The following is a 174,707-nucleotide window of genomic DNA, read 5'->3' on the forward strand; positions in this document are numbered from 1 at the left end:
AGCTTGGTCATCGTGTGACGGCCTGCTCGCGTTCGCCGTACGCCGATCCGACAGGTGAGAAAGAATGGAAAGGAGTGCGTCTGCTTCGGCTTTGGACGCTGCAGAATACGTATCTCGAAGCGGTGCTGCATTCGCTCGTCTGTACGGTGGTGGCAGCAGTCCGCAGACCGCTTGTCGTGCACGTCCAGGGCATTGGACCCGCGCTTGTTACGCCACTGCTACGCGTTCTGGGTTTACGAATTGTCGTCACGCACCACGGCGAAGATTACAACAGAGAAAAGTGGGGTTGGGCGGCGCGCACGGTCCTGCGCCTCGGCGAGGCGTTGGGAATGCGCTTCGCCCACAAACGAATAGCCATCAGCCGCAGCATCGAGAAATTGATCGCCACCAAGTATGGAAAATCGTGCGAGGTCATCCCGAACGGTGTGGCCTTCTCAGAGTTACCGTCAGAGAATGACAAGATACGCAACCTCGGTTTGGAACCTGGTCGGTATGTACTGACGGTTGGAAGACTTGTCCCCGAGAAGCGGCAACTGGACCTCCTGCGCGCGTTCGCGGATTCGGAGCTGGTAGGCTGGAAGCTGGCAATCGTCGGCCGGATTGATCACAAGAACAAGTATGCCGATCTCCTTGCATCGGAGGCAGCCACGATGGAAAATGTCGTCATGGCCGGCTTCCAGACTGGGGAGGCCCTGCGGCAACTCTACGCCCATGCCGGGTTATTTGTGCTGCCTTCGTCGCACGAGGGCTTGCCTATCGTACTCCTCGAGGCCCTCGGCTATGGCTTGCCTGTGCTGGTGAGCGATATACCCTCCAATCTGGAAGTGGTTGGCGATCCTGGGCACGTGTTTCGCATGGGGGATACTCAGGAGCTAAGCGCGAAAATCACGGCCTTGACCGGCGAGAAGTTCGACGAGGTACAACGCCAGGCGATCAGGCACGATTGCTATCGTCGCTATGACTGGACTGAGGTTGCTCGAAAGACCTCGGCAGCCTACGACGAGCTTATCGACGCGAAATCGGATGACGTGATTGCACGTCCGAAACCGGTGGGGAAGCGGGCTACCAATCTCCGGTTGGGATCAGCTCAAGCCCTCGCTGTGCGCAGTTCGGGAACTCCCGCTGCAGATTCGGTGAGAAAGAGCAACTTACATGGATGAGCGACGTATTTTGTGGCGGGTGACTCAGGTTGGATTTGATTTCACCTTATGGAAAAAAGCCTGACGAACTCACAGCTTTTCGCCGGCGCTCGTATTCAACTGTCCGAGTTGGGGATTGAGCGATGCCGCAAACTTAAGGGGCGCGCTGGAGTGATCGTCAGCGTCAACTCAGGCGGCAGCTCGTTTCGTATTTTGCTCGACGGGCGAAGGCAGCCGCTTACGTTGCACCGAAGCTACGTTGAACCTGAAGCGCAGTCCGGATGTGGTGCCTCATAATCTAAATCGTCAGGGGCTGGGTATTCGTTGTAGAAGCAGTTCGAAAGTCGTCTGGGACATCTGACGTGATGTCGGTGGCCGCTTCCGCTCGCACGAGAATATTTGAAGTTGCCCCAATTGGAGGCGCGCCTAGAGAGCTTCGCAGGGCGAAGACCAATCTTAGCACGTCGGCTGTCATGGACAACACAAGCCGCTATTGAGAATTATCAAGTCTCCCACCAACGTGACCTGTACGATGCAGGTGAGGGGTATTGCGATGCTGGTTGGCTTTCACTGGCTTGTAGTATCGCCGTACGCGCCTCCGTTCCCCGGCCTCCACCATACCGGCCACCACCTTGTTTGGCGTGCTCTATCCCTTTCTGCTTCTGAAACATGTTGGATGATTGTCTTCCAATGGTGATCCAGTTTTGCGTACGCAGGGTGATTTGCAGCCACGCCGCGCTGGCCCGTTCCAAGGGTTGTACCGGACGTGAGATGATCGAGCGCGGTTGGGCGGTGATCCGGGAGTAAAGAAAAATGAGTGACAATAACCGCGTTCTTGTGGTGGGCGGTGCTGGCTATATTGGGTCCCATTGTTGCAAAGCGCTGGCTGCCGCCGGTTATCGACCGGTCTGTTTTGACAATTTCTCGACAGGGCATCGAGATTTCGTAAAATGGGGACCCGTTATTGAGGGTGATATTCACGATCAGTCGCGTCTTGCGGATAGCATCAAGCAGCATGGTGTGATCGCAGTCTTGCATTTCGCTGCGTCAAGTCTTGTCGGGGAGTCTGTCAGCGATCCGCAGAAGTACTATCATAACAATGTGGCAGGAACGCTGTCTTTGCTGCGCGCAATGCGCCAGGCGCAATGCAAGACATTGGTCTTTTCAAGCAGCGGGGCTGTTTACGGAGAGTCGCACCAGGGCTTGATAAGCGAGTCCGAAATACCGCGGCCGGTGAATCCGTATGGCAGGACAAAACTGATTATCGAAGAAATGCTCGCGGATTTTCAGAAAGCATACGCGCTAGCTTCGGCTTGCCTTCGTTACTTCAATGCGAGCGGTGCCGACTTGTCGGGCGATATCGGGGAAGATCACGATCCGGAGACGCATCTAATACCACGCGCGCTCTTGGCCACCCAAGGAAAGATCGATGATTTTGCGATCTATGGAGACGACTACGATACTCCGGATGGCACGGCGATCCGCGATTACATTCACGTCATGGATCTGGCACGGGCCCACATATTGGCACTGAAGTATCTTGTTTCAGGCGGAGCAGGTAGTTGCTTCAACCTAGGCACGGGCCGAGGGCATTCCGTAAGGCAAATCCTTCGTCAAATTTCCACCGAAACCGGGAAGAAGACCTCGTTTGCCATAAAGCCACGCCGTCAGGGAGATCCGCCGGTTCTTGTTGCCGATCCGGCGCGTGCCAAAGCGAGTCTAGGTTTTGTGCCGAAATACTCGGATCTCTCGACAATCGTTCGCTCAGCGTGGACGTGGCATGAACGCGTTCAGCGTGCCAAGGCACGTGAGCCAAAGCAGACCGTCCAATTGTTACTTTAGCGCGTTTCAATGTGCTTGCGTAGCTCCGAATTGAAACGTCGAACGCGAGGTGACTGATGCCAGTTCGTAAGGAAAGTCCAACCGATAGAACCATTCTGCAGCTGAAGTCGGAAGGTCTGAGCTTCCGCGAGATATCGCTTCAGCTTCGCTTGCCGTCAGGATCAGTGGCCAGTCGTTACTATCGCCTCAAAGGTGTTCGACACCCCTCACAGGTCGACCGCGATGATCAGTTGAGAAAGGCAAGGCGTGAGCGTCGTGTAGCTCGGAACAAGGTGAGATCGTCGGCCGCGATTCAGGCTGCGATCGAACTGAGAGGCGGCCTTCCGTTTTCCGTTGCGGTTGGAAAGGCTCGTTCGAAGGGAGCTTCGCTTGAAATGATAGGCCTCTGCTTGGGAATATCAAAGCAGGCACTCCACAAGCAGTGGCAGCAGCGTAATTCATTCGGAAACTGAGGTCGCGAGAGTAAATGTGCGGCTTCACTTGCGATGTGGGCGATCCAAGGAAGAGGATAGCTCGCGTGGCCCTGAGGTTGTTACCGGCTGATGCCCGCTGAATTGTCTTGGCGGCAATCCTGACGCCGTGCCTAGGCCACGAAAACGATCCGAAGAGCCGTCACCTATCGGTTGTCCGGGAGGAGGGCGAGGTTTCGGATGGATGGATCAAGGCCAGGGGGAGGCCCTCCGTGCGAATTAACGATCCACATTGTGATAACAGCCGGATGGCTGAGGTTCAGCGGAGCGATTTTATAGGAGACGCCCAACGGATTTGGTCGACCCCGATTTATGTCGTCCGATTGCAGTTCACTTACGGAACGTTCCCGAGACACAAAGCGGCGGCCACGACTGGGGAAAGTCGAGGCCGCCTAGTCATGGATTAACTATGAGTGCCGGCAGTTAACCGACATGCCATATTAGCTGTCGCATTCCATGATCTATTGACGTTGATCAACTTCCTGCCGATCAAACTGACGCCCGCATGAGCGTAGTGGCAGGACAGAGCCCAACCGCGTGTGTTGCCGATTAGTTGAAGTGGATAACGCGCAGCGGATCTCGCCGACGTTCGATAGCGTTTAGAAAAACGATTGCAATGCAGTCCAGGTGACTAGTGCAAAGAGGATACCAGCGGTCGCGGGCATAGTTCGCTCGATTCCTGCACATGCTGTGCGGCAAGTTCGAGGAGATGATGAGCCGCCATTGTATCCGGATGTTCGTTGGCAAGCTGCTGGCAACGCCGGATCAGGGCGAGCAACTGCGTTTTCTTGGTTTGCGGGCCTGCCATGACCTTGTTATCTCGCTCGACTGCGTTTCGGGCTAGCCAACGGTCTCGCGAGCGATGCTCGGGCCAAAGGTAAGCATTAGAACACGGGCGAGCTCTCTCTTACGCGCTCGCCCAGAATCCATTCAGAGCCGGGAAAGTTGCTCGTGGTACCGGATGAACCGGGAACGGCGGGCGTCATACGCCTGCGGTAACCACACAGTTCGATGACAATTTCCGAGGGTGATGCGTTAACTACCGTGCTCATGACGAGCGCCCCATCGATCAAAAGAATTGGCAAGTCGACGCCAGTTGATGGATAGGAAGATGTGGTGCCCCCGATCAGCCAAATCAGAGTGCCGGTCTCGAGTGTCCAGAAATTGGTGTGCGCCACCCAACGCGACATGCCCACTCCGATGCGTTGGATTTGTGCTTCCATGCCCTTGGCGACGGTCGTATCGAGGCCGGTCTGGTATTCAGCAGGTTAGCAAGGACTTTGCTCACCACGCTTGGCCCAGACTTGACGATCCTCAATACTGCTGGCGCGACAAAATGTGATATTTGCTGCCGAGTTTGGGCTACGATTTTTCTTAGCGGGACATCCGTTTTGTGTGAACCGATATACAGTTACCAGTTCTAACATGAGTGGAAAGAAAATGCCGCGCCCGCTGTTGGTCCGGTCCGAGGTCGGTAACGAACTTCGCCCGATTCGTCCTGCTCGTGCCTATCTTGCGGCGCTCGTCGTGGGGGCCATCCTGTCGGTGAGTTCGTTCTATGCCGGCACCCTTTGGGAACGGGGCGCGGATTTGTCACCTGCGGATCTGCCATCGATCGCGGAGGCGGACCAATCAGAAGAGATTACAATTGCCACACCGCTGTTGGATGCCATATTTCAGAATACGCCCGGTCAAAGCGAAGGGTATGCTGTCGGAGTGCCCAAGGCCTTCGCGTGGTGCGGCGGTTGGTACAAGCCCGCAGGCGACAGCTCGCCGCCTTCCAGTTTCACAGCGGTTACCGCAAAAGGACAAATTTATCCGAAAGAGGGGGCGCGCGCGTTTTTGGGTAGAGACGGCATCACAATTAGGAATGCAAAAACCTACGTCCACCTCAGCACTACCCGGGAATGGGTGTTGGTCCAGGACCAGGCCACCGACGAGATCACCGGAGCTCACTTTGTCGCGGACTTCTCGCCGAATGCGGCCAAGCCTATGAAGTTAAGCTCGCAACCGGACCGCAGCGTAGTCATTAGCGCTCCTCCGGCCGGTTACAACGATCATTTTTGGCCAGCCCAACGAGGCAAGTATGCGGCTGGAAGTGTCGATGGCGTGTATGTGCAGATGGACATGCGAACAAATGACCCGAACATGAAATTTGTCGCCAGCGTCGGAGCCGACTGGTGGCTCGATACGAGCGCGGGCATTTTGTCCGATGTCGTTACCGTTTCCGGAGCAGGCCAGAGTAACTGGGTTGAGCTTTCGACACGGTGGTCGACCTTACGCTTCTATTCCGGGAGCACCGCCCAGCTTCAAGCGGACCCGCCTCCACCGCTCGCCGACTCGACCATTGATGAAAAAGAAACCATCATCCGACGTCGCACGAACGCTTCTTCGCCTTGCTTATCCGTTCCGCAGGAGAGAGCGCGCTCATGACGTTTCTGCTTGCTTCGGCGCCAGAAGGCTCTCGCCCTATGAACGGACCTGGCCGCGTAGGTCATGTCGGAACGATCGCGGGGGCGCTTCCTGCGCCGCGGCATCGTCGACCACGAATTGGACCGAAACGCAAAGCCCTATACCGATAGGCGAGCGTGCGCGAGATGTGAGATCGAGTTGCTAAATCGCAACTGGTTGGCTGCTGGGTGAGATGTCGCTGGCGCGGGGAACCATTCGCTTGACGTCAACTCTTGGCGAAGGAGGTGGCATGGCCAGATATCACATAAATTTCCGGCAAGGCGATAAGATCAACAAGGACCTTGTAGGCATCGATTTGCCGAGCTTGGCAGAGGCCTTTGAAGCGGCGCTGCTTTCTCTTCGCGAGCTTTTGGCTGAAAATATACATTCGGCTTCTAAGACACCGGTTGAGGCTGCCATCATCACCGACGAGAGCGGGCAGGAACTTATGGCGATTCCTGTGAAGGATATTTTGCCGGAGCGCTTAAGGAAATAGCGTTGCCTGATCTCCATCGTCCGCTTCCCCCGCGTTCGTTAATCCTGGCTCCCGACCGGATTCGGCATCGCGTCGGACGATCAGGCAGGCAAGCCAGTGCCGATGCCAGCATTGGCCGGGGCGGCGGCATTCTCGCAACGCTTGTTCGACTACCTGATCTACGAGCCGATCCGCGCGGTGCTGCTGCACGGTGCAGGCGTGCCAGTCCTCATCCGTCTCCGGAGCGATACGCCATCCACAAACTCATGGTCGGATCCCGCCGGAAGGAGGATCGCGACGCAACCGCAAAGAGTTCGAAGGCCTGGCTTCAGGCCCGATCAATCGTCGAAGCGATGATCGCGAACCGGCAGCATGCTGATCTTGCTTCTGCCTTTACGGAAGCCTGGGACCGCGGCTCTCACTGGAGAGCAGCAATCCGTACAAGCATCGCGACCTACGACGACGACTTCCAAAACTCGTTCCGAACCGAGCTTGCCAATGGCGTAACCGAGCTTGGCTGCAACCCCGCCGATTACGATCTTGCAGATAAGCCAACGGAAGCCTCTACGCCCCACCCAAAATGACGCACGGATTGCAGTTCCTGCGCGTGCACCGAGAGCCCAAAACGGCTACAAACGTGTGCAATTTCGTCTGGTTTGGAAGTGCACAGGTTCGTGCTTCATCACTTTGAGAGAGCAAGATAAACTGTGAAATATCAAGATTATCGCTTTTTCGTCGCCCCGACGATGGATTGGAACGAGAGTTTAGATTTTTCAAATAGTTAGAAGCGGCGTGGGCACGATGTGTGCACCGGGAGATCAAAGAAAATCTAGCGGCATCCAAGTCAGCGTGATGCACTGAAGCCGCTGCGGTATCAGCGACGGGCCGGTGTTCGAGAGATGAGTTATCTCGGGACAAGCCGCGAATTGCCGAAATCGAACTTAGAGGCGTTATCGGATAACGGGCAGGAATGTCCGCTTCCCGCGGCAGAGCCGACATTCGGCTCGATACGAACATCCTTTCCAGTGTTCGCTTGCAAAGCAGCATCGGCTATTCGCTCATGGTGCGGCGAGCTTGTGATCATTTCGAGAAGCGGGCCCTACGGTGACGAATTCTTGTTGCGATTGGATCGGTGCGAGACTTCGTCCAAGTAGAGTCCCGTCTCCACACTTCCGAAATTCGGACATCTCAGACTGACGGCTTAGCTATGACGTCCGTTGTTGAGGGCAGAGGGGACTTTCCAGACGCGTGCGCAATGCCGAGGCCCGAATGGCGAAGGAGGCAGAGCAGAAGCGGCGGCTCGACGAAGGACAGACGCTGTACGACGTAGCGGGGATGAAGGCTCTATTCGAGGCTGCCGAAATCGTAGAGATCGACGCCATCTGGAGTGACGCTTGATGATGGCAGATAAGTGCGTTCGCTTTGCCGCATAGCGGACGCTGGATCTTTGTTGTTCGTCCTCACCTGATCTATGTGGTTGGCTGAGAATTGCTCATCCCGGAGCTATTTCTCTGAAAGCGCTGCATAACGCTTCAAACGGGCGGCGAAAGAATTGCGGACGTGCAGGCGGGCGAGAGCTTCTGCCTTGTCGGGATCTCTTGCCACAATCGCGGCCACGATTGCCTCGTGTTCAGTTAAGAAGTTCGGCCGGCCTCGATTTCACGACCGACGTGGTGCCGGTCATTCGGTGCCCAAAGTGGCCGCAAGATGTGCCGCGGCACCTTTCAGAATCTCGCGAATGCTTGGCATGCACCGCTCGTTGTAGTCGATCGCGCGCCAATTGGGACGATCGGCATCGACCGTCAGCCGCGAAGCCAGTCGCGATGGAGGATGGAGCGCTGCTGGGCTGCCGTTAGATAGGTGCCGCCTTAGATCGGTGGAGGCGGCCCCAATGGTGATGTTGACAGCTCTTCACGATAATGCATTATGCATCCATGTTATTGACCGAAGCCCAAGGCAAGGCGCTGCTGCGCGGTGTCGCCATATTAACCCCGAAGAGCCTGGAATTCGGCACGTTGGCCGAAGTACAGCTGAATTCGCTTGAATTTCCCGTTGCCGTCAAAGCGCAGGTCAGCGCGGGCGGCCGGGGGAAGGCCGGCGGCATTCGCAGGGCGGATTCACTTGTCGACCTTGAGAATGCATTCTCCACAATCATGAAGACCACCTTTGGCGGCGAAGCACCGTCCTCCGTGCTGGTTGAACCCTGGTTGGCCATCGAGCGCGAACTCTATCTTGCCGTGACCATCGATGCGCAGGCGGGCGGCTTCAGCATTCTCTATTCGCCGCGAGGCGGCGTCGATATCGAGGATGGGCCGCCACCGCTGGCCTACCGCGTCGGACTGCCGCGCTATTTCCGCGCCCATGCGTTTCGCAAGCTGCTCGAACCGGTCGAGCGCGACGCCAAATTGCGCGAGCGGATCATTGCGATGGCAAGGCGGCTGCTTGAGGTCGCCACATCGAACGAGTGCCTGACCGTCGAGATCAATCCGCTGATCGTTCAAAAAGACGGCTCGCTGATCGCCGGTGACGCCAAGGTTGTCCTCGATGAGGCTGCCGCGTTTCGAAAGGCGGCAACCGTCGCGGCGATTGCTGCTTCGCGTGAAAAAGCCGCGCCCGATATCCGCCTGTGCGACGAGGCCAATCTGATGCTGGTCTGGCTCGACGGCGAGATCGGGCTGATTTCGGGCGGCGCCGGTATGACGATGGCCGCGATGGATGCGATCGACGGCGCCGGTGCGCAGCCGGCATGCTTCCTCGACGTCAGCGGAAACCCGACACCTTCAGGCTTCGCAACCGCCTTCGATCTTTTGGACCGCGCGCCGAAGGTGAAGGGAATCCTAGTTAGCATGTTCGGCGGTGGCCTGCACACCGACCGCGTCGCCAGGACGCTGGTTGAAATCCTCAAAACACGTCGATCGTCGAAGCCGGTTACGTTGCGCCTGCAGGGAACGCGCAGCGATGTCGCGACCGAAATCCTGCGCGAGGCCGGGCATCACAATCACGCCACGCTTGAAGCCGCCGTCACCAACATCGTTGAAAAAGTAAGCCGGGCGCCATGAGCATCCTTCTCGACGCCACCGCGCGTGTCCTTATCGTCGGCATATCCGGCAAATTTGGAACCTTCTCCGTCAAGGATCTCGCGCAAAGCAGGACCGCTGTGGTCGCTGGCGTCGCGCCCGGACGTCATGGCCAGATCGTCGAGAACATCCCGGTGTTCTCCAGCGTCGCGGCGGCGATAGGAGAGACCGGCGCTAATGCCGCTTTGATCTACGTGCCGGCTTCGGGCGCTCTCGATGCGGTTCTCGAAACGATCGAGGCGGGGTGTCCCCTGATCGCCTATCCCGGTGACGGCCTGCCGGTCTCCGACGCGATGGAGATGCGGGCCGCAGCACTGGAAGCAGGCGCACATCTCGTCGGCCCCAATTCTCCCGGATTGATTTCTCCCGGCAAGGCCAAGCTCGGCTTCATGCCTTCGTTCTGCTACGCGCCGGGCCCGATTGGCGTCATCTCGCGCAGCGGATCATTGTCATATGAGGCCTGTTTCCGCCTGACGTCGGCGGGTCTGGGCCAGACCAGTGTCATCGGTATCGGCGGCGATCCCGTGCGCGGCGTCAACGCCGCAGAGGCGATCGGCTCGTTCCACGACGATCCGGAGACCCGCGCCATCGTCTATCTCGGCGAGATCGGCGGATCCGAGGAATATGCGCTGGCGGAATATGCCCGACGCCCCGACGCCAAGCCTGCCGCAGCACTTCTGGTCGGCCGCACCGCACCGGTCGGCAAGAAGATGGGCCATGCCGCCGCGATGATCGGCTCCTACGCAGAAGGCTGGGCCGCCAAGGTCGAAGCGCTCGACCGCGCCGGCGTCGTGATCGCGCGCGACCTCGACGGTCTGGCCGCGGCCGCGAAATCCGCGCTGACGCGCGCCATGGCACCGGCCGCCTAGGAAGACCGCAACACAACAGCCAACAACACGACAACAGCATCGGAGAAGGCAATGTCAGACGTCATGGAAAAAGAAGTCGGCCACTCGCCGGCAGAAGGAAAGATCACCGACGAAGCGATCGCGCGGGCGCGAGGGATGATCGGCCTGCAACTGCGTCCCGAGGGCCCTTATCTTCAGGATGCGACGTTGGATACGATGCGCAATTGGTGCAACGGTATCGGAGATATGAACCCGCTTTACCGCGATGCCGAGCACGGTCGCCAAAGCAATTATGGATCGAACGTCGCCCATCCCATGTTTCCGATGGCGTTCGGTTGGATCGGGCGGACGCGTTGGGGGCTGCCCGGCGTTCACGGCTTCTACGCTGGCAATGATTGGGAACTGTTTCGGCACGTGCGGCCGGGTGATCGCATTACCGCAATCGAGCGCGTCGTCGGCATCGAGGTGAAGGAAAGCAAGTTCTCCGGACGTCTGGTGCTGCAATATGTCGAGGCGACCTACAGCAACCAGCGTGGCGAACTGGTCGCCCGCGCGCTTGGAACCTGCACGCGGCATGAGCGCAAGGCTTCTCGCGATGCGGGAAAATACAAGGATATCGTGAGCTATGAGTACACGGCTGAGGAATTCGCCGCGCTGGATGATGCCATCCTGAAGGAAGAGGAGCGAATTCGTGGTGGTAAGGTGCGATACTTCGAGGACGTCAACGTCGGCGACGAATTGCCGCCGATCGTTCGCGGGCCGCTCTCGCTGATGGATACGATGGGTTTTCTGGTCGGCTGCGGGCGCGGTCATACCCACGGCATCGTGCTGAAAGCCGCCGTCAAGCATCCCGGCCATTTCTTCCGTAACCCCGAAGCCGGAGGCGGCATCGAGTATACCGGCATCGGTCACCATCGCGAGTCGATGGCCAAGGACGTCGGCGTGCCCGGGACCTACGACTACGGTCCGCAGCGTTCGTCCTGGCTGTGCAGTCTGGTGACGAACTGGATGGGCGATACCGCCTTCCTCAAGCGCGTGCGCACCGAGATGCGCCGCTTCAACACCATGGGTGACTCGACTTGGTGCAAGGGGAAGGTCGTAAGAAAATATGTGAAGGACGGATTTGCACTGGTCGACCTCGAGATCTGGGGCGAGAACCAGCGTGGCGAATTGACGACGCCGGGCCTTGCGACGGTGATGTTGACGTCGCGCGACGTGAAAAATCGCGTGTTCTTCGATGGTGCCCAACTCGATCTGGAACTGCCGACGGTCAGATAGGCCGGCGGAAAACAAAAACAAAAAGAGGGTGGAGCCATGCCGGAAAGGGTTTTGCCACCGCCGCTGGCGGGGGTGACGGTTGTCGAAATATCGCACAGCGTCGCTGCCGCTTACGCCGGCCGTCTGCTCGCCACCCTTGGCGCGGAGACGGTCATGGTTGAGCCTCCGGACGGCAGCCCGCTGCGTCGCGAGCCGCCCTTTCTCCCGCCCGCCAATGCGGCCAGCGCGCTGTTCGCGTTTCTCGGCTCGGGCAAGCAGAGCGTCGTGTGCGATCTCGCCACGGCATCCGGGCGTGCTGCTTTAGCGAACCTGCTCGCGACTGCGGATGTCTTCATCCACGACATCCCCGTAGCGCAGCGCGCGACGCTCCAACTCGATGAAGATAGCCTTCGGCACCGCTATCCCAATCTGATTGACGTGTCGGTGCTACCTTTCGGCGCGCATGGGCCAAAGGCCGATTGGCAGGGCGAGGAGATCAACCTGATTCATGCCTCCGGTGAGGGCTTTCTGCTGCCCAATGGTCTTTCGGTCGAACTGTTTCCCGATCGGCCGCCGCTGAAGGTGCATGGTCACTTTGCGTCATATCAGGGCGGTGTCGTTGCAGCCCTCGGCGCACTGTCGGCGCTGATGAGCCGCGACCATGTCGGGGCCGAAAGCGTCGACGTCTCCGTGCATGATGCCATGCTGGCGGTCGGTGCATTTGCGCTACAGCGGTTTGGTGACGGTTCCCTGGAGCATCGTTCGACGCGCTCCTTCAAATATGGCGGCGTGCTCGAATGCGCGGACGGCTATGTCGAACTGCTGACACTCGAAGACCGGCAATGGCGCGGCCTTGTCGAGCTGATGGGGCAGCCGCGTTGGGCGTTGGACCCGGCGTTGTCAGATTCGCTCGAGCGCAGTCGGCGCGGCGAGGAGATCAATACGGACATCCGGGCGTGGGCGCGACAGCAGTGTGTGGGCGACGTGGTCGCGCGCGCGCAGGCGCTCGGCGTTCCCATGGCCAAATATAACAGCCCCGCCGAGGTGCTCGCCGGCAAGCACGAAAATGCGCGCGAGCTGTTCCAGCAGGTTGACGTGCCCGGGGCAGGGCGCTTGCCGATCCTGGCCGCGCCCTTCCATCTCGATGGCGCGCCGCTGGCGCTGAAGGCCGGTCCGCCGCAGCTTGGCGAGCACCAGCAACTGCTGAAAGAGACGCGACGCCATGAAAGGCCCGCAGCCGTGATGGGGGCGTCATGAAACCGCTTGCCGGAATCCGGATTGCCGATTTCACGCTGCATGCGGCCGGTCCGTTCTGCACGCACATGCTCTCGCAACTCGGCGCCGAATGCATCAAGGTCGAGAGCGCGGCCCGGCCCGATATCTTCCGCAAACCGCATCCGGTCTATGGGCGGATGGGGCCGGCGAGTTTTGACCAGGTAGCGTCCAACAAGCTGTCGGTGCGCATCAATCTCAAGGACGCCAAGGGCATCGCGCTGGCAAAGCAACTGGTCGGCAGCAGCGATCTCGTCTGTGAAAGTTTTAGGCCCGGCGTGATGGATCGCCTCGGGCTGGGCTACGGCACGCTGTCGGTGCTGAAGCCATCGCTGGTCATGGTGTCCGTTTCCTCGTCGGGGCAAACCGGACCCGACTCGCATTTCTCGGGCTATGCGCCGCTGTTCGGTGCGTGGGGTGCGCTTGGATATCTCACCGGCTACGAAGACGGACCGCCGGTCGAGATGCGGCATGCCATGGACCACAGTGTCGGCATGACCGCCGCGATGGCGGCTGTTGCCGCGGTGTATCGCCTGTGGCGTATCGGCATCGGCGGCCACGTCGACGTCAGTGCGCGCGAAGTGGCGTGTTCATTGGCAGGCGAGGCCTTGTTGCTGGCCGCTGCCGGCGGCGATCCCGTGCGGATGGGCAATGATCATCTGCGCATGGCGCCGCATGGCGTGTTCAGGACCCGAGATCACGATCGGTGGCTGACCATCGCCGTGAGGTCGGACGAGGAGTGGCAAGGATTGCTGGACCTGATGAAGGCGCCGGCATTGCTCCGCGAGCCGCGCTATCAGACCGCGACCGGCCGGCAGGTGCATCGGCAGGCGTTGCATGACGAAATCGAGCAATGGACGCGTAAGCTCGACGCCAGCGAAGCCGAAGGCGCGCTGCAGGCAATCGGCATCGCCGCGCACATCTCCTGCGACATGCGCGATATCTCCGGCGATGCGCATCTGCGCCAGCGGGGCGTCGTCGTCGATGTCGACGACAATGAAGGCCGCAAGCGCGCCGCGCTGGGCGTGCCGATCCGTTTTTCCAAATCCCAAGCTGGCATGGAACGCGGTACGCCGCGGCTTGGCCAGGACGAGGATTATGTCTTTGGCGAACTGCTTGGTCTCTCTGCCGAGGACCGCAAAACCCTGATGGACCAGCAGGTGATCTACTAAAAATCCGATTGGAACGCGCGCATGAGTGACACGGCCACGATACCGAAAGACGCCGCGGGGCAGGATTGGCAGGCCTGGGTCGGTCGCAAGGAAACGGTGCGTGAGCGGATGGCGCCGGAGCGGGTGAACACGCTCGCGGCGACGTTGGGTATTGATGGTGAGTTCTCCGCCGGCGGTTCGTTGCCGCCGGGCTGGCACTGGATTTTCTTCAATCCCTTCGTGCCGCGCCAAGGATTGGGGACCGACGGTCACCCGAAACGCGGCGGGTTCCTGCCGCCGGTGTCGCTGCCGCGGCGGATGTGGGCGGGCGGACGCCTGACCTACCACAAGCCGCTGACGATCGGCCGCGAGGCGGCGCGCGAGAGCACGATCAAAAAGGTCGAGGCGAAATCCGGCCGTGCCGGGAAATTGGTGTTCGTGACGGTCAGCCATGCCCTTGATTGCGGCGACGGCCCGTGCATCACGGAAGAACAGGATATCGTCTATCGCGAGGCGGCGGCACCGGGAACCCCGGCACCCGCGCCGTCTCCTGCGCCGGCAGATGCGACCTGGTCAGAAGAAGTGCGGCCAGACACGGTTTTGCTGTTTCGCTATTCGGCCCTGACCTCGAACGGTCATCGCATCCACTACGACCAGGCCTATGCGCGCGCCGAAGAGAATTACCCCGATCTCGTCGTGCATGGACCCCTGACCGCAACGCTGCTGCAGGCATTCGCGGCCGGTCGTGGCGGCAAGCCGCTCAAGGCATTCGAGTTCAGGGGCATGTCGCCGCTGTTCGTCACGTCACCCTTCAAGCTTGAAGGCAAGCAGGCCGAGAGCGGCGGGCTTGATCTGTGGGCCAGCGGACCAAACGGCGCGCTGGCGATGCGAGCCTCGGCGCAATTCTAAAGTCGTTCGAAGGTGCGGCCCGTTCGAAGGTAGGGAGACCACCGTTGTGAGACCACTGCATCTCTCGGTCGTATTAGTCCCTGGGGATCAGGGTGCGAAAGTGCCCGCGGTCGAGTTGCGTGGGGTCGGCAAGACGTTTGTCTCCCGTCAGGCCAGCATTGATGTTCTCAGCGGCGTCAACCTTTCGCTCGGAGACGGCGAGTTCGTCACCATCGTCGGTCCCAGCGGCTCGGGCAAGTCGACGATGCTCAACCTGCTGGCGGGCCTCGATCATCCGAGTGCCGGCGCTGTGATGTGCCAGGGCCGGCGGATCCAGGGCGTCAATACCGACATCGGCTATCTCACCCAGCATGATTGCCTGCTGCCGTGGCGAACGGTGGAGGACAACATCGCCGTTCCGCTGGAGATTCGTGGGCTCGCACGCTCGGAGAGGATGGCGCGTGTCGGGATCGCGCAGGTCGGCCTCGAGGGTTTTGAGCGGCACTACCCCAACCAATTATCGGGCGGCATGCGCAAGCGGGCCATGCTGGCGCGCACACTGATTTACGATCCGCCGATTCTCTTGATGGATGAGCCGTTCGGTCCGCTCGACGCCCAGCTCAAGCTCACCATGCAGGCCGAACTGCTGAAACTGTGGTCGGCGCGGCGCAAGACGGTGGTTTTCATCACCCACGACATCGTCGAAGCCATCACGCTGGCGGATCGCGTCGTGGTGCTGTCCGCGCGGCCGTCATGGATCAAGCTCGATGAACAGATCATGATTCCGCGGCCCCGCGAAGTGCACGAGGTGAGATTCCATCCCAGCTTCGAAGAACATTACCGGCGGCTCTGGGGCGCACTCGATCCGACCCTGACGAGGTCCCAGTCATGACGACGCAGGCACTGGAAGCGCCACATGAGATCGCGCCATCAGCTTCGTCCGGCCGCATATGGCTGTACCGGGCGCTTTTCGTGGTGCTGATGCTGACGGTTTGGGAGCTGTCCTCCGGCAGGCTGCTGGACCCGTTTTGGGTTTCCAGCCCGTCGGCGGTGTTTCGAACGCTGATGGCCTGGACGCTGAGCGGCCATCTTGAATACCACCTTATGGTCACCTTCAAGGAAACCATTGCCGGATTCCTGATCGGGGCGACGACGGCGGTGCTGTGCGCACTGGTCGTCGGTGCCAGCGACACGCTTCATCGCACGGTCGACCCCTTTGTCACGGCCGTGTATGGAGTTCCCAAAATTGCGCTCGCGCCCTTGTTCATCATGTGGTTCGGCATCGGGCTTGCGCCCAAGATCGTGCTGGCCGCGATCAGCGTCTTCTTCCTGGTTTTCTTCAGCACGTTGCGCGGCGTCCGCGAGGTCGACCACAAGATGGTCGACGCGCTCCGTACGATGGGCGCCAGCAAGCTTACCGTTCAGCGCATGGTGATTTTTCCGGCCGCGCTGCCGTGGTTGTTCACCGGTCTCAAGCTCGGTTTGCCCTACGGCTTTGTCGGCGCCGTCGCAGCCGAAATGATGGCCTCAAATGCCGGCATTGGCTACCTCACGCAAAATGCCGCCGGCCAACTCGATACCGCGGGCGTCTTTGCCGCCTTGTTTGCGCTGATGGCGGTGACGAGCGCCCTCAACGAAGCGCTTGGGCGCCTGGAGAACTGGATCTTCCGCTGGCGTTGATCGACGCCGGCACACCGCAATTTCATAAGCATAAAAAGGGGAGGGCATCATGACGACACGTCGAGCCGTGATCCGCGGGATAGCACAAGCCGGGTTCGCCGGTGCGTTCGGGACCGGCCTTGTCACGCGAGGCTGGGCGCAGTCCGGCCCGATGAAGCCGCTTACGATCGCGATCGGCGGCTATACGTTCGCTTACCTGCCTCTGCTGGTGGCGACGGCGGCGGGCTTCATGAAAGCCGAAGGCCTCGAAGTGTCGTTGGTCGATACCGGCAGCGGCACCAACTCGATGGCGGCCATGCTCGGCGGCAGCGCAGATGTCACCGGGCTTGTGATGAGCGACGTCATTCTTGCGGTGGCCAAAGGACAGAAGATCAACGCCTTCGCGCCACTGATGTCGCAATATGCCAGCGATGCCGTGATCAGCACCAAGGCCGCTGAAAAGGTCGGTCTGAAGCTGCACATGCCGCTCAGGGAGCGCATGGCCCGCATGAAGGGGTTGACGCTCGGGATATCCGGCCGGGGCAGTGGCACTGACAAGATCTGGCGCTATATTTTGTCGCTCGGCGGCCTCGATCCCGACAAGGACGTGACGCTCACCGTCATCAAGCTCGACCAGATGTATACGGCGCTGCGGGCCGGCCAGATCGACGGCTTCAACACCACGGCGCCGGCCAACAACCGCGCGGTCGAGGACGGCATTGCGGTCTGGGCGGCGCGCCCCTCACACGGCGAAGTCCCCGGCATCGAAAACTTCCTCTACACGGTTCTTTGCGCCAGGCCGGATTATCTGGAGAAAAACGGGGAGACGGCGGCAGCCCTGGTTCGCGGCATGACCAAAGGAGCGGAGCTGATCCGCAGCGATCCCGCGGCGGCCGGACAATCTCTGCACAATAGCTATTTTCAGAAAACCAGCGTCGATCTGCTCAAGAACACGGTTCGGGATCAATGCGAGACCGTCTCGGTGCCGCCGACACTCTCGCAAGCGCAATTCCAGCATAACATCGAGTTCGAGTTGAAGTTCAGCCAGGACGTCAAGGGAGTCACCTATCAGCAGGCGATCAATCCGCGCTGGCTGCCGTTTTGAAGATCAGGAGAACGTCACATCAGCGCTGTTCTTGATCGCGGCAAAGCGGGCGACGCAGCGCAGCGCGCTGTCGTGCTCGTCCACCGTGGCGCCTGCACAGCAATCCTCGAGCACGGTGCAGGCGTAATCACGGTCATGTCCTTCGCGCGCGCCGGAATGGACGACCCCGTTGGTTGAAACACCGCACAGGAACAATTCGCTGACGCCGCGGGCACGCAGGATCGGTTCCAGCGACGTGCCGTAGAAGGGACTGACGCGATGCTTCACGATGTCGAAATCACCTGCTTGCGGAGCAACATCGGGATGAACTTCAGTGCCCCAGGTGCCGAGCTTGAACATGCCAGCGCTGCGCGCCCGCGAGAAGATCGGCGAGTTCGGCGGGCATTCCCGATAGTTCGGCGAAAATCCGACCCTGACGTAGCCGATCAGGGCGCCGGCTGCGCGTGCTTTGTCGATCGCGGCCCTGGTGCGCGCCAGCACGCTGCGCTCCTTCATCAGCGGCACATAGGTTTTTGCGCCGCCGCCGTTCTCGTGGACGAGATCGTTCAGCATATCCATCACGAGCAGCATCGCGGTCATAACGGTTCCTTTTCCGTGGTCTTCGCAGGCACCAGACTTGTTTCCGAATGGGCTGGCCCCGAACTGCTTCGAAACTCGCTCCAGCCGGTCTCGATATGACGGCGCATGGTCAGCATCGCACTGGCGGCGTCGCCCTCGATCACGTTTCGCAGCAGTTCGCTATGCTCTTCCGCGGCGCGGAGTGCGCGGCCGCTGATCCGGTTGATGACGTCGAACGGATATTGCGCCCACAGTACCTGGACGAAATGCAACGTCTTGGGGAGTTCGGCAAAGTCATAGATGCGCCGGTGGAAGCGGTAGTTGATGCCGCGCGCGGATGTACTGTCGTTAGCGCGGGCGGCCTGTTCGAACTGGGCCGCGAGATCGCGCAATTCGGCGATGTTATCGGCGGTCACCTTGCGGACGGCGCTTTCGACCAGTTGGGTTTCGAGCGTGATCCTGAGCTTGAGGATTTCGGTCGACGCGCCGACATCGAACGGTGCCACCGTCGCGCCGCGATAGGAGTCGCTCGCAAGATATCCTTCCGCCTCGAGCAGCTTCAGCGCCTCGCGCACCGGCGTGATGCTGATTTTCAGTTCCTGCGCAATCTCGGTTTGCTTCAGCCGTGCGCCGCGGGGCAGGCGGCCGGAAATGATGCCCTCGCGGAGGTAGTCTGCGACCTGCTCCTCTTTGGTCCGGTATTCCATGGCCATGTTTTGCCCCCGCGAAATCGACTCCGTCGCACCTACCATAGACGTTCCGGGCGATGAAGATGAAAGTACAACCGATAATGCAAGATGCATGACTTTCTGATGTCCAATCGCTTTAATCGGAGGAATTAGGCAAGAATAGCTCAACAGTCGTAAATTGGGTCGCATTGTAGTAGCTCGAATAGATAATGCATAATGCATTTTATGTTGACCAAGACGGTTCCGGCGGTTAGAACAGGCCGGCAAATGAAAAAACAATCGATGGGGAGGGCACGATGAATCGGCGCGAACTACTAAAGCTGTCCGGGGCGACGGCACTGGCGGCCTTGTATCCGGGTTCTCCGCTGCTGGCCGACGAGATCGGGGTCGATCTCGCTGCCAAGACGGTCACGGTCGGCGGCTTTACGCCCATCACCGGGCCGGTGCCGTTCTACGCGATCCTGACGCACGCCGCCGACTCCTATTTCAAGAGCGTCAACGAGCGTGGCGGCATCAAGGGCTGGAAGATCAAATATGTGACGCTTGACGACGGATACGATCCGGCACGCAGCGTTGCGGTGGCGCGGCGCCTGGTCGAAGAGGAACGTATTTTTGCGCTCGTCGCGGCGGTCGGCACCGCCACCAACGTGGCGGTCATCCCGTTTGCCAAGGAGAGTGGCCTTGCGATGGTCGGGCCGATCGGCGGTGCCAGCGCGTTCTTTGCCGAACCGAACATCTTTCCGTTGCTTCCCGACTATGGCTGGTCGGCCGCTTCCAACGCCGAATTTGCCATCAACGATCTGAAGCTGAAGAAGATCGCGCTGCTCTGGGAGAACGACGAACTCGGCCGCTCGGCCAAGCGCGGTTTTGACCTCTTCATGGAAGCCAGCAAGATCGCGCCGGTGGAGTCGGTTCCGTTCGAAGTGAAGACGACCGACTTTACCCCGCATCTGCGTCGCGTCGCCAATTCGGGCGCGGAGGCCGCAATCCTGTTCGGCTCCAACGCCAACCTCGCCGCCGCGCTGAAGGCGGCCGACCGGCAGGCGGTGAAACTCACCTGGTTCGCGCCCTTCTTCACCGCCGATCCTTCGACCTACAAACTGGCGGGCGAACTTCTGGAGGGCGTTTACTTCTCCTCGTGGCTGCTCCCCGTCGACAGCAAAGAGCCGGAAGTGCAGGCCTATCGCGAGGCCGTGACAAAATATTATCCGGGCGACCCCGTCGGCGTGTTCGGATTGAACGGATGGAGCAACGCCGCGCTGTTCGGCAATCTGTTCGGCGCCCTCATCGACAGCGGCAGGCCGATCACCCGGGCCAATCTGCTCGCGGCCGGCAATACGCTGACGAATGCATCCGTCGGCGGCGCCCGCAAGGTGACCTTCGTCGCCGGGGATCATCGCGGAACCCGTCAGGAAGCCATTCTCCAGGCGAAGGGCAATGCCTTCCAAATGGTGCGGGACTTCAAGCCTTATCCCGCAGTAGCATTCGACGCCAAACCTTCGTGATGCCATCGCCGAGCGCTGGCGATGTTTCGGTTCGAATGTCGCCAGCCGCTTCCTTCTCTCAACGAATAAAAAGGACATAACTCCATGGTTGGATCGCCCTTGAGCGGGCCTTCGCGTCTCGACGGGCAGACGGCCCTGATCACCGGCGCGGCTGGCGGCATCGGCCGTGCGGTCGTCGCGGCTTTCTGCGAAGCCGGCGCCAATGTCATCGCGACCGATATCGTTGCCGACGGCGGCAAATTCCCTGAAAGGGCAACCTATCGCCGCTGCGACGTCACCGACCGGGCCGCGACCGAGGCCTTGATCGATGATGAACTCAGGAAGCGCGGCAACATCGATATTCTGGTGCTGTGCGCTGGAACCATCTCGAACGCGCCGTTGCAGCAATCCACCGACGAGGAATGGGAGAAGATTTTCGCCGTCAATGTGATGGGGACCGTCATCCCCGTCCGCAAGCTCTATCCCATCATGGCCGAGCGTGGTTTTGGCAAGATCGTGGCGCTTGGATCGATTGCGGCCAAGATCGGCGGCGTGGCTGCAGGGCCGGCCTATGTCGCCGCCAAGTCGGCGGTGCACGGCCTGATGAAATGGGTCGCCAAGAACGGTGCCAGCAAAGGCGTCTATGCCAACGTCATCGCGCCCGGTCCGGTCGAAACGCCGATGTGGGCGTCGGTCACGGACCGCGCACCGCCCTCGGCGAACGGCAGCGTTCCGCTGGGCCGGTTCGGCCAGCCCGAAGACATCGCACAGAGCATTCTGTTTCTGTGTTCGCCGGCGTCGAACTGGATCACCGGAACGGTGCTCGACGTCAATGGCGGCATGTTGATGGATTGATGAAGTGACAAATCAGCAAATCATTGGCTTCATCGGGCTTGGCGTCATGGGCGGCCCGATGTGCCGGAACGTCGCGAAGAAGCATGCCGGCCGGGTGCTGATGCTCGATCGCGAACCCGGCGCGATCGCGGCACTCTCCGACACCAAGGCGGAAGCCGCGGCGAACCTCGAAGCGCTCGCCGCTGCCGCTGATGTCATCTTCCTGTCGCTGCCGGGTGGTCCCCAGGTCGAGGCGGTGTGTGCGGCGATCCAGGCATCGGCCAAGCCGGGCACTGTTGTGGTGGATCTCAGCACCACGCCGGTGTCGGTCGCGCGCGATGTCGGCAAGCGGCTTAAGGCGGCCGGATTCGATTTCGCCGATGCGCCGGTGGCGCGCACCCGCGAAGCGGCGCAGCGCGGCGAACTCAGCATCATGGTGGGCGCGGATGCGGGCGTGTTCGCCCGGGTGAAGCCGCTGCTCGACTATATCGGATCCGATGTCACCCATTGCGGCGAGATCGGCTGTGGCCAGGTCGTCAAGCTCATCAACAACGCGCTGGTGTTCGAGAACACGCTGGCGCTCGCCGAGATGATGGTGGTGGGCGAGCGCGCCGGTGTGGCGCCGGAAACACTGTTGGGTGCGGTCGCAAAAGGCTCCGGCGACAGCTTTGTTCTCCGTAATCACGGCATGAAGGCGATGCTGCCGCGGAGTTTTCCCGAGAAAGCCTTCCCGCCGGAATATGTCCTGAAGGACCTCGACTACATGCTGCAACTGGCGGCCGACATGGGCCTGCAGCCCAACGTCACCCAACTGGCACGCCGCACCTACGATGCCGCGTGCCGGCATGGTCTCTCCGGCCGCTATTTTCCCGGCGTGATCGAATTCGTCGAGAGCGGCGGCCTCGCCGACGACGGGAAGAAGACGAAATGAGCGGGCCGGGAGGCATCGTCGCGGATTTATTGCCGCTGATGTGGTCCGGCATCATTTCCGGCTGCCTCTATGGTGTCGGCGCGCTCGGTCTCGTCATGGTGTTCAAGAGTTCGCGCGTGGTCAATTTCTCGCATGGCAACCTTGCCTGCCTCGGGGCCTTCATCGTCTACGGCCTTTCCAGCGGCAGTCTTTTGAGCCTGTCCTGGGGAAGTGCGGTGGCCGTGGCGCTCGGTGTCGCGGCATTCCTTGCGGTATTGAGCTATGCGCTGATCGCGCCGATCGTCTTCAAGTCGGATCTGGCGTCAACCATCGCGACGCTCGGCGTCGGGCTCATCCTGCAGGGCGTCGTCCAGCTGTTCTTCGGCGCTGACATCGTCAATCTCGATCTGCCGATACCGCGTTTCGGTTTCAGTGTCGCGGGAATCCGCATTTCGTCCTACGACCTCGCGGTACTCGCGATCACGCTTGTTATCGTCGGCGGGTTGTTCTTCATCATCGATCGCACCAAGCTCGGCGTCGCCTTCCGCGCCGTATCGAGCAATCCGTTCGCCTGCGAAGTATCTGGGCTCAACCTGCGATCGGTTCATTTGTTTTCGTGGCTCGCGGCCGCCGTTCTCGGCCTCGTTGCGGCCCTCTTGATCGTGCCGACCACGTTTCTCAGCTCGACGACGGTGCCCACGTTCATGCTGACGGCCTTTACCGCCGCCGTCGTCGGCGGCTTCAGCAGCCTGCCCGGCGCGGCAGTCGGCGGCATCATCCTCGGTATCGCGATGAACCTGTTTTCATTCTACGTCTCGCCGGAGTTCATGAACACGTTCCTGCTCGCCGTCATCTTGATGACGCTGAACTTCTTCCCCAATGGTCTTCTGGAAAGGGCAATTGGCGGCCGTGTCTGAACTCGTACAAGCCTCCAAAGCGACGATATCCGATCGCGGCAGCTATCCGGATGTCATGCGGCTCGGTCTCGTCGCGCTGCTGGCGTTGCTGATCATGGCCCCATTGGTTGCCGGCGGTTTTCTAGTCTACAGCCTTTCGCTGTGCTTTGCGAATGCGCTCGCGGTGCTGTCGGTCAGCGTGCTGGTGCGCTACGGCGGCGAGGTCTCGATCGGTCACAGTTTCTTCGTCGCCCTCGGCGCCTACACAGTTGCGATCGTCGAACACCGGCTCGGGCTCTCGGTGCTGGTCAGCCTTCCCGTTGCGGTGGTGCTCGGCGCGGTGGCTGGCTTCGTCTTTGCCTTTCCCTCGCGCCGCCTGTCCGGCATCTATCTTGCTGTCGCGACAATGGCGCTCGCGCTGGCGTTGCCGGAAATCCTGATCGGCTTCGAAAAAATCACCGGCGGATTTGAGGGCCTGTACATCGCGCGCGATCTGGTCCCCGGTGTCTCGAAACCGCTGCAGCGCTATTATCTCGCGCTTGCCATCCTCTGCATCGTTTGCTTGGCGCTGGCGCAGTTCCGCCGTTCCCCGCAAGGCATGGCGCTGTTGATGGCGCGCGCACAGCCGCGCGCGGCCGAAGCGATCGGCATCACCAAGAGCTGGGCCCGCATCAGCGTGTTTACCCTGAGCGCGGCACTGGCATCGATGGCCGGCGCGCTGGCGGGATTTGCCTCCTCGACCGTCTCGCCCAACAGCTTTTCGTTCTTCAGCGGCATCTTCCTCCTGGTCGGCTCGGTCGTCAGCCTCAACGGGCTGTCGCTGGCCGCAGCATTGGCCGGCGGCGCATTCATCACCTTGGTGCCGACCTATCTGGCGCATGCCGGCGACTGGGTCCCGGTGCTTTATGGGGCCGCACTCATTCTCGTATCGCTCGCGGCCAATGCCGGCAGCTTGCAGCGCTTCATTCAGGGTTGGAGAGGCCGATGACCAACGGCGCCGCCTCGCAAGCCCTGACCGTCGACGATATCTCGCTGGCGTTCGGCGGCCTTCATGTTCTGACCGATGTGTCGATGGCGCTCGAGCCCGGAATCATCACCGGCCTGATCGGGCCGAACGGCGCCGGCAAGACCAGCCTGTTCAATTGCCTGAGCGGTCTTTACCGCGGCCAGCGCGGCGATATCGCTTTTGCCGGCACGCCGCTGCGCAGCCTCGGCCCGGCAGAGCGCGCCTCGCTCGGCATCGCGCGCAGCTTTCAAAACCTGGCGCTGTGTCCCGATCTCTCCGTCATCGAGAATGTGCTGGTCGGGTTGACGCTGAAGCGGCGCTCCGGCTGGTTCAGCGCGTTCGTGCCGACGGCCGGACGGCGCGCGGAGCAGGCCGATGCGGAACGCCGCGCCACGGCGGCGCTGAACGAGCTCGGCATTGCCTCCGCCGCGCACCTGATGCCCGCGGAATTGCCGCCGGGGACGCTTCGCCTGGCGGAGATCGCGCGTGCGATCGTCTCCGAGCCGAAGGCCATTCTGCTCGACGAGCCGGCCGCCGGATTGAATGCCGTCGAGACGCGGGATCTGGTGCGCGCCTTGAAGAAGCTGATGCGGCCGGATCTGATTCTTTTTATCGTCGAGCATGACATGGACATGATCATGAAGCTGTGCGAGCGCATCTATGTCCTGAATTTCGGAACCATCATCGCCAGCGGCAACCCCCGACGACATCCGCAGCCATCCCGACGTCATCAGGGTCTATCTCGGAGACGACGCCGATGGCTGACCTGTTCTCGGCGCGCGGCCTCGGCGTCCGCTATGGCGTTGCGCGCGCGGTGGAAAATGTCGACCTGACCGTGCCTGACAATGGCGTGGTGGCGCTGTTAGGGGCCAATGGTGCCGGCAAATCCTCGATCCTCAAGGCGATTGCCGGGCTTATTCCGGCCGAGGGGCAGATGTCGTTCGCCGGCGAGGATCTGTCACGCCTGAACGCCCGGCAGCGCGTACGCCGCGGCATCGTCTACGTTCCCGAAGGCCGCCAGATCGTCGGCTCGCTGACGGTCGCGGAAAACCTGCTGCTTGGTGGCTTCCACCTCGACGGCCGCACGCTGCGGCAGCGACGTGAGGCGATGCTGGAATTGTTTCCCGAAATCGCCGGCCGGATTCATTCGCCGGCCTGGATGCTGAGCGGCGGCGAGCAGCAGATGCTCGCGATCGGACGCGGCCTGATGAGCGCCCCAAAGCTGCTGCTGCTCGACGAGCCGTCGCTGGGGCTGGCGCCGCTCCTGATCCGGCGCGTGTTCGAGCGCCTGGTTACGATCAAGCAGGAGTCCGGTCTTGCCATCATCCTGGTCGAACAGAATTTCCGCATGACCATGAAAGTGGCCGACGCGATGTATTTCGTCCGCAACGGAATCATCGTCGGTCACCGCACCGCAGCCGATCTCGACACGCCGGCCAGCCGCGCCGATGTCGTCGAGGCCTATTTGGGCGCCGGCCAGCCTGCGCCAGCGTAACGGGAGGACCAACCATGCAACTGAAGGGTAGGGATCTCGCGACCGGTCTGGCTTTCCCGGAAGGGCCGATCGCGCTGGCCGATGGCAGCATCATCGTGGTGGAGATCGCGGGCGGCCGCCTGACGCGCGTGTCGCCGTCGGGAAAGAAGCACAGCATTGCCGAACTCGGTGGCGGACCGAATGGCGCGGCCATCGGTCCCGACGGCAAATGCTACGTCTGCAACAATGGCGGCTTTTCCTGGCACAAGGACGATCGCAATTTCCTTCGCCCGACCGGCCGTGCCGAGGACTACACGACCGGGCGCATCGAGCAGGTCGATATCGAGACCGGTATCGTCAGCGTTCTCTACGACAGTTGCGACGGCATTCCGCTCAAGGGCCCGAACGATATCGTGTTCGACGCCGCCGGAGGTTTCTGGTTCACCGATCTCGGCAAGACCTATGGCCGCCTGATGGACCGCGGCGCGGTGTATTATGCGCGGACTGACGGATCGCTGATCAGGGAAGTCATTTTTCCGATCATGACGCCGAACGGTATCGGGCTGTCGCCGGATGGGCGCACGCTCTACGTCACCGAGACGGAAACCAGCCGCATCTGGAGTTTCGCGATTACGGGTGAGGGGCAGGTCGAAAAGTTGCCATGGCCGTCACCGAACGGCGGCAAGCTGCTGCACGGTCTTCCCGGTTACCAGCGCTTTGACTCGCTTGCCGTCGAAGCCGGTGGCAACATCTGCGTCGCGACGCTGGTGCGGGCCGGCATCAGCGTGTTCTCCCCAAGCGGCGATCTCGTCGAGTTTCGCGAGGCCCCGGAAGTGTTTTGCACCAACATCTGCTTCGGCGGCGAGGGCATGCGAACCGCCTTTATCACACTCTCCGGTACCGGCCGTCTCATTGCCGTCGACTGGCCACGGGCCGGTTTGCCGCTCAATGATTTGCTCACCGCGCACCCGTAGAAAAGCGGTTGGCGTAAAGCGGCCCTCAAGGGGCCGCTGATGCGTTTTACGCACGGCGACGTGTGGGACAAAATCGATCACGGACCTCCGTAGTGAAGCGACGCAGCGGCAGAGAAGTCCAAAGATCAACGTTCGCGAGATTTTGGGGGTATTCGATTTTCGACTTTTGCAACACAATCGGCCCATAGGCGACCTTCGGTGACCTGCAGTCGGATGCCAGTCGCCGTTCTTACGGCTTCCAGACCTCGTTACGAGCCGAACTTGCCAAGGCCGTAACCGAGCTTGGCACCAACCCCGCTGATTACTATCTTGCAGACAAGCCAACCGAAGCCTCTACGCCCCACCAAAAATGATGCGCGGATTACGGCTCCTGCGTGTGCACCGAGACGCCAAAACGGGTACAAACGTGTGCAATTTCGTCTGGTTTGGAAGTGCACACGTTCGTGCTTCATCCCATTAAGAGAGCAAGTTAAGCTTTTGAAATATCAAGATTATCGCTTTTCCGTCGCCCCTATGATGGATTGGACCGACCGGCATTGCCGCGTGTTCCACCGTCTGATGACGCGGCGCGCGCGGCTTTACACGGAGATGCTGACGACCGGCGCCATCATCCATGGCGACCGAATGCGGCTGCTCGGCTTCGACCAGAGCGAGCGCCCCGTTGCGCTGCAGCTGGGCGGGTCCGATCCGCGCGATCTCGCCACCGCGGCCAGGATCGGCGAGGATTTCGGCTATGACGAGATCAACCTCAATGTCGGCTGTCCGTCGGACCGGGTAAAGGACGGCCGCTTCGGCGCCTGCCTGATGGCGGAGCCGGCGCTGGTTGCGGACGGCGTTGCCGCGATGAAGCGCGCGGTGAACATTCCCGTCACGGTCAAATGCCGCATCGGCATCGACGACCAGGATCCGGAAGTGGCGCTGGACGTGCTGACGCGCGGCGTCGTTGCCGCGGGCGCCGATGCGCTGGTCGTGCACGCCCGCAAGGCCTGGCTCAACGGCTTGTCGCCGAAGGAAAACCGCGACATTCCGCCGCTCGATTACAACAGAGTCTATCGGCTGAAGGCCACGCTGCCCGACGTGCCCATCATCATCAATGGCGGGATCGGCAGCCTCGCCGAGGCGAAGGCGCATCTTGCCCATGTCGATGGCGTGATGCTGGGGCGGGCGGCCTATCAGGAGCCGTGGCGCTTGCTCAATGTCGATCCGGAATTGTTCGGCGAGGCGGCACCGTATGCGACCATGAAGGATGTGTTCGAGGCTGTCATGCCCTACATCGAAAACCAGCTCGGGCAGGGCACGCGGCTGCATTCGATGACGCGGCACTTCGTCGGTGCGTTTCACGGCGTGCCGGGGGCGCGCGCCTTCCGCCGCCATCTCGCCGAAAACGGCGTCAGGCAAGGCGCCGGCGCCAACGTGTTGTGCGATGCGGTCGCGCTGGTTGATATCAGCGCGGCGTCTTCGATCGCGGCGTGACGGCAACGCAGCCGGCGCGCGATCCAGGCTGATGGCAGCAGCTGGTGCTGCCGGCAACTTCTTCAATTAGCTGTCTCGATTTCACGAGCCTGGCCACTCCATCTTTCACCGGCTCACTTGCCGGTCCGACAGATATCGCCTTGACAGCGCAATCATCCCGTCCGTAACTTGAGCTCACAAAATCAAAAAAACATCAACCAAGGAGAAATTGCTGCCAAAAGGGAGGAGTGAGAATGCTCAGGTACACGTCTATTGTCGTGGCTGCTGCCCTCGGACTCGCCGCCACTTTTACAGAGCCAGCCCAGGCTCAGACCCCGGCTCCGGCGCCCAAGCCCCTTGTATTGAAGGGGCAATCGACCCATCCCGCATCTGCGAACTTCCACCTCATCTTCAAGTTGTGGGCCGAGACCGTCGAAAAGATGTCGGGCGGCCGTCTCAAGATTGAAACACTTCCCGCCGGCGCCATCGTTCCCCCGTTCGAGGTTTTCGACGCAACGTCGAAGAACGTCCTTGACGTTGGAATGGCGCCGTTCGGCTACATTCTCGGCCGCAACACCGCAACCATCCCGATGTCGCACGGTCCGCTGTTCGGCATGGACGGAAGCGACTACTGGGCCTGGTACTACGACGGCGGCGGCATGGCCCTGCTGGAGGAATTCTACCGCGACGTCCTCAAGCTCAACGTCGTGGGCTTCCCGATTCCGACCGATTATCCGCAAGGCATGGGCTGGTTCAAGAAAGAGATCAACAGCCTCGCCGATCTCAAGGGGATGAAGTATCGCATCTACGGCATCGGCGCGGAGACCTACGGCCGGCTTGGCGTGTCGGTCGTCACCATACCGGGCGGCGAGATCGTCCCGGCGATGGAGCGCGGCGTGATCGAAGGCGCTGAATGGATCAACTGCGAGGAAGACAAGAAGCTCGGTCTGCACCAGGTCGCGAAGCACTACTACACCCCTGGCATGCACGAGCCCGTCACCGGCGGCCAGTTGATGATCAACGGCGATGTCTGGAAGAAGCTCACGCCGGATCTGCAGGAGATCATCAAGGTTGCCAGCGTCTACGCCACGACGCAGCGCAATTTCTCCTTCAACCGCGAGACCGCGCAGGCCTGCCAGGACCTCCTCAAGCTGGGCGTCCAGTTGCATCGCACGCCGGACGAGATCCTGAAGAACTTCCTCGACGAGTGGGAGAAGATCCAGGGCGAGTACGCCGCCAAGAACCCCTTCTACAAGAAGGCGATGGACAGTCAGAAGGCCTACGCCGAGAAAATCGTCCCGTTCAAGCTTTCCTGGTTCCCGCCTTATAATTTCGCCGGCGAGTACTACTGGAAGGACAAGGTCTATCTGCAGAAGAAGTGATCCGCTTTCGCGCGCGCAACTGGCGTCATTGACAGGCGCCAGTTGCTTTCCAAGGGGGATCATGATGTCGACTGACGACGGAGCCTCGTATCCTGCTGGCGTGGGAAGTGAGTTTCCACACGCCTTCTACACGATCATTCGGGCCATCGACCGGTTCTCGGACGTCACCGGCAAACTCATCTCCCTGACGATGCTGTTCCTCGTGGTGACGATCACCTACGAGGTCGTGATGCGTTACGGGTTCAATGCTCCGACCGCCTGGGTTTACGAGTCGAGCTTCATGGCCAACGGCGCGGCCTTCATGCTCGCCTGCGGATATGCGCTCTACAAGGGGGCGCACGTTCGAACCGATATCTACTGGGAGAACTTTTCGGAACGCACCAAGGGGATCATCGACATGATCTCCTACATCGTGCTGTTCTACCCGGTCATGATCACCTTCATGCTGGTCAGCTACGACGCCGCATTGCATTCCTGGGACACCGGCGAGAGGTCGCAGGAAAGCGTGTGGCGCGTGATCATGTGGCCGTTCCGGGCCACCATCCCGCTGGCGGCGGTCCTTCTCATGGTTCAGGGCGTCTCCGAAGTACTGAAGTGCTGGTATCAGATCCAGTTCGGGCGCGAGTTCGAGCACAAGGAAAAGATCGAGATATGACCGGACTCGAGCTGCTTGGCCTATTCATGCTGCTGGTGATGCTGGGGGCGATCTTCATCGGTCTGCCGATCAGCTTCACGCTTTTGTTTCTCGCAGGCGTGTTCGGCTACATCGGCATGGGACCGCGGGTGCTCAGCCTCGCCTACCTGCAGACCATCGGCATCATGAAGCAGGACGAACTGGTCGCGGTGCCCATGTTCATCCTGATGGGCTTCATCTGCGATCAGGCCGGGCTGATGGAACGACTGTTCAGGGCGTTCCGCGATCTGTTTGCGCCGCTGAAGGGCGCGCTTTACGTGGTTGTCATCGTTACCGCGACGCTGTTCGGAATCGCTGCCGGAACCGTGGGCGCGACGGTGGCGCTGCTCGGCATCATGGCCGGGCCGATGATGATCCGCTCCGGCTACGACGTGCGTATGTCGGCGGGCGCGATCGCGGCTGGCGGCACGCTCGGCATCCTGATTCCGCCGTCGGTGATGCTGGTCGTGATGGCACCCGTGCTCGACATTTCGATCATCGATTTGTACGCAGCCGCGTTCGGCCCGGGCTTCCTGCTGTCCGGCATGTTCATCGCCTACACGCTGATCCGCTGTCATTTCAATCCGAAGCTCGGTCCGCCAGTGCCGCTCGAGGAGCGGCCGGAATCGATGAAGATCGTGCTGTGGGAGTGCCTGGTCGGCCTCGTTCCGGTGACGGTGCTGACCATCGTCACGCTGGGGGCGATCCTGGCCGGCATCACGACGGCCGCGGAGGCGGCGGCACTCGGCGCGCTCGGCGCCATCCTTCTGGTCATTCTCTACGGCAAATTCACGTGGAGCGGCTTGCTGCAGGCCTGCTACAGCACGATGGCGACCACCAGCATGGTGCTGCTGCTCGCGGTCGCTTCCAACGTGTTCGGTGCGGTGTTCGCGTGGCTCGGCACGGCCAGCTGGATGACCAATGCCCTGCTTGCCTCGCCGCTGCCGGCCTGGGGCACCATGACCCTGCTGCTGACGCTGATATTCCTACTCGGCTGGCCGTTCGAATGGCCGGCGATCGTGTTTATCTTTCTTCCCATGCTCGCGCCGGTGGCCAAGGGCCTCGGCTACGACATGGTGTGGTTCGGCTGCATCGTCGCGGTCGTCCTGCAGACGGCGTTCCTGTCTCCACCCGTCGCGATGTCGGCCTATTATCTCAAGCAGGTCGTGAGGGAATGGAATTTGAGGTTGATCTACCGCGGCATGGCGGACTTCATGGTCATCCAGGTTCTCTGCGTGGTCCTGGTGCTGATCTTCCCCGCGATCGCGATGTGGTTTCCAGGCTGGCTGCAGGCCCGCAGGGATGCGGAACGCAAGAAGGTGCAGATCGAGTATGTGATCCCAGCAAAAGTCGCCGCTTCGGCGCTCGGGCCGAATTGACCGGCGCGGAGCCGAGCCACCATGCGCACGGCGCCGGCGCCACGCCCTGCGCGATGTGATCGCGCTAGTTGGCCGCCGCGCGGTCGCGCCGGTGGCGGCGTGAGGTGCTGACGCTGCCCGTCACGTCGGGATAGCCGTGCAGCATCAGCTGGTCGGCCTTTACGCCCCAGCTTTCCAGGCGATCCAGAAAGCTCATGCCGAGCAGGTTGGTTTTCATCTGCCCGCGCTGCACCACCAGCGCCGGGACCGATTTCTCGACGAGGTGACCGACCGCGAGACGGTCGAGCGTCAGCCGCGCCGCCTTGGTGTGCCCGCCCACGGTTTCGACGTCGACATTGTATTCGAGCATCTCGAGCGGCAGCCCGATCGCCTTCGCGGTCTCCCAGGTCAGCACCACCGAGGTCGCGCCGGTGTCGATCACCATCGGCGCCTTGACGCCGTTGATCTTGGCATGCAGCGCGAATTCGCCGGCCTGGCCGCGCGCGATCTGCACCGCGGGCACCGGCTGCACGCTGTGCCGCCGCAGCATCTGCGAGACTGAATCGCTGGCGCGTGCGATCTGTTCGGGGTCGCCGTAAGCAACGACGGCGCCGGCGGTGGCGGCGAGCATGATCAGGACGAGCAGGATGCGGCTCATCGCGCGCCCCCCTGGGCAGTCCTGCGATCGATCAGCTGGACGTCGGACGCTCCGCGATCTGCGCCAGACCGGCCTCTGCCATGCGGGCCGGCAATTCTGCCATCACGGCCAGCCGCTCCGCGCTGTCCATGCGGTGCCATTGCGCGATTTCCGGCAGCGTTCGTCCGCAGCCGAAGCAGAGTTTGGTTTTGGGGTCCATCATGCAGACTGCGATACACGGCGTTTCTTTGCTCATTCAGGGAGTGTGAAATGCTTTCGGTGGTTTGCGCAAGCGCTCCAGTTACAGTCCTGTTCCGGCGCTCATGATCGGTTTGTGGCGCGCCCGGCGTTTCTCGTCGGCGGTCGCAATGATGACGGGCTCTGGCTGCAGGGGCGGGGCCTCTTCGGCCATCGGCGCCAGCGCCGACATCACGCGCTCCGGCGGGAAGGTGACGATGACTTCGGTGCCGATGCGCAGCTTCGATTTCAGCGTGAAGGTGCCGCCGTGCATGTCGATCAGGCTTTTTGCGATTGGCAGTCCCAGACCTGCGCCCTGTTCGGCCGACTTGATCGAGTTGGAGCCCTGGCCGAACGATGCCAGCACGATCGGGATTTCGTCTTCGGCAATGCCGGATCCGGTGTCCTTGACGCTCAGATACTGGCCGCCGGATGCGGTCCAGCCGACCTTCAGCCAGATATCGCCGCCTTGCGGGGTGAACTTGATCGAGTTCGACAACAAATTGAGCACGATCTGACGGGTGGCGCGCTCATCACCCCAAATCCGCGGCATGCCCTGTTCGAACACTTCGTGGATGGTGATGCCGCGGCTGGTGGCGCGCAGTTTCAAAAGATGATGGCAGTCGGCGACGACATGCACCAGCGACACCGCTTCCTCGTTGAGTTCGTAGCGGCCGGCCTCGATCCGTGACAGATCGAGGATCTCGTTGATGAGGTTGAGCAGGTGCACGCCCGAATTATGGATGTCGGCGGAATATTCCTTGTAGACCGGCACGGCGTGCGCGCCAAAAATCTCGCTCTTCATCACCTCGGAGAATCCGAGGATCGCGTTCAGCGGCGTGCGCAGTTCGTGGCTCATCTGCGCGAGGAAGCGCGACTTGGCGACGTTGGCGGATTCGGCGCGATGCCGTGCCTCGTCGGAGATCGCCTTGGCCTGCTCGAGCTCGCCGATCAGCGCATCCTTTTCGGCGCGCGCCTCCAGCGTCGCCAGCGTCGTCGAGTGCAGGCGATGGGCGAGCAGCGCGAAATAACCTTCGGCGGCCAGCGCCAGCATGGCGAGCGCGTAAGTGTCGAAGGTGCCGCCCAGCACGAAGTTCAGCGCGATCGCGGCCGTCACCGGCGCGGTGGCCGCCAGCGCCGCGATCGGCAGGCTGGCCGCCAGCATGCTCGACACCGCGATCACCAGCAGCATCAGGAACATCATCATCGTGTTCGACACGACGTCGAGGCCGGCGGGGTGGATCAGGATCGCGGTCCAGCACAGCCCGTAGAGCAGGTCGAGCAGCACAAATCGCGTGCGCCATTTGCGCGTGGCGGCGAGCGAGGGCTGCACCGCCAGAAACCTGCGGCAATTGCGGATGATGACGGCATGGATGCACAGCATGCCGAAGGTCCAGGCCATGGCCGCTATCACGTGCATCCAGAAGCCGAACAGCACGCCGGTCGCAACCACCAGCAGCATGACGACGTAGGAGGCCGACATCCGGGTCTGGGCATATTGCCGGAGCAGTTCGGTGTCGAAAGCCGGGCGGGTTCCGCTGGTCGACGTTAACCGGTCGCGCGCCTCGCGCACCCGCTGCGCCGCGGCGCGTCGGGTGTTGACCGGCGCGGCGACTGGCGGGTCCGCCGGAAGCTGGACAACCTCGGGCTTTTCTGCGGGATTACTCATTAAACAACACAAACCCTGCCCGCGAACCGCGCGGGCTTTTTGTATCGTCTATCTGTGAGCCCAAATCCTTAAGCGATGACTTAAAGAGCTAAAGAATCCCGTTAACGCGAGGTTAAATTAACCTCTTCGCTCAGCGCTGCAGCCTTGCCAGCAGGCTCGACGTGTCCCAGCGCTTGCCGCCCATTTTCTCGACTTCGGAATAGAACTGATCGACCAGCGCGGTGACCGGCAGATTGGCGCCGTTGCGGCGGGATTCGGCGATGCAGATCGACAGATCCTTGCGCATCCATTCGACTGCAAAGCCGAAATCGAACTTGCCGTCGTTCATGGTCTTGTAGCGGTTCTCCATCTGCCAGGACTGCGCGGCGCCCTTGGAGATGGTCTCGATCACGGCCTGCACGTCGAGGCCGGATTTTTTCGCGAAATGAATGCCTTCGGAGAGGCCCTGAACCAGCCCCGCGATACAGATCTGGTTGACCATCTTTGTTAACTGACCGGAACCGGCGGGTCCGAGCAGCTTGCACATCCGCGCATAGGCCGCAATCACGGGCTCGGCGCCGGCATAGGCGTCCGCGGCGCCGCCGCACATCACGGTCAGGACGCCGTTTTCGGCGCCGGCCTGGCCGCCGGACACCGGCGCATCGATGAATTTGAAGCCCGCTTTGGTGGCGGCGGCATCGAGCTCGCGGGCGACTTCGGCCGACGCGGTGGTGTGGTCGACGAAGGTCGCGCCCTTCGTCACGCCGGCAAAGGCGCCGTCAGCGCCGATCGTGACCGCGCGCAAATCATTGTCATTGCCGACGCAGCATATCACGAAGTCCTGGCCTTCGGCGGCGGCCTTTGGCGTCGGCGCCGTGCGGCCGCCGAACTTGTCCGCCCATTCCTTCGCCTTGGCTCCGGTCCGGTTGTAAACGGTGACCTCGTGGCCGCCTTTTTTCACCAGATGGCCCGCCATCGGGAAACCCATCACGCCGAGACCGAGAAAAGCGACTTTAGCCATGTGTGCTACCTTATCGTTTGCCCTTGCGGGCTAAATCTGGGGTTTGGCCGGCGCGGAACGGGCCGGACGCCATTTGGGAGGAGGCCGCACCATAAACCCTGCGCCATGAAGGGCAACGCCTTCGTTTGGCTGGCGGGACGGGTCTTGTGTCAGAGCGTTTTCCAGCGAAGCATGCCCTCGGACTTGATCCGGGGGTGGACACCGGTTCGCGTCGAGAAAACGCGTCAAAGCAAGAATCCAGAGCCCCGTTCCGATTCCATCGGAACGGAAAAGGCTCTAGGGTAGGGGCGTTATAAGAACCTCACAAAAAAGGGAGTGAGATCGCATGGGCGTCAGCGTGGGCGTGCTCGATCATTTCAACATCCGGACCCGGAATCTCGCCGACACGGTCCGCTTTTACGAGGATATTCTGGGCCTGGAAAAGGGCGCCCGGCCGAACTTCGCCTTCCCGGGCGCGTGGATGTACTCGGAGGGCAAGGCGGTGGTGCATCTGGTCGATATTTCCAAGACCGACGAGCCCCAAAAGCCTGACTCCGGCGTGGTCCATCACGTGGCCTTCGCCAGCACGGGCTTTGCCGGCATGCAGCAGCGGCTCAAATCCAAAGGGACGGAATTCGACTCGCGTCAGGTTCCCGGCGGCGATCTGTGGCAGATCTTCGTCACGGATCCCAATGGCGTCATGGTCGAATTGAACTACGAGGCCGCCAAGGAGGGCGGGGTCGTGGCCCCGGCCGAACGCCGGGACGACGTCGGAGCAAGGTAGCTTTTTGGGCTGCAACGCTCTAAGAGGGCCCCGGTTCTGAGACAATCGGAACCGATGGCTCCAGGAGACGTGCCGTGAGCGTAACGCAGCAACAGGTTCTCGATGCCTTGGCCAAGGTGGCCTCGCCGCGCGGCGTCGCCTTGACCAACGCCAACGTGCTGTCGGCGATCACGGCCACTGACGGCAAGGTGTTCTTCTCCATCAATGTCGACGCCGCGGAGGCCCGCGCGTGGGAAAGCGTGCGGGCGCAGGCGGAAGCCGCGGTTCGCGCCATTCCCGGCGTCAGCGTGGCGATGATCGCGCTGACCGCCGAGCGCAAGCCCGGTGCGGCGTCTTCGCCGTCACCCGGTGCGGCTCCGCCGCCGCCACCTCAGCCGCACCGCCATGCGCACGGCGTGCAGCCGGTGTCGGCGCATAAGCCGCCGCAAAGCCCGGCGTCCCCGATGTCCAGGCAAGCAGAAATTCCGGGCGTCGCCGCCGTGATTGCGGTGGCCTCGGGCAAGGGCGGCGTCGGCAAATCGACGACGGCGCTCAATCTCGCACTGGGCTTGCGCGATCTCGGCCTGCGCGTCGGTCTGTTGGACGCTGATATTTACGGCCCCTCGGTGCCGCGGCTGACCGGCATTCACGAGAAGCCGAAACTGAACGACGACCGCAAGATGATTCCGATCGAACGCTTCGGTCTTGCCATCATGTCGATCGGCTTCCTGGTCGAGGAAGAAACCGCGATGATCTGGCGCGGACCGATGGTGATGTCGGCGATCACCCAGATGCTGCGCGACGTGGCATGGGGCACGCTCGATATTCTCGTGGTCGACATGCCGCCCGGCACCGGCGACGCGCAGCTGACCCTGGCGCAGAACGTGCCGCTGAAGGGGGCGGTCATCATCTCGACCCCGCAGGATCTCTCGTTGATCGACGCGCGGCGCGGCCTTGCCATGTTCAAGAAGGTCAACGTGCCCGTGCTCGGCATCGTCGAGAACATGAGCTATTTCCAGTGCCCGCATTGCGGCACCCGGTCGGACATTTTCGGTCATGGCGGGGCGCGGCACGAGGCCGAGCGGCTGGGTGTGCCGTTTTTGGGCGAGATCCCGCTGCACATGTCGATTCGCACCACCTCGGACTCCGGTAATCCGGTGGTGGCGAGCGAGCCGGACGGTCCGCACGCCGCCATCTACCGCGAAATCGGTACCAAGGTCCGCGACCAGCTTCAGGGCGCAAATGCAACCGCCTGAGGGCCTTATTCTGCTTCCCTGAGACTTTCGTTTAATCAGTGCAGTCATGCCTTTGTCGCGTTTTCGTTAGCCAACTTCCATGTTAAAGCGCCCCCGCCAGAGCGCCCCGGATGACGTGGAATTCGCCCCGCCGGAGGATCGCTCGCGGAAATTGGGAAACGCCCCCGCCTTTAAGGAGATGCCTGAATGAAGCGTCGTGATTTTTTGAAAGTTTCAGCGGCCGGTGCTGCTGCGACAGCCGTGGCCTCGCCGGCGATCGCGCAATCCTCGCCTGAAATCAAATGGCGCTTGACGTCGAGCTTCCCGAAGTCGCTCGACACGATTTACGGCGGTGCTGACCAGTTGTCGAAATACGTCGCCGAAATGACCGACAACAAATTCCAGATCCAGGTCTTCGCCGCGGGCGAGGTCGTTCCCGGTCTGCAGGCGCTCGACGCCACCTCCAACGGCACGGTCGAGATGTGCCACACCGTCTCCTATTATTACGTCGGCAAAGATCCGACCTTTGCGATCTATGCGTCGGTCCCGTTCGGCCTGAACGCACGCCAGCAGAACTCCTGGTGGTCGCAGGGTGGCGGTGGGGAACTCGGCAACGAGTTCTTCAAGAAGTTTGGCGTGATCGGTTTCCCCTGCGGTAACACCGGCACCCAGATGGGCGGCTGGTTCCGCAAGGAGATCAAGACGGTCGCCGATCTGTCGGGTCTCAAATTCCGCATCGGCGGCATCGCCGGTCAGGTGTTGCAGAAGGTCGGCGTCGTGCCGCAGCAGATCGCCGGCGGCGACATCTACCCGGCGCTGGAAAAGGGCACCATCGACGCCGCCGAGTGGGTCGGTCCTTATGACGACGAAAAGCTCGGCTTCCAGAAGGTCGCGAAGTTCTATTATTACCCCGGCTTCTGGGAAGGTGGCCCAATGGTCCACGCCTTCACCAATCTCGAGAAGTGGAATTCGCTGCCGAAGAACTATCAGGCGATCCTCACCAACGCATCGGCGCACGCCAACGCCTGGATGAACGAACGCTATGACATGCTCAATCCGGCCGCGTTGAAACGTCTGGTTGCCGGCGGCACCCAGCTCCGTCCCTTCACCAACGAAGTTCTGGAAGCCTGCCTGAAGGCGACCAACGAGCTGTGGGCCGAACTGTCGGCCAAGAATGCCGACTTCAAGAAGACGATCGATTCGATGCAGGCCTACCGCTCCGACCAGTATCTGTGGTGGCAGGTCGCCGAATACACCTTCGACAGCTTCATGATCCGCTCGCGCACGCGCGGCTGATCTAACTCCTAAGTCGGACAAGCAGGCCCGGTCTCCGCGAGGAGGCCGGGCTTTTTGCGTTGCGCTCTGCAGTTCGGGATGGAAATCGGGAACCGGATGTTCCATGGTGTCGCCAAAGCCTCGGCAAGAAGGCTATCGGACACACATCCACAAGGGCAGGATTCCATGAAAAGAAGAGATTTTCTCAAGGTCACAGGTATTGGCGCCGCGGGTGCCGCAACTCTGGCGGCGCCGGCGATCGCGCAGTCGATGCCGGAAATCAAATGGCGGCTGACGGCGAGCTGGCCGAAATCGCTCGACACGCTGTGGGGCGGGGTTGAGCTGATGGCCAAGCAGGTTGCCGAAGCCACCGACAACAAATTCCAGCTCCAGACCTTTGCCGGCGGTGAAATCGTTCCGGGTCTGCAAGTCCTCGATGCCGTGCAAAACGGTACCGTCGAGATGGGACATACCGCGTCCTACTATTACTTCGGCAAGGACCCGACATTTGCGTTCGGCACGGCGGTGCCGTTCGGACCCAACCAGCGCCTCAACCAGGCCTGGTACATGCAGGGCGGGGGCAGGGAACTGCTCAACGAGTTCTACAAGGGCTATAACGTCACGTCGTTTCTGGCCGGCAATACCGGCTGCCAGATGGGCGGCTGGTTCCGCAAGGAGATCAACACCGTCGACGACCTGAAGGGACTGAAGATGCGCATCGGCGGCTTTGCCGGCCGCGTCATGCAGAAACTGGGTGTCGTGCCGCAGCAACTGGCCGGCGGCGACATCTATCCCGCGCTTGAAAAAGGCACGATCGACGCGGCGGAATGGGTCGGCCCCTATGACGACGAGAAGCTCGGCTTCAACAAGGTCGCGCCGCATTATTACTATCCCGGTTGGTGGGAAGGTGGCCCGATGCTGCTGGCCCTCGTTAACCTGGATAAATGGAACTCGCTGCCGAAATACTACCAAACCGTTCTCGAGCTGGCAGGGCAGTCCGCCAACAGCTGGATGATGGCGAAGTACGATCAGCTCAATCCGCCGTCGCTCAAGAAATTGCTCGCCGGTGGCACCAAGCTGCATGCGTTTTCGCCGCCGATCATGCAGGCCTGCCTGAAAGCGACCAAGGAAATCTATGCCGAGACGGCGGCAACCAACCCGAACTTCAAGAAGGTTCTGGACTCGCTGAACGGCTTCACCAGCAATGGATACCAGTGGTTCCAGGTCGCCGAACTCGGTTACGACAGCTTCATGGCGCGCAACCCGCAGGGGTGATTGCGGTACATAGCGTTTTCAAGCGAGAGCCGGTCCCGCACTTGATGCGGGATGGATCCCGGTTCGTGTAAAGAAAACGCGTCAAAAACAAAACCAGCTTCGACAAACAAAAACCCCGGAGCGCAAGCTCCGGGGTTTTTCGTTACAGGATTCTCGGCAGGAATCGCGCCGCTATTGTTTTGGCTGGCCGAAATCCAGTGGTGGCAGTTCGATCTGCGGCACCTCGATCCTGACCTTGCTGAGATCGACGTCGAGCGGCTTGTCGAGGAACACGGTTACCACGATCGGGAAGGCGATCACGATCGCCACCATGATCGCCTGCAGGCCGATCCAGGGCAGGGCACCCCAGTAGATGTCGGAGCTCTTTACTTCCTTGGGCGCGACGCCGCGCAAATAGAACAGCGCAAAGCCGAACGGCGGATGCAGGAACGACGTCTGCATGTTGACGCACAGCATGACGCCGAACCAGATCAGCGCGGCGTCGGGGCCCACGACCGGCGTCAATATCTTCTGCGCAATCGGCGCCACCATCGGCAGGATGATGAAGGCGATTTCGAAGAAGTCGAGGAAGAACGCCAGGAAGAAGATGAAGAGATTGATGAAGATCAGGAAGCCCCAGACGCCGCCGGGGATCGAGGTCAGATGATGCTCGAGCCAGACACCGCCGGAGACGCCGAGGAACACCACCGAGAAGCAGGTCGAGCCGATCAGGATGAACACCACCATGGTGGAGAGGCGCATCGTCGACTCGTAGCCCTGCTTGATCAGGCCGCGCAGGTCCGGGATGCGGACGGCTTCGAGGCAGAGCCAGACGACGGCGAGATAGACCACCGCGAAGGTCAGTTTCAACACCTTGCCTTCACCGATGAGCATGCCGACGATTACGGCGACACCGGTGGCGGCGATGCCGGTGAGGAGCATCTTGTGCCCCTTGCTGCTCAGATCCTTGTGGTGGATCGCGGCGAGCACGATGGCGCCGATGGCGCCCATCGCGCCGGCTTCGGTCGGCGTTGCGAGGCCGAGCATCATGGTACCCAGCACCACGAAGATCAGAACGGCCGACGGAATGATGCCCATCAGGCATTTCTTCCAGAGCGGCCAACCCGTCAGCGTGAGCGCGTCTCTCGGAACCGGAGGGACGTGATCCGGTTTGATGAGGCCGAGCATGAACGTATAGCCGGCGAACAGGGCGATCTGGAGGATGGATGGGCCCCAGGCACCGAGATACATGTCGCCGACCGACTTGCCGAGCTGGTCGGCCATCACGATCAGCACCAGCGAGGGCGGCACCAATTGGGTGATCGTGCCGGACGCGGCGAGCACGCCGGTGATGTAGCGAATGTTGTAGCCGTAGCGCATCATCACCGGCATCGAGATCAGCGCCATCGCGATGACCTGCGCCGCCACCGTGCCGGTGATCGCGCCGAGGATGAAGCCGACGATGATGACGGAATAGCCGAGGCCGCCGCGGATCGGTCCGAACAGCTGACCCATCGAGTCCAGCATGTCTTCCGCAAGCCCGCACCGTTCCAGGATCGAGCCCATGAAGGTGAAGAAGGGGATCGCCAGCAGCAACTCGTTGGAGAGCACGCTGCCGAAGATGCGGCCCGGAATGGCCTGCAGGAAGTTCATGTCGAAGAAGCCGAGATAGATCGACAGGAAGCCGAACGACAGCCCGAGCGCGGCCAGCGTGAAGGCCACCGGGAAGCCGATCAGCATGGCCAGAATCAAGCCGCCGAACATCAGCGGCGGCATCATTTCCAGCGTAATCATTGCACCGGCCTCTCGTATTTGGCGTCGATCATCACATAGCCCTTCAACGCCGCGATACGCTTGATCACTTCAGAGAGTCCTTGCAGAGCGAGAAAAACGAAGCCCACGGGAACGACGGCCTTGATCGGCCAGCGCACCAGGCCGCCGGCATTGCTCGAAATCTCGCTGACGGCGTAGGATTGCATGAAGAACGGCCACGACAGATAGGCCAGCAGCAGGCAGGACGGGATCAGGAAAAACAGCGTTCCGATCATGTCGAGCCAGAGCTGTCCGCGCTCGGACAGCATGAGATAGAGAAGTTCGACGCGAACATGCTCGTTCTTCTTGAAGGTATAGGAGGCGCCGAACATCACGAAGACGGCGAACATGTACCACTGCAATTCGAGCCAGCTGTTGGAGCTGTAGCCGAACGCGTAGCGGATCATCGCGTTGGCGGCGCTGACCACGCAGGCGGCGAGCACGAGCCAATTGCAGATGCCGCCCAGTTGCTCGTTGATCCAGTCGATGCCGTTACTGATTGCCAACAATGGACGCATTACGTTCTCCTCGGGCACGTCATCGACATGCGCCGGATTTCTTCATTGATATTGCGTCGCCACCCCGCGTCAGGCGCGCAGAGCCGCTGCCGCGCGGCAAACGCGCAGCTTCATTCCGGCGCGAAAAACGCGCAGGTTCGCAGCTCATTCGCTGGAGCGATTGCAACGATAGTCCTCCCCCGTTCGCACGCTTCCGCCGTCTTGGCTGTTCCATTGGGAAACAGCGGCCCATCCGGCCGTGCTGGCGTAAAGCAGCCGCACCATTTCAGTGCGTTGCAGCGGCGTCAATCGGAAAATGGACAAATTGACGCGGGCTATCAGTTACGTGGGGAGGACGCGCTTGGTTGCGCGGGACAGCCAAAATACACGCTGAAATTTCAACCGCCGGTAACGCTCATGTGGCGGCTGACGCTTGGGCGGTTGTGCCGGCGGTCGATGATGAAGTCGTGGCCCTTCGGCTTCGTCCCGATGGCGCGATCGATCGCGGCGGAGAGCAGGTCGTTGTCGGCAGATGCCCGCAAGGGTTTGCGCAAATCGGAGGCATCCTCGTGACCGAGGCAGGTGTGCAGCGTGCCGGTGCAGGTGATCCGTACCCGGTTACAGGACTCGCAGAAATTATGGGTCATCGGCGTGATGAAGCCGAGCTTGCCGCCGGTCTCGCTGACGCGGACATAGCGGGCAGGGCCGCCGGTGTCGTCGTCAAGGTCGGTCAGCGTGTAGTGCTGGGCGAGACGCGCGCGCAACAACGACAGCGGCACGTACTGATCGATCCGGCCTTCGCCGATGTCGCCCATCGGCATCACTTCGATCAGCGTCAGCGCCATGCCCTTGTCGTGCGCCCATTGCATCAGCGAGGGGATCTCCTCCTCGTTCATGTTCTTCAGCGCAACCGCGTTGATCTTCACCGCAAGCCCCGCCGCGCGCGCAGCTTCAATGCCGGCGAGCACCTTGTCGATGTCGCCCCAGCGCGTGATGGCGCGGAACTTGGCGGGATCGAGCGTGTCCAGCGAGACGTTGATCCGGCGCACGCCGGCGTCGCGCAACTCGCCGGCAAAGCGCGCCAGCTGCGAGCCATTGGTGGTCAGCGTCAATTCATCGAGCGCGCCGCTCGAAAGATGCCGCGACAGCGAGCGCACCAGCGACATCACGTTGCGCCGGACCAGCGGTTCGCCGCCGGTGAGGCGGATTTTGCGCACGCCCTTGGCGACGAAGGCCGAGCACAGCCGGTCGAGCTCTTCCAGCGTCAGCAAATCGGCTTTCGGCAGGAACGTCATGTCCTCGGACATGCAATAGAAGCAGCGCAGGTCGCAGCGATCGGTGACGGAGACCCGCAGATAGCGGATCGTCCGCCCGAACGGATCGGTCATCGGAGAGAACAGTTGATCGGGAGAAGTCGACAATCCGCTCATCCAAACTGCCTTGCAAACCCTGCCTACGCGCCGCGTGCGGCGGAACCGCCGCAACGTCTGTCACCCATCATCCTATAGCGCTTTCCAGCGAAGTGGATACCGGTTCGCGTGAAGAAAGCGCGTCAAAACGAAAGACTTATATCCCGGTTCTGACTTCAATCAGAGCCGGGATATAGGCACGAAGCAAGACGGCTACAATCCGCAGCTTTCGGGTGCGGTGCCGATCAGCGGGCCGGCTGCGCCGCCGGCGCGGGGAACGGCGAATCCGCTGCGGGCGCTGCGGCGGGCTTGGGCTTCTTTGGCCGCATCGGCTTGCGAACGCGAGGCGGCGGGCCGGCGGGTTTCAGCTCGGCGAAGACAGGGCTTGGTTCAATGATGGTGGAGGCGGGGGTGGTGAAGTCGCCGGGGTTCCGGATCACCTGTACCGGAACAGTGACCGGCTGGAACCGGGGCAGGTTGAAGGTCACGGAGAAACCGGCTTCCATCGCAGGGACCGATACCGTGCAAGGGGTCTTGCAGCCCGGCCCAAGCGAGGTCGTGGCGTCGGCCCCCGGGGGCGTCGATTCGAGCTGAACCGGGACCGGCGGGGGCGCCGGTTTGAAGGAATCCATGGAAAACGAGGAACAGCCGGCCAGAGAGGCTCCGGCGACGGCAATCGCGAACACACGACCTATGATCATTACTCACCTGCGGCGATCAGCCACAATCCCCAATCCGGACCATAGGAGCGTGAGAAGAGGGCCGCAACCGCACCGTGCAGATTCACTAAAGGATAGTTAACGCCGCTCAGTAGCTATCCAGATAGTATATATAAATCAATATGTTACGAGGCCGTCGCGGCTCCGTTCAGGCTGTTCACGGCCGCGGGCAGTTCGCGAAAATGGCCGATCAGCCGGTCCGGCTTCAACTCGGCAATCGGCACGTCGGTGTAGCCGAATTCGACCCCGATCACCGGAATGCCCGCGCGCCGGGCCACGCCGATATCGGGACCGGCATCGCCGATCATGATGGCGCCCGCGAGCTGCGTGCCGGCACGGGCCAGCGTCTGCTGCAGGATCACCGGATCGGGCTTTGAGACGCCAAAAGTGTCGGCGCCGCAGATCGCGGCGAACCGCTTGCTGAGGTCGAGCTTGTCGAGCAGCAGTTTTGAAAGCCATTCCAGCTTGTTGGTGCAGACCGCAAAGCGAAAGCCTTGTCCTTCCAGATCATCCAGCGCCGCTTCCAGCCCCTCGAAGGGGCGCGATTCATCGGCGATGTGGGCGGCGTAATATTCGACGAAATCCCTGGTCAGCCGGTTGACGTCGTCCACGCTCATGGTGCGGCCCTCGAGTTCGAGGCCGCGCTCGATCAGCTTGCGCGCGCCGGCGCCGATCATGTTGCGCGCGCGGGCGAGCGGCACGGGGGCGAGGCCCTCGCGATGAAGCACGAAATTGAGCGCGCTGATCAGATCCGGTGCGGTATCGACCAGCGTGCCGTCGAGATCGAATACGAGGGTGCGGGGAGGTGTCATTTGGCATTCGCTACCGGCCCGGGCGTGATGACGCAAGGGCTCGATAGGCCCGATTTGGCCTCGTTAGCGCTATTCCTGCCGCCCAAACGACGCTAGATATGCGCCGCCAGACCGGCGGATTTTCAAAGGGCATATCCACGTGGACATGGACGCATTGAAACGGCAGGCGGCGGCGCGCGCGCTGGAGCATGTACAGGACGGCATGAAGCTCGGGCTTGGCACCGGCTCGACCGCCAAACACTTTGTCGAACTGCTCGGCGAGAAGGTCGCGAACGGCATGCGCGTGATCGGCGTGCCGACCTCCGAGGCGACCCGCGCACAGGCGCAGGCCTGCGGCGTGCCGCTGACCACGCTCGACGAGATCGACCACCTCGATCTCACCGTCGACGGCGCCGACGAGTGCGACGGCGCGCTCAATCTCATCAAGGGCGGCGGCGGTGCGCTGCTACGGGAGAAGATCGTGGCCGCGGCCTCCGATCGCATGATCGTGATCGCCGACGACAGTAAATGGGTCGATTTTCTCGGCCGCTTCCCCCTGCCTGTCGAAGTGATCCCGTTCGGGCTTGCCGCGACGCAGCGGGCGATCGCGTCAGCATTTGCGCAAAGCGGCGTTTCCGGGCAAATGGAGGTCCGGAAGGCCAAAGACGGCCACGTTTTTGTCACCGATGGCGGCCACTGGATTGTGGATGCCCATCTCGGGAAAATACCGGATGCGCCGCGTCTGGCAGGCTTGTTGAGCGTGATCCCTGGCGTCGTCGAACATGGTCTGTTCATTGGCCTGGCCCGCACGGCCGTGCTGGCCGGCGCACAGGGAATTCGCGTAGTTGAGCGGCGATAGCGCCGAATCTTTGAGGAGAATTGGAATGAAGAGTTTTTCGGGAAGTTTGTCGGCTGCGGGTCTCGCGGTGGCGCTGGCGCTGATCGGAGCGCCGGCCATGGCGCAGCAGAAAAACGCCCCCACCGTGGCGGTACCGGGCAAGCCGGCGTCGCCGGCGGCAATCGCCTTCGCCAAGGAAATCCTGACCATGAAGAACGCGAGCGCAATGTACGCCAACGCCGTTCCGGGCCTCGTCGAGAAGACCAAGAACGTGCTGCTCGGGGCCAACCTCAACTACCAGAAAGACCTCAACGAGGTCGCCGTGATCGTCGCCAAGAATCTGGCCGGCCGCGAAAAGGAAATCGGCGACGGCATGGCGCAGATCTACGCCAACGAGTTCACCGAGCAGGAATTGAAGGACCTGGCGACGTTCTACAAATCGCCGCTCGGCCAGAAACTGATCCTGAACGAACCGAAGGCGATCTCGGGCAGCATGGCCTATATGAACGAGTGGGCGCAGTCCTTTGCCGAGGTGATCAACGGCCAGTTCCGCACCGAGATGAGGAAGCGCGGCAAGGAAATCTGATCCACTTGTTTCTACCTCGCCCCGCTTGCGGGCGAGGGGGAAACGATAAGGGCTGACCATGGCTGAATACGACGTCGATCTGTTTGTCATCGGTGGCGGTTCGGGCGGCGTCCGCGCCGCGCGCATCGCGGCCGGCTACGGCGCCAAAGTGATGGTGGCCGAAGAATACCGGATGGGCGGCACCTGCGTGATCCGCGGCTGCGTGCCGAAAAAACTGTTCGTGATCGGCTCGCATGTCCGTCACGAGATCGAGGACGCCGCCGGCTTCGGCTGGACTATTCCGGAAGTTTCCTTCGACTGGCCCACTTTGGTCGCCAACAAGGACAGGGAGATTGCCCGGCTCGAAGGCATCTACACGACAAACGTCGAGAAGTCCGGCGCGCAGGTGGTGAAGGCCCGCGCGGTGCTGGAAGACGCCCACACGCTGCGCCTGTCCGACGGCAAGCGCGTCACCGCGCAAACCATTCTGGTCGCGACCGGCGGCCGGCCCAACCATGGCGCGGAAATTCCCGGCATCGGGCACGTGATCTCCTCGGACGAGGCGTTCCACCTCACTGAGTTGCCCAAGCGCATCGTGATCCAGGGCGGCGGCTATATCGCGCTCGAATTCGCCGGCATCTTCAAAGGCTACGGCGCCGACGTCACCGTGATCTATCGCGGCGACAACATTTTGCGCGGTTTCGACGAGGACGTCCGCAAGCATGTGCGCGCGGAGATGGAGAAGCAGGGCATCAACATCATCACCGGCTGCACCATCAGCAAGGTCGACAGGCACGGCAAGGAATTCACCACGCACCTGTCGAGCGGATCGAGCATCGCGTCCGACCAGGTAATGTTCGCGATCGGCCGCCATCCCAACGTCGCCAATCTCGGGCTGGAGACCGCGGGCGTCGCGATCAATCCGAAGAACGGCGGCATCGCCGTCGACGCCTGGTCGAAAACGTCGACGCCGAACATCTACGCCATCGGCGACGTCACGCACCGCACCAATTTGACGCCGGTGGCGATCCGCGAGGGCCATGCCTTCGCCGACACCGTGTTCGGCAAGCGCCCGGTGCAGGTCGATCACGCCACCATTCCGACCGCGGTGTTCTCGCAGCCCGAAGTCGGCACCGTGGGCCTGACCGAAGCCGAAGCCCGCGCGCAGTTCAGCCACGTCGATATCTACAAGGCCGATTTCCGCCCCATTAAAGCTACGATGTCCGGCCGCGACACCCGCGTCCTGATGAAGCTCGTGGTCGACGGCACGAGCGACCGCGTGCTCGGCTGTCACATCGTCGGCGAAGCCGCCGCCGAGATCACGCAAGCCGTCGGCATCGCCGTGAAGATGAAAGCGACCAAGGCCGATTTCGACGCCACCATCGCGCTGCATCCGACCGCGGCCGAAGAGCTGGTGACGATGCGGACGCCGACGGCGCGCTATGTGCGGGAAGCGGCGGCGGAGTAACCCGGATGGGCGCGCATGAACCGGCCAGCGGTCCGCGCGCCCCGAGAACGATGCTGTCGACGAGACACCAGTTACTGCCGCGACATTGCTTCACTGCCGCTCAGTATCGGGGTCGATAGTCGCCGCGGTGCTGGAGTGCGAAGGCGTAGTGGGGATTGATCCCGCAATAGGCGTCGGTACCATTAGCGGTGGCCATGCATTGGGCGTAGCTGGAGAACTGGCAATTCCCCGGATAGCCCCATAGGCGCCCTTGCAGGCAGTAGCTATTCCGAACGCTCTCATAAGCCTGGGGACCGTAAACTGGGCCATATGTCTGAGCCCGGGCTTGCCCGCCTGCCAGGGCGATACTCATCGTCAAAATCGTCAAAGCCAAAGTGCGCATTGGAGTTTCCTCGAAGTCGGCACAACACCGGTACACTTGGACCGCCGGCAATATTGATCCAGGTCAATGGTATTCCCGATAGGTTCACACGTGAAGCGAACGCGCATCAGTGCGTAGCCCGGACGAGCGCAGCGAAATCCGGGAACCCTTCAGCCAGTTATTGACCGGCCGTGCCCGACTGCAAGTAAGCAATGATCTTTGCCCGCTCGTCCGCCGATGCGAGACCGCCATACGGCTTCATGGTGTTGCCGGGCACGACCGCATCGGCGTTAGCCATGAAACGCTCGAGCTTGTCGGCGTCCCAGGCGAAGCCTGCCTCCTTCATGGCGCTGGAATAGCCGTAGTCCGGCAGCGATCCTGCCTTCCGCCCCATAATCCGGTGCAGATTTGGGCCTTGCCGGTTATCGCCCTCCTTGACCGTGTGGCAGGTCCGGCACGCATTGTTGAACGCCTGCTGGCCGGCCGCAGCATCCGCGCCTTGCGCCGGTGTTTGCGATGCGGCTGACGACGACAGCATCAGGCACGCCATCCCGCTCAGGGCCAAGGCTGGAACCAGGGCTCGCATGGGCCGTCCTCCGTATTCGTTTCCAACAACGCGCGAGGCCGGGAAGGTTTCCCTGGGCCATGAAGCAATCGGCGGCTCACGACCTGATGAAACTGGTGGTCGATGGCCAGACCGACCGCGTGCGGAGCTACCGCATCGTTGGCGAGGCCGTCGCCGAGATCACGCAGGCCGGAGGCATCGCCGTGAAGATGAAGGCGACCAAGGCTGATTTCGACGCAACCATCGCGCTGCACCGACCGCGGCGGAAGAACTGGTGACGATGCGGACGCCGACGGCGCGGTATGTGAGGGAAGCGACGGCGGAGTAGGCGCGGAGTATCCGCGTCCATAAGCATTGTGCCGATTGCGTGTTAGTCAGGTAACCGTCCATCCGGACCGACGTCTACAGTTACTGCAATCGCCGCGGCAATAGGCCCTGAGCGTCTTCGAAAGAGGATTTCAAGTGCGCTAGTTTGACTATCGTCGAACCTCTGACCCTCAGAGCATCCCAAAAGCATGTCCGCAAAAAAATCCTCGAGCCGCCAACCGCACGTTATGTCACCACTTCCCGAAATCAAACCGTCTACATCGTTCACCGTTGGTGCTTGTCCCTTCCCCTTGTTTGTCAGCATCTTGAACACCGGAGCAAACGGGATCACTCGCTGGCCGAGTGGAGGGTCCTGGGGCCATTTGTAATGCTTGTTTCGGGGTAAGATCAAATGAAGCGGCACGACTGGCGGATTGTAGAAATTGTAATACACAGGCCACCCAGTCTTTTGGACGAAATCCGCAATGCGCGCCTGCTGTTCATCACCTGACGTCAGAGCTTGGTAACGACTATCGACAGTGAAATCATACAGACTACCAACGGAAAGCGGCTTCATGAGTGAATCTCGCTCGGCGATCCTTGCCATTCCGAGCATGTAGTCGTAGTCCTCGTCTGGTCGACAAGGTTGTTTAGCGGGTACAATCTCTTGCTCTGTAAGAGAGCGACTTTCCGCCTAACTATTTTTCCGTGTTGTTGAAAGAAGATGAAGACGCCAATGTCTGCAATCTCCCAACGCCTCCAGTGAGCCAGCCCGCCCAAGTAATGTGTATCGATCTGGATTGCCCAGCCCGACTTGAGCATCATTGGCGCTGCAAAGTGCGTCAGATGCTCTATAAAGGACATGTCTAGGCTAGGTTCTGGCGCGTTCGGCACATTATGAATCTTGGCTGCAATTTCCCGGTTCACATCCGCAAATATTCCTCGAAACCACTCAATTACATCTGTTGGAATCATCTTACGTCCCTCTCCCTAACATCCTATGGTAGATGAATGCCGGAAGATCGCCAAGCGGCAGCGCGTAGGGCGGATTGAGCCGAAGGCGTAATCCGCCGTTCATCGATGCTATGCGGCGTTACGCTTCTAAAACCCGCCGACGATTTGTAACTAATTGGCGACTACTTATATAGTTTCCGTCAACCCGGTCGCCACGCGTCAAAACAATGTCCGAATTCCCCATTGCTGAAAGACTTCATAAGAACGCGGGCATTCATTGTGCAACGCTCGCCGTCACTCAGAACGTCGTTATTGGGCCGGGGTGGCTGCAGTTGGCGCAGCCCGACGCGGCCCTTCGCAATGGCACGCTGACCTTTGTGAAATCTGGCAGCCGCACATTCTGTATCACCTGCGCACATGTGGTCCAGCACTACCGTGATGTGCTAGCCGCCAGCGGCGATCCACATAGCCACACCATGAGAACAATGCTTAACGGCTTCCACGTGATCTTTGACTGCTTCATTCAGCCGAGCACTCATCAGGGCGAATCTCTCCCCGACGTTGCTATCCGCGAGATCAATCCTGACCACATTGCTCATATCGGCAAAGAGGCAATCGACCTCGACGTCATGAAAGAGCCGCCCGATGACATCCGGCACGCTTACGCGGTAGGGTTTCCCGAGAAACTGAAGTATCACAAGCACGAAGACGCGTCGGGCTACCGTGTGTCATTGCCGCAGATAGAGATCCTAGCCGAATTGCCGCGTCGGCCTGAGAGACGATTCTCGATGTTTTCTAATTTGGAGGAGAAGCCCGCTCTCGATATTGACTACTCCGGTATGAGCGGAGGGCCCATCTTCTGGTCGACGGAACACGAATACGGCATCCTCGGGATAATTTACGAAGGCGGCCCCGGCGAAGGCAATCAGACGATTTTTGTATACGGCGAGATCGCCACGCCTGCTGTAATTAGGAACTGGATTTCACAGTGTCCTGCTCGTCCCGTTCTTCATAGCGCGTAGGCGGATTGAGTAATCGCCGTTCGCGATCACAAGATGGCGGGTTACGCCTTCGGCTTAAACCCGCCCTACCATTCGCCTCACATGGATGTGTCGCTACTTCGTATCCCGCGACGACCTTCTCCGGAAAGCCAAGGCCTCCGGGCCCCACATCCTGATCATCACGACCGCGCAGGAGGCGATGCCGACGAACGCGAGCATGACGGTGAGGGCGATTTCCATGGTACGTGCATAAATGATTTGCAGGTGATTTGTCTTCCGTATCACTACGGTGTCATTGCGTTTCCCTGCATCGACGCTTTGGCGTTGCCGGCCTGCAATCCCTAAACGCAGTCAGGCGTTCGGGGCGTTCCTGCAGTCTTCCGCCCGAAACCGGCCCGCAAGGAAAGAATTCTGGTTTCAGTGCGGCCGCTATTTCGCCCGCATGGTGCGGCGCGAGGATGCGTCCGGGCGCTGGGCGCAATGGCTCAGCGATCGCTGGGGTGGTCAAGGCGCTCAACCTCCCGGGATTCCGCGGGAGCGAAGCGGCTGCTTTTTTGGGCAGCGCCTATTTCGTGCGCTTAACGCGCGGGTGGCTTGGGGACATGCCGGTCGACGACGACGGAGTCGGGATGCGAGACGATGGTCATGAACCAGATCGAGCTGACGACCAGCGACCAGAACGTATTCCAGTAAACCCAATTCATTGGTGCTTCCAATCCATCTAGGGCTTCCGGGTCCGAACGCGGCTCAGGCTGTTCGCAACAAAGTCTTCGAGATGCGCCGGCACCGGAGCCCCCTCAATATCACAGCGGCACTGAATTTCCTCTGCGACATTTTTGGAGATGTCGGCGGTCCAGTGTTCGAGCGTGTTGAAGGCGTAGATTCCGACCGGGTTGTTGAAGCGCGCCAGCATCAGGTCGTTGATCACGGTATCGAGATCGGGGCGCTCGATCGGATTCTGAAGCTGCAAATCCCTGGGACCGAACGTGTCCATCACCAGATAGAGCGTTTGATCGGCGCCATAGGGCACGGTTAACGGCAATCCGGTCATGGCCTGGGCACTCCGTGGAACGCTGATTCAAGTTTGAATCGAAGCGTTGGTTCCAGCGGCGAGCGCAGCACCTTCGTCTAATTTTTCGCTGACATGGTTGATGACAACGGCGATGCCCGGCCGGGCGTCGGCTCAACGCCAGAAATGTGAGGCAGCAGGTAGCCCGGATGAGCAACGCGACATCCGGGTCTTGGTCCCCGCATATCGCGGTGCTCATGCGGGCGGCTGTCGGCAGGTGGGCTCAGGAGACCAGCGACAACAGGCGCTCTTCTTTGAACCGCTTGTAGGCGTCGATAGCCCGGTTCGCGAGCATCAGCTTTCGCGTTTCGCCGCGCCGGATCAGGGTCTCGACGGCATCCGTCAGGAAGCGCGCCGCGACTTCGGGATCGCCGAGTTCGCCGGTCCCCTCGAGATAATCCCAGGCGATCTGGATCGAATTTTCCATCAGCAATGGCAATGGTTCGGTCATGGAAATAAAACTCCCTAGGGCACCATCAGTTCCGCAACGCGGCGGCAGCGTGGGATATCCACGCCGCGCCGCGCCGGGGTTACGGCCTCGGGCCGTAGCTGCTGACCTTGCCGTTGATGTCGAAGGTGAAGGTTAATCCGAGGAACGACAATTGACCGCCGCGGGCGTCGATCACGTCGGGGTTCTTGGTGCCGGGCGTCCACTTCATGCCGCCGCTCACGGCGTCGAGTTCGATTGCGTTGAGTTCGCGATTGACGGTGTTCATGTCAGTCTCCATTCATTGGTGGCAAAGCCACTTGCGATGGTGATGGAAGAACCACAGCGGCCGGTCCGCGACCGTGACCGACGTCACAATGCCGGCCGCCCAGATGGCGCGCGGCTGCAAATCCGTAAAGTTCGATTCAATGCGCCGTTAAAGCGCTAAGGGAACCTTACGGCCCTAGCTTCAAGTTGGTGGCTTGCTGATCCGCAACGGATGGTCACCCGTGACGATGGATGCACTGAAGACGAAGGTTGTGCGCGAGCCGCGCCGGCAGCTGCACAAGCAGCCGGCCTGGATGACGGTCGACGATGGCCTCACCAACCGCGAATGCTTCGTGCTCGATGTATCGCCGGGCGGCGCAAGGATCGTGACCGATGTCGCGATCGATGTCCGCGACAAATTCGGATTGGCGCTGGTGCGCGATCGCCCAAAGCACCAGTCCTGCGAAGTCGTCTGGCGCCGCGGCAAGACCTACGGCGTCAAGTTTTTGAGCGCCGGCAAAGCAGGCGCAGGGCCGATCAACGACCTTTCTGCCGCAGAGCCCCATGCGCAGGCGGACCTGTTCGATACAGCTCAGCGCGTGAAGGCGGAAGCCTGACCCGCCTTGCGGACCTTCGTCATTCCCGATGCGCAATTGCGCATCAGAGAATCCATCAGGCCGACGCGCTGTCGCCCGATGGATTCCGGGCCCTCGCTTTGCGAGTCCTCAGACGCGCAATTGCGCATCGGGGAATGACGGAAGCTGATTTCCGGGCGAAGTGCGAAATCTTGCCACGCGCAAAACGAAGGCCCGACACTTTGGGTGCCGGGCCTCCGCGTCACGTCGCTCTCGCGAGCGAGCCTATTTCTTCTTGGTGGCGCTGCCCGTGGTCTGCTGACTCGGCGCGTGCTCCGATGCGCCCGGTGCCGTCGATTTCTTGGCAGCCTTCATCTTGTGACCCGGCGCGTGTTCCGATGCGCCCGGTGCCGTCGATTTCTTGGCAGCCTTCATCTTGTGACCGGGCGCGTATTCCGACGCGCCCGGAGCCGTTGATTTCTTGGCACCCTGCATCTGATGGCCCGGTGAGCTATCCGACGCGCCGGGCGATTTGGTTCCGGATTGCGCAAAGGCGGACGAGGCCAACGCGAGCGACGCCGCGACGATCAGGGATTTCTTGAACATCGTGTTCTCCTCCTGGCTATCGGCAATCAATGCGTGGCGCGCGCGCATGTTCCACTTTTTCCCGAATGGATATTCCGGGATGAAGGGAATAATTCGCCGGCAATGTTGATGAATGGATGTTTATCCCTGGCGCAAACGCTTCGCGTTTGTCGCAGGCCATGAGGACAGAGAACTCCTGAAAGCGGAGTCCGGATGCTCCGCCGGGTCGCGCGAACGCGCGCCCGATGACAGGCACATCCGTGACGTCAACCAGGTCAGCAAATGTTCCTGGTGGAGGTCTTCATCATCCAGGGAAAGTAATTTTCCTTGAGCCATTCGATGGTGGCCCGATCGATACGCGGCTTGCCGCCCGACACGGCGTCCAATTCCGCAGCCGTGAATTCTACGGCGTTGATTTCCTGCGTCTGCTTTGTTCCCATTTTCGGAGCGTTCATGTTTCCCTCCTTGGTGATCCCCTCGCGGGCTCGGTCGTGGAAATAGGCGGCCAGAATGGTGTTTGGCTGTGACGATTATCACATTGCAGCGACAAATCAGCCCGACGGCCGCGCCCCGGCGTAGCCTTGGCGAAGTCGAGGCAAGTCAGTTCTGTTTATCGGAAATCGTGTCAAGCCCCGAAATAAAAAATATTTCGCTTTTCCAGAAGATAAAATCAGGGCATATTTCTCGCTATCCCGTCCCACTCAGAGGGCGTCGGCCGTCGTCACGGACGTTGGACGGGTTGCGGTGGACGCCGATGTTGCGAAGACGTAACGCGACAGAGGCGTACGGCGAAGGCGCGTGGTCCTGACACCCCGTTGCTGGTGTCAAGTTCCTGGGAAGCCAAAAGCTGATCAGGGGCGACGGTGGCAAGAAAGCCCGTTCACCGGGGAGATCGCGTTATAAGCCGTAAAGCCATTGCGCAGGGAAGGCCGGGTGTTCTCCGCTGCCCTGTATGCTCGTGTGCACTTTGTTTTGTGCAAACCGCACGCGAGACCGCGGGTGCAGCGCGCACCCGGTCTTCCCTGCGCCCTCAGTTTGAGAGGGCGGGAAGTTTCTGGCAAAGCTCGGACGCTATGGGTCGCGAGAATGCAAAGCTGCGTTTGGACCTCGGTGCAGCGACAATCATCGCTGTCGTCCCGGCCTTGAGCTCAGATGCGCAATTGCGCATCGGGGGACCCATAACCACAGGAAGAAGTTTTGCGGATGGTCTCTGCTACCGAGCCTTCACCGAGAGATCACGCGGTATGGGTCCCGGCGTTCGCCGGGACGACATCCTACTCCGCCGCTTCAATCCATTCCGCCGCTCCGCGCCACAGCGTGTCGCGATGTTCGGGGCGGAAGAAACCAAAATGGCCGATCCGGCTGGCGCCGGTGTCCTTTGGTGTCACCGTGATGATCTCGGGTTTTGCGGCCGTAAATCCCGAGCACAGCAACTCCACCGCCGGCCGCGTCGCCCAGGGATCGTCCGACATGCACAGCGCGCGCAACGCGCCTTTGTAGTTCGGAAAATTTTGCAAGGCCGCCAGATTCTTGTCGTCGAACATGTAGCGCGGGCTCATCACCCAGGAGACCCATTGCAGGAATACATCCTTCGGCATGTCCATGCCGAGCCCGAGCCAGCCCGGCGTGTAGCCGAACGCGCGGGTGAGGGGGACCGCGAAATTGAGCATCGCATAGACGCGATAGCGCTCGGGCATCGCGATCAGTTTCCAGGTGCCGGCTTGGGCTGCGATAAACAGCGCGCGCGAGATCTCGGTGTTGTTGGGCAGCAAGCCCAGCGCCTGGCCGCCAAAGGAATGCCCGACATAGGCGAAGGGGAGCGCCTTGTAGCGCTCGCGCATCCAGGCCACCGCGGAGGTGACATCCTGCGCCGCCCAGTCCGACATCGAGGCGTTGAAGCCGACCAGCGATTTCGGCTGGTTGTAGCCGGTCATCGACTTCTGCCGCGAGTCGCCGGTGCCGCGGTAGTCATAGGTCAGCACCGCGCAGCCGCGCTTGGCGAGGTAGCCGGCAAAGCCGCGATAGACCTTGCGGTGGACCGCGGTCGCCGAATTGATCAGCACGGCGTGGCGCTTGGGCCCGCGCGGCAAAAACAGCGTAGCCCCCAGCGGATAGCCATCCGCCGCGGGAAGCGTGATATCGTCGATGAATACGTCGTCCAGCCCCAGCTCGGCCACCCGCGATTTCCTTCTCGCTTTTTCGCGATTTGCCCTAACAAATGCGAATTCGGCTTTTGCTGCAAGGGCTTGACGGGGCAAGCCCGCAAGGTCTTGACGGGGCAGGTGGAAATCTAATGGCGGTTGGCCATCGCCCTGTGTATAACCCGGCCCTTCGTAACCGCGGGTAAGTCGCGGTTTTTGCTCAGGAGTTAACGTCATGTCCGAGCGGTGGACACCCGATAGCTGGCGCGCCAAACCGGTGCTGCAGATGCCCGATTATCCCGATGCCAAGGTGTTGGCTGATGTCGAGGCGCAGTTGGCTACCTTTCCGCCGCTGGTGTTCGCCGGTGAAGCCCGCAATTTGAAGAAATCGCTGGCGCGCGTCGCCGCCGGCGAAGCCTTCCTGCTGCAGGGCGGCGATTGTGCCGAGAGCTTTGCCGAGCACGGTGCCAACAACATCCGCGACTTTTTCCGCGTGCTGCTGCAGATGGCCGTCGTTCTCACCTACGCCGGCGCGCTGCCGGTCGTGAAGGTCGGCCGCATCGCCGGACAGTTTGCTAAACCGCGCTCGTCGAACACCGAGAAGATTGGCGGGGTCGAGCTGCCGAGCTATCGCGGCGACATCATCAACGACATCGCGTTCACCCCCGAGGCGCGCATCCCCGATCCGCAGCGCCAGTTGATGGCCTATCGGCAGTCGGCGGCGACGCTCAACCTGCTCCGTGCGTTTGCGACCGGCGGCTTTGCCAATCTCGGCAGTGTGCATCAGTGGATGCTGGGCTTCCTGAAGGACTCGCCGCAGTCACGCCGCTACAAGGAACTGGCAGATCGTATTTCGGACGCGCTGAATTTCATGCGCGCCTGCGGCCTCGATCTCGAAAGCCATCCGGAGCTTCGCGCCACCGATTTCTACACCAGCCACGAGGCGCTGCTGCTGGGCTACGAGCAGGCCTTTACCCGCGTCGACTCCACCACCGGCGACTGGTACGCGACGTCGGGCCACTTCATCTGGATCGGCGACCGCACCCGCCAGCTCGACCACGGCCATGTCGAATATTTCCGCGGCATCAAGAACCCGATCGGCCTGAAATGCGGCCCGTCGCTCAAGCCCGATGAACTGCTGAAGCTGATCGACATCCTCAATCCTGACAACGAGCCGGGACGGCTGACGCTGATCAACCGCTTTGGTTCGGACAAGGTCGGCGATCATCTGGCGCCGTTGATCCGCGCGGTGCAGCGGGAAGGGCGCGTCGTGGTCTGGTCGTGCGATCCGATGCACGGCAACACCATCAGCTCCAGTTCAGGCTACAAGACCCGCCCGTTCGACCGGATATTGTCGGAAGTGAAGTCGTTCTTCGCCATCCATCAGGCGGAAGGCACCCATGCCGGCGGCATTCACCTTGAAATGACCGGGCAGGACGTCACCGAATGCATCGGCGGCGCCCGCGCCATCACCGACGAGGACCTCAACGACCGCTATCACACGGTCTGCGATCCCCGTCTGAACGCCGAACAATCGATCGACATGGCCTTTCTGATCGCCGAACTGCTCAAGCAGGAACGCGCCGGCAAGGTCAAACCGATGCCGGCCGTAGCGGGTTTCTGACTTGCTGCGACTCTGGCGCGCCACGATCAATACGCGTAACGGCCTCGCTTTTGCGATCCGGTCGGAGCAGGCCGTCCGCGAGGAACTGTTTGCGCTGGCGCTGTCGGTGCCGCTGGCCTGGCTGGTCGGCGCCAGCGTGATGCGCCGGGTGGAACTGGTCGCGGCGGTGGCGTTCGTCCTCGTCGTCGAGATCCTCAACACCGCGATCGAAAAGCTCGCCGACCGGCTCACCACCGACCATGATCCGCAGATCGGGCGGGTCAAGGACATGGGATCGGCCGCGGTCGGCGTGGCGCTGTTGATGTCCGGCGCGTTCTGGCTGTTTGCCATCGCCGAACGCATAGGCGCGTTCTAAAGGCGGCGATTGAAGTTTCGGCGTGTGCAGGGCACCATTGGCGTATGAGCGAACCGAAATTCACAATTACGCTAGCGCAGTTGAACCCGACCGTGGGCGATGTCGCGGGCAACGCCGCGAAAGCGCGCGCCGCGCGTGAGCAGGCGAAAGCCGATGGCGCTGATCTGCTTGTGCTGCCGGAATTGTTCATCACCGGCTATCCGCCGGAAGACCTGGTGCTGAAACCGGCGTTCCAGGCGGCTTGCCGCTCGGCGATCGAGGAACTGGCGCGCGAGACCGCGGGTGGTGGTCCGGCTGTCCTGATCGGCACGCCCTGGGTCGAGGACGGCAAGCTCTATAACGCCTGCGCGCTGCTCGATGAGGGCCGCATCGCCGCGCTTCGTTTCAAGGCCAATCTACCGAACTACGGCGTGTTCGACGAAAAGCGCCTGTTCGCACGCGGGCCCGCCGCGGGGCCGGTGACGGTGAAGGGAGTTCGAGTCGGCGTTCCCATCTGCGAGGACATCTGGCTCGAAGAGTCAGAAGAGTATGAAAACGTCGTCGAGTGCCTCGCCGAGACCGGCGCAGAAATTCTGGTGGTGCCGAACGGCTCGCCATACGCGCGCGACAAGAACGATCTGCGGCTGTCGATCGCGGTCGCGCGTGTCACCGAGAGCGGGTTGCCGCTGGTGTATCTGAACCAGATCGGCGGGCAGGACGAACTGGTGTTCGACGGCGCATCGTTCGCGCTCAACGCCGACCTTTCGGTCGCGACGCAAATGCCGGCGTTCGAGGAAAACATCACGACGCTGATTTGGACCAAGGGCGCCGACGGCTGGCGCTGTAATGGACCGGTGGTGCCGCTGATCGAGGGCGACAAGGGCGATTACGCGGCGTGCGTGCTGGGCCTGCGCGATTACGTTCGCAAGAACGGCTTTCCCGGTGTGCTGCTCGGCGTCTCCGGCGGCATCGACTCGGCCTTGTGTGCGGCGATCGCGGTCGATGCGTTGGGTGCGGAGCGTGTCCGCGGCGTAATGCTGCCGTTTCGGTTCACCGCGCAGGTCTCGCTCGACGATGCGGCAAAGCTCGCGACTGCATTGGGCTTCCGCTACGAGGTGTTGCCGATTGCGGACGCCGTGAACGGGTTCGAGAAAATCCTGTCCGGCACTTTCGCCGGCCTGCCGCGCGACATCACCGAGGAAAATCTGCAGGCGCGCACCCGCGGCACGCTGCTGATGGCGATTTCGAACAAGACCGGCGCGATGGTGGTCACGACAGGCAACAAATCGGAAATGTCGGTCGGCTACGCCACGCTCTATGGCGACATGAACGGCGGCTTCAACCCGATCAAGGACATCTACAAGACCGAAGTGTTCCGCCTGTCGAGCCTGCGCAATGAATGGAAGCCGGAAGGCGCGCTGGGCCCGTCGGGCGAGGTCATTCCGGTCAACATCATCGTCCGCCCGCCGACCGCGGAGTTGCGCGAGAACCAGACCGACCAGGATTCGCTGCCGCCCTACGAGATACTCGACGGCATCTTGGAACGGCTGGTCGAACGCGAGGAGCCGCTGGCTTCCATCATAGCGGCGGGTTTCCCGGCCGATGTGGTGACGCGGATCGACCGGCTGCTCAACATCGCTGAATACAAGCGCCGGCAGGCGGCGCCGGGCGTCAAGGTCACGGAAAAGAATTTCGGCCGCGACCGCCGCTATCCCATCACCAACCGCTTTCGCGACAACGGCAAGGCGTTGCCGGCGCCCGACGAGAAACTGGTCGCCCGCGCAGGGCGCGCTTCGGCGGATGTGTTCGACGGCTAATTACTGTTTCGGCGGGATGAAGGTCGGCCCGACGGTGCGGATCGGCTTCTTCTCGTCCGTCGCGCCGGTTGACTCGGCGGCAGGCGCCGGAGTTGCAGGAGCGGGCGCGGCGGCCGTCGTGCCTGCGGGGGCCGTGCCCTTCTTGGCGACGGGGGCCGTCTTCTGCTGAGGCATCGCGCGCTGCTGCATCCTCTTCGCGCTCTCTTCGGTGACGATGATGTCGCCCTGCTGTTCGGCGGCGGCTTTCTCGTCGATCGATTTCAGCGCATCCGACCAGGTCTGGCCCGCGGCCTTGCAGGCGCAGGACGGGTTGAACTCGGTGCGAAATTTGAACGCATTGGGCAGCGACGAGTAAGGCTGGCCGCTGACCGAGACCGCCTGGTTGATGTCTTCGCCGGGATTACGATAGGTGAACAGCGATGCTTCCGTTGCCGGGCACAGCGCCTTGCAGGTCTTCTCATCGTCCTGGAAGCGCGCCTGGTAGGTGGCGAACGAGACCGGGAAATAGGCGCCGTCGCAGGTGCGGACGCAGACCGTGCGGAACGTGCCGGATGGCGCACCGAGATCGGCGCTCGGCGGAGGGATGGTGTTGTTGCCGAACAGATTGTCGATGAAGCTGCCCCCGCTGCGCGCGGCAGCGGCGTATTGCGGGCCGCAATTGTTCTGCGCGAGCGCCGTCAGCACCGAACGGCGCTGGTTTTCGCGGTCGGCGCCGCCGATGCCGCCTGAGCGCAAACGCTCGAGGCTGGTCGTCATCTGCTCGAGATTGCCGCGCATCTGCTGGATCTGGTTATTGACCGGTCCGCATTGTGCGGACTGGCCGTTGAACAGCGAGAAGAAGCCGGAGCTTTCGCAGCCCATCCGCTTCGCTTGCATCGTGACGCGGTCAAGCTCGGCCTGCTGTTTGGTTGCCGCTTCCTGATAGCGGCGGATTTGTTCTTCCTTGGCAGGATCGCCGCCGCTGGCACCGCGGTCGACGGCCGCCAATTGTCCTTCAAGCCGGATGCAGATCGGGTTGGCTTGCGCGCCCTGTTGCTGTGGAGGCGGCGCTGCTCCGGGGGGCATCTGTGCGAGCGCGTCCATGTTGGATTGTGCGGGATCGGCTTGTGCGACCGCAGCCGAATTCGTCGCGGCGATGCCAGCAAGCAGCACGGCGCAGGTCAAAATCCAACGGGAGAAGGGAGCAGTTAGCGTCAGGGGCATATCCAGCCATCAGAAACGAATCCACGCGGCTTTATAGCCGAAAAGGCGCGGCCAAGGCGGCATGGTGCGGCCAAGGCCGCATCCCATAGCCGCTTCTCGGGGCAGCGTCACGTCGTTTCCGCGGCGCCGGTGTGGCAATGCGGCAACGGCCCGCCGCGGCGATCCGGCTCAGCGCTGGCAGGTAATGGCGACGTATTCGTCGCAGCCGCTGCCACTACATTTGTCGTTTCCGCCCCTCGGAACCGATCCGGTGATTTCATCGGGATCGACGCGGCGGTAGGCGGTGGCGGAAGCAAATTCGCGTGACTGGCAATAGGAGCGGGCGGCATGGGCGCCGCATTTGTCACCTTTGGCGAGGCACTGGTCGATGCCGTAGCCGTCGGCCTGATTGGCAATGATGAAAACGCGGCTGTCGCCATAAGCGGCCGAGGCGGTGAGCAGGAATGCGCTGGTAAAAAATGCTGCTGAAATTCGCATGGGGCACCCAATAAGGAAACGGGATCGCCCCTCTCAGATAAGCCCAAAGTCTTAACAATGATTAACCATGAGCCGGTTGCCGGGCGTTTAGCGGCGAATTTGGCTCAAAAACGGCCGCAGGCGGGCCTTGACGTCATCCCCCGGGCTGGGACATGGTGGAACCATGAACGGTTTCCTCGCCATCTGCAGCATTTGCCGCGAGATTATTAGCTAGCGATTCGCTGGCTGAGGCCGTCTTTTCTCAAAATGAGATCACTGGACGCCCGGCCGTAAGGTACGGGATACCCATGCAATTACGACTCTACGATACGTTGACCAAGGAGAAGCGGCCGTTCACGCCGCTCGATTCCGATAACGTCCGCATGTATGCGTGCGGACCGACGGTCTATGACTTCGCCCATATCGGCAACGGTCGCGCCGCGATCGTGTTCGACGTGCTGTTCCGCGTGCTGCGCCATCGCTATGGCGCTGATCATGTGACCTATGTACGCAACATCACCGACGTCGACGACAAGATCAACGTGCGCGCCGCGCGCGACTATCCCGGCGTGCCGCTGAACGAGGCGATCCGCAAGGTCACGGAAACCACCTATCAGCAGTATCAGGACGACGTCACCGCGCTCGGCTGCTTGGCCCCGACCGTGCAGCCGCGTGCGACCGAGCATATCCCGGAGATGCGGGCGATCATCGAGAGACTGGTTGCCGGCGGCTTTGCCTATGCCGCCGAAGACCACGTGCTGTTCTCGCCGCAGGCGATGAATGCCGCAAATTCGGTGATGCCGCGCTATGGCGCATTGTCGAGGCGCTCGCTCGACGAGATGATCGCGGGCGCACGCGTCGACGTCGCGCCTTACAAGCGCGACAACACCGACTTCGTGCTGTGGAAGCCGTCGAAGCCGGGCGAGCCGTCGTGGCCGTCGCCGGCCGGCATCACCGTGGAAGGCCGCCCGGGCTGGCACATCGAATGCTCGGCGATGGCCTGGAAACATCTCGGCGAGAAATTCGACATCCATGGCGGCGGCATCGACCTGGTGTTTCCGCACCATGAGAATGAACTGGCGCAGACCTGCTGCGCCTTTCATTCCGACCGCATGGCTGAGGTCTGGATGCACAACGGATTCCTGCAGCTTGAGAGCGAGAAGATGTCGAAGTCGCTCGGCAACTTCTTCACGATCCGCGAGATGCTGGCCGATTGGCCGGGCGAGGTGCTGCGCTTGAGCATGCTCAAGACGCATTACCGGTCGCCGCTCGACTGGACAACCAAGGGGGCGGAAGAAAGCGCCAGGACACTCGACGATTGGTACGCCGTCGCAGCCGACGCCGACGCCGGTGAGCCGTCGCCGGCCCTGACCGAAGCGCTCTATGATGACCTCAACACGGCGCAGGCCATGGCGGTCTTGCACGGCCTTCGCAATGCAGCGGCGTCCGGGGGGAAGCGCGAACGCGGTGAGTTCGCCGCGTCCCTTCGGCTGCTCGGATTCCTGTCCGTGAGCGCGGCCGACTGGAAGGGACGCAAGCAGCAGGCGAGCGGCATCGATGCAGAGCAGGTCGATCGGCTGATCGCTGACCGCGCCGCCGCGCGGGCGCGAAAGGACTTCAAGGAGTCCGATCGGATCCGCGACGAGCTCGCCGCGATGGGCGTTGTCATCAAGGACGGCAAAGACGCCGATGGCAAACCCGTGACCACCTGGGAGATTGCGTGATGACCAGACCCGATACGCCTTTCCCAAAGCACTGGCGCTACTACATCTTCATCAAATGGGCGGTGATCGTCGCGGCGGTCGTGCTCGTGCTGAGATTGTTCGGAGTGTTTTGACGCGATGGGACAGTCGTTGCCCAAACCTGCACTACGGCCGTTCCTCGCGGCGGATACCCCTGTTGTGGCGGCGATCTTCGTTGCCGCGATCCAGGAATTGACCGGGGACGATTACGGCGAGGCGCAGCAGGAAGCCTGGGCGTCGGCGGCCGATGATGAGGAACAGTTCGGCAAGAAGCTGGCCGGTGAATTGACCCTGATCGCGACGCTGCAGAATTCACCGGTCGGGTTCGCTTCGCTCAAGGGCGCCTCGCATATCGAGATGCTCTACGTGCACCCGAGTGCGGTGGGGCAGGGCGTCGGCGCGATGCTGTGCGATGCGCTGGAAAAGCTCGCCGGTGGGCGCGGCGCCAAGATTCTTACCGTTGACGTCAGCGACAACGCGCAGGAATTCTTCCTGAAGCGCGGTTACGTCGCCATGCAGCGCAACACCGTCACCATCAACGGTGAATGGCTCGCCAATACCACGATGCAGAAGACGCTGGCCGAGGCCGCGCCGGGAGCGCCACAATGAGCCGCGAACGCCTTTATCTGTTCGACACCACGCTGCGCGACGGCGCGCAAACCAACGGCGTCGACTTCACGCTGCATGACAAGCAGATCATCGCCGGCATGCTCGACGAACTCGGCATCGACTATGTCGAAGGCGGCTATCCCGGCGCCAATCCGACCGATACCGAATTTTTTGCGACCAAGCCGAAGCTCGACCATGCGCGCTTCACCGCGTTCGGCATGACGCGCCGTCCCGGCCGCTCGGCTTCCAACGATCCGGGGCTTGCAGCGCTGATCGAGGCAAAGGCCGATGCGATCTGCTTTGTCGCGAAAGCCTCGGCCTATCAGGTGCGCGTCGCGCTCGAGACCACGAATGAGGAAAACCTCGCCTCGATCCGCGACAGCGTGAGTGCTGCCAAGGCCGCCGGCCGCGAGGTGATGGTGGATTGCGAGCACTTCTTCGACGGCTACAAGGAGAATTCCGAGTTCGCGCTGGCCTGCGCCAAGGCGGCTTACGAGTCCGGCGCGCGCTGGGTCGTGCTGTGCGACACCAATGGCGGCACCATGCCGCATGAAGTCGAGACCATCGTCGGCGACGTGATCAAGCAGATTCCCGGCGGTAACGTCGGCATCCACGCCCATAACGACACCGAGCAGGCGGTCGCCAACTCGCTCGCGGCGGTGCGCGCCGGGGCGCGGCAGATCCAGGGCACGCTGAACGGGCTCGGCGAGCGCTGCGGCAATGCCAATCTCTGTTCGCTGATCCCGACCCTGCGGCTGAAGAACGAATTTTCGGACACCTTCGAGATCGGGGTTACCGATGAAAAGATGGCGACCTTGATGAAGGTGTCGCGGACGCTCGACGACATGCTGAACCGCGCGCCGAACCGCCACGCCGCCTATGTCGGCGAAAGCGCCTTTGTGACCAAGACCGGCATCCACGCCTCCGCTGTCATGAAGGACCCGCGCACCTATGAGCACGTGCTGCCCGAACTGGTCGGCAACCATCGCAAGGTGCTGGTGTCCGATCAGGCCGGCCGCTCCAATGTGATGGCCGAACTCGACCGCGCCGGCATTCCGTACGAGAAGAGCGATCCGAAGCTGGCGCGGCTGGTCGAGGAGCTGAAGGAGCGCGAGGCGGCCGGTTACGCCTACGAATCCGCCAATGCGTCGTTCGATCTGTTGGCGCGGCGCACGCTCGGGCGGGTGCCGGAATATTTCCGGGTCGAGCAGTTCGACGTCAATGTCGAGCAGCGCTACAATTCCAACGGCCAGCGCGTCACGGTGGCGCTCGCGGTGGTGAAGGTCGATGTCGCCGGCGAGCGGCTGATCTCGGCCGCGGAGGGCAACGGCCCCGTCAACGCGCTCGACGTCGCGCTGCGCAAGGACCTCGGCAAATACCAGAAATACATCGAAGGCCTGAGGCTGATCGACTACCGCGTCCGTATCCTCAATGGCGGCACGGAGGCGGTGACGCGGGTGCTGATCGAGAGCGAGGATGAAAACGGCGATAGCTGGATCACAGTCGGCGTGTCGCCCAACATCATCGACGCTTCGTTCCAGGCGCTGATGGATTCGGTGGTCTACAAGCTGGTGAAATCAGGCGCGCCGGTGTGAGGCCAGATTGTCATTCCGGGGCGATGCGAAGCATCGAACCCGGAATCTCGAGATTCCGGGTCTGGTCCTTCGGACCATCCCGGAATGACGGATAAAATTCGGCGCACCGATGGGGAGAAATCTCGTATGCTCGATCACGTCTCCGTCGGAGTTGCCGATCTCGAACGCGCGGCGCGCTTCTATGAAGCGACACTTGCCGCGCTCGGCCTGACGCGGCTGGTGACGCGCCCCGCGACCATCGGCTTCGGCAAAACCTATTCCGAATTCTGGATCAATCTGCGTGCCGGCATGCCGCCGGTCGCGCCGGAGAGCGGCGTCCATATCTGCCTACGCGCGCGCTCCACTGAAGCTGTCGATGCCTTCCACGCCGCGGCGCTGAGCGCCGGCGGCCGCTCCGACGGCGCGCCGGGCCTGCGTCCGCACGACCGCGTGAAATACTACGCGGCGTTTGTGATCGATCCCGACGGCAACCGCATCGAGGCGGTGACATTTCCCGATTTGTAGCAAGGATCAGAAGCCAGGCAGCGATTGCGACGAAGGGCCGTCGACCTAGTCGACGACGGCGACGGCCTCGATCTCGACGAGCCACTCCGGCAGTGCGAGCGCGGACACGCCGACGAGCGTGCTCGCCGGTGGCGTACCTTTCGCGAAGAACGGTGCCCGCGCTTTGCCGACGATGGCCCGATGCTCGGGTTTGTAGTTCACGACGTAGGTGGTGATCTTCACAACGTCGCTGAAGTCAGCGCCAGCTGCGGCAAGGGCGAGCCCGACATTGCGCATCACCTGTTCGGTTTGCGCGGCCAGATCCCCGGCGCCGACCAGTTCGCCGCGCTCATCGATAGACACCTGTCCCGCCGTGTAGATCGTGCGCGTCCCGGTGGCTGCGACGACTTGCGAGAAGGCCGCATTGTGCAGCAGTCCTTGCGGGCGAGGGTGCTCCAGCGTGCTCATGCCCGGAATCCTTCTATCTACAGCCGTCGCGCGACGTCCGGCACCATCTCCTGGGTGCCCGCGGGCGCAAGGGCTGCGGCGGCGCGCAGGCGCGGCAGGATGTCCTCGACGCGTTCGGCCTTCAACACCTCGACATCCAGGGCAGGGCGGATGAACTGATTGGCGCGCATATGCGTCAATAGCGCGATCAGCGGCTCCCAGAAATTATCGATGTTGGCGAGCAGCACCGGTTTGGTATGTCGGCCGAGCTGTTGCCAGGTCATCTGCTCGACCAGCTCTTCCAGCGTTCCGACGCCGCCGGGAAGGGCGACGAATGCATCCGATCGTTCGAACATCAGCCGCTTGCGCTCGTGCATGTCAGGCGTGACGACCAGTTCGGTAAGGTTCGGATTCATGCGCTCGCGGTTGGCAAGAAAGTCCGGAATGATCCCGGTGACGGTGCCACCGTTATCCAGCACGGATTTGGCAACCGCGCCCATCAGGCCCACTGATCCTCCGCCATAGACGAGGCGGATACCGTTCTCGGCGAACACCTTGCCCAGAGCGGTCGCCGCTTCGAGGAAACGGTGGTTGGAGCCGGAGCCGGAGCCGCAATAGACGCAGACGGTTTTGATTTGGTTCATGCAATTTATGTGGCACTGCAGCGTAAAAAGCTCAAGTCCAACAATATACTGCCGCAGCGGTTTTGAACCCGAAATATGGGCAAACTGGAGAAAGTTTTGCCTTTCAAGGCTGTACGCGGCGTTCAAACGCTCTATATCACGAGCAGAATGACGATCATTGGAAACCATGTGACGGCGAACGGGCGCGCCATCAGACTTTTGGGCGCTTGATCCATGGCCGACACTGATTCGCGAGCCGACGAAGCGCCGCTGCCCGCCAGCGACTCCCTCGAAAAGGCGACCCTGATCGGGACGCTGGCGCATCTGTGGCCCTATATCTGGCCCGGCGACCGCGCCGACCTGAAAATGCGCGTGGTCTGGTCGATGGTGCTGCTGCTCGTCGCGAAGCTCGCGACGCTGACGGTGCCCTTCACCTTCAAATGGGCGATCGACGCGCTCAACGGCCACGGCAGCGCGCCGGTGGAACCGTCGAACTGGACGCTGTGGCTGATCGCGTCACCCTTGCTGATGACGGCAAGCTACGGCGCGGTGCGGGTGCTGATGGCGGTGCTGACGCAGTGGCGCGACGGCATCTTCGCGCGCGTTGCGATGCATGCGGTGCGCAAGCTCGCCTACATCACCTTCGTGCACATGCACGAGCTGTCGCTGCGTTTCCACCTCGAGCGCAAGACCGGGGGACTGACCCGCGTGCTGGAGCGCGGCCGCACCGGCATCGAAGTGATCGTGCGGATGGTGATCCTGCAACTGATCCCGACCATCGTCGAGGTGTCGCTGTTGATGGCGGTGCTGCTGTGGCAGTTCGACTGGCGCTACGTGCTGGTCACCGCGGTCACGGTCGTGATCTATATGTACTACACCTACATCGCGACCGAATGGCGGATCGAGATCCGCCGCAAGATGAACGATTCCGACACCGAGGCGAACACCAAGGCGATCGACTCGCTGCTCAACTACGAGACCGTGAAATATTTCAGCGCCGAGCAGCGCGAGGCCGCGCGCTACGACCGCTCGATGGAGCGCTACGAACACAACAGCGTGAAGACTTACACGTCGCTCGCGGTGCTCAACACCGGGCAGGCGGTCATCTTCACGCTCGGTCTCACCGCGACCATGCTGATGTGCGCGATCGGCGTGCGCAACGGCACCAACACCGTCGGTGACTTCGTCATGGTCAACGCCATGATGATCCAGTTGTACCAGCCGCTCAATTTCATGGGCATGGTCTATCGCGAGATCAAGCAGGCGGTGATCGACATCGAGAAGATGTTCAGCGTGCTGTCGCGCAACCCCGAGATCAAGGATATCCCGAGCGCCGTGCCGCTGGTGGTCGGTTCGGGCAATGTGCGTTTCGAAGACGTGCGGTTTGCCTATGACCCCGAGCGTCCGATCCTGAAGGGCCTCAGCTTCGAGGTGCCGGCGGGCAAGACGGTTGCGATCGTCGGCCCCTCGGGGGCGGGCAAGTCGACGATCTCGCGGCTGCTGTTCCGCCTTTACGACGTTTCCGGCGGTCAGATCCTGATCGACGGCCAGGACATCAGGAACGTCACCCAGGCGTCGCTGCGCGCCTCGATCGGCATGGTGCCGCAGGATACCGTGCTGTTCAACGACACCATCCGCTACAACATCCGCTACGGCCGTTGGGACGCCAGCGATGCGGAGGTGGAGGAGGCCGCGCAACTGGCGCAGATCGACAGCTTCATCCGGATGTCACCGCTGGGTTATGAGACCCAGGTCGGCGAACGCGGACTGAAATTGTCCGGCGGCGAGAAGCAGCGCGTCGCGATCGCGCGCACCGTGTTGAAGGCGCCGCCGATCCTGGTGCTCGATGAGGCGACCTCGGCGCTCGATAGTCACACCGAGCATGAAATCCAGGAATCGCTCGAACGGGTCTCGCGCGGCCGCACCTCGCTGGTGATCGCGCATCGGCTCTCGACCATCGTCGGCGCCGACGAAATTATCGTGCTGGATCAGGGCCGCATTGCCGAGCGCGGCACGCATGCCCGGCTTTTGGCTTCCGCCGGACTTTATGCCAGTATGTGGAACAGGCAGCGCGAAGCCGAGGAGGCGCGGGAGAAACTCGCGCAGATCGACGACGACAACGAGGCGCCCAACCGCACCCCGCCGCCGGTCCAGGATCCTCTGGTCACCGCTGCGGAATAATTGCAATACCGCTCGATCCCGAAAGAACGGGACCGGGCCAGCCAATAGTGAGCCTTGATGTCGATTGCCAATTCCATCCGCGCGCAAATCCCGCCGATCCATCCCGAGGGCTATCCCTTCATCGGCGGCTTTGCGCTTGCTAGCCTGGTCCTGTTCTGGATCTGGACGCCGCTCGGCTGGATCGGCACGATCCTGACGGTATGGTGCGCGCTGTTCTTTCGCGATCCCGTGCGCGTCACCCCGGTACGCGAAGGCGTCGTGGTGTCGCCGGCCGACGGACGGGTCTCGATGATTTCTCAGGTGTTGCCGCCGGCCGAGCTTGGTCTCGGCGACCGGCCGCTGCTGCGCATCTCGATCTTCATGAGCGTGTTCAACTGCCACGTGAATCGCAGTCCGGTGGCGGGGCGGATCGACCGTATCGCCTACCGGCCCGGCACCTTCATCAATGCCGAACTCGACAAGGCCAGCGAAGACAATGAGCGCAACTCGCTGGTGATCTCGACCGCCAGCCATGGCCGCATCGGTGTGGTCCAGATCGCAGGCCTGGTGGCGCGACGTATTGTCTCGTTCGTGCGCGAGGGGCAGACGATCGGCGCCGGCGAGCGGTTCGGCCTGATCCGGTTTGGCTCGCGGCTCGACGTCTATTTGCCCGAAGGCGGCAAATCGCTGGTTTCCGAGGGCCAAACCGCGGTCGCCGGCGAGACCGTGCTGGCCGATCTCGGCGGCGCCAGCGAGCAGGGGCGGACCTTCCGCGCCGATTAACCATCCGAATGGCTGAGGCGCCTGCCGGCCGCCACAATGGCGGCGCAGGCTGGCACTTGCTATATATTGGCGAGCCATGATGATACCCGATCCCAAATCTCCGGAAATGCGCCGCCGCCGGTTTCGTCCGATTCCGATCCGGATGCTGGTGCCGAACTTCATCACGTTGCTGGCGATCTGCGCCGGGCTGACGGCGATCCGGCTGTCGATCGAAGGCCGCATGGAGCTCGCGGTTGCCGCGATCGTGTTCGCGGCGGTGCTGGACGGGGTCGACGGCCGCGTTGCGCGCATGATCAAGGGCCAGTCGAAATTCGGTGCCGAACTCGACAGCCTCGCGGACTTCGTCAATTTCGGCGTCACGCCCGGCCTGATGCTGTATTTCTGGCAGTTGCACGAACTCGGCAACGGCGGCTGGATCGCGGCAATGGTGTATGCGATCTCAGGCGGCCTGCGGCTGGCGCGGTTCAACGCCAGCATCGACGATCCGAACAAGCCCGCGTTCGCGGCAAATTATTTCACCGGCGTCCCGGCGCCGCTCGGTGCGTTGACCGTGATGCTGCCGATCTATCTGGTCTTTTTGGGCGTCCCGCAGCCGCCGGCCATACTGACCGCGTTCTATACGCTGCTGATCGGATTCCTGATGGTGTCGCGGCTGCCGGTGCTTTCCGGCAAGACCGTGCGCATGCGCGTGCCGCCGGAAATGGTGCTGCCGGTTTTCGTCTCGGTGGTCTTCTTCATCGCGCTGCTCGTGAGCTATCCCTGGTACATTCTCTCGGTCGGGACCGTGCTGTATCTGTTGAGCCTGCCGTGGGGCTGGAAAACCTATCGCGATCATGAACGAAACGCCGCTGCCGCGCTGGCGGCTGCGACCACCGATGCCGCCGCACCCGCCGGTCCGGCACCCGTCTTCCCGGCGGCTCCGGCCGACGCCGAGCATGACGACCGCCCGGCGCGGCTGAACTGAGCCGCCACGCGACTTCCGTTATATCTGCCAAGATAGCTGCCATGAGCGCTGGCCGAGTTGGGTTCGACCCCAATCTCGGCTATAGGGCTTGGCGATGTCAGGCTGTCCAGAATTCCGGCCCCAAAAAATCAGGAGAGAAACGCAGTGACCCAGTCCGCTTCCGCCCCGCTACCGGCTTCCGTGCTTGAAGCGTTGGCCCGCTACGACACGCCGACGATCTGCAATGCGATGGAGATCGTGGCGCCTGAGCGCCGGCTGATCGGCTACACCACCAAGCCGCTGGTCTGCCCGTTTCCCAATCTGCCGCCGATGGTCGGCTACGCCCGTACCGTGTCGATCCGCTCGGTGCTCAAGTCCGGCCTTCCGGCCGACGAGCAGGCAAGGCGCCGCATCGCCTATTATGAATATGTCGGCACCGGCTTTGGTCCCCGCATCACCGTGATCCAGGATATCGACGGCGCCGACGTCGGCTATGGTGCGTTCTGGGGCGAAGTGCAGAGCAACGTGCACAAGGCGCTCGGCTGCCTCGGCGTCATCACCGATGGTTCTATCAGGGACATCCCGCAATGGGCGCCGGGCTTCCAGGCGCTGGCCGGATCGATCGGTCCGTCGCATGCCTGGGTGCATGCCGAGAGTTTTGGCGGCGAAGTGCGCGTCGCCGGCATGACGGTGCATTCCGACGATCTGATCCATGCCGACCAGCATGGCGCGATCGTGATTCCGATCGATATCGCCGCCAAGATTCCGGACGCCGCCGAACTCTGCGGCCGCCGCGAGACGCCGATCCTGGATATCGCGCGCAGCCCGGATTTCACGCTCGAGAAACTGAAAGAGGCTTTGAAGCGTTCCGCTGAAATCCACTGACGAAAACAACCACCGGCGAAAAGTTGGGGTAATTAACACACGAGGGGAAACGTCATGAGAGCCTTTTGGGCGGCGCTGTCATTGCTTGTCATTGCCGGCGTCGCGGAGGTCGAGGCGCAAACCTATCCGTCGCGCCCCATCACGCTCGTCGTTCCCTTTCCGCCGGGCGGATCCACCGACGCCGCCGCCCGGATCATGGCCGAGCGGATGCGCGCAACGCTCGGGCAGTCGATCGTGATCGAAAATGTCGGCGGTGCCGGCGGCAGCATCGGCGTCGGTCGTGTCGCCCGCGCGGCGCCGGATGGTTACACCTTCGACATCGGTCAATGGGACACCCATGTCGGCAGCATCATCTACAAGCTCGACTATGATCTCGAAAAGGATTTCGAGCCGATCGCGCTGATCTCCAACAACCCCCAGCTCATGGTCGCCAAGAAAGATCTGCCCGCGAACACGCTTGGCGAACTCGTGACCTGGATGAAGGCCAATCCCGGCAAGATCAATTTCGTCAACCAGAACGCGGCCGCCAATGTCACCGGGGTCATGTTCGAGAAGCTGACCCGGCAGAAGGTGCAGTTCATTCCCTATCGTGGCGCGGGACCGGCGATGACCGATCTCGTCGCCGGCACCGTCGATCTATTGGTGGTGCAGGGCGCGGTGGCGTTGCCGCAGATCCGTGCCGGCGCGATCAAGGCGCTCGCCAACCTGTCGGTGGCTCGCTCGGCCTCGATGCCTGATATCCCGACGGCGGATGAGACCGGCGTGCCCGGACTTTATATGTCGGGTTGGTTCGGCTTCTGGGCGCCGAAGGGAACGCCAAGGGAGATCATTGCCAAGCTCAACGCGGCCACCGTCGAGGCGCTGGCCGATCCGGCGATCCAGAAACGCTTTACCGAGCTGGGGCTCGACGTCGCCCCGCGCGCGCAGCAGACGCCGGAAGGACTGGCCGCATTCCAGAAGGCCGAGATCGACAAATGGTGGCCGATCATCAAATCCGCCGGGATCGGCGTGCAGGCGCAGTGAACTGACCGAGCGAGCTGATCGGTTGAACTGACTGCCCCTGCGCTCCGCGGTGGCCGGCTCATTATGGTTAGCGAAAGGTTGCGATCGCACCAATGGCCTTGATCCCGACGGATTCCTGGGCCCGGGACGTCGGCCCTCGCAATTGTACGGCACAGCCGCGGCTTAACCTTTACGCGTCTTTAACAGCGCCGACGTAGGGTTCAATTGGCGCGGCCCCGTATGGGGCGCGCCACCGTCCAGGACGGGCAGGTCGTTCGCGTACGCGTCGGAGTTCAGAATGGATATCACCACGCTCATTGGCCTGGTCGTCGGCGCCATCGTGCTGTCGACGCTGATTTTGATGGGTGGCGATTTCCGGATGTTCTACGACATCCACGCCGTCATCATCATTTTCGGCGGCTCGTTCGCGGCGACGCTGATCCGGTTTCCGCTCAGTGCGATCCTGCATGGCATGCCGCTCGGCGCCAAATTCGCCTTCACGATGAGCCGTCTGTCGGCGCGCGACCTGGTCGATGAACTCGCCCGTATCGCCGAAATCGCCCGCAAGCAGGGTCCGGTCGGGTTAGAAAAGGTCGACACCAACGAGCCGTTCCTCGCCAAGGGAATCCGCTACGTCGCCGACGGTTACGATCTGGAATTCATCCGCGACAACCTCGAGCGCGATCGCGACAATTTTCTGATGCACCTGAACGAAGGTTCGAAGATCTATCGCGCCATCGGCGACTGCGCGCCGGCGTTCGGCATGATCGGCACGCTGCTCGGCATGGTGCAGATGTTCTCGAACATGCAGGATCCTTCGAAACTCGGTCCCTTCATGGCCGTCGCCTTGCTGGCAACGCTGTACGGCGCGCTGGTCGCAAACCTGATCTGTCTGCCGATCGCCGACAAGCTGCATGGCAAGCTGCTCGACGAGGAGACCAATCGCACACTGATCATCGACGGCATCCTGATGATCCGGGATTCCAAGAGCCCGGCGCTGGTGCGTGAGATGCTGCTGGCCTATCTGCCCGAAAAGCATCGCCACGAGGAAGGCGAACTGGCGCCGGCCTGACCCTTCGGCAGCATCCAGGCGCGGATATAGAGCATGGCCAAGAAAAAACGCGAAGAGGCACATGGCGGTCACGGCTGGTTCGTGACGTTTGCCGATCTGATGGCGTTGCTGCTGGCCTTCTTCGTGATGCTGGTCGCGTTTTCCAGCCAGGACAAGGACAAGCTGAAGATCGTCGCCGGCTCGATGCGGGAAGCGTTCGGCGTGCAGACCGAAGTTCGCTATTCCGGCATCGTCGAATCCGACGGCCTGCCGACGCGGCCGAAGCTGAAGAGCGCCGCTCATATTTCGCCGGAGGAAGCCTCCGCCACGCCGACCCCGGACGAAAAGGACCGCACCCGCGAGAGCGGCGCCAAGCTGACGGTCGACCGCGAATTCGCGCTGGCTTCGGCATCGTTGCGGCAGGCGTTGCAGGACCTGCCGGAACTGACCGAGATGTCCAAGCACATCATGTTCGAGGAGACCAGCCAGGGCCTCAATCTCGAGATCGTCGATCAGGAAGGGCGGTCGATGTTTGCCGATGGCTCCAAGGTGCCCCATGACCGCACCCGCCGGCTGATCCAGAAACTCGCGGTTCCGCTGAAGGCGACGCCACTGCGGTTGTCGATCGTGGGCCATACGGCGGCAGGCTTCCTGCCGGCGCGAAGCGACTATGGCGCATTCGATCTTTCGGCCGACCGCGCCAACACGGTGCGTCAGATCCTGGAGCGCGAGGGCCTGCCGCCATCGCACGTCTTTGCGGTATCCGGCAAGGCCGACAGCCAACCGCTGTTTCCCGATGATCCGACGTTGCCGGCAAACCGTCGCGTGACCATCACATTAATGCGCGAAAATCCGCCGCTTCCACCTGGCTTGAAGCCGTAAATCGACGCTACTACCATCTTACCTCTCGAATAGTGTGATGAAATTTGCTTTGCGTGGGTGCCGCATCCCCAGCGGTGCTATGCTTGCCGATGATTGACAGGCGACGCAGAAGCGTCGATAGCCGCCCGGATCAAATAACGAGAGCGTGTTTCCCGCGTCATGACTGTCAGCGCCACATCCACCGAGGCCCATGAGGGGCAGGTCACCTCAGGCTTTTGGGCCCTGACACTGGGCAGCATCGGCGTGGTGTTCGGCGACATCGGCACTTCGCCGCTGTATGCGTTCCGCGAAGCCGTAACCCATGCGGCGGCGGGCGGGCCGGTGTCGCGCGAGATCGTGCTCGGCGTACTCTCCCTGATCCTGTGGTCGCTGTTCATCGTCGTGACGGTCAAATACGTGCTGCTGCTGCTGCGCGCCGACAATCATGGCGAGGGCGGCACGCTCTCCCTGATGGCGCTGGGTCAGCGGGCGCTGGGCCGGCGCAGCTGGGTGTTGATGGCGCTCGGCGTCGTCGGCGCCTCGATGTTCATCGGCGATTCCATGATCACGCCGGCGATTTCGGTGTTGTCGGCGGTCGAAGGTCTCAAACTCGTCGCGCCGGCGCTCGACCATTATGTGGTGCCGCTGACGATCTTTATTCTGGTGCTGCTGTTCTCGGTGCAGAGCAGCGGCACCGCGCGCGTCGCGTCGGCGTTCGGACCGGTCATGGTGGTCTGGTTCGCCACGCTGACGATTTTGGGCCTCATCCACATCAGCGACGATCCTACCGTTTTGCAGGCGATCAATCCCTATTACGCGATCCAGTTCGTGCTTTCGCACGGCATGATCGGACTGGTGACGCTGGGCCTGGTGTTTCTGGCGGTGACCGGCGGCGAAGCGCTTTATGCGGACCTCGGGCATTTTGGACGCAAGCCGATTCAGGCCGGATGGTTCTATCTGGTGATGCCGGCGCTTCTGATCAATTACTTCGGGCAGGGCGCCTTGGTGCTGTCCAATCCGGCGGCGATCGTAAGCCCGTTCTACCGGCTGGCCCCCGAGATCCTGCTGCTGCCGCTGGTGGTGCTCGCGACGGCGGCCACGGTGATCGCGAGCCAGGCGGTGATCACGGGCGCCTATTCGCTGGTGCGGCAGGCGGTGCAACTCGGCCTGTTGCCGCGGTTCGAGGTTCGCTACACCTCCGAGAGCCATGCCGGGCAGATCTACCTGCCGCGGGTCAATCGGATGCTGCTGCTCGGCGTGATTCTGCTGGTGCTGCTGTTCCGCACCTCGAGCGGATTGGCTTCCGCCTATGGCATCGCCGTTTCCACCACCATGGTCGTCGACGGCATCATGGGTTTTGTCGTGATCTGGAAGTTGTGGAACTGGCGCGCGGCGACAGCGGCCGCGTTGATCCTGCCGCTCGTCGTCGTCGATATGGCGTTCTTCACCGCCAATCTGTTGAAGCTGCTCGAAGGCGCCTGGGTCCCGTTGCTGTTCGGGGTCGCGATGGCGGTGATGATCTGGACCTGGCGCCGCGGCGCGGCGATCCTGATCGCCAAGACGAGGCGCATCGAGGTGCCGCTGATCGACCTGATCAAAAGTCTCGAAAAGCGTCCACCGCACATCGTCAAGGGCACCGCGGTGTTTTTGACCAGCGATCCGAATTTCGTGCCCACGGCGCTGCTGCATAATCTCAAGCACAACAAGGTGCTTCACGAGCACAATGTGATCGTGACGATCGAGACCGCACAGACGCCGCGCGTCGATCCGGCCGAACGCGTCAAGATGGAGACCATCAGCGAAAAATTCGCCACCGTGCGGCTGCGTTTCGGCTTCATGGAATCGCCGAACGTGCCCAAGGCGCTGGTGATCGCCCGCAAGCTCGGCTGGCAGTTCGACATCATGGCGACCTCGTTCTTCGTCTCGCGGCGCTCGCTGAAGCCGTCGGCGCAGTCGGGAATGCCGCTATGGCAGGATCATCTGTTCATCGCGATGAGCCGGTCGGCCAACGATGCCACCGACTATTTCCAGATCCCGACCGGGCGGGTCGTCGAGGTCGGAACTCAGGTAACTATCTGATTATCTGAAGAAATTTCCGACCGCCAGTTCCCTGGAACCCATGCGCGGAATGCATATCGGAGGCCTGAATTCAGGCTAACCTATGCATTCACGACAGGAGTATAGGCCTGCACTTCCTGATTGTGCAGTGCGGCAAAAACCGAGGCCTGTCTGATGTCATCCCAGATTGCGATTACCGCGGCGGAAACGCCCGCGGCCAACGGGCATGGGGAAGTCCATTCCACCGCCGGCTTCAAGGCGCTGATGCTGGGCAGCATCGGTGTCGTCTATGGCGATATCGGCACCAGCCCGCTGTATGCGCTGCGCGAGGCCATCGTGGCTGCGAGCGGGTCTGACGGCGTCACCACGCAGGCCATCCTCGGCATTCTTTCCCTCATTCTCTGGGCGCTGATCATCGTCGTTACGCTGAAATACGTGGTCATCCTGCTGCGCGCGGACAACAACGGCGAAGGCGGAACTCTGGCGCTGATGGCGCTGGCGCAACGCGCCGTCGGCAACGGGAAAGGCGCCGCCGCGATCGTACTGCTTGGGATCATCAGCGGCGCGTTGTTTTACGGTGACGCCGTCCTTACGCCGGCGCTGTCGGTGCTGTCGGCGATCGAAGGCATCAAGCTCGTCACCGTGAGATTCGAGCACTACGTCGTGCCGCTCACGGTGATCATTCTGATCGTGCTGTTTGCGGTGCAGTCGCGCGGCACCGCACGGGTCGCCGCATTCTTCGGGCCGGTGATGTGTGTGTGGTTCGCCGTGATTGCGATCGCGGCCGTTCCGCAGATCATGCGTCATCCCGAAGTCCTGCTGGCGCTCAATCCGCTCCATGCGGTTTCCTTCATGACCCATCACGGCGTGATTGGTTTCGTGACGCTCGGCGCGGTGTTTCTCGCCGTCACCGGCGCGGAAGCGCTCTACGCCGATCTCGGCCATTTCGGCAAACGGCCGATCCAGACCGCCTGGCTCTACATCGTGTTGCCGTCGCTGGCGCTGAATTACATGGGGCAGGGCGCGCTCCTGATCGGCGATCCCAAGGCCATCGAGAACCCGTTCTTCCTGATGTTCCCGGACTGGGCGCTGATCCCGATGGTCGCGCTTGCCGCGCTGGCGACCGTGATCGCGAGCCAGGCCGTCATCACCGGCGCTTATTCACTGACGCGCACCGCGATCCAGCTCGGCCTGATGCCGCGGTTTGAAATCCGCCATACCTCCGAGTCGCATTCCGGCCAGATCTACATTCCGCGCATCAATCTGCTGCTGTTCATTTCGGTGATTCTGCTGGTGCTGCTGTTCCGCTCCTCCAGCGCACTGGCCTCGGCCTACGGGATTTCCGTGACCGGGACCATGGTGGTCACGGCGATGATGGGCTTTGTCGTGATCTGGCGGGTCTGGAAATGGTCGGCGGCGGCAGCCGCCGCGCTGATCGCGCCGTTCTTGTTCCTCGATCTCACCTTCCTTGCGGCCAATCTGCTGAAAGTGTTCGAAGGCGGCTGGGTGCCGCTGGCGCTGGGCGGCATCGTGATGCTGCTGATGTATACGTGGCGGCGCGGCAGCCGGCTGTTGTTCGAGAAATCGCGCAAGCTGGAATTCCCACTCGCCGAGCTGGTGGCGATGCTGGAGAAGCGGCCACCGCAGCGGGTCCCCGGCACGGCGGTGTTCCTGACCAGCGATCCCGAAAGCGCACCGACGGCGCTGATGCACAGCCTGAAGCACTACAAGGTGCTGCACGAAAAGAACGTCATTCTTACCATCGAAACCGCGCCGACGCCGCGGATCGATGATTCCGAACGGATCCGGATGGAGCAACTGAGCGAAACCTTCTCCAAGTTGACGCTGCGGTTCGGCTTCATGGAGCAGCCCAATGTGCCGAGAACGCTGGCGCTCGCCCGCAAGCTCGGTTGGCAGTTCGACATCATGGCGACGTCGTTTTTCCTGTCCCGCCGCGCGCTCAAGCCGGCCGCGCATTCGGGCATGCCGCGCTGGCAGGACCATTTGTTCATCGCGCTCAGCCGCAGCTCCAACGACGCCACCGACTATTTCCAGATCCCGACCGGGCGCGTGGTCGAGGTGGGAACGCAGGTGACGATCTAGGCGCTACAATCTGGTATGACATCCGCGCGGGTCTCACGTCCCCGCCGCTGGATCACACGTCAGATGGCTGCTGCCGTTCACCGCCTGGCTACGTTCCACGACGCGGCGCTTCTGTTCGAGGTGCGGCGACGATCGATCCTTGAGTTGGCGCCGCCGAAAATGCCGGTCGCAGACGCCGAGGCGTGGGCGAGGCAGCTCGCGCCTGCCGGAATGGAGCGGAAGCTTCGCGACCTGGAAATATGGATTGCCGAACTGGATGGCCTCGTGGCCGGGTGGGGCGCCATCCACGGCGACGTCCTTGAGGGGCTGTACACGGCCCCCGAATATGCCGGGCAAGGCGTCGGCGCAGGGTTACTTGACCGGCTCGAAGCGCTGATGCGTGGACGCGGCATCGATGCGGTTCGCGCCGAAGCAAGCACAAATGCCAAGGGATTCTACCTGCGACGGGGTTACAGGGTGACCGGTCCGCAAACGCCGGTCGGGGCCTGGCCGATAGCAAGGCAACTTCTGCCCTGAAAACACCGCCGCGAGAGAATAAATGGCGTCATGCGATGGTGGCCGCATGGCCCGTTTTTGGTCATCCTTTAAACCGTTCGCAGCGCTTGATTTTCGCCGCGCCAGAGGCGAGTTTGGCGCCCGGCTGGCGGGCGGGACCCTCAAAGCAGGATGTCGGGAGGATATTACGTGGCGGACCATCAGGTGCACGATTTGACGCCGGAAGATGTCGCAAAGGGCATGGCGGAGGGACGCTATCTGCTCGTCGACGTGCGCGAGCCGAATGAGGTCGCGGTGGAAGCCTATCCTGGCGGCGTGGTGGTTCCGCTGCAGTCGTTCGATCCGGCGGCCATTCCGGACCCCAAGGGCAAGCAGGTGGTTTTTGCCTGCCGCTCCGGCAAGCGCTCGGTGACGGCGTCGCTGGCGGCGCAGGCCGCGGGGCTTCCCTATGACAAGCATTTGGCGGGCGGCATCCTTGGCTGGAAGGCTGCGGGATTGCAGACCAAGGCCGGCGGTTGATTTTTCCAGGGACTGCTTTGAAAAAATGACCTCCATGAACAAGGTCTTCGCCGACCTTCCCGTCACCGTCTTCGAGGCGATGTCGCAAGCCGCGCGCGACAACAACGCCATCAATCTCGGCCAGGGTTTTCCTGATGATCCCGGGCCCGAGGATATCAGGCGCGCCGCGGCGGACGCGTCGATCAATGGCTATAACCAATATCCGTCGATGATGGGCATTCCGGAACTGCGGCAGGCGATCGCGTCCCACTATGGACGCTGGCACGGCCTCTCGCTTGATCCGATGAGCGAAGTGATGGTGACGTCGGGCGGCACCGAGGCGCTGACGTCTTCCATTTTGGCTGTGGTCGAACCCGGCGATGAGGTCGTCTGCTTCCAGCCGGTCTATGACAGCTACCTGCCCATCATCCGGCAGGCCGGCGGCATCCCGCGGCTGTTGCGCCTCGAGCCGCCGGACTGGCGGCTCAGCGAGGAGATGCTGCGCAGCGTCTTCAATCACAAGACCAAGGCGGTGCTGTTCAACAACCCGCTCAATCCGGCCGCCGTTGTCTATCCGCGCGAGGACCTCGAATTGCTGGCGCGGTTCTGCCAGGAGTTCGACACCATCGCGATCTGCGACGAGGTCTGGGAGCATGTCACCTTCGACGGCCGCGAGCATATCCCGCTGATCACGATCCCGGGCATGCGCGACCGCACCATCAAGGTCGGCAGCGCCGGCAAGATCTTTTCGCTGACGGGGTGGAAGATAGGCTTCGTCTGCGCCGCGCCACCGCTGCTGCGCGTGGCCGCGAAGGTGCACCAGTTTCTCACCTTCACGACCGCGCCCAACCTGCAGGCCGCCGTCGCCTACGGTCTCGACAAGCCGGCCGAGTATTTTTACGACATGCGCAAGGAGCTGGCGCGGAGCAGGGATCGCCTGACCAAGGGGCTCGAGAGCATCGGGTTTCCTGTCCTTAAATCACAAGGCACTTATTTCCTGACCGTCGACCTGTCGCCGCTCGGCCTCAACGAGACCGACGTGCAATTTTGCCATCGCATTGTGAACGACTACAAGGTCGCCGCGATCCCGGTGTCGGCCTTCTACGAACAGGATGCCGTGACGTCGGTGGTGCGTTTCTGTTTCTCCAAGAAGGACGCCACCCTGGACACGGCGCTGGAGCGTCTGTCGGACGCGGTACATCGCCGGAAGAGGTAGACGAGATGCGCGACCGGAACCGCAATGTTGTTGGTTTCATTGCCGCGGTTGCCGCGATCCTGTTGTTGTCGCCGGCGCGAGCCGAAGAGCGCACGGTCAATTTCTACAATTGGTCGAACTACATGGCGCCTGGCGTGCTGGAGGACTTTACGAAGGAAACCGGCATCAAGGTGGTCTACGACACGTTCGACGCCAACGAGACGCTGGAGACGCGGCTGCTGGCCGGAAAATCCGGCTACGACGTCGTCGTTCCCACCGGCTATTTCCTGCAGCGCCAGATCACGGCCAAGGTTTTCCTCAAGCTCGACAAGTCGAAACTGCCCAACCTCGCCAACGCCTGGCCGGTGGTGACGAAGCAACTCGCGACCTACGATCCCGGCAATAATTACGGCGCCAATTACATGTGGGGCACCACCGGGATCGGATACAACGTCAAAACGGCGCAGAAGATTTTGGGCGCTGACGCCAAAATCGACAGCTGGGACATCGTCTTCAAGCCGGAGAACCTCGCAAAATTCAAGGATTGCGGCATCCACATGCTGGATTCCGCCGACGACATTCTGCCCGCGGCGCTCAGCTATCTCGGCATCGATCCGAACTCGACCAAGCAGGCCGATCTGGAGAAGGCCGCCGATCTCGTCACCAAGATCAGGCCTTATGTCCGCAAGTTTCACTCGTCGGAATATCTGGGCGCGCTGGCGTCGGGTGAAATCTGCTTCGTGGTCGGCTGGTCGGGCGACATCATGCAGGCGCGCAGCCGGGCGGCGGAGGCCAGGAACGATGTCGAGATCGGCTACACCATCCCGAAGGAGGGCGCGCAGATGTTCTTCGACAATCTCGCGATCCCGGCCGATGCCAAGAACGTCGCGGAAGCCTATCAGCTGATCGACTACCTCTACCGCCCGGAGATCGCCGCCAAGAACTCGGATTTCCTGTCCTACGCCAACGGCAATCTGGCGAGCCAGAAATTGGTCGATCCCAAAATCCTGGGCGACAGGAACATCTATCCGGATGAGGCGATCCAGAAAAAGTTGTTCGTGATCAACGCCCGCGATCCCGCGACCCAGCGCGTCATCAACCGGCTCTGGACGCGGGTGAAGACCGGGAAGTAGGAGCTACAGGCACGGTCGCGCGGCGAAATATTCCAGGTCAGCTTTCACGAGAAAAGTCGGACCGTCACAACAGCTGATTAGACACGAATGTGGATCTGCCTGATAAGCGGCGATGTTCATTCGCATTTGCCGCTAAGCCGAAAATGCCTCGTCCGTTGGTCGTTCCTTCCCCCGGCGATCTCCAATTCATTGCTCGCCAAGTCTTAGAGACTCCTGTGCGATCCTCGCCCGTGCTGGACGCGCAAGTCGGGCGGATGATCCACGTCAAGGACGAGACCGTTCAACGCAGCGGATCGTTCAAGTTTCGTGGTGCCGTACTTGGGCTAAGAAACGCCGAGCGAGGTGTTGTTGCTGCCGGAGCAGGAAATTTTCCAATCGCGGTTGGTTTGGCGGCTCAGGTGCTCTACAAACCAGCATTTCTGATTATGCCCAGCGACGCACCAGATCTCAAACGAGAACAAGCGCGTAAAACCGGAGCTGAGATAATGATCGCCGAGCGGTCGGAGCTGACTGCACGTGCGCAGGCGGAAGCGCGAAGACGCGGTTGGCGTAACCTGCATGCCTTCGAAGACATCGAGATGATTGCGGGAAGCTATACGCTTGGTTCTGAGGTGGCAGCCGCCATTGAGGCGAGCAGTATTGCTTCCGATGCGGTGGTCGTGGCCTGCGGTGGTGGCGGACTGGCTGCGGGTGTGACTCTTGCCCTGCGGTCGCGGTCTATTTCCGCTGCGATCTATGTTGTCGAGCCGGCCACCCACCGACGATATGCCCGGGCACGCGAAGCGGGGATGCCGGTGGGGATCGAACCTTCAGGGGATACGATATGCGATGCGCTGCGCTCGCGTCAGATCGGGACGCGCGCATTCGAAATCCTGGAACAGTCGAACGTCCGGGTGTGCGCGGTCGACGACGAGCTGGTGCAGGGTGCCATGGCGCTGCTCCACGAGACATGCGGCATTCGGGCGGAGCCGAGCGGAGCGTTGGCGATGGGCGCGGTCCTCGCAGGCGCCGTCGGCAGGGAGCATTCGCGCGTGTGGGTCATTGCTTGCGGAGGAAACGGGTAAACCTTTGGCGATGGAGAGAGCCAGCGCCGTTAGGCTCAACTTGGAAAGCTCTTATTAAACGTGGCGGCGCCACCGGCTCCTCCAAGGTGGAAAGGCTTGCCGCTGCCGGCAAGATTTTCCGGTGTGCGGTCCAGGCTGGCAGCGGGAACATCAGTCTTTTCAATCGTCTCCGCGTGGCATAGCGATTGCCCTCACCCTGAATGCTGCGGAAGGGTGTCCCCATGATTACGAGTACAGCTGGTGCCGGGAGCTATTTGCGTCCCGCGCAAATCTCATCGACGACGGTGTTGACACGGGCCGACGCGTTACCCGTGCCCGAGGCAGACGCAAGCACCGCAACAGCAAAAGCGAAGCCGGGCATTCCCGTTTCGGACCTGAAGAAACTCGACACATCCGGACTGAAGGCCGTCTCGATCAAGGACACCCCCGAGCTTCGCGACCGGATAGCGATGATGTGGCTGTCGACGCAAGCCGCCAGCTCTGCCGCCGCCACCGATGTGCCCGACAACGCGCCGAAAAACATCTATGCGACCGTCAAGGTCAACGGCAAGATTGTTGCCACCCTCTATAACGGCGGTTCTTCGGTGATGACGAACGAGGCCGCGGGAAAAGTCGGAGACCTGCAAGATCCTCCCGGGCTGAACGGTGGCCCTGATCTGGCGCAATCGCGCGCGGAACGTATCGCGAAGGCCGTGGGCGGAACGATCGACAAGGCTTCCACAGCGATCACGCAATCCGCATGGCGGCCACGTCAGAGCGCATCGACAAGCTATACCCGTCAGCAATTGGATGCCGCCTTCGAGGCGATGCAGGCGGAAGGGCAGAAGGCCATCGCGCAGCGGCAGGCGGGTTATTCAGTTCCGCAGGGGTCCTCCGGCGTCTATGCGGACATCAACGCCTGAGGCCGTCTGGCTGCCAGCGGCGGTGCCGCCGTGGCCCCGATGAACCAACGGGGCGCGCGAATGCGCGCCCGATGACAGGCTCCGCGATATCGGGCAATGCCGTAAGATCCTGGATGTTGGTGCGCTGCTGTTGCCGGAACCCACGGCAGATTCTATAGCTCCCGCCGGGAGCATCACATGACCAACTTCCTCGCGTTCTTTTCAACGCGCACGCTGCTGCAGATCATCTTTGTCCTCGGGGCGACCGTAGCGATGAAGGCCTGGAACCTGGGGTTGGTGTTCGGCGGATAAGCCAGCTTGTAGCCCGGATGAGCGAAGCGAAATCCGGGGCCGGTGTCGCAAAGTCCCGGATATCGCTTTGGCTCATCCGGGCTACGAAAAGCTGCCTACCGCCACCTTCGGTGCAGCCACAGCCACTGGTCCGGATATTCGCGCACCCAGCCCTCGATGACAGAGGTCACGGCCTGCATCGTGCCGGCGATGTCGATCTGCCCCGACGCATCGCGCACCGGCTTGACCTCTTCGGAAAGTTCGGCGCGGAAGCGATGGTTGGGCAGGCGGATGATGCGCACGCCATGGATCGGGCATTCGACCTGGCGCACCAGGCGCGCCAGCGTCGGATTGGCCTTGGTCTTGCGGCCGAAGAAGGTGACGTCGACGCCGTTGGTCAAATACTGATCGACCAGCATCGCGACGTGCTGGTTGTTCTGCAGCGCTTCGGCGAGCTTGAGCGGCGCCTCACGGCCGGCCGGAATCAACGTGCCCATTTTGACGGCGCGGATCCGCTCGATCGCGCGATCGGCGGATTCGCTGTTGGGCCGCCGGAACAGGATCGCGCAATCTAGTCCATGCGCGACGGCACCGAGCGCCGGTATTTCCCAATTGCCGAGATGGCTCGCGAAGATGATGGCCGGCTTGCCGTCGTCCCGCAGCGTATCGAAGATCTGCTTGGTCCGCGCGCCGAACTCGACGCGGCTCGGCTTGTCCGGATGATCGACGTCGTAATCCCAGATGTGATCGAGATGGGCAAATTCAGCGCCGATGCGGCCAAGATTGTCCCAGACGCCGGCCAGGATCTTCTCGATCTCTTCCGGTGATTTTTCCGGGAAGGCGGCCGTGAGGTTCTCGCGGCCGATCCGGTCCTCACGCAGCCTGCGGCCGATGAAGCGCGTGACGCGGCCGAAGAAATTGGCGGTCTTGTCCGGATCGAAGTAGCGCGTGGTGCGCAGCAACGCGATCGTCAGCGCGCCCACGGCGGCTTCCGTGGCCGGCTTGGCGGCGTCGCGCAGGCGCGCCTTGGTGCGTAGGAGCAGGCGGTTCATGAGGACTACGATAGCGTTTTCAAGCGAAGTGGATCCCGGTTCGCGTCAAGAAAACGCGTCAAAACAAGAAACCGCAGCTGCTAGGCCGGTTCACGCGTCAGGATCAGCGAGGCATTCTGCCCGCCGAAGCCGAACGAGTTGGACATCACGGCGGTGACGCGGGCGTCGCGCGCTTCGTTGGCGACGACGTCGAACAAAATGGCCGGATCCGGAACCTCGTAGTTGATGGTCGGCGGAATCCGCTGGTGCTCGAGCGTCAGCAGCGAGAACACGGCCTCGACCGCGCCGGCGGCTGAAATCGTGTGCCCGACCATCGACTTGTTCGACGACACCGGGATATTCGGCAAATGATCGCCGAACACGACGGCGGTGGTGTTGTACTCCATCTTGTCGTTTTCGGGCGTCGCGGTGCCATGCGCGTTGATATGGTCGATCTGCTCCGGCTCGAGGCCGGCATCCGCCAGCGTCTTGCGCATGCAGCCGATGATCGGCTTGCCGTCCGGGCTGGAGCGGGTGCGGTGGAAGGAGTCGGTCAGTTCGCCGCAGCCGGCGACGACGCCCAATATCCTTGCGCCCCGCGCCGTTGCGGACTCGTAGCTTTCCAGCACCATCGCACCGGCGCCTTCCGCCATGACGAAACCGTCGCGGTTCTTCGAGAATGGTTTTGAAGCTGCTTGCGGCGGATCGTTCTGTGTCGATAGCGCCGACAGCAGCGAGAACCGCACCAGGGCTTCCGGATTGACCGAGCCGTCGGTCGCCACGCACAAGGCCGCATCGGCGTCGCCGCGGCGGATCGCTTCGACGCCGAGCTGGATCGCGGTCGCGCCGGACGCGCAGGCGGTGGAGAGCGAGATCGGCGACCCCTTGGTGCCGTAGGTTTCGGCCAGATGGCTTGCCACCGAGCCGAACATGAAACGATGATGGAACGCGGCGAACCGGCCACCGCCGCTGACGCGTAGCATGTCCTCATAGCCGAAATCGGTCTTTCCGATCGCGCGTCCGAGTTCCAGCCGCTGCGGCCACTCGACCTCGACGGGCGCCACCGCAAGAAACAGCGGCCCGGGGAAGTCGGCCTTGCCGCCGATGGCGGCCTGTTCGAGCGCTTCCTCGGTCGCCATTTTGGCCAGCTGCTCGGTCAGTCCCGTCGAGGAGACGGGATCGACGCTGACGAAGTCGACTGTGCCCGCCATGGTCGACTTCAGGCCGTCGACCGGAAACCGTGTCACGGTGCGAATGCCGGATTCGCCGGCGGTCAGCCTGGTCCAGTTGTCCTTCTTGCCGGCGCCAAGCGATGTCACGACACCCATGCCGGTGACGACGACGATCGGCCTGCCGAATTTATCGCGTGGTGCTGACATGTTTCCCCCGTCGATGCTGCGCCGTAACTCAAAAGCGCTCGCGCGCTCATTTCATGGTCTCGGCGTGATCCCGCCTGAACAGCTGTCTTGTTCCGGATCACGCGCTACTTGATGGCCTCGACCAGCGCCATGCCTTCGCCCTGCCAGTGACCGGCCCCGAGCACCACAATCTGGTTCGGCACACCAGGCTTTTCAACCTCGAGCCCGGTCGGATCGTTGGGCGGAAACAGCGCGCCGCGCGACAGCGACAGTGCCGCCAGCGCCAGTCCCAGCGGAAACTGGGTTTCCAGCGTGTGGCCGAACATCGTCCCGGTCGCGCGGACGGCAAAGCCGGGATGCTGGCGCAGGAATTCCTTTTCCTCCGACGTCACCGGTCCGACGCCGGTCGCGCCGGTAATCAGGTTGCCGGCATCGCCGGTGACGCCGAGCTTCGGCCACAGTGCTTCCAGCGATTTCGTCACCGCGCCGGGTTGCTTGCGCTGGGCGAGGTCGGCGACCACCTTGGTCAGCCGCGCGTAGGGCTTGGCGCCGCGGGCTTCGGCGTGCTCGCGGGATTCCATCACCAGGAAGCAGCCGGCGGAACCAAGCGCGAAACCGCCTTTGTCGTTGCGCTGCCACACCGGGGCGTATTTCTCGGTCAGATTGAAGTCGCCGAATTCATAGAGGATGAGCAGATCGGGGCGCTCGCCATTATGCGCGGCGCCGACCAGCGCGATCTCGCTCTGCCCGGATTCGATCCGCGCCAGCGCGATCCGCGCCGCATCGATGGAGGCTGCTTCCTCGCCCATGAAAGTGCGCGAGGTTCCGGACACGCCATGGACGATGGCGATGTTGCCGGCGAGCAGGTTGGAGAGCTGGGCCAGAAACAGCGTCGGCCGCAAATCATTCATCAGCCGTTCGTTGAGGAAGGCCGGACTCGAATTGCCCTTGGCGTCGGCGTTCATGATCGCGAGGTCGACGGCAATGTCGCGCTCGCCGCCGCCGGCAGCCACGATCATGTCCATCCGTCCCAGGATTTCCTGGTTGCCTTTGACGCCGGCGGAATCCAGCGCCAGCCCGGCGGCATAGGTGCCGATGCGCTGCCAGGCTTCCATCTGGCGCTGGTCGCCCTTTTTCGGGATCTGCGCGTCGAAGCTGACCGGGGCGAGGGGATGGACGATGTAAGGCGCGAAGCGCTTGTCGTCGACATTGATGCGCTTCTGGTTCAGCGCATCCCAATGCGCGTCCAGTCCCTCACCGAGCGAGGACACGATGCCGATGCCGGTGATCCAGACTTCCTTGGCAGGCGATGCCGTGGGCTCAGTCATGCTTCAGCACCTGCAGGGGAAACCCGATCTCCTTTGCCTTCGCGTCCATGAACACGCGAAAAGTCGGGTCGGGGAAGGGGGCAAGACCGAAGGTGATTTCGGCACTGCACTTCAAGTCCTTGCCGATGCGGCCCTTGGCCTTGGTGACCGCAAAACCGGAACCTTCGTGCTCGACCTTGGCCTCGATCGTCAGCAACTGACCGGGACTGACGAAACCGCGCATCTTGGCTTCCTTGACGATGGCCAGGAACGGCATGCGCTCGAATTTCAACACGCCGAGCAAGAGCCAGCCCGAACTCTGCGCCATCGCTTCGGTCAGCAACACGCCGGGCATGATTGGAAAGCCGGGGAAATGCCCCTCGAAAATGGTGTGCTTTTCCGGAACCTGGGCTTCGACCACAATCGTCCGTTCGCCGAGGTTGAGGTCGACGATCCGATCGATCAGCTGGAAATAATCAAGGTTCATGGTGGGCGATTACGCGCCCGTGCCCGCGTTCTTGGCGGCGACCAGTTCGTCGATACGATCGGCGAGGTTCTTCAGCACGAAGTACTGTTCGGTCGTCGCCTTGCCGTCGTTGACCTCCTGGGTCCATTTTTCGAGCGGCATCTTGATCCCGAACGCCTTGTCGATGGCAAAGGCGATGTCGAGAAAGTCCAGGCTGTCGATGCCCAGATCGTCGATGGCGTGACTCTCCGGCTTGATCGTGTCGCGCGGAATGTCGCAAGTCTCGGCGATAATGTTGGCGATCTGATCGAATGTAGAAGACATCATTAAGCCTTTGATATACTGGAGATAAATCCGGGACGGCTAGGAGGAGGCGGGCGCGGCGTTTTTCCCCAGGCCGGAGTCGAGAGCCCGTATATCGGAGCGCAGCCTTGAGTTCAATGGAGGTTGGCAACCCCACAGTGGACCGATTTATAGGCAAAAAACGGCCCGTTTAGGCCTGCCTTCTAACTGTGCGGCATTGCGGAAATCCGGGCGCAGTCCCGGCGTCCCATCAGCACGCAATCCTGGGTCTTGCGCAGATCGGCAATGCTGATTGCGAGCCATATCCCGATCACCGTCAGCGCCATCGTGAAGGCCAGGGCCGCAATGTTGGCCAGCATGCGATGACGGAAGTCGTCCGGCTCGTCACGGGACCGTTCGTAGCGGGACAGATCGTTTGCCGCCGGTTGGGCATTGGTCGGGGCGGGCGGCTGGGCATTGGCCGCGGCAGGGTCGTCCCGCCGGCTGGGGGGATGGGCCGAGGTGCGCGGCCGGAATTTGACCACGACGTGCTCGTCATCCCTTTGTATGGGCAACTGGGTCTTCACTGCAGTCGGTCCGCAAAGGTTGTGCTCCTGTTTAGCACGCCGGCCGTGCTTCCAACATAAAATGTTGGTGCGCATCCACGCAGGCCCATCCCCGCAGAGTCTCATGGAACCTGCGCATGACGACCGCGTGGCTATTTCGGCAGCCGCCCCATCATGTAGAACTCGTCGTTCGGCCGCATCGCGGTGACGTTGGCCAGCCGGTTCGACAGCGCAAAGAACGCGGAGATCGCCGTGATGTCCCAGATGTCGTCGTCGGAGAATCCGTGACCGGCGATCTCGGTAAAATCCTGTTCGGAAACCGTGTTCGCCTCCTGGCTCACCTTCATGGCGAAGTCGAGCATGGCGCGCTGGCGCGGCGTGATGTCGGCCTTGCGGTAGTTGACAGCGATCTGGTCGGCGATGACAGGGTTCTTCGCCCGGATGCGCAGGATCGCGCCGTGGGCGATCACGCAGTAATGGCACTGGTTGGCGCTGGACGTCGCCACCACGATCATTTCGCGCTCGGCCTTGGTCAGGCCGCTGTCCTTTTCCATGAGCGCATCGTGATAGGCAAAGAACGCGCGAAACTCGTCGGGACGGTAGGCCAGCGTCAGAAAGACGTTGGGAACGAAGCCCGATTTCTCCTGCACCGCCAGGATACGGGTGCGGATGTCCTCCGGCAGCTTGTCGAGGGAGGGCGTCGGAAATCGCTTTGCAACAGGCTGCGTCATGGAATGGTCCCGGCTTTGGCCGCGCGATGCGGTTTGACTAACAATAATGCATGGTCGGGTCAGCGCAAGGCAAGGCTGGAGCGAGGCTGGCGCGCCACTCGACGCGTATCTGAATGTTTGAAACTTGGATCAAGGCTCCATCAACGTCATTGCGAGCCAACGGGTCGCGCGAATGCGCGCCCGATGACAGGCTCCGCGAAGCAATCCAGCTTTCTTTGTGCTGCGGGCATGGATTGCTTCGTCGCAAGCGCTTCCGTGTGCAAACGCTTCGCATTTGTCGCAAGCAATGACGCTGATGGATCGGTGCGTCCCGTGTCTCACTTATGGGGTGCAGTCCACCCACTGTCCGATTTCTCTTACAACCTGCCGCAGCCATTTGTGTCCAAGATCAGCATCGTTCCGCGCATGCCAAGCTTGAACCACTCGAAACGACGGGATATCGATCGGCGGCGGCGAGAGCTGAAGGGGTAGTCTCCCGGCGAGTGGACCGAACAAACGCCGAGGCTCCGTTGCCACGAGGTCGGATGTGCCGACTAGATGCGGTGCCATCAGGAAGTGACCGACGGTGACCGTTACGTTTCGCTTCAAGTTCTTGTCGCGCAGAACCGCATCCACATAGCCGTGCGGCTCACCCTTCATCGACACTTGAAGATGACGGAGCGAAAGATAGCGTTCGAGGTCCAGCGAACGGTCGAGCGCAGGATTTCCGATCCGGCCAGCGCAAACGAAATCTTCTTCGTAGAGCAGTTCCTCGCGCATATGCGAGGGCGGCACTGGGAAGTTTCCGGCAATCAGTTCGACTATCCCGTCATCAAGCATCGGCAGGCCGACGCCTCGGCTGGTGTTGCGCACGATGAGCGACACACCGGGGGCCTCCCGCTCCAAGCGCCCCGTCAGGCGCGGCAGAAACACGAAAGCCGCGTAGTCCGATAGGCCAAGCACGAATTGCCGTGTGCTTTCTTTGGGATCGAATACCCGGCCGCCAAGCAGGACACCTTCAACTTGCTCAAGGATGGATCGGATCGCCGGAGCGGCCTCCAGAGCCGCGGGCGTGGGCGTCATGCCACGCGGCGAGCGGACAAATAGCGGATCACTGAATAGAGCGCGCAGGCGATTGAGGGCGTGGCTTACCGCCGGCTGTGTGAGGCCTATCCGTTCGGCCGCTCGCGTGGCGTGCTCCTCGGCCATGAGCGCATCGAACACGACGAGGAGGTTGAGATCGACCCTGTGTAAATGAAGCGCTTTCATAACGATCATATTATATATGAATTGGATTTATTACAAGCTATGCGTGATTGTCTACCCAAAATCATCATCCCGTCCGTTCAGGACGCTTAATCAGAGATTGCCGATGTCACATCGCACTACCGCAGCAGTAGAGATGCAACGCCCAGGCAGATCTCGCCGTAGTTTATTTGAGGCAGGTCTTTTTGCCACGGCAGGTTTGCTCGCTGCGATCAGTCAGAAAGCCCATGCCATGACCGAAACATCCAAAGAGGATCGTTTTTCGCGCGGGATCGGAATCCTGCGCCGGATTGGCGGAGAGAACTTCGACGGACCGATCAATAGTCTCGCGGAGATATCCGCTGACCTGTCACGCTTCACTGTCGAGTATCCCTATGGAGACGTCCTGTCGCGTCCGGGCCTCGAACTGCCGCTAAGACAATTGTGCACTGTCTCAATGCTGCTCGCCGACGGAAGCGCCCAACCTCAGTTGAAGTTTCATATGGCCGGCTTCCTCAATGCCGGCGGCGAACCCAGGGCACTCGTCGAGCTGATGTTTGTATCTGTCGCGCTGCTCGGCTTCCCGCCCACCATCAACGCGATCGGCATCGTTCGCGCCGTGTTCGCCGAGCGAAAGATCACGTTCGAACCAATCGAACCTGCTGCGGACGATGGGCAGACACGCGGACAGGCCGGATTGGCGGCAATCCAACGGCTTTGTGGCGGCGATGTGCAGGCCTATTTCGACGGCATTGCCGCCGGCTCACCCGACTTGGCCCGACCATCGAATTCGCTTTTGGCGAGATGCTGGCGCGCGATGGCCTCGACCAGAAGGCCAAGCTGCTCGCCATTATCGCCATCCTTGCGGCGAGCGGCAATCGCGCGGCCACGCTCCGACTTCATATAGCGGGTGCGCTTGCCCACGGCGTGACGCGGGAGGAAATCATCGAAGTACTGATCCAGCTTAGCGTTTATCGGGGTTTCCCGTCAGCGCTTAACGCTTTCTCCGTCGCCAAAGCTGTCTTCGCTGCCGGATCGCAAGGGGTTGGGGCGGATATAGCCCTACCGATTGAGACCCAAAGCCGCACCGACCGGTTGGAACGCGGCCGGGCGACCCTTGCGAAAACCTCCGGTTCGTCGGGCGATGCCGTGGTCCGCAGTTTCGATGATGTCGCCCCCGATCTCGGCCGAATGATCGTCGAGCATTCTTATGGCGAGATATTTTCACGGAGTGGCATCGACATGAAGTCCCGAGAACTCAGCGCCTGCGCGGCGCTGGCGGCCATTGGGTCTGCCACGACCGAAATTCCGCTTCGCGTGCATATCAACGCCGCCTTGAACGTCGGCGCGACGCGGGTAGAGGTATTGGAAACGCTTATAAACCTTACCGCCTATTGCGGCTATCCAACGACGCAGCAGGCAGTTTGCATCGCAACCGAGGAGTTCGCCAAGCGCGGCTAACCAGCAAGTGGGCAGATCAGTCCAAGAGCATCTTCCATCACCGGGCCGTAGACTGGAAATTGGAGAGAAATGAAATGATGGATCGCCGCACGATGATTTCCTCGATGACGCTTGTCGGCACTGGCCTTATCGCAGCCGAGATGGTTCCTAATCTCGCAGCGAAGGCGGATCGACTTAGTTGATGGGCTGCTCTTCCAGAGTACCCTCGGCACGATTGACAACTAACTTGAAGAACCGCGGACGAGCACCCGTTGCCATCATCGACGCCATATCTGCGACCAGTTCGGTCTCGTTGTACTTATGACCAAAATGAACGCTGCTGATCATGTCCGGCGCGATATTCCAAAGATGGACCTCTGGCGTCACGGTAAGTATCGCCTCATCGCTGCCCTTGAACTTTTTGAGCATCCGCCATTCTTTCTCGTAAGCCCAGCCGGGGGATTTGACTAAGAAAAGATAGTAGGGGTTTCTCCAGAAATTCTGCGTGTGCTCATTAGTGTAGATTACCTTCTTGAGCAGATGCCTCTGGGTTGTTCCATCACGGTGACTGAAAAAAGGGTGTTGTGCATCAAACCCAATAACGAAGCCTCTGCCCTGATCAGCGTAGTGAGCCCACATTTGTTGATTTAGAGCATCTTCGGTAACGCAGAAGACCCCCATTGGCGAGATGACGTCATTCACCATCGAATCAAAATTCGTTTCGAGCTGGGTAAAAATAAGGTCCACGATGGGCGACAATGCCTGCTGCGCAGCGACGAGCTGATTTTGCATGAAGAGCTTGCCCTGTTCGCTCGCGAGGATTGTTTCGGCCTGTTGCTTTTGCTCCGGCGTCAACACCTGACCGTTTTCCTGCATATTTTCAGCCAGCATCGATACCATAAGGTCGTTGCTAGCGAACGCGGCGGGCAATGAAACGCTCAATTTGTCTTTGATGTAAGACCGGATTCCATCAGCACTGATTTCCCGCCATCGGCGACTCATTTCAAATTCGTCATTCAGAGCTTCGCGCGGGCTAAAGCGAACCTGTGGTTTCGAGAAAAAGGACCGGCGCGAGACTGGGAAATATTTATATGTCGTCGACCCGTTGTAGATCGTATTCTCGATCGCCTCGACATCTGGATCGAGGAGCTTTGCGACGTCAAAGGTTTCCGGGAGTGTTTCGAAGAACTTATCAAGCGCGCCCATTTCGTGCTTCCGATCTATCTAGCGGAACGTTGTAAATCCTCACATCGAACGGCGGCCCTCGCGATCATGTGGCGGGGGCTTCTTCATGCTCGCATGTCAGCGAGCAAATGCTTGGATGATCGCAGGCGTTCTCGCACCCTTCGCGCAAACGAAGTTGTACGTCTCATTCAACCCGGCCGCCTTTGCGTCAATCTCGACAAGGGTCATATACGTTCCGGGTGTAGGCTTGAACTCCGTCGGGAGCGGCTTTGTTCGGTAGCCGATTATTTCGATGCCCGGTATGCGCGGCAACCTTTCGGCCGCAGCAAGAATACAAGACTTTTCTAACTGGTCCTTGGGCATAGCTGCAATCGCTGCCTCGTCAGCTTCGTCCTGTTTCCTCTTTTGCTCAGCCTCAAGCGCCGCTTGCCTCTTGCGGGTCTCTTGCGCGGGCTTCGGATCCTTGAAAGTCAGTAGATGGGCGTTGGCGTGATTGATGTAGCCAGTCTTGCCGTCATCGGTTTTGACCCTGAAATACTTGCCGAGAACTCCCTCGCCAACAACATCTTCAACAATGAAGGAGAAGCCGGGGCGGATCGATCGGCAACCTTTGGGAGCCGTCAAGCTAGTGCAAATCTCGTTATTGTTGATCGTCACCCAAAGCCGCTTGCCTTTGAGCGCCGCACAGGTGCTGTCGCTATAGCATCGAATATCCGCATCCTCGGGGCGATATGATTGTGCTCCGACCGAACATGTGATGGCCAACAAGGCCGCGGTAGCCAGAATTGATCTCAGCATGGCAAAGTACCTTGGAGGTGAGGTCCGCGGGGGTTTACTAAGCCCGCTGCATATCGCAACTTTAAAGAGTACTGATGGAAACGCCACCACACTCAACGTCGCAAGGAGTATTTGATATGGCCAAAGCTCAAGACGCGGCCTCACTCGAAGCCGAGCACGGTCAAAAAATGATCGAGATCAAGTTACGTTTTTGGACGAACGATATTGCAAATGAAAAGGGGAAAATCATCCCCAAGCATGCATGGTCGAAAGGGGTCGTCAAAATCGAGGCTAACAAAGCTCACGGCATCAAGCCGAAGAACCCCGCGCCGTTTCGCTCACTGTTGCAAGTCGGAGCAGTCATCGAGGACGTTCTTATCGCACACGGCATCGTACTCCACGCCGACAAGCGAACTCGCAAATACATAGAGGTCAAAACGGATCAGGAATAGGCGTCCTAGCCTAGACCTCGCCTTGCAAGGGGAAGCAATCAGACCAAATGTACGCTAAGCCATTGATATGATTGGTGGGCGCACCAGGGCTCGAACCTGGGACCCGATGATTAAGAGTCATCTGCTCTACCAACTGAGCTATGCGCCCGGACTTGATCCGGAAAGCCCGGAATTACGGTGACGCTTAATCGATAAGTTTGATGCACTGTCACCGTCGTAATTCTGATCGGAATTTTTGGTTTGCGATCACGCGGAGAGCCCGATGGGAAAGGCCATGGGCGGGTCAACAATTGGCGCGATGATGGAAAAGTGCCGCTGATTTGCCCGACGTGTCAAAATGTTTTTTGCGGGCCAGCATCCATGCCAGATCCCCTTTGTTTGCAAGGGGGTCCTTTCTTTGCATGGGGTTGTTTTCGATATTTTTGCTTGCCGAGACGTAGCTCGCGGGCCAAGTAGCCCGCCTTCGCCCGTTGGGCTCCGGCGCGGCAGCCTTCACGCGCTTCGCGAGCGAAGGCTGGTCTGGAGGGCACCGCGTCGACCTTTCGGCTGTCCCGATTAGCCCGCACGCCGAAGCTGTCAGCGCAGCGGCTTCTTCAACAGCGAGAACCGATCGGGATCGAGTCCCAGCGACGGCTGCAGCATCGGCGCTTCGACAGAACGCGGTTCCAGCGTTCGTGCGGCTGGCCGTTCGTTGATCATGGGATCGTTGGGGACGTCGCGATGCGAGGTCGCGCCGCGCCAGCGGTCCAGCACGGCGCTGACGAAATGCATGTCGTGACCGGCGGCGACCGACGGCGAGGTTGAGATGGTGGCTTCGCTGCGCGGCAGCTGATGGATCGGCACTTCCTTGAAGCGCAGCCGCGTCGGCAGTGCCACGCCTTCGCCGAACGCCAGCACTTCGCGGGTGCCGAGCGAGGGTACGAACGACAACAAATTGGCGGCGGCGTCCGAGACAGCCGAGCGCAGCAGGGCCTGGTCGCGGTCGTTGGCAAGGCGCATCGCAAACAGCGTGTTGCACTGGGAGATGATGGTGGCGTCGAGTTCGGCCGGACGCTGCGTGACCAGGCCGAGATAGACGCCGTATTTGCGGCCTTCCTTGGCGATACGCGAGACCGCCTTGCGGGTCGGGCCGAAGCCGATATTGCGGTCGGCGGCGGCGTAGCGATGCGCCTCTTCGCAGACGAACAGCAGCGGCGAGACGCCGTCGCTCCAGAGGCCGAAATCGAACGCCATGCGGCACAGCACCGACACCACGGAATCGACGACTTCGGCGGGGAAGCCGGCGAGCTGCATGATGGTCATCGGCCGGCCATTGGCGGGCAGGCGGAACAGATGGCTGATGACTTCCGCCATGGTGTCGCCGCCGACATTGGCGTTGTCGAACATGAACGCGTAGCGCGGGTCGTTGCGCACGGTTTCGATGCGCGAAATCAGCTTGTGATAGATGATGCGCGAGGAGCGATTTTCCAGCTTGCCCATCCGCTCATCGATCAGCGAAATCAGATCGACCAGGCGATAAGGCACCGGCGTATCGACGGTGTAGCCGATCGCCTTGGGATCGATCCGTTTCAAACCGACGCGGTCGGCGTTCTGGTATTGGGTGTAGATGCCCTTCGCCATCGGAATGACTTCGGCAAGAATATCGAGCTCTTCGGGCACGCCGGGGCGGCCGGCGAACAGGACGTCGACGATCTCTTCGAAATTGAACAGCCAGAACGGCAGTTTCAGGTTCCGCGGGTTGAGCACCAGCGCCCGGTCGCCGAAGCAGCGGCCGTATTCGTTGTGGACGTCGAGCAGGAAGATGCGCAGGTTCGGCCGCGACTTGAGGATTTCGTTGAGCAGCAGCGAGACGCCGGTCGATTTACCGACGCCGGTGGAGCCGAGCACCGCGAAATGCTTGGAGAGCATTTCCTCGACGTCGACATAGGCGATGACCGAGCGATCCTGTTGCAGCGTGCCGACATTGATCTGGTCCGAACCGGTCGGGGCATAGACCGTGCGGAGTTCCTGATTGGTGATCAGCTCGACGGCATCGCCGATGGTCGGATAGTTGGTGACGCCGCGCTGGAATTTCGGACGATCGCCGCCGAGGATTTCGCCGAGCAGGTCGACGCCCGCGCTGGCAATGTAATTATCGGAGCTCGGCAGATCCTCGCAGGTTACGTCAGTGATCATGGCGACGATGGTGGAGGTCGCGCAGCGGATGCTGATGAAGCGGCCGACAGTGGCGCGTACTTCCGAGGTCGCCATCTGGCTTACCGCAAGAAGTCCGACCCGGGCGAGGGAGCCGCGCACCGAAATCACACGTCCGAAGGATGTCACGATGTTGAACCTGGCATGTCATGAGATTGGTCTGGCCGCATTATGGGCGGCCGGGACTAGCGAAACGGTTAAACCGGCGCCGTTCCAGATTGGCTAAATCTGTTGCATCCCGCTCAGGCTTCGTTTTGCAACAGGCGCCTGCCACGGCCACAACACGCCAGTTGTGCAGGAAAATCAGCGCTTTTCTGCATTTGTGCACGCGCGTGCGATCGGCTCTGGATTAATCATTCGTTTACCACATCGGGGGAGAGGCCGGATTTGATCGGGGGCCGGCAACGTCCGGTACCGGACTCGAGACCAAGTATCAGTCCGTGTATCGCGGTAACCGATTGCTAACCGCAAGTTGTAACCCGCCTTCCATTTGTCGTGCGTAACGATGTCACGTTGGGACGGACCAGGTGACTTTCGATAACGGCCATTACATGCCGGGCGATTCTGCGAATCCTGTAGAGAGGACCGGGACGGTGAGGCGCCTGGCGCTTTGTGCTGTCCTGATCGCCGTGGCGATTTCGGCTGGCGTGGCGACATCGGCGTGGGAGCTTCGCGAACGCGTACTGCTTGCCCTCGTCGTGATCCTCGCACTCGTCGTCGCTCTGCTGCTGAGGCGCCATCGATTGTCCGACCAGCGGCTCGCGGCCGAACGGCGCCAGCTCACAGTTGCCGTGAACAATATCCCGCAAGGTCTTGTTCTCTATGATGCATCGGCGCGTATCGTCGTTTGTAACCAGCCCTATATTGATATGTTTGGCCTGTCGCCGGATGTGGCGAAGCCCGGCTGCACGATGCATCGCTTGATCGAACACCGCAAAGAAACCGGATCCTTTGACGGCGATGTCGACGCGTTCTGCAATGCCATCATCCGCACCGTGTCGCTCGGCAAAGCCACGCGGCAACTCACGGAAGCGCCGGGCGGCAGGGCGATCGAGATCGTCAACCGGCCGCTGAATGCGGGTGGCTGGGTGGCCACGATCGAGGACATCACCGAACGCACCCGCGCCGACGAGAAAATCGCCCATCTGGCGCATTATGACGGGCTGACCGAACTGCCCAACCGGCTCCTGTTTCGCGAGCGACTGGAACAGGCGCTGAAGGCGGTCCGACCGGGCGAACAGCTGGCGGTATTCTATATCGACATCGACGAATTCAAGAGCGTCAACGATGCCCTCGGCCATGCGATCGGCGATGAGTTGCTCAAAGGCGTAGGCGAAAGGCTGCGCCTGTGTCTGAAGGATACAGATGTGGCGGCGCGGCTGGGCGGCGACGAGTTTGCCGTGATTCAAACCGCTATCAAGAAACAGTCGGAAGCCACTCAACTTGTTGAAAGAATTTACGCGGCGATCAGGGCGCCGTTCGAGTGCGCGGGCCACCTGATCACGACAGATGCCAGCATCGGCATCGCGCTCGCCTCCGGCGATGGGCTCGATCTCGACCAGTTGCTACGGAACGCGGACCTCGCGCTGTACGGCGCCAAAGGCGACGGACGGCGGACCTACCGCTTCTTCGAGGTCGGCATGGACGCCCGCGCCAAGGCGCGACGAGTCCTGGAACTCGAATTGCGCCAGGCGATATCAGATGGCGGCCTCGAGGCCTATTATCAGCCGGTGCTCAATCTCGAGGACGGCAAGGTCTCCTCCTGCGAGGCGCTGCTGCGATGGCGCCACCCCGAACGCGGCATGATCTCGCCCGCGGAGTTCATTCCGGTCGCGGAAGAGACCGGCCTGATAAACGAGCTCGGTCACTGGGTGCTCAACACGGCGTGCGCCGAGGCTGCCAACTGGCCGGCGGAGATCCGCGTCGCGGTCAACGTCTCACCGGTTCAGTTCCGGAGCCAGATGCTGGCGCTCAACGTGGCGGCGGCCCTTGCTGCCTCGGGCCTCGCCGCATCCAGGCTCGAGCTCGAGATCACCGAGGCGGTGCTGATCCGCGACGACGACGGCGCGCTTCAGATGCTGCATCAGTTGCGCAAGCTGGGGGTACGCATCGCGCTGGACGATTTCGGCACCGGGTATTCCTCGCTGAGCTATCTGCAGCGGTTTCCATTCGACAAGATCAAGATCGACCGCTCCTTCATCAGGGATCTGGCCGGCGCAGGCGCCTCGTCGTCGATCGTCCAGGCGGTGGTGAACATTGCGGCCGCGAGCGACATGACGACGACAGCGGAAGGCGTCGAGACCGAGCAGCAGCGAAACCTGCTGTACATTCTCGGCTGCACCGAGATACAGGGATTTCTGTTCAGCCCCGCGATACCAGCCGCGGATATTCGGCGGCTGCTGCTCTCGCACCGCGGCAAGGTGGTATCCGCGGCGTGAGTCGCCGGATTTGACGCCGGCCGGTTTCGCGGAAGCGATCGGTTAATTGGTGTTAATCCCGATCCGAGCCGCTTCGGAAAGATCTTGATCGATCTCCTTGCGCGCGCGGAATCCGCGGCCGCCAAGCGTTTCCGACGGATACTCCCCGAACAGCGAGTGATAGTAGTGAGCGAAGCGTCCAAGCTCGATGAAGCCGTGCCGGATCGCCACCTGCGCGACAGTGACCGTCGCAGGATCGCTTTCCCTCAGAACGGAATGAATGGCGCAAAGCCGCTTGTGACGCAGGAACGATATCGGTCCCAAACCGAAAACCTCGCAGAAGGCGCGATGCAGAGTCCGTCGCGACACGTTGAGATGGGCGCAGATTTCGGAAACGTGGACGGGGCGAAGGCCGGCGGCTTCGAGATAGTCGTCGACTTTCCCGACCAGCTGCGTCGCCGAAGGCAAGAGCCCTCTGGTGTCAGGCGGTAGCGATTGCACGATGGTTCCGGTGACGGCGTCGATGATCGAGCGCTTCCAGAAATCGGCGACGGTGTCGGACAAGGCGGTCTGCTGACGCGCCAAGCGGGAAATGATCAGCGGCAATCGCCGCGTCGCCGCCATGCCGATCGAAGGGTCTGCCTGATAGACGTTTTTGTTGAGCCATGCGGCGGGGTCGCTCAACCTTGGTTCGCCCTTGAACAGCGACGGGACCTCGGCAAGATCGAGACGGATCGCGGCATAGGCCGAGGCGCCGTGGAAAATTCCGTCATGCTCGGTACTGGGAGGCATGATCAGGACGTCCGCCGGGCGCATATCGAAGGACCAGTGGGTGACCCGGTCGTCGGCATTGAGCAGCATCCCGATAACGAGCTTGTCGTCGGTCGAAACGCGTTGGGTTCGAACGCCGACGGAGAACGAACCGATGCTGAGCGAGAAGTCTCCGATGCCGACGTGACTGAGTGAGCCTCGAAACTTTCCACGGCCGAGTTGCGTCACCTCGACATGCGACCCTCTGATCGCGTTGTGAAGGCCTTCGAAGCTGTCCAGACTGGAGGTATTGACCGCCAGGTGCCCGCTCATGGTTCGGCGCTCCCTCGGCCTTGCAACGGCTCGCCCGATGACGATCGGAGCCGGCCAACGCAAATCACCGCACACCAGTCTAGTCACAACTTGACTGTGACGACAATGAGTTTGGTCGCCGACGGCACGCACGATGCCAGGCTCGATAGGTCGGGTTCCAATTCTGCGCCACGGACTTCGACGCATTTTTCTCGGAGATCCGGCCCACGCATCAAATCAGTGAATTGAGCGATTTGTGAAATCGCGCGTTTGTGTTGCGAACGTACTTCATTGCAGATTGGCACAAATTGCACATCACATCGGTTCGCGATTCATCTAGCGTGCAGAGGCGTCGTTGCTTCGCGCCCATGAGCCGTTCAGGGATCGAGCCAATCGGCCAATGCGCTGTGCCAACTGCGCATTTCTGGAGTTCGTGCCGTGACGCTGCTGCAACCCGACATCCTGCCGGGCAATCGGGAATCCAGGGATGACCGGACTATCGATATGGTCTGGGTACCCGGCGGCACGTTCCAAATGGGTTCTGACAATCACTATCCGGAAGAAGCGCCGGCCCACCTTGTGACGGTGGACGGGTTTTGGATCGACCGCACGCCGGTGACCAACCGTCAGTTTGCGCGGTTTGTGATCGCGACCGGCTACAAGACCGTGGCCGAAATCCCGCCCGATCCTGCGTACCATCCCGGTGCGTTGCCGCACCTGCTCTGCGCGGGTTCCCTCGTGTTCGAGCGACCGCACTCGACCTATGATCTCCGAGACCGCAGGCGATGGTGGACCTTCTTGCAGGGAGCCAGCTGGCGGCATCCCTATGGTCCCAAGAGCGACATCAATAGTCTGGACGATCATCCTGTGGTGCATGTGTCTTACGCGGATGCGCTGGCCTATGCGCAATGGGCGGGCAGGGATCTGCCGATCGAGGCGGAATGGGAGTTTGCGGCGCGCGGTGGGCTCGACAGTGCTGAATTCGCATGGGGCGATGAACTGGCGCCCGGCGGCGTTCACATGGCCAATATCTGGCAGGGCGAATTCCCGTTGCGCAATCTGCGTCAGGACGGCTACGAGCGCACTTCACCGGTGACGGCCTTCTCGCCCAACGGCTACGGGATCTACGACATGATCGGCAATGTCTGGGAATGGACGGCCGACTGGTATTCGCCAAGGCACGGGGCCGACGCCGCAAAGGCAGGTTGCATTTCCAGGAATCCGCGCGGCGGACGCATGGAGGGAAGCTACGATCCTCGCAAGCCGAACGTTAAAACTCCCCGCAAGGTCATCAAGGGTGGTTCGCATCTGTCTGCGCCGAATTATTGCCAGCGCTATCGACCGGCCGCGCGCAGTGCCGAGGCGGTCGATATGTCGAGCAGTCATGTCGGATTTCGATGCGTCCTGAGAATCCCGGCCACGCGATAAATCTGCCTTGCGACACGTCATTCAAACCCGGCGGCACGCGCGGGCAAGCTCGGAATCGATTCGAAGTGACGGCCGCGTCCGCGGCAGGTCGGGGGGCGGGCGCATAGCAGCGGTGCAATTCGCACGACTGCCCGAAGGCCCCTCTCAATTGACACCGGCGATCCCTGCACGCTATCCAAGCTCAGGCAAGAACAAGAAACAGGGCAGGGTGGAACGCGATGAATCGCGACGGCGCGTCTTGAGCGATTTCGCGCGGCCTTCCGCGCTCGCTCCATTCCGGATCCGGAATTATCGTTTCCAGTGGCCCGCCGATCTGCTCACCTCGTGGGCGTTCGAGATGGAGATGATCATCCTCGGCTGGTACGTGCTGGTCGAGACCGGGTCGGTGCTGCTGCTCACCGTGTTCGCCTCCCTTGGTTATGTCGGCACATTGGTTGCGCCGATGTTCGGCGTCGTCGGCGACCGCATCGGCCACCGCGATCTCCTGGCCATGATGCGCGCGAGCTACGCGGTGCTGGCGACCGCGCTGATGACGCTGGCGCTGTCAGGCCATCTCAGTCCATTCTTTGTTTTTATCGTCGCGGCGCTGATGGGGGTCGTCCGTCCGTCGGACCTCGGCGTGCGCGGCGCACTGGTTGCGACCATCATGCCGCGCGATCAATTGATCGGCGCGATCAGCATCTCCCGAACCACGATGGATACCGCGCGCATCGCCGGCGCGCTGAGCGGCGCCGGATTGTTCGCCGCGCTCGGGATGGGACCGGCCTATGTAGCGATCGTCTGTCTCTATCTCATCGCGACCGTGCTGACGCTGTGCGTGATGGTATCGGCCAAGCCGCATCCGACCGGCGATACCGAAAGCGAGGCGTTGCGGCCCTCGCCATTGCGCGACCTGATGGAGGGCGTGGCCTATTGCTGGACTACACCGCGCATGCGCGCTGCGCTCTGGGTCGCGTTTCTCGCCAACCTCACGGCCTATCCGCTGACCAACGGATTGCTGCCCTACGTGGCGCGGACGATCTACGGCACCAACCAGACCGGGCTCGGCTATCTCTCGGCAAGTTTCGCCATCGGCTCGCTGGCCGGCTCGATCGTGCTGAGCCTGATCGGCGGCATAAGGGTGGCCCGGCTCATGATTGCCTCGACCGTGCTGTGGTATGCGACGCTGCTGCTGTTCGTGCAGATGCAGACGGTGCCGACCGCGATCGTCTGCCTGGTGATCGCCGGTTTCTCGCAGAGCCTCGCCATGATCTCGATCGCCGTCATCCTGATGCGCACCGCAGCCGAGAATTTCCGCGGCCGGGTGATGGGCGTGCGCATGATGGTGATTTACGGCCTGCCGTTCGGCCTGCTGGCCGCCGGCAGCCTGATCGACGCCATCGGTTTCGCGGCGACCGGAACGCTCTACGCCGCGGCCGGCCTCGCGCTGATACTCGCCACCGTGCTGCGCTGGCGCGAGGACTTGTGGCCGGTGCACGCCCCGGCCAATGCGCGATAGGCGTCGCGTTGGCGGCGCCTCACTGCATCTTGATGTTGGCTTCCTTGAGCACCGGCTCCCACTTGGCGGCCTCCGTGCGCATGAACGCGTCGAATTCCTGCGGTGAGTTTCCGACCGGCGTCGCGCCCATCTTTTCCAGCGCGGTCAGAACCACCGGGTCCTTGAGAGCGGCCTTAAGATCGGTGTTGATCCTGGTCACCAGTTCCGGCGTCATGCCCGCGGGTCCAAGAAAGCCCCACCACACCGACGCGTCGTAGCCGGGCAAGCCGGACTCCGCGACCGTCGGGACATCCGGCAGCGCCTTGGCGCGCTGCGCCGTCGTCACCGCGAGCGCGCGCACCGTGGAGCCCTCGAGTTGGCCGACGACCTCCGGCAAGGGATTGACGCTGATCGGAATCTCGCCGGCGATGACGGCGGTGAGGGCGGGCGCACCGCCCTTGTAGGGAATCGCCAGGATCTTCACCTTGGCCATGTAGTTGAGCAGTTCGCCGGCAAGGTGCGCCGACGTGCCGTTGCCGGACATGCCATAGGACAAGGCGTCGGGCTTTTCGCGGGCGATCGTCAGCAGCTCCTGCAGATTCTTCACGGGGCTGTTCTTGGACACGACGATGGCGAGCGGCGACGCGGCGATCTCGCTGATCGCGGTGAAATCCTTGAAGGTGTCGTAGGGCAGCTTTGGATAGAAGAACTGATTGAGCGGATGGCCGCTGGCAACCAGGATCAGGGTGTAGCCGTCGGGCGCGGATTGGGTCAGCGCCTGCGAAGCGATGGTGCCGCCGGCGCCGGGCCGGTTTTCGATCACGGGCTGCTGGCCCCAGATCTTCGAGAGCGACTGGCCGACCGTGCGCGCGAGGACATCAACCGCGCCACCGGCGGCATAGGGCACCAGAATGCGCACCGGCTTGCTTGGGAAACCCTCGGCGTTTGCCTGCGTACCGGCCAGCGAGAATAGTGCCGCGGCCAGGACGGAACGGATGAGTTTGCGTGGGGTAGGCATGGTAGGAAATCCTTCTTGTCCGGATCGATTGTTGGAAGTGGGCGGCGTACGCCGCTAATTCTGTGTTTCCGGCGTAACCGCGCCGCGCAGCCCCGCACGCACGATCGCCGCCCTGACCAGGCCTTCCGACTTCGCGGCTTCGGTGAACTGCCGGATGAACGCCAACCCGCCGTCGCGTCCTTTGGGGACGCCGATTGCGAAACGCTCGACGCCCCAGCGGCCGTCGAGCACTTTTGACCCCGGCAGCTTCTCCGACATTTCGTACAGGGTGGCCTTGTTGGTGGCATAGGCGTGGAGGGTGCCGGCCGTCAGCATCTCGATGGCGGCATCGAAATTTGCCGCGCGCACGATCTCGGCCTTCTTCAGATCGCGCGTAAGGGTGCCGTCCGAGGAGCTTCCTGCCGTGACGCCGACGCGCATGCCCGCTGCATCCACCTCGGCCAGCGCTGTGAGCGCCGAGCCCTTCGGCACGAGATAGCCGAGCTCGACTTCAAAAACGGGCGGGCCGAAATCCATCTCCCGTGCCCGCGCGGCCGTGGCGTTGGTGAGGGCGATGTCGGCCTTGCCCGTCTTGACCGCTTCGAGGACCTCGGCGTTCACGGTGAAAATCACCGGCTCAAAGGGCACGCCGAGCCGGCTCGCGAGTTCCTTGCCGAGATCGTGGCCGACGCCCTTTGGTCCGCCCGACTTCGGATCCGGCAGGATCGAGGTCGGCGTTCCCGTGTACAGCGCGACCCGCAGCGCGCCGCTCGGCGCGAGGATCTGCCGAATCTCGGCGTCGGCCGCAATGGCGCCACCGGCAAAGAGCGCGGCAACCGCCAGCACCGCAACAATGACCTGGCGCCTTCCAGCCATACCGTTCTCCCGTGCCTTCCGCTCCAGTCGCGCTGGCGCCGGGTTTTTCCGGCGCCGCCGATATATTTGTTGACTGGACCTGATAATTTGTACATCTGTACAAAAGAAAAAGCGGAAAGCAAACCCCCAACGAAAAACCCAAAGAAAACTCATGACGCGCAATCCCAATATGCGGGAAGCAATCCTCAGCGCGGCCGAGAGCCTGTTCTCGACCCGGGGCTTCAACGCGGTCTCGATCCGCGACATCGCGCTGGAGGCGGGCGCCAATCCCGGCAGCGTCACCTATCATTTCAAGAGCAAGGACGGCCTGCTGCTCGAAATCTACAAGCGGCATTGCGGTCCCATGAACAAGCGCCGCATCGAGCTATTGGTGGCGGCGCGGCGCGTGCGCGACGTGCAGGACCGGCTGGAGGCGATCGTGCGCGCCTATGTGCAGCCGGCGTTTTCGTCGAGCAGCGATCTGGCGGGCGGCGGCGCACGGTTCACGCGGCTGCGCGCGGTGATGTCTGCCGAGGGCAACGCCGTCGTCGGCCGCATCATTGCGGAGATCTTCGACGACACCACCAACGCCTTCATCGAAGCGATCGAGCAGAGCCTGCCGCATCTGCCGCGCAAGACGCTGGTCTGGCGCTCCCAGTTCCTGCTCGGCGCGCTCTATTACACCCTGGTCAACCCGGAGCGGGTGACGCGGTTGTCGCGCGGCGAGGCCGATGGCGCCGACATGGCCGAGGCGATCGAGCAACTGGTTTCTGCCACCGTCGCCGCACTGCAGGCGCCTGACATCAACGGCCAGGCGGCCGCGGAGCCCGCTGCGAAAGCCGGAGCCAGGAAAGCCCCGGCCGGTTCCCGCTCACGCACCGCATGAGAGCATAATGTCGAAGCCAACGGTTCCCGGCCCCGATCGCAATACGCGGACGGCGAAATTCCGCCTGCCGCCGCTGGCGTGCGACGCGCACACCCATATTTTCGGGCCGGGCGACAAATATCCGTATGCGCCGGGGCGGCCGTACACGCCGCCGGACGCACCGCTGGAGGATTTCAGGGCGCTGCATCAGAAGCTCGGCATTGGCCGGGCCGTCATCGTCAATGCCAGCGTGCACGGCACCGACAATCGCGTTGCGCTCGACGCCATCGCCGTCAGCAACGGGACCTTTCGCGCGGTCGCCAACATCGACGATACGATTACTGAGCGCGGCCTTCAGGAGCTTCACGACGGCGGTTTCCGCGGCTGCCGCTTTAATTTCGTGCGCCACCTCGGCGGCGTGCCTGACATGGCGGTGTTCCATCGCATTGTCGCGATGGTGGCGCCGCTCGGCTGGCACATCGACCTGCATTTCGATGCGATCGACCTGCCTGAATATGCCGACCTGCTGGCAAAACTGCCGGTGCGCTACACCATCGATCACATGGGCCGCGTGAAGGCGGCCGATGGCCTCGACCAGCTGCCGTTCCGCACCCTGATCGACTTGATGCAGCGCGACGAGAAATGCTGGGTCAAGGTCTGCGGTTGCGAGCGGGTATCCTCCAGCGATCCGCCGTTCCACGACGCGGTGCCGTTCGCGCGCCGCATCATCGAGACCGCGCCGGATCGCGTGATCTGGGGAACCGACTGGCCGCATCCCAACGTCAAGGCGATGCCGAACGACGGCGATCTGGTCGACCTCATTCCACTGTTCGCGCCGGAGCCCGAGCTGCAGCAAAAGATACTGGTCGATAATCCCGCGCGGCTGTTTGAGTTCTGATGGATCAACCATGACGGTCAAGCCCGAGGGTTTTGGTTTGAACGGCCGCTGCGCATCGATCGCAGGCGCAATTGCGTTGGCCGTGCTGCTGCTGACGCCACAGATCGCCTGCGCCCAGAATTATCCAAACCGGCCGGTGCGGCTGATCCTCCCCTTCGGTCCGGGCGGGGTTGCCGACGTCACCGCGCGGATCGTCACCGAGAAGCTCGGCGAAAAGCTCGGGCAGCGCTTCATCATCGAGAACATGCCGGGCGCCGGCGGCATCACCGCCGCCCGCGCGGTGCTGTCCTCGGCCGCCGACGGCTATACGCTGGCGCTGCTGAGCAACGGCACCGCGATCTCGGTGTCGCTGTTCAAGAACCTGAGATTCGATCCGGTCACCGATTTCGTTCCGGTCTCGAGCATGGGTTATTTCGACTTCATCCTCGTCACCCAGGCCGGCTCGCCGTACCGGACATTGGCGGACCTGATCAAAGCGGCCAAGGCAAAGCCCGGTGCGCTCAATGTCGGCACCATCAATGTCGGCTCGACGCAAAACCTCTCGGCGCAATTGTTCAAATCCACTGCCGGCGTCGAAATCACCATCGTTCCGTTCCGCAGCTCGCCCGATGTCCTGATCGCGCTGCTGCGCGGCGATATCCAGATGGGAATCGAGAATTACACCGCGGTACAGTCGCACATATCAGATAAGGCGGTGACTGCGGTGTCGACTTCGGGTTCGGTCCGCACGCCGTTCCTGCCTGACGTTCCGACGGTAAAGGAAGCCGGCGGCGGCGATTTCGAGGCGCGGTCCTGGAACGCGATTTTCGCACCCAAGGGCACGCCGCCGGAGGTGATCAAGACGCTCAATGCGGCGCTCCGCGAAGTGCTGGACACGCCCGATTTGAAGAAGCGCGCGCTCGAGCTGGGCATCGAGGCCAGGGCCTCCACGCCGGAGGAAATAGCGCAGCGGCTGAAGGACGATATCGAGAAATGGGCTAAAGTGATCGAGCGGGCGGGCATCGAGAAGCAATAGCCGGAAAACCGAAAGAGGAAACAGCAATGACCAATGCAAAGAAGACCGGCCTCGTGGTCACGGCGCATCCCGGCGATTTCGTCTGGCGCGCGGGCGGGGCGATCGCGCTTCACGCCAAGAAGGGTTACCGCATCAAGATCGCCTGCCTGTCGTTCGGCGAGCGCGGAGAGAGCCAGTTCGCCTGGAAGGAATCCGGCGCCACGCTTGAAAAAGTGAAGGCCGGAAGGCGCGACGAGGCGCAGCGCGCCGCCGAGATGCTGTGCGCGGAAATCGAATTCTTCGATGCCGGCGATTATCCGCTGCGCACCACCGAGGCGCATTTCGACCGCATGGTCGATATCTACCGCGAACTCAATCCGTCCTTCGTGCTCACCCACGCGCTGGAAGACCCCTACAATTTCGATCATCCCAATGCCGCGCATTTCGCGCAGGAGACCCGCGTGGTGGCGCAGGCGATGGGCCACAAGCCCGGCGCCAAATACACCTACGCCGCGCCGCCGGTGTTCTTGTTCGAGCCGCACCAGCCCGAGATGTGCAATTTCAAGCCGCAGGTGATCCTCAACATCGACGAGGTCTGGGAGCAGAAGCGCAAGACCTTTGAAGTTCTCGCCGCGCAAAAACACCTGTGGGCGTACTATGAGCGCGTCGCATTGCAGCGGGGCATGCAGGGCGGCCGCAATTCCGGCAAGGCCATGACCTATGGCGAGGCCTATCAGCGGCTGTTCCCGATGGCGATGGAGGAACTGGCATGAAGACCGTTGTTGTCAGGAATATCAAGCGAACCGACGCCGATCTCGTAACCCGCCTCGGTGCGCTCGGCGTCGCCACCGCGCATGAGGCCTATGGCCGCTTCGGCCTGATGAAGCCTTATCTGCGCCCGGTGTGGGCCGGCGGCGAGGCGGCGGGCACGGCGGTGACCGTGCTGGCGCAACCCGGCGACAACTGGATGATCCACGTCGCGGTGGAGCAGTGCAAGCCCGGCGACATTCTGGTGGTCGGCTGCACCACCGACAATACCGACGGCATGTTCGGCGATTTGCTCGCGACCTCGCTGATGGCGCGCGGCGTCAAGGGCCTCGTGATCGATGCCGGCGTCCGCGATGCCAAGGCGCTGCGCGAGATGGGCTTTCCGGTGTGGTCGAGGGCGATTTCGGCCAAGGGCACGGTCAAGGCGACCTTGGGCGCCGTCAATGTGCCCGTGGTCTGCGCCGGGATCAACGTGGTGCCGGGCGACGCTGTCGTGGCCGATGACGACGGTGTGGTGGTCGTCAGGCGGAAAGATGCCGCCGACGTCGTTGCCAAAGGCGAAAAACGCCACGCCGACGAGGAAGGCAAGCGCAAGCAACTCGCCGCCGGTGTACTCGGCCTCGACATGTACAACATGCGCGAGCCGTTGGCGAAGGCTGGCCTCGTCTATATCGACGAGCCGGAGAGCGACTGAGATGGCAATGCGTTTGCGGACTCTGCTCGGCGATCATCCCGGCACCGCGGCGCTGAAGAGCGGCGCGATTAGATCCGATCTGGTCGAGTTCGACTTCGTCGACTATTCGCCGACCAACAAGGGCTTCAAGCCGATGGTCCGCGAGGCCGCGTTCGACGTCTCCGAGTTGGCCATCGTCACCTATCTGATGGCCAGGAGCTTTGACAAGCCGATGGTGCTGCTGCCCGATGTGGTGATGGCGCGCTTTCAGCATGGACATGCGCTGTACAACGCAAAGCGGGGCGCGCTGAATCCTACCGATCTGAACGGCAAGCGCGTCGGTATCCGCTCCTTTACCACCACGACTGGCGCGTGGCTGCGAGGTATCCTCGCCAATGATTACGGCGTCGACCTTAATTCGATCGACTGGGTGACCTTCGAGGACGCCCATGTCGCCGAATTCAGGGACACGACCAAACGGGCGCCGGCCGGCAAGCCAATCATCCAGATGCTTGTGGATGGTGAACTCGACGCGGTGCTCGGCGAGAAATCGGACCATGCGGATTTGAAACCGCTGTTCGCCGACGTCGCCGCGGAGGAGAAGGCCTGGGCTGCCAAGCACAAGGTGGTGCCGATCAACCACATGGTGGTGGTGAGCCGGGAAATGAGCGAGAAGAATCCGGACGCGGTGCGGGAAGTGCATCGGTTGCTGGCGGAGTCGGCCAAGTCATCATCCGCCGCGCCACGTTTCACGGCGCAAGAGATGCGGCGTTCGCTGGAGCTGATCATTGGCTACACCGCCCAGCAAGGCCTCATTCCGCGTGCTTTCAGCGTCGACGAGCTGTTCGACGACGTAACGCGTGCGCTGCAATTGTAGAGTGGGCAAAGGCGCGTAGCGCCGTGCCCACTAGCCGACTTGAACTGGCGGGCACGCTACGCTTTGCCCACCCTACGAGAGAGACCACCTATGACCCTAGAGCCGATCTTCGATCTCGCCCATCTCGGCCACATGGAAATGCTGACGCCGAAGCCGGAGGAGAGCGAAAAATTCTTTGTCGACGTGATGGGCATGACCGTCAGCGGCCGCAAGGGCGAGTCGGTTTACCTGCGCGGCTGGGACGATTACGAGCGCTATTCGCTCAAGCTCACGGCTTCCAAAACCTCAGGGATGGAGCATATGGCGCTGCGCGCGCGCAGCCCGCAGGCGCTGGAGCGCCGCGTCGCCGCGCTGAAGGGATCGGGCTTCGACCTCGGCTGGGTCGACGGCGACATGGGGCAGGGGCCGGCGTTCCGTTGCCGCGATCCGGACGGCCACATCGTCGAGCTCTATTACGAGACCGAATGGTACCAGGCTCCGCCTGAACTGAAGCCGGCACTGAAGAACCAGGCGCAGCGGTTTCCGGCGCGCGGCGTCAATGTCCGCCGGCTCGACCATCTCAATTGCCTCGCGGTCGACATCAAGGCCAACCGCCTGTTCTTCGAAAACTATCTCGGCTTGCGCACCACCGAGCAGATCGTGCTCAACGACGGCACGGAAGCTGCGATGTGGATGACGATGTGCAACAAGAGCTACGATTTTGCCTACACCCGCGACCACTACGGCAAGATGGGCCGCTTCCACCACGTCACCTACGCGCTCGACAGCCGCGAGGAGATATTGCGCGCCGCCGATATTTTTCTGGAGAACGGCATCCACATCGAGACCGGCCCGCACAAGCACGCGATCCAGCAGACCTTCTTCCTCTATGTCTACGAACCCGGCGGCAACCGCGTCGAGGTCGCCAACGCCGGCGCCCGCCTCATCCTGGCGCCCGACTGGAAACCGATCGTCTGGACCGAGGAAGAGCGCAAAAAAGGCCAGGCCTGGGGGCTGAAGACGATCGAGTCGTTTCATACCCACGGCACGCCGCCGGTGTGAGGGAAGGCGGTTCTACATACAGCGCCGAATTCCGTTCGGTCGCACGTTTGAACTATCCAGACTGAAGCGCTCCGGCGTGCTCGAGCGCGGAGGGTGTCCGGCAGCCGACAATCGCCGGCGCCTCCCTGACCAGATCGTCATTTCCGAGAGCCGCGACCATGAACAGGGCAAAGTCGACGCGACGCGTCATGTTGCTTTTGAGGATGGGGTCACCTACGTGGCGGCTCCACACGGGTATGCCCTGGCTCTCGCCTTCTTCAAGGTCGCTGCCGCGCACGACGGTCCACCTGGTGTCACTGGCAAACACCCGCCGGCATGCTTCCACCTGATCGTTGAGGTCCACGACGCGGAAAAGCCGCGCCAGCCCGCCGGCAATCGTCACGAGCGCTTTGACTCTGAGCGTGTACACGTCAAGGCCGTCGCGCGTGATGTGCCACCCGCAGGAGAAAACGAGGCGGGCGCCCGGACGCGCATGGTCGAGCACCGCCTGGGCCGTTCCCGATGCGTAGTGGTTGACTCCCCACGGCACGAGCACGATGAGCACCCCGTCGCACCCCGCGACCGCGCGCTTGATCACCTTGCGATCGTTGGTCGCCCCGGGAATGATCGTCATGCGCTCCTTGAACGCGTCGAGCTTGCCGACGCTGCGCGCCCTGCAAACCCCAACGACCTCGTAGCCCCGTTCCAGAGCGTGCTGGACCATGTACCGCCCAAGTTTTCCGGAGGCCCCGACGATACAAACTTTCATTGCGCGCGCCCCGTACGCTTGGGTGATCTATGTTGCTTCTCCCGTCATGGTAACACGGGAATTAGAAGCATGGTCCTGATCCCGTAATCGGAAGGCGCCTTGGGGACACTGTTGTTCCCGCGTGCCCGATCACAGGCTGCGGCGGGCGAACCGGGGGTTCCCGAGACGTCCATGATCAATCGAGCGGACGAAGCAGGAATCGCCAGCCGGGAATTGGCCCGGGTTGAGGCCATCTCGTTGACGGTCACTTTGTCGGCACAGTTACCGAAGCAGCTCCCGGGCGATCACCACGCGCTGGATCTGGTTGGTGCCTTCGAAGATCTGGGTCAGCTTGGCGTCGCGCATCATGCGCTCGACCGGATAATCCATGGTGTAGCCGTAGCCTCCGAAGATCTGGACGGCGTCCGTTGTCACCTTCATGGCCATGTCGCTGCCGACGCATTTGGCCATGCTGGCAAGCACGTTGAGGCGTTTCCAGTCGCCGGCATCGCCGGCCCGGGCGCATTCATAGACGAGGGCGCGCGCAGCCTCGATCTGCATGGCCATGTCGGCCAGCATGAACTGCACGCCCTGGAACTCCGAGATCGCCTTCTTGAACTGTTTGCGCTCCTTGGCGTAGGCAACGCACGCGTCGAGCGCGCCCTGCGCCAGGCCGACGGACTGGGCGCCGATGGTTGGTCGGTTGAGGTCGAGCGCGCGCATCGACGCCCTAAAACCCCTGCCTTCTTCCCCGACCAAATTCTCCGCAGGCACGCGGACATTGTCGAAGAAGATCGGCGTGTTTGGCGCGCCGCGGAATCCCATCTTGCGCTCGTGGCGTCCGAACGAGATGCCTGACATCTTCTTCGGCTCGACGATGAAGGCGCTGATTCCGTCGGCACCCGGGGCGTCGCTGGTCCGGGCCATCACCACGATGTAGTCGGCGACGACGCCATAGCTGCACCATTGCTTGCGGCCGTTGAGGACGTAGCTGTCGCCGTCCTTCCGGGCACGGGTGTTGATCGCGGTGACGTCGGAGCCGGCTTGTGGCTCGGATATCGCGATCGCCGTGACGACCCCGCCCTTGGCGATGATCGGCAGGTATTTGGTGCGCTGTTCCTCGGAGCCGAAGTGAAGCAGCGGCATGATGAACATGGTGTTGAGTGCCGCGATCGAGGCGCAGGCCGGCGAGACCCTGGAAATCTCCTCACGTGCGAGGCAGGCCATGGTCAGGTTGCCGTTCGGGCCACCGTAGCGTTCCGGCACCCAGAGCTGCATCAGCCCCATCTCGCCGAACAGCTTCACCAGTTCGAGCGGGAAACGGTCGGTCTCGTCGATCTCGGCCGCGACAGGCGCGACGTGCTTTGCGACCATCTTCCGCACGGTGTCGCGGAACGCGATCTGCTCCTCGGTGAAGCTCATGTTGATCCCTGGGTCATCTTTTCTTGCTGGAAGTTAAAAAAAGGGACTTCCATTGAATGGGTGATCCATTTAATAATCCACCCCATGAGCACCAAGTCAAGCCCTCGCACGCCCGCCCGCCCCAGGTCATCGACGCCCAACCGGCGCGAGCGGGTCCCCGATCACCGCGCGGCTGGAGCGCCGGCCGCGCCGGCATTCCGCCCGATCCGCACACGGCGTGCGTTCGAGGAAATCTGCGAGCGCATCCGCGAGCAGCTCGCGCTCGGCGTCCTCAAGCCGGGCGACAAGCTGCCGCCCGAGCGCGACCTGGCCCAGCAGCTCGGCGTCAGCCGCAACGTCCTGCGCGAGGCGTTGCGCAGCCTCGAGATGGCCGGCGTGCTTCGACTGCAGAAAGGCGTCAAGGGCGGCGCCTTTATCCAGGAGGGCGATACCAGCCGCATGAACGGCGTCATGCGCGATATGCTGTCGCTCGGCACGATCTCCGTCCGGGAATTGTCGGAAGCGCGCGTTCACGTTCTCGATCTCGTGGTGCGGCTGGCCTGCGCCAATGCGCGAAAAGCCGATCTCGACGCGCTCGAGGCCAATATTCGGCGCACCGAGGATGCGACGCGGGAAGGGCGGCTGCTGGACCGCGTCGAATGCTCGCGCGAATTCTATAAACTGCTCGCGGCGTCGACCGGTAACAAGGTGATCGCCATGATCATGGATTCGGTCACCGAGATTCACATGCGCTTCGTCTACGCCAAGGTCTCGTCGAGCGGCGTCGCGATGGCGCGGCTGGCGGAAAAGCGGCGGCAATTCCTGGCGGCGCTGGGTGAACGAAATGTTGCGTCGGCGACGCGCCTGATGCGTACCCATCTGGAGTCCGTGCAGCGGATGCTGGAGCAGGACCCCGGCGCGATGTCGCTTCACGTCGCGTTGGCGGAGGTGCAGCCCGGAATGCGCAGATAGCCCAGATAGCAGGGGGTGGCTCGATCCACGCTCGAACAATTATAACAACGGAGGAAAATGTGTCCCAATACGCCAGATACGAATGCCTGTCGGTCGAGGTTGCGGACAAGGTCGCGACCGTGACCTTGAACCGGCCGCAAGCACGCAACGCGATCAATCAGAAGCTGATCCGCGAGCTGCGAACCATCTGGGATGACTTGGCCGACGATCACGCCGTCAACGTCGTGGTGCTGACCGGCGCGGGCGACTTCTTCAGCGTCGGTGGCGACGTGAAGGCGATGTCGGAGCGGCCGGGCGGCGACGTCCTCGAAGAGGGCGAGGTTCACGACCCCATGATCAGCCGCCGTGGCGTGACGCGCCAGCTCGAACTCGACAAGCCGATCATTGCGGCGATCAACGGCGACGCCATCGGCCTCGCCGCGACCCACGCGCTGCTTTGCGACATCACCGTGATGGCGGAGGACGCGCGCATCGGCGACACCCACGTCTCGCGCGTCGGCCTGGTCGCCGGCGATGGCGGCACCATCATCTGGCCGCTGCTGATCGGCATCAACAAGGCCAAGGAATACCTGATCCGCGGCACCCTCCTGAAAGGCAAGGAGGCCGAGCGGATCGGGCTGGTCAATCATGTCGTGCCGCGCGCGGAGGTGCTCGCCAAGGCCCGCGAGATCGCGATTGAGCTCGCCAACGGCCCGACCTGGGCCATTCGCTGGACCAAGCTGTCGATCAACCAGATCGTCAAGGACCGCGTGAATATGATGCTGGAGGCCTCGATGGCGCTCGAGCAGGTGACATTCGAGACCGCCGACCACAAAGAGGCCACCATGTCGTTCAAGGAGAAGCGCAAGCCGAAATACGGCAAGGCATAGTCTCGCATGGATGCGGCCGGGCCTCCGAGCGACGACATCGCCAAGATGCTTCGGGATTCCCTGCGCGGGTTTCTCGAAGCGCATTGGGCCGCGGGCGGCGGCAAGGAACGCCCGTCTCCGGATGACATCTCTGCGATCTGGCGCAAGCTCATCGGGCAGGGGGTGGCTGCGCTCGGCTCCGGCCACGACGAAGGCGGCCTTCGCGAAATCCGGGTGGTGATGGAAGAACTTGGCCGTGCCGCGTGTCCGGCGCCGATGTGGTCCGCTGCGGTGGCCAACCTTGCGCTCTCGGGCTCGCGGACCGACGCCGCGGTGGAGCTGCTGGAAAAGCTGCATGCCGGCACAGCGGTGGCTGCTTTCTCCTTCGGCGCCCGCGACCCTGATGAGGGTGCAGGATTGATCCGGATTGACGGCTCGCGCGCAACAGGCGTGCTTCGTTTCGTCGAGGCCGCCGGTGCCACATATCTTCTCGTAGCTGCTGACGAGGCCCATCTTGCCCTCGTTCGACTGGATGCTTCAGGCATTGACCTCGCGCCGACGCGCGCCATGGGCGCCTGGGGGCTCTGCGAGGTGCGGCTGAATTCGGCGCCGCTGACGCTTCTTCCGCTTGAGGGCGCCAATCTCGACGATATCAGCCTCAAGGCTCAGGTAGCCTTGCTGGGGCGCGCGCACGGCGCGGCCCGGCGGGCGTTCGAGCTGGCCACGGACTACGCCAAGGAGCGTCACCAGTTCGGGCAACCAATCGCAAAGTTCCAGGCGATCCAGCACAAGCTCGCGAACGGCCTCATTGCGCTCGAAGGCGTCAGCCTCATCCTGGATCATGCGGCCAGGCTGCACGACACTGGCGACCGCAACTGGCGCTATTTCGCTGATTGCGCGGCTGCCTTCGGCGGCGACGCGCTGCGGCGCGTGTCGCTCGAGACCCAACATATTTTCGGCGCCATCGGCTATGCCGAAGAGCACGAGGCCGCGCAACATTTCAAGCGCGTGCACCTGGACACGGTCGCGCTCGGCGGTGCGCCTGAGGCGCGGCGGCGGCTGGCTTCGTATTTGCTTGATCGCGGCGGCGCGCCGCTGCCGCAATACGATCTCGGTCCGGCTGGCAACGAGTTGCGCGAACAGGTGCGGCGATGGCTCGATCAGAACTGGTCGGGCGACAGGAAGGCCAGGTTCGACGAACGGCCATTTGAAAAGCGTGAGTTCGACGCCGAGTTCGCGCGCGATATCGGCAAGACCGGATGGATCGGCCTCGGATGGCCGAAGGAATTCGGCGGGCAGGGCTGTTCCCCGTTGGAGCAGATCGCCTTCATGGAGACGATGGAGCAAAGCGAGGCACCGCGGATCGGCGCGTCGATCCAGGTCAACGCCCTGATGATGTTCGGCACGCCGGCGCAGCAGCAGAAATATCTGCCGGAAATCCTGCGTGGCGAGGCCATGCACGGCATGGGCTACAGCGAGCCTCAGGCCGGCTCCGATCTCGCCGCGCTGCGCACCAGCGCGGTGCGGGATAGCGAGCACTGGGTCATCAACGGCCAGAAGATCTGGACCACGACCTGGTGGGGCAAATATATGTTTCTTGCGGCCCGGACCGACAGGAACGCCAAGCCGCCGCACGCCGGCATCAGCATGTTCATCGTCCCGATGAATGCGCCGGGTATTACGATCCGGCCGGCGCGCACGATGTATGACGGCACGTTTGCCAACATCTTCTACGACGACGTTCGCATTCCCCTGGAAAACATCGTCGGCGAGGTCAATGGCGGCTGGAAAGTCCTGACGGGCGCGCTCGCCTTTGAGCGCGGTCTGGTCGGCGGCGGCATCGTGCTGAAGGTGGCCCACGCTTTCGAGCAACTGCGCCGGCATGTGATGGCGGCCGAGGGCGATCGGCCGCCGCCCGGTCAGGATCCGATCGTTCGTGACAAGATGGCGACGCTCGCCTGCGAAATCGAGGTTGGCCGCCAACTGATGATGCGTTGCGCCGAACTCGCGGCCGATGGTGTGACGCCGCCGGAATATGGCGCCATCAGCAAGGTCTATTCCGGCGAACTGATGGAACGCTTCGGCGAGGCGGCGCTCGACATTCTCGGGATGCGCGCCGCGATTTCCGAGCAGATGCCGGGCGCGATCGACAATGGCCGGTTCGAACAGAACCTGCGGCATTCGCTGATGTGGGTGATCAGCATCGGGACCAACGAGATACAGCGCAGCCTGATCGCCCAGCGCGGGCTCGGGCTGCCGAGATAGGAGGCAGGCAGTATGCAGGACCGAACATCGACATCGCCCCTCGAGGGCGTGCGGGTGCTGGATTTCTCCATCATGCTGGCCGGGCCCTATTGCGCGCGGCTGCTGGCCGATGTCGGCGCGGAAGTGATCAAGATCGAGCCGCCGGAAGGCGACGAGATGCGCCTGCGCGCGCCGGTGCGTGACGGCCACAGCGCCTATTTCGGCCAGCTCAATGCCGGCAAGCGGAGCATCGCGCTCGACCTGAAATCGTCAGATGCGATCAAGCTCGTCCATCGCATGGTCGAAGACACCGACATCCTGGTCGAGAATTTCCGACCCGGTGTGATGGAGCGCCTGGGTCTCGGATATGAGACGCTGCGAAAGATCAATCCGAGACTGATTTACTGCTCGATCTCCGGCTACGGCCAGACCGGTCCGCAGGCCGAGCGCGCCGCCTATGCGATGATCGTTCATGCCGAGAGCGGCTTCGATCGCACGCTGATGCGGTATGCCGGCGACCGCGACCGGCCGGCGGCAGGTGCGGTGTTCGTCGCCGATGTTCTCGGCGGCATTTTCGGCTTCTCGGCAATTCAGACTGCAATGGTGCAGCGCTCGCGCACCGGCGTAGGACAACGCATCGATGTCGCCCTGATGGACTGCATGCTGAATCTCCTGGTGTATGAGCTGCAGGAAGCGCAATTCTCCAAGCCGATGCCGCGGCCGACTTATGGGCCCGTGCGCACCAGGGATGGCGACATCCTGATCGCGCCGGTGTCGGCGCGCAACTTCGCGGCCCTTCGCGACCTGACCGGCCTGCCGGAGCTTTCATCCGACTCGCGCTTCACATCGGTGCCGAAGCGCGGCGCGAACTGGACCGCGATGATGCAGGTCATCGAAAAGTGGACCATGCAATACACAATGGACGAATGCCTTGCCGTGCTCGATCAGGCCGGCATTCCGAGCGCGCGCTTTCGTGACCCGGCCGAAGCGCTGGACGATCCCGATCTCGCTGGTCGCGGCACATTCGCACCGATCGCTGACGCCGCCGGCGAATTCAAGGGCGTCAACGCGCCGTGGCGAATGTCGGGTGCGCGTAGTGCGATCGGGAGGGAAATTCCGTCCATCGGGTCGCACCGCGACGACGTGCTCGAACGCGTGCTTGGACTGTCCGCGGACGAAATCGCCAAATTGACTGCCTTCGGCGCGTTCGGAAAGGTCGCCAGAACGGCAGCGGAATAAAGCCGGCCGGAGAGAAAGACTGCATCAAAAAATAAAGAGACGACCTGATGGGAGGATCGACGTGAAACGACTTCATTTCTTCGCGTTTGCGCTCGGGCTTGTGGTTCTTGCCGGAACTGCCGCCGCAGACAATTACCCGTCTCGGCCGATCCGGCTCATCGTGCCATATCCCGCCGGCGGTTCGACCGACATCATGGCGCGCGCGCTGCAGGAGCCGATGGCGAAGATCCTCGGCCAGCCGCTCGTCATCGACAATCGCGGGGGCGCGGCGGGCACGACCGGCGCCAACGAAGCCGCCCGGGCGGATCCGGATGGCTACACGCTTTTGTTTGCAAACAACGGTCCGATCTCGATCGCCCCTCTGCTTCAGAAAGGCGTCGATTTCGATCCGTTGAAGAGCTTTGCACCGGTCTCGCTGGTCTCCAAGGCGCCGCTGGTCCTGGTTGCGAGCGAAAAGGTGCCGGTGAACGATGCCGCCGGCCTGATCGCCTATGCCAAGGCGCAGGGCAAGTCGATGCTGTATGCGACCGCCGGACCGGGCTCGCTCGGACATCTCAGCACAGAACGTTTTCTCAACCAGGCCGGGCTGCAGATGGTCCACGTCCCGTACCGCGGCCAGGCACCGACAACGCTCGCGATCTTTGCCGGCGAGGTCGACATCTTGCTGACGACAACATCCGACACGCTGAACGAGCATATCCGCTCCGGCAAGGTGAAGCTGCTCGGCGTCTCGTCTCCCGAGCGCTCCGCCGTTGCTCCCGGTGCTATGCCCATCGGCAACGTCTTGAAGGGATATTCAGTCGAAACCTGGTTCGGGCTGTTGGCTCCCGCGGGCACGCCGCCTGAGATCGTCAGCAAGCTCAATGCTGCCATCAACACCACGCTGGCGACGCCGCAGTTGCGCGACCGCTTTTTGGCCTACGGCGTGGAGGCCGCGACCAGTACCCCCGCCGAACTGTCCGCCATCATAGCGGCCGAAATTCCCGCGTGGCGCAAGGTGATCGAGGAGCGCAATGTTAAGACCGAGTAATGGCCGGAAGCTGATCGGGCTTGTTCGAATCAGAACGTGCCGGGATAGGCGCCGCCGTCGATCAGGATGTTTTGCCCGGTGATGTAACCGGCTTGCGACGAGCACAGGAACGCGCAGGTCGCTCCGAATTCATCGGGGTGACCGAACCGCTTGGTCGGGTTGGCCGTCCTGATCTCCTCGGTCACGGCGCTGACCTCGCGCGACGAATTTCGGGCCAGCGCCGCCAGATTGGATTTGAGGCGGTCGGTATCGAACGTGCCGGGCAGCAGGTTGTTGATCGTCACGTTGTGCTCGGCGACCGACCGGGCCAGTCCCGCGACAAAACCCGTCAAGCCGGTGCGCGCGCCGTTGGAAAGCGCAAGCATCGCGACCGGCGCTTTCACCGCATGCGAGGTGACATTGACGATGCGACCGAACTTGCGCGCGATCATGCCGTCCAGTGTCGCCTTGATCAGCGCGATCGGCGCCAGCATGTTACCATCGAGCGCCTTGATCCAGTCCTCACGCTCGAATTTGCGGAAATCCCCGGGTGGCGGCCCGCCGGCATTGTTGATGAGAATGTCGGGAGCCGGGCAGGCGGCGAGAATGGTGTCGCGGCCTTCTTTGGTGGTCACGTCGGCAATGACGGTTTTGGGCCGGTTGCCGGTCGCAGACGCGATCTCGTCAGCAGCACTTCCCAGCACCTCGCCGCGGCGCGCGGCGATAACAAGTTTCACGCCCTCGCGAGCAAGCGCCATCGCACTCGCCTTGCCAAGCCCCTGGCTTGCCGCGCACACGATCGCGGTGCGTCCCTTCAATCCGAGATCCATGTGTTCTGTTCCAATCAGGAGTTCGGCAGGGCCATGCCCGCGGGCTTTGAACCCCACATGCAAAAACTGGTCGGCTCAAAGCCGAATTGCCGCGGCCGGTGCGTCGCCTCGTCCTCGATCTCGTCGACGCCGACCGAGTATTCGAAGATCATGCCGTCCGGGCCTTTGAAGTAGAGGAAACGCGCGCCCGAGGTCGGATGCCGGCCGGGGCCGAACACGATCGGCACGCGTCGCTCATTGAGGAAGTAGTAGGAGCGCAGCACGTCGTCGCTGGTCTCGACCTGGTGGTTGATGTGCTGGATGCCGGCCTTCGGCGCCCGCACCAGCGCAATGGTGTGATGGATCGCATTGATGCGCATCAGCGGAATATCGCCGATCCGGTCGCTGACACGGGCGTTGCACACTTGCGTCCAGAACCGCTCATCGCGCGCCGGATCAGTGGAGTTGAGGCCGATATGGCTGAAGCCGGTGATCCCGGCATCGCGGCTGGCAAAATAGCGCCGGCCGCTGCGTTCCGGCCGCGCCACCAGCTCGATGCGATTGCCGGTCGGATCGCGAAAGCCGATGAAGGCTCGCACCTTGCGCCGCTCGGCTTCCTGCGCAGTCCCTGCGTGGACGGCATGCCCGAGTGCTTCCAGCGTGGAGGCCGCCTCCTGCAGGCTCGCCTCGTCCTCGACCTCGAAGCCGACGGTCTGGTCGTCAGGGGCGCCTTCCATGTAGCACAGCGTGTGCGCACGCTCGTCGGAGCGAAGGTACAGGTCCTTCTTGCCGCGCTCGGCAATCTGCAGGCCGAGACAGGCGGTCGCGAAATTCTCGGCCGATTCGAGATCGGGCGAACCGAGGCAGACGTAGCTCACATCCTTCAGCTGGATCATGTTGTTCTCCTGTTCATCGGCCCGGCGCTCAGTTCCGGTACGTCCTTGCTTTCGCTGCCCCAGTCGCAGAGCGACGTGGCGACAAGCGGGAATTGCCGCGCCAGCCGCGGCTTGCCGTCGATTTCAGTCATGCCGTTCACATAGGAGAAGATCAGGCCGTCCGGGCCTTCGACGTGCAGGAACATCTGGCGCGAGGCGGCCTGGCGGCCCGGGCCCTGCACGATCCTGATCTGGCTTTCCTGCATGAAGTAGCTGTTCTGCATGATCTGATCGAGCGCCTCGACTTCGAACGCCGCATAGAGCAGCCCATTGTGGTTCGACGGATAGAGCGCGATGCGGTGGTGCAATCCGTCGATCCGCAAATAGGCGATGTCGCCGACCCAGTCGCTGACCTCGGCGCCGAGTGCGCGCCAGAATGCGAGGTCGCGTGCATGATCGGTGCTGCGAAGGCCGACGCCATGAAACGCGACGATGCCGGCATCGCGCGGCGGAAAATAACGCCGTCCGCTTCGCGTCGGGCGCACTGCCAGATCGATCCGATTGCCTGATGCGTCTTCGGTCAGCAGCGCCGACTGCACGTACCGGCGCTTGCACTCGCTGGCTGATGCCTCGTTCACGACAAAGCCGAGTGCGCGCAATCGCCCGCCGATTTCTGCCAGCGCCGTATCATCCCAGACCTCGATCCCGACGCTGGTGCCATCAGCAAAATTCTGGCCGAGGCTCACCGTGCGAAACCGGTCGTCGGAACGAAAGGCGATCTCGCCATCCTGATCGGCGACGCGCTGCAGGCCGAAAATATCGGACACAAAGCGCGCGCTCGCGCTCGGCTCGCTGACGGCGAGGCGGACGTAGCATACCGATGTGATCAGGGGTGTGGCGCGGCCGTTGTTCATCGCGCCCGCGCCTTCGGATGCTGGGATTCCAGGAAAATCTTGATCATTCGCCGCCACACCGCGAACAGCTCGTCGAACCATTTGGGATCGTTGTCCCAGAGCGTGCGCAGCGCCATGCCGCGCACCAGACTGAGCGTCAGGGCCACGATGTCGGCCGACAGCGAAGGCGACACGCCGCTCGCGGCCAGCGCTTCGGTCCAGGCCGTCTCGACCGGCCGGCGCGCCTTGCGGGAGATGTCCAGGATCTGCTTGCGCACCGCCTGATCGGTCGACGTCGACAGCACGATGTCGATCGCCACCATGAAATGTTCGCTGAAGAAGAACTCGCGCGCGTCCTCGATCACGGCTTCGATCAGATCACGCGGCCGATTGACGGCCGCTGCGCGGCGACGGCTTTGGATCTGCGCCTGCTCGAAGACGTATTCCAGGGTGGCGACCACAAGCGAATCCTTGGTCGGGAAATGATGAAGCTGCGCGCCGCGCGACAGGCCTGCCTCGGCGGCGACGTCAGCGGTCCGAAAGCGGGCGTAGCCGCGCCGGCGAATGAGTTCGGAAGCGGCCTTGAGGATGCGCGTGCGCGTTTCCTCGGTCCGTTCGGCCTGGGTGCGCCGCCGGGCGGTGCCAAGCGGTCGGCGGGCGGTTTTCATTGGGGCAGGGACACGATCTGGACGGTTCGCCATTTCTAGACCTCGATCTGAACCTTCCCGTCGACGATGGTGACGGGATATGTTTTCAATGCGATCTCGCAGGGCATGCCGGTCGGCTCGCCGGTGGTCACGTCAAACGTGCCGAAGTGGAACGTACACTCCACGGTTTTCCCGGTGATGATGCCTTCTTCCGCAAGCGATGCCTCGCCGTGGGTACACATGTCGGCAGTGGCGTAGATCGCGCCGTCGACCCGGTAGAGCGCCACGTTGGAGCCATCGGGCAGCGGCGCCTGCTTGATTTCACCTTCGACCACTTCATTGGCCGCGCAGAGGACGAGTGTTTCAGCCATATCGAGACCTAGAGCATGGTGCTGCCGCCGTTGACGCTGATGACCTGTCCGGTCACGAACGATGCTTCGGCGGAAGCGAGATAGGAAACCATCGAGGCGACTTCCTCCATTTCGGCCGGACGGCCCATGGGAATGACGCTGACGAACTTGGCGGCGAGCGCGGGGTTGCTCTTGGTGATCGCCACCATCTGCGGCGTATTCACCGCGCAGGGCGCCACCGTGTTGACCGTGATGCCGTCCCTGGCGAATTCCCGCGCCATGCCTGTCGTAAGGCCATGAACGCCGCCCTTGGCGGCGTTATAGGCGGCGTGGTCCCACAAGCCGTTGCGGACTGAATCGGCGCCGAGGTTGATAATGCGGCCATAAGCCTGTGCGCGCATCGTGGGAACCGCGTACCAGGAGCACCACAGCACGGTCCACAGATTGCGATCGATGGTGGTTTTCAGCGTTTCCGGCGTTTGCTCGGTGAAGGCCCTGACGATGCCGCCGCCGGCGTTGTTGATGAGGATGTCGAGCCGGCCGAAGCGCTCGCTCGCGAGATTGATGGTCTTCTCCGCCGTGCCCTGATCGGAGAGGTCGCCGGCATGGCTGGTGACCTCGGCGCCGAACTTCTTGCTGAGATGAGCGGCAGCCTGCTTCAGCCCGGCTTCGTCGAGGTCGGCAAGCACGAGCTTGGCGCCGTCCCGCGCCAGCCGCTCGGCGATCGCAAGGCCAATTCCCTTGGCCGCGCCCGTAACGATGGCCACATTATCCCTGAGCTTCTTGTCCATTACCTGCTTTGCTTTCACAGAATGATGCTGACGCGGCCCTGGGCGCGAAGACCTTCGCTGTCCAGCAGGCAGCGCTTCTCCTTGATCCGGAACGTGCCGTTGCCGGGCACCAGACGATACCGGTTGCTGCCGAAATAGGTGTCCGTCACGCCGTCCTTGGTGCGATAGGTGATAAAGGCCGAACTCACCTCGATATCGTCGCCGATAGGCTTTCTGATGCGGACGTTGCTGACGAGGTGTCGCGTCCGCGAATGCGGGAACTCGGCATGCGCGGTTCGTTTCATCAAGCGCTTGACCCGTTCGCTGAGGCGGAAGCGGTCGTCGGCGACATAGAACAGGTTGTTGTCGGGCGAAGCGTCGACGGCCAGATCCGTCGCCGGGACGTAATAAATCGCGTCGTCAGTGAACAGCTCCAGCCATTCCGGCAGCCGCCATTCATCCAGCATTTCGGCTTCGGCAAACAGGAAATCCTCGACGTCGGTGCGGGCTATGGTTTGCATCACGGTTACTCCGTCGCTCATGCCGGCACCCTGAAAATATGCTCGTTCCAGTTTGACCAGAACGCGCGCATCTGCAATTCGTCGTCGTAGGACGGGTTGTCCTTGCCCATGCCTTTCGAAATGTCGTTCCACTGCGCCTCGGCGGAGTTGCGAAAACCGCGTTGGCACTGTTCGAGCGCCTCGACGTCGTCAGGCGTTGCAAAGCCGCCGGGCCCGAGAAATTCGAGGAAGTTGAACAGCCGGTATTTCCGCGCCCATTCGGTCTCTTCCTTGGGGGCCAGCGCCCAGGCGCTGATGTTCATGAAGTCGGGCGCGGCGGGATAATAAGTTCGCACCGTCACGGCCATGATGTCGTTGATCACCAGGTTCGGAAAGATAAACAGATTGCGGTTGAAGGTGGCGATGCGATCGGCGCGTTCCTTGCCGAACCGCTTCACCAGGCCATCATAAAGACGGGTAAGCTCGCGTTTTCCTTCTTCGCCCCATGAGGGGATCCATTGCGCGACGGGGCGGCCCCAGGGCGCCTTGTATTCGAGCACGGCATGGCCTTTGCCGAGATCGCGCGCAGAGCCTTCAAAGGCGACCTGAGCCAGCGCGCCGGTCGCCGACTTGAGATAGTCCAGATAGGTCGCATGCGTCGTCAACGCGTGGTAGCCGTCGATGCTGTTCTCGGTCAGCAGCTTCCAGTTCGCCCGCATCGAATATTCCTGCGTGCCGCCGACGATGGTCATTCCCATCTCGGCCTGATCGCAGATCACATCGAGATACTCCGTCACCGGACCAAGATAGTCCGAGAGACTTTCGACGCCCTTGTCGAAGCAGATGAAATTGAGATCGCGGTAACTCTCGAACCGTGCCACCTGCTGCATGTTGGAGGTCGAGCGCTCCTTGAAATCCTCGGCGTAGGAGGACTCGCCAGGCTGGCTGCGCAGCGTTCCATCGAGCCCAAATACCCAGCCGTGATAGAAGCACTGGAAGGATTTGGCGCTGCCGTGCTTTTCGCGGCAGACCTGCGCACCGCGATGCGGGCAGGTGTTGAGCATCGCCGTGAGATTGCCCTTGCCATCGCGGGCGAAGAGAATGTTTCGGCCGCCGACCGAACGCGTGACAAAATCCCCGGGCTTGGCGAGTTCGGAACTATGGCCGAGGTAGAGCCAGCATTTGTCGAAGATCTGCGCCCGCTCGGCCTCCAGAATATCGGGATCGACAAAGGCCCGGCGCGAAACCTTGAATATTTTCTTGCCTTCATCGATCATGAGCGCGGTATTCATTCGTTGGAACGCGTTCATTGCTGTCTCTCCCTGGAAATTTCTTTGCTTTTCATTTCAAGGCGGCCCGCAGATCGTAGGCGGGCGATTCAAGGTCGGAACGTGACGGCCTCGCGTTCGCCGCGATCACGCGCTTGAGCATGGCCATCTCCTTGGCGGCATTAACCGACAACGCGCCGACCACTTCCGACCCGCGGATCGCCACAACCGAGAATTTTCCAGAACGCTCATCGCCGCGAACGATGTGGTCGCTGTCGAGCATGTCGCCGGCGACCTGGATGTTCAGGTCATATTGGTCGGTCCAGAACCAGGGCGGATCGGTGTATTCCTTTGCCTCGCCGATCATGTTCGCCGCGACCGAAATCGCCTGGTTCTGCGCATTGGCCCAGGTCTCGACGCGGATCGCGCGGCCGTGACATCGGCTCCATTGCAGAGCGGCATCGCCGGCGCAGAATACGCCTGACGCCGCGGTGCGGCCGCAGGCATCGACGGCGATCCCGCCTGCCGAGGGCAGACCAAGCCGTTCCGCGACCGTCGGCACCGGTTCGACGCCGATGCCGATCAGCACCAGATCCGCCTCGACCCCATCGCCATTGCTGAGCTGAACGCCATCAGGCTTACTTCCGGTGACGGTCGCGCCAAAGATGAAGTTGACGCCATGGCTGCGATGCTTCGCGGCGACGATGTCGCTGACGAGCGGCGGGAATGCCCGGGCCAGCAAGCGCGGCTCGCTCTCGATCACCGTAACGCGGCATCCGTTCTTTGCGGCTGCGCAGGCCGCCTCGAGCCCGATCACGCCACCGCCGACGATCACGATCCGGGATTGATGTTGAACGGATTTGCGAAAGCGCAGCGCATCCTCGACGTTGCGCAGGTACTGAATTTCAAGGCCCGGGTTTTCCAGCGCAGCAAGCCGGCGAGGCCGCGTTCCGGTCGCGATCAGCAGGCGGTCGTAGGCGAACGAACGGCCATCGGCTGTGGTAACCGTGCGCCGGTCGGCGTCGCAATCAGTTACTGCCGCACCGGTTTCGAGTCGAACGTTCAGGACGTAGCTCCAATCCCGGGCCTGCTTGATGTAGGCTACCGGCGTGTCCGGGCTGTAGAGCATCGCCTTGGACAATTGCGGCCGCTCGTACGGCGGATGGGGTTCTTCGCCGAGGATGGTGATGGCGCCCTGAAAGCCGCGGGCGCGCAACGCTTCCGCCGCACGGCCGCCGGCCTGGCCCGCTCCTGCAATCACGATGTTTTCGATTGGCGCCGACAATTTCCGCTTTCGCTCCCTGACGCGATCTTGATCGTCGCGTCCTTTCCGCTGGCCGGTTGAGCGAGGTCCGCAAAACCATGCAATTCGTTTCTTTGATTGCATCCATATTAAAAACAGTCCAACCTGCTTGTAAAGTAACATCGCAGGTTCCGCCCGGAGAATGTGGGCGGGGAACTGGTGCGGTGCATGACAATATCGAGGAAGCGCGTTGTGGCCGAGGCCATCGATATCCATACCCATTTCGTTCCCGGCAGCATTCCGCAGCAGGCCGGACGCAATCCGCTCTGGCCCTCAATCGAGCGCAAGGGGGCGGATGGAGCCGCGGTCATGGTCGGCGGCAAGGTGTTCCGCATCATCGATTCCCGAAGCTGGGACGCCGAACGCCGCATCGACGACATGTCGGCCGACGATGTCGACGTGCAGGTCGTTTCGCCAATGCCGGAACTGCTGTCGCACTGGTTTCCGGCCGCGGATGCCGACGCGCTGTGCCGGCATGTCAATGAGGGCATCGCCGAACTCTGCAATGCGAACCCCAGGCAATTCATCGGCATCGGCATGGCGCCCATGCAGGATGCGTCTCTCGCCGTCAAGCGGCTGGAAGAGATCAAATCGCTTGGCCTGCGCGGCATCGAGATCGGCAGCCACATCAACGGTATTCCGCTCGGCGATATCAGGCTGCACGATATCTATGCCGCGGCCGAACAGGCGGGGCTGCTGGTGATGGTCCATCCGCTGCACCCGCTCGGTCTCGACCGCATGGGTGGCCGGCCAGAGCTGGCGGCGGTAGCGGCGTTTCCGCTCGAAACCGCTTTTGCCGCGGTGTCGCTGATGACCAACGGTGTGACCGAGCGTTTCCCAAATCTGCGGATCCTGCTGAGCCATGGCGGCGGCGCGCTGCCCTGGATCCTGCCGCGGCTGCGGCACGCCCGGAGCATCGGACCGCCCTTGGATAGCCTGTTTCCGCGCGATCCCGGCGAGATGGTGAAGTCGTTCTTTTACGACACCATCCTCTATGACGATGTCGCGCTGGACTATCTGGTGACCAAGGTCGGCAAGGACCGCATTGTGGCTGGGTCGGACTATCCGTTCACGATCAAGCAGGATCGGCCGGCGGAGTTTGCCGAGCGGGCGCTGGGCCTCGCGCGTGAAACGTTTATGAGCAATGCGAAGGGCTTGTTGGGTCTCGAGATCTGGGCCCCGGCTTGAAGCGAAATTGAGGGGAGGCTGTTCTGGCTACCTGCTATTCCTATCGTCAATTCTGTTCGCTTGGGCTCCTTCCACCGCGTACGCCGGCAAGGCCGGACCCGCAGGTGCCGCGTGACCGCGTATTGGGACCGTGCGCGCATGGCAAAATCGGTGCATTTTATTTCTATGCGGAGGGCTCGCGCGACGATCCCGCGTTCGGCTTTTGCGACATCGAGGTTTCGATCCAGGCGGTAGCGACCGGAAAGGTGCGGGTCGAACTCTATTGCATCGCCGACGGCTACCAGACCGCACGCGGTGTCGGCGCCAGCCATCCGCTCAAGATCGCGGTGATGGCAAAGGACCGGGTGCTCGCCGTGGCGGCCTGGCATTTCGCCGACGTGATATGCGGCCACGCCGATCCCATGAACTTCGCAACCGATCTTGATATCGCGGATGAATTGTTCGCGCAGATCGACCGGATTGAACTCCAGGAAACCAAAGGCGAATCCAGAGCGTGCGAGTAGAAGGGTAGGCCGTGCTGATGCGTGCCAACGCCGCTACGGGCCCGCGACAAAAGAAACCGGCTAACTTGCTTGTAAGCCAAAAAGTAGTATGCTAGTGTACTGTTAAATTGAGATCCGTTCAAGCGGGCTTAACGGGGAGGGAAGCATGATCCGGAAATTGGGATGGACGGCCGCGGCCGCCGTAATGGCCGTTGCAACGATCGGTGATCTGTCGGCCGCCGAGAAGAAGTACGGGCCCGGCGTCACCGATACCGAGATCAAGCTCGGCCAGACCGTGCCCTATAGCGGGCCGGCATCGGCGTTCTCCAGCTACGGCCGTGTGATGACCGGGTATTTCAAGATGGTCAACGAGGCCGGCGGCATCAACGGCCGCAAGGTCAACCTGATCTCGCTCGATAACGCCTTCAGTCCGCCGAAGGCGATCGAACAGACCCGAAGACTGGTCGAGAATGACGAGGTGCTGGCCGATGTCGGTACCGTCGGCACGACGCCGAATGTCGCGATCCAGAAATATCTGAATGGCGCCAAGGTGCCGCACATCTTCGTGTCTGCCGGTGGCCGGCGTTTCGCCGACCCGCAGAACTTTCCCTGGACCGTGCCGATGTATCCGGGCTTCGAAATGGAGGGGAAAACGTTCGGGCAGTACATCCTGAAGCACAAGCTGGCCGCCAAGGTCGGCGTGCTCTATCAGAATGATGATTACGGCAAGGACTTCCTGGTCGGACTGAAGGCCGCGCTTGGCGACAAGACAAAGATCGTGGCCGAAGTTGCCTACGAGATCACCGAGCCGACCATCGACTCGCAGATCGTGCGCCTGAAGGATTCGGGCGCCGACACGTTGCTGTACTTCTCGACGCCAAAATTCACCGCGCAAGGACTGCGCAAGGTGAAGGAGACGGGCTGGGCGCCGCTCCAGTTCCTTGCCAGCCCGACCAATTCGGTCAAGACGGTGCTGGAGCCGGCCGGTTTCGAAAACGCGCAAGGCATCATCACGACGCAGTTCACCAAGCAGGCTGGTGATCCGGCCTGGGCCAACGACCCCGAGGTGACGGAGTATGTGGACTTCATGAAGAAGTGGGTGCCGAACGACAATCCCGGCGATTTCGTCGCCCTGTCCGGCTACATCAACGTGCAGGGCATCGTCCGGGCGATCACGCAATGTGGAGACGACCTGACACGCGAGAATCTCCTGAAGCAGGCGACCAACATGAAGGGCCAGCGCCATAAAATGATGCTGCCCGGAATTCAGCTCAACACCACGCCGCAGGACTACGCACCCTATGAATCGCTGCGCATGGCAAAGTTCGAAGGCTCTTCGTGGAAGCTGATCGACGAAGCGTCAACATCAGCGTCGGCGAAATAGCGGCATCGATCCCGAAGTAATGCCCGTCAGCGAATCCTGATGAGCCGCTTGCCGGTATTTTCACCGCGATAGAGACCGGCGATCGCTCCCGGCGCGTGTTCGATGCCTTCGAGCACGTCTTCGGAATAGCGCAGTCGTCCATCGCGGATCCACTGGGCCAGACGGGTGACGGCCTCTTCGAACCGGGGCGCGTAGTCGAAGATGACGAAACCCTGCATGCGAGCGCGCTTGACCAGCAGGTGGCGCTCGGCGCGCGGACCGTTGGGCCACGGATTCCAGCTTGACACCGACGCGGTTCCGCAGATCACCACACGGGCGCCGACGGCGAGATGGCGAAGCACGATGTCGCTGATAGCGCCCCCGGTGTTGTCGAAATAGAGGTCGACACCCGCCGGGCAGGCCGCGGCGAGCGCGGTTTCCAGACTGTTGCTCTTGTAATCGATCGCCACGTCGTAGCCGAACAGTTCACGACACTGGGCGACCTTGGCCGGCCCGCCGGCAATCCCGACTGTCCGGCAACCCGACAGTTTTGCGATCTGGCCGACCGCCGACCCCACCGCGCCGGCCGCGGTCGACACCACAACGGTATCGCCGGGGCGCGGCTGGCCAACGTCCAGCAGCCCGAAAAATGCCGTGATCCCGTTGAGACCGGTGACGCCGAGCGAGAGCGAAAGCGGCAGTCCGTCTTCCCCGATCTTTCGTGTGACGGCGGCAGGTCCGACGACGGCGAACTCCTGCCATCCGAACATGCCCATGACCTTGTCGCCCGGCTTGAAGTCGGGATGTGCCGATTGCAGTACCTCGCCGGCGGCGAATGAGCGCATCACTTCGCCGATGCGTACCGGTTCCGAATAATTGGCGACACTGCTGACCCAGCCGCGCATGGCAGGTTCGACCGAAAGGTAAAGGTTCTGCACCAGGATTTGCCCGTCCCGCAGATCGGGAACGTCGGACTCGATGATTTCGAAATGATCGGCCTGGGGAATATCGGCCGGCCGGGATTTCAGGATGACCTGACGATTGCGATTGTTGTTCATGGCCAACGGTTCCTGTTGGAAGGGTATGCGGTGCTCGCACGCGACGAGCTGATGGGCCCACCGATCCGCTTGCATTAGTCCGCAAAGATAGTACGTATGTGTACTATATCGGACAAGGCCCATATGTCGAGGTCGATCCGGAAGGCGATGCCGCCCAAACGCCAACAGGGGAGAGATCAGCTTGAGGGCCAATTTAACGCGGGCTATCGCTGTCGTCGTACTTCTCCTGGCCGCTTGCTTCCCGGCGGCTGCTGCGGAACCCTATCCCTCGCAGCGTATCACCCTGATCGTGCCGTTCCCGCCCGGCAGCGCGACCGACAGCGTAACGCGGCATCTGGCCGAAAGCATTCGTGCAACGACAAACGCGACCGTTGTCGTCGAGAACAAGCCCGGCGCGGACGGCAATCTTGCGGCGCTCGCGGTCCTGAAGGCGGAACCCGACGGCTATACGGCATTTGTGACGACCAATTCGACGCAGGCGGCGAACATCAGCCTGTTCCATTCATTGCCTTACGATCCCAAAGCGGACTTCGCGCCGGTAGCCGGCATCATGACGATACCGATGATGCTGACGGTAAAGGCCGATTTTCCGGCCAGGACCGTTACCGAATTCGTCGCGCTGGCGAAGAAGCGCGAAAAACCCTTGTCCTTTGGCAGCGGCAATACATCGAGCAGGGGCGCGGCCGAGCTATTCAGGTTTCGCCACGCCATCGAAATGCAGCATGTGCCGTATCGCGGCATGCCGCAGGCTCTGACGGACGTGATGGGCGGTCAGATCGATTGTGTCTTCGCTGATCCCGCGAGCGCGCAGGGACTGGTCCAGGACGGCAAACTGAGGGCGTTGGCCGTGACCAGTGCAAAGCGGCTGGAGACGATGCCGGAGCTACCCACCATCGCGGAAAGCGGATTGCCGGGTTACGAATTGACGGCCTGGGTTGGCGTCTTCGTCCGGGCAAAGACGCCAACCGAAATCATCGCAAGGCTCAACACTCTGGTCACCGGCTTCGTCAACAGCGCTGAGGCGAAAAAGTACCTGACCACGATCGGTGCTGCGCCATTTCCCTCGACGCCGCAGGAGCTCGGGGCCTTTCAGGAAGCGGATACCAGGCGCTGGGCCGAGATCGTCGCGACCGCGAAGATCGAAAAGAAGTGAACGGCGCTCAGCTGTTCGTCGACGTGCGCAAATGGCGCTGCGGCGATGGTGAGTTCCCCTGAGTGTATGTATCAGTGAAACGAAACGATCTAGGAACGTTGAAAATGGGAAATCTGTGTGCGGGACGTGTTGCGATCGTGACAGGTGCGGGCCGCGGCCTCGGGCGCGAATACGCGCTGATGCTGGCAGAGCAGGGGGCGAAGGTCGTCGTCAACGATCTCGGCGCCACCGCGGCGGGTGAGGGCGCCGATCTGACGCCGGCGCAGTCGGTGGTCGAGGCGATCAGGGAGGCCGGCGGCGAAGCCATCGTGAACGGCAACGACGTCAGCGATTGGGCCGGCGCGAAGGCGCTGATCGACGAAGCGGTCGGGACTTTTGGACGCCTCGACGTCCTGATCAACAATGCCGGCATTCTGCGGGACCGCATGATGGTCAACATGACCGAGCAGGAATGGGATAGCGTCATCAAGGTGCATTTGAAGGGGACGTTCGCGCCTTCGCACCATGCGGCACAATATTGGCGGCAGGAGGCCAAGCGGCGCGGTTCGCCGGTGAGCGCGCGCCTGATCAATACGTCTTCCGCCTCAGGCCTGTTCGGCAATGTCGGCCAGACCAATTACGGGGCGGCAAAGGCGGGCATCGCCGCCTTCACCATCATCAGCGCGACCGAACTCCGGCAGTATGGAATAACTGTCAACGCCATCGCGCCGCGCGCGCAGACCCGGATGACGGAGGGGTTGCGAGAGCGTACCGAGGAAGAGATCAAGCGGCGCAATCCGCGCTGGGTTGCGCCGATTGTCGTCTGGCTGGCCAGCGAGGAATCCGGCGATGTGACAGGCCGTGTGTTCGAAGCCGGTGACGGAATTCTCAAAGTCGCCGAGGGCTGGCATGCGGGTCCCGGAATAGAGCCGGTCGAGGATCCGAATGAGCTGGGCGCAAAAATTGCCGCGTTGATCAAGCAAGCCCGGCCCAATGCCGACATTTGGGGACGAGACATCGCATCATAGAGCGCCGCGGAGCCGCATCGCTATCGATGCCGTCTGCTCAGCACGTAAAGGGATGAGCGGCTAGGCCGCTCTCTTGCTCTTCCGCGGTTTGCTCTTCTTGCCGACGTCTTCTTCGCTCTCGTCCGGCAGGGCGCTTCCGTCGGACATCGCCAGCAGATTGTGCTTCATCGCCAGCAATGCGTCGGACGCCGCTTCCAATGCCTTGCGGTCAATCCCCTGGGTGAGCTGGGCATTGAATTTGTCGGTCTCCTTGCGAAGTTTTTCCAGGAAGCCGCGCGCCTGTTTGGTGACGAAGACGCGCTTGACGCGGCGATCGACCGGGTCTGCCTGCCGAAGCACGAAGCCGGAAGACTCCAGACGGTCGATCAGCGCTCCCACGCCGACCTTGCCGACGTCGAGCTCATTGGCGAGCTGAGTCTGCGGCAGTCCGTCTTTCCGCGAGATGAAGGCAAGCACCCACCATTGCGACCGCGTGATGCCGAGCGGCGCCAGGGCGCGGTCGAACATCATCCGGCGCAGCCGGGAAACGTCGTGGATGAGGTAGCCTAGTCGGAGATCCCAGTCGGGCCGGTCGACCATGTCGATTTTTTCCTCGTCAGAAGCTGATACCGATTGCGTGTCCATCACCGGCGATTCAACTGATATCATACACAAGCGTATTTTAAAAGGAACGCGCCGCGGCGAACCCGTCCGCGGCGATTCCCGGCTGCGCGTATCCCCAGGAATCCGCTTTATTTGCTGGGAATTGAGCCGGATTGAGCTCCCGGGGACATCCTTGAGTCGGGACGATCGCGATTTACAGATGAAGTACATTAGTGTATTAATTCGGCTTGGCGGCCTGGCTCGGCTGTGATGTAAGCTTCGAATAGCGGGATTTGCCGTTCATGTTCAGCCGTGACGTCCTCAAGGGAAAGCGCATCCTCGTGACCGGCGGCGGCACGGGGCTCGGCAAGGAGATTTCGCTGGGGTTCGCCGCCCACGGCGCACATGTCTTCATCTGCGGCCGCCGGCCGGAAATTCTCGAGCAGGCGGCGGGCGAAATTCGTGCGCGATCGGGCGGGCAGGCCGAGGCGCTGGTCGCCAACGTTCGCGATCCCGACAGCATTGAAAAGATGATGGCGGAAATCTGGGCCACCGGACCTCTCACGGGCCTGGTGAACAACGCCGGCGCCAATTTCCTGGCGCCGACCGAGACGTTGTCGCCACGCGGCTACGAGGCGATCAGGTCGACCATCATGGACGGCTCGTTTTACGCGGCGCAGGGCTGCGGAAGACGCTGGATTGCCGCGGGGCTTCCCGGCGTGATCATCAGCAATCTCGTCACCTGGGTCTGGACCGGATCGGCCTATGTGGTGCCGGCCGCGATGGCCAAGGCGGCGGTGCATGCGATGACGATGTCGCTTGCGGTCGAATGGGGACCGAAGGGCATCCGCGTCAACGCGGTCGCGCCCGGTCCGTTTCCGACCGAGAATGCCTGGGACAAGCTCAATCCGCTGGCGGAGACCGGCGTGGGGGCGACCCAGGCGGACGAAGTTCCGCTGCGCCGGTTCGGCAAGATGGACGAGCTGCGCAATCTCATGATCTTCCTGATGTCGGATGGATGCAGCTACATCACCGGCGATACGATCAGCATCGACGGCGGGCATCACCTGGCGGCGCCAAGCACGTTTGCCGGGCTTTCAAAACTTTCGCCGGACGATTGGCAGCGGGCGCGCGAGGCCATTCAAGCCTCCACGCGCAAGGAAAAGGAAGGCCGGTCAGCCTGACGCCAGGCCGGCGACGAAAAGCCGGTCCATGCTGGCCGCCTCGAATTTCCAAGAAGGTCCGAACGCCCTGGGAGAGACGCAATGGGTCTGGCAATCGCTACCACCAGCTTCGAATGCACGATCGACGGTGGCCTCGCGCATATCGTTCTCAATCAGCCCGAGCGCGGCAACCCGATCGACGGCGACTTCTGCCGTGAGTTCGGCCTTTGCATGGCAGAATTGAGCGAGCGCGACGATGTGCGGTCGGTGCTGATCTCCGCACGCGGAAGGCTGTTCAGTGTCGGCGGCGATCTCGCAGCGCTCGCCTCCCGTGGCGCCGCGCTGCCGGTGACCATCAAGTCCTGGACGGCCGATTTGCATGCCGCCATCGTGCGGATGGTCCGCATGCGTGCGCCGGTCGTCGTGGCCGTGCAAGGCAACGTGGCGGGCGGCAGCGTCTCGCTGATGGCCGCGGGCGATCTGGTGGTGATCGGCAAATCGGCGCGCATTTCCTCCGCATTCGCGAAGATCGGCTTCACACCCGACAGCGGCTCGACGACAACCGTGACGCGGCGCATCGGGGTCGCCCGTGCCCGCCGCTTTTTCCTGCTGGCGGAAACCATGGACGCCGACGCCGCACTGGCGGCTGGCTTGGTCGACTATGTCGTGAACGACGAGGCGGTCGTCGCCGAGGCCGAGAAGATCGCGCGTGAGCTGGCGGCAGGTCCCACGGAAGCCTATGGCGGGATCAAGCGCCTGTTCCTGCAGACGCTCAACCGTTCGATTGAAAGCCAGTTGGAAGACGAGGCGCAAACGCTGGCGGCGATCTCGCGAACGGCGGACGCCCAGGAGGGGGTAAAAGCCTTCAGGGAGAAGCGCAAACCGACATTCGCGGGAAGATAGGTTCTAGATTGGGATGACGCTTCTTCGAATCGTCATTCCAATCTATCTTTTTATTTGAGCATGATCTTTTCGGAAAACCGGTGCCCACTTTTCCGGATCATGCTCTATTGATCCCTGTAGGTCGGATCGCGCTTCTCTCGAAATGCCGCGACAGCCTCCTGGTGGTCGCCGGTTTCAAGCAGCATCACCTGCTGGCGGTCTTCGATCATCAGCGCGGCATCGATGCCGGGCGCGTCGATCAGCGCGTTCAGCGTCTGCTTGGTCAGGCGCAAACCCATCGGCGAGGCGCGGGCCATTTCCGCGGCGAAGGCAAGGCCGGTCTCGAGCAATTTGTCGTCGGCTACGACGTCGCTGACCAACCCCACCGCCTTGGCCCGATCGGCGCCAAGAAACCGCCCGGTCAGCAACAATTCCGACGCCACCGAAAGGCCGATCAGCCGCGGCAACAGATAGCCGGATCCCATGTCGCAGCCGCCGACGCCGACGCGTATGTAGGCGGCGTTCATCCGCGCTGCCGGCGTGGCAAAGCGGACATCGGAGGCCAGCAGCAGCGAAAACCCCGCGCCGCATGCCGCGCCCTGAACAAGTGCGACGATCGGCTGCGGGCAGCTTCGCATCAGGCGGATGATCCGCGAGTAGCGCTGCTGCATGTCGAGCTGCCGCTGCGGACGCCCCGCGCCGGGCGCTGCGAACGCATCGGACCCGAGCTCGGCCCCGGCGCAAAACGCCCGCCCATTACCGCGGAAGATGACAATGCGCGTGCTCAGGCGATCATGAAGCCCCGAAAAGTAGGCGATCAGCTCGTCGGCCATCGCGGGCGTCACGGCATTGAGCGCATCCGGCCGATTGAGGGAGAGGATTTCAATGGCGTCGCGCGCTTCGACGGTGATGGTCGTGAATTTGTCCATGTCGTGCGTTTCCCATTCGCGCCGGGACAGCAGGATGTCACGGTGCGGTGTGGATGGCCATAAGCGGCCGATTGTTCCAATTCGTCTTCGGCCTTGTCCAGGCGCTCAGCAAAGCGCTTGCGAAACAGAATACACCATATCATAATATAGTGTACTAATTTTTGGCGACACGGCAGCCGGCCGCCTGCCGTGCCATCCCTTCGGAGAACACGATGCCGTATCAATCGATTTTCAGGCCGGATCTGTTCAGAGGCAAGACTATCATCATCACCGGCGGCGGCAGCGGTATCGGTCGTTGCACCGCACACGAACTGGTGGCTCTCGGCGCCAATGTCGCGATCCTCGGCCGGACTGCCGAGAAACTGGCGGAGGTGAGGGCGGAGATTGAAGAGGACGGCGGACAGGTGCTGACCCAGGTTTGCGACATCCGCGACGAGACGATGGTGATCGCGGCGATCGACGCCGTGCTCGGTACCTATGGTCGTATCGATGGACTCGTCAACAACGCCGGCGGCCAGTACCGCGCGCCAATGAAGACCATCTCGACCAAAGGCTTTGAAGCGGTGGTGCGCAGCAATCTGACCGGCGGATTCATTTTCATGCGCGAGGTCTACAACCGCTGGATGGAGGCCAATGGCGGGGCCATCGTAAATATCATCGCCGACATCTGGCATGGCTGGCCCGAGTTCGCCCATTCCGGTGCGGCGCGCGGTGGAATGCTGACGCTGACCGAAACCGCGGCGTGCGAATGGTCTTCCTCGGGTGTGCGCGTCAATGCGGTCGCCCCCGGTGGTATCGTGTCCAGCGGGTTCGATACCTACTCGCCGGAAATGCAGAAGAAGCTGCACGATTTCACGGCCGGTGTGCCGCTGCAGCGGTTCGGCACCGAGGCCGAAATCTCGGCGGCGATCGTGTATCTGTTGTCGCCGGCTGCCGCTTACGTCACGGGTTCCTGCATCCGGGTTGACGGGGGCACACCGAATGCGCGCACTACGTGGAAGCTCGAGCCGCATAACCGCAGTGCGCCCTTTGAGGGCTTTCATCGCTCGAGGCTTCCGGAGGCGTTGAAGAAAGCGCCATGACGCCTGTTGGGCAGCGTCAATAAGAGATCGTACGCGTACGTACGAATACAAAAAGGCGAGGAAACGAGATGGCGGGACTCTATTTCCAACAATTTTCTGTCGGGCAAACCTTCGTCCACGAGATCAGGCGAACGGTCACCGACATGGACAACATCCTGTTCTCGTCGCTGACCTATAATCCGGCGGCGGTGCACATCGATCACGAGTACGCCAAATCGACCGAATTCGGCAAACCGCTGATGAATTCGATCTTCACCCTCGGCCTGGTCATCGGCCTGTCGGTGCAGGACACCACCCTGGGCACGACGGTCGGAAATCTCGGGATGGAAGACACGAAATTTCCGCGCCCGGTCTTTGCCGGTGATACGATCAGAGCGGAAACCAAAATCCTGGCGGTGCGCGAGAGCAAGTCGCGCCCGACCCAGGGTATCGTCACGTTCGAACATCGCGGCTTCAACCAGCACAATGAGGAAATCGCCTATTGCCGCCGCATAGGCCTGATGATGAGGCGTCCCGCATGAGATTGCGCTCCCTTCTGTTCGTGCCCGGAGACAGCGAACATAAATTCGCAAAGGCATCCGGCATCGGCGCCGACGCACTGATCCTCGATCTCGAAGATGCCGTGGCGCCGCCGCGCAAGACGCTGGCGCGCGAGATGGTGAAAAACCTGCTTGCCGGCCCGCCGCGCGACTGGGCGTTTCTGGTGCGCATCAATCCGCTCGGCAGCGGGCTGACGCTCGAAGACCTCGCGGCGATTGTCCGTCCCGGCCTCGACGGCATCCTGATCCCGAAGGTCAACGGCATGCAGGATATCGAACTGATTTCGAATTATGTCGACGTGCTCGAGGTCGCCACCGGCGTCACGCCGGGTCATGTGAAGTTACTGGTGGTTGCGACCGAGACGCCGGCTGCGATGATCGGCTTTGCAAGCTACGCAACACCGAGCCGGCGCCTCGTCGCCATGACATGGGGCGCCGAGGATCTGGGCGCGGCGCTTGGCGCACTCTCCAACAAGGAGGCCGACGGAAGCTGGACGTTTCCCTATCAGGTAGCGCGGGCGCAATGCCTGTTTGCGGCGGGCGCCGCGGGGGTCATGGCGCTCGATACGCTCTATGGGGATTTTAAAGATCAGGAGGGATTGGCGGAAAGCTGCCGGATCGCACGCCGCGACGGCTTTGTCGGCAAGATCGCCATTCACCCCGTTCAGGTCGCGACGATCAATCAATGCTTCACGCCGTCGGAGGCCGATCTGGCGCATGCGCGCCGCGTGGTGGCGGCCTTCGCGGCGCAGCCTGATGCGGGAACGCTCGGCATCGACGGCAAGATGTACGACATGCCGCATCTGATCGCGGCCAAGCGCGCGCTCGCCTCGGCCGGGGAGGACGTCACATGAGTGCATTGGCCAACGAGTTCGAGCCGGGAGACGATCAGGCGGCCATTCGCGAGGGCGTGCGCTCAGTCGTCACCCGCTTCGGCGACGACTACTGGCTGGCGCGCGACGAGGACGGCAAGTTTCCGTTCGAGTTTCATCGCGCGATGGCCGACGCCGGCTGGCTCGGGATCACCATGCCGGAAGAATATGGCGGCGCCGGCCTCGGCGTGACCGAGGCCGCGATCATGATGCATGAAGTCGCCAGCCATGGCGGCGGCATGTCGGCGACCTCGGCGGTGCACATCAATTTGTTCGGGCCGCATCCGATCGTCGTCAAGGGCACGCCGGAGCAGAAGGCGCGCTGGGTACCGCGGCTGGTTGCCGGCGAAGATCAGTGCTGCTTCGGCTTTACCGAGCCGGATGCCGGGCTGAACACGACCCGGATCAAGACTTTTGCGCAAAAGGTCCCCGGTGGCTATCTCGTGCAAGGCCAGAAGGTCTGGACCTCGACCGCGCAGGTCGCGAACAAGATCATGCTGCTGACGCGGACGACCAAATATGAGGATTGCGCGCGGCCGACCGACGGCATCACGATCTTCTACACCGACCTCGACCGGTCCAAGATCGACGTTCATCGCATTCCAAAAATGGGCCGCAAGTCGGTCGATTCCAACGCCATCTTCATCGACGGCCTATTCATTCCGGAAGCCGACCGGATCGGCGAGGAGGGCAAGGGCTTTTCCTACATCCTGCACAGCCTCAACCCCGAGCGCATCCTGATTGCGGTCGAAGCGATCGGGATCGGCCAGGACGCGCTACGCCGGGCAGCAAAATACGCGAGGGAGCGCGTGGTGTTCGACCGGCCGATCGGCCAGAACCAGGGCATCCAGCATCCGCTGGCGGAAAACTGGATGTATCTGGAATCAGCCTGGCAGATGGCGATGCGCGCCGCCTGGCTCTACGATCACGACAGACCCTGTGGCGCCGAAGCCAACGCCGCCAAATTCCTCGGCGCGCGCGCCGGCCACGACGCGGCGTGGCAGGCGATCATGACCCATGGCGGCTTTGGATACGCCAAGGAGTATCACGTCGAGCGCCTGTTCCGCGAAGTCTCGATCACGCGGCTGGCCCCGATCACCGAACAGTTGATCCTCAGTTTTATTGCCGAGAAGGTGCTGGAATTGCCGAAGAGCTATTGAGGATTGCTTGGCCTCACCATGAGGGTTTAGGACTTCATCCTGAGAGTCTGACCGAAAGAGCGTTCAACATTTTCGTCATGGCCGGGCTTGACCCGGCCATCCACGTCTTTCTTACCTAATGGAAGCCAAGACGTGGATGCCCGGCACAAGGCCGGGCATGACGACGTTCCAATAGAACGGCTGGCTCACAGATTGCGTGAAATCAGCTCACGCATGATTTCCGATGTGCCGCCGTAAATTCGCAAGACGCGCGCGTCGGCATAGAGGCGGCAAATTTCATACTCGCGCATAAAGCCGTAACCGCCGAAGAATTGCAGGCATTGGTCGACAAGCCGGCCATGCATTTCGGTGATCCAGAGTTTTGCCGTCGACGCCGCGTAGGTCGTCAATTCGTGATTGATGTGGTCGTGAAGGCACTGGTCGGCATAGGCCCAGCCCACCGCAAGATCGGATTTCAGGTCGGCCAGTTTGAACCGCGTGTTCTGGAAGCTGCCGATCGGCGATCCAAAGGCGTTGCGCTGCTGCACGTAGTCCTTGGCAAGATCGAAGGCCTTCTGTGCGGCGGCGATCGAATGCAGCGCAATGGTCAAACGCTCCTGCGGCAGCTCGCTCATCAGCGCGCCCATCGCGCCACCTTCCGCTCCCAATAAATTGGTCACCGGGACGCGCACGTTGTCGAAGAACAGTTCTGACGTATCGGAGGAGAGGTGTCCGAGTTTTTCGAGGTTGCGGCCGTGGCGGAAGCCGGGACGGTCGGTCTCGACAAGAACCAGACTCATTCCACGTGAACCACCTTCCGGGTTGGTCCTGACAACGACGATGACGAGGTCGCACATCTGCCCGTTCGAGATGAAGGTCTTCTGGCCCGAGATCACAAACTCGTCGCCATCGCGTAACGCGCGGGTGCGGATGCCCTGCAGGTCGCTGCCGGTGCCGGGCTCGGTCATCGCGATGGCGCAGACGGTTTCGCCCGTCACCATGCGCGGCAGCCATTTCTTCTTCTGTTCGGGGGTGCCGTAACTGAGCAGGTACCCGCAGCAGACATCGTTGTGCACGGAGAAGTCGGTGGCAGGGCCTGCGAAGCCGGAATAGCTCAATTCCTCGATCACGACCGCATTGTGCCGGAAGTCGCCGCCGGCGCCGCCGAACTCTTCGGGGACCTGCGGGCAGAGCAGGCCGGCCGCGCCGCCGGCGCCCCAGAGCGACCTGTCGATGATGCCGGCTTCTTCCCATCGCGCGAAATCCGGCGCGATCTTTGATGCCGCGAAGCGCCGCACCGTTTCCCTGAACTGGTTGTGTTCTTCGTCGTAAACCCTGCGATGAGGTAGCATCGGGGCCTCCCATTGATTGCTGCTAGCGATGCGGCCGCCGCATCATTCCGATCGATGAAGCGTGTCAGAACGCGACCTTGTCGCCGCCCTTGAGCTCAAGGATCTCGCGTGCCTCGTCGGCCGTCGCGACCTCCAGTCCCAGCCCTTCGATGATCTTTCGAACCTGCGTCACCTGGTCTGCGTTTGACGCCGCGAGCTGACCGGCGCCGATCCACAGGCTGTCTTCCAGGCCGACCCGCACATTGCCGCCGATGGCCGCTGCAATCGCCGCGACCGGCATTTGTGCGCGCCCGGCGCCGAGCACCGACCAGCGATAATTGTCGCCGAACAGGCGATCGGCGGTGCGCTTCATATGCATGACGTCTTCCTGATGCGCGCCGATGCCGCCGAGCAAACCAAAGACCGTCTGGATGAACAGCGGCGCTTTCACCAGACCCTCGGTCCAGAAGTAATGCAGATTGTAGAGATGACTGGTGTCGTAACACTCGAACTCATAGCGCGCGCCGGTCGAGTTGAGCGTTTCCAGCGCGTAACGGATATCCTTGAAGGAATTGCGGAAGACGAGGTCATGGGAGCCTTCCAGCATCGCGGGCTCCCAGTCGTGCTTGAACTGCTTGTATCGCCTGAGCATCGGGAACAGGCCGAAATTCATCGAGCCCATGTTCAGGCTTGCGACCTCCGGCTTCCAGACCGCCGCGGGCTTGATCCGCTCTTCGACGGTCATATAGGGCGAGCCGCCGGTCGTCAGATTCACCACCACGTCGGATCGCTGCTTGATGACACGAAGAAACGGCTCGAAGGCTTCCGGTGACTGGTCCGGCCGGCCGTCCATCGGATTGCGGGCGTGAAGGTGCACGATCGCGGCGCCTGCCTCAGCCGCCCCCAGCGCGGATTCCGCGATCTCCGCGGCCGTCACCGGCAGGTGAGGCGACATCGAGGGCGTATGGATCGATCCCGTGATTGCGCAGGAAATGATGACCTTACGTGCCGGCACGGTGTTTTCCTCTTGCGATGCGCGTTCAGCCGATGCGAGGTGAGGGCATCAGCGAACGCGAGTGAAGCGACGCGTCATGGCCAAAATGGCTAAGTGAACTTGTGGAAGTCCGGCGGCCGCTTCTCGTTGAAGGCGGCGACGCCTTCCTTCGATTCCGCGGTATCGTAGAACAGCTTCACGGCGTGAAGGGCCAGGTTGCTGATGCCGCGAATGTTGTCGGTGTCGGCGTTGAAGGAGCGTTTCGCCAGCGCGATCGCGGTCGGTGACCGCTGCGTGAGCTTGTCGGTCCAGTCCTTGACAGCCGCATCGAGTTCGGCGGCCGGAACCACCTTGTTGACCAGGCCCATTTCACGCGCCTGTTCGGCGGTGTAACGGTCGTTGATGAACCAGATCTCGCGCGCCTTCTTGTCGCCGACGTGGCGGGCCAGCAAGGCGGTGCCCCAACCAGCGTCGACGGAGCCGACTTTCGGTCCGACCTGCCCGAACTGCGCGGTATCGGCGGCAATCGTCAGGTCGCACAGCGTGGCCAGCACATTGCCGCCGCCGATCGCAAAACCGTTGACGCGCGCGATGACGGGTTTGGGTACGTCGCGGATCAGGCCCTGCAGCTCGTCGATCGGCAGGCCAACGACGCCGCGGCCGTCATATTGTCCCTCATGGGCGGACTGATCGCCGCCGGTGCAGAAGGCCTTGTCGCCGGCGCCGGTCAATACGATGCTCGAAACGTTACGGTCGTTGGCGGCAATCTGGAACGCCTGAATCAGTTCTTCGAGGGTCTGGCCGCGAAAGGCGTTATAGACCTTGGGCCGGTTGATGATGATCCAGGCGGCACGATCGCGGACTTCGTAGATTACATCGGTGAATTTGGTCGGATCTGCTATCATCGCTAAACCTCACATCTGCTAGATCATGTTCATGCCGCCGGAGACCGAGATGGCCTGTCCGGTGATGAATTTGCCGTCGTCCGACGCCAGCAGGGCAATGATGCCGGCATAGTCGTCGGGCTCGCCCATGCGCTTTAGGGGAATGCCGCGAACCATTGCGTCCTTCCACTTCACCGCCTGTTCGCCTTCGCCCAGCACCGCCGCCATCATCGGCGTGTTGGTCGGACCCGGACACACCGCGTTCAGCAGCACGTTCTTGCGGGCGAGTTCGCGGGCGATCGATTTGGTGAAGGAGATCAGACCGCCCTTGCAGGCCGAGTAAACCGCCTCGTCGCTGGTGCCGACGCGGGCTGCATCGGAGGCGATATTGATGATGCGGCCGCCGCCATGTTCCACCATCAGCGGCGCGATGGCGTGGTGCGTGTTGAGGGGACCGTAGAGATTGATGCGGATGATCTTGTCCCAGAGATCCTTGTCGGTCTTCAGGAACGGCATCGGCCGGTCCCAGCCGGCGTTGTTGACGAGCACCCAGATCGGGCCGATCTCGGCCTCGACCTGCGCGACCGCGCGATCGACCGAGGCACGGTCACCGACGTCGACGGTGTAGGTCGTGATCGCCGACTTCGGCGCCAGTTTCGCCGACTCGTGTCCGGCGTCGGGGTTGATGTCGAAAATCGCGACCTTGCAGCCTTCTTCGGCGAGCCGAAGGGTGATGGCGCGGCCGATACCCTGACCGCCGCCGGTAACGATCGCTACCTTGCCTGATAAGCCTCTCAAATCTCACTCCCTTGGTTTGCGACGCTTTGGTCGTCTGTTCTGTCTCGGCGGACCCCTTGGCGTCCGCCGGCCGTGTGCAATCAATCGCGATTAGCCGCTCTTGGCGAGCGCAAAACCACATTGCGCGAACATCTGGCGGGCAATGATGGTTTTCATGATCTCGATCGATCCACCCGCAATCTTGACGATCCGGGCGTCGACATAGGCGCGCGCGATCGGGTACTCCGTCATATAGCCCCAGCCGCCGAATAATTGCAGGCATTCATCGACCGCTTCGCAGTGAAGTTCGGAGGTGAACATCTTGGCCATCGCGGCGTCCACGGGATCGAGCTTTCCTTCCATGAACAGCGAGATGCATCGATCCGTGAAGACACGGGCGACCGTTGCCTTGGTCTTGAGATCGGCGAGCTTGAACTGGGTATTCTGGAAGTTGGCGAGCTTTTGACCGAACACGCTGCGGTCCGACGTGTATTCAACGGTCCAGTCAATCACGGTTTCGGTGACGGTGGCGGATCGGATCGCCTGGGCGAGCCGCTCCTGCGACAGCTTCGTCATCATCAGGGCGAAGCCCTTACCCTCCTGTCCGAGCATGTTGGTCGCGGGAATGCGGATGTTCTCGAAGAACAGTTCGGAGGTATCCTGGGCCTTCATCCCGATTTTTTCGAGGTTTCGTCCGCGCTGAAAGCCGGGCCGGTTGCTCTCGACGATGAACAGCGTCACGCCCTTGGCGCCGGCGCTGCCGTCGGTCTTGGTCGCCAGCACCACGAAATCGCAGAGCTGGCCATTCGAGATGAAGACCTTCTGGCCATTGATGACGAAGTCATCGCCATCGCGCACGGCGCGGGTCCGGATCGCCTTGAGGTCGCTGCCGGCATGCGGTTCCGTCATGCCGAGCGAGCCGATCGCTTCGCCCGACACCATCTTCGGCAGCCATTGCCGCTTTTGCGCCTCGGTGCCGAACGAAAGCAGATAGGTTGCCACGAGATCGGTGTGGATCAGAAACCCCGGTCCGCTCGCGCCGGAGCGCCATAATTCCTCGAACACGACCACGTCGAACAAATAGTCGAGGCCCATGCCGCCATATTCTTCCGGAACGGTACAGCAGAGCAGCCCCTCGGCGCCGGCCTTGAGCCACAGTTCCCGTGGCACGATGCCGTCTTTTTCCCACTGCGCATGAAACGGCACGATCTCGCGATCGACGAAGCGCCGGACCGATTCCCGGAAAATATGATGTTCCTCGCGGAAAATGGTGCGCTCGATCATCGACATCCGTCCACATCAATTTAGTTAGGTAGTGTACTATATGTTCCGAGATGATAAAAGGCAAGCTGGCGCCACGGGCTTTTTGCATCAGAGGTCGATGACGTCAGTGTCAGGACTTTCGCGAGCGTTCCCGGTAGATCAGCGCTGCAACCGATGTAGAGTTTTCACGGCGGCAAAACCATCCGTTTAAACTAGTACACAGATATACGATATGCTATAGCGCAAAAAACAACGGCGGAGAGGAAGCCCATGGACGAACTGCGAAAGTTGCAGCAATTCCGCGCCGAACGCCGCGAAAACGATGTCCTGCATCTTGTTTTCGACATGCCCGGCCGTCCGATGAATGTGTTCTCCAACGCCGCGATCGCCGAACTCGCCATTTTCAGCCGGTGGCTCCGCGACAGCGACGTCAAGGGCGTGGTGATCCGCTCAGGAAAGCCATCGGCATTCTGTGCCGGCGCTGATCTCGCCGAACTGGGACTGGCCTACGACATGATCATGGCGGCGCCGGCCGAGACGCGCGATCGCGTGGCGTTCGAGCATTTCTTCCGTCTCAGTCAGGCGCTGCGTGGAATCGAAACTGCGGGCAAGCCGGTCGCGGCGGCAATCGCGGGCCTAGCGCTCGGCGGCGGCGGTGAACTGGCGCTGGCGACCCACCACCGGGTCATGGTCGACGATCCCAAGGTCGCGTTTGGATTGCCGGAGTCACTGGTCGGGCTGTTGCCGGGAGGCGGGGGCACCCAACGGCTGCCGCGTCTGACTGGAATCGAAAAGGCATTTCCGATCCTGCTGGAAGGCGCGCGGCTGTCCGGGCAGGCCGCTGTCGCCGCCGGGGTGGTCGATGAGTTGGTTCCTGCCGGCGAAGAGGTGGCGGCGGCGGAACGATGGGTGCTGTCGCATCCGTCGGCGTCGCAGCCTTGGGACCGTTCCGGTTGGCGGCCGGTGGATGTCGATGATGCAGCTTCAATTGTCGAGCGGAAACGCGAGGGTGTTCTGGCGCAAACGCTCGGGCACTATCCGGCGCCGCTCGCCATTCTCGATTGCGTCGCGCAAGGGCTGCCGCAACCCTTTGATGCGGCGATCCGGACCGAGATGCAGATATTCTCGAAGCTCATCCAGCGGCGCGAGCCGCGCAACATGATCAGGACGCTGTTTCTCGGGCGGCTCGATCATGATCGTCTTCGCAAGGCGGGGGGCATTCCGGCGCCCGTCGAACAGGCCGTGGCGGCGGTATCCGAGACGCTGCAGGCCGGAGCAGATGCAACGCTTGCAAATGCGTTCGCCCGCGCCGGCTTTCACGGGCCAGGAAAGGCGCCGGCATTCGATGGCGTCATTGCGCAGTCCGCGTTCTGGCTGGAGGCGGAGCCAGTCACCGACGGCAAGCGCGCGCTGCGCGAGCGGCTGACGCGGGCGTACGCCGTGGCAGACCAATGGCGGGCCGCCTTCTCCGAGGATCAGCGCCGCGCGGCGGATTATCTGCTGGTCACGAAATACGGCTTTCCCGCCTACATGGCAGGTGCCTTCTCGTCCGCCCAGCCGGGCGCCTGACTGATGCCGGCGTCGAAACTTCATCTACCGCGCCTCGCGCAACTCAATTGAGAGAACGACAGTGTCAAAACCCCTGACCGGCATCCGCGTCCTCGACCTGTCGAAGGTCCTGGCAGGTCCGCTATGTGCGCAATATCTCGGTGATCTCGGTGCTGACATCATCAAGGTGGAGACCGTCGGCCAGGGCGACGAAACACGCGGCTGGCCGCCGTTTCCGGCGCCGGGCCTTGGTACGGTCTTTCTCAGCGCCAACCGCAACAAGCGCAGCATCGCCGTCGACATGAAATCGGAAAAAGGCCGCGAAATCGTTCATGCGCTGGCAAAATCCGCCGACGTCGCCATCGAAAGTTTTGGAACCGGGGTTGCCGAGCGTCTCGGCATCGACGCCGCAACGCTTCGTACCCTGAACGACCGCCTGATCCATTGCAGCATCTCCGGGTTTGGCCGCGCGGGGCCGCTGAAGAACTCGCCCGGCTATGACGTGATCCTGCAGGCGTTTTGCGGGGTCATGTCGATGACCGGCGACGAGGACGGCGGCTATATCCGCAGTCCGATCTCGCCGATCGACCAGATGACCGGCGTGCATGCCTTCAGCGGTATTCTGGCGCTGCTGTATGCACGGGAAAAAACCGGGAAGGGCGGCGAGATCCAGGTCTCGCTGTTCGAAACCGCACTGGGCCTGCTCGGTTACAACCTCCAGACCTTCTGGGAGCGCGGCGTTCAGCCGCCGAAATGCGGCTCGAGCCATGAATCGCTCTGTCCCTATCAGGCCTTCGAGGCGGCCGACGGCCCGATCATGATCGGGGTCGCGAACGACAATCTCTGGCGCAAATTCTGTGCGGTGACGGGACTGAGCGCGATCGTCGATGATATCAGATTCAAGACCAATGCGGACCGCGTTGCGCACCGCAAGGAAACCCTCGGCCATGTCCAGGCCGCGCTGCGGCAAAATTCCGTCGCGCACTGGAACGAGGTGCTGACCGGCGTCGGCGTGCCCTGCGCGCCGATCAATTCGATCGCGCAGCTGCTTGACCATCCGCACACCAAAGCGAGCGGCATCATTGTCGACTACGAGCACCAGACCGCGGGCCGGCTGAAGGGCGTCGGGCATCCGGTCCTGATCAACGGGGCGGAACGTCGCGCAGGCCGGCCGCCGCCGGTGCTGGGACAGCACACCGACGATGTCCTGGGCGAAATCGGTTTGTCATTGGAAACCATCAGCGAATTGCGGCGAACACGCGTCGTCGGGTGATGCGCCGGCAAAGGGGAAGTTAAAAAATGGGACAATCAACAGATACGGCCCTGGCCGCGCTGAAGATTAGTGGACGTGTCGCGTACGAGCGTCTGGCGCGGCCAAAGGCGCGCCAGTTCGACGACGTGCCCTGTACGCCTTACGCCGTCACGCCGGAATGGCTGACGGCGGTGCTCTGCGGCAAGGTCCCGGGGGCCGTTGTCACAGACGTTGAAGTCAAGCCTGCGAGTGCGGGCACCCACGAGCGGCATCAGTTAAGAGTGTCCTACAATGAGGAAGGTCGCCGCGCCGGCTTGCCGGTCTCGATCTTCACCAAGTCGCTGCCGAGCATCGTCACTCGCATGATCGGCGGCTTCAACGGCACCGCGCGCGTGGAGGGCAGTTTCTTTACGCAGATCCGCCCCCAGCTCGAGATCGAAGCCCCGCTTTGCTATCATTCCGCCTATGATCGGCGAACGTTTGCGGCGATCCATCTGCTGGAAGATCTGGTCGCAACCAAGTCAGCGACGTTCTGCAATCACAAGACATATGTCACGCGTGCCATGGCCGACGACATGATCGATCTCTTGGCGTCGTTGCACGGCCGCTTCTACGGCGATCCGACGCTGGCCGAACGCTACCGCTGGCTTGCCAGCTATCCCCGATGGTTCACTATTGGCGCGGCGAAAATGGGCACCGAGTATTACACAAGAAAAGCGTTTGACGCCGCCGCACACGTCATTCCAGCTGTAATCATGGCGCGCCGCGACGATGTCTGGCCGGCAACGATGCGCGCACTTGCACTGCATGACAGCGAGCCGCAGGGCCTCATTCACTCCGACGTGCACATCGGCAACTGGTACCGGACAGGTTCGGGCCAAATGGGGTTGTGCGACTGGCAATGTCTTTCGCGCGGCCATTGGTCTCGCGACTTCGCCTACGCCGTGACGGCGTCGCTGACGCCGGATGATCGCCGGAGCTGGGAGCGCGAACTGCTGGCCCGCTATATCGATCGGTTCGCGGAGAAGACCGGCGTCAAGCCGGACTTCGACCTCAGCTTCCAGCGCTACCGGCAGCAGATCGTGCACGCGCTCGCAATGTGGACGATCACGCTGTGCCACTCGCCGCTGTTGCCGAACATGCAACCCGAGGCCACGACGCTGACGATGATCGAGCGGATGACGACAGCGATGGCCGATCTGGATGCGCTCGACAGTTGATCTTCGTTGGGTTGCAGCTTTGTGCGCCGAAATCCGCCGCATCGTTGCGCTTGTGTACTAGTTCGTCGAGCAAACTCCCGGCGTAACGGCATACGTGTGGCAGAGCAGCGCAGGTCGGCCGGCGTTTTGCGTTTGCGGGACATAGAAGTATATGATAAACACGTGTACTAAATAGCGGGCATAGACCCGGCTCCGCCGGCACGGGCGGGAAAAGAAGCAGTTCGGCGTCGCGCCCGCGATCGGATCTTTGGCGCACGCCTAACGTGGCGGGGAGGGTGTTTTGCGGAAGCGGGTGCGCAAATTGACGGCGTATCGGACGGACGCGTTTCGTCCGCTGACGCATGACGAGAGGGCGCCGGCGTGATCGCGCTGTTGATCGCCAATTCGCTGGCGCTTGCCTCGCTGCTGATTATGCTCGCCAGCGGCCTCGCGCTGATCTACGGGCTGCGCGACGTCATCAATTTCGGCCACGGCGCGATTTACATGCTCGGCGCCTATCTCGGCTACACGGTCTCGCTGGTCGGTGGATTCTGGCTGGCATTGATCGTGGTGCCGATCCTGCTTGCGCTGCTCGGAGTAGCCTTCGAGTATCTGGCGCTGCGGCCGCTGCAAGGCAGGTCGCATATCGAGGTCGCGCTGGTCACGCTCGGCCTCGGCATCATCCTCGGACAGATCATCATCTTCTTCTATGGCGGCGTTGCGCGCAGCGTCGATGCGCCGCAGATCCTGTCCGGGTCGGTCACGGTCCTGAACCTGTCCTATCCGGTCTACCGCATTTTTCTGATCATCATGGGGCTGGGGTCGTGCGCGCTGCTTGCCCTGTGGCTCAGATACACATCCTCGGGACTCTATGTCCGCGCCGTGAGTCAGGATCCGTCCGTTGCGCGCATGATGGGCATCAATGCCGACCGGCTCAGCCTGCTGGTGACCAGCCTCAGTACCGCGTTCGCCGGGGTCGCCGGTGTGCTGGCAGGTCCCTATCTGTCGATCGACCCGGGAATGGACGTCACGATGATCGTCAACTGCCTCATCATCGTGGTGATTGGCGGCACCGGAAGCATCGGCGGCGCGATCGTCGCGGCGCTGCTGTTCGGGTTCATGCAGGTCGCGGGATCGGTTTTCCTGCCGAATATCGCTGCCCTGGTTCCCTACATCTTGCTGATGATCGTGTTGCTGGTCGCTCCCCGCGGCATCGGGCGCGGCAGGGTGCTCAATTGAGTAACCGGACAACGACCGCGGCAAGCGAGCGTGTTGCCCCACTTGGCGCAATGGGCGGATCGTCGTTGCGCGTTCCTCTGACCCTTGTCGCGGTTGCGATCGTGTTCGTGGTGGGCGCGGTGGCGCCAACCCGCTTCGCCGGCGACTTCGTACTCCGGCTGGCCAATGAAGGGTTGCTGCTCGGCATGCTCGCCCTCAGCGTCGCGTTCCTGATGAACCAGGCCGGACTGGTGGCGCTTGGCGCGGCGAGCATCTATGGCGGCTCCGGTCTGCTGTTCGCCATCGCCATGAACGATTGGAACCTAACCCCGATGGTGGCGCTGTGCGCCGCCTTTCTCATCATTGTCGTGTACGCCACCGTTCTCGGCGCGCTCATCGTGCGCACCAATCCGCTCGCTTTCATGATGCTGACGTTGGCCGCCGGCGAGATGATCAGCCACGCCGTCATGCTGGAAGCATTGCGCGACTATACCGGAGGCGCCGACGGCCTCGTCGTCAGCTTCAAAGGTACGGTATTCGGCATGGAGTCCGCGGACTTTGCCAGCCCGGCGCGGTTCTGGCTGGTGATGTGGGTCGCGGCATGGCTTTCCGGTTTGGCGCTTTGGGCCGTTGGCCGCTCCCGCCTCGGCGCGATCCTGCGCGCGGTGCGCGAGAACGAGGAACGCATGCGGTTCTCGGGATTCGACACCTATCTGCCGCGCCTGATCGCCTATGTGCTCGTCAACATCGTCGCCGCCGTTGCCGGCCTGCTGCACGTACTCAACGCCGGCTTCGTCTCGCCCGAGAGCCTCGGGATTGCGGTCAGCACCAATGCGCTGGTCGCGGCCCTGATGGGCGGCATCGCCGGCTCCGTGGGACCGCTGCTGGGCGGCGTGATCTTCTCCTTTGCGCAGGATGAATTCGGCGCGCGCGGGCTGACGCAGCTTTTGACCGGCATCGCCATCGTCGTGTTCATCGTGGTTTTCCCGCGCGGTGTCGTCGGCGGATTGTCGAGCATGGCATGGCTGCGGAAGCTCGCGTTCGGCGGACGACGGGAGACATCCTGACATGCTCAAGATCGAGAATCTTTCCGTGAGCTATGGATCGGTCCGGGCCCTGTCGGACGTCGATCTGGAAGTCCTTGGCGACGGCATCCTTCACGGCGTGATCGGTCCCAACGGCGCCGGTAAATCCACACTGCTCGACGCGGTTTGCGGCCGCCGCCGTCCGGCTGCGGGAACCGTTCGCTATCGCAACGAGGATATCACGCGGCGCTCGGTGGCCTGGCGGCGCCGGCAGGGCATGGCGCGCTCGTTTCAGCGCACCAGCGTGTTCCAGGATCTGACCGTTCACGAGCAGCTTCATCTGGTGGCGCAGCATCTTGGCGACAACAGGCTCGACGACGTGATCGAGGTGATGGATCTTGCCGGCTATCTGCACCAGAAAGCCGGCCGCATCGCCTACGGCGTGCAGCGCAGGGTGGACGTCGCCCTGGCCTTGATCGGCCGCCCGCATCTGCTGTTGCTGGACGAGCCGGGCGCAGGCCTTTCGGCGGCGGAGACGCTGCATCTGTTCGAGCATCTGCGCGATCTCGTGCGCGAGCGGAAGATCGCGGCTGTGGTGGTGGAGCATGATGTCGACGCGGTATTCGCATGCTGCGGCAAGGTCACCGTGCTCGACCTCGGCCGCCACCTCGCCACCGGCACGCCGCAGGAAATTCGCGCCGACCATCGCGTCGTCGCCGCCTATCTTGGAACCGCGGCATGAGCGCGCTCCGCATCGAGAAGCTGGTTGCAGGCTACGGCGCCTCGACGGTGCTGCACGGGATCGACCTTACGGTCAATGAAGGGGAATCGGTGGCCGTGGTGGGCCGCAACGGGGCGGGCAAGTCCACGCTGTTGCTTTCGGTTTTTCGCGAGACCAACATCATCTCCGGCGCGATCTGGGTGCATGACAGCAGGGTCGATCATCTGCCCGGCTATATGGCGGCGAAACTCGGCATTTCGATTGCGCCGCAGGGCCGTCGCATCCTGCCCAATTTGACCGTCAAGGAGAACCTGCTGCTCAGCAAGGCGACGGGCAGGGCGGGGTATTGGGATCTAAAAGCCGTCTACGATCTGTTTCCGGTGCTCGAAGAGCGCGCGAACCGGCCCGGCACCATGTTGAGCGGCGGCCAGCAGCAGATGCTGGCGATCGGCCGGGCGCTGATGGCCAATCCGAGCCTGTTCTTTCTCGACGAGCCGTCGGAGGGCCTTTCGCCGGTGCTGATCGACGGGCTGGTCGGCGCGCTCAATACGATCCGTCAGGCAGGAACCGGCGTGCTGGTGGTCGAGCAACATTTGAATCTGGTCAAGCGTGCGACTGATCGATTCATCATTCTGGCCAAGGGAGAAGTCGTCGGCTCAGGACCGACACCGGCGATCGGTGCTCCTGAGAACCAGGCACTGATGGCGTTGTAATCAGAAAATTTGAAACCAGGCGTAGGGAGAGGACATATGAGGAAGGCACTTACCAGTACGGGCTTTGGCGCGCTGCTTTCGGCGGCCCTCGCCATCGCGATGGCAACCACGGCACCGACCACAGCTTCCGCCAACGATACCGTCAAGATCGGCGTCCTGCTGATCGACAGCGGACCTCTGGCCGGCCTGAAGGAAACCCAGACCAAAGCGGTCAATCTGGCGATCGAGCGGATCAATGCCGCCGGCGGCGGCGCCGGCAAGAAGCTTGAAGCCGTCTTCATCACCTATCCCGGCACGCCGGATACCGCCGTGGACGGCGCCACACGCGCCGTCCAGAAGGATGGTGCGTTGTTCATCACCGGAATGGACACCTCGTCCGTCTCGCCGGCGCTGCAGGCGAAACTTCCCGCATTGAAAGCCTTGATGGTCGAAGTGATGGCCAATGCCGACGGTCTGACCGGCAAGGGGTGCTCGCCGAATTATTTCCGGGTCAACGCCAACGATTCGATGATCATGGGTTCCTACAGGGAATTCCTGAAGGACCAGGGCGTCAAGAAATGGGACATCATTGCGGTCGATTACGCGGCAGGACGCGACTCCGCCGACAAGTTCAAGGGCTTGATTACCTCGCAGGGTGGAACGATCGCGAAGACGTTGTTCACCCCGTTCGGAACGCCGGACTTCGGCGCCAAGATTTCCGAGCTGGGCGCAGAACCGGCCGACGGTCTGTTCGTGACGATCTTCGGCAGCGACGCCATCAACCTCGCCAAGCAGCAACAGCAGTTCGGCCTGTTCAAGAAGTACAAGATGGTGCTGGGAAATTCCTTCGTGATCCCGCAAACGCTGCCCGCTCAGGGCGACACGGTGCTGGGCGTCTACCAGAACATCGGCTTCGTTGCCGGTTTCCCGGGCGCGCAGGCCGAAGCCTTTGTGAAGGCCTACAGCGAAAAGTACAACGGCGAACTGCCGCCTTACACCGGCGCTGACCAGTACGCCGCCATTCAGCTGATCGCGGCCGCACTCAACAAGGCGAATTCGACCGACATCAACGCGGTGCGGACGGCGCTGTCGGGCCTCAAGGCCGACACGGTGCTTGGCGACGTGGAGATGCGCGCGGGTGATCATCAGGCGGTAAGGCGGATGGCCATCAGCCAGATCCTGCCGGGTAAGGACGGCAAGCCGACCTACCACATCAAGAAGATCGAGCCGGGCCCGGACATCATTCCCCCGGTCGATCCCGCCTGCAAGAAGTGAGCGATCCGGCGCCGATGTCGATCAAGTTTCGACGCCGGCGCCGAATTGTCTGCGCCAGGCCGCGCCCGTTTCCGGCACGCCTGTCAAGCCACCAGCGACACCTTGCCGAATTGCGCGCCGGACGCGAGATGATCGAATGCGGCGCGTATGTCCACCATCTCAAAGGTCGCATCGATGACCGGTTTCACCAGACCGCGATTGAACACATCGAGCAGTTGGCGGAATTCACTGAGGCTGCCGCCGGTCGATCCGTAAATCTCCAGCTGGCGGATGAACACGCGTTGCAGATCGGCCGACGGGTTGGAACCTGTCGTCGCACCGCAGGTGACAAGCCGCCCGCCGCGCCGCAGCGACCGCAGCGATTCACCCCAACTTGCTTCGCCGACGCTGTCGATCACCATATCGACGCCGCCATTGCTCATTTGCAGGATCGCGTTCGACACCCGGTCTTTCTGATAGTTGACGCCGCCGCTGGCGCCCAGCGCGATCGCGCGCTCGATCTTGGCGTCGCTGGACGAGGTGACGAAGACCCGCGCGCCCGCCAGTTTTGCCAGCTGCAGGCAGGCGACCGCAACGCCGCCGCCGATGCCGACGATCAGGACGCTCTCGCCGGGCTGCAAGGTCTTCTTGCCGAACAGCATGCGCCAGGCGGTGAGGTGACCCGTCATCAGCGCGCCCGCCGCGACCAGATCGGCGTCGTCGGGCAACGGCAGGAAACATCGGTTCGGCATCGCGATATATTCGGCAAAGCCGCCATGGCGGTGCTCGCCCATGATCTTCACGTTCTCGCACAGCGGCTGGTCGCCGGCGAGGCAATAGCGGCATTTGTTGCAAAAAGCCTCGGAAAACAGGATGGCCTTCATGCCAGGCTCCAACCCGCTGCCGGGTTCGGCCTCGACGATCTCGCCCGCGGCCTCCACGCCCATCACCTGCGGCAAGGTGTGCGTGATCCCGGCCCCGTTGTCGCGCATGTAGAGATCGACGCGATTGAGCGACGATGCCGCGACCTTGAGCATGGACTCGCCGGGGGCAGGGGCCGGATCGGGAAAATCCCGCCAGCTGACGCCGTCGGCTCCGCGCCGTTCCAGGACCGCCGCTTTCATGGTGCCTTCTCCTGCTTCGCCCGTCGCGCGTTCCGGTATTCGGACACACGTTTATCATATGCGTCTTGTGCTTGTTCCCTCAAGGCGCCGTCGCGCCCACCGCGGTCGGTACGCGGTCCGGTCTCGATAGGTGAACGGACCGGTCGAATTTGGAGTTGCGGTTCATCGGAAAACTAGTACACTAGCTAACGAATGGGCCGTCAAGCGCCGCGATATGATTTCAGGGAGAGAACGCATGAGCGGAAATCGATTTGATCCCGTCGCCCACGCACGGTCGATGCGCGCAGGCGGCTTCTGGATCGACAAGAGCTTCGACGAATTTCTGCAAGCGACCATCGCGGCCACGCCGGGAAAGCTCGCCCTTCTGGCCGACCGCGCCGATCGCCCCGAGGCCAAGCGCTTCACCTATGCCGAACTCGGCGATCTGATTTCGCGCGCGGCGGCCGCCTTGAAGGGCCTCGGTGTCGGCCCTCGCGACGTCATTTCGGTTCAGCTGCCCAATTGGTGGGAGTTTGCCGTGATCGCGCTCGCCGCCTTCCGGGTCGGCGCCGTCGTCAACCCCCTGATGCCGATCTTCCGCGAACATGAACTGAGCTACATGCTCGACTTCGCGGAAACCAAGCTTTTGATCGTGCCAAAACTGTTCCGTGGCTTCGATCACGAGGCGATGGCGCAGTCGCTTCGGCCCAAACTGCCAAAACTTCAGCACATCATCGTCGTCGACGGCGAGGGGGCCAGCAGCTTCGACCAGGCGCTGCTTTCCGGAAGCGATCGTCTCGGGCCGCCCCCGATCGGGGAGATCGGCGCGCTTCCCGCCGATCAGATGGCCGTCTTGATGTTCACCTCGGGCACGACAGGCTCGCCCAAAGGCGTCATGCATTGCCTCAATACGCTGCTGGCCTGCAATATCGCGCTGGCCGGCCGTTTCGGCCTCGACACCAACGACACCATGCTGGTCTGTTCGCCGCTCGGCCATATGACCGGCTTTGCGGCCGGCATGCTGCTCGGCCTCAAGATCGGCGCCACCGTCGTGTTCCAGGACGTGTGGGAGCCGAAGCGCGGCATCGCGATCATGGCCAATGAAGGCGTTACCTACTCGGCGGGTGCTGCGACGTTTCTTGCCGATATGTGCGAGGCGGTCGCAGGTGGCGCGGCAAAGCCTGCGCACTTACGCAAATTCCTTTGCGCCGGTGCGCCAATTCCGCCGGCATTGATCGATCGCGTCTACCGCGAGCTCGATCTCAAGGTCTGTTCGCTGTGGGGCATGACGGAATCGCTGTCGAGCACATTGACCGAGCCGGAACGGGCGCTCGAAAAATCGTCGAAGACCGACGGACGCCCGCTGGAGGGCGTCGCCGTAAAGGTGCTTCGCATGGATGGATCTCCGGCACCGGTCGGCGAGAAGGGACTGCTCAAGGTGCGCGGCGCGCAGATGTGCCTCGGCTACTACAAACGCGCCGACATGGAGCCGTTCGACGCCGAGGGGTGGTTCGACACCGGCGACATGGCCTACATGGACGACGAGGGCTACATCCGCATCGATGGTCGCATCAAGGACATCATCATCCGAGGCGGCGAGAACGTGCCGGTTTTCGATATCGAGAACCTGCTGTTCAAGCATCCCGCGGTGCTTTCGACCGCGATCGTGGGTTATCCGGATCCGAGACTGGGCGAACGCGCCTGCGCGTTCGTGGTGCTGCGTCCCGGCCAGACGCTCGATCTGGCCGCCGTACAGGCCCTGATGGCGGAGCACAAGGTCGCGAAACAATATTGGCCGGAACGCATCGAGATCGTCGCCGATCTGCCAAAGACCCCGGCGGGCAAGGTGCAGAAGTTCCAGCTGCGTGAGATCGCAAAGGCGTTCGCCGAGCCGCCGCACAAGGCCAGCGCATGAATTCCCGCCTCAGGGATCGCGTATGTGTCGTCACCGGCGCCGCGCGCGGGATCGGCCTGGCGATCGCCGAGCGCTTCGGGCAGGAGGGCGGTCGTATCGCCTGTGTCGACGTCAGCGCGCGCCGTCTGGAGCCTGCGGTCGAGGGGTTGAAGAGCAAAGGGTTCGACGCCAAGCCCTATGAGGTCGATGTCGGCAAGCGCGACGATGTTCATGCCCTTTTTGCGAGGATCGAGAGCGAATTTGGCGCGCCGGTCGCGGTGCTTGTCAACAATGCCGTCTTTGCGCGCTTCGAGCCGCTGGCGCAGATCGAAGTCGAGACCCTTGACCGCATGTTCGCGGTCGGCGTGCACGGCCTGATCTGGACCACGCAAGCGGCGGCGCCGCAGATGGAGCGTCGCGGCGGCGGCTCAATCGTGAATTTGAGTTCCGTGTCCGCGTTCAACCCCGCCAAGGACTCCATTGCCTATTCCGCCCTGAAGGCCGGCGTCGTCGGCCTCTCGCGGGCATCGGCGATCGAGCTCAGTGCAAAGAAGATTCGCGTCAACGTGATCGCGCCGGGCATGATCGGCACGCCGGCTTCGATCGCGCAATTCGATGAAGCGACGATCGCAACGCGTCAAGCCGAGATGCCTGCCGGACGCTTTGGCGAGCCGGAAGAGATCGCAGCCCTCGCCGCATTCCTCGCCAGCGACGACGCGAGCTACATCCAGGGCGCCGTCGTCACCGCCGATGGCGGTTGGACCATCCCTGCCAGATAGGAGAAGCGCGATGAAGCGACTGGAGGGCAAGCGCGCGGTCGTTACCGGCGGTGGCAGCGGCATCGGCCGGGCGAGCGCGATCCGTTTCGCGCGCGAAGGCGCTTCCGTGCTGGTGGTCGGCCGCGCCGGCAATACCGAGGAGACCGCGGCAGTAATCCGTGGCGAAGGCGGCATTGCATCGGCGTTGATCACGGACGCGGCGATCGAGGAAAACGTCGCCGAGATCGTCCGGCGCTGCGTGTCGGAATTCGGTGGGCTCGAAATCTTCTTCGCCAATATCGGCGTCACCGGGACCAACACGCCGCTGCTGGAGCAGACAGTCGAGGAATGGTCGGAAGTCTACCGCATCAACACCATCAGTTGCTTCCTTGCCATCAAATATGCCGGCCGTCACATGACGGCGCAGGGCTACGGCTCGATCATCCTGACCTCGTCGGCCGCATCGCTGCGTGCCAATGCCGGCGCCATCTCCTACAGCGCGAGCAAGGCGGCGGTGAACAATCTGGCGCAGACGGCGGCCAATGCCTTTGCCGGCACCGGCGTGCGCGTCAACGCCGTGCTGCCTGGGCTGGTGGAAACGCAGCTGACCCGAAAAGTGTTCGAAGATGCGCGGGCGCGGGGCGTCGAAGGCAAGCTCGGCCATGTGACGCCGATGAAACGACCTGGGCGTTCCGAGGAGATTGCCGCCGCCGCGGCTTTCCTTGCCAGCGATGATTCGTCCTATGTGGACGGGCAATTGCTCTCGGTTGATGGCGGCGTCAGCAGTACCCACCCTTATGGGCGGATCGCGCTATAGCAGCGGCCCAACACAAAGAGAGCACCGGGAGAGGCGCCATGGACTTCGAACTGCCCAAGGAAATCACCGACAAGCTTGCTGAACTGGACGCCTTTATCGAGGCCGAGATCAAGCCGCTCGAGCGCGACAACATCAAATTCTTCGATCATCGCCGCGAGAATGCCCGAACCGACTGGGATGATGACGGACGCCCGCGCACCGAATGGCGCGCGCTGATCGGCGAAATGGAGCGGCGCGCCGACAAGGCAGGGCATCTGCGCTACGGCCTGCCGAAATCATGCGGCGGCCAGGCCGCATCCAACCTTGCGATCGCAGCGATCCGCGAGCACCTCGCCGCCAAGGGACTCGGCCTGCACAATGATCTGCAGGACGAATCCTCCATCGTCGGCAATTTCCCCATCATTCCGGCGCTCGCCGACTACGGCACCGAGGAGCAGAAAAGCTATATCGAGGGCATCATCACCGGAAAGAAACATCTTTCCTTCGCCCTGACCGAACCCGGACACGGAAGTGACGCAACGTGGCTGGAGACGACCGGCGTGCGCGATGGTGATCATTGGATCATCAACGGCCGCAAGCGCTGGAACAGTCAGGTGGCCCGCGCCCATGCCAATCTGGTGTTTGCGCGGACCTCCGGTAAGCCGGGTGAAGCCAGGGGCATCACCGCCTTCATCGTTCCGACCGATACGCCCGGCCATCACGTGCTCTACAATCACTGGACCTTCAACATGCCCAGCGATCACGCGGAGACGGAACTGGTCAACGTGCGCGTGCCCGACAGCGCGATCCTGCACAAGGAGGGCGAGGGCCTCGTCGTCGCGCAGCGCTTTGTGCACGAGAACCGCGTGCGCCAGGCGGCGGCGAGCGCGGGCGCCGCGCGCTACTGCATCCTGAAGGCGGTCGAATACGCCAAAACACGCGTCGCCTTTGGCGAGCCGCTCGCTCGGAAGCAGGCGGTTCAGTTTCCGCTGGTCGAGCTGTGGGCCGAATACGAACTGGTGCGCAACTTCATCTTCCGCACCGCCTGGCAGATGGACCGGCAGAATCCGCTGGAGATCAGCGATATGGTGTCGATCTGTAACTTCCGCGCCAACCGGCTGTGCTGCGAGGCGGCTGATCGGGCGATGCAGGTGCATGGCGGCATCGGTTACAGCCGCGCACTGCCGTTCGAGCACATCTACCGCCATCATCGGCGCTATCGCATTACCGAGGGTACCGAGGAAGTGCAGATAAGGCGCGTCGCGCAATACCTGTTCAACTTCAGCGGCAAGCGTGCGAGCAGCGGATGACCGGGGCGGACGCGTCCGACCGCGGCATCGACTTCGACGTGGCGCGGCTCGATGAATATCTGAAGGATTGGCTCGGTGGCGCCGATCCAACGCGGGTCGAACGCACGCATGGCGGCATGTCGAACCCGACATATTTCGTCCGCCGCGGCGCGTGGCGCGCGGTGCTGCGCAAGCAGCCGAGGAACGTGCTGCCGTCGGCGCATGCGATCGACCGCGAATATCGCGTCTTGACGGCGCTGCAAGGCAGCGCCGTTCCGACGCCAAGACCCTATCGCTACTGCGAGGATCGCGAGATCGTCGGGACGCCGTTCTATCTCATGGAATGGCTGGACGGCCGCGTCTTCAACGAGTTCGGCACGCCGGGACTTGCCCGCGCCGAGCGCACCGAGCTGTTCCGCTCAATGTGCGCCGCGCTGGCCGCCATCCACAGGCTGGATTACCGGGCGCTGGGCCTGGGCGATTTCGGCAGGCCCGGAAACTATTTTGCCCGCCAGCTCAAGCGCTGGTCGGAGCAATGGACAAAATTCCGTCGCGGCGATGACGACAACCCGGCGCTCGACAGGCTGGTGCGCTGGCTTGCCGAGCGCCTGCCCGAAAGCGAGACCGTTACGCTTTGTCATGGCGACTTTCGTATCGCCAACGTCATGTTCCATGCAACAGAGCCGCGCGTGATCGGCGTGCTCGATTGGGAGCTCTCGACGCTCGGTCATCCCCTGGTCGATCTCGCCTTCAACAGCCAGGCCTGGCTGATGGCGCCGGACGAGAATGGCGGATTGCTCGGCTTGCCTCTCGCCGAGATGGGCATTCCATCCGAGGCCGATTATCTGGAACTCTATTACGAACTGTCCGGCGCGACCGAGCGCCTGACGCGATTTCACCAGGTGTTCGCGATGTTTCGCGGTGCAGTCGGCAGCGCCGGCGTCGCCGCGCGCGGCGATCTCGGCACCGGGGTGTTGCCGGACGCCGCGCGCGTCGGACGGCATCTGGCGCGCGCCTATGCGAAGCGCGGTGTCGCGCTGATCGAGGAAGAACGATGAGCATGCGCGAACGGCCCGCCATGACCATCGACGAGGCGATCCGGCGTCGCCGCTCGGTACGTGGCTTTCTGCCCGACGAAGTTCCGGAGGCGACGTTGCGCGAGGTGTTCGCACTTGCGCAATGGTCGCCGTCGAATTGCAACGTCCAGCCCTGGACGCCGCATGTGGTATCCGGCGAAGCCTTGAGACGGCTGCGCGAAGCGCTGGTCACGGCCGGGATGCGGGACGAGCCGATCAAGCCGGACTGGCCGGCTGACGGCAAGTTCACCGGCATCTATCGTGAGCGGCAGGTGGACGCGGCGCAGAAATTATATGGCGCGATGGGGGTCGAGCGGAGCGACGTGGTTGGCCGCAAGATGGCCTATATCCGCAATCACGCCTTCTTCGACGCGCCGCACGCCGTATTGATCTTCATGCCGGCGCCATTCGATACGCGCGAAGCGGCCGATATCGGCATGTATGCGCAAACCCTGATGCTGGCGCTGACCGCGCGCGGCATCGCGTCCTGCGCGCAGGGCGCGCTCGGACTGTTTCCTGAAATCATCCGCGAACAGCTCGGCATTCCCCAGAATTACAAACTGCTGTTCGGCGTTTCGTTTGGCTACGAGGATCACAGTATCAAGGCCAACGCAGCGCGCGTCGGCCGCGCCGATATCGGCGACGCCGTCCGGTTCCATCGCTGAGACAGAGGAGACTTCATCGTGACGGGACCGCTGAACGGCTTTCGCGTCGTCGAGATGGGCGGGATCGGCCCGGCGCCATTCGCCAGCGCGCTGCTCGGCGATCTCGGCGCCGACGTGCTGCGGATCGACCGCATCGCCAAACCGGGCGTCGAGCCGGATTTGCCGCCGCGCTTCGACTTCTACAATCGCAACAAACGCTCGGTCGCGTTCGACCTCAAGCAACCGCAGGCGGTCGCAGCTGTGCTCAATCTGGTGGCGAAGGCGGACGCCCTGATCGAAGGGTTTCGTCCCTCCGTGATGGAGCGGCTCGGGCTCGGTCCCGACATTTGCCACGGGATCAATCCGCGGCTGGTCTACGCGCGCATGACGGGCTGGGGGCAGGCGGGGCCGATGGCGCAGGAGGCGGGTCACGACATCAACTACCTCGCGCTGACGGGCGCGCTGCATTGCCTGGGCGATGCCGACCGGCCGCCGCCGCCGCCGCTCAATCTGGTCGCCGATCTCGGCGGCGGCGCGCTTTATCTGGTGGTGGGCCTGCTCGCGGCGTCGATGGAAGCGCGTCAATCGGGCCGCGGACAGACGATCGACGTCGCGATGATCGACGGTGTCACGCATTTGATGTCGGCATTCCAGGCGTTCCGACAGCAGGGCAGCTGGACCGGACGGCGTGCCGACAACATCGTCGATGGTGGCGCGCCGTTTTACGGCAGCTATGCCACCAGCGACGGCAAGTTTATAGCGGTGGGCGCCATCGAGCCGCAATTCTACGCCAGTCTCCTGAAGGTGATGGGCATCGACGGAGAACGTCTGCCGGACCAGAACGATCGTGCGGCGTGGCCGGAGATGCGCAAGCGCTTTGCGCGGATTTTCGCAACGCGCACGCGCGATGAGTGGGTCGCGAAAGCGGCGGGGCGCGACGCCTGCCTTGCGCCCGTGCTGACGATCGACGAAGCGCCGGAGCATCCGCAGATGCAAAGCCGCGATGTCTACACGTTGTTTGACGGTCTCCGGCATCCGAGCCCTGCGCCGCGCTTTTCCCGCACGCCTTCCGACCTTCGCCGGCCCACGCCATCCGCCGGACGTGACAGCCGGGTGGCACTCGCGGATTGGGGGATTTCGTCCGCGCAAATCGTGGAATTGGAAACCGCCCGCGCGATGGGGCAGGTTTGACGTGGTCGAGCAGTCTGGAGAATGGTCAGGGAAGGCGCCTTCTATCGGCCCAAGGGACCATCCAAGACCATCGGCGGCCGCATCCAGAGGGCTCGAGTCTACGGCGTTAGCGCTGTTTGGCTTTTTCGAGAAGTTTGGCTGGGGAACTAGGATTCGAACCTAGACAAACAGAGTCAGAGTCTGTTGTGCTACCGTTACACCATTCCCCAAGAATTGCTGAACGACATCAATGGCTTAATAAGTCGGCCGGCAATTGCTCTCGGCCGGATCCTGAGAATCCGGCGAACTGGCGCCCTTCTACTCGCTACCTTGCGCCCTTGGCAAGCGCGCGGGGAAGGCGTTGTTGCAAAGGGCCGGCAAATCCGCCGGTATTTTTGGGGCGCGGCCGGGGCCGCAGTCAGGGCCTTGGCCAATGAGCCTTTTGTTCGAAGAACTCGACTTCCGCCCGACGCCGATGGGCGTGCTCAGCCTGCGGCGCCGCAGGCGGCCGATGTCCGATGTCGACGTCTACGAAATCAAGCTCGGCGACGAGTTTCTGATGTCGAGCCAGTACACGTTGGCCGAGATCGAGCTGACGCGGCTTGGCCTCGCGGCGCTCGATCGCGCGGATCTGGACGTGGTGGTCGGTGGCCTCGGGCTTGGCTACACCGCGCGCGCGGTGCTCGAAAACGCCGGCGTGCGCTCACTGATCGTGGTCGATGCGTTGGCCGAAGTGATCGAATGGCACGAGCAGGGCTTGCTGCCGCTCGGCAAGGAGCTCACTAGCGATCCGCGCTGCCGCCTGGCCCATGGCGATTTCTTTGCGATGTCGTCCTCGGCCGAAGGGTTCGACACGGGTGCACAGGGCCGCCGTTTCGATGCCGTGCTGGTCGATATCGATCACTCGCCGCGCAAGCTGCTGCATCCGCGGCACGCCGCGCTGTACGAGCCGGAAGGGCTGGCGCGGCTCGCCGGCCATCTGCGGCCGGGCGGCGTGTTCGCGCTGTGGTCGAACGATCCGCCCGACGATGCGTTCGAGCGCGTGCTGGCGGGCGCCTTTGCGACCTCGACAACCCATGTCGTGACTTTCGACAATTGGCGCGGGGATCACGATGCCAGCAACACGGTTTATGTGGCCGTGAAAGCGGAGTTGCCGGAGGGCGCCGGCTGAGGCCATCGACGCGCGCCGTTACTTGATCTTGTCGTAGGCCGCGGCGAAGTCGGCGAGGGGCATCGGAATGGTGATGCTTTCCTTGGCCATGTTCTGGAACGACACTTTCAGCTGCTTGCCGGATTTCATCGCCGCCAGCATATCCGCCGGGATCGCGCTGTTGGCGTAGCAGCCGCGCTGCTCGCAGGTCTGGATCTGCAAATCCGAAACCTTGCCGTCGTCGACCTGAAGCTTGGCGCCCGCCGGCAGGTTAAGCCCGAGCGGCAGCTGGATGATGGCGATCGGCTGGCGCGTTTCGCCGGCGACGCGGATGTTGAGCAGCACGATCACCTGTCCGGTCTTGGTCAGCACCGCGGTTTGCTCGACCGCGCATTCGAGCGGCGCGTCGCGGCTTGGGCTGGAGCAGCGCGCGACCCAGCCGGGAGGGGCGGGGGTGTTGGCCGGCGCAGCATCGGCCTGCGGGGCCGGCGTCGGCGACGGCGTTGCCTGGGCTGCACGCGGCCCGGCCTTGGCCTTGGGCGCCTGCGGCGCCTGGGCGAAGCCGGGCGAGGCAAGCGTAACGGCGACGACGAATGCGAGCGTTGCTGAAATTTTCACTGATCCGGCTCCGAAATATGTCGCTCTCGGATGTGCCGTCAGGGGCGCAAAGTCAAGTAACTCGCCGGCCGGATCGCTTGCAGGGTTAAATCACTGGCAATCCATCACGCGCGAAGCGAGTTCACTCGGCGGCTTGCTTGACCGCGCCCTGTTGGTCCGGATCGGCCTCGCGATCGGGATGCGCCGGTCGCCCCCAGCGCGCAAACGCATTGGAGAGCCGGTCGAGATAGAGATAGATCACCGGCGTCGTGAACAGCGTCAGCGCCTGGCTGACGATGAGGCCGCCGACCATGGCATAGCCGAGCGGCTGGCGGATTTCCGATCCGGTGCCGGTGCCGAGCATCAGCGGCACGCCGCCGAGCAGGGCTGCCATCGTCGTCATCATGATCGGGCGGAAACGCAGCAGCGCCGCCTTTCGGATCGCGGCCTCCGGCTCCAACTGCTCGTCGCGCTCCGCCGAGATCGCGAAATCGACCATCATGATGCCGTTCTTTTTCACGATGCCGATCAACAGAACGATGCCGATCAGCGCGATCAGGCTGAAATCGAATCCGAACAGCATCAGGATCGCGAGCGCGCCGACGCCGGCCGACGGCAGCGTCGACAGGATCGTGATCGGGTGGATGTAGCTTTCATAGAGAATGCCGAGGATCAGATAGACCACCACGAGCGCGGCGAGGATCAGCAGCGGCACGGTGCCGAGCGATTGCTGGAAGGCCTGCGCGGTGCCCTGGAAACTCGAGTTGAGCGTCGTCGGCGCGCCGATCTCGACCATCGCCTTCTGGACGGCGTTGGTCGCCTGGCCCAGCGCCACGCCCTGGCCGAGATTGAAGCTGATCGTGATCGCCGGGAACTGGCCCTGGTGGCTGATCGACAGCGGCCGCACCGGCACGCTGGTCCATTTCGCGAAGGTCGACAGCGGCACCTGGTCGCCGGTAGTCGGGGATTTCACATAGATCTTGTTCAGGGTGTCGATGCTGCCCTGCAACTCCGGCAGCACCTCGAGGATCACGTGATAGCTGTTGAGCTGCGTGAAGTACTGCGTCACCTGGCGCTGGCCAAAGGCGTCGTACAGCGTGTCGTCGATCAACTGCGGCTGGATGCCATAGCGCGAGGCGGTGTCGCGGTTGATCTTCAGTTCCACCGTGGTGCCATTGGTCTGCTGGTCGGTCGCGACGTCGCGCAGTTCGGGCAGCGTCTGCATTTTCGCCAGGATCTTCGGCGCCCATTCGTTCAGTTCGGCCAGATTGGCGTCCTGCAGCGTGAATTCGAACTGGGTTCGCGTCGGCCGGCCGCCCAGCCGCACGTCCTGCGCCGCCTGCATATACAGCCGGGCGCCCTCGACCTTTTCCAGCTTGGGCCGCAGCCGGGCGATGATCTCCTGCGCTGACGCCTTGCGCTCGTTGCGCGGCTTGAGCGTGATGAACATGTTGCCGTTGTTGCCGGCCCTGCCGCTGCCGCCGATGTTCATGGCGATGGTCGCGACGTCAGGATCGGCCATCACGATCTTGCCGAGTTCCTCCTGATGCCGCTTCATGTCGGCGAACGAGATGTCCTGGCTGGCCTCGGACGTGGCGGTGATCAGGCCGACGTCCTGTTGCGGGAAGAAGCCTTTCGGGATGATCACGAACAGGTAGACCGACAATCCGAGTGTCGCGAAGAAGATCATCAGCGTGGTGAATTTCCAGCGCAGCGCCAGATCGAGGCCGCGCTCATAGGCGCGAAGCATCGTATCGAACGCGCTTTCGCTCCATTGGTAGAAGCGCCCATGCCGGGTCTCATGATGCGACCTGAGGAAGCGCGAGGCCATCATCGGCGTCAGCGTCAGCGACACGATCATCGATACGAAAATCGTCATCGCCAGCGTGACCGCGAATTCGCGGAACAGCCGGCCGATGATGCCGCCCATCAACAGCAGCGGGATCAGCACCGCGACCAGCGAGATCGAGATCGAAACGATGGTGAAGCCGATTTCGCTGGCGCCCTTGAAGGCGGCGGCCATCGGCGTTTCGCCTTCCTCGATGTAGCGGGTGATGTTCTCCAGCATCACGATGGCGTCGTCGACGACGAAGCCGACGGCGATGGTGAGCGCCATCAGCGACAGGTTGTCGAGCGAATAGCCGAACACCCACATCAGCGCGCAGGCGCCGAGCAGGGCCAGCGGCACCGTGATGGTCGGGATCACGGTTGCCCAGAAGCTGCGCAGGAAGATGAAGATCACCATCACGACCAGCGCGATGGTGAGAAGCAGCGTGAACTGCACGTCCTCGACCGCGGCGCGGATGGTCTGGGTGCGGTCGCTGATGACCTCGATCTTGATCGCAGGCGGGATCGCCGCGACCAGCCGCGGCAGCGTCGCCTTGATCTTGTCGACGGTCTCGATGACGTTGGCGCCGGGCTGCTTGAACACGATGAGGAACACGCCGCGTTTGCCATTGGCCCAGGCCGCCTGCTTGGCGTCTTCCGGGCCGGTGACGGCCTGGCCGATATCGCGAACCCGCAGCGGTCCGCCATTGCGATAGGCGATGATGACGTCGTTCCAGTCCTTGGAATCGAGCAGCTGGTCGTTGGCGTAGATGGTGTAGGCGCGGGTGGCGCCGTCGATATTGCCCTTCGGGCTGTCGACGGTGGTGATCGCGATCTGGCTGCGCACATCCTCCATCGACAGGCCCTTGGCGACGAGCTTGGCGGGATCGATCTGGATGCGGATCGCGGGCTTCTGCTGGCCGCCGATGATGACCTGCGCAACACCGGAAATCTGGCTGATCTGCTGGGCGAGCTGGGTGTCGACGGCATCGCTGACGGTGGTCAGCGGCAGCGTGTCCGACGTCGCCGACAGCAGCAGGATCGGCGAATCCGCCGGGTTGACCTTGCGATAGGTCGGCGGCGAGGGGAGGTTCTTCGGCAATTGACCGCCAGCGGCGTTGATCGCGGCCTGCACGTCGTTGGCGGCGCCATCGATCGAGCGGTTGAGATCGAACTGGATGGTGACCGCTGACGTGCCGAGATAGCTGGTCGAGGTCATCTGCGCGATGCCGGGAATTTGCGCGAGCTGGCGCTCCAGCGGCTGCGCCACCGACGAGGCCATGGTCTCCGGACTGCCGCCCGGCAAGCTGGCGGAGACCTGGATGGTCGGAAAATCGACCTGCGGCAGCGGTGCCACCGGCAACAGCGGATAGGCGACGAGACCGATGAACAGAATGCCGGCCATCATCAGCGAGGTGCCGATGGGGTAGCGAATGAAGGGCGCGGAGATTCCGCCGCTCATTTTGCGCCGACCTTGGCCGGCACCGGGTCCGAACTTGCGACCGCGGTCGAAACCAGCGTACCCGGCTGAACCTTGTATTGGCCTGCCGTGATCACCTGCTCGCCGGGCGACAATCCCTCATCGATCACGGAGCGTCCGTCGATCGACCGCGTCACCTTGATCTTGCGCAGTGCGGCCTTGTTGTCCTGGTCGACCGTGAACGCGTAGAGGCCGTCGGTCCCATGCTGAACCGCATCGTCGGGCGCCACGGTGGCGTCCTTCAGCGTCGCAATCAACAGCCGGGTCGAAACCGACTGGCCCGGCCACAGCGCATGGTCCTTGTTGTCGAACAGCGCCTTGAGCCGGATCGTGCCGCTCGTGGTGTCGACCTGGTTGTTGATCAGCGCCAGCCTTCCCGTCGACAGCACGCGCTTGCCGTCGGTCGACAGCGCGATCGTCTCCGGCGGCGCCACCGCTAGTGCAGCCCTGATATCGGGCAGTTGATCTTCGGGGGCCGTGAAGATCACGGCGATCGGTTCGATCTGCGCGATGGTCACAATGCCGGTCTGGGTCGCGGCATTGACGATGTTGCCGACGTCGACCTGGCGCAGGCCCGCAACCCCGGAGATCGGCGCCTTGATGGTGGCGTAGTCGAGCTGGGTTTGCGCATTGAAAATGGCCGCGGCGTCGGCCTCGATCTGCGCCGTCAGCTGCGCGACGGTGGAGCGCTGGGTATCGGTTTGCTGCCGGGTTGCGAATTCGCCGAGCTTGGTAAAGCGCTGCAAATCGAGACTGGCGTTGGCCAGATTGGCTTCGTCCTGGGCTTTCTTGGCCTTGGCCTGATCGAGCGTCGCCTGGAACGGCCGCGGATCGATCTCGACCAGCGTATCGCCCTGCTTGACGAACTGACCCTCCTGGAAGGCGATCCGGTTGATCTGGCCATCGACGCGGGTGCGGACCAGGACAGTATTAAAGCCTTGCACCGTACCAAGGCCGGTCAGATAGACCGGGAAATCGGCCTTCTCGACGGCCGCGGTCTTGACGGCGACGCGGGCCGGTACAGGCCTTTGCGAATGATCGGCCCGGGCAGTGTGGTCTTCGCCATGGAATCGCTGCCAGCCGAAATAGCCGAGCCCGGCCATTGCACCGATCAGCAATAACAGACGGATCGTGCGCGATTTGGACATGCAGGCTTCTTGGGTTCGGGAGGGTATTCAAAAGCGTCCCCAGCGAAGTCCGGTGTAATATGCGCGCCGTTTGGGTGTAAACACACTAAGACTTGAAGAATCCTAAACAATTGGAAAGGTTTGAAGCCTCGCAGCTTGATCAAAAGTGTTGCTCTGCAATGCCTGCCGATTGCGCAACCCGCCGGGCGTTTCGCGCCTGCTGCGCCGTGGTGAATGTCTGCCGCGGTGAATGTATCAAGAGTCATGGCGAGGCGAGTCCTGTGAAGCTCCGGATAATCGCCACCGCGTCAACGTTTCGCGCGGCGAGATCAACGGCTCGTCGAGCTTCCGCAATTGCAGTCGCGCGATTTCGAAACGGTTTGAAACACCACTGGATGTCTGGATGTCGTCCAGAACGCGCGAGCAAGTTGCGACGCTCACCGACTTCCGCGACGAGCTCAAAGCGGTGGTGACAGGCGTCAACATCCCCGGGATGGAAAACGCCGATCGTGTCAGGCAGATCGCGGAAGCGAAGGTCGATCAGTTGTTTCGCTGATGAAGCCACCGAGCCCGGATTGATCAAGCGGCGAGGTGCCGATCTGGCGGCCGCTTGTTTCGATCAATTTAGAACCCTTCAAATCTAGGCCTGCAAAGCCGGCAGAGGAGGCCTTATGGTTCCACGAAATCAGGTCCGGCCGGGACCTCCTGTTTACGGTGCTTCTAGTTTGCATCTCACACTAGGTATGCCTGTGGCGGCTTTTTTCTGGCTGCAGAGCATGGTACGGGATGCATATGCGCGTAGCCTGATTTCGATCTACGTTGATCCAGGCCCTGGTAGAGCGACCTGGGCGCGATGACCCTGAAACGGTCAAATTGACGGCATCTATCACAACCTAATCCGCTACTGGGCCGAAGTATGAATTCCATAGTTGCTCGAACCACCCTCGCTGTAATCGCCGCCTTGGCGATGCTTTCGTCGACCGTGCCTTCGTCGGCCCAGCAGAAGATGGCGCCTGCAGCGCCGCCCGCGCCTGCGGTTCAGCAAGCTCCCGCGGCGGGGCAGCCGGCTGCACAACCTCCGGCCGTTCAGGCTCCCGCGCCGTCGGCGGCCGCAGCGCCAACTGCCGCATCCCCGGCTGCAGAAGCCACCGCGGCGCCGGCCGAGCGTGACAAGCTGCTGAAGGCCGCCGCTGCGGAACTCCGCGAATTGTCGCCGTGGTCGATGTTCAAGTCGGCGGACGTGCTGGTCAAGGCGGTCATGATCGGTCTCGCCTTTGCCTCGCTGCTGACCTGGACCATCTTCATCGCCAAGATGATCGAGATGACCGTCATCCAGCGCAAGCTGCGCAATGCGCTCAAGAAGATCAGCGACTCCCGCTCGCTTGCGGAAGCGCAGTTCGCGCTGGGCGCGAAGGGTAGTGTGCTGTCGTCCTTGCTCGCCGCCGCGATGCGCGAAGCGCGGCTATCGGCGGGTATCTCGAGCGACGCCGGCATCAAGGAGCGTGCGGCGTCGAGCTTTGCCGAGATCGTGCGCGCCGAGGCGCGGCGGATCCGGCTCGGCATGGGCCTGCTCGCCACCATCGGTGCAACGTCGCCCTTCGTCGGACTGTTCGGCACGGTCTGGGGCATCATGAACAGCTTCATCGGCATCTCGAAATCGCAGACGACGAATCTCGCCGTGGTGGCGCCCGGTATCGCCGAAGCGCTGCTGGCGACCGCGATCGGTCTTGTCGCCGCGATCCCCGCCGTCATCATCTACAATCACTTTTCGCGCGTGACCAAGGGCTACCTGGAACTGGTCGGCCGTGCGTCGGGCGCCGCAGGGCGGCTGCTGTCGCGCGATCTCGATCGTACCCATGTCGGCGGTTCGCATTCCCGCGCGGCGGCGGAGTAGGCGATGGGCGCTTCGATTGCAGACAGCGACGACGACGACAGCGATTTTGCGGAATCGCACGAAATCAATGTCACGCCGTTCATCGACGTCATGCTCGTCCTCCTGATCATCTTCATGGTGGCGGCGCCGCTCTCGACCGTCGATCTTCCGATCGACCTGCCGACATCGACGGCGACACCGCAGAAGAAACCGGACAAGCCGACTTACGTCAGCATCAAGCCGGATCTGGCGGTCGCGATCGGCGAGAACCTGGTCAAGCGGGTCGATCTGGTGCGCTCGCTCGACGCGATGCCGGATATGAGCAAGGATAAATATGTGTTCCTGCGCGCCGACCGCGCGGTGCCTTATGGCGAGTTGATGGACGTGCTGGAGATCCTGCGCGCCGGCGGTTATTCCAAGCTCAAACTGGTGACACTCGAAGGCGTTCCGGATGCGGCGGCGTCGGCAGCGCCGGCGCCGGCCGAATCGAAACCTTGATTCTTTTTTTGACGCGTTTTCTTCACGCGAACCGGCACCCACTTCGCTTGAAAACGCTACGGGTAACTGATGACTGACCTCGACGAACAAACAACGTCCCGGCGGCTCTGGGTTTTCGCAGGCGTCTGCGCGCTCGCGCTCCACATCGGCGGCGCGGCGCTGGCGATCTCGCATTTGCAGGCCGAAGAGGCCGACGATGCGCTCGGCGCGACCGCGATCGAGATCGGGCTCGAAATGGCCTCGGTCAACCGCGAGGTGACCGACCTGCCGCCGGGCCCGGATACCGATGCGTCGACGGCGTCACCCCAGCTCGCCGAGCAGAAGGCCGAGGTCAAGGAAACCGAGCTGCCGCAGGACAAGCCAACCGAACCCGAAGAAGCGGACCGGGTGGTGACGGAGACCGAGTCGAAAAAGCCCAAGGAAGACGATCCGAAGATCGCGGCGGTGCAGACCGCAGCCTCGACGGAGTCAGTCGCGTCAGAGGCAACCGCCACCCCCAGTTCCGAGGCGATTCCGGAGGGGCCGCGCTCGATCGCACCGGCCATCGGCACCGGCGAGACGGCGCGCCGCGTGCGTGCGACCTGGCAGAAGGAACTGTCCGCCCATCTCGACAAGCACAAGAAATATCCACAGGGTCGCTCGCAGCAGGCCGCCGAAATCGCTGTTCGTTTCACGCTGGACCGGATGGGGCGCGTGCTTTCGGTCAGCATCGAAAAAGGATCCGGCGACGCGGCCTTCGACGAGGCCGCACTCTCAATGGTGCGGCGCTCCGATCCCGTGCCCGCGCCGCCGCCATTGATCGCGGACGAGGGGTTGAGCTTTACCGTGCCGGTGATCTTCCGAGTCAAATCGAAGAAGGGCTGAGCGGGGTAGCGCGCTGCCGACGACACGATCAAGTTGGGCCACGCGGACTCATGTGTTCCAAAGTCGATACGTAAACTGTTCGAGGCGTGACGGCGGGCTTTCGACGCGCGGAACTATGATGCGATGCGAAGGGCGCGGCGAGCTATTGACGCTGTTGCGATAGGCCGACCCCTGCTAAGAAACGATGTCGCTAATGGGGCTATCTCGGGCTTGCGCTAACGATGCCGCGGCTTCCGGAAAGTGCCGATTTTGTTGCAAAAGTCTTTTTGGGGTGACGAACGAAAATTCATAGAGCCGCTGATGCGTTTTACGCACGGCGACGTGAGGGACCATATTGTTTCATCCAAAATCGATCACGGACCTCCGTAGTGGCGTTGAAAAGCGACGCAGCGGCAGAGAAGTCCAAAGATCATCGTTCGCGAGATTCTTAGGGGTACTCGATTTTCGACTTTTGCAACACAATCTGCCAGGAACGGACCCAAACCGCAGCAAGTTGCGTCTCTATTCGATCACCTCGTCGGCGCGGGCGAGCAGCTTCGGTGGGATTTCGAGGCCCAGCGCTTTGGCGGTCTGGAGGTTGATCATGAACTCGAACCTGGTGGACTGCATGACCGGCAGGTCCGCTGGCTTTTCGCCGTGGAGAATCCGTGCAGCATAGATGCCAACTTGGCGATAGGCATCGGTCAGATGGGTTCCGTAGCTCGCTAGGCCGCCCGCTTCAGCATACGCGCGGAAATCATACATCGCCGGGATCGAATGCCGTGCCGCCAATGCGATCAATTGTTCACGCCGGTTGAAGTAGAACGGGTCGCTCGCGACCAGGAGCGCTCCCGCGGGCGTTTGGACAATGGTCGCAAAGGCCATGTCGAACTCCCGCTCACTGCTGGCGTTCGCGAAGTGCAGTTTCAGCCCGAGCGTGCTGCCAACTTCCTTCAGCTCCTTCGACTGGTTCTCCGCATTCGGATTGGTGGGATTTATGAGCACGGCGATGTCGGTTGCTCCGGGCACTAGCTCGTGCAGCAGCCCCAGTCGCTTCGACTCGAGCGCCGTGGTGAGGTACGTTATCCCCGTGATGTTGCCGCCCGGTCGATTGAGGCTTGCCACAAGACCGAATCTGACCGGGTCGCTGCCATGCCCAAATACGATGGGGATGGTTGCGGTCGCGGCCTTCGCCGCTAAGGCGGCTTGGATGCCGCCGGAAGCGACGAGGACCGACACTTGCTGCTGCACCAGATCGGCCGCCAATGCTCCTAGCCGATCGTAGTAACCTGCCGCCCAGCGGTATTCGAATCTCACGTTATGACCCTCGACATAACCGCGCTCTTTTAGCCCCGCATGGAATCCGGTCAAAGCGTGTGGAGAGCGCGTGTTCGAGCCAAGGTATCCGATAGTTGGCGGCTTGCCCGAATGCTGCGCCCGCGCCGCGAGCGGCCAAGCCGCCGCGCTGCCGAGCAGACCAATGAACTCGCGCCGTCTCATCTACTCCCCCGACGGGACCTCGCTCTGCGTTTGGGCCAAAGGGTACCACATCGCGGCCAAGTTGTGTGGGACCTGGATCGCGGAAAAGGGGGCGTGCCGATGCCCTTAGTGGCGACCCAATGTCTCTTTTGGGTCATTCGCGTCGCTTTGAGCGTGCGACGTTCACTTCCGATCTACCCCGATAAGCGGACAATTTCTAAGCCGGTT

The 174,707-nt window shown here is 62.2% G+C and carries 169 protein-coding genes, 2 tRNA genes and 7 pseudogenes (1 of these 178 cut by a window edge); 111 read left to right on the forward strand and 67 right to left on the reverse strand.

Going from position 1 to position 174,707, the window contains the following annotated elements:
* The 3 genes from JQ567_RS04960 to JQ567_RS04970 form a co-directional block, all read left to right on the forward strand.
* Positions 1-1,160, forward strand: the 3' portion of a protein-coding gene (locus JQ567_RS04960) for a glycosyltransferase family 4 protein (protein ID WP_212437758.1). Its footprint begins 100 nt before the window's first position; only the last 1,160 of its 1,260 coding nucleotides appear in the window; its start codon lies beyond the left edge, outside the window; it ends in the stop codon at positions 1,158-1,160.
* Positions 1,161-1,952: 792 nt separating this feature from the next.
* Positions 1,953-2,981 (forward strand): UDP-glucose 4-epimerase GalE, encoded by a 1,029-nt coding sequence (gene galE / locus JQ567_RS04965; protein WP_212437759.1) that lies wholly within the window; start codon positions 1,953-1,955, stop codon positions 2,979-2,981.
* 1,155 nt (positions 2,982-4,136) lie between these two features.
* Positions 4,137-4,295 carry a hypothetical protein gene (locus JQ567_RS04970; RefSeq protein ID WP_212437760.1) on the forward strand — a complete coding sequence of 53 codons (159 nt, stop codon included), beginning with the start codon at positions 4,137-4,139 and terminating at the stop codon, positions 4,293-4,295.
* 40 nt (positions 4,296-4,335) lie between these two features.
* Here JQ567_RS04970 and JQ567_RS04975 read toward each other — a convergent pair whose 3' ends face one another.
* Entirely contained in the window at positions 4,336-4,641 is a 306-nt protein-coding gene (locus tag JQ567_RS04975; RefSeq protein ID WP_212437761.1) for a hypothetical protein, read from the reverse strand.
* A 250-nt stretch (positions 4,642-4,891) separates the two neighbouring features.
* On the opposite strand from JQ567_RS04975, the gene JQ567_RS04980 reads away from it, so the two are divergent.
* The 4 genes and pseudogenes from JQ567_RS04980 (at position 4,892) to JQ567_RS38575 (ending at position 7,775) form a co-directional block, all read left to right on the forward strand.
* Positions 4,892-5,884, forward strand: coding sequence for a hypothetical protein (locus JQ567_RS04980; RefSeq protein WP_212437762.1), 993 nt, complete (start codon positions 4,892-4,894; stop codon positions 5,882-5,884).
* A 268-nt stretch (positions 5,885-6,152) separates the two neighbouring features.
* Positions 6,153-6,398, forward strand: a complete 246-nt coding sequence (locus JQ567_RS04985; protein ID WP_212037989.1) for a DUF6894 family protein — start codon at positions 6,153-6,155, stop codon at positions 6,396-6,398.
* A 102-nt stretch (positions 6,399-6,500) separates the two neighbouring features.
* A pseudogene (locus JQ567_RS04990) lies at positions 6,501-6,961 on the forward strand (GSU2403 family nucleotidyltransferase fold protein).
* A 685-nt stretch (positions 6,962-7,646) separates the two neighbouring features.
* Positions 7,647-7,775: a hypothetical protein gene (locus JQ567_RS38575; RefSeq protein WP_283816450.1), complete on the forward strand. Its 129-nt coding sequence runs from the start codon at positions 7,647-7,649 to the stop codon at positions 7,773-7,775.
* 105 nt (positions 7,776-7,880) lie between these two features.
* Here the strand turns inward: JQ567_RS38575 and JQ567_RS39010 are convergent.
* Positions 7,881-8,015 (reverse strand): annotated as a pseudogene (locus tag JQ567_RS39010) (FCD domain-containing protein); the annotation flags it as partial.
* Positions 8,016-8,311: 296 nt separating this feature from the next.
* Here JQ567_RS39010 and JQ567_RS05000 point away from each other — a divergent pair.
* Genes JQ567_RS05000 through JQ567_RS05040 form a run of 9 tightly spaced genes read left to right on the forward strand, consistent with a single transcriptional unit; the run spans position 8,312 to position 17,634 of the window.
* Positions 8,312-9,436 carry an ATP-grasp domain-containing protein gene (locus JQ567_RS05000; protein ID WP_212437763.1) on the forward strand — a complete coding sequence of 375 codons (1,125 nt, stop codon included), beginning with the start codon at positions 8,312-8,314 and terminating at the stop codon, positions 9,434-9,436.
* Entirely contained in the window at positions 9,433-10,323 is an 891-nt protein-coding gene (locus JQ567_RS05005; RefSeq protein ID WP_212437764.1) for a succinate--CoA ligase subunit alpha, read from the forward strand. Before JQ567_RS05000 ends, JQ567_RS05005 begins: the two co-directional genes overlap by 4 nt.
* Positions 10,324-10,374: 51 nt before the next feature.
* Positions 10,375-11,580: a MaoC family dehydratase N-terminal domain-containing protein gene (locus tag JQ567_RS05010; protein WP_212437765.1), complete on the forward strand. Its 1,206-nt coding sequence runs from the start codon at positions 10,375-10,377 to the stop codon at positions 11,578-11,580.
* A 36-nt stretch (positions 11,581-11,616) separates the two neighbouring features.
* Entirely contained in the window at positions 11,617-12,816 is a 1,200-nt protein-coding gene (locus JQ567_RS05015) for a CaiB/BaiF CoA-transferase family protein (RefSeq protein ID WP_212437766.1), read from the forward strand.
* Positions 12,813-14,003 carry a CaiB/BaiF CoA-transferase family protein gene (locus JQ567_RS05020; RefSeq protein ID WP_212437767.1) on the forward strand — a complete coding sequence of 397 codons (1,191 nt, stop codon included), beginning with the start codon at positions 12,813-12,815 and terminating at the stop codon, positions 14,001-14,003. The genes JQ567_RS05015 and JQ567_RS05020 overlap by 4 nt, the downstream gene beginning before the upstream one ends.
* 21 nt (positions 14,004-14,024) lie before the next feature.
* Positions 14,025-14,891, forward strand: coding sequence for a MaoC family dehydratase N-terminal domain-containing protein (locus JQ567_RS05025; RefSeq protein WP_212437768.1), 867 nt, complete (start codon positions 14,025-14,027; stop codon positions 14,889-14,891).
* A gap of 46 nt (positions 14,892-14,937) precedes the next feature.
* Positions 14,938-15,762 carry an ABC transporter ATP-binding protein gene (locus tag JQ567_RS05030; protein WP_212437769.1) on the forward strand — a complete coding sequence of 275 codons (825 nt, stop codon included), beginning with the start codon at positions 14,938-14,940 and terminating at the stop codon, positions 15,760-15,762.
* Positions 15,759-16,550 (forward strand): ABC transporter permease, encoded by a 792-nt coding sequence (locus JQ567_RS05035; RefSeq protein WP_212437770.1) that lies wholly within the window; start codon positions 15,759-15,761, stop codon positions 16,548-16,550. The genes JQ567_RS05030 and JQ567_RS05035 overlap by 4 nt, the downstream gene beginning before the upstream one ends.
* A gap of 49 nt (positions 16,551-16,599) precedes the next feature.
* On the forward strand, positions 16,600-17,634 hold the full coding sequence (locus JQ567_RS05040) for an ABC transporter substrate-binding protein (RefSeq protein ID WP_212437771.1): 1,035 nt from the start codon (positions 16,600-16,602) through the stop codon (positions 17,632-17,634).
* Between the two features lie 3 nt (positions 17,635-17,637).
* On the opposite strand, the gene JQ567_RS05045 is transcribed toward JQ567_RS05040, so the two are convergent.
* Both JQ567_RS05045 and JQ567_RS05050 read right to left on the reverse strand, forming a co-directional pair.
* Positions 17,638-18,213, reverse strand: coding sequence for a cysteine hydrolase family protein (locus JQ567_RS05045; protein WP_212437772.1), 576 nt, complete (start codon positions 18,211-18,213; stop codon positions 17,638-17,640).
* Positions 18,210-18,905 carry a GntR family transcriptional regulator gene (locus JQ567_RS05050; protein WP_249165250.1) on the reverse strand — a complete coding sequence of 232 codons (696 nt, stop codon included), beginning with the start codon at positions 18,903-18,905 and terminating at the stop codon, positions 18,210-18,212. Before JQ567_RS05050 ends, JQ567_RS05045 begins: the two co-directional genes overlap by 4 nt.
* Positions 18,906-19,177: 272 nt before the next feature.
* Here JQ567_RS05050 and JQ567_RS05055 point away from each other — a divergent pair, with 272 nt between their 5' ends.
* From JQ567_RS05055 to JQ567_RS05110, 13 genes and pseudogenes are all read left to right on the forward strand, one after another.
* Positions 19,178-20,386, forward strand: coding sequence for an ABC transporter substrate-binding protein (locus tag JQ567_RS05055; protein ID WP_212437773.1), 1,209 nt, complete (start codon positions 19,178-19,180; stop codon positions 20,384-20,386).
* Between the two features lie 84 nt (positions 20,387-20,470).
* Positions 20,471-21,220 (forward strand): SDR family NAD(P)-dependent oxidoreductase, encoded by a 750-nt coding sequence (locus tag JQ567_RS05060; RefSeq protein WP_212437774.1) that lies wholly within the window; start codon positions 20,471-20,473, stop codon positions 21,218-21,220.
* 4 nt (positions 21,221-21,224) lie between these two features.
* Positions 21,225-22,130 (forward strand): NAD(P)-dependent oxidoreductase, encoded by a 906-nt coding sequence (locus tag JQ567_RS38830; protein ID WP_212437775.1) that lies wholly within the window; start codon positions 21,225-21,227, stop codon positions 22,128-22,130.
* Positions 22,127-23,026, forward strand: coding sequence for a branched-chain amino acid ABC transporter permease (locus tag JQ567_RS05070; RefSeq protein ID WP_212437776.1), 900 nt, complete (start codon positions 22,127-22,129; stop codon positions 23,024-23,026). The genes JQ567_RS38830 and JQ567_RS05070 overlap by 4 nt, the downstream gene beginning before the upstream one ends.
* Positions 23,019-23,993, forward strand: a complete 975-nt coding sequence (locus tag JQ567_RS05075; RefSeq protein WP_312017354.1) for a branched-chain amino acid ABC transporter permease — start codon at positions 23,019-23,021, stop codon at positions 23,991-23,993. Before JQ567_RS05070 ends, JQ567_RS05075 begins: the two co-directional genes overlap by 8 nt.
* Before the next feature lie 83 nt (positions 23,994-24,076).
* Positions 24,077-24,484 (forward strand): annotated as a pseudogene (locus JQ567_RS38055) (ATP-binding cassette domain-containing protein); the annotation flags it as partial.
* 235 nt (positions 24,485-24,719) lie between these two features.
* On the forward strand, positions 24,720-24,776 hold the full coding sequence (locus JQ567_RS38060; RefSeq protein WP_312017355.1) for a hypothetical protein: 57 nt from the start codon (positions 24,720-24,722) through the stop codon (positions 24,774-24,776).
* Complete coding sequence (locus tag JQ567_RS05085; protein WP_212437778.1) at positions 24,769-25,506, forward strand: ABC transporter ATP-binding protein; 738 nt, start codon at positions 24,769-24,771, stop codon at positions 25,504-25,506. The genes JQ567_RS38060 and JQ567_RS05085 overlap by 8 nt, the downstream gene beginning before the upstream one ends.
* A 14-nt stretch (positions 25,507-25,520) precedes the next feature.
* Positions 25,521-26,459 carry an SMP-30/gluconolactonase/LRE family protein gene (locus tag JQ567_RS05090; RefSeq protein WP_212437779.1) on the forward strand — a complete coding sequence of 313 codons (939 nt, stop codon included), beginning with the start codon at positions 25,521-25,523 and terminating at the stop codon, positions 26,457-26,459.
* Between the two features lie 477 nt (positions 26,460-26,936).
* Entirely contained in the window at positions 26,937-27,932 is a 996-nt protein-coding gene (dusA, locus tag JQ567_RS05095) for a tRNA dihydrouridine(20/20a) synthase DusA (protein ID WP_212437780.1), read from the forward strand.
* 233 nt (positions 27,933-28,165) lie between these two features.
* Positions 28,166-29,293 (forward strand): TRAP transporter substrate-binding protein, encoded by a 1,128-nt coding sequence (locus JQ567_RS05100; RefSeq protein ID WP_212437781.1) that lies wholly within the window; start codon positions 28,166-28,168, stop codon positions 29,291-29,293.
* 64 nt (positions 29,294-29,357) lie between these two features.
* A complete protein-coding gene (locus JQ567_RS05105; RefSeq protein WP_212437782.1) occupies positions 29,358-29,948 on the forward strand; it encodes a TRAP transporter small permease subunit in 591 nt (196 codons plus the stop codon).
* The gene (locus JQ567_RS05110; protein ID WP_212437783.1) at positions 29,945-31,345 is read left to right on the forward strand and encodes a TRAP transporter large permease subunit; all 1,401 of its coding nucleotides are present in this window, start codon (positions 29,945-29,947) and stop codon (positions 31,343-31,345) included. Before JQ567_RS05105 ends, JQ567_RS05110 begins: the two co-directional genes overlap by 4 nt.
* Before the next feature lie 64 nt (positions 31,346-31,409).
* On the opposite strand, the gene JQ567_RS05115 is transcribed toward JQ567_RS05110, so the two are convergent.
* From JQ567_RS05115 to JQ567_RS05130, 4 genes are all read right to left on the reverse strand, one after another.
* Positions 31,410-31,982, reverse strand: coding sequence for a TIGR02281 family clan AA aspartic protease (locus JQ567_RS05115; protein ID WP_212437784.1), 573 nt, complete (start codon positions 31,980-31,982; stop codon positions 31,410-31,412).
* Positions 31,983-32,013: 31 nt separating this feature from the next.
* Positions 32,014-32,217, reverse strand: coding sequence for a DUF1289 domain-containing protein (locus JQ567_RS05120; protein ID WP_212437785.1), 204 nt, complete (start codon positions 32,215-32,217; stop codon positions 32,014-32,016).
* 45 nt (positions 32,218-32,262) lie between these two features.
* Positions 32,263-33,867 (reverse strand): HAMP domain-containing sensor histidine kinase, encoded by a 1,605-nt coding sequence (locus JQ567_RS05125; RefSeq protein WP_212437786.1) that lies wholly within the window; start codon positions 33,865-33,867, stop codon positions 32,263-32,265.
* A gap of 130 nt (positions 33,868-33,997) precedes the next feature.
* Positions 33,998-34,867: an NAD(P)-dependent oxidoreductase gene (locus JQ567_RS05130; protein ID WP_212437787.1), complete on the reverse strand. Its 870-nt coding sequence runs from the start codon at positions 34,865-34,867 to the stop codon at positions 33,998-34,000.
* A gap of 325 nt (positions 34,868-35,192) precedes the next feature.
* On the opposite strand from JQ567_RS05130, the gene JQ567_RS05135 reads away from it, so the two are divergent.
* The 4 genes from JQ567_RS05135 to JQ567_RS05150 all read left to right on the forward strand — a co-directional run bounded on the left by JQ567_RS05135 (position 35,193) and on the right by JQ567_RS05150 (position 39,394).
* Positions 35,193-35,630 carry a VOC family protein gene (locus JQ567_RS05135; RefSeq protein ID WP_209836065.1) on the forward strand — a complete coding sequence of 146 codons (438 nt, stop codon included), beginning with the start codon at positions 35,193-35,195 and terminating at the stop codon, positions 35,628-35,630.
* A 74-nt stretch (positions 35,631-35,704) separates the two neighbouring features.
* Positions 35,705-36,865, forward strand: a complete 1,161-nt coding sequence (locus JQ567_RS05140) for an Mrp/NBP35 family ATP-binding protein (protein ID WP_212437788.1) — start codon at positions 35,705-35,707, stop codon at positions 36,863-36,865.
* A gap of 186 nt (positions 36,866-37,051) precedes the next feature.
* Entirely contained in the window at positions 37,052-38,140 is a 1,089-nt protein-coding gene (locus JQ567_RS05145; RefSeq protein ID WP_212437789.1) for a TRAP transporter substrate-binding protein, read from the forward strand.
* Between the two features lie 165 nt (positions 38,141-38,305).
* Positions 38,306-39,394, forward strand: a complete 1,089-nt coding sequence (locus JQ567_RS05150; RefSeq protein ID WP_212437790.1) for a TRAP transporter substrate-binding protein — start codon at positions 38,306-38,308, stop codon at positions 39,392-39,394.
* A gap of 171 nt (positions 39,395-39,565) precedes the next feature.
* Here JQ567_RS05150 and JQ567_RS05155 read toward each other — a convergent pair whose 3' ends face one another.
* The 5 genes from JQ567_RS05155 to JQ567_RS05175 form a co-directional block, all read right to left on the reverse strand.
* Complete coding sequence (locus JQ567_RS05155; protein ID WP_212437791.1) at positions 39,566-41,167, reverse strand: TRAP transporter large permease subunit; 1,602 nt, start codon at positions 41,165-41,167, stop codon at positions 39,566-39,568.
* On the reverse strand, positions 41,164-41,703 hold the full coding sequence (locus JQ567_RS05160; protein ID WP_212269448.1) for a TRAP transporter small permease subunit: 540 nt from the start codon (positions 41,701-41,703) through the stop codon (positions 41,164-41,166). The genes JQ567_RS05155 and JQ567_RS05160 overlap by 4 nt, the downstream gene beginning before the upstream one ends.
* 377 nt (positions 41,704-42,080) lie before the next feature.
* On the reverse strand, positions 42,081-43,112 hold the full coding sequence (gene moaA / locus JQ567_RS05165) for a GTP 3',8-cyclase MoaA (protein WP_212437792.1): 1,032 nt from the start codon (positions 43,110-43,112) through the stop codon (positions 42,081-42,083).
* A gap of 224 nt (positions 43,113-43,336) precedes the next feature.
* Positions 43,337-43,792, reverse strand: a complete 456-nt coding sequence (locus JQ567_RS05170; RefSeq protein WP_249165253.1) for a hypothetical protein — start codon at positions 43,790-43,792, stop codon at positions 43,337-43,339.
* 143 nt (positions 43,793-43,935) lie between these two features.
* A complete protein-coding gene (locus JQ567_RS05175; RefSeq protein ID WP_212437793.1) occupies positions 43,936-44,622 on the reverse strand; it encodes an HAD-IA family hydrolase in 687 nt (228 codons plus the stop codon).
* A 145-nt stretch (positions 44,623-44,767) separates the two neighbouring features.
* Here JQ567_RS05175 and rpiA point away from each other — a divergent pair, with 145 nt between their 5' ends.
* From rpiA to gor, 3 genes are read left to right on the forward strand one after another with little or no spacing between them, the layout of a single operon-like run.
* Positions 44,768-45,460, forward strand: coding sequence for a ribose-5-phosphate isomerase RpiA (rpiA, locus tag JQ567_RS05180; RefSeq protein WP_249165254.1), 693 nt, complete (start codon positions 44,768-44,770; stop codon positions 45,458-45,460).
* 25 nt (positions 45,461-45,485) lie between these two features.
* On the forward strand, positions 45,486-46,025 hold the full coding sequence (locus JQ567_RS05185) for a DUF2059 domain-containing protein (RefSeq protein ID WP_212437795.1): 540 nt from the start codon (positions 45,486-45,488) through the stop codon (positions 46,023-46,025).
* Between the two features lie 58 nt (positions 46,026-46,083).
* Positions 46,084-47,472 carry a glutathione-disulfide reductase gene (gene gor, locus JQ567_RS05190; protein ID WP_212437796.1) on the forward strand — a complete coding sequence of 463 codons (1,389 nt, stop codon included), beginning with the start codon at positions 46,084-46,086 and terminating at the stop codon, positions 47,470-47,472.
* A gap of 100 nt (positions 47,473-47,572) precedes the next feature.
* Here the strand turns inward: gor and JQ567_RS05195 are convergent, their stop codons facing one another.
* Together JQ567_RS05195 and JQ567_RS05200 are read right to left on the reverse strand one after the other, a co-directional pair.
* The gene (locus JQ567_RS05195) at positions 47,573-47,854 is read right to left on the reverse strand and encodes a DUF3551 domain-containing protein (RefSeq protein WP_212437797.1); all 282 of its coding nucleotides are present in this window, start codon (positions 47,852-47,854) and stop codon (positions 47,573-47,575) included.
* 157 nt (positions 47,855-48,011) lie between these two features.
* A complete protein-coding gene (locus JQ567_RS05200; RefSeq protein WP_212437798.1) occupies positions 48,012-48,419 on the reverse strand; it encodes a cytochrome c family protein in 408 nt (135 codons plus the stop codon).
* 83 nt (positions 48,420-48,502) lie between these two features.
* On the opposite strand from JQ567_RS05200, the pseudogene JQ567_RS05205 reads away from it, so the two are divergent.
* A pseudogene (locus JQ567_RS05205) lies at positions 48,503-48,726 on the forward strand (glutathione-disulfide reductase); the annotation flags it as partial.
* A 42-nt stretch (positions 48,727-48,768) separates the two neighbouring features.
* On the opposite strand, the gene JQ567_RS05210 reads toward JQ567_RS05205, so the two are convergent.
* Complete coding sequence (locus tag JQ567_RS05210) at positions 48,769-49,281, reverse strand: hypothetical protein (protein WP_212437799.1); 513 nt, start codon at positions 49,279-49,281, stop codon at positions 48,769-48,771.
* A gap of 604 nt (positions 49,282-49,885) precedes the next feature.
* On the opposite strand from JQ567_RS05210, the gene JQ567_RS05215 reads away from it, so the two are divergent.
* Positions 49,886-50,680, forward strand: a complete 795-nt coding sequence (locus JQ567_RS05215; protein ID WP_212437800.1) for a hypothetical protein — start codon at positions 49,886-49,888, stop codon at positions 50,678-50,680.
* Positions 50,681-51,237: 557 nt separating this feature from the next.
* Here JQ567_RS05215 and JQ567_RS38590 read toward each other — a convergent pair.
* The 4 genes from JQ567_RS38590 to JQ567_RS05230 all read right to left on the reverse strand — a co-directional run bounded on the left by JQ567_RS38590 (position 51,238) and on the right by JQ567_RS05230 (position 52,444).
* Entirely contained in the window at positions 51,238-51,363 is a 126-nt protein-coding gene (locus tag JQ567_RS38590) for a hypothetical protein (protein WP_283816451.1), read from the reverse strand.
* A 17-nt stretch (positions 51,364-51,380) separates the two neighbouring features.
* A complete protein-coding gene (locus tag JQ567_RS05220; RefSeq protein ID WP_212437801.1) occupies positions 51,381-51,710 on the reverse strand; it encodes a hypothetical protein in 330 nt (109 codons plus the stop codon).
* A 241-nt stretch (positions 51,711-51,951) separates the two neighbouring features.
* Positions 51,952-52,179: a hypothetical protein gene (locus JQ567_RS05225; protein WP_212031740.1), complete on the reverse strand. Its 228-nt coding sequence runs from the start codon at positions 52,177-52,179 to the stop codon at positions 51,952-51,954.
* Between the two features lie 79 nt (positions 52,180-52,258).
* Positions 52,259-52,444: a hypothetical protein gene (locus tag JQ567_RS05230; RefSeq protein ID WP_212437802.1), complete on the reverse strand. Its 186-nt coding sequence runs from the start codon at positions 52,442-52,444 to the stop codon at positions 52,259-52,261.
* Positions 52,445-52,670: 226 nt separating this feature from the next.
* Here JQ567_RS05230 and JQ567_RS05235 point away from each other — a divergent pair, with 226 nt between their 5' ends.
* On the forward strand, positions 52,671-53,039 hold the full coding sequence (locus JQ567_RS05235) for a PilZ domain-containing protein (protein ID WP_249165271.1): 369 nt from the start codon (positions 52,671-52,673) through the stop codon (positions 53,037-53,039).
* Positions 53,040-53,282: 243 nt separating this feature from the next.
* On the opposite strand, the gene JQ567_RS05240 is transcribed toward JQ567_RS05235, so the two are convergent.
* From JQ567_RS05240 to JQ567_RS05250, 3 genes are all read right to left on the reverse strand, one after another.
* Positions 53,283-53,603 carry a hypothetical protein gene (locus JQ567_RS05240; RefSeq protein WP_212437804.1) on the reverse strand — a complete coding sequence of 107 codons (321 nt, stop codon included), beginning with the start codon at positions 53,601-53,603 and terminating at the stop codon, positions 53,283-53,285.
* Positions 53,604-53,857: 254 nt separating this feature from the next.
* Positions 53,858-54,037: a hypothetical protein gene (locus tag JQ567_RS05245; protein ID WP_212437805.1), complete on the reverse strand. Its 180-nt coding sequence runs from the start codon at positions 54,035-54,037 to the stop codon at positions 53,858-53,860.
* Between the two features lie 819 nt (positions 54,038-54,856).
* The gene (locus JQ567_RS05250) at positions 54,857-55,759 is read right to left on the reverse strand and encodes an alpha/beta fold hydrolase (protein ID WP_312017349.1); all 903 of its coding nucleotides are present in this window, start codon (positions 55,757-55,759) and stop codon (positions 54,857-54,859) included.
* Between the two features lie 199 nt (positions 55,760-55,958).
* Here JQ567_RS05250 and JQ567_RS05255 point away from each other — a divergent pair, with 199 nt between their 5' ends.
* From JQ567_RS05255 to JQ567_RS05265, 3 genes are read left to right on the forward strand one after another with little or no spacing between them, the layout of a single operon-like run.
* Complete coding sequence (locus tag JQ567_RS05255; RefSeq protein ID WP_212437807.1) at positions 55,959-57,347, forward strand: class II 3-deoxy-7-phosphoheptulonate synthase; 1,389 nt, start codon at positions 55,959-55,961, stop codon at positions 57,345-57,347.
* Position 57,348: 1 nt separating this feature from the next.
* Positions 57,349-57,702 (forward strand): diacylglycerol kinase, encoded by a 354-nt coding sequence (locus JQ567_RS05260; protein ID WP_212207353.1) that lies wholly within the window; start codon positions 57,349-57,351, stop codon positions 57,700-57,702.
* 44 nt (positions 57,703-57,746) lie between these two features.
* Positions 57,747-59,498, forward strand: coding sequence for an NAD+ synthase (locus JQ567_RS05265; protein WP_212437808.1), 1,752 nt, complete (start codon positions 57,747-57,749; stop codon positions 59,496-59,498).
* Here the strand turns inward: JQ567_RS05265 and JQ567_RS05270 are convergent, their stop codons facing one another.
* Positions 59,499-60,701 carry a DUF2865 domain-containing protein gene (locus JQ567_RS05270; RefSeq protein WP_212437809.1) on the reverse strand — a complete coding sequence of 401 codons (1,203 nt, stop codon included), beginning with the start codon at positions 60,699-60,701 and terminating at the stop codon, positions 59,499-59,501.
* Positions 60,702-60,869: 168 nt separating this feature from the next.
* A complete protein-coding gene (locus JQ567_RS05275) occupies positions 60,870-61,178 on the reverse strand; it encodes a hypothetical protein (protein ID WP_212296082.1) in 309 nt (102 codons plus the stop codon).
* Between the two features lie 287 nt (positions 61,179-61,465).
* On the opposite strand from JQ567_RS05275, the gene cysS reads away from it, so the two are divergent.
* The 4 genes from cysS (at position 61,466) to JQ567_RS05295 (ending at position 65,607) form a co-directional block, all read left to right on the forward strand.
* Complete coding sequence (cysS, locus tag JQ567_RS05280; protein ID WP_212437810.1) at positions 61,466-62,881, forward strand: cysteine--tRNA ligase; 1,416 nt, start codon at positions 61,466-61,468, stop codon at positions 62,879-62,881.
* A gap of 117 nt (positions 62,882-62,998) precedes the next feature.
* Positions 62,999-63,508 carry a GNAT family N-acetyltransferase gene (locus JQ567_RS05285; protein WP_212207358.1) on the forward strand — a complete coding sequence of 170 codons (510 nt, stop codon included), beginning with the start codon at positions 62,999-63,001 and terminating at the stop codon, positions 63,506-63,508.
* On the forward strand, positions 63,505-65,103 hold the full coding sequence (cimA, locus tag JQ567_RS05290) for a citramalate synthase (RefSeq protein WP_212437811.1): 1,599 nt from the start codon (positions 63,505-63,507) through the stop codon (positions 65,101-65,103). Before JQ567_RS05285 ends, cimA begins: the two co-directional genes overlap by 4 nt.
* Positions 65,104-65,229: 126 nt before the next feature.
* On the forward strand, positions 65,230-65,607 hold the full coding sequence (locus JQ567_RS05295; protein WP_212437812.1) for a VOC family protein: 378 nt from the start codon (positions 65,230-65,232) through the stop codon (positions 65,605-65,607).
* Positions 65,608-65,652: 45 nt separating this feature from the next.
* Here the strand turns inward: JQ567_RS05295 and JQ567_RS05300 are convergent, their stop codons facing one another.
* Together JQ567_RS05300 and JQ567_RS05305 are read right to left on the reverse strand one after the other, a co-directional pair.
* Positions 65,653-66,054 (reverse strand): RidA family protein, encoded by a 402-nt coding sequence (locus JQ567_RS05300; protein WP_212437813.1) that lies wholly within the window; start codon positions 66,052-66,054, stop codon positions 65,653-65,655.
* A gap of 17 nt (positions 66,055-66,071) precedes the next feature.
* Positions 66,072-66,677 (reverse strand): TIGR00730 family Rossman fold protein, encoded by a 606-nt coding sequence (locus tag JQ567_RS05305; RefSeq protein ID WP_212437814.1) that lies wholly within the window; start codon positions 66,675-66,677, stop codon positions 66,072-66,074.
* Between the two features lie 213 nt (positions 66,678-66,890).
* Here JQ567_RS05305 and JQ567_RS05310 point away from each other — a divergent pair, with 213 nt between their 5' ends.
* From JQ567_RS05310 to JQ567_RS05380, 15 genes are all read left to right on the forward strand, one after another.
* On the forward strand, positions 66,891-68,837 hold the full coding sequence (locus JQ567_RS05310; RefSeq protein ID WP_212437815.1) for an ABC transporter ATP-binding protein/permease: 1,947 nt from the start codon (positions 66,891-66,893) through the stop codon (positions 68,835-68,837).
* A 57-nt stretch (positions 68,838-68,894) separates the two neighbouring features.
* Positions 68,895-69,599 carry a phosphatidylserine decarboxylase gene (locus JQ567_RS05315; RefSeq protein ID WP_212269531.1) on the forward strand — a complete coding sequence of 235 codons (705 nt, stop codon included), beginning with the start codon at positions 68,895-68,897 and terminating at the stop codon, positions 69,597-69,599.
* A 79-nt stretch (positions 69,600-69,678) separates the two neighbouring features.
* Positions 69,679-70,563, forward strand: coding sequence for a phosphatidylcholine/phosphatidylserine synthase (locus tag JQ567_RS05320; RefSeq protein WP_212437816.1), 885 nt, complete (start codon positions 69,679-69,681; stop codon positions 70,561-70,563).
* A gap of 144 nt (positions 70,564-70,707) precedes the next feature.
* Positions 70,708-71,427: an RraA family protein gene (locus tag JQ567_RS05325; RefSeq protein WP_212031725.1), complete on the forward strand. Its 720-nt coding sequence runs from the start codon at positions 70,708-70,710 to the stop codon at positions 71,425-71,427.
* 54 nt (positions 71,428-71,481) lie between these two features.
* Positions 71,482-72,450 (forward strand): tripartite tricarboxylate transporter substrate-binding protein, encoded by a 969-nt coding sequence (locus JQ567_RS05330; RefSeq protein ID WP_212437817.1) that lies wholly within the window; start codon positions 71,482-71,484, stop codon positions 72,448-72,450.
* A gap of 277 nt (positions 72,451-72,727) precedes the next feature.
* Positions 72,728-73,501 carry a motility protein A gene (locus tag JQ567_RS05335; protein WP_212437818.1) on the forward strand — a complete coding sequence of 258 codons (774 nt, stop codon included), beginning with the start codon at positions 72,728-72,730 and terminating at the stop codon, positions 73,499-73,501.
* Between the two features lie 33 nt (positions 73,502-73,534).
* Complete coding sequence (locus tag JQ567_RS05340; protein WP_212031722.1) at positions 73,535-74,362, forward strand: flagellar motor protein MotB; 828 nt, start codon at positions 73,535-73,537, stop codon at positions 74,360-74,362.
* 159 nt (positions 74,363-74,521) lie between these two features.
* Positions 74,522-76,420: a potassium transporter Kup gene (locus tag JQ567_RS05345; RefSeq protein ID WP_212437819.1), complete on the forward strand. Its 1,899-nt coding sequence runs from the start codon at positions 74,522-74,524 to the stop codon at positions 76,418-76,420.
* A gap of 153 nt (positions 76,421-76,573) precedes the next feature.
* Positions 76,574-78,502: a potassium transporter Kup gene (locus JQ567_RS05350; RefSeq protein ID WP_212437820.1), complete on the forward strand. Its 1,929-nt coding sequence runs from the start codon at positions 76,574-76,576 to the stop codon at positions 78,500-78,502.
* A 63-nt stretch (positions 78,503-78,565) separates the two neighbouring features.
* Positions 78,566-79,018 carry a GNAT family N-acetyltransferase gene (locus JQ567_RS05355; protein ID WP_212437821.1) on the forward strand — a complete coding sequence of 151 codons (453 nt, stop codon included), beginning with the start codon at positions 78,566-78,568 and terminating at the stop codon, positions 79,016-79,018.
* Between the two features lie 150 nt (positions 79,019-79,168).
* Entirely contained in the window at positions 79,169-79,516 is a 348-nt protein-coding gene (locus JQ567_RS05360) for a rhodanese-like domain-containing protein (RefSeq protein WP_212437822.1), read from the forward strand.
* A 25-nt stretch (positions 79,517-79,541) separates the two neighbouring features.
* Complete coding sequence (locus JQ567_RS05365) at positions 79,542-80,711, forward strand: aminotransferase (RefSeq protein ID WP_192740427.1); 1,170 nt, start codon at positions 79,542-79,544, stop codon at positions 80,709-80,711.
* Between the two features lie 5 nt (positions 80,712-80,716).
* Positions 80,717-81,823 carry a polyamine ABC transporter substrate-binding protein gene (locus JQ567_RS05370; protein WP_212437823.1) on the forward strand — a complete coding sequence of 369 codons (1,107 nt, stop codon included), beginning with the start codon at positions 80,717-80,719 and terminating at the stop codon, positions 81,821-81,823.
* A 143-nt stretch (positions 81,824-81,966) separates the two neighbouring features.
* Complete coding sequence (locus tag JQ567_RS05375; protein ID WP_283816458.1) at positions 81,967-82,887, forward strand: pyridoxal-phosphate dependent enzyme; 921 nt, start codon at positions 81,967-81,969, stop codon at positions 82,885-82,887.
* A 311-nt stretch (positions 82,888-83,198) separates the two neighbouring features.
* The gene (locus JQ567_RS05380; RefSeq protein WP_312017350.1) at positions 83,199-83,789 is read left to right on the forward strand and encodes a hypothetical protein; all 591 of its coding nucleotides are present in this window, start codon (positions 83,199-83,201) and stop codon (positions 83,787-83,789) included.
* 386 nt (positions 83,790-84,175) lie between these two features.
* Here the strand turns inward: JQ567_RS05380 and JQ567_RS05385 are convergent, their stop codons facing one another.
* From JQ567_RS05385 to JQ567_RS05420, 8 genes are all read right to left on the reverse strand, one after another.
* Complete coding sequence (locus tag JQ567_RS05385; RefSeq protein WP_212437825.1) at positions 84,176-85,111, reverse strand: lipid A biosynthesis lauroyl acyltransferase; 936 nt, start codon at positions 85,109-85,111, stop codon at positions 84,176-84,178.
* A gap of 80 nt (positions 85,112-85,191) precedes the next feature.
* Complete coding sequence (locus JQ567_RS05390) at positions 85,192-86,469, reverse strand: beta-ketoacyl-ACP synthase (protein ID WP_212437826.1); 1,278 nt, start codon at positions 86,467-86,469, stop codon at positions 85,192-85,194.
* A 104-nt stretch (positions 86,470-86,573) separates the two neighbouring features.
* Positions 86,574-87,776: a beta-ketoacyl-ACP synthase gene (locus JQ567_RS05395; protein ID WP_212437827.1), complete on the reverse strand. Its 1,203-nt coding sequence runs from the start codon at positions 87,774-87,776 to the stop codon at positions 86,574-86,576.
* Positions 87,769-88,242, reverse strand: coding sequence for a 3-hydroxyacyl-ACP dehydratase FabZ family protein (locus JQ567_RS05400; protein WP_212437828.1), 474 nt, complete (start codon positions 88,240-88,242; stop codon positions 87,769-87,771). The genes JQ567_RS05395 and JQ567_RS05400 overlap by 8 nt, the downstream gene beginning before the upstream one ends.
* 9 nt (positions 88,243-88,251) lie before the next feature.
* Positions 88,252-88,545: an acyl carrier protein gene (locus JQ567_RS05405; RefSeq protein WP_192740419.1), complete on the reverse strand. Its 294-nt coding sequence runs from the start codon at positions 88,543-88,545 to the stop codon at positions 88,252-88,254.
* Between the two features lie 182 nt (positions 88,546-88,727).
* On the reverse strand, positions 88,728-89,165 hold the full coding sequence (locus tag JQ567_RS05410; RefSeq protein WP_249165256.1) for a hypothetical protein: 438 nt from the start codon (positions 89,163-89,165) through the stop codon (positions 88,728-88,730).
* Positions 89,166-89,221: 56 nt separating this feature from the next.
* A complete protein-coding gene (locus JQ567_RS05415) occupies positions 89,222-89,800 on the reverse strand; it encodes a peroxidase-related enzyme (protein WP_212031709.1) in 579 nt (192 codons plus the stop codon).
* Between the two features lie 321 nt (positions 89,801-90,121).
* Entirely contained in the window at positions 90,122-91,057 is a 936-nt protein-coding gene (locus JQ567_RS05420; protein WP_249165257.1) for a LysR family transcriptional regulator, read from the reverse strand.
* A 94-nt stretch (positions 91,058-91,151) separates the two neighbouring features.
* On the opposite strand from JQ567_RS05420, the gene JQ567_RS05425 reads away from it, so the two are divergent.
* Together JQ567_RS05425 and JQ567_RS05430 are read left to right on the forward strand one after the other, a co-directional pair.
* Positions 91,152-91,931, forward strand: a complete 780-nt coding sequence (locus JQ567_RS05425) for a carboxymuconolactone decarboxylase family protein (RefSeq protein WP_212437829.1) — start codon at positions 91,152-91,154, stop codon at positions 91,929-91,931.
* On the forward strand, positions 91,829-92,485 hold the full coding sequence (locus JQ567_RS05430) for a carboxymuconolactone decarboxylase family protein (protein ID WP_212437830.1): 657 nt from the start codon (positions 91,829-91,831) through the stop codon (positions 92,483-92,485). The genes JQ567_RS05425 and JQ567_RS05430 overlap by 103 nt, the downstream gene beginning before the upstream one ends.
* Positions 92,486-92,659: 174 nt before the next feature.
* Here the strand turns inward: JQ567_RS05430 and JQ567_RS05435 are convergent, their stop codons facing one another.
* On the reverse strand, positions 92,660-93,670 hold the full coding sequence (locus JQ567_RS05435) for a DUF2971 domain-containing protein (protein WP_212437831.1): 1,011 nt from the start codon (positions 93,668-93,670) through the stop codon (positions 92,660-92,662).
* Positions 93,671-93,766: 96 nt separating this feature from the next.
* The gene (locus JQ567_RS05440; protein WP_212437832.1) at positions 93,767-94,447 is read right to left on the reverse strand and encodes a hypothetical protein; all 681 of its coding nucleotides are present in this window, start codon (positions 94,445-94,447) and stop codon (positions 93,767-93,769) included.
* A gap of 116 nt (positions 94,448-94,563) precedes the next feature.
* Here JQ567_RS05440 and JQ567_RS05445 point away from each other — a divergent pair, with 116 nt between their 5' ends.
* A complete protein-coding gene (locus tag JQ567_RS05445) occupies positions 94,564-94,878 on the forward strand; it encodes a hypothetical protein (protein WP_212437833.1) in 315 nt (104 codons plus the stop codon).
* 72 nt (positions 94,879-94,950) lie between these two features.
* Here the strand turns inward: JQ567_RS05445 and JQ567_RS05450 are convergent.
* Positions 94,951-95,026 (reverse strand) — tRNA-Lys (locus tag JQ567_RS05450).
* 428 nt (positions 95,027-95,454) lie between these two features.
* Positions 95,455-97,200, reverse strand: coding sequence for an ATP-binding protein (locus JQ567_RS05455; RefSeq protein WP_212437834.1), 1,746 nt, complete (start codon positions 97,198-97,200; stop codon positions 95,455-95,457).
* 461 nt (positions 97,201-97,661) lie between these two features.
* Between JQ567_RS05455 and JQ567_RS05460 the strand changes: the two are divergent.
* A pseudogene (locus JQ567_RS05460) lies at positions 97,662-99,509 on the forward strand (putative bifunctional diguanylate cyclase/phosphodiesterase); the annotation flags it as partial.
* Positions 99,510-99,551: 42 nt separating this feature from the next.
* Here the strand turns inward: JQ567_RS05460 and JQ567_RS05465 are convergent.
* Positions 99,552-100,571, reverse strand: coding sequence for a helix-turn-helix domain-containing protein (locus tag JQ567_RS05465; RefSeq protein ID WP_212437835.1), 1,020 nt, complete (start codon positions 100,569-100,571; stop codon positions 99,552-99,554).
* Between the two features lie 483 nt (positions 100,572-101,054).
* Between JQ567_RS05465 and JQ567_RS05470 the strand changes: the two genes are divergently transcribed.
* The gene (locus tag JQ567_RS05470) at positions 101,055-101,978 is read left to right on the forward strand and encodes a formylglycine-generating enzyme family protein (protein WP_212437923.1); all 924 of its coding nucleotides are present in this window, start codon (positions 101,055-101,057) and stop codon (positions 101,976-101,978) included.
* A 238-nt stretch (positions 101,979-102,216) separates the two neighbouring features.
* Positions 102,217-103,476 (forward strand): MFS transporter, encoded by a 1,260-nt coding sequence (locus tag JQ567_RS05475; RefSeq protein WP_212437836.1) that lies wholly within the window; start codon positions 102,217-102,219, stop codon positions 103,474-103,476.
* 19 nt (positions 103,477-103,495) lie between these two features.
* On the opposite strand, the gene JQ567_RS05480 is transcribed toward JQ567_RS05475, so the two are convergent.
* Together JQ567_RS05480 and JQ567_RS05485 are read right to left on the reverse strand one after the other, a co-directional pair.
* Positions 103,496-104,473, reverse strand: coding sequence for a tripartite tricarboxylate transporter substrate binding protein (locus JQ567_RS05480; protein ID WP_212437837.1), 978 nt, complete (start codon positions 104,471-104,473; stop codon positions 103,496-103,498).
* Positions 104,474-104,527: 54 nt separating this feature from the next.
* Positions 104,528-105,328 (reverse strand): transporter substrate-binding domain-containing protein, encoded by an 801-nt coding sequence (locus tag JQ567_RS05485; RefSeq protein ID WP_212437838.1) that lies wholly within the window; start codon positions 105,326-105,328, stop codon positions 104,528-104,530.
* 151 nt (positions 105,329-105,479) lie between these two features.
* Here JQ567_RS05485 and JQ567_RS05490 point away from each other — a divergent pair, with 151 nt between their 5' ends.
* From JQ567_RS05490 to JQ567_RS05520, 7 genes are all read left to right on the forward strand, one after another.
* A complete protein-coding gene (locus JQ567_RS05490) occupies positions 105,480-106,193 on the forward strand; it encodes a TetR/AcrR family transcriptional regulator (protein ID WP_212437839.1) in 714 nt (237 codons plus the stop codon).
* 7 nt (positions 106,194-106,200) lie between these two features.
* A complete protein-coding gene (locus JQ567_RS05495) occupies positions 106,201-107,070 on the forward strand; it encodes an amidohydrolase (protein WP_212437840.1) in 870 nt (289 codons plus the stop codon).
* Positions 107,071-107,080: 10 nt separating this feature from the next.
* Positions 107,081-108,085 carry a tripartite tricarboxylate transporter substrate binding protein gene (locus JQ567_RS05500; RefSeq protein ID WP_212437841.1) on the forward strand — a complete coding sequence of 335 codons (1,005 nt, stop codon included), beginning with the start codon at positions 107,081-107,083 and terminating at the stop codon, positions 108,083-108,085.
* 26 nt (positions 108,086-108,111) lie between these two features.
* Positions 108,112-108,837: a PIG-L deacetylase family protein gene (locus JQ567_RS05505; protein WP_212437842.1), complete on the forward strand. Its 726-nt coding sequence runs from the start codon at positions 108,112-108,114 to the stop codon at positions 108,835-108,837.
* On the forward strand, positions 108,834-109,526 hold the full coding sequence (locus JQ567_RS05510) for a 4-carboxy-4-hydroxy-2-oxoadipate aldolase/oxaloacetate decarboxylase (protein WP_212437843.1): 693 nt from the start codon (positions 108,834-108,836) through the stop codon (positions 109,524-109,526). The genes JQ567_RS05505 and JQ567_RS05510 overlap by 4 nt, the downstream gene beginning before the upstream one ends.
* A 7-nt stretch (positions 109,527-109,533) precedes the next feature.
* Entirely contained in the window at positions 109,534-110,382 is an 849-nt protein-coding gene (locus tag JQ567_RS05515; protein ID WP_249165258.1) for a hypothetical protein, read from the forward strand.
* 90 nt (positions 110,383-110,472) lie between these two features.
* Complete coding sequence (locus JQ567_RS05520; protein WP_212437845.1) at positions 110,473-111,423, forward strand: catechol 2,3-dioxygenase; 951 nt, start codon at positions 110,473-110,475, stop codon at positions 111,421-111,423.
* A gap of 52 nt (positions 111,424-111,475) precedes the next feature.
* Here the strand turns inward: JQ567_RS05520 and JQ567_RS05525 are convergent, their stop codons facing one another.
* A complete protein-coding gene (locus tag JQ567_RS05525) occupies positions 111,476-112,171 on the reverse strand; it encodes an NAD(P)-dependent oxidoreductase (RefSeq protein WP_283816452.1) in 696 nt (231 codons plus the stop codon).
* A 261-nt stretch (positions 112,172-112,432) separates the two neighbouring features.
* Entirely contained in the window at positions 112,433-113,572 is a 1,140-nt protein-coding gene (locus JQ567_RS05530) for an acyl-CoA dehydrogenase family protein (protein WP_212437847.1), read from the reverse strand.
* Positions 113,573-113,656: 84 nt separating this feature from the next.
* Here JQ567_RS05530 and JQ567_RS05535 point away from each other — a divergent pair, with 84 nt between their 5' ends.
* The 5 genes from JQ567_RS05535 to JQ567_RS05555 all read left to right on the forward strand — a co-directional run bounded on the left by JQ567_RS05535 (position 113,657) and on the right by JQ567_RS05555 (position 119,884).
* Complete coding sequence (locus tag JQ567_RS05535) at positions 113,657-114,523, forward strand: FadR/GntR family transcriptional regulator (RefSeq protein ID WP_212437848.1); 867 nt, start codon at positions 113,657-113,659, stop codon at positions 114,521-114,523.
* Positions 114,524-114,582: 59 nt separating this feature from the next.
* Complete coding sequence (locus tag JQ567_RS05540) at positions 114,583-115,392, forward strand: enoyl-CoA hydratase-related protein (protein ID WP_312017351.1); 810 nt, start codon at positions 114,583-114,585, stop codon at positions 115,390-115,392.
* A 6-nt stretch (positions 115,393-115,398) separates the two neighbouring features.
* Positions 115,399-117,636: an acyl-CoA dehydrogenase gene (locus JQ567_RS05545; protein ID WP_212437849.1), complete on the forward strand. Its 2,238-nt coding sequence runs from the start codon at positions 115,399-115,401 to the stop codon at positions 117,634-117,636.
* 12 nt (positions 117,637-117,648) lie between these two features.
* Positions 117,649-118,854, forward strand: a complete 1,206-nt coding sequence (locus tag JQ567_RS05550; RefSeq protein ID WP_212437850.1) for a CaiB/BaiF CoA-transferase family protein — start codon at positions 117,649-117,651, stop codon at positions 118,852-118,854.
* A gap of 61 nt (positions 118,855-118,915) precedes the next feature.
* Positions 118,916-119,884 carry a tripartite tricarboxylate transporter substrate binding protein gene (locus JQ567_RS05555; RefSeq protein WP_212437851.1) on the forward strand — a complete coding sequence of 323 codons (969 nt, stop codon included), beginning with the start codon at positions 118,916-118,918 and terminating at the stop codon, positions 119,882-119,884.
* A 29-nt stretch (positions 119,885-119,913) separates the two neighbouring features.
* Here JQ567_RS05555 and JQ567_RS05560 read toward each other — a convergent pair whose 3' ends face one another.
* Genes JQ567_RS05560 through JQ567_RS05600 form a run of 9 tightly spaced genes read right to left on the reverse strand, consistent with a single transcriptional unit; the run spans position 119,914 to position 127,260 of the window.
* On the reverse strand, positions 119,914-120,693 hold the full coding sequence (locus tag JQ567_RS05560; RefSeq protein ID WP_212437852.1) for an SDR family oxidoreductase: 780 nt from the start codon (positions 120,691-120,693) through the stop codon (positions 119,914-119,916).
* A 14-nt stretch (positions 120,694-120,707) separates the two neighbouring features.
* Positions 120,708-121,568, reverse strand: coding sequence for a VOC family protein (locus tag JQ567_RS05565; RefSeq protein WP_212437853.1), 861 nt, complete (start codon positions 121,566-121,568; stop codon positions 120,708-120,710).
* The gene (locus tag JQ567_RS05570) at positions 121,565-122,461 is read right to left on the reverse strand and encodes a VOC family protein (protein ID WP_212437854.1); all 897 of its coding nucleotides are present in this window, start codon (positions 122,459-122,461) and stop codon (positions 121,565-121,567) included. The genes JQ567_RS05565 and JQ567_RS05570 overlap by 4 nt, the downstream gene beginning before the upstream one ends.
* On the reverse strand, positions 122,458-123,108 hold the full coding sequence (locus JQ567_RS05575; RefSeq protein WP_212437855.1) for a TetR/AcrR family transcriptional regulator: 651 nt from the start codon (positions 123,106-123,108) through the stop codon (positions 122,458-122,460). Before JQ567_RS05575 ends, JQ567_RS05570 begins: the two co-directional genes overlap by 4 nt.
* 35 nt (positions 123,109-123,143) lie before the next feature.
* A complete protein-coding gene (locus JQ567_RS05580) occupies positions 123,144-123,458 on the reverse strand; it encodes a non-heme iron oxygenase ferredoxin subunit (RefSeq protein WP_212437856.1) in 315 nt (104 codons plus the stop codon).
* Positions 123,459-123,466: 8 nt separating this feature from the next.
* Positions 123,467-124,228 carry an SDR family oxidoreductase gene (locus JQ567_RS05585; protein ID WP_212437857.1) on the reverse strand — a complete coding sequence of 254 codons (762 nt, stop codon included), beginning with the start codon at positions 124,226-124,228 and terminating at the stop codon, positions 123,467-123,469.
* Positions 124,229-124,242: 14 nt separating this feature from the next.
* Positions 124,243-124,728: an aromatic-ring-hydroxylating dioxygenase subunit beta gene (locus JQ567_RS05590; RefSeq protein WP_212437858.1), complete on the reverse strand. Its 486-nt coding sequence runs from the start codon at positions 124,726-124,728 to the stop codon at positions 124,243-124,245.
* 17 nt (positions 124,729-124,745) lie between these two features.
* The gene (locus tag JQ567_RS05595; protein ID WP_212437859.1) at positions 124,746-126,017 is read right to left on the reverse strand and encodes a Rieske 2Fe-2S domain-containing protein; all 1,272 of its coding nucleotides are present in this window, start codon (positions 126,015-126,017) and stop codon (positions 124,746-124,748) included.
* Between the two features lie 31 nt (positions 126,018-126,048).
* Positions 126,049-127,260, reverse strand: a complete 1,212-nt coding sequence (locus tag JQ567_RS05600) for an NAD(P)/FAD-dependent oxidoreductase (RefSeq protein WP_212437860.1) — start codon at positions 127,258-127,260, stop codon at positions 126,049-126,051.
* 186 nt (positions 127,261-127,446) lie between these two features.
* Here JQ567_RS05600 and JQ567_RS05605 point away from each other — a divergent pair, with 186 nt between their 5' ends.
* The 3 genes from JQ567_RS05605 (at position 127,447) to JQ567_RS05615 (ending at position 130,332) form a co-directional block, all read left to right on the forward strand.
* Positions 127,447-128,466 (forward strand): amidohydrolase family protein, encoded by a 1,020-nt coding sequence (locus JQ567_RS05605; RefSeq protein WP_212437861.1) that lies wholly within the window; start codon positions 127,447-127,449, stop codon positions 128,464-128,466.
* A gap of 104 nt (positions 128,467-128,570) precedes the next feature.
* A complete protein-coding gene (locus tag JQ567_RS05610; RefSeq protein ID WP_212437862.1) occupies positions 128,571-128,969 on the forward strand; it encodes a hypothetical protein in 399 nt (132 codons plus the stop codon).
* A gap of 145 nt (positions 128,970-129,114) precedes the next feature.
* Positions 129,115-130,332: an ABC transporter substrate-binding protein gene (locus tag JQ567_RS05615; RefSeq protein ID WP_212437863.1), complete on the forward strand. Its 1,218-nt coding sequence runs from the start codon at positions 129,115-129,117 to the stop codon at positions 130,330-130,332.
* Positions 130,333-130,358: 26 nt separating this feature from the next.
* On the opposite strand, the gene JQ567_RS05620 is transcribed toward JQ567_RS05615, so the two are convergent.
* On the reverse strand, positions 130,359-131,369 hold the full coding sequence (locus JQ567_RS05620; RefSeq protein ID WP_212437864.1) for an NADP-dependent oxidoreductase: 1,011 nt from the start codon (positions 131,367-131,369) through the stop codon (positions 130,359-130,361).
* A gap of 181 nt (positions 131,370-131,550) precedes the next feature.
* Here JQ567_RS05620 and JQ567_RS05625 point away from each other — a divergent pair, with 181 nt between their 5' ends.
* Both JQ567_RS05625 and JQ567_RS05630 read left to right on the forward strand, forming a co-directional pair.
* Positions 131,551-132,522, forward strand: a complete 972-nt coding sequence (locus JQ567_RS05625) for a tripartite tricarboxylate transporter substrate binding protein (protein ID WP_212437865.1) — start codon at positions 131,551-131,553, stop codon at positions 132,520-132,522.
* 104 nt (positions 132,523-132,626) lie between these two features.
* Entirely contained in the window at positions 132,627-133,529 is a 903-nt protein-coding gene (locus JQ567_RS05630; RefSeq protein ID WP_212437866.1) for an SDR family oxidoreductase, read from the forward strand.
* 60 nt (positions 133,530-133,589) lie between these two features.
* Here the strand turns inward: JQ567_RS05630 and JQ567_RS05635 are convergent, their stop codons facing one another.
* On the reverse strand, positions 133,590-134,153 hold the full coding sequence (locus tag JQ567_RS05635; protein ID WP_212437867.1) for a MarR family winged helix-turn-helix transcriptional regulator: 564 nt from the start codon (positions 134,151-134,153) through the stop codon (positions 133,590-133,592).
* 260 nt (positions 134,154-134,413) lie between these two features.
* On the opposite strand from JQ567_RS05635, the gene JQ567_RS05640 reads away from it, so the two are divergent.
* Complete coding sequence (locus JQ567_RS05640; RefSeq protein ID WP_212268836.1) at positions 134,414-135,295, forward strand: SDR family oxidoreductase; 882 nt, start codon at positions 134,414-134,416, stop codon at positions 135,293-135,295.
* 81 nt (positions 135,296-135,376) lie between these two features.
* Entirely contained in the window at positions 135,377-136,177 is an 801-nt protein-coding gene (locus JQ567_RS05645; RefSeq protein WP_212437868.1) for an enoyl-CoA hydratase/isomerase family protein, read from the forward strand.
* 104 nt (positions 136,178-136,281) lie between these two features.
* Here the strand turns inward: JQ567_RS05645 and JQ567_RS05650 are convergent, their stop codons facing one another.
* Entirely contained in the window at positions 136,282-137,085 is an 804-nt protein-coding gene (locus JQ567_RS05650) for an enoyl-CoA hydratase/isomerase family protein (protein WP_212437869.1), read from the reverse strand.
* Between the two features lie 212 nt (positions 137,086-137,297).
* Here JQ567_RS05650 and JQ567_RS05655 point away from each other — a divergent pair, with 212 nt between their 5' ends.
* From JQ567_RS05655 to JQ567_RS05670, 4 genes are all read left to right on the forward strand, one after another.
* On the forward strand, positions 137,298-138,167 hold the full coding sequence (locus tag JQ567_RS05655; RefSeq protein ID WP_212437870.1) for an SDR family oxidoreductase: 870 nt from the start codon (positions 137,298-137,300) through the stop codon (positions 138,165-138,167).
* Positions 138,168-138,235: 68 nt separating this feature from the next.
* Positions 138,236-138,688, forward strand: a complete 453-nt coding sequence (locus JQ567_RS05660) for a MaoC family dehydratase (protein ID WP_212437871.1) — start codon at positions 138,236-138,238, stop codon at positions 138,686-138,688.
* Positions 138,685-139,560, forward strand: a complete 876-nt coding sequence (locus tag JQ567_RS05665) for a CoA ester lyase (RefSeq protein WP_212437872.1) — start codon at positions 138,685-138,687, stop codon at positions 139,558-139,560. Before JQ567_RS05660 ends, JQ567_RS05665 begins: the two co-directional genes overlap by 4 nt.
* Complete coding sequence (locus JQ567_RS05670; protein ID WP_212437873.1) at positions 139,557-140,738, forward strand: acyl-CoA dehydrogenase family protein; 1,182 nt, start codon at positions 139,557-139,559, stop codon at positions 140,736-140,738. The genes JQ567_RS05665 and JQ567_RS05670 overlap by 4 nt, the downstream gene beginning before the upstream one ends.
* A gap of 185 nt (positions 140,739-140,923) precedes the next feature.
* Here the strand turns inward: JQ567_RS05670 and JQ567_RS05675 are convergent, their stop codons facing one another.
* From JQ567_RS05675 to JQ567_RS05695, 5 genes are all read right to left on the reverse strand, one after another.
* A complete protein-coding gene (locus tag JQ567_RS05675; protein WP_212437874.1) occupies positions 140,924-142,069 on the reverse strand; it encodes an acyl-CoA dehydrogenase family protein in 1,146 nt (381 codons plus the stop codon).
* A 64-nt stretch (positions 142,070-142,133) separates the two neighbouring features.
* Positions 142,134-143,063 carry a 3-keto-5-aminohexanoate cleavage protein gene (locus tag JQ567_RS05680; protein WP_212437875.1) on the reverse strand — a complete coding sequence of 310 codons (930 nt, stop codon included), beginning with the start codon at positions 143,061-143,063 and terminating at the stop codon, positions 142,134-142,136.
* 89 nt (positions 143,064-143,152) lie between these two features.
* Positions 143,153-143,947 (reverse strand): enoyl-CoA hydratase-related protein, encoded by a 795-nt coding sequence (locus JQ567_RS05685; RefSeq protein WP_212437876.1) that lies wholly within the window; start codon positions 143,945-143,947, stop codon positions 143,153-143,155.
* A gap of 18 nt (positions 143,948-143,965) precedes the next feature.
* Positions 143,966-144,724: a glucose 1-dehydrogenase gene (locus tag JQ567_RS05690; protein WP_212437877.1), complete on the reverse strand. Its 759-nt coding sequence runs from the start codon at positions 144,722-144,724 to the stop codon at positions 143,966-143,968.
* A gap of 90 nt (positions 144,725-144,814) precedes the next feature.
* Entirely contained in the window at positions 144,815-145,987 is a 1,173-nt protein-coding gene (locus JQ567_RS05695) for an acyl-CoA dehydrogenase family protein (RefSeq protein ID WP_212437878.1), read from the reverse strand.
* Positions 145,988-146,236: 249 nt separating this feature from the next.
* Here JQ567_RS05695 and JQ567_RS05700 point away from each other — a divergent pair, with 249 nt between their 5' ends.
* The 8 genes from JQ567_RS05700 to JQ567_RS05735 all read left to right on the forward strand — a co-directional run bounded on the left by JQ567_RS05700 (position 146,237) and on the right by JQ567_RS05735 (position 154,896).
* On the forward strand, positions 146,237-147,535 hold the full coding sequence (locus tag JQ567_RS05700) for an enoyl-CoA hydratase-related protein (protein ID WP_212437879.1): 1,299 nt from the start codon (positions 146,237-146,239) through the stop codon (positions 147,533-147,535).
* A 61-nt stretch (positions 147,536-147,596) separates the two neighbouring features.
* Positions 147,597-148,787, forward strand: coding sequence for a CaiB/BaiF CoA-transferase family protein (locus tag JQ567_RS05705; RefSeq protein ID WP_212437880.1), 1,191 nt, complete (start codon positions 147,597-147,599; stop codon positions 148,785-148,787).
* A gap of 26 nt (positions 148,788-148,813) precedes the next feature.
* Positions 148,814-149,986 (forward strand): phosphotransferase family protein, encoded by a 1,173-nt coding sequence (locus JQ567_RS05710; RefSeq protein ID WP_212437881.1) that lies wholly within the window; start codon positions 148,814-148,816, stop codon positions 149,984-149,986.
* Between the two features lie 360 nt (positions 149,987-150,346).
* Positions 150,347-151,204: a branched-chain amino acid ABC transporter permease gene (locus JQ567_RS05715; RefSeq protein ID WP_192734598.1), complete on the forward strand. Its 858-nt coding sequence runs from the start codon at positions 150,347-150,349 to the stop codon at positions 151,202-151,204.
* 65 nt (positions 151,205-151,269) lie between these two features.
* On the forward strand, positions 151,270-152,250 hold the full coding sequence (locus JQ567_RS05720; protein WP_212437882.1) for a branched-chain amino acid ABC transporter permease: 981 nt from the start codon (positions 151,270-151,272) through the stop codon (positions 152,248-152,250).
* A gap of 1 nt (position 152,251) precedes the next feature.
* A complete protein-coding gene (locus JQ567_RS05725) occupies positions 152,252-152,950 on the forward strand; it encodes an ABC transporter ATP-binding protein (protein ID WP_212437925.1) in 699 nt (232 codons plus the stop codon).
* Positions 152,947-153,642 (forward strand): ABC transporter ATP-binding protein, encoded by a 696-nt coding sequence (locus tag JQ567_RS05730; protein WP_212437883.1) that lies wholly within the window; start codon positions 152,947-152,949, stop codon positions 153,640-153,642. Before JQ567_RS05725 ends, JQ567_RS05730 begins: the two co-directional genes overlap by 4 nt.
* 36 nt (positions 153,643-153,678) lie before the next feature.
* Positions 153,679-154,896, forward strand: a complete 1,218-nt coding sequence (locus JQ567_RS05735) for an ABC transporter substrate-binding protein (RefSeq protein ID WP_212437884.1) — start codon at positions 153,679-153,681, stop codon at positions 154,894-154,896.
* A gap of 83 nt (positions 154,897-154,979) precedes the next feature.
* Here the strand turns inward: JQ567_RS05735 and JQ567_RS05740 are convergent, their stop codons facing one another.
* Entirely contained in the window at positions 154,980-155,999 is a 1,020-nt protein-coding gene (locus JQ567_RS05740) for a zinc-binding dehydrogenase (RefSeq protein ID WP_212437885.1), read from the reverse strand.
* A 235-nt stretch (positions 156,000-156,234) separates the two neighbouring features.
* Between JQ567_RS05740 and JQ567_RS05745 the strand changes: the two genes are divergently transcribed.
* The 7 genes from JQ567_RS05745 to JQ567_RS05775 are packed head-to-tail and all read left to right on the forward strand — an operon-like array spanning position 156,235 to position 163,626.
* Entirely contained in the window at positions 156,235-157,893 is a 1,659-nt protein-coding gene (locus JQ567_RS05745) for an AMP-binding protein (protein ID WP_212437886.1), read from the forward strand.
* Positions 157,890-158,651, forward strand: a complete 762-nt coding sequence (locus JQ567_RS05750; protein ID WP_212437887.1) for an SDR family NAD(P)-dependent oxidoreductase — start codon at positions 157,890-157,892, stop codon at positions 158,649-158,651. Before JQ567_RS05745 ends, JQ567_RS05750 begins: the two co-directional genes overlap by 4 nt.
* 10 nt (positions 158,652-158,661) lie before the next feature.
* A complete protein-coding gene (locus tag JQ567_RS05755; protein WP_212437888.1) occupies positions 158,662-159,447 on the forward strand; it encodes an SDR family NAD(P)-dependent oxidoreductase in 786 nt (261 codons plus the stop codon).
* A gap of 38 nt (positions 159,448-159,485) precedes the next feature.
* Positions 159,486-160,736: an acyl-CoA dehydrogenase family protein gene (locus JQ567_RS05760; protein ID WP_212437889.1), complete on the forward strand. Its 1,251-nt coding sequence runs from the start codon at positions 159,486-159,488 to the stop codon at positions 160,734-160,736.
* Positions 160,733-161,773 carry a phosphotransferase family protein gene (locus tag JQ567_RS05765; RefSeq protein WP_212437890.1) on the forward strand — a complete coding sequence of 347 codons (1,041 nt, stop codon included), beginning with the start codon at positions 160,733-160,735 and terminating at the stop codon, positions 161,771-161,773. The genes JQ567_RS05760 and JQ567_RS05765 overlap by 4 nt, the downstream gene beginning before the upstream one ends.
* The gene (locus JQ567_RS05770; protein ID WP_212437891.1) at positions 161,770-162,456 is read left to right on the forward strand and encodes a nitroreductase; all 687 of its coding nucleotides are present in this window, start codon (positions 161,770-161,772) and stop codon (positions 162,454-162,456) included. Before JQ567_RS05765 ends, JQ567_RS05770 begins: the two co-directional genes overlap by 4 nt.
* Before the next feature lie 18 nt (positions 162,457-162,474).
* On the forward strand, positions 162,475-163,626 hold the full coding sequence (locus JQ567_RS05775; protein ID WP_212437892.1) for a CaiB/BaiF CoA-transferase family protein: 1,152 nt from the start codon (positions 162,475-162,477) through the stop codon (positions 163,624-163,626).
* Positions 163,627-163,761: 135 nt separating this feature from the next.
* Here JQ567_RS05775 and JQ567_RS05780 read toward each other — a convergent pair.
* Positions 163,762-163,835, reverse strand: a tRNA-Gln gene (locus JQ567_RS05780).
* A 203-nt stretch (positions 163,836-164,038) separates the two neighbouring features.
* Between JQ567_RS05780 and JQ567_RS05785 the strand changes: the two genes are divergently transcribed.
* The gene (locus JQ567_RS05785) at positions 164,039-164,776 is read left to right on the forward strand and encodes a spermidine synthase (RefSeq protein ID WP_212437893.1); all 738 of its coding nucleotides are present in this window, start codon (positions 164,039-164,041) and stop codon (positions 164,774-164,776) included.
* An 18-nt stretch (positions 164,777-164,794) separates the two neighbouring features.
* Here JQ567_RS05785 and JQ567_RS05790 read toward each other — a convergent pair whose 3' ends face one another.
* The 3 genes from JQ567_RS05790 to JQ567_RS05800 form a co-directional block, all read right to left on the reverse strand.
* A complete protein-coding gene (locus tag JQ567_RS05790; protein WP_212437894.1) occupies positions 164,795-165,373 on the reverse strand; it encodes an invasion associated locus B family protein in 579 nt (192 codons plus the stop codon).
* Between the two features lie 121 nt (positions 165,374-165,494).
* Positions 165,495-168,641, reverse strand: coding sequence for a multidrug efflux RND transporter permease subunit (locus JQ567_RS05795; RefSeq protein ID WP_212437895.1), 3,147 nt, complete (start codon positions 168,639-168,641; stop codon positions 165,495-165,497).
* Positions 168,638-169,807 carry an efflux RND transporter periplasmic adaptor subunit gene (locus tag JQ567_RS05800; protein ID WP_212437896.1) on the reverse strand — a complete coding sequence of 390 codons (1,170 nt, stop codon included), beginning with the start codon at positions 169,805-169,807 and terminating at the stop codon, positions 168,638-168,640. The genes JQ567_RS05795 and JQ567_RS05800 overlap by 4 nt, the downstream gene beginning before the upstream one ends.
* 370 nt (positions 169,808-170,177) lie before the next feature.
* On the opposite strand from JQ567_RS05800, the pseudogene JQ567_RS05805 reads away from it, so the two are divergent.
* From JQ567_RS05805 to JQ567_RS05825, 5 genes and pseudogenes are all read left to right on the forward strand, one after another.
* A pseudogene (locus JQ567_RS05805) lies at positions 170,178-170,365 on the forward strand (hypothetical protein).
* A 128-nt stretch (positions 170,366-170,493) separates the two neighbouring features.
* A pseudogene (locus JQ567_RS05810) lies at positions 170,494-170,706 on the forward strand (PKHD-type hydroxylase); the annotation flags it as partial.
* Positions 170,703-171,680 (forward strand): tonB-system energizer ExbB, encoded by a 978-nt coding sequence (gene exbB, locus JQ567_RS05815; protein WP_212437898.1) that lies wholly within the window; start codon positions 170,703-170,705, stop codon positions 171,678-171,680. The pseudogene JQ567_RS05810 and the gene exbB, both read left to right, overlap by 4 nt.
* 3 nt (positions 171,681-171,683) lie before the next feature.
* Complete coding sequence (gene exbD / locus JQ567_RS05820; protein ID WP_212437899.1) at positions 171,684-172,157, forward strand: TonB system transport protein ExbD; 474 nt, start codon at positions 171,684-171,686, stop codon at positions 172,155-172,157.
* A 69-nt stretch (positions 172,158-172,226) separates the two neighbouring features.
* On the forward strand, positions 172,227-173,021 hold the full coding sequence (locus tag JQ567_RS05825) for an energy transducer TonB (RefSeq protein WP_212437900.1): 795 nt from the start codon (positions 172,227-172,229) through the stop codon (positions 173,019-173,021).
* A gap of 501 nt (positions 173,022-173,522) precedes the next feature.
* On the opposite strand, the gene JQ567_RS05830 is transcribed toward JQ567_RS05825, so the two are convergent.
* Positions 173,523-174,500: an ABC transporter substrate-binding protein gene (locus tag JQ567_RS05830; RefSeq protein WP_212437901.1), complete on the reverse strand. Its 978-nt coding sequence runs from the start codon at positions 174,498-174,500 to the stop codon at positions 173,523-173,525.
* Between the last annotated feature and the right edge of the window lie 207 nt (positions 174,501-174,707).

This window comes from Bradyrhizobium sp. AUGA SZCCT0431, assembly GCF_018131065.1.
GTDB lineage: Bacteria > Pseudomonadota > Alphaproteobacteria > Rhizobiales > Xanthobacteraceae > Bradyrhizobium.

Coding starts and splice junctions, on each gene's coding strand:
- JQ567_RS05605 (WP_212437861.1), top strand. CDS start 127,447: ATGACAATATCGAGGAAGCGCGTTGTGGCCGAGGCCATCGATATCCAT.
- JQ567_RS05175 (WP_212437793.1), bottom strand. CDS start 44,622: ATGACACCTCCCCGCACCCTCGTATTCGATCTCGACGGCACGCTGGTC.
- JQ567_RS05255 (WP_212437807.1), top strand. CDS start 55,959: ATGTCCGAGCGGTGGACACCCGATAGCTGGCGCGCCAAACCGGTGCTG.
- JQ567_RS05235 (WP_249165271.1), top strand. CDS start 52,671: ATGGATGCACTGAAGACGAAGGTTGTGCGCGAGCCGCGCCGGCAGCTG.
- JQ567_RS05685 (WP_212437876.1), bottom strand. CDS start 143,947: ATGATAGCAGATCCGACCAAATTCACCGATGTAATCTACGAAGTCCGC.
- JQ567_RS05210 (WP_212437799.1), bottom strand. CDS start 49,281: ATGAAGCCGCTTTCCGTTGGTAGTCTGTATGATTTCACTGTCGATAGT.
- JQ567_RS05445 (WP_212437833.1), top strand. CDS start 94,564: ATGGCCAAAGCTCAAGACGCGGCCTCACTCGAAGCCGAGCACGGTCAA.
- JQ567_RS05465 (WP_212437835.1), bottom strand. CDS start 100,571: ATGAGCGGGCACCTGGCGGTCAATACCTCCAGTCTGGACAGCTTCGAA.
- JQ567_RS05515 (WP_249165258.1), top strand. CDS start 109,534: ATGCGTTTGCGGACTCTGCTCGGCGATCATCCCGGCACCGCGGCGCTG.
- exbB (WP_212437898.1), top strand. CDS start 170,703: ATGAATTCCATAGTTGCTCGAACCACCCTCGCTGTAATCGCCGCCTTG.
- JQ567_RS05120 (WP_212437785.1), bottom strand. CDS start 32,217: ATGAGCAAAGAAACGCCGTGTATCGCAGTCTGCATGATGGACCCCAAA.
- JQ567_RS05025 (WP_212437768.1), top strand. CDS start 14,025: ATGAGTGACACGGCCACGATACCGAAAGACGCCGCGGGGCAGGATTGG.
- JQ567_RS05410 (WP_249165256.1), bottom strand. CDS start 89,165: ATGCGCACCAACATTTTATGTTGGAAGCACGGCCGGCGTGCTAAACAG.
- JQ567_RS05285 (WP_212207358.1), top strand. CDS start 62,999: ATGGGACAGTCGTTGCCCAAACCTGCACTACGGCCGTTCCTCGCGGCG.
- JQ567_RS05490 (WP_212437839.1), top strand. CDS start 105,480: ATGACGCGCAATCCCAATATGCGGGAAGCAATCCTCAGCGCGGCCGAG.
- JQ567_RS05635 (WP_212437867.1), bottom strand. CDS start 134,153: ATGGACACGCAATCGGTATCAGCTTCTGACGAGGAAAAAATCGACATG.
- JQ567_RS05385 (WP_212437825.1), bottom strand. CDS start 85,111: ATGAACCGCCTGCTCCTACGCACCAAGGCGCGCCTGCGCGACGCCGCC.
- JQ567_RS05825 (WP_212437900.1), top strand. CDS start 172,227: ATGACTGACCTCGACGAACAAACAACGTCCCGGCGGCTCTGGGTTTTC.
- JQ567_RS05265 (WP_212437808.1), top strand. CDS start 57,747: ATGAGCGAACCGAAATTCACAATTACGCTAGCGCAGTTGAACCCGACC.
- JQ567_RS05750 (WP_212437887.1), top strand. CDS start 157,890: ATGAATTCCCGCCTCAGGGATCGCGTATGTGTCGTCACCGGCGCCGCG.
- JQ567_RS05115 (WP_212437784.1), bottom strand. CDS start 31,982: ATGAGCCGCATCCTGCTCGTCCTGATCATGCTCGCCGCCACCGCCGGC.
- JQ567_RS05040 (WP_212437771.1), top strand. CDS start 16,600: ATGACGACACGTCGAGCCGTGATCCGCGGGATAGCACAAGCCGGGTTC.
- JQ567_RS05195 (WP_212437797.1), bottom strand. CDS start 47,854: ATGCGCACTTTGGCTTTGACGATTTTGACGATGAGTATCGCCCTGGCA.
- galE (WP_212437759.1), top strand. CDS start 1,953: ATGAGTGACAATAACCGCGTTCTTGTGGTGGGCGGTGCTGGCTATATT.
- JQ567_RS05675 (WP_212437874.1), bottom strand. CDS start 142,069: ATGCTACCTCATCGCAGGGTTTACGACGAAGAACACAACCAGTTCAGG.
- JQ567_RS05765 (WP_212437890.1), top strand. CDS start 160,733: ATGACCGGGGCGGACGCGTCCGACCGCGGCATCGACTTCGACGTGGCG.
- rpiA (WP_249165254.1), top strand. CDS start 44,768: ATGGACGCATTGAAACGGCAGGCGGCGGCGCGCGCGCTGGAGCATGTA.
- JQ567_RS05580 (WP_212437856.1), bottom strand. CDS start 123,458: ATGGCTGAAACACTCGTCCTCTGCGCGGCCAATGAAGTGGTCGAAGGT.
- JQ567_RS05735 (WP_212437884.1), top strand. CDS start 153,679: ATGAGGAAGGCACTTACCAGTACGGGCTTTGGCGCGCTGCTTTCGGCG.
- JQ567_RS05305 (WP_212437814.1), bottom strand. CDS start 66,677: ATGAACCAAATCAAAACCGTCTGCGTCTATTGCGGCTCCGGCTCCGGC.
- JQ567_RS38575 (WP_283816450.1), top strand. CDS start 7,647: ATGGCGAAGGAGGCAGAGCAGAAGCGGCGGCTCGACGAAGGACAGACG.
- JQ567_RS05370 (WP_212437823.1), top strand. CDS start 80,717: ATGCGCGACCGGAACCGCAATGTTGTTGGTTTCATTGCCGCGGTTGCC.
- JQ567_RS05225 (WP_212031740.1), bottom strand. CDS start 52,179: ATGACCGAACCATTGCCATTGCTGATGGAAAATTCGATCCAGATCGCC.
- JQ567_RS05315 (WP_212269531.1), top strand. CDS start 68,895: ATGTCGATTGCCAATTCCATCCGCGCGCAAATCCCGCCGATCCATCCC.
- JQ567_RS05110 (WP_212437783.1), top strand. CDS start 29,945: ATGACCGGACTCGAGCTGCTTGGCCTATTCATGCTGCTGGTGATGCTG.
- JQ567_RS05100 (WP_212437781.1), top strand. CDS start 28,166: ATGCTCAGGTACACGTCTATTGTCGTGGCTGCTGCCCTCGGACTCGCC.
- JQ567_RS05510 (WP_212437843.1), top strand. CDS start 108,834: ATGAAGACCGTTGTTGTCAGGAATATCAAGCGAACCGACGCCGATCTC.
- JQ567_RS05330 (WP_212437817.1), top strand. CDS start 71,482: ATGAGAGCCTTTTGGGCGGCGCTGTCATTGCTTGTCATTGCCGGCGTC.
- cysS (WP_212437810.1), top strand. CDS start 61,466: ATGCAATTACGACTCTACGATACGTTGACCAAGGAGAAGCGGCCGTTC.
- JQ567_RS05495 (WP_212437840.1), top strand. CDS start 106,201: ATGTCGAAGCCAACGGTTCCCGGCCCCGATCGCAATACGCGGACGGCG.
- JQ567_RS04985 (WP_212037989.1), top strand. CDS start 6,153: ATGGCCAGATATCACATAAATTTCCGGCAAGGCGATAAGATCAACAAG.
- JQ567_RS05535 (WP_212437848.1), top strand. CDS start 113,657: ATGAGCACCAAGTCAAGCCCTCGCACGCCCGCCCGCCCCAGGTCATCG.
- JQ567_RS05485 (WP_212437838.1), bottom strand. CDS start 105,328: ATGGCTGGAAGGCGCCAGGTCATTGTTGCGGTGCTGGCGGTTGCCGCG.
- JQ567_RS05745 (WP_212437886.1), top strand. CDS start 156,235: ATGAGCGGAAATCGATTTGATCCCGTCGCCCACGCACGGTCGATGCGC.
- JQ567_RS05830 (WP_212437901.1), bottom strand. CDS start 174,500: ATGAGACGGCGCGAGTTCATTGGTCTGCTCGGCAGCGCGGCGGCTTGG.
- JQ567_RS05795 (WP_212437895.1), bottom strand. CDS start 168,641: ATGAGCGGCGGAATCTCCGCGCCCTTCATTCGCTACCCCATCGGCACC.
- JQ567_RS05785 (WP_212437893.1), top strand. CDS start 164,039: ATGAGCCTTTTGTTCGAAGAACTCGACTTCCGCCCGACGCCGATGGGC.
- JQ567_RS05270 (WP_212437809.1), bottom strand. CDS start 60,701: ATGCCCCTGACGCTAACTGCTCCCTTCTCCCGTTGGATTTTGACCTGC.
- JQ567_RS05730 (WP_212437883.1), top strand. CDS start 152,947: ATGAGCGCGCTCCGCATCGAGAAGCTGGTTGCAGGCTACGGCGCCTCG.
- JQ567_RS05760 (WP_212437889.1), top strand. CDS start 159,486: ATGGACTTCGAACTGCCCAAGGAAATCACCGACAAGCTTGCTGAACTG.
- JQ567_RS05295 (WP_212437812.1), top strand. CDS start 65,230: ATGCTCGATCACGTCTCCGTCGGAGTTGCCGATCTCGAACGCGCGGCG.
- JQ567_RS05620 (WP_212437864.1), bottom strand. CDS start 131,369: ATGAACAACAATCGCAATCGTCAGGTCATCCTGAAATCCCGGCCGGCC.
- JQ567_RS05595 (WP_212437859.1), bottom strand. CDS start 126,017: ATGAACGCGTTCCAACGAATGAATACCGCGCTCATGATCGATGAAGGC.
- JQ567_RS05435 (WP_212437831.1), bottom strand. CDS start 93,670: ATGGGCGCGCTTGATAAGTTCTTCGAAACACTCCCGGAAACCTTTGAC.
- JQ567_RS05650 (WP_212437869.1), bottom strand. CDS start 137,085: ATGGACAAATTCACGACCATCACCGTCGAAGCGCGCGACGCCATTGAA.
- JQ567_RS05770 (WP_212437891.1), top strand. CDS start 161,770: ATGAGCATGCGCGAACGGCCCGCCATGACCATCGACGAGGCGATCCGG.
- JQ567_RS05575 (WP_212437855.1), bottom strand. CDS start 123,108: ATGAAAACCGCCCGCCGACCGCTTGGCACCGCCCGGCGGCGCACCCAG.
- JQ567_RS05005 (WP_212437764.1), top strand. CDS start 9,433: ATGAGCATCCTTCTCGACGCCACCGCGCGTGTCCTTATCGTCGGCATA.
- JQ567_RS05320 (WP_212437816.1), top strand. CDS start 69,679: ATGATACCCGATCCCAAATCTCCGGAAATGCGCCGCCGCCGGTTTCGT.
- JQ567_RS05150 (WP_212437790.1), top strand. CDS start 38,306: ATGAAAAGAAGAGATTTTCTCAAGGTCACAGGTATTGGCGCCGCGGGT.
- JQ567_RS05505 (WP_212437842.1), top strand. CDS start 108,112: ATGACCAATGCAAAGAAGACCGGCCTCGTGGTCACGGCGCATCCCGGC.
- JQ567_RS05170 (WP_249165253.1), bottom strand. CDS start 43,792: ATGATCATAGGTCGTGTGTTCGCGATTGCCGTCGCCGGAGCCTCTCTG.
- JQ567_RS05240 (WP_212437804.1), bottom strand. CDS start 53,603: ATGTTCAAGAAATCCCTGATCGTCGCGGCGTCGCTCGCGTTGGCCTCG.
- JQ567_RS05000 (WP_212437763.1), top strand. CDS start 8,312: ATGTTATTGACCGAAGCCCAAGGCAAGGCGCTGCTGCGCGGTGTCGCC.
- JQ567_RS04975 (WP_212437761.1), bottom strand. CDS start 4,641: ATGTCGCGTTGGGTGGCGCACACCAATTTCTGGACACTCGAGACCGGC.
- JQ567_RS04980 (WP_212437762.1), top strand. CDS start 4,892: ATGCCGCGCCCGCTGTTGGTCCGGTCCGAGGTCGGTAACGAACTTCGC.
- JQ567_RS05390 (WP_212437826.1), bottom strand. CDS start 86,469: ATGTCAGCACCACGCGATAAATTCGGCAGGCCGATCGTCGTCGTCACC.
- JQ567_RS05440 (WP_212437832.1), bottom strand. CDS start 94,447: ATGCTGAGATCAATTCTGGCTACCGCGGCCTTGTTGGCCATCACATGT.
- JQ567_RS05070 (WP_212437776.1), top strand. CDS start 22,127: ATGAGCGGGCCGGGAGGCATCGTCGCGGATTTATTGCCGCTGATGTGG.
- JQ567_RS05470 (WP_212437923.1), top strand. CDS start 101,055: ATGGTCTGGGTACCCGGCGGCACGTTCCAAATGGGTTCTGACAATCAC.
- JQ567_RS05520 (WP_212437845.1), top strand. CDS start 110,473: ATGACCCTAGAGCCGATCTTCGATCTCGCCCATCTCGGCCACATGGAA.
- JQ567_RS05725 (WP_212437925.1), top strand. CDS start 152,252: ATGCTCAAGATCGAGAATCTTTCCGTGAGCTATGGATCGGTCCGGGCC.
- JQ567_RS05400 (WP_212437828.1), bottom strand. CDS start 88,242: ATGAACCTTGATTATTTCCAGCTGATCGATCGGATCGTCGACCTCAAC.
- JQ567_RS05130 (WP_212437787.1), bottom strand. CDS start 34,867: ATGGCTAAAGTCGCTTTTCTCGGTCTCGGCGTGATGGGTTTCCCGATG.
- JQ567_RS05615 (WP_212437863.1), top strand. CDS start 129,115: ATGATCCGGAAATTGGGATGGACGGCCGCGGCCGCCGTAATGGCCGTT.
- JQ567_RS05340 (WP_212031722.1), top strand. CDS start 73,535: ATGGCCAAGAAAAAACGCGAAGAGGCACATGGCGGTCACGGCTGGTTC.
- JQ567_RS05665 (WP_212437872.1), top strand. CDS start 138,685: ATGAGATTGCGCTCCCTTCTGTTCGTGCCCGGAGACAGCGAACATAAA.
- JQ567_RS05500 (WP_212437841.1), top strand. CDS start 107,081: ATGACGGTCAAGCCCGAGGGTTTTGGTTTGAACGGCCGCTGCGCATCG.
- JQ567_RS05480 (WP_212437837.1), bottom strand. CDS start 104,473: ATGCCTACCCCACGCAAACTCATCCGTTCCGTCCTGGCCGCGGCACTA.
- JQ567_RS05550 (WP_212437850.1), top strand. CDS start 117,649: ATGCAGGACCGAACATCGACATCGCCCCTCGAGGGCGTGCGGGTGCTG.
- JQ567_RS05560 (WP_212437852.1), bottom strand. CDS start 120,693: ATGGATCTCGGATTGAAGGGACGCACCGCGATCGTGTGCGCGGCAAGC.
- JQ567_RS05010 (WP_212437765.1), top strand. CDS start 10,375: ATGTCAGACGTCATGGAAAAAGAAGTCGGCCACTCGCCGGCAGAAGGA.
- JQ567_RS05125 (WP_212437786.1), bottom strand. CDS start 33,867: ATGAGTAATCCCGCAGAAAAGCCCGAGGTTGTCCAGCTTCCGGCGGAC.
- JQ567_RS38590 (WP_283816451.1), bottom strand. CDS start 51,363: ATGAATTGGGTTTACTGGAATACGTTCTGGTCGCTGGTCGTCAGCTCG.
- JQ567_RS05545 (WP_212437849.1), top strand. CDS start 115,399: ATGGATGCGGCCGGGCCTCCGAGCGACGACATCGCCAAGATGCTTCGG.
- JQ567_RS05085 (WP_212437778.1), top strand. CDS start 24,769: ATGGCTGACCTGTTCTCGGCGCGCGGCCTCGGCGTCCGCTATGGCGTT.
- JQ567_RS05375 (WP_283816458.1), top strand. CDS start 81,967: ATGCCTCGTCCGTTGGTCGTTCCTTCCCCCGGCGATCTCCAATTCATT.
- JQ567_RS05700 (WP_212437879.1), top strand. CDS start 146,237: ATGGACGAACTGCGAAAGTTGCAGCAATTCCGCGCCGAACGCCGCGAA.
- JQ567_RS04970 (WP_212437760.1), top strand. CDS start 4,137: ATGCTGTGCGGCAAGTTCGAGGAGATGATGAGCCGCCATTGTATCCGG.
- JQ567_RS05350 (WP_212437820.1), top strand. CDS start 76,574: ATGTCATCCCAGATTGCGATTACCGCGGCGGAAACGCCCGCGGCCAAC.
- JQ567_RS05565 (WP_212437853.1), bottom strand. CDS start 121,568: ATGATCCAGCTGAAGGATGTGAGCTACGTCTGCCTCGGTTCGCCCGAT.
- JQ567_RS05055 (WP_212437773.1), top strand. CDS start 19,178: ATGAATCGGCGCGAACTACTAAAGCTGTCCGGGGCGACGGCACTGGCG.
- JQ567_RS05160 (WP_212269448.1), bottom strand. CDS start 41,703: ATGCGTCCATTGTTGGCAATCAGTAACGGCATCGACTGGATCAACGAG.
- JQ567_RS05415 (WP_212031709.1), bottom strand. CDS start 89,800: ATGACGCAGCCTGTTGCAAAGCGATTTCCGACGCCCTCCCTCGACAAG.
- JQ567_RS05310 (WP_212437815.1), top strand. CDS start 66,891: ATGGCCGACACTGATTCGCGAGCCGACGAAGCGCCGCTGCCCGCCAGC.
- JQ567_RS05105 (WP_212437782.1), top strand. CDS start 29,358: ATGTCGACTGACGACGGAGCCTCGTATCCTGCTGGCGTGGGAAGTGAG.
- JQ567_RS05525 (WP_283816452.1), bottom strand. CDS start 112,171: ATGAAAGTTTGTATCGTCGGGGCCTCCGGAAAACTTGGGCGGTACATG.
- JQ567_RS05345 (WP_212437819.1), top strand. CDS start 74,522: ATGACTGTCAGCGCCACATCCACCGAGGCCCATGAGGGGCAGGTCACC.
- JQ567_RS05360 (WP_212437822.1), top strand. CDS start 79,169: ATGTCGGGAGGATATTACGTGGCGGACCATCAGGTGCACGATTTGACG.
- JQ567_RS05420 (WP_249165257.1), bottom strand. CDS start 91,057: ATGATCGTTATGAAAGCGCTTCATTTACACAGGGTCGATCTCAACCTC.
- JQ567_RS05355 (WP_212437821.1), top strand. CDS start 78,566: ATGGCTGCTGCCGTTCACCGCCTGGCTACGTTCCACGACGCGGCGCTT.
- cimA (WP_212437811.1), top strand. CDS start 63,505: ATGAGCCGCGAACGCCTTTATCTGTTCGACACCACGCTGCGCGACGGC.
- JQ567_RS05300 (WP_212437813.1), bottom strand. CDS start 66,054: ATGAGCACGCTGGAGCACCCTCGCCCGCAAGGACTGCTGCACAATGCG.
- JQ567_RS05045 (WP_212437772.1), bottom strand. CDS start 18,213: ATGACCGCGATGCTGCTCGTGATGGATATGCTGAACGATCTCGTCCAC.
- gor (WP_212437796.1), top strand. CDS start 46,084: ATGGCTGAATACGACGTCGATCTGTTTGTCATCGGTGGCGGTTCGGGC.
- JQ567_RS05590 (WP_212437858.1), bottom strand. CDS start 124,728: ATGCAAACCATAGCCCGCACCGACGTCGAGGATTTCCTGTTTGCCGAA.
- JQ567_RS05020 (WP_212437767.1), top strand. CDS start 12,813: ATGAAACCGCTTGCCGGAATCCGGATTGCCGATTTCACGCTGCATGCG.
- JQ567_RS05740 (WP_212437885.1), bottom strand. CDS start 155,999: ATGAAAGCGGCGGTCCTGGAACGGCGCGGAGCCGACGGCGTCAGCTGG.
- JQ567_RS05755 (WP_212437888.1), top strand. CDS start 158,662: ATGAAGCGACTGGAGGGCAAGCGCGCGGTCGTTACCGGCGGTGGCAGC.
- JQ567_RS05800 (WP_212437896.1), bottom strand. CDS start 169,807: ATGTCCAAATCGCGCACGATCCGTCTGTTATTGCTGATCGGTGCAATG.
- JQ567_RS05145 (WP_212437789.1), top strand. CDS start 37,052: ATGAAGCGTCGTGATTTTTTGAAAGTTTCAGCGGCCGGTGCTGCTGCG.
- moaA (WP_212437792.1), bottom strand. CDS start 43,112: ATGAGCGGATTGTCGACTTCTCCCGATCAACTGTTCTCTCCGATGACC.
- JQ567_RS05015 (WP_212437766.1), top strand. CDS start 11,617: ATGCCGGAAAGGGTTTTGCCACCGCCGCTGGCGGGGGTGACGGTTGTC.
- JQ567_RS05710 (WP_212437881.1), top strand. CDS start 148,814: ATGGGACAATCAACAGATACGGCCCTGGCCGCGCTGAAGATTAGTGGA.
- JQ567_RS05060 (WP_212437774.1), top strand. CDS start 20,471: ATGGTTGGATCGCCCTTGAGCGGGCCTTCGCGTCTCGACGGGCAGACG.
- JQ567_RS05135 (WP_209836065.1), top strand. CDS start 35,193: ATGGGCGTCAGCGTGGGCGTGCTCGATCATTTCAACATCCGGACCCGG.
- JQ567_RS05335 (WP_212437818.1), top strand. CDS start 72,728: ATGGATATCACCACGCTCATTGGCCTGGTCGTCGGCGCCATCGTGCTG.
- JQ567_RS05050 (WP_249165250.1), bottom strand. CDS start 18,905: ATGGCCATGGAATACCGGACCAAAGAGGAGCAGGTCGCAGACTACCTC.
- JQ567_RS05215 (WP_212437800.1), top strand. CDS start 49,886: ATGTCCGAATTCCCCATTGCTGAAAGACTTCATAAGAACGCGGGCATT.
- JQ567_RS05645 (WP_212437868.1), top strand. CDS start 135,377: ATGGGTCTGGCAATCGCTACCACCAGCTTCGAATGCACGATCGACGGT.
- JQ567_RS05570 (WP_212437854.1), bottom strand. CDS start 122,461: ATGAACAACGGCCGCGCCACACCCCTGATCACATCGGTATGCTACGTC.
- JQ567_RS05200 (WP_212437798.1), bottom strand. CDS start 48,419: ATGCGAGCCCTGGTTCCAGCCTTGGCCCTGAGCGGGATGGCGTGCCTG.
- JQ567_RS05425 (WP_212437829.1), top strand. CDS start 91,152: ATGTCACATCGCACTACCGCAGCAGTAGAGATGCAACGCCCAGGCAGA.
- JQ567_RS05630 (WP_212437866.1), top strand. CDS start 132,627: ATGGGAAATCTGTGTGCGGGACGTGTTGCGATCGTGACAGGTGCGGGC.
- JQ567_RS05405 (WP_192740419.1), bottom strand. CDS start 88,545: ATGTCTTCTACATTCGATCAGATCGCCAACATTATCGCCGAGACTTGC.
- JQ567_RS05585 (WP_212437857.1), bottom strand. CDS start 124,228: ATGGACAAGAAGCTCAGGGATAATGTGGCCATCGTTACGGGCGCGGCC.
- JQ567_RS05655 (WP_212437870.1), top strand. CDS start 137,298: ATGCCGTATCAATCGATTTTCAGGCCGGATCTGTTCAGAGGCAAGACT.
- JQ567_RS05275 (WP_212296082.1), bottom strand. CDS start 61,178: ATGCGAATTTCAGCAGCATTTTTTACCAGCGCATTCCTGCTCACCGCC.
- JQ567_RS05090 (WP_212437779.1), top strand. CDS start 25,521: ATGCAACTGAAGGGTAGGGATCTCGCGACCGGTCTGGCTTTCCCGGAA.
- JQ567_RS05365 (WP_192740427.1), top strand. CDS start 79,542: ATGACCTCCATGAACAAGGTCTTCGCCGACCTTCCCGTCACCGTCTTC.
- exbD (WP_212437899.1), top strand. CDS start 171,684: ATGGGCGCTTCGATTGCAGACAGCGACGACGACGACAGCGATTTTGCG.
- JQ567_RS05640 (WP_212268836.1), top strand. CDS start 134,414: ATGTTCAGCCGTGACGTCCTCAAGGGAAAGCGCATCCTCGTGACCGGC.
- JQ567_RS05695 (WP_212437878.1), bottom strand. CDS start 145,987: ATGATCGAGCGCACCATTTTCCGCGAGGAACATCATATTTTCCGGGAA.
- JQ567_RS05155 (WP_212437791.1), bottom strand. CDS start 41,167: ATGATTACGCTGGAAATGATGCCGCCGCTGATGTTCGGCGGCTTGATT.
- JQ567_RS05660 (WP_212437871.1), top strand. CDS start 138,236: ATGGCGGGACTCTATTTCCAACAATTTTCTGTCGGGCAAACCTTCGTC.
- JQ567_RS05245 (WP_212437805.1), bottom strand. CDS start 54,037: ATGAACGCTCCGAAAATGGGAACAAAGCAGACGCAGGAAATCAACGCC.
- JQ567_RS05230 (WP_212437802.1), bottom strand. CDS start 52,444: ATGAACACCGTCAATCGCGAACTCAACGCAATCGAACTCGACGCCGTG.
- JQ567_RS05035 (WP_212437770.1), top strand. CDS start 15,759: ATGACGACGCAGGCACTGGAAGCGCCACATGAGATCGCGCCATCAGCT.
- JQ567_RS05430 (WP_212437830.1), top strand. CDS start 91,829: ATGCTGGCGCGCGATGGCCTCGACCAGAAGGCCAAGCTGCTCGCCATT.
- JQ567_RS05530 (WP_212437847.1), bottom strand. CDS start 113,572: ATGAGCTTCACCGAGGAGCAGATCGCGTTCCGCGACACCGTGCGGAAG.
- JQ567_RS05185 (WP_212437795.1), top strand. CDS start 45,486: ATGAAGAGTTTTTCGGGAAGTTTGTCGGCTGCGGGTCTCGCGGTGGCG.
- JQ567_RS05220 (WP_212437801.1), bottom strand. CDS start 51,710: ATGACCGGATTGCCGTTAACCGTGCCCTATGGCGCCGATCAAACGCTC.
- JQ567_RS05670 (WP_212437873.1), top strand. CDS start 139,557: ATGAGTGCATTGGCCAACGAGTTCGAGCCGGGAGACGATCAGGCGGCC.
- JQ567_RS05395 (WP_212437827.1), bottom strand. CDS start 87,776: ATGACTGAGCCCACGGCATCGCCTGCCAAGGAAGTCTGGATCACCGGC.